Raw genomic sequence first — 186,499 nt, 5'->3', positions numbered from 1 at the left:
ATTAAATATTTGGTAGGCACTCAATAATCATTCTCCAATATACCAGGTTCTGCTAACATAAAATTTAGATGCGTTCGCCCTGAATGACAACTGACCAATGACAACTGTCAACTGACAACTGTCAACTGACAACTGACAACTGTCAACTGACAACTGTCAACTGACAACTGACAACTGACAACTGTCAACTGACAACTGACTTCACTTGTACTCAAGCAACTTCAGAATCGGAACGTTGGTGTTCCATCCGAAATACGTTAGCGTACAAACTAGCAACAATCTGTTTGCCTTCTTGGGTCAATTGCAAGTAACCGAGAGATTCGCTGATGTGAGGATAAATGCCGCTCCAGTAAAACTTAGAGTAGCTTTGTAGCAAGTCGCCCGGATGCCGGTATCCCAAAATTTTAGTAGCACCGCTTTCTTCCAACTCGTAAAACAGCGCGCCAATTTTCTGCAAATATTGCGGGTTGCTGAGCTGACCTATCAAGTCAGCACCGCGAACTAAATTAGAATAATTAACTGCATCTTCGTCAATGTTTCCGTCAAGCACCGAGAAACGAGTCTGTTCTATGTTCTGCTTAATTATCTCAGCATTAATTAGCTTGTGGTTGCCGAAGCGTTCGTCAATAAAAAGTTTGGCTCTGTCAACTCGGTAAGGAGCTAAGCTGGCGGCTGTTGCACCGGGAGCAAGTGCAATTCTCATGCCATCTTTTCCGGTAGCATACAATCCTTCTGATGTTTGGTCTTGCCGACAAACTCCTTTGACATATCCGATATCTTGGCACAGCAAAGAAATGATGTAGTGCAGCCAGTTTTCGCAGGATACTCCGCCCTTGCGAATGTGTTTCCCACGCAAGATTTCTTGGCCGACTAATGTAATGCAAATCGCGTGTTCTACATTGTGATAAAGAGCATCGCTGCTGGCGATGTTTTCTAGTGCCATTGCCCCCACCCAGGCAATAATGTCGGCATAGTCTGATTTGTAGCCTCCGTAAGTGCGACTGTATCCGTTCTCCAGTTGTTTTATGAAAGCCTCGATCAGCAGTTCTGTATAATTAAACATACCCTGTCCTTTTACTTTAATATTGCCTTTCAAGAGCGGTGAATCTATTTTGAGTCTCTCTAATATTATGGATGAGATTGTAACTCGGAACTCAAAATTAATTCACTCGCGTGCATTGTTCGCGCTTGCCTTTGGGGGAATCTCAACACTCCCAAGCAACTCAGTCCATGACTGAAAGCCATCCCCGCCGCACTGCATAGAGCAGCCTACTGACAATTTTTCCATCGTCTGAGCTTCTTAAACTCTGAGAATTAATTTCGTATTGAATTTGGTGGAACACAGTCCTATCGATCTTACCGGATTTCCAAATGTTCAAGTAAAGTTCGGAAATTATGCTTTCAGGAATATAAGCTTGGGTTTTCATCTGCGGTCAACTGAATGTATATTGCTTATTGTCAGCTAATTTTATATAACTTTATGTGATGTCGATCTCTCTGAGGCTGTGATGCGATCGCACGCACTCAGTTGATGGGCGTCTGCGGAAAATGGTGATGCGATCGAAATATCGATCGCCACAAATTTTACTGACGGCTGTGGCCTGTATGACAGTTGCGCCTAAATTATATTATGTCACATACCATTCGCCTGTTGTGGTCGCCACGTTCTAACTCTGGCAAGGAAGTTCGATCGCCTGCTGCGGCAAATTTCTTGCCAAAAAAACTCTAGTCGTGTAATATATAGAGTCTGGTATCCTCACTTACCCATAATTATTTTCATTTATCCCATCCCCCTAGAGGGGAAGGGACTTTCAGTGCGGATGCCGCCAAATCACTATATTCAGCAAAAAGCTAGAAATGCCGTAACTCATGCCCACTATTCAGCAACTCATCCGTTCAGCACGGGAACAAACGCAGAAAAAAACCAAATCGCCAGCTCTCAAGAGTTGCCCCCAGCGCCGCGGAGTTTGCACCAGAGTCTACACGACCACCCCGAAAAAACCTAACTCGGCGCTGCGGAAAGTGGCTCGGGTACGGCTGACATCTGGTTTTGAAGTGACAGCCTACATCCCCGGTATCGGTCACAACTTGCAAGAACACTCAGTAGTAATGATCCGCGGCGGTCGGGTAAAAGATTTACCCGGAGTTAGATATCACATCATTCGCGGTACATTAGACACCGCCGGGGTGAAAGACCGCAAACAAGGTCGTTCCAAGTATGGTGCTAAGCGTCCCAAAGCGAAAAAATAACACGGCTATCGCCCGCCGGGGTGAAAAAGCAAAAATTAAGTCTGATCTGTCGATCGAGATTTGAGCCGAAAACCCCAAATTCAATCAATCAAAATCAAAAATCCCAAATAGAACTATGTCTCGCCGCACAGTTATTCAAAAACGTCCAGTTCCGCCAGATCCAACTTACAACAGCCGGTTGGTAAGCATGATGGTGAGACGGATCATGCAGCACGGCAAAAAATCCGTTGCCTCCAGCATCGTCTACGACGCCCTAAAAACCATCCAAGAACGCACAGGAGCTGAGCCGTTAGACTTGTTTGAAAAAGCAGTCAAAAACGCTACACCCCTGGTAGAAGTCAAAGCCCGCCGGGTAGGTGGCGCCACCTACCAAGTGCCGATGGAAGTACGTTCCGATCGCGGAACCACCCTCGCCCTCCGCTGGCTGATCAGATTTGCCCGTGCCCGCACAGGCCGCTCGATGGCAGCCAAGCTGGCTAACGAACTGATGGATGCAGCTAACGAAACCGGCAGTGCTATTCGCAAGCGCGAAGAAACACACCGTATGGCCGAAGCTAACAAGGCTTTTGCTCACTACCGGTACTAATTGCCAAATCGGGCATGGATCAGAGGTCGATCGTGCGGCATAAAAGCATCGGGCGATCAATCGAAAAGTGTCAATTTTGAGTTATTGAGATTGCTTTCCCTGGGGCAATGCTGCCGGCCATTAGTGAAGCAAACTCAAAACTCCCAAAGTGAAAATTCACACATTCTCTGAATCCTCCATGTCGCATAGTTAATATTTTTGCAAACAAATGTTGCAAAAAGTATTAAAATGTAACAATAAACTCAATATACTTATCTTGTAAGTCGATTGGGAGTGCAAAATAAGGTTCTGTGTAGTATAATAGTATTATAACAGCAACACAAAATCAAAGGAGATAGCTGTGGCACGTATCGTCCCGCTAGAAAAAACTCGCAACATCGGCATCGCAGCCCACATAGATGCGGGCAAAACAACGACAACAGAAAGGATTCTGTTCTATTCTGGCATGGTTCACAAAATGGGTGAAGTGCACGAGGGGACAGCAGTCACTGACTGGATGGAGCAAGAGCGGGAGCGGGGAATTACGATTACTGCCGCCGCTATAACCACCAGTTGGAAAGATTACAAAATCAACATCATCGACACTCCAGGACACGTAGACTTCACGATCGAAGTCGAACGATCGATGCGAGTGCTCGACGGAGTGATAGCCGTTTTCTGCTCGGTAGGCGGAGTGCAGCCACAATCGGAAACAGTTTGGCGACAAGCCGATAGGTATCATGTACCCCGGATTGTGTTCGTCAACAAAATGGATCGAATGGGTGCAAACTTTTATAAAGTCCACGCCCAAATTTGCGATCGGATGAGAGCGAATGCCGTACCCGTCCAAATCCCGATCGGCAGCGAAGAAAACTTCCGGGGAATTGTAGATCTAGTGCAAATGAAAGCCTACATCTACAACAACAACACCGGCACCGACATCGAGGAAATAGAAATCCCCGATGAGGTAAAAGAACTCGCAGCAGAATATCGCACCAAGCTGATCGAATCCGTAGCAGAAACTAGCGACGCCCTCACGGCAAAATACCTCGAAGGCGAAGAACTAACGGAAGCCGAAATCCGCCATTCCCTGCGTCGAGGGACAATATCCGGGGCAATAGTCCCCGTACTGTGTGGTTCTGCCTTCAAAAACAAAGGCGTTCAGCTTTTGTTGGATGGAGTGATAGACTATCTGCCGTCGCCCTTGGAAGTTCCCCCAATTCAAGGACTACTGCCCAACGGCGACACCGCAGAGCGAGCAGCAGACGACAACGCGCCCCTGTCAGCCCTGGCATTCAAAATCATGGCAGACCCTTACGGCCGCCTGACCTTTGTTCGGGTATACTCCGGTATCCTGAAAAAAGGAACCTACGTCCTCAACTCCACCAAAGACAAAAAAGAGCGGGTTTCTCGCTTAATTGTCCTTAAAGCCGACGATCGGATAGAAGTTGAGGAACTCCGGGCCGGAGACTTGGGAGCAGCCTTGGGTTTGAAAGACACCTTCACCGGCGACACCCTCTGCGAAGAAGGATCGGCAGTGATTCTGGAATCCCTGTTTATTCCAGAGCCAGTCATCTCCGTGGCTGTCGAACCCAAAACCAAACAAGACATGGAGAAGCTCTCCAAAGCCCTCCAGTCGCTCTCGGAAGAAGACCCCACCTTCCGAGTCAACGTTGACCCAGAAACCAACCAGACAGTCATCGCCGGCATGGGCGAACTGCACCTGGAAATCCTGGTAGACAGAATGCTGCGGGAATTCAAAGTAGAAGCCAACGTGGGTCAGCCACAAGTAGCCTACCGCGAAACCATTCGCAAAGCCGTCCGCGCCGAAGGTAAATTTATCCGCCAAAGTGGCGGTAAAGGTCAGTACGGTCACGTCGTGATCGAACTAGAACCCACCGAAGTCGGAACTGGCTTTGAATTTGTCTCCAAAATAGTCGGCGGCACTGTACCCAAAGAGTACATCGGGCCGGCAGGACAGGGGATGAAAGAAGCCTGCGAATCGGGTATTGTAGCAGGATATCCCGTGATTGACCTCAAAGCTACTATGGTAGACGGGTCTTTCCACGACGTAGACTCCTCAGAAATGGCATTTAAGATCGCCGGTTCAATGGCGATCAAAGAAGCCGTGATGAAGGCGTCGCCAGTGCTACTAGAGCCTATGATGAAGGTAGAGGTTGAAGTTCCCGAAGATTACATCGGGAACGTCATCGGAGACCTCAACTCGCGTCGGGGTCAGATCGAGGGTCAAGAGACGGATCAGGGAATTGCCAAAGTTTCTGTCAAAGTTCCACTAGCAGAAATGTTTGGTTACGCTACCGATATCCGCTCAAAAACCCAAGGTCGAGGCATCTTCACAATGGAATTCAGCCATTACGAAGAAGTGCCGCGAAATGTGGCTGAAGCCATTATCGCGAAAAACAAAGGGAACTAATGATTTTGGATTTTAGATTTTGGATTTTGGATTGAATCCAAAATCGAGAATCTAAAATCTCAAGTCTAAAATCGCTAAAAAAAACAAGGAACAGATCGAGAATGGCACGCGCAAAATTTGAACGGACTAAACCCCACGTAAACATCGGCACCATCGGTCACGTTGACCACGGCAAAACAACTTTGACCGCGGCGATTACGATGACTCTTTCTGCACTGGGTCAGGCTAAGGGTAAAAACTACGCCGACATCGACGCTGCGCCAGAAGAAAAAGCACGCGGTATTACAATTAATACCGCTCACGTAGAATACGAAACTACAGGTCGCCACTACGCTCACGTAGACTGTCCCGGACACGCTGACTATGTGAAGAACATGATCACCGGTGCTGCTCAAATGGACGGCGGCATCCTAGTAGTGTCAGCAGCAGATGGCCCCATGCCTCAAACTCGCGAACACATCCTGCTAGCTAAGCAAGTTGGCGTTCCCAGCTTGGTTGTCTTCTTGAACAAGGAAGACATGGTGGATGACGCTGAACTGTTGGAATTGGTAGAAATGGAAGTTCGTGAACTGTTGAGTTCCTACGATTTTCCTGGCGATGACATCCCCATCGTGACCGGTTCGGGATTGAAAGCTCTCGAAGCGATGCTTGCTAATCCCAAAACCAAACAAGGCGAGAATGAGTGGGTTGACAAGATTTACAAGCTGATGGAATCAGTGGATTCTTACATCCCTACTCCAGAACGCGAAATTGATAAGCCTTTCTTGATGGCTGTAGAAGACGTATTCTCGATTACTGGTCGGGGTACTGTGGCGACTGGTCGGATTGAACGTGGCAAAGTCAAAGTCGGCGAAACAGTCGAAATTATTGGTCTTAAGGACACTCGCAGCACTACGGTGACTGGTGTGGAAATGTTCACCAAGTCCTTGGAGGAAGGCTTGGCCGGCGACAACGTGGGTCTACTTCTCCGGGGTATTTTGAAGGCTGATATTGAAAGAGGCATGGTAATTGCCAAGCCGAAGAGCATCTTGCCTCACACTCAGTTTGAATCTGAAGTGTACATTCTGAAAAAAGAAGAAGGCGGCCGTCACACGCCCTTTTTCTCTGGCTACCGCCCTCAATTCTACGTCCGTACAACTGACGTAACTGGTACAATCATGCAGTTCACTGCTGATGATGGTACGGAAGCTGAAATGGTGATGCCTGGTGACCGGATCAAAATGACTGTTGATCTGATTCACCCGATCGCGATCGAACAAGGAATGCGCTTCGCTATCCGCGAAGGTGGCCGTACAGTCGGCGCCGGCGTTGTTTCCAAAATCCTCAAGTAGGAATCCGCTAACGCTTTAAATAGCAGAAAAGCCTAATTAAATTTAGTGGCTTTTCTGCTATTTATTGATGAGTCATCAGTCAGTCGATTTGAGATTTTAGATTGATGTGCAACATTCAATCTGGATATTCAACAGCAGTCTAAAATTTTAGGATATCCACGACTAAAGTCGGAGAAGACCGTTTTTGGGCATGGTCATTAGTCCGCAGTTAGTTGTTAGCAAAAAAACAACTAACAATTGACAAGTGAAAACTAATGACTACTGACTACTGACTACTGACTCCTGACTCCTGACTAACAACTAAAAACAAACTGAACCTAGAAAATTCAACAAAAAAAATGGCAACTATTCCACAGCAAAAAATCCGCATTCGCCTCAAAGCTTTCGATCGCCGAATTCTAGACGCATCTTGCGAAAAGATTGTAGATACAGCAAATCGGACAGCCGCCACTGCGATCGGCCCGATTCCCCTACCGACAAAACGACGGATTTATTGCTTGCTGCGATCGCCACACGTAGACAAAGATTCTCGCGAACACTTTGAAACCCGCACGCACCGTCGCATTATCGACATTCACCAGCCTTCTGCTAAAACAATTGACGCTTTGATGAAACTGGATTTGCCAGCCGGCGTAGATATCGAAGTTAAGCTGTAGATTGACGGATTTTAAACGCAGAAAGAAGGAACAATGGAAAAATACATTGTTCCTTCTTTTTGTTGAAAGTGCGATCAACAGTAGTCAGTAGTCAGTAGTCAGTAGTCAGTAGTCAGTAGTCAGTAGTCAGTAGTCAGTAGTCAGTAGTCAGTAGTTAGTGGTTTGTAAGTAAATCGCTCCAATTAAACGTAAAATTTTATCGATCAGCGGCCATCAAACAAATGGTCATTGTAAAGTGGCTTTCATAGCCTGTAACATAGTTAATTAAGCAAAAACATAATTTTTATCATTTTTAAAGGTATGACGGCTTGTTCAAGCTGGCAGCAGTTGCTGAGAGGATTGGCGATCGCCCGCAGTTGATCCCGAAGACCCTGCAAAAGCCCGATCGCTCCCGCCCCAGAATTACTCAAATCAGTTAAAGTAAGAAAAAGAAGCGCAAGTACCGTCACCTTTGAGCGACAATGGCATCCTCCTCCTCTGTAGCAGTTCGCGAACTCCCCCTATTTCCATTGCCGGAAGTGGTTCTATTTCCAGGTAGACCGCTGCCGCTGCAAATTTTCGAGTTTCGCTATCGAATCATGATGAATACGATTCTTGAGGGCGATCGCCGTTTCGGTGTACTCATGTGGGACCCCAACCAAAACAAAGTCTCAGCCGTTGGCTGTTGCGCCGAAGTGATTCACTGTCAGCGCCTCCCGGACGATCGCATGAAAATCATGACTCTCGGACAGCAGCGGTTCCGAGTCCTCGATGCCGTTCGGGAAAAACCCTATTTAGTCGGTTTAGTAGAATGGATTGAAGACGAACCGCCGCAAAAAGACCTCCGATCTTTGGGCAAAGAAGTCGAACAACTGCTGAGAGATGTAGTTCGCCTGTCTAGCAAATTGATGGATCAGCCGATCGACCTACCGGATGACATTCCCAGTTTGCCCACAGAACTGTCATACTGGGTAGCCAGCTATCTTTACGGTGCAGCGACAGAACAGCAAACTCTTTTAGAATTGCAAGATACAGCAGCGAGATTGGAACGCGAAACCGAAATTTTGACCTCTACTCGCAATCACTTGGCAGCAAGGACTGTACTGAAAGATACGCTCAAATAGGGAATTAGCGCAGGCAAAAAGTACGATCGGTTTTGCCTGCATTGAAGCCAAAATTACACACAAATCATACTATTTTCGATTTTAGATTTTCGCATTGGAGATTAAATAATTGAGAATTAATAGACCTTTTACAAAAATATCTAGGAACGGGCAAGATGCCCGTTCCACAGAAAAATTTATTGTTGTGGAACGGGCATCTTGCCCGTTCCAAAATTAGATGCTTGTGTCACAAAATCTCGACCAACCGAAACCATACGATGCAGTTAGAGGAGGTCAACTGCCACCTCCTGTGGGCGGTGTCGTGCTCGGCGGATTAGCCGGAGTTAAACATCGGCTGTCTAGTTCTGTTAGCGAACATCGCATTGCCGCCCTCAAGGAAGCTTTGAATTACGGCGATGCAGGCTTAAAAATAGCGATCGAGATTTGTCAAACCGAAACAGGGCCTGTGCAGCGGGCGGCCTGCGATTTGCTGCGAGAAAGGCTGAGTGCGATCGCCCGCGAAAAATTACAGGCCTTTGTACCTGCAACTTTAGATTCCGAAACAGGGGCAGACAGGACTCAAAAAATCTTAAATAACTCACCGAGTGCAGTCTCAGAAAAAAGTATCGATCGACAGTTGTCAGAAGCACAGTTAATATTTGAGACAATTATGCAGCAAATGCAACCAAATTTGTTGCTGTTAGAAGCATTAGTCGCCTCTGTAGAACGCGAAGAATTTACCAGCGAACTGATGAATCTTTGGGAGTTGTTAATCTCAGAAATTCAGGAACTTCTCAAAGAACTGCGTCAGGCTGTTGGCAGTGCAATTTCCGCCCAACTCCGCATTCAGTGGCAGTACAATCAAGCTGAATCTCAAGCCAATCAGTGGCAGCAGCGAGCTTTGCTAGCTCTTCAGAAAGGCGATGAAAATGTGGTTCGCCAGGCCTGGGTTCGGAAGCAGATCGAGTTAGATAAGGTAGCAGAACTAAAAATTGATTTAGACGACCAAACTGTGCGAGTAGAAACTCTCAACCGCAACTTGCTAGCTTTGGAAAGTAAGATTGCTGAAGCTAATTCTAAAAAAGAGATTCTGAAGATGCAGCTTCATTTTGCCAAGGTACAGGAGCAAATTAACTGCACTTTCAGCCAAATGAATAATATATTTTTTCGTCCTTAGTTGTGGAATTCTGCGCGTATATATTGCGTAATTTCAGAGTTGTCTGATGCAAAACTGAATCGCTCCGCTTAAATTTGTTGCCTTATCAAATTTAGCGCCTTCGAGCTTAGCACCGCATAAAAAGGCTCCGCTCAAATTAGCACCGCGCAAGTCAGCTTCTGTCAAATCGGCGCCCTGAAGATTAGCTTCATACAACAATGCTCCTTTCAGGTTAGCCTGTTTTAGACTTGCTCCCCGCAGTTTTGCTTCGCTTAGATTGGCTTCTCTGAGGTCTGTATTGTCCAAGCAAGCATCAATGAGGTTGGCTTCGATTAGGTTTGCCCGGTACAATGAAGCCCCGCTCAAATCAACACCAATCATTTTGCTGTCGCTCAAATTGGCGTTTTTCAGGTTTGCCTCAATCATGTCAGCTCCTGTCAATCTGGAAAAAGTTAGATTTGCTCCAGTCAAATCGGCCGCCTTTAGTTTGGTCATTACCAGGCAAGCATTTTTGAGGTTGGCACCTATTAAGTTCGCCCAACTTAGGTCTGCCGAAGCTAAATTGATTTCTTTCAAAATGGCACAAGCCAGATTAATATGAATCAAGAAAGCTTCTCGCAAAGAAGCCTCTTTCAAGTTGGTTTCATGAAAGTCTCTTTCTCCGGCTGCATATCGCTTCAGAAGTTCATCCGCATTCATCTGGCTAGCCTCCTAAGTTGTATTTAAAATTATACTACTGACAGTACAGTGTAACACCCAAAGATTTTTAAAGTTTCCGTGTGTTTTTTTAGCTCTTCTAGTGCCGATCGCACTAATGTAGAACAAGCATCCGCTTCAACGTCCATAAAGAAAATATATTCTCCGAGCGATCGCTTAGTCGGCCGAGATTCAATCCGACTTAAGTTAATACCGCGACTGGCAAATACTTGTAAAGGTTTTACCAGTGTTCCCGGCATATTTGCAGGTACGCTAAAAGCTAGTGATGTGTGAGTACAATTGGACGGTAAAGCATCAAGGATCAATGTAGCAGCAGATTTGGTGATGGATTTGATCAATGATTCATCGGCGGCTTCTGGGTTGCCAATTTCTCCTGCATTCGGGCCGAGTATCCAAAATCGAGTGTAATTGTCGGGATAATCATTAATCGGGCTCGCTAGCATCGGCAATTTGTAGAGTTCGGCGGCTCTGGGCGAAGAGATTGCCGCTATACTACTATCTTCCAGGTACTGCAACGCTTCCGTGGTTGAATTGGCTGGGATCAACTGAGCCTCCGGGATAAACTCGGCCAACCACAACTGACACTGAGCTAGGGCTTGCGGGTGAGAGTAAACTTTTTGAATCTCGTTAAAACTTTGAGCATTTGACAGCAGCGCGTGGGAAATCGGCAAAACCAGGGCGTGTTTAATGCGCAGTGTATCCAGTCGCCACAGGGTATCTAGGGTAACAGTCACGCTACCTTCGATCGAATTTTCCACCGGCACAATTGAAAAATCAACCTGTCCAGAGGCAGATGCCTCTAGTGCCTGAGAAATGGTTGAATAAGGACACAGGGTGCATTCGGAGTTAGTTTCTTGGCTCAGCCACTTGGCATAAGATAGAGCGGCTGTTTCTGCATTAGTGCCTATAGGGCCGAGATGTGCGATCGTCTTCGAGGGCTTCGCTAAGGAAATTTTCATAATAATCGGTAATTTTACGTTACAAATGTTTGCTTTACTCTCATCAGCGAGCAAGTATGATGAAAAAATTAGTGATGTACCGAAAGCTTTTATCCGTTATTTCTCGGATGACATTGCCTGAGTGTGCGAGTTAACCCGCAACTCATATCACCTAAAAAAAGTTATAGTTTATTAAGATATGCTTACGAATCCTATATATTGATATCTTCTCATGTATATACGCTTTAATGCTTTCCAATCCATTGAGATCGCCGTACCAGATGAACGGGTTCCCATTCAACATTATCTGCGCCAGCCGAGGCGACTGGTGAACGCTCTGGTCGATCGCACTCGCACAGAGCAACTTAGCGATGACTGTTTCCGCCTGAAAATGCGGCCGTTACAATTTATGATGCTGAGCATTCAACCCACAGTAGACATGAGAGTGTGGGCGCAGTCGGACGGCACAATCAATTTGGAGTCCGTCGCCTGCGAAATTCTCGGCGTGGATTATATAAACGATCGCTTTGCTCTCAATCTTAAAGGAAAGCTTTATGTGCACCAAAGTAGCGGGGTAGCATACTTGAAGGGAAAAGCGGATTTGGAAGTGCAAGTAGAGCTACCACCACCGTTTTGGCTGACGCCTAAATCGATTTTAGAAGCAACGGGCAACGGTTTGCTCAAGAGCGTGCTGCTGAGCGTCAAACAGCGGTTGATGTACCAGTTACTTTTAGATTATCGCCGGTGGGCAAGCAACGAAACTGAGTTAATATCGAGTGATATTCCTCAAATCTTGTCTTTAGAAGGTTGATTTCGTACTAGAGAATCTGTAGACTTGCATGGCATTGCCCTCGCTCTCAATTCTTGAAATCATCTGCGTTTATCTGCGTTTATCTGTGTTTATCTGCGGTTGACCCGCTCTATTAAATATTTATGCAATTCGTTTTATGAATTAATGTATAGGTATATTTGGGCAAAAATCAGCCCAATTGCCCAGATATTAGTTAGATGATCGAATTGTGCTGAAGCTTTGTTGGAGTTTGCGAGCAGGCATAGATACCGGCCGGTCAGTCAAGATCGATTTGAGTCAGCGCTCCATGTTCATAGTCTTCGATGATTCCCCCAGTCTGAGACCAAGTAGTTGAGTTTTCTTTTGAAACTTCGTCCTTTTTGTCGGCGAGTTCAGAATGTGGCGGCCGAGTTATTTTGGTCGGTGGGACAGTCGTCGCGCCCACGCGAATCCTGATTTTCGGCCCGGAATTGCCCAAGCGAATCGTCATCCCGTCCGCTAATGAAACCTGAGCGATCGGTCTATCATCTACATAAGTGCCGTTAGCGCCAAAATTAATAATTTCCCAGCCATAAGGGTGATTCCACAGCTCTACGTGGTGGCGGGAAACTACAGCGCTGTAAATAATTACATCATTGTCGTTCGATCGACCGATCCGAACCACCGATTCGGATTCAAAACACCAACTTTGAACCGGGACAGACTGGATAGGATGTAGCAGAGTTAAGGTGATCACTGATGTTTTGACACTCCACCGCAAGACAGAAACGGGGATAATTCAAGAGCTAATTTTTGGGATAAAACCGCAAAAAATTTGATAATTAAAGGCGTTATCAGTCCGACGCTACTCATTCTAGATGAAATAATAGTTGGTTGTATCAAACAGCATAGGTCTTTTTGAGTTGCTAACATTTTCCTTATTGATGCAATACGTTTAAAATACAATGCTTTGAGTAGCGGTGGAATTCCTCGCACAGAAAGCCTCAATCTCCTACGAAAATACCGATCGACCTTCCTGGTACGGGCCGCCCCAAAAATGCGATCGGCAAGTAGCAGCTTTCTCGATCAGGGAGGCCACACTAAGAGGGCAAATCGGACTCTGGCGGTTGTGCCGGATCTGGCGGTACAGATTCATCCCTTTGCCGCTTCAACTCTGCCACTTTTTCTTGAGCTACATCCCTGACTTCTAGAGCTTTATCTTGAATTTTCCCCGCCAGATTTCGAGCCCCCCGCTTCACGCCAGCCACATTTTTGATAGTTTTGTCGAAATCTTCCTGTAAAAACTCTGCTACGATCCCGACTTTGTGGTGCAGTCCCTCCGCATACTGCACCGGTTCCGATACAGTAGCCTCAGAGACGATCGCCCGCTTGCTGCCGATGGTCGAAATAGCTGCCACCGGCAGCAAGTAAATCCCGTCTAAAACGCCGCGCCAGCCGCTCGATTTAAACAGGTAATCGGTAACAGAACCAGTGCGGACATCAAATAGGTAGTCAACCACCGTACCCGCCTTATTTCCTGCATCCGTGAGCACCTCAAGCCCGATCGGACAAACAGCTTGTTCCGGCTGATGCAATTCCGGGAGTTCCGGGTTAATCGTCACAAAAACATTTTCGCCCACCGTATCAACTTGCGCCCAAGCGAACCAGGTTTTTTTGCTGCCCAAAAGTCCCGACTTGCAAGTAAAGCCGATCGCCCGCTGGGAGTGAGGATCGAGCCAAAGCCGATCCACCCTGCCGACCTCTTCCGCCGTGCGGCGGTCGATCGTGCGACGGTTGAGCAGCGAACTGCGCCTAACAATCTGTTGTGATGTACTCATAAATAAACTCCTGAGTGCCAGCGAGAGAAAAATGTCGATCGTCCAAAGATGCCGATTTAATATTCTTCTTCTTGTTCCGAATAATTGCGAGTATTTTCTGCCTCCGTCAACTCCTCTTCTTCCTTGGAAGTGCCAACTTCTTTGTGGCTGGGAAGAGGAATCGTGCTAATCTGGGCGTCCTCCGAGGGAGCGTCAATTACCTTAGCTTCCCTTGACTTGACGCTAATTTGTGCTAACTGGACTGAGGACTGATTCGCATCGACGTTGATTTGAATTTTCGGTCCCGATCGAGCCAAGTGAACGATCAGACCGTCCACAACGGGAACCTTAGCGATCGGCTTACCATCGAGGTAAGTGCCGTTGGTACCTAAATTAATCAGTTCCCAAGTTATACCGCTGCGTCGCAATTCGATGTGGCGACGAGAAACCACAGCGCTAAAAAGAACGACGTGGTTTTCGGTCGATCGCCCGATCCGGACGACCTGTTCGTCATCAAAGATCCAACTGCGGACGGGAATAGACTGGAGTGGATGTAGCAAGGTCAGCTTAATCACATTGGCAGCATTGAGTTTTGGTAGAGCGCCTCAAGATGCGATTTTAGATTTTAGACTTTCTCTAGCCCAATCCAAACTCGATCTAAGAGATTTGAAATAGAAACGTAACCAGGTCTCCTTTCCCCAGAGAGATGCGGTCTCCCGGTCGCAACCGATGTCGGTTTCCGCGGGGCAGGGAAGTATTGTTGACATAAGTGCCGTTAGAACTCCCTACATCTTCTAGGTAGCAAGCATCTCCCTCCACCCGGAGATTTGCGTGTACCCGAGAAACTATCTCAGAATTAGCAAATCCCGAAACATCAATATCCGGCGGCACCAAATCATTTGGCTTGCCGATGTGAATCACAGCCAGATTGTGAGGCAATTCGATCGGCGTATTTGTCTGAACGTGTATCAGACGCGCCGACTGCTGTTGCAGTTGAGTTTTCGCCACACCCGCTGGCTGTGGGTTGGGAACCGGGGGAGAGGTATTTGGTGCTGTTGCCACCGATTCAGTTGTAACAGGAACCGATGGCGACGGCGAGGGTTCTGCAATCGTAGGGATGCTGACGGGAGTTTTTTCCAAGTTCGGCCCCAGATCTGGGGTAACTAGAGGTTCCATTGCGATCGTCAGGGGTTCGGTTGGCGCTAAGTCCGGCACCAGTGGCGATACCACTGTGGGGCCCACAGGCGAGGCGGACGGTACTGTCACCTCAACTTCTGGAACGTAGGAACCCGGACGCAAATTAAAGCCACACTGACCGCAAAATGCTGCATCTGCCTGAACCGCTGCACCGCAGTTTGGGCAACTGGCGGTAACGGGTAAAGGCGTGTAACAAGACTCGCACTGGCTGGCCCCGTCGGGGTTCTGGTGATTGCAATTGGGACAGACAATCATCGATTTCTCCTTGCTATCGGCCAGATTTTCAAATCAGCCTCATAAAAATAGTCGTGTATATAGTCAAATTTTAACTTTAACAGCCACAATTCTTATACTACTTAGCTAATACTAGCAAGTCCACTCACGCCGTGACGTTTGCGCTGATTGGCGATCGTCCGTGAGTGATACTGTTGACTATATTGGCATGGCGCAAGCTGTCTCGGCTATTTTACCGCTTCGCCTGCGGTCGCATCGAGCAGCCACCAAAGTTCGCCCTCTGGTTCAACGAGTCTGGCTGGATAGGTCATTGCGTCGGCTGCGGGGGCAAAAATTTGAGCGAGGGCGGGTTGTTTGCTGGCTCCTGCGACCATGAAGATGACGCACCGGGCGCGGTTGATTAAGGGGACTGTAAAAGTGATGCGGGGTTGACCGTCTTTGTTGCCGACAGTTACTAGAGCGTCGCGGACTTGCAAGGCTGCTGTGCCGGGAAATAGAGAGGCTGTGTGGGCGTCGTCTCCTATGCCTAATAGAATGATGTCGAAAGCGGGAAACTCACCTTCTGATATTTTGAAGAACTGCTGCAATTCGGTTTGGTGCGCTGAGGCGTCGGCTGCGGGGTCAGCCGCGCCTGTGGGCATGGGGTGAATGTTGCTGGCGGGGATGTTTACTCGATCGAGCCAAGCGAGGCGCGCCATTTTTTGATTGCTGTCCGGGTGCTGTGGGGTAACGTAGCGTTCGTCGCCCCAGAAAACGTGAATTTTGTCCCAAGGCAGGTCTTGGGTGGCGATCGCTCTGTAGAGCGGTTCTGGTGTGCTGCCGCCCGCCAAGGCGATCGTACAAATTCCGCGTTCTGCGATGGCTGCTGGGATTTTCGACAAGACAACCGCGAGAGAGCGCTCTATGAGTTCTTCCCGATTTGCTAATACTTCTACTACTTTTTTCATTAATTTTCTCTCAACTTTCGTCTTCGTGTTGCTTCCTTGCCAATGTCAATTTTGCCTTGACATTTTGCTTTGAGGTCGATCGGCTGACACCCACGCAGGCTCAACACCGTGCTTGCGTCAGATTTTATCATTCTTAGCCTGCTTTATTTTAGTTGGCAACACTTATGCCTTCCAGTGATCGATCGAGCTTCACCTGTTGCATACATCTGTAGCAACCGTGCCCGAGAATTAGGACGTTCTTAATTGCACTTTTCATGAGCTATATATATTGCAACTTCCTTGTTGATTCTTGCTTATGCTATTATATTTTTCGCAACTTTCAATCAAAAGTCCGTTAGCGAAGCTTGCAGAAGAGAAGATCGCACTTACCACGAAACAGCAAAAATCCTCAAGATTGATGTGGTAGACTATGAAAAATAGTTTTAAGTCCGCACGATCGGATGGAAGCAAAACTATGTCAAATTTTAAGAAATTCCCTACATCTGTCCGCTATCTGATAGCACGGTTGCGCCACTGGACGCAACCCGCGGTTTGGGCTCCGCTAGCCGTGCTGTGTGCCGGCGGGTTATTTATCTGGGAGGTGTCCGTAAATCCAGAAAGGTTGAGCATAGATGGCGAAGCAGCAGCAGACTCAAACAACCCAGATTCGATCTCCGGGCTGTCTGCTGAAGATAGCGCCATTGCGGCTGAAATCGACAGCTTGCCGGTGCTAGTCAATCAGTTCAATGAGTCTAATTCTGAACTGAACTTATTCAATTCATCAGCAATCAAAAGCAAAGGTTTATTCGAGGAAATTCGCGATCGCAAATTAACAATTCCTCGGCAATTTTCAGCCCCCAAGCAGGCGGCAATCAGCAGATTTTTGTCTTTGCCAAATTTACAAAATTCTGCGGTTGGGACAGTCAACAATAACCCGCAAAATTCCAACTTGCCAAGTTCAAACGCGACATCAGATTTGAGTTTATCTGGCAGTGGGGCGACCATTTCCGGGATAAAAACGATCGCTCCTGAGTCTGCGGGTACGGAAGCAACTTTACCGGAGGCATCAGGTAGCGGTAATTCAGGTAAACAAAACGACAATCCTCTGGCTTTGAGTCCGCTGCAAGCAGCCATGAAAAAATACATCGCTGCCAACACTTCGGCAACGGCGGCTGTAAAAAGTGCAAATTCGGCTAAATTGCTCGATCGACCCCCGTCCCCCGATTCTCCAACAAATCCGACAAATTTCCTGCCAACCGCCGCTACGACTCAAGCTGGAGCAAATCCTGTGAATTTTCCCGCGACACTCTCGCCACTTGCGGCTCCGACAAATACAATTATTAGCGACTCTCAACAATTCTTAAACCCAGCAGCTACGGTTCCTGAATCATTGGCCGGGTTAAATTCTAGAGTATCAGTCATCTCCACAATTACTCCACAGACTCCAACTGTGGTTTTACCCAAAAATCCCTACCAAACTAATTTATCTGACTCCGGCTTCGCACCGTCCGTTCAACCTGTGGCAGTTCCCGTCGCCACACCTTCGCCAATACCGCTAATTCCCAATTTTGGGCAGTCCCCTGGCATCGGGGGAAGCAAGATAATTAGCCCTCAATTCTCTCCCAATTCAGCGAATGCTCAATTTCAACAGCCTCAACCGAGTCGCCTTAACTTACCTGGTCAGCCTAACTTTGGAGCTGTTCCCCAAAACACCAATCAGAACGCGCAGCCAATTCAACCGCAACCTTTTTCTACACCTCGCTCTTTGACTCCGGGACGGTATATTGGCGGCGGCGAAATTAATACTTTTGCTAATCCTTAAAGGAAGGAAGAAGGAAGAAGGAAGAAGCAAGAAGGAAGAAGCAAGAAGGAAGAAGGAAGAAAGAAGAAGGAAGAAGGAAGAAGGAAGAAGGAAGAAGGAAGAAGGAAGAAGGAAGAATAAAAAAATGCTTTGAGATGTCAGTTTTAACTTAAGCAGTTATATGGTTTTCCGCTCGCATCGGAATCATATTTTTGCGATTTCAGCACTATGTTTTAACTCGCGAGCGGGGACGCTCGCACTGCGTGATTATTCCGATTTAACCGAAATTAATTACCAATTAGCAATTTGATTGGTAAAACTTACCTAGACGCGGCTCTTCCCAACAACAATCCTCCTATTCCTAAGCCAAATGCGATCGGCAGCCAAGCCGATATAATCGGAGTCAAAACAGCTTTCACGCCCATTGAACTGGTGATAAAACCAAATACATAGTAAGTAAAAATTACAACTACGCTAATACCAAAACTTGTCCCTTTCCCGGAGCGGCGCGGTTGAGTTCCCAAAGCGGCTCCCACTAAACCAAATACCAGACACACAAAAGGAAAAGCATATTTTTCTTGAATTCGCACCTTGAGTTTGCGAATTTGCGGTGCATCGCCGCTATTTTTAATGATTTCCAAACGCTCTAAAGCTTGAGCAATATTCATTTCCTTGAAATCTCGCACTCTCGCAGCTAAATCTAAGGGCGTGCGGGGGAGTTGTAATTGCTGGTGTTGAAATCTAACTATATTGCGGTAAGAGCCGTCTGGAGCTACTATATAAGCGGTTCCGTTGAAAAAATCCCAGGTGTTTTCTGAGGGATTCCAAGTAGCTGATTCTGAAGAAATGATTTGATTGAGGCCAGGGGTGGAGCGATCGATAATTGTTAAACCTTTCATTTGCTGGCCGTCAAACTGTTCTGCATAAAAAAAGCGGGACAGGATTTCTTCACCGCCTTTTTCTGGTTTGCGAAATTCTGTGTAGATAATATTTCTATCTTGAAATGTCGGTTTTTCTCGCTTCAGGGCTCTGTCTAAAGTTAAAGTAGCTCTGTAGCTAGCGGCGGGTACGACTAACTCTTGTAAAGCAAAGGTGAAGCCGGCAACGATTAAACTCATAATGACTGCCGGCATGATCAATCGGTAAATGCTAACTCCGCAACTGCGGAGGGCGATGAGTTCGCTGTCGCTGGAAAGTCGGCTGTAGCTCATTAAGGTTGCTAGCAGCATTGACATGGGGAAAGCTAATACTACAAAGTATGGAATTTGCAGTAGGAAAATTTCCATAGCGGCGCCGTAGGGAAGGCCTGATTCTGTTACTCTGCGGACTAATTCAAATAAGGCTCCAACGGTGACGGCGACTGATGTAAATAGTCCGACACCAAACAGAAATGGGCCGATGAGTTCTTTGGTAATGTACCAGTCCATTACTGAAATTCTCGGTAGCCAGTTGAGGGGATTGAAGGATTTGGACATTGCTATTTTCATAGTTGCGCGTTCTCGCTGATTGCTCCTTAATTTAAAATAGGAATTACGCACGGCTAGTCAGAAACCGGGTTTTTTACGAAAAGACGCTCCGCAGTCCGCAGATTGGGTGAAAAACCCGGTTTTTTTGGTTTGATGCGTCCTGGACTGTAAAAGTTAAATTCTCAATTCTAAAATTCTGCTTTCTGCTATCAAAGACTATCGCACGAAGTTGTCACCCAAGTAATATTGCCGCACTAAAGGGTTGCTGTAGAGTTCTTCTTCAGCGCCGGATGCTAAAATTTGACCGTCTCGCATGATGTAGGCTCGATCGGTAATTTCGAGGGTTTCTCGGACGTTGTGATCGGTGATCAGGATGCCGATTTGCCGATCGCGCAGTTTGGAAATTATCGTCTGAATTTCATCAACTGCGATCGGATCGACGCCTGCGAACGGTTCGTCTAAAAATAGGAACATCGGCCCGTCTCGCCCAGCAGCCAAGGCTCTCGCCAGTTCAGTCCGCCGCCTTTCTCCTCCAGAGATTTGAATTCCCAAACTGGATGCTATTTTTTGTAAGCGAAATTCTTCCAACAAAAAATCGACTCGCTCTTTCCATTCCCAACGCGGAACTTGAGTTTGTTCCAGGACTAACAAAATATTGTCGCGCACGGTCATGTTGCGAAAAATGCTGGCTTCTTGAGCGAGATAGCCTATTCCCAAATGTGCTCGTTTGTGCATCGGCAATTTAGTGATGTCTAAATCGTTGAGCCAAACTGTCCCTTGATTGGGTTTTTCTAATCCGGTTGCGATGTAAAATGTTGTGGTTTTGCCGGCACCGTTGGGGCCGAGCAGTCCGACGATTTCTCCTTGGGCTACTGAAAGGTTGACGCGACTGACTACATGGCGTTTTCCGTAGGATTTGTGAATATTTTCGAGTACAATTTTCATGATCGCCGAGGCAACTTTTAAGTAGAAGGAAGAAGGAAGAAGGAAGAAGGAAGAGGGTAGAAGGAAGAAGGAAGAGGGTAGAAGGTAGAAGGTAGAAGGTAGAAGGTGCTTCGACTTCGCTCAGCATAAAAAGAAGAAATACACAGCAAGCCTTTGAGCGATCGGTATTTTACGTTTAATTAGGTGGATCACTTGCCAGTTAAATTCCAGAATTCAGGCTTGTGCGATCGCGTCTCAAGTCGATCTTCTAAATACTAAAACTTTTTAATCTTAAGACAACGAAATTTCGCATCTATCCCAAGTAGTATGTTTTTGCGGATGCGAAATTTTGCTGCGATTGGAGGCTGTTATTTGGGGGCTGTTCGGGGTGCGGGCGGTTTAGCACCGGGATTTGGATTAACCGGGGCTGGTTTCCCGATCGTATTTTGGACTGCTGAATCTTGTTCCGGGGCAACCAGATAGACAGATTCTACCTGTCCTGGGTTGTCTGGCAGGGCAATAAACCGCCCTTCGTCGATAAGGTATGTTATGGTTTCGCCGCGCAGGCTATTGCCCTGCTGCAATACATAAACGTCTCCGCTGAGAATGATCCGGCGCTCGCGGCTGAAGTATTGAGCTTGAGCTGCGGTTGCTTGTATTTGGCGGGCTGGATAGTTGATTTGGACGTTGCCGCGGGCTGTCACGATGCCGGTTTTGGAGTCGGCTTCTTGAATGTCCGATCGCACGGAAAGAGTGCGGGGCGGGGCAGCCTGTGGGTAAGTGGGAGAGGCTAGAGTGCCTGCCAGAGTCAGCGGCAACAGCAGCGATAATCCTTTGAATATGCGGGAATTGAGTAGTTTAGCGGAGGGCATCATAGCTTACAAGCCTCAAAATTTGTGAAATTACTGAAGGTTATTATCTCACCTCAGATTTTTCCGTATGCAGATTAGATCCACCACACCGGATCAGTTAGGTATTTTATCTTAACAGCCGTGAAAAATTCCCGTAAGGTCGATCGACCTGCCCGAGAGCGTCAACCAATTATCCTAGCAAGACAATAGCCATTTTCACGACGTGTTTGGCTGATTTGCTGGATTTGCAAATTTTTTGACGGTTGCTCGCCTGGGGAAGTTTCTGGCAAACTCTCTAGGTACTAAGGCATTAGCTGTCCGCAGTGAGTTCGGCAAATTTTGATTTATTAGGTTCTTTCTTTAAATTAGTTTCCATCTCATTTGAGCATTGGCGGGGGCTGTATTTTTCTAGGATAGGGAAAGCTGGCGATCGATCGTCCGAAGTTGCGGGCGATAATGCTCCGCATCGCTAGCGCGATCGGGTTTCACCTGTCGGTAAAAATGTAACGGCAAAATTCAGCGGCTGCAAATAACCTTTTTCACAACGCCGACGCTCCAACCAGCAGTCTGCTGCACTGACGTGTTGGGCTGCTTCCTTGATGCTCAGCTAGACCCGTTTCAAATACTGCCTTAGCCACTGTTGTAACTGTTGGCGGCTATCCTCATCAGGAGCATTTTCTAATGCTACACCTAAGTCTGCTCTTGCTTCTTGGTGTTGCCCCAGCATCTGATACACAACAGCCCTATAACATCGAAGTTTATAGTCTGTAGGATCTACCGTTAACCCCTGATTTGCGTAGGAAAGTGCTTCCGGTAGTCGGCGTATTTTGTACAGAGAAAAGCATAAGATTCGATAAAGACGCAGTCGATCTTCAGATAAAAGATCAGTATTCAGTAATTGCCGACCTGATTTAATCGCTCTTCGATATGCTCGACTAGCGCAGTCGATAGCTACTCTAAAAACCTGCACTTTATTGTCATGAGGTACAATTTGAAAATTTTTATTTGCAACCTTCTTTGCTTCATGGACTTCATTATTTTCCAGCAAAAAATAGGCTAGTTCCAGATATGATTGCCAGTCATTTGATTGGTTAGCTATATTTAGCTTTAATTTCTCCCATGTATCTAGGGTATTGGGGTTACCAGCTAATCGCCAGTAGATAGCTTTCCGGCTGTGATATAATTGCCACAATCCGCACAGTAACCCTACGTGAACAATTGCAGTTAGCGATGCGTAAGGTTGAACAGTAAAGTCATAGATATTGACCCAATCTCCTCCACGCAAACCAAAGGACATTACAGGATACGCTACTAAACTGTAAATTGACTCTATACAGACATAACTATAAAGCAGTTCTCCAACAATTCGTTTGCGGATATAGGGGATGAAAGGAATTGGGAGTAATCCTAGAAGGATAGATACAAGGTTTCCGCTGAAGGCAATCCACCAGTAATCAACAGGACTAAAATTTCCTGATGGAACTATATAGCCCCAATAGAATCGCCATTGGAAGGTGGATACTGTTCCTCCTACTTGCCAAGTAGCCAGACTGTGCCCTATTTCATGCAACAGAACACCAATGGGTATCAAAACAAATGTAGCCAACCGCTGGGCTAACTCTTTATCTTTGAAAGTTACTTGGGCATCCCAAAATTTTGGCCATTCCTGAAACAGTTGCCAGAGGGTTTGAATACATATCAAGCCCGCAATAAAAGAGATTAGGTCAAAAAAATTAGTCATTTAATAACTTAGTAAAACCCATTACAATCTTCAATGACACACACTAACTGTGAATTAGCAACCCAACTTATAATTGTACCGCTGAAGCGGTACAACCCATGATATAACCGAAAAATACCGCAATTTTCCCATGTATGTCAATCCCTTCTTACCCCCCCGTCGGAATCTCCTTTTCTCGATCGAGTTCGGCGCACCATCCGACTCAAACACATGAAATGCCACTCCTCATACTCTGCGCCCTAGTTTTGCTACACAATTATTAGAATACTGTATTTTTATAAGATAGGGAAACAGGGAAGATCGATCGCAATAAATTGCCACGCTCCGCATCGCTATCGCGATCGGGTTTCACCTTCTACTTTGATAATTCAATTCGCGGCGGTTGCAAATCTGCAACTTCGCCCCCTTTTAATAACGGCACAAATTCTGCTACTTTTTCCGGGCCAGCTTGTTGCAAAGTGTTCAAAAGTTTAGCACTTTGTCCGACCAAATCTTCAACAGCAATTCCGGCATAACTCGGCTGATAATAACTGAGCCGATTTATGCCTTCGCCCAGCAATATTACTGCACCGCGCCAGTTTTGATTGCTTAAGTGATAAAGCGCGACGGCAATTTGTAATATTCCCTGATAAAACCTTTTGTCGGGTTCGCCCGATTCCATCCACAAAGCCTCTAATGTATCGTGACAAGCGTAAAAATCTTGGCTGTTAAATTGTTCGATACCTTGCCAAAACTCGATCGGCATTTCCTCTGTCATGCGATTGGAGATTGGGGATTGGGGATTGGGGATTCGGAATTCGTGTTTGAGTAGGCGGCGATCGGTTTTTATTAATAGCTAAGTCTTAAAAATAGGAATAATCACGACCAGTTTTCAAAACTACGGCAAATTCACGACCGCCTACTTAAACGATTACATAGTCTCTCTGACAGCTTGAAGCTGATCCATGCCAATTTCCTGATTAGTTCCAGCGAAATCGTTATCTGGCGTCAGAAATAACATACAGTGACATTCTTTCCGCTCGCGCATGGGAATGCAAGGACAGTTCCAGTAGGCGGCTTTGACTTCGGCTTCTTTATCTTCGTAATGGCGACAAGGGCATAGGGGAGCGCCTAGTTCGTCCTTATGTTTTGCTAGTCCTTCTATGACGACAGCAGTGACTGAAGGCTCGGAACAAAAGTAAGTGCCCGTGCGCTTGGCGTAGGTTTCGGAGAAATTCTTCATTGCCTCCAAGGTTTTTTCGTTGGAGAGTTTAGATTTTTCTGTTGTGTTCATAGTTCAGGATCGGAGTTGAGGATGCTACGAGCTTTTGACAATTGTAGCGCAGAATGTGATTTTAAACACTTGATATTTCTGTTTACTTACAAGGAGCAAAATCTTGACAAAAATTGAGTTTTAGGTTGTCGGTTTTTTAGCGATTTTTCACGCATCCGTCTCGGTTCGGGAAACTGGCGGCTGTCCTGGTTTTTGCAGCGGTCTCATAGATTGGGGCGATCGCGCGCCCTTATCAATCATCCCCCACAGCGGATATAAATGAGATAATATAGCACAGCCCTGTCCTTGTGACCAGCATCTGATGGCAATTTCCCCGGATCCCACCGGCCACCAAAATCTCCTCCCTCCCGGCTGATTTTGCTCGCTGACTGTACTTTGGTCAGATTAATGTTAAAATCCACCTCCCGCGCTGCTAGCTACCTCTAGGCGCAGTAAACTATTGGTTTGCACGCTAAAAACTTAATTGAAGTTTGCAATAAGAGCTTTGAAAGCGGAGGATTGATTTGAAATTGATTTGTGAATGAGATTTATGTTACGAAGCGCTTAGGCGCAAAGGGCGCGAAAGAAGAGAAGATGATTTATTTGTTTGCTTTTTGGACAAATAAATAAATGTCATCCCGCTGATATTTGAGTTGAAATTGGGGATTGTTGGCGAGTTGAGTTACTAGGTTTTGTACAAAAGCTCGATCGCTCATCCAGCCAGGATACCTCAGATTAAGCAAGACATACTCAAACTCTGCGAGATTTGGAGGAGGCGTCTGAGCCTGAGTTAAGCGTACTACAGGGCGGTGCGTTAACTGCGGAGCCATGTGAGAAGTTGTTAACACACTGCCTTTTGTGTTAACGAGAGCAATTGCTTCTCTGCTAGCCGGCAAGGTATCCAGAGAATCTACATAAATAGTCCAAAAATAGCCGTATTTTGCCAAAGCCAAGAAACCAATCAACGACCAAATTACAATCACTCTCGGCAATGGATACTTAGGAATTGGCAATCTATCAAATATTATCTTTCCCTGGTGCTGATTCCTCGCTGCTAAACTGGAAATTACGGCAACCAACAAAAACGGCAATATCGGAATAGAATATTGATGAATCAAATCTCGTTGAGCCGGGATATCAGAAAGAATATTCATCGTCAACATCGGAACCGCACTAATTAAAGCTGTCAGATGCCGTGGCGAAAGCCACCAAATTACAGGCAATATCAATAATGCTAAATATTCAAAAGTATCACCAGAAAAAATCCGCCCTAAAATCAGATTTGGTTTCAAGATTAAATTAACAGCTATTTCTAAAACCGAGTTTCCTAAATATTGATATCGCCCGATTCCCGCGTGTTCTCTTCCCTGATTGAAATACGGTATAACTCCCTGAGTAACTACCAGGAACCAACCCACGCCGAGAAATAGAGCTATGAGTCCGCAATTGCGTTTTTTATCAAAACACAAAAGCCACAATCCCATCGCAGCCACAGTTAAAGATAGCACGGCTTTGCAGCTCAAAACTAAGACGATGGCAGCACAAAACCACAGAGTTTTATTCAGCCGCGCGGCTAGGATTGCTGCTAGCAGTGCGGGTAAGGCAATTACTTCTGGGTGGAAGTCGAAGAGGTTGACATTGAAGACTAAGGGATAGAAAAGGTAGATACAGGCGATCGCCCAAGCTATACTATTCTTTAATCCGGCTTGACTGGCCAAACTCCAAACTGGCAAAGCACCGGATGATAGAGCTACGGCTTGCACTAACAACAGCCAATGAACATCGGGATAGATTTTGTAAAGCAAAGCCACGGGATACATCACCCCAGCCGCGTGATTTCCCAGGTGGTGAATTTCGAGAAATGAGGAAAACGGCGTTTGTCCTTGACTGATTAGATACGCTACTTGGTCGTAAATTCCCAGTTCAAAAGCGTTGGATTCAAACAGGGCGTGGCGTACACTGCTACATAGGAAAAATATTAGGGCGAAAAGGGTGATTTGCCAAATTACTGGATGATACTTTAGCTTAAAATTGTTCATAGGGGCGGGTTTATTGGATTGATGCACTTGATCAAAGACAATGGTGAACCGGCACCTACAGGAATTACGGTTAATTCACCAGACTCAATATCAATTATTATTATCATACTAATTGCGCTTTCTTTGAAATAACAAAACATCGTCTTGCTGATAGCTGATCTTAAATTCAGGAGAATTTTTAAGTTTAGCGACGACACTGACAGCAGTATCCGCAGTATCGTGCCAAGGATGGCGCATATTTAATAGTACATACTCAAATTCATTCAAACTTTGTCCGTTGGCAACTTGATGCAGCAATTTAATTGTTGAACGGTGAGCGAGATGAGTTGCTAGGGAATTATCTGTTAAAACATTGCCTTGAGTTTGCACTAAATTAATTGCCTGTCGCGTCGCTTGCCAAGTATCGAGAGACTCTAAATAAATTGTCCCAAAATAGCCGTATTTTGCCAAAATCAAAAAACTCAAAAGCGACCACAAAATTAACAATTTTGACAAATTAGCCAACAGCAATTTCCCCCACCTCCAACTGCGGCGAATCGAAAGGTGGCGCATCCAGATATGTTTAACAGATTTAATAGAAATGCGTTGCGATACTGGCTTCAAAATTTGCGGCATCAAGTGGCGGTGATTCCATAGATAATTCTGGGCATTTTTCCAAAAATTATTGCCTCTTTTCTGTCTGTCTGCTACCGTGGAAATTACAGCAGTTAATAAAAACGGAAATATTGGCACAGAATATTGATGAATCAAATCTCGCTGAGCTTCAATATCAGAGAGAATATTCATGAATAGCATGGGTAAAGCACTAATTAATGGCGACAGTTGGCGCGGGGAAATCCACCAGATTACAGGCAAAAATAACAAAATTAAATATCCCAAAGTATCAGTCGAAAAAAATCGGCTTGCTACTAGATGAGGTTTGACAATTAAATTTATCGCAATTTCCAAAACCGAGTTTCCTAAATAGTGATAGCGCCCGACACCTGCGTGTTGTTTGCCTTGATTAAAGTACGGTACGATTGCTTGAGTGGCTATCAAAAACCAAGCTGCACCGAGAAATATAGCGATGAGTCCACACTTGCGGTTTTTTTCAAAGAAAAATAGCCAAACACCCATCATCAAAACTGTCAAAGATAGCACGGCTTTGCAGCTTAAAATTAAGATGATGGCTGCACAAAACCACAATGTTTGATTGAGTCTGGCGGCTAGGATTGCTGCTAAAATTGCGGGTAAGGCAATTACTTCGGGGTGGAAGTCGAACAGATTGACGTTAAATACTACGGGATAAAGCAGATATACGGCGGCAAGTGCGATCGCCCTTGGTTCATTTAATCCCGCTTGACGTGCTAAACTCCAGCTAGGCCAAGCACCTAAAGCTAGGGCAAAAGCTTGCACGAATAACAGCCAGTGCACATCGGGATATATTTTGTAAAGTAAAGCTAGCGGATAGAAAATAAACGCCGTATGATCACCTAAAATATTAATTCCCATTAATGAGGAAAATGGGGTTTGATTTTTAGAAATCAAGTAAATTGCTTGGTCAAAAATGGCTAAGTCGTATGCAGTGGAATGAAACAAGGCGTGGCGCACGCTACTGGCGGTAAATAAGATTATCGTTGTTACGACAATCATTAAAAATACTGGATGGGATTTTGGAGATTGTAAAGTTAGCATTTTATTTGTTTAATCGGCGATGCGTTTAAATAGTAGAACTTCGTTTTTTTGATAAGTTAATTTAAAAGTGGGATTGTTTTTAAGTTGAGTTGCTAAGGTGTTACCAGTTTTTTCTGTATCGGGCCAGGGATGGCGAAGATTTAATAATATGTATTTAAATTCAGCTAAATTTGTTTGGGGTGAAATTTGTGAAAGTAATTTGACTATGGGGCGGTGGGCAAAGTGAGGGGCAAGTCTATTATCTGTTAAAATACTGCTTTGGGGTTTAACTTCTGCGATTGCTTCCCGTGTGGCTTGCCAGGTATCTAGTCTATTTGCGTACAGAATAAAGTCTTTGGATTCTCCCAGTAATAGGAAAATTATTAATGACCAAATTATCATTGCTTTGGGTAATTGCATTCCCCGCCACAGTTGCGGGATTTGGATGTTTTTAAATTGTATATTTGCGGTTTTAGGTGAGTGAATCTTTTCTGTATTTAGCGATGTAGCTTGATCTGCGTTTTTTATTACTGCTGCTTTGGCGATGATTGCTAAGATTAAAAAAGGAATGATTGGCACTGAATATTGATAGGCTAAGCTGCGTTGAAATGGCAAGTCGGAGAGGATGTTGATAATTAAGGTAGGGATTGCAGGAATTAGGGCTGTTAAATATTTAAGGTTGATTTTTGGGGAGAATGGCAGTAACAGCCAAAATACGGGTAAGGTGAGGATGAATAAGTATTTGAATGCGTCGAATGAAAGGATTTTTCCTAATACTAGCTGGGGTTTTAATATGAGGTTGATGATGATTTCTAGTACGGATTTGCCTAAATAGCTGTAGCGCCCGACTCCTGCGACTTCGCTACCGCTAAAGTAGGGGATGATTTTTTGGGAGGCTATCAAAAACCATGCTACACCGAGCAAAAGTGCGATCGCCCCAAACCGTTGCTTTTTTTCGCAGAAAAACAGCCAGAAACCAATGGCAGCAACGGTTATGGACAAAACAGCCTTGCAACTCAACACTAACAGAATGGCGGTACAAAACCACAGGATTTTATTGAGGCGCGCTGCCAAAATTGCTGCTAACAGTGCGGGTAAAGCGATCACTTCCGGGTGAAAATCAAATAAGTTGATGTTGAATACTACCGGATAGAGCAAATAAATTATGGCGATCGCACGGGATTGTACTTGATTTAAGCCGGCTAAACGCGCTAAACTCCAGCTAGGCAAAGCCCCTAGCGATAAAGCAACTGCTTGTACTAACAGCAGCCAATGCACATCCGGGTAAATTTTGTACAGCAAAGCCAGCGGATAATAGATTACCGCTGCGTGATCTCCCAAAATGTGCATCTCCATCAAAGAAGAAAAAGGTGTTTGGTTTTGGGAGATTAAGTAAATTGCTTGGTCAAAAATCCCCAAATCGAAGGCTGTTGATTGGAATAAGGCGTGCCGTAAACTGCTAGACAAAAAGAAAATTATTGCAGCAATCGCGATCGCCAAAACCAAACTCGACGGTAAGTGCGATCGACCTTCTTCTATATTATCCGTGATTCCAACGCCGATCTCCTCACGGTCATCAGCAAAATTTTTCCCATTCTCCATGAAATCTGGCACTAGCTGACGACTCAAAATATGATTCCTTCAAATGTGCTTGCCACGCAATAGCTAACCGCTAATTTGAGTTCCACTAATCGTAATATTAGAATAATCCACAAAACCTTAAAAAATTGTGAAAGCAATAACTCTTCTCGGCTCCACAGGCTCCATCGGTACTCAAACTCTGGATATTGTAGCTCAATACCCGGAACAATTTCGGATTGTCGGGTTAACTGCCGGACGAAATATCACGTTACTCGCACAGCAAATTCGCCAGTTTAGACCCGAAATTGTCGCGATTTGCGACGAAGATAAACTACAAGAATTACAAGAGGCGATCGCAGATATCGACCCTCAACCTATTTTACTTGTTGGCGAGTCAGGCGTTGTCGAAGTTGCCAAATACGGCGACGCTGAAGCCGTCGTCACGGGCATAGTTGGCTGTGCCGGTTTGCTGCCAACAATTGCCGCTATCAAAGCAGGCAAAGATATTGCCTTAGCGAATAAAGAAACATTAATCGCCGGCGGCCCCGTTGTCAACCCCTTAGTCGAAAAATACGGGGTTAAAGTATTGCCGGCAGACTCGGAACATTCGGCAATTTTTCAATGCCTCCAAGGTATACCAGATGGAGGTTTACGCCGAATTATTCTCACAGCTTCGGGTGGTTCTTTTCGAGATTTGCCGATTGACAAATTAGCAGGAGTAACAGTCGCCGATGCCTTAAAACATCCGAATTGGTCGATGGGGCAGAAAATCACCATTGATTCTGCTACTTTGATGAATAAAGGATTAGAAGTAATTGAAGCTCATTACTTGTTCGGCCTGGATTATGACGACATTGATATTGTCATCCATCCCCAGAGCATAATTCACTCATTAATTGAGCTGCAAGATACGTCTGTTTTGGCGCAATTGGGCTGGCCGGATATGCGATTGCCGCTGCTTTATGCTTTGTCTTGGCCGGAGCGAATTCATACAGATTGGCCGCGACTAGATTTGGTAAAATCCGGGGATTTGACTTTCCGAGAACCAGACCACGAAAAGTATCCTTGTATGCAGTTGGCTTATGCGGCGGGACGTGCAGGCGGCTCGATGCCTGCGGTGCTGAATGCGGCAAATGAACAGGCTGTAGCGCTATTTTTGGATGAAAGAATTCAATTTTTGGATATTCCGAAGTTGATTGAGAATGTGTGCGACAAACATCAAGCTGATAACTGTGAAAGTCCTGGTTTAGAGGATATTTTGGCTGCGGATCAGTGGGCGCGGCTGGAAGTTTTGGCTGGAAGTGTCGAATTGGGCGATCGTATTCTTTCGATTCGCTAATTCTAAGATGCAGACGTACGGTTAAAACCGCGTTTATATAAACAAAACCCACTCCAAGCGGGTTGAAGATAAGATGGTGAAAATTACGTGATTTTTTTCATTTATTTCTTCATTCCGCGGAGGCGGAATTCGTTTTTGTCGGCGCGGTTTCAACCGCCGTATTCTATTTTTCTTGAATCCCTTGATAAAATAGAGCTATGACTCCCATTCTTGGAAGCAACCGATGCAAACAGAAACCAAACCAACAGTATTTGAGCTAAATCAACTAATTATTCCACCAGGAAATAAAATAAAGTTACAAAACGTTAGCTGGGAAATGTACGAAGCTATCCTAGACGAGTTAGGGGAAGGTTACGCACTTCGACTTACTTATTATAAAGAATCACTGGAAATCAGGAGGCTACTACTAGAAGATGAAAAAGCTAAATCACTAATTGGTGACTTTGTTAAGTTACTGCTGGAAGAACTTAATATTGATTGTGATGTTTTAGGTTCTACTACGTTCAAAAGCAAAGAGATGCAAAGCGGCGTAGAACCTGATGATTGTTTCTACATTCAGCACGAAGCTGCTATTCGAGGTAAGGATAGAATAGATTTAACAGTAGATCCGCCTCCCGATTTGGCGATCGAGATTGACAACTCCTCACAAACCAGTTTGAGCAGCTATCAAGCTTTGAAAGTGCCGGAACTTTGGAGATATGACGGGCGAATCCTGAAAATCTATCTGCTCCAAGACGGAAAATATTTTGAGTCTGATACCAGCCCAAATTTCCCCGACTTTCCCATTATTGATGTAATTCCTCAATATGTCGATCACAGCAACACCCAAGGCAGAAGCCCAACAATCAGAGCATTTCGAGCTTGGGTAAAAGAGCAACTACAAATCAAAGACTCGTAGCAGCGGGTTTCACTAACTCCCCACTTTCGCTGCCAAATCAGCCACACTCATTTTTTCGTACATTTCAAAAGGTTGGTGAATCCAAGGATTATCCGCCAAATAATCTACATAATAATCGGGCTTAGCAACAGAACAAGCCTTGTACCAAAGCACAGCAGTCCGAATTTCGTGAATATCCTCGCCGTAGCGATTTTGCAGCCAACCGATACCTTGTTCCAAACTAATTCCCGAATCTACCAAATCGTCAACTAGCAGGATGCGGCTGCCCAAATTATCGCCCACCATTGTCAAATTAGGCGCAAACTCGATCGCCCGCCGAACTTTTCCCTCCGCCCCACTGTATGACGAGGCCGCTAAAATCGCCAGAGGTTTGTCGAAAATCCGCGACAGAGTATCGCCGACGCGCAGCCCTCCCCTCGCCAAACAGACAATGCGATCGAATTTCCATTGAGATTCATCAATTTTTACAGCCAAATCCTCAATTTTGCGATGGTACTCTGACCAAGAAACGTAAAGGTCGCTCATCAAAAAAATGGGTAGAAACCCCGTCCTAAAAGGACGGCTTTACAAAAAGACTTGCCTCAAACCAACAATATCACAGAAAATGTGTTAACGTGTGAGAATGGAAAAAGCCTACCGCTACCGATTCTATCCCACTACTGAGCAAGAAAATCTCTTGCGACGGACAATGGGGTGTACACGGTTAGTGTACAACAAGGCTTTGGCTGCTCGCACAATCGCGTGGTACGAGCATCAAGAGAAAGTTGGCTACAGCCAAACCTCCTCTATGCTGACGAATTGGAAGAAAGAGGAAGAGCTTGATTTTTTGAATGAAGTTAGCTGCGTACCTTTGCAACAAGGACTCAGACACCTTCAAGCAGCGTTTAGCAACTTCTTTGCGGGTCGCGCTAGATATCCTAACTTCAAGAAGAAGCATAACGGTGGCAGTGCTGAATTCAGCAAGTCAGCTTTCCGATGGAAAGATGGACAGGTATTTTTAGCTAAATGCACTACTCCATTGCCAATTCGTTGGAGCAAACAAATTCCCGAAGGGTGCATTCCGTCTACCATTACGGTTAAGTTGACACCTGCTGGACGCTGGTTTGTCTCCATACTTGTAGACGACTATACAATCAAGCCACTTCCGAAGATAGATAAATCTATTGGATTGGATGTAGGAATAACCAGCCTAATTGCTACTAGCGATGGCGATAAAATCGCCAATCCTAAGCACTTTAAAAAACTTCGCAAGAAGTTGAAAAGGAAACAGAAAGCGTTAGCCCGTAAGCAAAAGGGTAGTAACAACAGGCAAAAAGCGCGGGTACAAGTAGCAAACATCTATGCACAGATCACCGATGCGCGTCAAGATTTTCTACATAAATTAACAACTCAACTAATTCGTGAAAACCAAACGATTGTAGTTGAGGATTTAGCTATCAAGAATATGGTGAAAAACCATAAATTAGCTATGGCGATCAGTGATGCTAGTTGGAGCGAACTAATTCGCCAGTTGGCGTACAAATGCGAGTGGTACGGTCGAGAGCTAATAAAGATAGACCGCTGGTTTCCCAGTTCTAAGCGTTGTGGAAACTGCGGGTATATTGTAGATAAATTACCGCTGAATATTCGGGAATGGGAATGTCCTAAATGTGGGACAAACCATGACCGAGATATCAACGCTGCAAAAAACATTTTGGCGGCTGGGCTAGCCGTGTCAGTCTGTGGAGCAACTGTAAGACCCCAAGAGAGTAAATCTCGGAAGGCTGGTGCTACGAAGCAGAAACCTAATCAGTGATGATTGGGAATCCCCGTACCTTGTTTGACGGGGTGGATGTCAAGCCTAATATTATTGAAATATCAATGATATTATTCAATATTTTGGGGAAAATGACATGAATGCAGATGAACTTCTCAGACGGTATGCAGCCGGAGAACGGGTTTTTCGTACCGTAGACTTGGCTGGGATCAATATTTCAAGGACAAATTTGCGCGATATAGACCTGACTGGAGCTAGTTTAACAGGTGCAAATTCGATCGGCATCACGCTCTACAGAGCCAATCTGTATCAAGCAGATATCAGCCAAGCCGACCTCTCCCAAGCCAACCTCATGTCCGCTAATTTCGGCGAATGCGAGGCGGTGGGAGCGAATTTAAGCGGAGCCATCTTGCGGAGTGCCGTGCTCAGCGGAGCCGATTTAACGGGGGCGAGTCTCAGAGGTGCAGACATCAGAGATGCCAATCTTCAGCGGGCAATTTTGATGCAAGTTTATGCAGTAAACGCTAACTTGCAAGGTGCCAACTTGAGCGAAGTCAAACTTTGCGGAATCAACCTCAGCAAAGCAAATTTAACCGACGCCAACTTAACACAAGCTGACTTGAGCAATGCTAATTTAGCTCAAGCAAATTTGAGTTGGGCAAATTTGACAGAAGCAAATCTCGAAAAAGCCGATTTGAAGGGAGCCAATTTAAGCGGAGCTAACTTGAGTTGTGCAAATCTGCATCTAGCAGATTTGAGTGGAGTTTCCCTTAAGGGAGCAAATCTCCGGGGAGCAAACTTGCATCAAGCCAATTTGCGTGGGACAAATTTGAACGAGGCGAATCTGAGAGAGGCGATGATGCCAGATGGCAAAATTTCTGAGTAAATAAGCTGGCAAAACAGAAGTTGAAACCGCAGGGTGCTGGTGATGCACCCTACATTTAGCTTAATTCCAGATTTTATTGAGGCGATTTAATTCTGCCTTCTGATGACTCCGCCCAAAAATGGATAAAAGCGCCCGATATTCGTTGTGGATAGTCAAAAATTTTAGATAAAAGTTCAATCTCCAGATTCATCTGTTGATTAAATCTAAAATCTAAAATCTAAAATTGATTGACAGTGCATTTCCAGAGAAGTGGCAAATATTTTTGGGTCACGATTTAATCTACAACTTTCAGCCAGCCCCGGCGAACGGCGTGAAGCAAGCGGTTGATGGCTGTTTGATCTTCTTCGGTAAGACTGTCATTTAACAGCGCTGTCTTGAGCTGTTGTCGGTGAGTGGGAGTCAGCAGACCGGAGTGATATACCTGAAACACTAGCTCTGCAATAGTAAATTGAGGTAAAAACGTTTGGGTCATCATTGCTTTTTTTGTTCATTTAACTGACATTTGACATTATTGACTAATTTTATGAATATTTATGTGATTTAAATAGGTGAGTAAATGTGATCTGTTGGATCTTAATTTGTGATTTGTGTCAACCGAATTGGGGGAGCGGATGTTTCCTCGATCGAGAGAGCAACTCGAAACAAAAACTCCGTCCCGATTCCTCGCTTTTGGCAACTGCGATATCTGTAGTCTTTGTTAATATATAGCGGTTCTCAAGCGTGGTGAGCTATGCCCTATGCTCTATGCCCTATGCCCTATGCCCTATGCCGTTCGCGTACCTAATATGAGAGCTCGAAAGGCTATAATCTGACACATCAATTAATACTTATCTCATAATAGATTACTTAATATCTGCTCACCAATGACTGCTAATTAAATCGATCGCCTTAATTAAACATAAAATTTTTACTGTCTTCAGACATCCGGTTTTGGTTCCATTTACTGCGTGTCTTGGTGTGGTTTTTTTCCGTGGATCTACTTAATGACTGCTGACTGCTGACGGTTTAAGATCAAAAATCCCGACTTCTTCAAGAAACCGGGTTCGATCGCCACGATCGCAGCATAATTTTTTTTATGAGAGGGTTAATGGAGCGACCTACTCACGGAAATCTGATTGCGGGCAAAACTCTATACCAGACAGGGTGGAACTACTGATCTAAACTTGCTGTCTGAGGGTACTAATCGGAAATCCTGACCCATCCGCGACGGATGGCGTGAAGTAGGCGGTTGACTGAATCTCGATCGTCTTCGGTGAGAGCGCTTTCGCAGAGTGCGCGCAGTCCGTGACTTTCGGTACGAGTCAAATTGCCTGAATGCGTGATTTGATAGAATAGTTCAGCGATCGTGCGATCGGATTTTAAATTCAGAACTTGCATGAAATTTCGTTGAACTCAACTACTCTAATATCGAGCATTTGAGAACAGAGTAGGGTGATTGCCGTCGGCTAAGCTGTGTGATCTTTCTGAGCTCGACTTGCGATCTAAGTCTGGGGTATACGTGAGTTAAATCACATAGAATGAGAGACCTCGATCGCATTTGCTGTGATTGTGGCGGTAGCCTTAAGGCTAGACGAAACCTCGAAAACTTCTGATTGCAAGACTTTGAGCGCCATTGTTGACGGCTGGAGGCGTGAAACTGTTCGTTTTCAACTGTAGCCGAGGCATCCAGTTGCGATCGGCGAGCCACAGCCTGAGATACAATAAATTATCAATATTTCGATCCCATCTATAGGCAGGCAGGTAAAAGAATGATCGTTATTGGCTACTTTTCGGTTTCTTTAATCGTTTTTGTTGTTTGGTTCATTGTTTTTTGGAACGATACTTCCACATCCAAAAAAGACTTACTCTCTTGGGTAGCCTTACTACTCGGCCCCCTGGTTTGGCCTATTGTTCTACCCCTATCACTGTTGCAAATTACCAGCAAAAAGTCGGTTGAAAAACCTGCAAAATCCGAACAATAATTCTCATAAATCGTAGTGGGAATAACTGACTCAAGTACATTCAGTTGTTTTGTCATAATTATCCGCCGTTCATCGCTCCTCCCATCGAGTAAATAATCTTGTTTTATGACCAAAAATCGCACTTAAAAGGCAGAATAAAATAAAAATGCTGAATCTCAAAATAGTATTTTTTTGTCGATGTCAAATTCTGCTTTCTACTTTTTGAAGCCTACTTTTCTTTTGTCATTTCGTGATTTAAGGGGGGCACTCAGTCAAAAGTGTCAGTCAAAAGTGTCAAATCCAGATTTTCGGATAGCGACCTCAACAATTTTGCAATCCTAAATTATCTGCCACCTCCACCAAACTCAAACTTAATTGGCAATCTAACAGGTTCTGTTGCTGGGAAAAGTATCACTTTAGACATATTTCAGCGTTCCGCTGACAACTTAATATTTTTGATTATTTCCGGCCGCTGTGGACTATTAATCGAATTTGGGAAAATCATTACTTATTTTTGACAAAAAGCTATACTCTTTACCCTGCAAGCTTTTGACGCTAGATATTTGTAAATTGCAGCAGCTCTTAAACAGACAATTGTAGAGTTCGATTTCGCAAAAATAGCCGAACTCTTACCACAGTTAGATGCACAATTAAAGGCAGAGACTTCAAAATTAAATGGCCAACAAAAACTATTGCTAATCTCAAGCAGGACTTGTTTTATGGGAGGCATCATGAGTTCATAAGGCGATCGATCAAATTTTGATCTGGTGCGGGATTTGTGGGAACTTCTCAAAAAAAGTGCCGTCACAGCATCCAAATTTGCTAGTTGTACAAAATGTAGGAGTGAAAATGAACGAAATGTCTGAGAAGCGAATTTATGGAATTCTTAACGCAGTGTCGCTGCTAGCGCTGACATACTATGCAGCTACTTCGATCAATTATCTTTTCCAAAGTGACGCTCACATCTACAGCTACGACAGCCAGAGCTATGCCAACGGGTCAACAGATCACTTAGCAGCACACATAGTGGGAAAATAGTACAACTTGTCTATGAATGCCAACCAATTTTCGGGAAAATTGCTAATTGTTAATGAGGCTCTAGGAGTTAATAATTAGCAAGAATAAATTTGCTGATAAATTATTTTTTTTATTTAAATTTTGCCATCAAACTCATATAAAAATTAATTATTTTTCTATCAAAAACATTCTCAAGAGTCTTTGGCTGCTGGTCAAAGATTTGTCTGTTTGACACTGTTTCTGGAAGCGACAGACAATTAAGACGCGCAGCAGCCTATTCTCAGTTATGTGCAGTACCACTCGATCGACTCAACCGAAATCCCACTCGATCGCACAAGCGCTGTATAGTCCGATCGCCCGCATGGATGCTGCTCCTTGCGGAAATGACCTGTTTTTGTTGAAAAACCGGAGGGTTTGGCGAAAATCCTCAGTTGAGCGCGAGGAATATCGGTGGAAAAATTTAAGGCGATGAGCCTCAAGAGTGCCTCCAGGACAGGGTTGGAGCGGGGTTTGACTGAATGTGGGCCGCAGCGTGCCGGCGCTTGCTGTGAAATTAGGCTAAAAAAAATGATTTCTGGGGAACTATGAGAGCAACTCAAAAGTCTGGTGATTCAGAGTCCACTAAAAAATCGCAACTTAGTTCAAGATCCATTACGGGCGATCGAACTTTCGGGCGACAGTTGCTAAGGAGTGCGGTGCAAGTTCTCAATCTTGAGAACATACTCCCATTAACAAATGGTCTATGTGTATTTCTGGCTACAGTTTAAAAAATGACTAGCCGCACTCAAGGTACGTATGGTAGACTCACAAACGGTTAACTGGAATATTTTCGTGTTATAGGAGGGAGTGATGGAGTCGAGAGTCCAAGGCAGAAAACAACTGATACTTGCTGCTCAAGGAATACAAGATTCAACTCGCGGTTCCAGGCTCCCTGCTGACAAATTAAATTACATGACAGCCTATAGCAGCCGGGTCAATTAGGGTCTCAACCGATGTCCGGTTCGATTTATTGAATCCCTTTGGAGGGAAAAGTGTATTGTAGAAAAGTGATTAATCTTTTAGGAGGAGTGTAAATGACACAGGTTACTAATCCAACACAACCAGCAGTTTCTCTGCCTGGAGCTAGCGGTTCAAGCGTTGTCGGTACCGGAGGCGCAAACAGATTAAGTGCAGGCAATCTAAACGATATCATCCTGACTTTTGGGGGCGATGATGTCATTGCTGGTAACGCTGGAGACGACATCATTTTTTCCGGTGGTGGCAATGACAGTATCGGCGGCGGCCCTGGCAACGACGCTATCGTTTCAGGGGCAGGCAACGATGTCGTTTCTGGCGGTGACGGCGATGACAGAATCTTTGGCGGTAAAGGAAATGACCTGCTCGACGGCGGTGCTGGGAATGACTTGGTTTCTGGAGAGAGAGGCAACGACACCGTACTCGGTGGATCTGGCAACGATACTGTCTTTGGTGGCGAGGGCAACGATGTCGTCGGCGGCGGCGACGGCAACGACCTGCTGTACGGCGGTAAAGGCAATGATACTGTCGATGGCGGTGCTGGTAATGACTTCATCTCTGGCGACAGAGGCAGCGATGTCCTGACTGGCGGTGCTGGCAGCGATACGTTCTACTTCAGTGGTTTTGGCGGCGATTTCGGCGTAGACACGATCACTGACTTTACGCCTGCCGAAGATAAGATCAAATTGAAGTCCGGCGGTGTGTTGGGTGGTTTGGGTACCACCTTCGAGGCCACCGAGTTTGTCGTGGTTTCTAATTTCACCGGATCTACCAGCGGAATAAACACCAACAAGTTGGTCTACGACCCAACAAACGGTGTGTTGTACTTCAACGGTACCGGCGGAGTGCTAACTGTTGCTCAACTGACACCTGGTCTGACGATTACCTCGAACAACTTCGAGTTGTTCTAAAACAACTGGCCGTTGTGGGGCGGCACCGGATTTTATCCGGGGCTGTTCTTACAAAAACCGATAGTTTGAAAGGATTTCAACCTCACTCTGCTACCAGCGGGGTGAGGTTGAAATATTCAATGGCTCAAGTGAAGCAGGGCATTTAAAAAAAATCGATCGACATTTATTGATCAAATTAATCGATCGCTCGATCGCCTAAAATATAAATCAATACCCTTGGGTTCGAGCCAGATCCCCCCTAGCCTCTTTAACAAGGGGGAGACAAGAACTTCATCAAAGTTCGCCTTTTTAAGGGGGATGCGAGGGGATCTCCGGGTAATAAAAATTGTGATCCCGATCGCCTAAAATATAAATAGTCTGAAAATATCAAAGTTTTAAAATCAGAAGTTATAAGTTTCCCTGAAGCGGTAAAGCAACCGCAACTGCACCGCAAGCAATGACCACTCAAGAATACATCCGGCAAGCCCAAGTTTATTTGAAGCAGGGAAAGCTAACTGAGGCGATCGATTTTTGCAAAAGGGCGATCGAACTACAGCCATTTTCGCCGCTAGCTTACACCACTTTAGGCGAAATCCTCGAAGCGAGTGGCGATCCGACGGCGGCAAGAGACGCTTTTGTCCAAGCTTTGGAGATTTCGCCTAAGTTTGTGCTGGCTCATGCTTATTTGGGTCAACTTTACAGCGAGTATTGCTGGCTGGATGAGGCCGCTTTTCACTACGGGAAAGCTCTGGATTTGAAGCCAGACTGGCCGGAAGTTCATTATAATTTGGGAAATATTTTTCACCAGCAGGGTAATTTGTTGGGGGCGATCGACTGTTACCGAAAGGCGATCGCCCAAAAACCAGATTATCTGCTTGCTGTATTCAATCTGGCTGTGGTTTTAAATGAAAATAATCAGCTAGAAGCGGCAATTGATAGCTACCGTCAGGCGATCGCTCTCCAGCCCGATTATGTGGAAGCTTACAGCAATTTGGGTGTGATTTTGCTGAAGGAAGATCGCCCTGCTGAGGCGATCGAGATTTACCAGCGGGCGATCGAGATTAAGCCGGATTGGGCGACACCGCACAATAATTTGGGCCAGGTGTTCCACGAGAAAAGTCCCGATCGGGCGATCGCATCTTACCGTCGCGCGATCGAGTTGGAACCAGACATGGTTTTGGCTCACTACAATCTGGGGAAAGCTTGGCAAATGCAGGGGGAACATTTGGCGGCGGTTGCTTGTTTCGATCGGGTAGTCGAGCTGAATCCCCAACATATTTCGGGTTATACAGACGCTGGCTTTTCTTTGATGGTTTTGGGCAAGATTGCCGAAGCCATGCCTTATTTGAAGCACGCGATAGCTCAGAAGCCCGATTTTGTTGAGGCTTACTGCCGTTTGGAAGAAAGGCGGCAAGTTGGTAATTTAGAGGATGATGAATTGTCAAGGGCGATCGCTGCGTGCGATCGATTTTTGCAAGCATTAACTGGAAAGAAGAAGGAAGAAGGAAGTTCGGCAACGGATTGTGTAACGGATGTAACGGATGTAACGGATGTAACGGATGTAACGGATGTAAAGGATAGAGGGAAGAAGGAAGAAAAAGAAACTATTCCCAATGCCCAATGCCCAATGCCCAATGCCCAATGCCCAATGCCCGATGCCCCATTACCAATTGCTGAAATTTGCGATAATTTAGCAGAAATTTACCTGCATTTGGGGAATGCTTTAACAGAGTACGGCGGATATGAATCAGCCGCTGCTTATTATCAAAAAGCTTTGCAAATTCAGCCGAAAAATACAGAGATTTACTGGCGGCTGGGAAATTGCTTAGCCCAGCAGCAGCGCTTGGGTGCGGCAATTGCCGTTTACCGCATGGCTTTGAAAATTCAACCTGCTTTACCCCAGGTTTATTTTGAGTTGGCAAAACTGCTCGAAAAACAGGGACATTGGGAACGGGCGATCGAGTATTATCAACAAGTTTTAGAGTTGCAATTGCTAGGGTATGGGGAGCCGAAACAGTGGAAAAACTCGAATTTTATATCACCAGATAGCAATTCTCTAGAATGTCCTCACGGGATTTATTTATCGAGTTGGGATTGGCTAGTTAATGCTAAATTGGATGCGGGCAATTATGTGGAAATAGTTTGGCAACACGCACCAAAAGCCTGTGCCGAAAATATTCCAAATTCCCAATTTTCTATAACCAATTCGCAAGTAAATTCCGAGTGTGGTGGGCTAACTTGCGGGCTGTGTTTGCACAGAATTTCTAAGTGGTTCGATCCGGTGCATTTGGGTTGGGGAGTTTGCCGTTTATCTAACTCGCAACCGATACCTGTGGATGCCCCGAAAACTTTTGTGGCACAGATTCCCGACGGGCGAGTTTGGATTGTGCCGCAGCAAAATTATTGGCTAATTTGTAAGGCGATTGCTGTAATTACTCCTGATAATTATTTGTTGGCTGATGTGTCGAGAGATTATCCTGGTTTGTTGCCGGGATGCGAGAAACATGATGTTAGAAAACACAGCGTTTTTAATTTAGAATCTTTTCCACCTTTGAAGCAGATTCACGGTAGCGTGGCGGTGCTTTCTGGTTTGTCAGGAAATGTCTATTTTCACTGGATGGTGGACGTTTTGCCGAGGATAGAATTGCTGCGGCGCAGCGGCAGGGATTTGGCGGAAATTGATTGGTTTTTGGTGAATAGTTGTCAGCACGAATTTCAGCGGGAAAGTCTCAGGATTCTGGGGATTCCCGATGAAAAGGTTTTGGAGAGCGATCGCATTCCTCACATTCAAGCAACAGAGTTAATTATACCTTCTTTTGCGGGATATTTGGGCTGGCCACCCGGATGGGCGATCGATTTTTTGAGGCGAGAGTTTCTCAAGGGAATTATACCTCAAGCTCGTTATCCAAAACGCATTTATATCAGCCGCAGCAAAGCGAGATATCGAAGAGTTTTGAACGAGGAAGATGTGGTTGAGGTTTTGGCAGAATCTGGGTTTGTTTCTATTTTGCCTGAGTCGATGTCATTGACTGAGCAAATTGCTCATTTTTATCACGCTCAGGTGATAGTTGCTGCTCACGGTAGCGGTTTGACAAATACGATTTTTTGTAAATCTGGAACTAAAGTAATTGAGTTGATGTCGCCTCACTATATCAGCCATTATTACTGGGGAAGTAGTCAATATTTGCAGTTGGAACATTACTTTTTGGCTGGCGAGGCTTTTGAATGCTATCCTATTAGACAGTTGATGTATCAGAATTCGCTAACTGAGGACATTTTGGTGAACTTGAGTTCGCTGAAAAAGATGGTTGAAGTGGTGGGTTTGGGTTAGCTGGCGTCTGGAGTAAGTTTATTTATGCCCTCGATTGAGAAGATGGAAAAAGCAGCGGTTGATTTGAATCGGCAAGCAGAAGTTTATTTAGCTGAAGGAAGGTTGAATGAGGCAGTTGCTGCTTGCGAGTCAGCGCTGAAAATTGAACCGAATTTGGTGGCAGCTTGCCAGACACTGGGAAAGGTAATGCAGGTTCGAGGTGAAATAGAGCAGGCTAAATATTGGTATGAAGCGGCGTTGGATCGCAATCCGAATTTGCCGGAAGTTTATGCTAATCTCGGCAGTTTGTATTCTCAAGGAAAACAGTGGGAAAAGGCGATCGCCAGTTGTGAAAAAGCGATCGCCCTTGCACCGAGTTTTGCTGGTGCTTATCGGCTGTTGGCGAAAATCTGGATGCAATTGGAAAAGCGAGAAGAAGCCGCAGAATCTTGGTATCAAGCTTTCAAGATCGAGCCGAATTGGGCAACGGCTGAGGAAAACGTCACTCTGGGAAATAGTTTAGTTGAATTGGGAAAGTTCGATCGCGCTACTGAGTGTTATTTGCGGGCAATTGGGTTAAACCCGAACCTGGCCATAGCTTATCACAATTTGGGGGAAATGCTGGTCAGGGAGAAACGGTGGGATGAGGCGATCGCCAATTACCGACAAGCCATTGCCATCAATCCAGAGTCTTTTGAATCTTACCACAGTTTGGGTCAAACTTGGGCGGAGCGAGGAGAAGGCGATCGGGCGATCGCTTGTTACCGGAAAAGCGTCGAAATCAATCCCAATTACGCTCGTGCTTACCTTAGTTTGGGCAATGTTTTTGTGCAGAAACGCGAGTTTGATGTGGCAATTCAATGTTACCGTCAGACTCTGGCAATTAATGATAATTCCTATTGGGCACACAATTTTTTAGGGGAAGCTTTGGCTCAAAAACAACTGTGGCAAGAAGCTATTAGTTGCTACCGCAAAGCCATTGCAATTAATCCAGATATTGCTTGGTTTTATTGCAATTTGGGCATTGCCTTAACCTGCGAAAAATCCTGGGATGAAGCTGTTAGCGCTTACCTCCACGCGATTCAGCTTGAGCCGAATTTGATGGGAATTAATCAGAGGTTGGGATATGTTTTGCGGCAGCGCAGCGCCGCGGATTTAGATAGCACAATCGCAGTTTATTGTCAAGGTATTGAGCTACTTGCCAGCGGGAATAATTACCACAAATTGCTGGGAATTGAGTTAAATGGAGCGGAGTTTTATATAAATTTAGGTAATAGTTTAGCGAAACAGAAGCAGCTTGAAGGTGCGATCGTATTTTATAGCATGGCTGTGCAGATTGAACCAACTGCTGCGGAAGTTGTCGCCCAACTTAAGGAAGTGCGGGTGAAACAACAGGAGTTGTACGCACAAATTGCTACTTACCGCCGCCAAATTGAAATTTCTCCGAGAAATTCTCAGCCTTACAACGATTTAGGAAATATTTTACCGCAATTAGGGGAATTGGAAGAAGCAATTATTTGTCACCAAAAAGCGAGCGAATTGAGGGGTTGGCTTGAATGTGCAGCGAAAGATTATCAATTTACCCAAGATTGGTTTACCCACAATATCCCTATTTGGCAAAGGCACTTGCAGCAGTTGGCGGGAATTGCAGATTTTAAAGTTGTGGAAATCGGCAGTTTTCAGGGAATGTCTGCTTGCTGGCTGCTGGATAATATTTTAACTCATCCGACGGCAAAAATTACTTGTATTGATTTGTGTTTTCAACAAACTTTTAAGGGGAATATTGCTAAAACTGGAGTAGCCGAGAAGGTAATTGAATTGGAAGGTTATTCTCAGGAATTATTAGTGAATTTAGATTCAGAATATTACGATGTTGCTTACGTTGATGGCTGTCACAAACCCACCAGCGCTTTGCAAGATGCGATTTTATCTTGGAGGTTGGTGAAAGTTGGCGGATTGATGATTTTTGACGATTACGAGTTTACCTTTCCCGACAGCCCGGAGCAAGATACTAAAATCGGGATAAATCTGTTTTTGGAGATGTTTGGAAGTCAGTTAGAAGTAGTGCATAAAGGCTATCAACTGATTGTCAAAAAAACTGATAATAAAAAATTGGGGGAAGAGCAAGCACTTTTGTCTCAAGGTTGGGAAAAGTTGGGGGATATTGCGGCAGATGCGGGTTATTTGGATGAGTCGATCGCCCGCTATCAAACAGCTATTAAAATTAAGTCTGGCAAATATTTAATTTACCACAAGTTGGGTAAAGTTTTGCAAGCAAAAGAGATGTGGAAAGAAGCTGTGTCCGCTTACGAAAGGGCGATCGCACTCAACCCTAATTTTAGTTGGGCCTACCACTTTTTCGGGGAAATTTTACAAAAAACTGAAAAATACGAGGAAGCCGCTGCTGCTTACCGCAAAGCGATTGAGTTAAATCCCGATTTTTGTTGGAGTTACAATAATTTAGGCGATGCGTTGATGGAGCTTTCTGAGTGGGAGCACGCGGCGGCTGCTTACCGCAAGTTGATTGAATTAGAACCAGATTTTTGTTGGTCTTACGATAGATTAGGTAAGGCTTTGGTTGCACTGGAAAATTTGCAAGCAGCGGCGGATGCTTACCGCAAAGCTATTGAATTAAATCCCGATGATTGTTGGTTGTACAATAGTTTGGGAGAACTTCTGGAAAAACAAGAAAATTGGTCGGAAGCGGCGGTGGCTTTTGGCTGTGCTGTTGAGCTAGAACCCGATGAGAGTTGGCTGCACAAAAAGCTGGGCGATGCGCTGCGGAATCAAGGGGAATTGGAAAGGGCGATCGCAATTTATGAAAAAGGCATCAATCTCGATCCAAAATCCTATTGGTGTTACGAAGGATTGGGCTTGACTTTCATGGCAAAACAGCAGTGGGAATCTGCAATATCTAATTTGGTTCAAGCACTGCAAATTAAACCAGATTTATTTGGACTTTACTATCATATAGCTGATGCTTTGGAACAAAAAGGAGAAGTAGATGAAGCCGATATCATAAAATTTGGCTATAAAATGTTGCCGTTAAATTTTCTCAAAAAATACTGTGGATTTACCGACAATTTGGCAATTGTAGCAGAGTCAGATCCGAGCATTACTTGCATTGACATTTATCCTGCAAGTCAAATCAATTTATCTGATTCCAAAACAATCCACACCGATAACAGATGTTGGGAAGATGAAATTTTTTATACAAAAAAAGCTTTTGTTGCCGTACTACCAAACGGACGAGCTTGGGCCGATATTGCTACTACCTGCGCCATTACTTCAGACAATAAACTTGTTGCCGATATTTCAATGGGTTGTCCTGAGTTGGTAATAACTTCCGACAAATTGCCTCCCGCCGAACATATCGAGGGAAATGTGGCTTTTTTGTCGGCTCGCTGGGGTGGCGCAGCTTATTTTCATTGGATGTTTGATGTGGTGACGCGGTTCCATCTTTTGCAGCGCAGTGGATTGATGGATAGTATTGATAAGTTTGCGATCAATGCTTGCGATTCGGCTTATGAAAAAGAAAGTTTAAATACTTTAGGAATTCCACTAGATAAAATTTTAGAAAGTCGCTATCAGCCACACTTTACAGCGGATAAATTAATAGTACCGTCAATTTGCGATGGTGGTTCTGGAACCTCTAAATGGAAATGTGAATATCTGAAACGAATATTTTTAAATGAACAGCAGTCGTCAAATACAAATTATTCAGAAAAAATTTATATCAGCCGAGAAAAAGCATCCTATCGGCGAATAGTCAACGAGGAAGAGGTTGTCGGCTGTTTAGAAAAGTTTGGGTTTCGTACAGTCAAGCTGGAAACTATGTCGGTAGGGGAACAAGCCGCGTGTTTGGCTGCTGCTAAAGTAGTTGTATCACCTCACGGAGGGGGATTGACTAATCTAGTTTTTTGCACTCCGGGAACTAAAGTAATTGAGATTTTCTCTCCGATTTATGTGCCAACTTGCTTTTGGACTATCAGTAATTTGTGTGAGTTGGAACATTACTATTTAATTGCTGAATTGTTTGATGACTTAACTCAGAAATACCAGGGACATAAAGATATGCGGGTGAATGTGAACTCGCTGGAGAAGTTAATGAATATTGCAGGGGTTTCGCATGAATAATGATGATTACCACCAGTTGGGGAATTCCCTGCAAGAAAGCGGTGAGTTTAATGATGCTGTTGCTGCTTACAAACAAGCTGTTGAGTTAAACCCAGATTTTTCTTGGTCTCATCACAGTTTGGGCGATGTTTTGTTGAAACTCGAACGCTGGGAGGATGCTGTCGCTGCTTACAGAAAAGCTGTTGAGTTAAATCCTGATTTTTCGTGGTCTTATCATAATTTGGGCGATGCTTTGCTAAAACTGCAATGCTGGGAGGATGCTGTCGCTGCTTACCGCTGCGAGATTGCACTGAACTCAGATTTTGCTTGGTCTTTTTACAATTTAGCCGAGGCTTTGACTAAACTCAAAAAGTCGGGTGAAGCTATCGCTGCGTATTTACAAGCTATTGAAATTGATGGAAATTTGCCGGGAATTTACGATAAGTTGGGATATAGTCTCGGACAAACAGAGTCTGATTTACAGTCAGTGTTAGAAAAATGTCAATTGCAAGTTACACCGGAAAATGTAGAGTTTTATTTGCAGTTAGGTAAGAATTTAGCAAAGTACGATCGCCCAAAAAGCGCAATTATTCTTTACAATTTTATTTTAACAAGAGTGCCAGATTGTGCTGTAGTCTCAGCGGAATTAGAGCAGTTGTTGAAACAGCAGGAAAAGTGCGTTAGCGTATTAGCATCAGCCCGCGCCACAGTCGCCCAAAAACCCGATGATTGCTGGTCTTATTACAATTTAGGTGCTGTTTTGAGCCACCAAAAATATGGGGAGGAAGCGGCGGCGGCTTTTTTGCAAGCAATAGCAATAAATCCCGATCTTCCTTGGTGGTTTTATTACAATTTGTGGGAAGTTTTGATTGAGCAAAACAAGTTGGATCAAGTTGAAAACTTCTGCCGCGAAGTTGTTGATGCTCAACCGGAGGCTTTTTGGCCTTATTTGAATTTGGGGGAAGTTTTGACTAGACAAGGCAAAATTTCTGAGGCGATTAGCTGTTATAAAACTGTTAGTTATAAACAAACTTTTGCATCTATTCTTAGTAAGAGAATAGGCAAGATGCCTGTTCCACAAAATACAGAGACAGGCAAGATGCCTGTTCCACAAAATTGGAACTTAAAACCAGTCAAAGTTCCTAAGTTTATAATTATTGGTTCTCAGCGGTGTGGCACGACTTCTCTCTACACTTATTTAGCTGAACATCCGCAAATTTTGACTCCGATTAAAAAGGAGATGGATTTTTTCTCGTGGCATTTTCACAGAGGGATTGATTGGTATTTGGCTCATTTTCCCCTAATGCCGGAGGGAGAGGAGTTTGTAACGGGTGAAGCAAGTCCGAGCTATTTTGACTGTCGGGAAGCGCCGGAACGATTCTACAGCGCGTGTCCAGAGGCGAAACTGATTGTGCTGTTGCGAAATCCGGTCGATCGCGCGATTTCTCATTTCTACCGCTTGAGGGAGTTAAATTGGGAAGGGCGATCGCTCGATCGGGCAATTAGCGACGAAATCGAACGGTTGAATCAAAACCCAGAATACATCATCGGCGAGGAACCGGGCAATTATTTAGCTCGCGGCAGGTATATAGAATTTATTAAAAATTGGCTGGCTTTCTTTCCCCCAGAACAGTTGTTAATTTTAAAAAGTGAAGATTTTTATGGAAATGTAGGGGAAACTGTTCAGCAAGTTTTAGCATTTTTAGATTTACCGGAATATCAATTATCTGAGTATCAAAATGCTAATCCTGGTGTTTATCAGCGGGTAAATGAGTCAGTTCGCGAGCTATTGAGCGATTATTTTAAACCTTACAATCAGGAACTAGAGGAGTATTTGGGGAGGAGATTTGATTGGGAATAAGATAAGACGTACGGTTGAAACCGCGCATATACAAACAAAACCTGCCTCCGCAGGTTGAATAAAAGGCGATTAAAATTAGGTTATTTTCTTCAGTCCGCTTGGAGTGGACATCGTTTGTGTAGACGCGGTTGAAACCGTACGTCTGCTAAAATTAGAACAACTTGTAAGGAGGTAATACCAATGCTGACGATCGAGCTAGATACGCTACTTAAAGAACAAGCACTCCAACGCCAAGATCCTGAAGAACGCTACATCACGGATAGGGTGAACTGGGAAGAATACGAGACACTGCTAAATCGGATAGGAGATGCTGCGGGATATCGAGTTACTTATTTAGATGGACTTTTAGAAATTATGTCACCTTCTCGTCGCCATGAAAATGCTAAAACTCGCATTGGAAATCTGCTAGAAATTTATTTTGTAGAAGCTGACATCGAATATTTCCCTTTTGGGTCTACAACTCTGCGACAAGAGGAAAAAAGTGGCGGTACGGAACCGGATGAAGCTTACTGTATTGGCACGGATAAAGAATTTCCAGATTTGGTGATAGAAGTAATTGTTACTAGCGGTAGCATTAATAAACTAGAACTGTATAGAAGGTTGAAGGTGCGAGAGGTTTGGTTCTGGCGAAATGACAGATTTTCGATATACCATTTGCGAGAAGAAATTCCGGTTGATTTTGTGTCGAACTGCGGTTATGAATTAATTACAAAAAGTGAATTACTGCCGGGAATTGATATAGAAGTTTTGACAGAATGTGTGAAAAATCCTCAGCCGTTAGCAGCAGCGAAGGAATGGAGGCGAAATTGCCAACCTACTTAAACACCAAGTTTTAAATTTGCCCCCAACTTCCAATAAAAAACCCGCCCCCCCTTGACAAGTCATACTCGTTATGAGTACGGTATAGTAAGCAAAGGAATTTAACCCAAGTACCCCAGGATTCAAAATCATGCTGACGAACCACGAAGGTCAAAGAGTACCCAAAGTCACGTTTCGCACTCGCAAGGACAACGAGTGGGTGGATGTCACCACCGATGATTTGTTTGCAGGCAAAACTGTAGCAGTCTTTTCTCTGCCGGGAGCTTTTACTCCCACTTGTTCCTCAACGCACCTCCCTGGCTACAACGAATTGGCAAAAGTTTTCAAAGAAAATGGCGTAGATGAAATCGTTTGTATGTCCGTCAACGATACGTTTGTGATGAATGAGTGGGCAAAAGACCAAGAAGCAGACAATGTGACGTTAATTCCCGACGGTAACGGTGAGTTTACTGAAGGCATGGGAATGCTGGTAGATAAAACAGATTTAGGTTTTGGTAAGCGGTCTTGGCGCTATTCGATGGTGGTCAAAGATGGCTTGGTGGAAAAAATGTTTATTGAGCCGGAGGAACCGGGCGACCCTTTCAAAGTGTCCGATGCTGAGACGATGCTCAACTACATCAACTCCGCAGCAACCAAGCCGAAGGTAGTTTCGGTGTTTACAAAAATGGGCTGTCCCTTCTGCGCTAAAGCTAAGGCAATGCTGACTGCAAAGGGCTTGGATTATGAGGAAATCGTCTTGGGCCGGGATATCACAACCCGATCGCTCCGGGCCGTGACTGGCGCTACAACCGTGCCGCAAGTGTTTATCGACGGCAAGCTGATCGGCGGTTCGGAAGAGCTAGAGTCTTATTTGGCAGTTGCTTAGTTAGGGAAAAATACTTGCCGATGCGTAGCGCACACCTTACTCGTTGTAAGGTGTGCGCTGCGAAGCTGCAACCGTCTTTATGAAGATATATCGCCATTCCCAGAGTTCGATCGCTCCATTGATCCATTCTCGTGCTTCAATTATTCATGAAGTAATATTAAAAAAATCAGAAATGGGAGTGACCGATTGTGGATTTAAGTCTCGTAGCGTCAAATATCTTAAATCCACCAGTATTAGCTTTTTTCATGGGAATGCTGGCGATTTTCCTAAAATCTGACTTAGAAATTCCTGCACCCATCCCGAAACTGTTTTCGCTGTACCTGCTGTTTGCGATCGGATTTAAAGGCGGCGTCGAACTGTCCCGAAGCGGAATCAACCAGCAAGTCGCCCTGACAATTTTGGCAGCGATGCTGATGTCAGCGCTAGTACCAGTTTATACTTTTTTCATACTGAGAATCAAGCTCGACTCCTACAATGCTGCGGCGATCGCAGCCACCTACGGTTCCATCAGCGCGGTCACCTTTATCACCGCAACTTCCTTCCTGAAAGAACAAGGAATCGACTTTGACGGTTACATGGTAGCAGCGTTAGCATTAATGGAGTCCCCAGCAATTATCGTCGGTTTAATTCTCGTCAGCGTGTTCGGGGGAGAGGAAGGAAAACGCGAAATAGTTTGGTCAGAAGTGCTGCAAGAAGCCTTCCTCAACAGTTCAGTATTTCTGCTAATTGGTAGCCTAATTATGGGCATACTAACAGGAGAACACGGTTGGGAAGTTATGAGTCCGTTTACTCAAGATTTGTTTTACGGCGTTCTGACTTTTTTCTTGCTAGACATGGGGTTGGTTGCGGCCAGCAGAATTAAAGATTTGCAAGAAACAGGAATTTTTCTGATCGGCTTTGCAATCCTAATTCCCATACTCAATGCAGGAGTTGGTTTAGTGATCGCGAAATTAATCGGAATGCCGGAGGGAGATAGCCTATTGTTCGCCGTATTGTGTGCGAGTGCTTCTTACATCGCAGTACCAGCAGCAATGCGGATGACGGTTCCCGAAGCTAACCCAAGTCTTTACATTTCAACAGCCTTGGCAGTGACATTTCCATTTAATATCATTGTAGGGATTCCCATGTATCTATACGGAATCAATATGTTTTGGAGGTAAACTTATGGACGCAGTTAAAAGGATAGAAATCTTTGCGAATTCGGTGGAACTCCCAAAGATTTTAGACGGTTTAGACAAAGCTGGTGTCCCCGGTTATTCGGTGATTCGCGGTGTCGCGGGCAAAAGTACCAGGGGATATCGATCGCGTGATTTAGCAATGAGTATGCTGGATAATATTTATGTGCTGGCTTTCTGCGAACCCGATCGAGTATCGGCAGTTGCAGAAAATATTAGACCAGTGTTAAATAAGTTTGGCGGGTCGTGTTTTATTTCGGATGCGGTGGAATTGCTAACGACTAAGTGCGTCGGGTAGTCAGTAGTCAGTAGTTAGTAGTCATTAGTCAGTAGTTAGTAGTCAGTAGTTACTGATTATTGGGAGATATTCAAAAATAACAAATAACAATTGCCAACTATCAACTGCCAACTGTCAACTGTCAACTGCCAACTGTTAACTGTCAACTGTCATTATAAACCCGGTTTATTTGATAAATCGGGTTTTTGAATATCTAGCTATTTCACATGATCAAAATCAGCGACTTCTCGCACATCAAAACCGAGCGAGCTTTTGCATGAATTTTTTCTGATTATTGGAGCGTAATTTAATCGAATACGCTTGGATTAACGCTTTAAGATGAGTTTGATGTCACGAATTTACTGGAAACACAGGTATCCTGTAGCAGCTTCATTATTCTTAACTGAACCTGATTGTAATTTAATCAACGATAATGCGAGAAAAATCTGTGTTGATTATAGCAATTTTAAAATTGTAAAATTATTACCCATCATTAGCCAGGAGTCATTTCAAGATTAATTGCCCTTCGCCGCCACATAATTCAGAATTCTTAAGATATAGAAAAGAATCTGTTACCCAAATCAGTTAGCATGGTAAATTCTAACCCACAACAGGCGATCCTCTTCGTTGGCGTAGCCCCCGTAGGGGCGGGCTTCGCTAACGCGCGATCGACTAGCGATATTTTGAATAGGAGTTTAAACATGGCTGCATTAAAAGTCGGCATCAACGGATTTGGTCGCATCGGACGGCTAGTCATGCGTGCCGGCATCAAAAACCCCAACATCGAATTTGTCGGCATTAACGACTTAGTTTCGCCAGACAACCTGGCCTATCTTTTTAAATACGACTCCACCCACGGTATTTATGACGGCGAAGTTGAAGGGAAACCAGACGGGATTGTCGTTGACGGACATTTTATCCCGTGCACGTCGATTAGAAATCCGACAGAATTGCCTTGGGGTAAAGTCGGTGCAGATTATATTGTAGAATCTACCGGATTGTTTACCGATTTTGAAGGCGCATCAAAACACTTGACGGCGGGAGCAAAACGAGTCATCCTTTCCGCACCGACTAAAGATCCAGAAAAAGTTCCAACTTTTCTAGTAGGCGTCAACCACCACAAATTTGACCCGACGAAAGATACTGTTGTTTCTAATGCTAGCTGCACCACGAATTGTTTAGCACCAATTGCGAAAGTTATCAATGATAATTTCGGTTTGGAAGAAGGTTTGATGACGACTGTTCACGCGATGACTGCTACTCAGCCAACTGTAGACGGGCCCAGCCAAAAAGATTGGCGGGGTGGACGCGGTGCGGCTCAAAATATTATTCCATCTTCGACTGGTGCGGCGAAAGCTGTTACTTTGGTGTTGCCGGAATTGAAAGGAAAATTGACGGGAATGGCTTTGCGGGTGCCAACTCCTGACGTTTCTGTAGTCGATCTTACTTTCAAAACGAGTAAGGAAACTAGCTACAAAGAAATTTGCGAGGCTATGAAAAAAGCTTCCGAGGGTGAACTGAAAGGTATTCTTGGATATACTGAGGATGCGGTGGTTTCGACGGATTTTCAGGGCGACGCGCGATCGAGTATTTTTGATGCAGGTGCGGGACTTGAACTGAATTCTACGTTTTTTAAAGTCATTTCCTGGTATGACAACGAGTGGGGTTATTCTAACCGTGTGATCGATTTGATGATCTCGATGGCCGAGAAAGACGGAATTTTGGGTAAATAGTATTGTAGGGTGGTTCGGCGGGGCGATCGAATGCGAGCACCAATAAATCCAGATTTTCCCGCGCCGAACTTACTATCTCGGTAGACCGCCATAGGTTAAATTGTTGTTATTGTCGATCGCACTCCAATTATGTCTGAACTGCCACCGCTCAACAACGAAACTATTTGGGCTATCCTCAACGAAGAAATGGACGATGCTGCTGTCAACCGCTTAGTTTGGCTGTATCTGGGCTACCGCCCTGATGCGGAGACTGGTAAATGGAACAGTGCTGATGTTGCTAGCGAGTGGCGCGAAGAGTATCCAGAACCGCCGGATTTTATTGATTCTAGGCCTGCGACGGTGAAATTGACGCGATCGACTCCTCCAGAAAACAAGCAGTTACTGAAGGAAAAATTGGGATTTAAGGGCTATAAAATTGGAGAATTCGGGCCGAGACAGACTCGCAGGGCGACGATGGCTAATTGGTTGATGGGTTTTATGGAAGTTGGGGCTTGATTTAGTTGACAGTTGACAGTTGACAGTTGACAGTTGACAGTTGACAGCACTTGACAAAAGAAGGAAGAGGATTGTAGTAATGAATCGTCTGATTTTAATTTCTCGCCTTTAGGGGTTCCGGCTTTAAACCAATTTTTTCAGGTAAGAAAGTATCGAATATTAGGGATTGAAACATTGATCAAAGTCTTGGTCTGTTTCTATTTTTATCTGCCGTTAATTAACAAAAATTAAAGATTTTTAGCGTCATAACAAAGTAAAGTCCGATCGCCCACACCAACATGATCACCAGCAAACCTGACATCCGGCGGTTGGGTGAAGTATTCTAGAGTCGGAACAAAACCATTGTAAGGAAAAATTCATGAAAACAACCACTATATCTCGCTTAACCAGCATTTCCCTAGCTACCCTCATGCTAGTCGGCGTTTCAGTCAATGCGATCGCCACACCAGCCACCATCAAACCCGCAACCCAACTCGCCCAAGCTACCGCCAAAAAGCGCCTCGTCGTCATGGACTTCGACTACGGCACCACCAACAGCTATTACAGTTCCTACAGAGGAGTCGGCGCCGCCAAAGGCATCAGCGAACTGCTAATCAACGAACTCGTCAACAATGGCACTTATACAGTAGTCGATCGCAGCAAACTCGAACAAGTCCTCAAACAAGAAAATCGCACAGGTTCAATGGATGCCGGCACAGCCGCCGAAATTGGCAAAAAACTAGGAGTTGACGCCGTACTCATCGGCACCATTACCAAGTTTAATATCGACAAACAATCCGGCGGTGGCAGTTTCATGGGCATCGGCGGAGGTTCCCAAAAAACCAAAGCTACCGTCCAAATAGACGTGCGGTTAATTGGTACAGATTCAGGAGACATTCTTGCCACCGCCAAAGCAGTAGGAGAAGCCGATCAAAGCGATTCCAATTTTTCTGTTAGAGGCGTTGGTGGCAATTCTGGCAGTAGCAATGAAGATGGACTTTTGAGCGCAGCAGTTGACAAAGCCGTAGCCCAAATGGTAACTAAACTTGCAGAAGTATCTAAGAAATTAGGTTAGGAATTGTGAAATATTTTTAGATTTTAGATTTTGAATTATTCAATCTAAAATCTAAAATTATGTCAGCTATTTTGGCGACGATTGTACCAGCTTGCATTAGTCCTATTTAGGAATCTGCATTATTTTCCATTCTACTAAACTAGATCAAATCTGCTCAATTCAAGTATTAACAGTTTAATTAGCATTGGGATTTGAGTCGGAACCAACAGCGCATTTCCCCTGTTGATCAGGATTGGGAGTCGAATTAGAGACTACCTTAGAAACGGCATCTTGTTCTTGAATCCATCCGATTTGCCCCGCTGGTAGCTTGGCGATTTCTACTCCGACTGTTGATTTAACAGCCGGAGATGGCGAAGAACTTGCCACAGTTGGAGATGGACTGACTGCGGGTGTTGAAACAGTAGAAAAATCCTTATTTAACTTGGGCTTTGGAGAGTTCGATCGCACTATTGCAGGAATCGAACAAACTTTCAATTCCAGCCAATTGCCTTGAGGCGTAAGCTGTTTGTTTATTACCTGCAAAATGCTGCCGGCAGGGACTGTTCCCTTGACAGGCGACTCACCGATTGCGACTTGCAAATCCAGGCGATCGCCCTCTTTATCCAATTCCCCAGTTACAGAACTTTTAATCTCTATAAACGAGCCTTTTTCTAAAGATTTGATCGGAGAAGGTACAGATTCAAAAGTCTTCTCCGGTCTACTTTTAGAGTTAATTAAAGCGCGTTTACCGAAAATCGACTCCCCGGCAGTATCGATCGCCCGACCCACCGGAGGGATGAAAAAATAAGCAAATACACCCCCCAAACCTAACAAAAATACAATTTTCAACAGTAGCGAAAATAGACTTTTGCCCTTGTCCGGTGGCTGTACCAACTCCGTTTTCGGTAGAAAATTAGCATCATCAAAGCTTGGGCTTTCCGTCACAGCGGTTGGCGTATCCTCGCTGTCGGCAATTAATTCGATCGGCACATCTAAAGGTGCGACAGACAATTCCGTCAAAGTATTGCTTTCTTCCCTCAAATGTGCTTGACAGTGAATCAAAGCAACAGTGACGTTATCGTGACCGTTTCTGGTATTAGCAATCTCGATCAGTCGATCGCGCGCCTGAGCAACAGTAATGCTACCGTCAAGAATCGGCAAAATCTCCTCTTCCCAACATTGCTCAACCCGGTCTTTATCGCTCAAACCATCGGAACACAGCAGCAAAACGCAATCCTCATCCACAGGAAAGCGTTGCACAGTCGGGTGCAGAGTATTGGAAGAAGTAATGCCCAAAGCTTGAATCAGAGCTCCGGCGGCCACTTGTTCCAAAGCATCCCGATAGAGAGAGTAGCCCAAACGCACCTCGCGGCAAGCCACATCGTCATCGAGAGTAACTTGATAGCAGCCAGTGCGGGTAATCCAGTAAGCCCGACTGTCTCCCACGTGGGCGACATAGAGCTCGTGAATGTGTGCTAAAGCCATCACCAGGGTAGTTCCCATGCGCTGGCGGCCTTGGCGGTGTTCGGTGTCGTTGCGACCGGCTATCTTGTCGTTAGCAGCACAAGCGGCGCGTTCCAGCTTGGAAGTCAAGCTCGGCGGGTCCCAATTAGCTTGATGCAGAGGCATTTGCAGCAACTTGTCCCGCAGTACAGTAATCGCCAATTCCGAAGCGACTTCGCCGCCGTCTTGTCCGCCGATACCGTCGCAGACGATCGCACAAGCCGACGATCCCGGAATTCCGGCAAACACCGTACCATCGGGCGGATAGCAAGCATCTTCGTTATGAGCCCTTGCTCTACCGACATCCGTGCCCGTGGCAATCTCAACATGACGATCGTAAAATCGGCCGCATTTTGCCAGAGCTTTATCCAACTGGCCCATCAGTTGTTCGCCGTGGCGGACTTGACCGGCAACCATTTGCTGGCAAAGTTGCCGCAAAAAATTGGCGATCGCCGGGTGAGCATCATCGATCCACTGCTGCCACAATTTGCCCAATTGCGACAAATTAGGCGGTTTGCGATCGGGCTGCAATTCCAGAAACCGAACCAATTGCCCTTCCACCCGCAGCAGTTCAGGAGTCAGTAGAGTCGCAGCCACGCCCTGAGCGATCAACGGCTGCCAAAGTTTGGCAATTTGCCACAGCCAATTGAGCTGTCGCATCGCGGCGGCCCCTTTCCAGGAGTCCGCCAATTCCGGCATTAAAGATTCCGTCACCTTTAAAATAGGTGCATTTTCCAGCAGCCAGATATCTCCCGATAGCTTGCTGCTCCGGGACGATATCAGTCCGTATACTTGAGGTACGTGCAACTGATAGGCAAACAATCTCAGATAAGGAGCGATCGAACTCGAAATCTCTTCGGGCATTTCCGGCAACTGTTCCGGTTGAGTATCGACCAGAAGTCGATCGCGCTTAACCAAATAGCGACCCGCGATCAGATCGCCTGGCTTACACGCTTTGATCCCTTCACCTACAGCCCACAAGTAGTGTTTTGGCACAAAATTTTGCATTAAGGGTTCCTGACGCCTTTTGTCCCAGTGCTGATCTGAACTATTTTAGCGCTTGAACCTCGATGGGTTGATACGTGGCGATTATTTTACACCCCCGCTTTCTCAGCACGCGGGGATTTTTAAGACTTTACAGTGATCATCTCGTGATTTTTCAAGTTCCTAGGATCACCACGCTTACACTTTTAGGTGCTACGTGATTTCTCCAGACAATTTTTTTTGACTTTCCCCCAGTCCAGCGGTTGGTTTTAATGTCTTGTACTGACAAAAACAGTCTACCATTTTGTTGGCGCCCGGATAAATCTGGCGATCGGCTTTCAAGGCTTGAGCCTAGTCCGACGGAACCGAAGTCAAGAAGCTAGAGAGCAAAATATTTTCAGCATATTCCTGAGAGTGCCAATTTCCGCAGCAATCTTAGCCCTGAGCGCGAATCGAGATTTTAGATGAACTCTGATGCTAGGATGCAAATACCTAGAAATCACCTGAGCTAGTAGGTATAAATAAACATAAATTTTGGGTTAGCTCGCGAAGGGCGATCCGTGCCTAGTGGGTTAGTTTCGCAAGTCAAGTTAAATTTAACCTTACCCGCATACCGATGCAAGTCCGCGACAGGAGTCGCGATCAGCACCAAAAATTAGATATTAGTTCAAGCCCCCAGATTCATCTGTGGAATCAATCTAAAATCTACAATCTCAAATCTAAAATCGATCGGCCTCTGTAAGCTGTTGAGTTTCTAAACCATGCCCCTACATGAGTCAAGCGCCTTTCCCGAAAATTTGCCCGATCCGAAGCTGCTGCCCACCGTCGAGGTAGACGAAATACTGACTAAGATTCAGCATTCTCACGGTTACTACTACAAAGTGATGAATATTGAAATTTGGGCGCTGGTGGAAACCTTGGATGCGCTGTTTCCGGGGGCTTGGAGTCAGTTTATGACCAACCGCCAAATTGCGGTAAAACAGTTTTTGGAGCGCGATTCCACTTGTGGGGCAACTCCCAATAATAGCGGGAAAGACGCAGAAACGATGGGGAGTGAGGAAGATTGATCGACGAAGAAGCAAGTTCGGCAGCGGATGCAAGCAACGGATGTAACGGATTGAAGGAAGAAGGAAGATTTTCTTAATCTCCCCGTCTCCCCTCTCCCCATATCCCTCTCTCCCTTTCCCCTTAGAGGTTAATTTTGGCATCAACACGGGGAAGTCCCATGCTGTAGTTGACAGCGCGGCTGTTGAGGTTGTAGCTGATTTGGCCTTTCTGTAAGAACGATCGCACCAAATGCTCCAATTCCGAACCGATGCGGCGGAGGTTGTATTCAGTCAAGTCTTCGCCCTCGTAAGCGTCTACGAGTTGGTCGAATTTGGCATATACCTGTTTGACTGACTCGTCGTTCCAGTTGAGTTCGTTGTCTGGGTCAATGTCGATCGTCAAAAGGTCGTTGCTGGGTACGAGTTCGTTGTCTTCGAGGATGGCGGTATAAATGCGAATATGGCGGGTTGTGGACTTGAGCTGCATGAGTTCTTATTTGTAAAGATTTTTTCCTGAACTTATTGTAATGGGTCAAAGACCCTTGCAGGAGAGTAGGTCGCCTATTGTGCGATCGATCGGGATATCTCACTCCCCCTCCGACTTCAAGGCAAAGACTGGGGATCGGTAGTTTTGAGACCTACTTAATTCAAGACTAAAAACGAAAGCTTTCGCAAGGTATAATAGTTCAGAATTGGCATAGGAGGACAAGGTGGAAGGCAAGAGATTTATTCACTCCCTGCAACTGCAAAACTTCCTTTCCTATGGAAGTGAGGGGGAAACAATTGAACTGCAACCCTTAAACGTGTTGATCGGTAGTAACGCATCGGGAAAGTCTAACTTAATTGAAGCGATCGCACTTTTGAAGGCAACAGCTACCGACTTAGTTGCTCCGATTCGTCAAGGGGGAGGCATCAGCGATTTTTTGTGGAAAGGCGAAAAAGGTATTCCCACAGCAAAAATAGAGGCTATTTTAGATTACCCTGAACGAACGATACCACTGCGCTATCAGATTAGTTTTACCGCAGTCGGTCAGAGACTTGAGGTAGTAGACGAAGCTATAGAAGATATGGAACCGCGCGATAGTGCTGAAAGCGAGCCATTTTTTTATTACCGTTATAGCGATCGGGGTCGTCCAGTTATCAACGTTACAGAGGACAACGAGCAGCAACCAAGAAAGCTGCGGAATCTGCGGCGAGAAGATATCATTCCCGATCAATCTATCTTATCTCAAAGAAAAGATCCCGAACAATATCCAGAACTATCATATCTGGGCAATAAATTTGCAGACATTGGTTTATATCGTAACTGGCAGACAGGGAGAGATTCAGTACCTAGAAAGGCTCAGCAAACTGATTTACCAGAACATCCACTTCTAGAAGATGGTGGCAACTTAGGACTGATTTTAAACAACTTACAGTATCAATTAGGAAGTAGGCAGATTATTGAAAAATTACAACTGTTCTACGATGCAGCCGAAGAACTGAGTATCAAGATTTATGGCGGCACTGTCCAGATATTTATCCGCGAAACAGGATTGATTCAGCCAATTCCCGCAACTCGTTTATCAGACGGTACGCTGCGTTATTTATTCTTAATAGCTTTACTCCTAGATCCAACTCCACCGCCACTTATCTGTATTGAAGAACCGGAGATTGGGTTGCATCCCGACATTTTGCCTGCGATTGCTGAAATGTTGATCGAAGCCTCACAGCGCACACAACTGATTGTGACAACTCATTCGGATGCTTTGGTGTCGGCGCTGAGTCCTGAGTCTGTGTTAATATGCGATCGAGATGATAGAGGAAGTCACCTGAACCGTCTCGATCCCGAACGACTGAAAAAATGGCTTGAGAATTACAGTTTGGGAGACCTTTGGCGGATGGGAGAAATCGGGGGCAACCGATGGTAAAAGAGGTTCGGATTTACATCGAAGGCGGCGGCGAGGGCAAGAATACAAAGCAATTGCTGCGAGGAGGATTTAGCAGTTTTTTCAAAGAACTTGTACAGGTTGCCCGCAGCAAGCAAATCAAGTGGAATATCACTGTTTGCGGTTCCCGGAATAATGCTTTTAGGGATTTCAAGAATGCTTTGGCCGATCACCCAAATGCTTTTATCATCCTTTTAGTTGACTCAGAAGCACCTGTAAAGCAGCGGCCTTGGCAGCATTTGAAGTCGAGGGATAACTGGGATTCGCCTGGGGTTGATGAGACTCATTGCTATCTCATGGTTCAAGCGATGGAAGCTTGGTTGATTGCTGATATTGATACTTTAAAAAAGTTTTACGGGCAGGGATTTAAAGAAAATGCGATTCCTAAAAAGATCAATGTAGAGACGATTGAAAAGGATTTGTTAGAACCAAGTCTGAAAGCAGCTAGTCGCGACACAAAATCGAAAGGCGAATATCAAAAAATACAGCACGCTTCCAAGCTGTTAGAAATGTTGGATGTTGACAAGGTTCGCAAGGCTTCTTCAGAGTGCGATCGCATTTTTACAACTCTCACCGAACTCATGGAGGATTGAACCGCGAAGGCGCGAAGGAAGATAGGGAAAAGGGGCGATCGTCAATTTCTCGGAATCCCGAAATCTTTTAGTTGTTGGGCCGTCCAATTTTTGTAATATTCAGTTTTCTCTAGAGAATCGGAAGCTGGCTTAAGCTTAGAATTTACTTGAACGGTGAAGCCCGGATACGGTGCCCTCCTAGTATGAAGCCCGTCAATATTAAAATCTTCATCGGGATGAACGTGAAAAGCCAGCAATCCCAACTCGGAAATCTGATTGTTTAATTTATCGATTAATTCTTTAGTTTGTGGCGCACTCATCGCAGTTTTATCGGGATTAATTACTAACATTATTTCAAATTCCGAATTGTAAAATTCATAAATCGATTTCATTATGGCAGAATCGCGATCGAACTCAGTCAGCGCTGAAAAAGGCTCTACTTTAAATAAAATTTGATTTGCCAACCGTGCCTTTTTAGCGAAGGGACAAACTGGTAAATCGCCAAAAACAGAATGGGGTAATTCGACAAACTCCGTCATCCATCTGAGGGTAGATTCTATAATTTTCGTGTCAGATTCATTCATCGAAAATCTATGTATTTGACATTTCACACTAATCATAATCTATTTCTAGGGCGATGCACATCTCACCATTGATATCAACATAAGACTGAAACCCATAATAAATGTCACTTCTATCAAAGTCTAGATCCCCCTAAATCCCCCTTAAGAAGGGGAGTAGGGGTTGACTTTGACTGCTTCCGGTTCCCCCCTTTTTTAAGGGGGGCTAGGGGGGATCTCTGGGTCAAGAAAACACGCCCTACTCCTGCCATTTCTAAGGACTCAATTCGTTACTACAAACATTAATTCATTCATGAATTGTGCCATCTGGCATAATTGCGCCTGCGAGTTTTGCATTTGCGATAGTTGCTCCAACCCAGTTAGCATCTTTCAGGTTAGCTTTTTCTAGATTTGCATAACTCAAATTTGCTCCGCACAGGTTTGCTGAAGTTAAGTTTGCTTCACTCAAGTTAGCATTGTAAAAGCTAACTCCAGACAGGTTTAAGCCACTCAAGTCTTGACCGCTCAGATTAGCTTGAACAAGACTAGATCCGATCAAACTTACCACTTTCAAATTTACCTTTGTCAGGTTAGCTCCATCAAGGTTGACTCCAACTAAACTTACCCCATTCAGCTTAACCCCCCTTAGATCAGCATAAGATAGGTTAACTTTAGTTACTTTGGCTTGACTTAAATCTGCTCCTATCAAATTAGCGTTATTTAAGATTGCCTGAGTGAGGTTGGCACTACTTAAATTAGCTGTAGTCAGGTTTGCACTATGTAATTGTGTCTCGCTTAAGTTGGCTTGACTTAAATTCGCTTGAATTAGTCTTGCGTAATTCAAATTTGCTTTAGTTAAGTTAGCGCCACTAAAGTTAGCTTGAATCAAATCAGCTTGCTGTAGGTTTGTAGATTTCAAGTTTGCGCCTTGCAGGTTAGCTCCTATCAAGTTTGCCTTCGCTAAGTTGGCATTACTCAGGTTGGCATTACTCAGATTGGCTTGACTTAAACTAATGGGAGATTCCAGAGTTTTTCCGCTCAAATCCACTCCTGCTAAGTTAATCCCTGTAAAATCTCGTTCTCCCTCTTTATACCGCCGTAAAAATTCCTCAGCAGTGATAGCAGGTTCCTGACTTTTTGAAACAGAATCATCGACATCCCCATATACTTCCACATTATCCGCCTTCAAAGGATTAGCAACAGACTCTCCCGCTGATTTTTCCTGCAATTGCTTGTCAACCCGATCGCTAAATCGCCTCAAAACCTCAGCATCATCAACCTTCTGAGCCACATTTTCCGTGCTTTTTACCGCATTCTCAACATGATACTTGTCCACAAAACTTTGCAACCCAGCATTATATCCTTGTCCTACCGCCTGAAATCTCCATTCACCATTCTTTTTGTACAATCGCCCAAATTCCAAAGCCGTTTCTTTGGCAAAAACTTCTTTTAAATTATACCGAACTAGCTCGCTCCCAGTCTCCAAATTGTAAAGCCGGATAAACGCATTTCTAACTTGACTAAAATTTTGATTCTTAACCTGTCCTTCGTGAACAGTAACAACAAACACAATTTCTTCGACAGCGGCATCGATCCGATTCAAATCCACATAAACCGTCTCGTCATCGCCTTCGATTTGTCCGGTTGTGTTGTCTCCCGAATGTCGCACTGCACTGTCTGGCGAGGTCAAGTTATTGTAAAATACAAAATACCTTTCGTCTGGAATTCGACCGTCAGCGCCTAACATGAAAACTGATGCGTCAATGTCGTAGTTTTGTGCTGTCTGGCTGACTTGCCACCCCAGGGCGATCGCAACTTTATTAAAATCAGGAGCTTCTTTAGAAAGATTGAACCTTTCACCCTTAGTTAATTGAATACTCATGTGCGATAATTCCCTTACCTCATAAATGGTATAATTATCTCATCTATGTTAACCCGATCGCAAATTGGATTTTATCTCGAAGACATCGAAACCCCAATTGGCAGAACCGTCAATTTAACTCTTACCGGACTCATTCTTTTATCTTCCGCCAGCTTCATCGCCGAAACTTACCCGCTTTCGGAGTCTGTTAGAATTAATTTCCAAGCTCTCGATACTGTTCTTTTAATCGTTTTTACAGTTGAGTATTTATTGCGGCTGTGGTGTGCCGAAAATCGAGTTAAATTTATTTTTAGTTTTTTTTCAATTATTGATTTGCTGGCAATATTACCATTTTTGCTGGGATTTGTCAACGTCAGTTTTATCAGAATTTTTCGCTGGTTTAGAATTCTCCGACTCATCCGCTTTCTGGAATTAAAAAATTCAGTTTTTCGCATCAGCAGCGAAGATGGCGTGATTTTTTCCCGGATTTTATTTACTTTGCTGGCAATAATTTTTGTTTATTCTGGTTTGATTTATCAAGTCGAACATCCGGCAAATCCAGAAAATTTTGGAACTTTTTTGGATGCTGTTTATTTTTCAGTTGTCACGATGACGACGGTGGGATTTGGTGATGTTACTCCGATTTCGGAATCTGGTCGTTTTCTGACTATTTTGATGATTTTGACAGGAATTGCTCTGATTCCTTGGCAATTGGGGGATTTGATTAAACAATTAGTTAAAACGGCTAATCAGGTAGAAACTGTTTGTACAGGTTGCGGTTGGTGTGTACACGATGCTAATGCTAGATTTTGTAAAATGTGCGGCAGTCAATTAGATAATGGTTGACTGTTGACTGTTGACTATTGACTGTTACAGCAGTTTTCAGGTAGGGACACAGCATTGCCGTTTCCCTACAGAAGATTGCCTCTAATTTAGATGTAGCAGTATTTTTCATAATAATTAATAACCAATAACCAATAACCAATAACCAATAACCAATAACCAATAACCAATAACCAATAACTACTGACTACTGACTACTGACTACTGACTACTTTAAGCTAAGGGTAACAATATTTCAAATTCGGTGCCAATTCCTAATTCCGATCGCATTCTGAATGCACCGCCGTGTTTTCCCGTCACGATTTGATAGCTAACGGCTAAGCTGGTTTCTTTCAGGGCGCGTTTTTCGGTAGAGAAGGATTCTAAGATTTTTTTGTACTTGTTAGGTGACATTCCTGGGCCGTTATCTGCTATGCGAATCGAAACCCAGCGCTCGTGAAGTTTGTCCAAGTCGATCGCAGATTCTGGACAGCATACTTGAGTCACAATGTCAATCTGAGGCTGGCGATCGAAGTCTCTGATTCCTCCACCGTTGAACTCTTTCGCCAATTCTTGACCGACTGCTTGGTTAATTAATGTATTAATAGCATTGGTCAAAATATTCATAAATACTTGGTTAAGCTGTCCTGCATAGCACGGTACTGGCGGCAGATAGCCGTAGTTTTTCACTACTTTGATTTCCCTCGTCAAATGACTTTTTAGCAGCAATAGTATGCTATCTATATTGGCGTGCAAGTCTGCCGGTTTGGGATAAACATCGTCGATGTGGCAGAAGTTTTGCAAACTGCTTGCTAACTTGCTCAAACGTTCGGCTCCGGCTTTGATGCTGCCAACTGTTCTGAGGAAATCGCTTTGCAAAAAGTCATAGTCTATCTCTTCTTTGAGCCGTGCTATTTCTGGCGGGGGATTGGTACAGTGCGCGTCGTAAACTGAGAGCAACTCCATTAAGTTTTTGCTGTAGTCACTGACGTAGGTTAAATTACCCCAAATAAAGCCTACTGGATCTAAAATTTCGTGGGCGACTCCGTTGACTAAACGGCCTAAACTAGCCATTTTTTCGCTTTGAATCATTTGTGTTTGGGCTCTTTCGTAGCGGACTTGGGTTTCGATGCCGCGAATTTGCCAGTAGGCGATGTTTAATGCGTGAGGGTCTAAGAGCCGATAAGATTGGTCGTCGATTTGGACTACGATGGGTTCTGACTGCAATTCGGGCGATCGACGCAGAGCTTGTGGAGCTGCTGTCAAAATGGTTGTATTCTCTGCAAGCAATAATATTTCGACGCGAGCGTAACTGTAGAGAACTTTCAGCGGCAGGTGCAAAAATAGCTCTGGGCCTTGGGGTTTGAGCAAATATTCCAGCAGTTGCCTGCGGGATATCATGCCAGCCAACTCTCCTGCTTCCAGCAATACGGCTCCCGGCACTAGGGGATGCTGTTCAAATATTTCGGCAACTGCGACGGCCAAGTAGCTCGATTTAACCTGAAAGTGATACAGGGGCAAATCCCCCAGGGTAGACTCTAGGGAAAGGTCTTGATTTCTGCCTTCGGAGAGAGAAGGGCTAAGTAGTTTGGAACTGAATGTATTTGCCACTGGAAATTTTAGTTGCCGAAACACGCTGGAAATTGAAATGAAAACATAATGCTAAGCTAGCCTATCATTTCACTTTTTTGAGCGAACCTGGAGACAGTTCTTGAGTTAATCATGTTTTGCGAATTATTGGCAGGAGAATTTCAAATTCGGTGTTCTTGCCAAGTTGCGATCGCAAATTCAGTTGACCGTCGTGCTTTTCTGTGACGATTTGATGGCAGATAGCCAGCCCCATACCGCTGCCTTTGCCTGCGGGTTTCGTGGTAAAAAATGTCTCAAATATGTGCTGCTGATTTTCTGGGGGAATGCCAGGCCCGTTATCGGCTATCCCAATGGCCGCCCACTGGCCCTCTGCGGTTTCTACCACTTTAGTCGTAATTTGGATTTGTGGCTGCCAGTTGTCCGCGCACTCTGTATCTAGTTCGCGATCGGCTACATACTCTGTCAGGGCGTCGAGAGCGTTAACCAACAAATTCAAAAACACCTGACTCAACTGACCGGAGTAACCGCTAACTAGCGGCAGATAGTCGTATTTTTTTACCACTTTTATGCCATTTTTTAATCGGTTTTTCAGAATTAACAGCGTCACATCCAAGCATTCGTGAATGTCTATCTCCACGGGCTTTGTCTCGTCCATGTGAGAGAAGTGGTGCAGCCCGTTAACTATGTTTAGCAATTGCGAGGCTCCCAACTTCATCCCTTCTAAGGTGACTGGCAAATCTTCTTCTAAAAAATCAAATTCTATTTCTTCTTTGAGGGCATCAATTCGAGGACACGGTTCCGGATATTCTTCTTGATAAGCCGACATGAGTTGAAGCAAATTTTCAAAATAGGACAGCAGAAAAGTCAAATTTCCCCAAATACAGTTCAGCGGATTTCTAATTTCGTGAGCTACTTCTGCTACAATTCTGCCTAAACTCGCCATTTTTTCTGTTTGGATGAGTTTGGCTTGGGTTTGTTTTTGGAGCAACTTATTTGTGATTTGGTGAATTCTGGATTGAGCGACCATTAATTGGTGTGCGTCTAACAGTTTGTAAGTCTGGGGTGCAACTTCCACTACTACGGGTTCGTAGACTAATTCTGCTAACCTATAAAGAGATTCCGAGGCGGCTTCTACTATTAATTTACTGCCGGGAAGCATCAGCAGCTCTTGCTTGGAAAATCTGTACAAGACCTCTATCGGTCGCTTAAAAAACATTTCTAACCCGTAGCGCCTGTTAATTTTTTCATAAAAATAACGCCTGGATATCATGCCGGCAAAATTACCCCGCTCGGTCAAAATGACGCCGGGAAGCATGGAATTTCCTTCAAAAGCCTGGGCTACTTCTTTTGCTTGTTGGGTTAAGTCAATTTGACAGTTGTAGAGCGGCAGGTCGAGGAGAGTTGATTCTAACGAGATATTCCAAGTACAAATCTCAGGTATATGCAACACTGATAACTCCGAGCTAATCTGATGCACAGCAAACATAGATGAAACCCCTGTTAAATTTTGTATTGATGGATAAGTTAAGTTGCTATTAATTGGTAAAGGGTAATTGGTAGCAAGTAATTGCTAATTGGTCAAACTACAACAGCACCCAATGGGAAAATCCAGATCGCCCAGGCATTGTCTGCTAAAGATTTTATTTCTAAATCAATGTTAAACAATCGAAGCTTTTGTGGAACTTACGGAGCTCTGCTGTCAGCTTTTTACCATGATATACCCTGCGATTGCGTGTTTTCCGAAACTATTAAAAATTTATCAAGGGATTTTTGTAATTTATTATATCATTTTTCGGTGCTGGTAGGGAATTGGAGAACAGCGATAGCGGGGATGGGTGAATATACGGGCATTGATCGAGGGATTGAGGGCGCGGATGCGATCGTCTAAGAGACTTGAGATCCAAACGGTCAAGACGGAGGCAAAAATCGGCAGATTTACGCATTTAAGCAAGAACGCAAATGCAGGCAAGTTTCCAACCTCCGATGGTCGTCAGTTTTTTGCAATTCTTTAATCTGCAATTCTTTCAACTAGATCAGCAGGATTCCCCCACCATACCGCCTCGGTTGGTGGCGGGTCGGACAAGCGAGTGACGCTTGTGCACCGCCAATAAAATCGACAAGCGCAGCTTCCGACACTCTAGGCGGGGCACTCGCGAACGAACAAGATTTATTTCCAACATGGTTGCTTTTTCAAACTTCAACAGGTATAGTAGTCGCAGAGTTTGTTGAAGCCATGAATCAAGTTATCACCGCGAAGCTAAAGTTAAATCTCACCGCCGAACAGAAGTTGGCGGTGCGTGATACCGCGCTGGCTTACCGTGATGCCTTGAACTATACTGCTATGGTCGCTTTTAAAAATAGCAAGTCTAGTAATGGTGCTAAATTGCAGAAGCTTGTCTACAGTCACCTGCGTTCCGAGTTTAGGTTAGGCGCACAGATGGCGTGTAACGTTCCCAGACAGGTGGCGGCAACGCTTAAATCCTTATTGACCAAGGTCAAGCAGAACAATGAAGCGATCAAAAAAGGACATACCAAGAAGCGTTTTAAGGGGCTTGACAAAGCTCCAAGATACGCATCGCGGACTGTGACCTTGAATTATCAGCGAGACTACTCGTTCAAATCTGACCAGCAAGTCAGTATTGGAACGCTAAACGGTCGGATTTTTGTACCTTACGAAGGCTGGAATAAGCACCTAAACTTAATTAAAGTCTGCCCTAATATTGGAGCAGCAAAGATAGTTTACCAGCGTTCTTCCAAGACTTACTACTTAATGGTAAGTATTGAAATTGAACTACCAGATATCGAGCCAACGTCTATTACTCGAATCTCTGGTGTTGATGTTGGGATGAGATACCTAGCAGTAGAAACAGACCTGAACAATAAGTCTATATTCTATTCTGGTAAAGCGTCTCGACACAAGGCTAACCAATATCAGAAGGCTCGGAGAAGTTTACAGCGTAAAGACACCCGTTCGGCGAAGCGACGACTAATCGCATTGTCGGGACGGGAGAGACGGTTTATCGCTGACGTAAACCACCAAATAAGCAAAGATATTGCCCAACCTAATAGCTTGATTGGACTAGAGAACTTGACCGGAATCCGTGACAGAACTAAGTCCAAGTCTGGCAAGAAAGCAAGCAAGAAACAGCGCAGGGCGAATCGAAACAAGGCTAAATGGTCGTTTGCCGAATTGCACGGCTATATCGACTACAAAGCTAATTTGATTGGCAGTTTAGCGACCAAAATTCCAGCACATTATACTTCTCAAAGTTGCCCCAAATGTGGGCATACCTCGAAGGCTAATCGACCGAACAAGGGGCTAATGTTTAGCTGTGAATGTTGTGGTAATAAATTACACGCTGATTTGGTTGGGGCGCGAAACATTGCAATGAGAACGTTGCTCGTTCGGCAAGACTGGACGAGTACGGGGAGCTTGTCAGTATCCCCCGATGTGTCGCGCAATGAAACTAAAGCTGATATCCTGCAAAGGTTTTCAGGATTGCGGTGGAGCGTAGATACAAGCCCTCATCATATCGGTACTCCGATTGATGACGGGTAATTGACTCTGCAATTTTAAAATCTAACATCTAAAATCTAACATCTAAAATCTAACATCTAAAATCGTTTCAGGGTTCCACCTCCGGCCAGAGGCGTTCTAGTTGATAGCGCCAAGCGGCGAGAGTCTGTTCGCGAGACTCTCGCCCAAGTTCCATTTCGCCCATCAATCCCTCTGCGTAGAAACGGTCTAAAGTCTGAAGGGTAGTTTCTATGGACTGTCCCTGCATCTTGGCAGCTTTGATGATTTGACGGATTCGGCTTTCGATCAAACCGCCGAAAAAGTCGGACAAACCTCGTTCTTGCAAAGTTAGCAGTCTGGCGATGGCGGCCGAGAAATCTGGGGCGGCGAGTGTGGCGAAACTGTGCTGAAATACTCCCCACAAAACGTTTTGATGTATGGCGTAGCGAGTTTCCAGGGTGGTGTCAAAGTTAGCTTCTAGCAGTTGATCGAAAAACGGTTGAGCTTCTTCGGCATCGGCGATGGGTAGCAAAATCCGCAGCCAAGTTTCGTCTTCTGAAAGCAGGACTAAGAGGCGAAATTTCGGGGTTTGTACTTGCCAAGAAGTAGGGGCTGGCTTCTCAACATTTTCGCCGAATAAGTCTTTAAGGGTATTGCTAATTTCTTCGGGAGTCATGGCAATTTTAGATTTTAGATTTTTATTGTCAAAGTTTGTGACATTTTACCAGTATCCCCTAGTATCAACTCAATCGAAAATCGCCAGTCGAAAATCGATTTAGGGTAGCCAGCGGGGATGATAGCCAGCAAAGGGCAGTTCTTCTGGCTGTACTTTTGCGGGAGAACTGTCTGCGGGTATTTCTAATATGGGTAGCAGCCAGAGGCGGCTGGTGGCGATCGACTGTCCGCTATCATTGCGGGGACTGTCTCCTGCTGTGGGTTTTGCTGTTGTGACTGATTGATCGAAAATTAATGCCAGTCCGTCGGGAGATAAACTGATTTGGGTATCTAATTGGTTGGGCAAAATTAGCAGCGGTTTGATGGTTCCTACTAAACGAGTGCCTTCTTTTTTGAGGTCGATGGCGGCGATGAAAGGCTGTTCTTTGTAGCTTTCTGTTTCGAGGCGTTGGGCTAACAAGCAGTAGAGACGCTGGAATTGATTGTCTTTGTTTTTGCGGGGGTCGAAATAAACGGCGATGATGCTGCCGGGAATCCGCAATATTTCTTGTTCTGCGCCTTGGTTGTCTAAGATAAAGAGCGATCGAGTAAAGTCGCTGTTGTATTTAACGTAGGCGGCGGCGGAGTTGTCGCGGGCCATGCCTAATACTTGTTCGTATTTTGGCAAAAATTCTACTGGGTCTGCTTCGGGTGTGAGGGGGACGATCGCTAATCCTTGTTTTTGAGATATTACCATCGATGTGCTGTCAGGGCGAATCATAAAATCTCCGCCTTGTTGATTTTCCAAGGGTTTGGGCGCCACTTTTTCTGACAAAATCCAAGGACTGAAATCGCCGGGATTGCGGCGGTTGAGGCGCTGGACAATGATGATTTTTCCGTCGGCTGAGAGGTCGAATTTGAGGTTTTGGTAATCTTTGGAGTCTAAGAGTTTGTCGATTCTACCTGCTGGTTGCGCTGGTTGGGCTTCCGATCCGGGGGATTGGGGATTGAGGCCGGTGGTGACTGTAAATAGTTCTTGATTTAGGGTGCCGCCAGTACGGGCGATCGATCGATCTGTGGCTGAGAATAAAATGCGATCGCTGTCTGGATACGGTTTAAAATCGGTGACAACTAAATCTTTGGGAGTCAGCGGTATCGGTTTCGAGTCGCTGCTGGTGAGATTGACTAGCATTAATCTGCTTTCTGTTTCGCCTTGGACACCGATGTAAGCAAAAGCTCGATCGCGACTGCGAAAGGAACTGCTAAACGGCTGCATTGGCGTGCCTTTATATTGGTTGTTTTCTCCGAAATACTTGTCGGTTGCGCCGGCGAGTTTTACTGTGTAGGTAACGCCGTAGGGTACGGGATCTTTGAGGGTGTAAGCCATACGGCGGCCAGCCCAGCTAAATTTACCGGGGAGTGGCGGTTCTAGCTTTAAGTTTTCCTCGACGGTGGAGTGGTTCATCGGCCGAAAGAAGTTGAGAATAAAGCCGGTATCTGCGGCGCCGATTTGTTTGTTTTCCCAGCTAAATTCTCGCACTCTGGGCGCTGTGCGATCGCCACTCAGCAGCAGCAGTCCCATTAAGACGCTCAGCAGTAGGATCAGGAAAATCGCCGTGCGGTCGATCGGCTGTTTGAATGGCAGAATACCGAAGAATGAAGGATTAAATTTTTTGTTAAAAATATTCATAAATCTTTCTCTCCTCTTGCTGCTGAAAATTAATTGCCAAATTTTCCCTCTTAAATTTTACAGTCCCGGACGCACTCCCGACCCTCAGAAACCAGTTTTTTTTTTACCATGATAAAGGCTGTCACCTCTGTATTTTGGCAAACAACCCGGTTTCTGAAAGTTGTGGTGTATCCATGACTGAATTCAACTGACAATTCTTAACTGCGCAGCCAGCCCGTTCCTTTTAGGGGTGGGATAGGCGCTGCGAATGCAAGTCGCCGTTCCATTAATATTGAGGATGCTCCTTTTTGTTTACTGAAACAGTTGATTGATAGGTATTAAATCCATCGGTGAAATTTTATCGATCGGTAGCCCGCCACCCAGAGACATTCTCACACCAAGTATGATTGCTAGTACCCCTAAAAACAGTGCTGTCAACTTCATATCCTCCCAAAAACAAGTTAGCCCTTCTTTCCAAAGACCGTAGGTAGTTACTAAATAAGTAGGAAGATCCCCGACAGCTACAGCAATCACAGCACCTAAATTACCCATGAAATGATATCCTACTGGGATGCCAATAGCAATACTCAAGAAAGTTGCCAGATTGCCCATAGCTCCGTACTGAGATTTTCCGACAGCTAACAAACAAGAACCCATCAAATTGTGGAGAGTAGTGTGCCAGATACCTAAAGCCAAGATTGGCATCATCCAAGATGCTGCGATATACTCTTTCCTGTACAGTGTTAAAATTAGTTGATCTCCAAAGCTCACAAAAATTGCTAAGCCTATAGCCAAAGGTATCAGAATCAAGTTGCGGTTTTTGATGATTTTGGCGCGCAATTCCTCACGAGGCAAGTCTGCTAGCATCGAAATAGAGGGAAAAATTACCCTACCTGCGAGGGCGATGATCACTTGGCGCGGCATATCGCCGAGGGTAAAAGCGATGCCGTAAATGCCCAACATTGTTAAAGTAAAGATTTTCCCTAGAACTAGGCGATCGGCTTGAGAGCACAGAAAAAATAAAATCGTAGATAAAAATATCCATTTTCCATAAGAAAATATTTCTCTAGCGGCTTCTTTATCCCAAGCGAAGCGGTTTGACTTGCCGGGAATCAAAAAATGGCTCCATACTAACTCTATTATAGAGTTAGCAAAACCGCCGATGAGGATGGCCCAGATTGTGGGATGGAAAAAAGCCCATACAACCATCACTGTAGTAGAAATTGCCTGTATGACCAACTCAAAAAGCACTACTTGCTTGACGCTCATTTTGCGTTCGAGGGTGGATACAGAAGTGGATTTGAATCCTCCTATTAGGGTATTTATACTTATGCAGGGAAGCAACCACAGGAGACGGGGCTCTTCATAGAAGTTAGCAACTGGCCAGGTGATTATCATTAAACACAACCACACAAACAAGCTGCGAAGAACTTGCATTGTCCAAGCGGTGTTGAGAAATTCTGGCTCGTTCCCGCGCTTGTTTTGAATGATACTTGGGCCCAAACCTATGTCTGTGAATAGGTGGACACCTGTGATGAAAACGTAGGCTAGACCCATCAAACCAAATAGTTCGGGCAAAAGCAGGCGGGTCAAAATTAGGTTGCTGGCAAATCGGATAATTTGACTGCTTCCATAGCTGGCGATCGTCCAGAATGCGCCTTTGATAGCTAATTTTTTTTCTGATGACATATACTCTAAGCTTATTTCCTAATTATGAGTCTAGTTGCTGAATTTGTTATTGGCAACTGTTACAGGATGCTGCTGCCAATGTTGTAGTTGAATTTACCGTATCTTAATTTACGTAGACAGGAATATGCCCGGAATGCTCATCCCGTAATCTCAAAGGTACAATTTGATCCCCTAGTTGCTCCTTGTCTAATAATCATAAGGGTTTTTCGGTTCGGAAATTGGTTTGAGGGAGGATGCTTGAATGATTAATTTGCGCTTACCTTGTAGTTCTTCTACGATTGTTTCTCCTTCTATTTCTAGCCAACTGTCTGGGGGAAAAGAGGCGCGGCTTTGACCGATCGCTAATTTGACAGGCAACCCGATCGGATAGGCATCCGCCGCGCAGCAGGTAATGATGAAACGCCCGATCCACATATATTGTTCTGCGATATTGGGCGGGTGAATTACAAATCCTTGAACCTTGACTTTTTGACCTCTGTATGTATCTGGTTCTGGATTAAAATTTAACAGCCGCACCCATTCCACGAGCGATCGCCTTTCAGGCTTTGTAATATTGCGAAATTCTTGTGGTTGCAGTCTAGTGATGGGCAGAGATTCGGTGAGGCCTCGTTCCAGTGCTGTCTGGCTGGTAAATGTGCGGGGCGTTACTACTAAACCGATTAATGCGACGCTCAGCATTAAGGTGCTGCCGATGCTGGGGGGAAATAAAGTAACGTGTTCAACTTCTGTGATTCTGGGAGATTTATTGGCTGGGGATGTCCGCGATTGCTTTAATTGCTGCTTGGCGCGATCGAGCTTTAAGAGTTCCCAAATTTTAGATCCACCAATCACCATTAAGCCGATTCCTCCGGCTACAGTCAAGCCAAAGTAATTGGGGTGAATCAGAATGCTTAATTTGCCGGTGATCCAATATTTGAGGAGTAATATTCCCCATCCTAAGATAGCTAGGGCATCCAGCCAGGGGCTAAATTTTTTAAGGTTCATTTTTTAAGAGTCATTGGTCATTGGTCATTGGTCATTGGGAATCTATTCTTAGTTGTGCATCCGGGCTAATTTTAACCTAGATACAAGTTGACAGCGAGAGTCATTAAAAAGGTTAACTGAGCTGCCAAAATCATTAAGTAAATTACGGCTCTACCTTTAAAAATAGATAGCATTAAACCGATACCTTTGAGGTCAATCATCGGCCCGAAAACGAGAAATGCTAACAGCGAACCGCTGGTAAATGTGGCTGCAAAAGACAGGGCAAAAAAAGCATCTACTGTAGAACAAATCGATACGACCGCGGCTAATAGCAGCATAGCGAGAATCGAGGAAACGGGGCCTTGACCGAGGTTGAGAATTAGTTCACGGGGTGCGCCAACTTGAATGATAGCGGCGATCGCACTTCCGATGACCAAAACTCCTCCCAATTCGCGCAACTCCTGTACCATACTATCTAAAAGCAGGCGCAGACGCTCTTTAGAAACCGGGTGAAACATAGATGAACGTTTCGAGGTTTTGTCTGTTTTGCCTGTTTGTAAAGGCTTCCAGTCATCTTTTAGCAAAGATTCGATCGGCACTGCACCCCCCTGACCGAGCATAAATGTTCCCGACTGCAACAGTAGCGGAGTATTGGCTAGGGCGAGGTTTTGTTCGGAAAACTCTGGTTTTGGGAGGGGAATCGCGCGGGCTACAGAGGGGTGTAACAGAGGGCGCAAGTCGGCTTGAACACTGAACACCCAGCCGATAATTGTGGCTATTACCAGAGAAAAGACTACCCGCAAAACTACAATTTCTGGCTGATCGCGAAATGCCGTCCAAGTCGCCCAAATTACCACGGGATTGATGGTGGGGGCCGCAAGTAAAAAGCCGATCGCCGCTGGTGCGGGTACTCCCTGCATCAGCAACCTGCGGGCTACGGGCACGTTACCGCACTCGCACACGGGAAACAAAAAGCCGATCGAACTACCCATCAAAGCCGCCAGCAGCGGGTTTCGCGGGATGCGAGATACGAGTTTGCGTTCGTCTACAAACCCCAGCAGTAAACCTGAGAATAAAACTCCCAACAGCAGAAAAGGTATTGCTTCTACTAACAAGCTGAGAAAAAGGGTAAAAGCATTGTTTAACTGATTCGTTATAGCTGGTTGCATCGATCGCCTACTGGTAAATTGGTATTTAGTTTCACGTATTTGGCTGAGTCCCTGTCGATCATACCTGCTGCACAGCACTAAGTTTAAAATTCCGTTGAAACTTTTTGGCGATCGTCCTCAATGTTATAGCAACCATTAAAAGTTGTAGCTTCCATCACCGGACACGGCAATGTCGGTTCCCTAGCAATGCTCGCCTACAATCTCTATATTTCAATATTAGAATAATGGTCGTTCAAATTAATTCTATATTGTTCTGAAAAAACAGGATTATTCTTAATTATATTGGCGCTAATAATGGGAAAGATTAACGAAAATTTAATTAGTTCAAGTGTCGCCAAATATGGCGTTCTATCGGCTTTTTCCAAGGAAAACATAATGAAAGTGGCAAGCTTGTTTAGACGGCGAGACTCTATGGGCAAACCTAGCGGGGGTATTTGAGAATCGCGAAATTATGATTTCCCTGTATCATCAATTAATGATAATTTTCAGTAAGTTCGGGTTATCGTTAAGAACAGGTTAAGGTTTTAGCCCAAGGTTAACTAATAGTTAAATACTCCAAATAATAGTTAATACGCCTCAAGCCGATATAAAATAAAGTCAGGCATAATTACGAAGGCGCATCTATCTCGGTCATCCTCAAACTTGCCTAATACTTGGAGTGGTAAAATCCCATTTTCCACCATAAGTTTTTTGTGTAATTTAAAATGCTGTTTGCCAGAGGGATGTCGGCCAAAGCACTCAGCTACTCACCGACTGAGCTTTGGTAGCTGAATGCCTGCTGGCAAATAAAAAACCAAAAAAGCGTGCTGATGAATTTATGTTAAATACTTCCTGCGTAGAAAGACCAGTCCAACCCGCGTCCGAAGGTGACTCTGGAGAACTTCGCTTAGACTCTACTCTCCAAGAATTATCGCTTTACGATTTTCAAGTAGAAGCTATGGATTTCGGGATGAAAATTTCCCAGATGTTAGAAATTAATCCGCTGTTACCGGGAGTCATTTTGACAAATCAAGGTGAATTTGTCGGCATGATTTCCCGGCGGAGATTTTTAGAATTTCTCAGCCGTCCTTTTGGAAGAGAATTATTTTTAAAACGACCTGTGAAGGCTTTATACCGTTTTGCTGAAATTGAGACTTTGATTTTTCCCAGCAATACTTTAATTGTGGATGCAGCCCGGAAGTCTCTGCAGCGCTCGAAAGAACTGCTTTACGAGCCGATTGTGGTTCAAGTATCGCCCCAAACTTATACTTTGGTAGATGTACGCGAACTGTTAGTAGCGCAGTCAAACATTCACGAATTAGCGACAAAATTGCTGAGGCAACAAACTCAATCTCAACTAATTCAAACCGAAAAATTAGCCAGTTTGGGGCAAATGGTAGCTGGAGTCGCTCACGAAATTAGAAACCCTGTCACCTGCATCAGCGGAAATCTAGGCTTTTTGTCTAACTACTCGAAAGACATTATGGAGTTGCTGTCGGCTTACGAGCAAATTGTCGGCCCTAACGAACAAATTGACGCACTCAAAGCAAACATAGAATTTGATTTTTTGCAACAAGATTGGCTGGAAATTATCAAAAGTATGAAGGCTTCATCAGAGAGATTGAGGGAACTTGTCACCAGCCTGCACACCTTTTCTCACATGGACGAAACTCACTTGAAAGAAGCTAACCTCCACGAATGTATTGACAGTACGCTGCTAATTATGAAAAGCCGTCTGAAGTACGGGTTTAAAGTAGTTAAAAAATATGGGGATTTGCCTTTGGTCAAGTGTTATTCTGGTCAGTTGAGTCAGGTATTTATGAATATCGTCAGCAATGCGATCGATGCTTTGGAAGAGGTAAAAGGAGAAACAGGTTTTGTACCTGCGATTACGATTGAAACTGAGGTAATAGATAGTTCTGACGGAGACTTCGTGAATTCGGAATTACTTCAAAATTATGTTTTGGGAGGACAAAATGCAAAATTGCTATCATCCGCCAGCCAAAATGGCGAATCGGGCCCGGAAGCGGCGGAGACAAATTCAAATAACGCTTGGATAGCAATCAGAATTGCCGATAACGGGCCGGGAATTAAGCCAGAAATTCAGCGCAGGATTTTTGATACATTTTTCACCACTAAACCTGCTGGGAAAGGTACGGGTTTGGGGTTGGCAATTACTCATCAAATTGTGACGGAGAAGCATAAAGGTAAGTTGAATTTGCATTCAACGCCAGGTACGGGAACGGAATTTGAAATTTTGTTGCCCTTGATTTAAATGCTGTCTGGGATGAAGTTCTAGACTCAGAAACCGGGTTTTTTTATGGCGGTAAGGTGCGCCCGCGCGCACCTTACAAATATCAGTTCTGCGTTCGGGACTGATTAAGCTCGAAGCTGAACTGGCATCACTAAGAATGTAGCATTGACTCCGCCCAAAGGTTGAAAAATTACAGGAGCAAGAGCACCGTTTAATTGCAGTTGAATTTCGGGAGACTGAGCTGTTTTCAAAATGTCAATTAAGTATTTCACGTTGAAAGCAATATCTATGCTTTCTCCCGAAATCTGCGCTGGAAGTGACTCTTTGCCGCAGCCGACATCTTTAGCATCTACCGACAAAGTGATTTCCTGATTTTCTTCGTCGATGCTGCATTTGAGGATATTATTTTTTTGGTCGGCAAACACTGCAATTCTTTCGACTGCTGCTAAGAGCGATCGCCTTTCTAGGGTAATTTGCCGCTCAAAAGACGGCGGAATCAACTGCCGATAGGCGGGATATTGCCCTTCTAAGGTGCGAGTTGTCAGGCGTTGGTCGGCCCATTCAAACACTACTTGACCATGTTCAAAATGCAGGGTAACAGGTTCAGTCCACTGCCGCATCACGAGCATTCTTTCTACTTCCCGCAATGCTTTAGCGGGAACTGTCACTTCAAATTCTTCTGCGCTTTCTTCACCTTCGGTTTTTTCATTTGCAGTTTGAACTACTGCCAATCTGTGGCCGTCTGTCGCTGCAAATTCTAGGCAATCTTTGAGTACCTTTAAATGCACGCCTGCCAGTACCTGTTTTGCTTCGTCGGGGCTAGTAGCAAATAAAGTTCCTTTGAGTCCTTCTATCAAGGCTTCGGGCGGCAATTTGAGGATTGTTCCGGCTTCGATTGCGGGCAATTCTGGGAATTCTTCTGGGCCCATGCCTCTGACTTGGTAGCTGCCAGAACTGCAAGTGAGATAAGCTACGGTATCCCCGGCTTCGTCTTCTAAAGTAATCTCTCCGCCTGGGAGTCTGGAAACAATATCGTTGAGCAATTTCGCGGGTATGGTAAAACTGCCGCCGCCAGTCACTTCTGCTGCAAAGCTGGTGCGAATTCCCAAACTGAGATCGAAAGCTGTCAAGCTAACCCGCTGATTTTCCTCATCCGCTACTAAGAGCACGTTGGCTAGTACCGGATGTGTCGGGCGGGAGGGAACGGCTCGACTTACCAACGAGAGGTTGGCGTTGAGGTCACTTTGGGTGCAAACCAATTTCATGGGAGGAAGGTTAATTAACCGGATTTGAAACAGAAACAAATGGTATCACAGAAAGCTGATGGCAGTTGGCAGTTGACAGTTGACAGTTGACAGTTGACAGTTGACAGTTGACAGTTGTCTGTTGGCAGTTGTCAGTTGTCAGTTGAGAGTTTACCGAAGCAACCAGGAAGAGTTGGCAGTTGGCGGAACAGTTTTTTTTTATTGAATTATTTTTGTGCGATCGCCCTGTGGAAACTGTGGAAAAATAAAATAATTGCTTATTGTGCTTGAGTTGTAGCTCGTAAATGCCTGTGGAAAACTTGTGGAAAAGCTGGCTAAAGTCGATCGCTCTTCCATTTTCCCACAAAAACTGTTTTGGGCGATCGAGTAAAGTTTTCCACACTATGAGGGCTAATTTTCCACAGGTTTTTCCACAGGCGGGGTCGATCGGGCTTTAAGTTTTGCGGCTAATAACGTTAATTCGATCGCTCAATTGACGCAAAGTTTGGGCTAAAGTTGGATCTGTGTTCCGCAACTGAGCAATTTTATCGCAACTGTAAAGCACAGTCGTGTGATCCTTGCCGCCGAACACTTCGCCAACTTTCGGCAAACTCAAAGTAGTGTGCTGCCGAATTAAATACATCCCGATTTGACGAGCAAAGCTAATTTCTCGCCTGCGGGAAACACCCTTCAAGTCTTCCACAGAAACATCAAACACCTCAGCCACAACTGCAATTACTGCATCGGGAGTCGCCTCTACGGTTTCAGTTTGCGGGTTCAAAACCGGGGCGATATTCTCCACGGTCATCGGCAAACCGGTAATTGAAAGATATGCTACTGCCCGAATCAAAGCTCCTTCTAATTCCCGCACATTGGAAGTGTAACTAGAAGCAATGTATTCTATGACATCTCGCGGCAGCCTCATATTTTCATATTCAGATTTTTTCTGCAAAATTGCCATCCGCGTTTCCAAGTCTGGCAATTGAATATCGGCAATTAATCCCATGGAAAATCGGGAACACAAACGCTCTTGCAGGCGGGGAATTTGCTGCGGCGGGCGATCGGAAGCTAACACTACTTGGTTTCCGGCTTCGTGTAAGGTGTTAAAAGTGTGAAAAAATTCTTCTTGGGTGTATTCTTTGCCTTCTATAAATTGGATATCATCTATTAATAAAACATCCGCTGCTCGATAGTGATCGCGGAAAGTTTGCATACTATCTTTGCGAATGGCGGCGATTAAATCGTTGGTAAATTTCTCAGTAGAAACGTAAAAAATCTTGGCATTGGGGTCGATTTCTAAGCGATAATGACCGATCGCCTGCATCAAATGAGTTTTCCCCAAACCAACGCCGCCACACAAAAATAGGGGATTGAATTCTCGGCCCGGAGACTCGGCTACGGCGAGGGATGCTGCGTGAGCCATGCGGTTGTTGGAACCGACGACAAAGCGGGAAAATACGTATTTGGGGTTTAAATGGGCTGGTTTAGGTGGGTGTAGCGAGTGGCTTTCGGGGCGATCGGCGATCGGGGATGGCCAAATCATGGCGGAGTCGTTGCTGCCGCCTGTTTCGTTTCCCCCGGCAACTGTCAAGTAGATTTCTACGGGATAGCCGAGAATTTCTGCGACTGCATCGGCAAGGATTTCTCTGTAATATTTCTGCAACCAATTGCGAGCAAAGGGGTTGGGGGCGCTGACAATCAAACAGTTATTTTCGAGTTGTTCGGCCCTGGCAGTTTTGATCCACGTCTCAAAGCTAGGTCTGCTCAGTTGTACCTGGAGACGTTCAAGTATCTGATTCCACAGACTTTCGAGGGTAATGTCCACTGCTTACCTTTGCCGATCGGCATTTAAGAGATTTTCATGTCCAGACTGTTCAGTTTAGTCGAGTTAGTGGTTGGGAAGCTAGAGCGGCCAAGATTGGGCGGTTTCAACCGTATCTCTTAGCAAAATCAGCGAAAATCGGCAATCCAAAATCCAAAATGAGAAGCTGAATGTTAAAGTTTAAGGGAGTCTGCCGATCGCCCAAAAATTTTGTGGCTCTGCGGCGATATAGCAGGTATCGAAGAGCTGCTAGGCAAGTATTTAAATTTGGCAGGAAAGCCTTAAAACGTAGCGATGAAGAGTTCTACTGGCAAATTTTGGAAGCAACCAGCAATTTACATATTGCTGCTGGTAACGGGAGCAGCAGCGGCCATGTTGGGCGATCGGCTGTCGGTTTCTCAATTACGTGCAAATTCGGGCGATTCGGGACAAAGGGCGCTGGAACCGAGATTGCAAGTGCCTGCTAATACTAAGCCTCAAGCTAGCAAAGTCTTGTCGCCGATTCCCTTGTCGGGCGACGGGGCTAATGTGAATTTTATTGTGGCTGCGGTGGCAAAAGTTGGCCCGGCGGTGGTGCGGATTGATGCTTCGCGCAAGGTGAGACCGGGAAATAAAGGTGTTTCGCCGGAGGATTTTTTTGGTGGACAACCGAATTCGGGCGGCCGGGGCGGGATTGAACGGGGCACTGGTTCGGGTTTTGTGATCGGGGCTGACGGCGTGATTCTGACGAATGCTCACGTTGTAGAGGGTGCAGATACGGTAAGTGTAACTCTCAGGGACGGCCGCAGCTATCAGGGGCGGGTGTTGGGGGCGGATCAGGTGACGGATGTGGCTGTGGTGAAGATTGAGGCGAATGCTCTGCCTGTGGTGGCGATCGGCAATTCTGATAAGCTGTTGCCTGGGGAATGGGCGATCGCGATCGGCAATCCTTTGGGTTTGGACAATTCCGTAACTGCGGGGATTATTAGCGCTACGGAGCGATCGAGCTCTGATGTGGGCGTACCCGACAAGCGGATCGGTTTTATTCAAACAGACGCTGCAATCAATCCGGGGAATTCCGGCGGCCCGCTGCTGAATGCTTCGGGGGAAGTTATTGGGATGAATACGGCGATTATTCAAGGAGCTCAAGGATTGGGCTTTGCAATTCCGATTAAGGCGGCGCAACAGGTAGCGCAGCAACTGATTTCGACGGGGAAAGTCGAACACGCTTATTTGGGCATTGAAATGGCGACGCTGACTCCTGAAGTTAAGCAGCAAATTAATGGCAATGCTAACAGTAATCTGCGAGTTGCAGTCGATCGGGGTGTGGCTATTGTGAGTGTTGTTCCTAATTCTCCCGCAGCGGCGGCAGGTTTGCGGGCTGGAGATGTGATTCAAAAGCTTAACAATCAGCCGATTATTCAGTCGGAAGCTGTTCAGGAGTTCGTGCAAAATGCTAAGGTTGGCGGCCTGTTGCAAATGGAGATTAATCGCAACGGGCAAATAGTTAATTTGACTGTACAACCGGGGAGTTTGCCAGTTCAAAAAATTAGATAGGAAGTTCGGCGACGGATTTTGTATAGAATCCATTTGAGATATTTTATGTTAAATCAACCTGCATCAGAAATCGAATTGTTACGCGCGGCCTACGCTGCTTTCAACGCGCGAGACATCAACGCCGCCCTCGCCCTCATGACTGCGGACGTGGCTTGGCCGCGAGCGTTCAAAGGCGGTTTTGTCCGTGGACATGAAGAAGTCCGCGCTTACTGGACGGAGCAATGGAGCGAGATCGATCCCCATGTGGAGCCTAGTGCCTTTCACCCAGAGGAGGGCGGGCGGATTTTGGTCGATGTGCACCAAGTCGTGCGCGATCTGGCTGGAAGCGTGGTTGCTGATGAGCGGGTTGGTCATCGCTTCACCATCGATCGTGGCTTGATTCAAGTCATGGAGGTCTGTTCACTTCCATCGTCCAGCTAGGTCGCCTAACACTGCGCTCCGGTTGCACAGCTTGAGTCCGTTATGCAGCTACATTTATAAGCTGTTAGTCATTTAAATTTATTGCCTGAACCCCTTACAGTATGGGGTATAGACCACAAATAATGCAGTTTAAATGTCGAACAGCTTAGCAAGTTTTAGCGATCGCCCTAAAAGATATCAAATGGGTTCTACGATCGCCATAAGAGGGCTGAAGCCCAACAACATACCTCACCTATCTGAGAAGGGCTATAACTGATTTAACTGATGTTGGAAAACGGATTTTGTAGCGGATTTAACGGATGTTAGGTAACGGATTTTGTAGCGGATTTAACGGATATAATTTCCAATAACAACTAACAAATAACAGCTAACAAATAACAAATAACAACTAACAAATAACAACTAACTATGCCAGAAATATTACAAATTTCACAATTAGGAAATCCCGTACTGCGCCAACCGTCGCAAGTTGTTGAGAATGTTAAGGACGATCGCATTCAAGAGCTAATCGACGACCTGATTTTTACCGTACAACAGGCGAACGGAGTAGGGATTGCGGCCCCCCAAGCGGCGAAGTGCGATCGCCTGTTCATCGTCGCATCCCGCCCCAACCTGCGCTATCCCCAAGCGCCGAAGATGGAACCGACGGCGATGATTAATCCCCGGATTATCGCTGCATCCACAGAAACAGTCAAAGACTGGGAAGGCTGTTTGAGCATTCCGGGGATTCGCGGGTTGGTGCCGAGAAGTAGGGCGATCGAGATAGAATACACCTGTAGAGACGGCAAACTCCACCGACAAGAACTTACAGACTTTGTAGCCCGGATTTTTCAACACGAATACGACCATTTAGAGGGCATCGTGTTTTTAGACAGGGTGGAAAGCACCCACGAACTAATGACAGAGGATGAGTACCAGCAGCAATTTGTCAAGCTCCTGTGATAATTGATATAATGGCGATCGGTAACTAAAATTGATGTTGTGAATAGGAGGGCGAATGTCTATCAACTTGGAAAAAGGCGGGAGAATCAATCTATCTAAAGAAGCACCAGGGCTGAAAAATGCCGGGATCGGTTTGGGATGGGATACCAATGCTACAGACACCGGCGGGGCCTTTGACTTAGATGCTTCCGTGTTTATGTTGGGGGCTACTGGGAAAATTTCCAGCGAAAAATACTTGGTTTTCTACAACAACAAAGAGTCGCCCGATACTGCTGTAATACATCTGGGAGATAGCACAACCGGAGAAGGATTTGGCGATGATGAAACCGTTACAGTCGATTTAACCAAAGTCGATCCTGCGGTAGAAGAAATTGTGTTTGTTGTCACCATCCACGAAGCCGAATCCAGAAGGCAAAACTTCGGTCAAGTGAAAAATGCTTTTATCAGGATTTACGACACCACTACTAGCAAAGAAGTCCTGAAGTACGATTTGGATGAGGATTTTTCTCGGGAAACTGCGATCGAATTTGGCAAACTTTACAAGAAAGACGGTGAGTGGAGGTTCCAAGCAGTCGGACAAGGCTACAATTCAGGCTTGCAAAGCTTTGTAGACAAGTATGCCGGATAAAAGGTCGATATAAAACAATACGGTTGAGATAAAGTCGATCCCCCCTAGCCTACCTTAAAAAGGGGGGGACAAGAGAGTTCTCAAAGTCCCCCTTTTTAAGGGGGATTTAGGGGGATATCCGGGGAATAAACCGGACGTACTGTTGAAACGGCCCGGTCTTTTTATTAATCCCATATTGCACGATAAACCTTACCAAATCAAAAAACTATGGCTATCAACTTGACAAAAGGACAATCAATCGTACTCAGCAAAAGTGAATACGACTTATCCAGAGTGACAATGGCTTTGGGCTGGGATGTTGCACAAGTTAAAAAAGGTCTTTTCGGCAGAAGTAGCGGTGCAAATTTTGACCTAGATTCCTACGCTTTGCTGCTGGGGGACAATGGCAAATTAAAACAATACAAAGAAGATGTAATTTATTACTCTCATTTAGAATCCAAGGACAAAACAGTTGTGCACTCCGGCGACAATCTCACCGGGGAGGGAGAGGGCGATGACGAACAAATATTTGTGAAACTGAACTCTTTGCCAGCACAATATCACAAAATTATCTTGGGCGTAAATATTTACAATGGCAAAGAAAGAAAACAGCATTTTGGCCTGGTAGAAAATGCTTACGTGAGGGCTGTAGATGCCGCCGGGAAAGAAATTGCTCGCTATCGCTTGTCAAATGACTCTTCCTATGAAGGCAAATTAAATATGTTGATGGGAGAAGTTTATCGAGAAGGTAGCGAATGGAAATTTAAGGCTTTGGGAAATCCTTTGACTGAAGATTTTAACGGTGTTGTCGGTTCGTTTATGCGGTGATAGGAAAGAAGATTTTTTTAACCGCAGATGAACGCAGATGAACGCAGATGAAATTCTATCTGCGTTCATCTGTGTTCATCCGCAAATATCTGCGGTTAAAAAAGCAAATTGAATCAATCTTTGACTGGCCGCATTGTCGGGAACATCACGGCATCTCGGATGCTTTGAGTGTTAGTTAAAAGCATCACCAATCTGTCTACACCGATGCCCATTCCTGCACAATTCGGCATTCCCAAAGATAGCGCTTGGATGAAATCTTCATCCATTGGATGCGCTTCGTCATCTCCTGCATTCTTCTGTGCTAATTGCTCTTCAAACCGCTTTCTTTGCTCTTTCGGATCGTTCAATTCTGAGAATCCGTTGGAGTATTCTGTACCGTTAATAAATAGCTCGAAACGCTCGACAAATCCGGGTTTGCTGCGGTGTCCTTTGGCTAGGGGACTGACTTCGACTGGATAGTCGATGATGAATGTCGGTTGAATTAGTTTGGGGACAACTAATTTGTCGAAAACTGCGTAGAGCACATAGCCTAAACTCTGTTGTTCTAACTTGGAAAGGTGTAGTTCTAGCTTGGTTACGGAGGCGATCGCACTTTCGAGATCCAAACTGTCAAAATCCAGCCCAAACTCGTCTCTGACGGCTTCCACCATCGTTTTCACTTGCCAGTGTTTGCCGCTAAAACCGGGATATTTTTCGCTGTAGTCGTATTTGCGTTCTAAACTAATCGTTTCTCCCTGATTTTCAATTTCCTTGACATCGCCAAATACCGCTGCTGCTGCGAAACACATCACGTCTTCGACAACTCCTAAAATGTCGAATACATCTGCGTAAGCTTGGTAAACTTCTAAGGATGTGAATTCGGGATTGTGGGTGCTATCAATACCCTCATTTCTAAAGGCTTTTCCTAGTTCAAATACTCGCTCGAAACCGCCACAAATTGCTCTTTTTAAGAACAATTCTGGAGCAACGCGCAAATACAAATCTACTTCTAAAGCATTGTGATGCGTGATGAATGGTTTAGCTGCGGCACCGCCGTAAATAGCTTGCAATGTCGGTGTTTCTATTTCATAAAAACTCGCATTCCAAAGATAGGAACGGATGCTTTGGACGATGCGGCTGCGTAGCATGAAACGGTTGAGGGCTTCTTGGTTGCTAGCTAAGTCCATTTCGCGGTGGCGACGGCAAACTTCGGGGTCATTAACTCCGTAATAAGCATCGGGAAATTGGATCGTAGCTTTTGATAAAAGCGTGAATTCCCGCACTAAAATAGAAAGTTCTCCCCTAGGGGTGCGGCAGCCGATGCCTTCTACGCCGACAAAATCGCCGACATCAAGCAATTTTTTAATTTGGTCAAAGCTCAAACCGACTTCGCCGGTGACGATTGCTTTTTCGATTTTGAGTTGAATTTTGTCTGTGGCGTCTTTTAAATCGATGAAGCCAATTTTGCCGCTGTCTCGCTTGGAAATAATGCGGCCGGCTAATCGCAGGGGGATTTCTTCGGGGTCACTTTGTCCGTTTTCGAGTTCTTTTCCCGGCTGACTAAATATTTCGCGCACTTGTTGGGCTGTGTGCGATCGCGCGTAGGATTGACTGGGATACGGTTCTATGCCTTGCGATCGCAGTTCGTCTACTTTTTGACTGCGGACTTCGGCTTCACTCAGAGTCATTACTTATTGCCTAATTAAAATTACAAATATCTTACATCTTGCACTGCATTGTCACATTCACAGGCTTTCTGGTCTGTTCCACAACTCAATTCTTTTGTGGGTAGGCCGACAGCCGACGCCCGAAAGCTCGATCGCAACAGGTGCAAGATGTCAGAAACACCAAACTCTATCATAACTGAGCTGCCTGACGTGACCAATTTACTAAATAATTCAGATACACGCTGTCTTTCTGTACCCTGGCTGCTGAAATATTTGCGATCGCAAATTGTTATCGACAGCACAAAGCGGGCGAAACATTAAAAAATTAAGTTGTCTGTCGATCGCAAGTGGTGAGATGATATGTAGTGCAGCCTCACGGCAGTTCCACAGAAACTGAACAGCAGAGACGCGGGCGATCGAACTCGACTCATCGCACCTCTGCCAGAATTGACCACACAAATCGTGTCCGGTCGATGGATCGTACTATTTGGGTTGGGGCGTTTACTAAAACTCTGGTTTTTATTAGGGATTATTGGTGAACTCGCCCCTACAACAATCACGGTCAATTGACCGGATATGATATCACACACTCTCTCTCCTACATATAAAAACCAGAATTATGGCTGTTGCAACCCAATCACTCGACGAACTCTGCATTAACTCTATCCGCTTTCTCGCCATCGATGCGGTAGAAAAAGCAAAATCAGGACACCCAGGACTGCCGATGGGCGCTGCGCCTATGGCCTTCGTGCTGTGGGATCGCTTCCTGCGGTTCAACCCTAAAAACCCTAAGTGGTTCAATCGCGATCGCTTCGTACTCTCCGCCGGCCACGGCTGTATGCTACAGTACGCCCTCATGTACCTCGCCGGCTACGATAGCGTCAGCCTCGACGACATCAAGCAATTCCGTCAGTGGGAATCCAAAACCCCCGGACACCCGGAAAACTTCGTCACCGAAGGCGTAGAAGTCACCACCGGCCCCCTGGGACAAGGCATTGCTAACGCCGTCGGTTTGGCAATGGCAGAAGCTCACCTCGCTGCCAAGTTTAACAAGCCCGATAGCACCATTGTTGACCACTACACCTATGTGATCATGGGTGACGGCTGCCACATGGAAGGTATTTCTAGCGAAGCTTGTTCTTTGGCCGGACACCTCGGACTTGGCAAATTAATCGCCCTCTACGATGACAATCACATTTCCATTGAAGGCGACACTAACTTGGCCTTTACTGAAGATGTCGGCAAGCGTTTTGAAGCCTACAACTGGCACGTTATTACAGTAGACAATACCAAGCTCGACGAAGATACTAACGCAGAATCAGTTCACAAAGCTATTGAAGAAGCCAAAAAAGTTACAGACAAACCGACTCTGATTAAAGTCCGCACAGTAATCGGTTACGGTTCTCCCAACAAGCGCAATTCTTACAGTTCTCACGGTGCTGCTTTGGGTACCGATGAAGTGAAAGCAACTCGCGATTTCTTGAAGTGGGAATACGCACCGTTTGAAATTCCTAATGATGCTTTGACTCACTTCCGCAAAGCAGTCGATCGCGGTGCTGCATCCGAGCAAGAATGGAATAAAACTTTTGCAGATTATAAAGCAAAATATCCCGCCGAAGCAGCAGAATACGAACGCACGGTTGCTGGCAAACTTCCCGAAGGTTGGGATAAAGTTCTCCCGACTTACAAGGTAGAAGACAAGGCTGATTCGACTCGGAATCATTCTGGAAAATGTTTGAATGCTTTGGCTGCTGTGCTACCTGAATTAATCGGTGGTTCGGCTGACTTGGCATCTTCTAACATGACTCTGCTCAAGGGTGAAAAAGATTTCCAAAAAGGTCAATATGAAGGACGCAACCTGCGCTTTGGCGTGCGGGAACACGCTATGGGCGCGATCGCCAATGGTCTGCTACTCCACGGCGGTTTGATTCCTTACTGCGCCACATTCTTGGTATTTGCCGACTATATGCGCGGTGCAATTCGCCTCTCCGCACTCTCGGAAGCCGGAGTCATCTATGTCATGACTCACGACTCCGTAGCCCTGGGCGAAGATGGCCCCACTCACCAACCAGTCGAAACCATCGCTTCCCTGCGCGCCATCCCCAATTTGTTGGTGATGCGCCCTGCGGATGGAAACGAAACATCTGGCTCTTACAAGGTGGCAATTGAAAGCCCCAAACGCCCCACATTAATGGCTCTGTCTCGTCAAAACTTGCCGAATTTGGCCGGAAGCTCGATCGAAGGAACAGCCAAAGGCGCTTACATTTTGTCCGACGACGGTGGCACTCCCGACATCATTTTAATCGGCACCGGTGGCGAAACATACCTCTGCGTTGATGCCGCTGAAAAATTGCGCGCCGCAGGTAAAAAAGTCCGCGTCGTTTCGATGCCTTGCTGGAAATTGTTCGACTTGCAAGATGCCGCTTACCGCGAATCTGTATTCCCGAAAGCTGTTACCAAACGGTTAGCAGTTGAAGCCGCTTCTAGCTTCGGCTGGGGACGTTATTTAGGTTCCGAAGGCGACAGCATCAGCATCGACACCTTCGGCGCCTCCGCACCAGGCCCCGTTGCTTTAGAAAAGTTTGGCTACACCGTTGATAATGTGGTGGCTAAAGCTAAGGCGCTGTTGGGTTAATCGCAGTAGCATAATGTATGATGGGGCGGGCTTTTGGCTCGCCCCCTTTTTTATAGGAGAAGGAAGAAGGAAGAAGGAAGAAGGAAGACGGAAGAAGGAAGACGGAAGAAGGAAGACGGAAGAAGGAAGAAGGAAGAAGATCAAACTTTAACCCGCTGCGGTGGGTTTCGTTTGTTTGGCGTGCGAATTCCATTTGCCCGGTCTTATGTATATTTCAGAGATTTGAGATAAGTTATAAGTTATTGGGGTGAACTACCAGACACTGATGCTACGCATACAGCACTGGCTTCCTGATTCATCTTCGATGTGCTGTTGCTCCGTGAAACAAGTAGTCTTATCTTCCCTCCACAGGCAGGAGTCCTAGTTCCTAAGACCCATACTTTGTCTTGCTACACGCTCCGTTTAGCTTGGTTTTTGCCTAAGAGATAGTGGTCAAGATAGTGCAATTGTATCACTGATTCGCGATCGATCAACTTGTTTCTGGTTCGTTTTCATCCCGTCATCCACCTGAGTACAGATAGGGTGCGGGACTTCCCACTCACATTCAGTTAAATTCCCATACCCCATTCCCCATTCCCCATTCCCCATTCCATTTATGATTTGGAACTTGTTAAATAACCTGTTATTCACCGGGAATTATATTCCTCACGGCCACTGTTACCTTTGGCAGCGAGAGCTAGTCGCGCTCCACATAGTATCAGACTCTATAATTGCCCTGGCTTACTATTCAATACCGCTATCGCTAATTTATTTTATCACTCAGGGAAAAGACTTGCCCTTTCGCAACATCTTTTGGCTGTTCGCAGCTTTTATTATCTCCTGCGGCACTACTCATATAATGGAAGTTTGGACGCTTTGGCATCCTGTTTATTGGGTTTCTGGCAGTCTGAAAATCATTACCGCCGCAATTTCTGCTTACACCGCTTTTGCATTAATTCCTTTAGTTCCCCAAGCATTAACTCTCATCAGTCCAACTCAATTAGGGATGATCGATCGCATCCTGCAACAAGAAATCATCGAACGCCGAAAAACAGAAGCTCGCTATCACACTTTAACTGAAGCTTCGCCGATGGGAATATTTTATACAGACGCTTTAGGAGACTGCTTGTATGTCAACGAACGCTGGTGTCAAATTTCGGGAATGACCTGTGATGAAGCTTTGGGCAAAGGGTGGTTGCAAGGCATTCATCCAGACGACCGCCAGCGGGTTTGTGCCGAATGGTATAGCGCCACGCAGCAGAAATTGCCATTTACATCTGAGTACCGCTTTCAAGGCATCGATCGCACTAAAATTAGTTGGGTACTCGGTCAAGCTGTCGGTAAAATTGGAGAAAATGGGGAGGTTAATTATGTTGGTACTATTACTGATATTACAGAACGCAAGCAGGTAGAAGAGGAAAATAGACTGCTCCATGAAACTCTGGAGAATCGAGTTGCTGAGCGCATTGCTAAGATGGAAATTTCTCACCACAATTTGCCCGAAGAAATAGCCTACCGAGAAAGAATTGCGATAACTCTGTTGGAATTGACGCAACTGCAAAATGCAATTCTTAACAGCACTCACTACACAATTATTTCTACAGATCCCGACGGTACAATTAAAACATTTAATCGGGCAGCACAGCAACTTTTAGGTTATTCCCCCGAAGAAGTGGTGGGGAAAGTCACGCCAGCAATAATTCACGATCCTCTAGAGGTAGATAAAAGAGCTGAAGTTCTTTCTCAACAATTGGGAGTAAAAATAGAGCCGGGAATGGAAGTTTTTGTTGCCTTGCCGCGCCGGGGAATAGCTGACCAAAATGAATGGACTTACATTCGCAAAGATGGTTCGCGGTTTCCAGTGCAATTGTCGGTGACAGCCTTATTTGATCCTGAAGGAAATATCACTGGTTTTTTGGCGATCGGTCAGGATATTAGCGATCGCAAACAAGCCGAAAAAGAGCTGCGCGATCTCACCGCTGCCATGCAAAATGCGGTGGAAGGCATTTCGCGGGTGGACATTGAGGGACGCTACGTGAATGTTAACCGAGCTTACGCTCATAGATGCGGTTACAAACCAGAAGAAATGATCGGCATGGAATGGCAGCTCACGGTACATCCGGGTGATGTTGAGATGCTGCTCTGTGCTTATCAGGAAATGCTAACTTCTGGCAAAGTAGAAGTTGAAGCTAGAGGCGTCCGGAAAAATGGCTCGTTTTTTTACAAGCAAGTAACAATGGTAAAAGCTTGGGACGCCCAAGGGATATTTAACGGCAACCACTGTTTTATGAAAGATATCACCGAGCGCAAACTAACTGAAACAGCTTTGCAGGAAAGTGAATTCAAATACAGGCAAATAGTTGAATTAGCAGAAGAAGGTATTTGGGTAATTGACGGTAATGCCCTCACGACTTACGTGAACCACGCAATGGCGCGAATGCTCGGCTATAGTGAATTAGAAATGTTTGGTCGGCCGCTTTTGGATTTCATGGACGAACAGGAAAAACAACAAGCTCTTGATCATGTCGAGCGCCGCAAGCAAGGTATTGGTGAACAACACGAATTTAAATTCAAGAGCAAGGATGGCAAAGATATTTGGACGGATATGTCTACCAGTCCAGTCATGGACTCCCAGGGGAATCTGCTGTCTTGTTGCGCCTTGGTTTACAACATTACACACCGCAAAGCAGCAGAGCAGCAAATGCTGCAACTTACAGAAGATTTGAAGCGTTCCAACGAGGAATTAGAACAATTTGCTTATGTAGCTTCCCACGATTTGCAAGAACCGCTCCGAGCCGTTACCAGTTACGCTCAATTGCTGGCACAGCGCTATCAAGGAAATTTGGATGCTAAAGCAGATAAATATATTCATTATATTGTTGACGGCGCTACCAGAATGCAACAATTGATTAATGATTTGTTGGCCTATTCGCGCCTGGGAACCCGATCTAAAGAATTTGAGCTAGCCGATTGCAACGCTGCTGTCAACCAAAGTTTGTCTAATTTGCAAATTGCGATCGCCGAAAAGAAAGCTGTCATCACCTGCGACGCGATGCCAACCGTGATGGCAGATGAATCTCAACTGGTGCAATTATTCCAAAATTTGATCGCTAACGGCATTAAATTTTGCCGCGAAGATATTCCGTTGATTCAGATCGCTGCCCAGAGGCAAGAGGGAGAATGGCTGTTGAGCGTCCGCGATAACGGCATTGGCATCGATCCGGAATATGCCGATCGCATTTTTATTATTTTTCAACGCCTGCACTCTCGCCGCGAATATTCCGGTACTGGCATAGGTTTGGCGATGTGCAAGCGCATTGTGGAACGCCACGGCGGGCGCATCTGGGTGGAATCTCAAGAAGAAAAAGGAGCGATTTTTTACTTTACTATTCCTATAATTAGTATCTGAAGGCTTAAATTTCATTTATTTTTTTTATAATCACAAGGATAAACCGGTTATGAGCGATCTAAGCACTGTTAGACGAGTTGAGATTCTGCTAATTGAGGATTCGCCAAGCGATGCCGATTTGGCCATAGAAGTCCTCGGTCAGGGTAAAATATTGAATAACTTGCATTTTGTGGAGGATGGAGTCGAAGCAATCAAGTTTTTACGCAAAAAAGCACCCTATCTGGGCGTACCCCGTCCCGATTTGATTTTGCTCGATTTGCATCTGCCGAAAAAAAGCGGTATTGAAGTGCTAGAAGAAATTAAAACTGACCCGAAGTTAAAATTAATTCCTGTAGTGATTCTCAGCACTTCAGCCGCTCCCGATGATATTTTTAAGTCCTACTCGCTCCACGCCAACTGTTACATAACCAAGCCTGTAGACTTCGTACAATTTACTAAAGTAGTCAGGTTACTTGAGGAATTCTGGCTCGCAGTCGTCAAACTTCCAGTAAATTATTAATTGATGATTTGTGGCTGGCGTTCATTCAGTTGACAGTTGACAGTTGACTGCTTGAGTGCGACCTCTACCTAAAAGGAAGAGGATTGGAGTAATGAATAGTTTTCTTTTAATTTCTCCCCGATCAGGGTTCCGGCTTTAAACCAATTGTTTTTGGTAATGAAAGTTATCAAAAACGGATGCAATCCCCCAATTTATATCATTTTCGATTTCATCTGTGGAGTAAATCTAAAATCTAAAATCTAAAATCTAAAATCGACTGACTGTTACCAAATAATAACTTTCAAGTTAAAAATGGCAAGATCAAGCAAAAAAGTTTAAGCTGAAATGGGTAAAGTAAAAATTTTATAGTCAAAAAGGTCAAAGCTATGTGGATTAAAATTCTGTTAGTAGAAGACAATCCGGCTGATGCTGATTTGCTTGCAGAACTGTTAGAAGTATCTGTCGCAGTCCAGTGGGAACTCGTGCCTGTTGAGTTCCTCCATGAGGCGATCGCCCAATTGTGCAAACAATCCTTTGATATAGTCTTGCTAGACCTTTCTTTGCCCGACAGCCACGGTTTGGAAACCCTAACTCGCCTGCAAGAAGTTGCCCCGGATACGCCAATGGTGGTAATGACCGGCTTGGATGATGAGGCGATCGCACTTGAATCAGTTCGCTTGGGTGCCCAAGATTACATTGTTAAAGGTCAAATTACTACTCAATTATTAGTGCGGACGATCCGCTACGCGATCGAACGATCGCAAACATTTCAAATGCTGCGGGAAAGCGAGCGCCGTTTTCGGGCGATTTTTGACTCTTCGTTTCAGCTAACCAAGCTGCTCACTCCCGAAGGAGTCGTGCTGGAAGTGAACGAGACAGCCCTGGAGTTTACAGGAATGCGATCGCAAAATATTATCGGCCGCCTGATTTGGGAACAGCCGAATTGGCAACTGTCACCAAATGGTAAAGAACAATTAAAAGAAGGGATCGCCAAAGCTGGTATGGGCGAGTTTTTTCGTCGCGAAATAGACTTGTTAGGAAAAAGTGGCCAAATTGTGACAGTTGATTTCTCACTGAAACCTGTTAAAAATGAGACAGGACAAGTTTTGCTGCTGATTGCTGAAGCCCGCGACATTAGCGATCGCAAACGCGCAGAATCCGAAACTCTCAAAGCCCTCGCACGAGAAAAAGAGCTTTCCGAACTGCGAGCTAAATTTGTGACAATGGTTTCCCACGAGTTCCGAACACCCTTGACAACCATCCAATTTTCAACTGGATTACTGCAAAATTACAGTTTTCAGTGGCCAGAAGAAAAAAGATCTACTCATTTTGTGCGGATTCAATTAGCCATCAAACGCATGACAGAGTTATTAGAAGATATCCTCGTAATTGGCAAAATAGAAGCAAATAGCTTACAGTTTCAACCCGTCTCATTAAACCTGGAAAAATTTTGCCGTCAACTGGTAGAAGAACAGCAGCTCAACGACAGCAACCAACATCCGATCGCCTTTATTCTTAAAAGTGACAACTGCGACGCTCAAATGGATGAAAAACTGATGCGGCAAATGTTGGGAAACGTCCTCTCAAATGCCATCAAATATTCCCCCACTGGCAGTCCAGTCTCCTTGCAGCTCAACTGTCAAAACGGAGAAGCTATTTTGCAAGTTCAAGACCAGGGTATTGGGATTCCCCAAGCCGATTTAGAGAGGATCTTAGAAACTTTTTACCGAGCTACAAATGTCGGCACTATTTCCGGTACCGGTCTCGGTTTAGCAATTGTCAAAAGGGCTGTGGAACTTCACGGCGGTCAACTGGCGATCGACAGTCAAGAAGGAAACGGCACAACTTTCACGATTACCTTGCCTTTAATTTGCGCTCCCAGCCAATAACAACTAAATTATCAACTATAAATATCCGCAGTTTAACGCTAATTTAAGTGCATAAAAAAACAAGTTTATCAAGTGTATAAACGCAAATTTTTTCAAAAAACTACTAACTAAAAGGAGCAATCACCGTGGTTAAAATTTTGGTAATTGAAGACGAAGAATCAATTAGAGAAAATATTTTAGAGTTGCTGGAAGCCGAGAATTTTCAAGGAATTGGAGCGACCAATGGTAAAATTGGCATCAAATTGGCGATCGCACAAATCCCGGATTTAATTTTGTGCGACATGATGATGCCGGAAATTGACGGTCACGGCGTCCTCGAAGCTTTGCGATCCGAACCACTAACTGCCACAATTCCGTTTATTTTTCTCACAGCCAAAGTCGATAAAAGTGACATTCGCACGGGCATGGAACTGGGCGCAGACGACTATATCACTAAGCCCTGTACGCCGCAAGAACTGCTAAAAGCAATTGCTATTCGACTTGAGAAACACAAAACAATTAGCAGACAGTCTCAAAAAACCCTAGACGAATTGCGCACCAATATTAGTATGTCGCTCCCCCACGAATTGCGGACTCCTTTGAATGCCATTCTGGGTTTTTCCGAGCTAATTATGTCAGAATATCAGGTTTTCGAGGAATCAGACATCTTAGAAATGATCGGTCAAATTAATACTTCAGGTCATCGCTTATATCGGCTGATTCAGAACTTTTTGCTATATGCAGAACTGGAGATGGCAGCCACAAATCCCGAACTGCTTCTTGAGATGCGCAACAGCGAATTTAGCTGCGTAAAATCTTTGCTGAGTCAAAAAGCGCGGCAGCAAGCAAAACTGGTGAATAGAACAGACGATTTACAATTAAATTTGCAGGATTCGTCCGTTGCCATTGATTCTATCAGACTCACAAAAATTGTTGAGGAACTGTTGGACAATGCCTTCAAATTCTCTTTAGAAGGAACGCCAGTCTTTTTAAGCACTTTTGTAGAGAATCAGACTTTTATTTTATCTGTCAAAGACCAAGGCCGTGGGATGACTGCCGATCAGATTGCACAGCTACAAGCTTACAGGCAGTTCGATCGCAAACTTTACCAACAAGCAGGTTTGGGATTGGGCTTAGCCATCGTTCAACGCCTAACAGAATTGCACGGAGGAAAATTTAAAATAGAAAGTTTGCCGCAGCAAGAAACAATAGTTTGCGTTTCCCTGCCTGTCTAAACAATATAGCAACTGCGCCCGATGTTTAGGACTTTCTGGCATTGCACTTTCCCTATGCGATCGATTGCTTCTTCCTTCTCTCGCGACGATAACTAAAGCCTTCTTCTTCCTTCTTCCTTCTTCCTTCTTCCTTCTTCCTTCTTCCTTCTTCCTTCTTCCTTCTTCCTTCTTCCTTCATTGTGCCGGAGCGATCGCCCGTTTCACACATCGCTGCATATAAATTTGAGCTACCTTATCCCTAGGATTGACTTGCAGGCACGCCGAAAACAATCTTGTAGCTTCGACAAACCTGTCACTATTGTAGAAGACCAAACCTTGCTCAAAGATTGTCTTTGTCTCTAACTTTTTCTGTCGCAACTCCGGCGGATCTGCTGCAAATACTTCATAAATTGTGACCATGCGCGATTTGCCTTTCACTGTAACGCGATCGATCAATCTAAAATCATAAACATCGGTCAACTGTATAAAAGTATTATGAGTAATTAACATCGAAACTCCATACTCTTTTGTCAAATTTTCCACGCGGGAGGCTAAATTTACCGCATCGCTAATTACCGTGCTATCCATCCGATTTTGGCCGCCAACCGTGCCTAACATCAAAGAACCTGTATTGATCCCAATGCCAATTTGCAGCGGTGGGCGATCGGGCTGACTGCGACTACTATTATAATCATTAAGCTGTTCTAGCATCGCAATTCCAGCTTTCACAGCATCATCCGCACTGCCATTAAACAGCGCCATAATTGCATCGCCGATGTATTTATCAATAAACCCAAAATTTTCAGTAATTGCGGGTTCCATCCGCGACAAATAAGCATTAATAAATTGAAAATTTTCTTCGGGATTCATCAGTTCAGAAAGAGCCGTAAAATCGCGAATATCTGAAAACAGCACCGACATTTCTTTCTGTACCTGATCGCCTAGTTTTACATCCAGAATACTTTCATATCCCAGAAAGTGGAGAAATTGGTGCGGTACAAACCGCCCGTAAGCATCTGTTAATTTTTCTTCCGCTGCTAAAGCTTTTTCCAACTCGTCTGTGAATTGGCGGCGCTCGGTTTCTACCTCTTGACGCTCTGTGATATCTTGAAAAGCTGCGATCGCATAAACTATATTTTTCCGTTCATCGTAAATTGGAGTCGCCCAAACCTCGATCGGCACAATCCTCTCCGGGCGGTGAATTTCTGCATCATCAGCGTGTACCACTTCTCCCCGCAGCGCCCGCCTAATCGGTTGCATTTCGCCCGGATAAAGCTCATTACTTCCGGCGTAGTAAGTTTGATAAACTTCCGGCAAATTGGTAGAATTAACATCAGAAACTAAGCCTTTGCCAAGTATTTTCTCAGCCCAAGAATTCATGTAGCAAGGCTTCCCCATACCATCTACCACAAATATACCCACAGGCACAGCTTCCAGCAATTGAGTCAGCCGACTTTCGCTTTCTAACAGCGCTTCATTTAACTTTTCTTCAGCTACCAAAGCTTTTTCCAAATCATTCGTAAACCTCAGCCGTTCCACATCAACCAGTCTTCGCAAAGTAATATCCTCAGCAAAACCCTGATAGTAAAGCAGTTCACCACTAGCATCAAAAACAGTGCGCGCGTCCTCAGAAATCCAGATAATACTACCATCTCGGCGGTAAACTTCCGACTCAAACTCAGACACAGTACCGTACTGTTCCATCAGCGCAAAAAACTCTTGACGGCGGTGCGGTTGCACGTACAATTGCCGCTGAATATCATTAACACTTGCGATCAATTCTTCATGGGAATCATAGCCGTAAATTTGAGCCAGAGCAGGATTAGCGCTGAGCAACTTTCCATCAGGTGCAGTCTGAAAAATACCTTCAAGAGCATTTTCAAATATCTGGCGATACTTCTCTTCAGCTTGCACCAGCGCGGTTTCAGCTTGCTTGCGTTCCGTAATATCAGTAAAAGCAATAATCCCGTAGCAAATATCGCCGATAGAATCATAAATAGGAGTCGCCCAACTCTCCACCGGAATAACCTTATTCCCAGTCCGAATTTCTACACCCTCAGTCCGCACTGTTTCGCCCCGGAGCGCCTGCATAATTGGCAACTCTTCCACAGGACATCTCTGATTAGTTCCGGCTTTATAAAATTGATAAATTGCTGCTTTCTGCTCCGAATTAATATGTGGCACAGTGCCTTTACCAAATATCTCCCGCGCCTTCTGATTTGCGTAAAAAGATTGACCATTCGCATCCAGCACGCACACACCCAATGGCATAGCTTCCAGATATTGCGTCAACCGACTTTCGTTCTCGTGGAGTTTAGCAATCAGCATCGCCTGCTTGCGGCTTAATTTTGCCAACTCCTGATTCATCTCCTGAAGTTCTACTTGTTTTTCAGCTAATTGTTTATCTTGAAAATATTTATATATTGCCTCAGTAACAGTTAATTTTAAGTCATCAGATTGCCAAGGTTTAGGTATATATCGGTACAATTTAGCATAGTTTATAGCATTAGCTACCGCCTCCAAATCAGCCTGCCCTGTCAGCATAATCTTGAGAGTGTTCGGCGAGATAGCATGAACGCTCCTCAATAGCTCGTCTCCTTTCATATTCGGCATGATATGATCGGAAATAACCAAAGGAACTTCATACTGTTCTGCTAAAAGTTCAGACAGCAACTCCAAAGCTTCTTCGCCGCTTTGGGCAGTTTCAATTAAATATTTATCTTCAAAGGCTTTTAGCAGGTCTATTTCCAGACTATCGAGTATAGTCTGCTCATCATCGACACAAATAATAACTGGTTTTTTCATAACTTTGCTAGACCAGACTTAATCGCTTCAATTAATTCTTGATTTTGCCAGGGTTTTTGTATAAAAGCATGAAGATTTGCGTGAGCTTTTGTGCGTTCGATTGCTTCCTTATCTGCTTGGCCCGTCAGCATCACTGTCACAATTTGCGGATATTTTTGATGAATTTTAATCAGCAACTCATCTCCTTTCATTCCGGGCATCAACCAATCAGAGACAATTACTAGAATGTTAATCTCATCTTCACATAGCTCTTGAATAATCTCCAGTGCTTCGGCAGCACTTTCAGCAAATTCGCAAAGATATTTACCGTTAAATGCCTGTTGCAGTTCAATTTCCAGACTTTCCAACACCGCTACTTCATCATCAACACACAAAATTGCTGGTTTAGACATCGCTAGTTTTCCTCCTTTAGTCTGGCAGGGTGAACCCCGATGGGTAAGCACACCGTTTTCCAAATTCTACATTCTGCGTAGGTAGATTGCAATTTTTTAGCCCCAGACTGAAGTATGGGACGCTTTACCTACTCAATTAAATTCATCGGCAAAGACACTGTAAATGCAGTATTACCGAGCACCGACTCCACATCAATTTTACCCTGATGTTTTCCAATTATTTTTTTGACAATATCCAATCCTAATCCGCTGCCTTCTCCCGCTGGTTTCGTAGTAAAAAATGGTTCAAAAATTTTCGGCAAAATCTCCGGTGAAATTCCATTTCCGGTGTCGGTAATTTTTACAACAACGTTGGTATCTTGCTGAAAGGCGTCAATTGTTAAAGTTCCTTGATTGTCCATCGCTTGTAAGGCATTATGAATTAAATTTGTCCAAACTTGATTGAGTTCGTCGGGATAACACAGTACCGCAGGCAATGGATCTTGATAGTTTCTGACGATTTCCACACCCTGCTTTAGCTGGTTCTGATAAAGAGTTAATACAGTTTCAATTCCCTCAGTAATATTCACCTCTATTTTTTCGCCATTTACATCGTAACGCGCATAACTCTTCAGGGCAAAGACGACTTTTGCAGCGCGTTCTGTAGCGGTAGCGATGGTTCGGGCACTTCTCTGAATGCTAGCAAAATCGTAGGCGGTTTTGATAATATTTTCGCTATCAGGGTCTTTGAGCAACGGCAAAAATTCTTGCAGGTTTCCCTGCAATCCGATATTTACTAAAATGCTAGCAAGGCTGTCAGCATTATCAATCCCTGCCGAATCTAGTTCCTGCTTCACGCCTCTTTTAAATTCCCGTTTTTCTCGCGTAGATAAAGAGTGATTTTGTTGGCGGGAACTGTACATTAAACTCAAGAAATCCTTCTGGCGTTCGGCTGACAATTCTTTAAAAAAAACTGGCAAACTTTCGATATTGTTATCCAAAAAGCTGGTAATATTGCCAATAGACGATCGAATCGCCCCCAGTGGCGTATTGATTTCGTGAGCAATGCCTGCAATCAGTTGCCCTAATGCAGCCATTTTTTCTGATTGAACTAATTGCTCCTGAGTTGCTTGCAATTGCTCTAAAGTGACTGTCAGTTCATCGTTTTTATGTCTAAGTTTTTTTTGCAATTGGCACATGGCTAAATGCGTTTCTACCCTCACTAGAACCTCTTCCACCTGAAAGGGTTTGGTAATATAATCTACTCCGCCGACAGCAAAGGCTTTGACTTTATCTAGTACGTCATTTATCGCGCTAATAAAAATCACCGGAATGTCGCGAGTGCGTTCATCAGCTTTGATTTTTTCGCAAACTTCATACCCATTCATTTCGGGCATCATAATATCCAGCAAAATTAAATCGGGCGGCATACCTTTTGCTGCCGAAAGCGCTAACTCGCCGCTAGGTACGGGGCGGACTTTGTAGCCCTTGCCATTCAAAATTCCGGCTAGCAGTCGCAAATTAGCTGGGGTGTCGTCAACTACTAAAATATTACCGCGATCTGTGCTAGGAATGTCGTTATTCATGTGATGTTGCTTGAGAGATTAACTTTAAAACTTTGTCGTACTCGAAATTTTCTATACAATTGGCGATCGCAGCAGCCGTTACTGTATCCTTTAATCTAATTTGGTCGATCGCACTTTCAATCAAATCCATATCTGCATTTAGGATTGCCAGCTTTAACTCCCCTAGCAGCGACTCAGGCAATTTCACGAAGTCAGTCGCAGTCATTTCGCGATCGCGCTCTTTGATTACCGATAAGTTAGCTTGACCCGGATCTTCATAAATATAGCGCACTCCGATATGTTTGTGCATAGCATCGAAAATATCCGCTTCCCGGAAAGGTTTCCGCATAAAAGCATCGCAACCAGCCGACAAAATAACTGCTCTTTCTTCCTCCAAAACGCTCGCAGTCAGCGCAATAATCGCGGTAGCTTGACCTTTAATCGTGCCTTTAATGTGTTTTGTTGCTTCGTAGCCGTCCATCACGGGCATTCTCATGTCCATCCAAATTAAATGCGGTGCCCAACTGTCCCAAATGTCAATAGCTTCTTGACCGTTAGTAGCTTCTTTCAGTTCAAAGCCCAGAGGATTGAGAAGTTTTATTAACAGTTGGCGGTTGAGCGGTTTATCGTCTACTATCAAAATTCGATAGGGGTGTTGATTTGGTTCTAAGCCAATCACATTGCGAATCAGTTTTGGGACTTCAATATCAGCCACATCGACTGCAACAACTTGAATGTCAAATTTAAAATTAGTCCCCTTACCGACAGCAGAACTGACGCTCACTTCGCCCCCCATTAATTCCACAAACTTGCGGCTAATTGGCAATCCCAAACCTGTACCTTCTTGCGAATCTTTGCCTGTCTGGGTTTGCACGAAAGCTTCAAAAAGATTGTCTAATTCATTGGCAGAAATACCAGGCCCAGTATCTTCGACTTCAAAATGGAGGAAGAAGGAATAGGCAGAAGCTGAATGGTCATTGTGGGCTGCATAACTCGCATTTTCTGAATGACTTAAATGGGATGTTTTAACACCATTAATTGCTATTTTTTCTGTATTTTTATAGTCTTTTGATGTATTTTTTTTTGCTGATTCTTCTTGCTGAATTAGACCGTCTAACTGCTTGCTGACTCTGACAATGACACCGCCATTTTTTGTAAATTTAAGAGCATTATTGAGGAGATTAATCAATATTTGTCGTAACTTCAACTCGTCAGTTTCTATGTATTGTGGCACGTCTGGACTGTGGTCAAAAACTAACTGCAAGTGCTTGTCATCTGCCTTAAGTTGAAACATATCGTCTAAGTCATTGAGCAGGCGATAGAGGTCGATTTTTTTGGGATTGAGAGTGGTACGCCCCGATTCAATTTTAGATAAATCGAGCACGTTATTAATCAGGGTGAGCAGGTGTTCTCCGCTGCTGTTAATTATGCTAATATTTTCTTGATGTTCTGGGGATAGAGTTTGGCTGCGAGTCATCAGTTGGGAAAAGCCGAGAATTGCATTCAGGGGCGATCGCAATTCGTGACTCATATTGGCTAGAAACGTACTTTTAGCTTGATTTGCTACTTCGGCTTTGTCCTTAGCTACAGCCAATTCGGCAGTCCGCTCTCGCACTCGCTGTTCTAAAGTTTCAAAAGATTGTTGCAGTTGTTGAGCCATGCTGTTAAATGACTTGGCTAATTCCCCCAATTCGTCGGAGCGTTGACTTTCTACTGTGGTGTCCCATTCACCTTTAGCGATATTTTTTGCTGCTGTATTTAAGCGCAAAATAGGATTTGTTACCCAGCGAGAAGTTTGAATGCCAATAGAGACAGCTACTACTAAAGCTGCGAAACACAGCCAAATCGTCGTGCGGGTATTGCCATCGATTTCTTGGGTAAAATCTGCTTCGGGAACAACTACTACAATTAGCCAGTCTAAACCTTTGCCATCTTGGAACGGCAGGACTTTTAAAAATTGTCGTTTGCCATCTATTTCAAAGTTTAATAACTCCGCTTTTTCAAGTTTGTTGAATTCCCTAAAATGTGCAGTCAAGTATTTACCTGTTGCTTGAGTAAAAGGGTTGCTGCTTTCTTCGACTTTAAATAATTGTTTTTCATTGCCACGAGTGCGAAACGGTTTTTCGGGGGTGGAAGTTGCTAATAAAGTGCCTTGGCGATCGATAATAAATGTTTGACCGGATTTGCCAACTTTGAGACTGTTGAGAAATCTTCCAATATAGTCGAGACGTAAGGCAGCAATTAATACTCCTTCTAGCTGATTTTTGTCGCTGTATACAGGTTGGATAGCGCTGATAATTAATGTCGGTTCTAGGAAGGAAACATAAGCCGAACTCCAAGTGGGTTTGCCTGCTTTTACGGCAGCTTTGTAGGAAGGATGTTGCCGATTGTCAACAGCCTTGACAACTGTTGCTACGGTAGTGCGATCGCCTCGCTCGTTCGTATGGTAAGAATAAAAATTGAATCCGGTAGATTTCTCTATCACATTCATGGTTCGGGAACCGTTAGACAGTTGTTCTCCTGATCTATAATCTCCTTTCTTGTTGCCAACAGCCGTAAAATTTATATAAGGATATAATTGTACTTGTCGCCAAAGATATTTCTCCCAATCTGATAAATTTTCCATTTTTAACAAGCCCAGTTTGACAGTATCGAGCTTGCTTTGATTGATTTGATGGGGAGTGTTCAGGTAAAGTTGCAGGTTTTGCTCGACACGCAAACTTACTTCGCTCATTAACTGACTGGCAAGGTTATTAACTGCTTTTTGTCCGTTTCTAAAAGACAAATATCCTACCAGTCCCACTGCTCCCACGATTTGCAGTACAAATGGAACTATGAGAACTGTTCGCAGCGGTAATTTATCTAAAATTTTAGAGACCATAAGATTTACAGGTTTAGTGAACTTAGTTTAAAGCCGTCTTTGCAGAGCTTGTCTTAACAGCAGCAGCATTTATAGCCGGCTAGCTAGAGGGCATTGATGCGGGTCAACTTAGCGACTGTAGATGCTTAACGCCGATCGACTGTGAGCCTAATTTTGCTATGTTAAAGTCTATTATTTTACCCATTGTCGTATTATTTGGAAAATTTACGTAAAATTGACCGTCTGTGGCTGTGAGAACTGCCTGATGCAGGCTGGAAGCGCGATTTGCACCCCATCAGCCCAGTGGTTTGGAGACAGGCGATCGAATTTGCTCGATCCACTAGCCATTTTCCGCAAGACGTGTTATAGTCGGACTATACTCGCAAAAGTCGAGGGCACGTAGCTCAGTGGATAGAGCATCAGGTTCCGGTCCTGAGGGTCGGGGGTTCGAGTCCCTCCGTGCTCATTTAAGTGAATAAAAAGATCGATCGCGAACGATCGATCTTTTTTTATGACCAATGGTTAAGAAGTGATGGCTGTTTGGGCGAACTCACACCACAGCGGTGCGCGCCGCGCCACCTACAAGCATACTGTTCACTATTAAATATCGTCATCGTTTTGACCTTGTACACCCTGAAGAATCCGCGATAACTCACTCTTCTCATTAACCGTAATCCGAGTCGGAGAACCGCTGATAATCCGTTCGTAACCGCGGAACGAATCTTTAATTTGCGGGCCATTTTCAGTAATTGTGTATTCCCGAATCCCTTTGTCGTGCCACGAACCGCGCATCTTAAACACATTAAGTGCCCGCGACATTTCCCCGCGAATTTCTACATACTGCAACATGATAATCGTGTCAGTAATCGTAGAAATATGGGAGTCCGTAATCGAATTAGAACCCATAAACTGGTCGCTGGTATTCGTGAAAAAGCCAGTAATTTCTTCCTGCTTTGCAAAACCAGTCACCCCAATCACAAATTGCCGGAAAGCATTATTGCTGACACCTCTAGCTAAAGCCGAAAGTGAGTCTATGGCAATTCGAGAAGGTTTGAATTCAGCAATTTCTGATTTAATCATCTGCAAATGGTCTTCCAAACCCGCAGATTCTGGGTAAGTGCATAGCAGTTTCAGCAGTCCTTTTTGTTCCATTTCCTCAAAATCAATGCCCCAAGAATAAGCATTGCGGAACAACTGAGCTCGCGACTCTTCATAGGCAAACAGCAGCGCCCGATTTCCGTTCATACAAGCATTCTGCAAAAACTTACTTACCAACAGCGTTTTGCCGGTTCCCGTCGCACCCGTAGCCAAAATAATCGAGTCTTTAAAAAACCCGCCGCCGCACATCTCGTCGAGAATTTTATCGCCGGAAGAAACCCGCACGTTAGAAGACTTTTGAGTTAATCGCATCGCCCCCAGTGGAAAAATATTAATACCGTCATTAGTCATAGTAAAAGGATATTCGCCTTTCATGTGAGTTGTACCGCGCAACTTCAAAATTTCGATGGTGCGGCGGCGGCGTTCTCCTTCCAATACGTTGCGAACAATTACCACATTATCCGATACAAATTCTTCCACTCCAAACCGCGCCACCGGGCCGTATTCTTCCACCCTTTCGGTAGTCATAACTGTAGTTGCGCCTACTTGTTTGAGGCGCGCCACTAAGCGAAAAATTTCTCGGCGCACTACAGAGGCAGCTTCGTACTGCTGAAATACGGCTGTCACTGAATCTATAGAAACGCGCTTGGCTTTGTACTTGCGAATGGCGTACTGAATTCGCTCGATTAAGGCAGATAAATCAAAATTTCCGACGATATCTTGACCTTCGGGATCGGGTGAAGCGTCCAAAATAAATAGCTTACCTTCGTCTATTAACCGTGCCAAATCCCAACCGAAACTGCAAGCATTTTTAATAATATCTGTGGGAGATTCTTCAAAAGTTACGAGCACTCCAGGTTCGTCAAAATGGGTGATTCCGTTATAGATGAATTGTACGGCAAATAAAGTTTTTCCCGTTCCTGATGTGCCGCTGACTAGAGTGGTTCTGCCAATGGGCATTCCGCCGTGACTGATGTCATCGAAACCCTCAATCATCGTGCGAATTTTTTCAACTCCTGCCGTTACAAATCCTTCTGGTTGCAGTGTTTGACTAATTTCATTCATTTCGATTTTTGTCAATTTTCAGTATTATTTCGTTGTTACTCATTAACCGCAGCTCATGAGTCTTTGTACTCAATTTTTAGTTTGGGCTGTTGCTCGATAACTAATGACTGCGGACTGCGGACTAATGACTGTCACCTGATTGTCTTATGAATTCAGGTCTTCTTCGCGGAGTTCTTCATAGAGCAAATCTAATCCTATCAGAACTTTCTCGCGATCGGACAAATCGCCAATAATTTTTCGCACCGGCGGTGGCAGGATTTTCGCTAGAGTCGGGGTTGCCAAAATTTTGTCCTCTTCTGCTAGCTGAGGATTTTTGAGAACGTCGATGACTTTCAGCGCGTAGACTCCTTGAAATTCTTGTTCTAGGATGTCTTTTAGGGTTTTCAAAGCTCGTACTGAGTTGGGAGTATTCCCGGCAACGTACAGCTTGAGAATGTAGGTTTTCTTCAGAGGACTCATGAACTTTTTATAATGTTGAGTATTAGTTGTCAGATATTAGTTGTAGTTGTTATTTGTCTTAAATCCGCTGTTCTTTGTTATTTTATAATAATTTCAGCATCACGATCGCGCTGCCGGCTCTCTTCTCCTTTCTTATTTGTTAAATTCTTCCTTCTTCCTTCTTCCTTCTTCCTTCTTCCTTCTTCCTTCTTCCAGAAAGAATTGGTTTAAAGCCGGAACCATTGTAGGGAGAAATTAAAATCAGACTATTCATTACTCCAATCCTGGGACTTCCAGGTAGAGGTCGCCCTCATCCCTTCGACTGCGCTCTTCGAGCAAGCTGTCAACTTTCAACTTTCAACTTTCAACTTTCAACTGAACTTGAGATGGCTCTTTCGGAATGGATCGCCTATACATCTCGCACAGGTGAGCGATCGCGTCAATGAGAGTCAATCGGTAATCCAGCAATATTTCCTCGCTGCGCCCTTCTAATTTTAGCTGTTTAGCAAATTCGTCCATCAATCCCATGTGAATTTCTACAACTTGAGTCACGGGAACGTCAGCAAAAAAAGCTAAATTCACAAATTCATCGATTTGATTGTTGACCGCAGTATCTTCAGAAAAATAATTCAAAACGATTTCGCGATAAATTGATTTGAGTTGCTCCAAAAACTTTTGCTTTTCTGGCCCAGACAGATTTCGCAAAAAAACCTGGGAATTTCTTTTATAATACACGCCTAAGTATCCTAATCGCTCCCGTAATTTTTCCGCAAGCCGCCGCTGCTGTCGGCTGAGCAAACTTTGAGCAGTCAATTGGGCCGTGGCATCGATGCTTGCGGATTGGTCATTGACAGGAACCGGAGTTGAAAGTTTGAGAAATTGGGCGATCGCCCGATCGATACTTGCAGCTATTTCAGTCGATCGATCGATCGCCAGTTGCACCTCAGCCGGGTGATAAAAAAAAGCACAACTTTCGTCTTGACTCTTCTGGGATCTACTGGCTGCGGCCTCAAAACCATCCGAAGGTGGTGCTTCTAGCCTTCCATCTTCCCCGGGGTGGGGCGAAAAAATCACAGCAGGCAAAAAGAGCGATCGTGCTTGCAGCTTGCTCAGGAACTCGCGCAGATCTCCATCTACCTCAACAACCAAACAATCGACATGGTAATTGTGCTTCAGGAATCCCAAAAACTCCACCGGCGATTTAATGTGCGTTAAAGTATAACGTTCGCGCGTCAAAAGCTCGATCGCACAGCCTGCGATTTTCTCAGAATGGACAAAAATACCGATCGACAGTTGGGGAAGCAAAGCTGTAGGTGAAACACCGGCATTTGCTGAAAGTGCTGGATCGCTCAGAGTTGATATCTCCTTTACAAAACACTTAATATTTTAACAATTATTGCAACATTGATTTAACCAATCTTAACAGCAAAATTGGTAGCAACCTTTGATCGGAGGGATCATCAAAGTTTAATCTCTCCGTGCCTCAATGATCCCTCAGCCTGATTTCTGCAATTAAGCTTAAGGCTTAAAATAAGTGATAGTCGCCTCAAATCAGTTGCAGGCATAGAATTCGCAGGCTTAAGTGCCGATCCCGTGCGAGATAGCGAACTGGTATAAAACAAATAAGATACAAAAATCGGCAGCTACATTGGGTATCAAAAATATTACTGCTATTGATAGTAGACTCTCAGGTTTGTTATGCCAACCATCAGTCCCAGCCTCAAGAACTTTATCGAGCCAGTGCCACTGTGCCGACTCACGGCGGCACTAGGATCGCTGCGGTCAATTTTCAGCGAGGGCAATTGCGATCGAGTCGCAGTAGTCAACGAACAGCTACAGCCGCTAGGATTAGTTTACCTGCACAGCCTTTGGGCTGATGGACTCGATCGCACAAACGACTGGGAGCAACCTTTGTCAGAAAGCTTGATCGCGATCGAGCCGATCAGAATAGTATCTGCCACTCTGAGCATCAGTGAATTCTGGCAGTACCTGCAAACAGAGGAACTTAACACCCCAGCAAGTAGCCAAACCGTCGGCGGTTTCTCGAAAATCCCGATCGGCTTGACAGATGCCAGCGGTCAATTTTTAGGACTGTTAGACAGCCTAAGCCTGCTGCAATTCGCCGCAAACAGCAGCCTGACAGCGCAGCCAACAGCAGTCAAAGAAATCGAATTAATACCCGTTTCCGCAGCCATCGCCACCGCCCGTGCTCAAGTGCGCTTTCTAGAAGCAGGATTGAAACCCTCGGAAAACCTCAACTCCCTAGTCCAACTGCTCGAAAAACTGCCCCTACCCCTGAGATTGCAAACCCCCACCGGACAGATAGTCAGTCAAAACGCAGCGTGGCGGATTTTGCTGGGAGCAGGCCCAGAACCAGTTCCAGAACCAGCAGCAAATTTGGGCAAACACTCGCCCCACAAACCAAGCCATTTAACAACCGAATACACGAGCGCCCAGGTAGAAGCGATCGCCCAAGAGTGCAAGAGCTTAGTAGGAGTAGGTCGATCGGGCGATGGACTGCGGGATAGCTTCGCCGCGCGTGATTCAACAGCCGCCACCAGTTGCTCGCTACCCCTGTACGCCGCCGCCTGCCCATCAACGTTAACCGCTCCAGCTTGGTGCCCCACCGCCGGCAAACCAGACACATATATTTGTGATTGTCCTGTACAAAAAGGTCAAGAACGGATCTGGCAATTTGTCAAGCAACCGCTGTCGGACAACCTAATTTTAGTCATGGGACAAGATGTCACCGAAGAACAGTTAGTTGCCAAAGAACTAGCCGCCAAAAACGCAGATTTAATCCACCTCAACCGACTCAAAGACGAATTTTTATCCTGCATCAGCCACGAACTCAAAACCCCGCTCACCGCCGTTCTCGGTTTGTCAAGCCTACTCAAAGATAAATTGATCGGAGAACTAAACGATCGCCAAACACGCTACGCCAAACTAATCCATAAAAGCGGGCGGCATTTGATGACAATAGTTAACGACATTTTAGATTTGACCCGAATGGAAACCGGGCAGCTAGAACTAATTCTCGAACCTGTCGAAATAGCAGCCACCTGCAAAAGAGCCTTTGAACAAGCAAAACAACTGCAACAAGAAGAAAAATCCACTCCCCAGCCGAGCAAAACCGACGGCGCAGCTTCCGAAGAACCCTGCACAGAAATCGAATTTACACTCGAAATAGAACCCGGACTGAACTATTTGATTGCCGACGAACTGCGACTGCGGCAAATGCTCGTCAATCTGCTTGCCAACGCCCTAAAATTCACCGAAGCTGGTGGCAAAATCGGATTAAAAGTAAATGTTTGGGAAGGCTGGCTCGCATTCACCGTTTGGGACACAGGCATCGGCATTCCTGCCGACAAACAACACCTGATCTTTCAGAAATTCCAACAACTTGAAAGCCCGCTTACCAGGCGCTTTCAAGGAACCGGACTGGGATTGGTACTGACTCAACGGCTCGCCCGTCTCCACGGCGGAGACGTTTCGTTTATTTCCTCAGAAAACCAAGGCTCTGAATTTACCTTGTTGCTGCCGCCAAATCCTCCGGGAAATAGCGGGGAAGAATCCCCAGCAGGTACAGCCACCGAGGGAGAATTTTTACAACCAAAATATCAAACTCCGATCGCCAATTCTCGCTCTCGTTTAGTATTAATAGTCGAAGCAGTTCCCAAATATATCGAAGATTTAACCAACGTCCTCTCCGGTTTGGGCTACCAAGTAATAGTCGCCCGTTCCGGCACCGAAGCGCTGGAAAAAGCGCGCAGGTTCAGTCCCGAAGCGATTTTTCTCAACCCGTTGCTGCCGCTGCTGTCCGGCTGGGACGTGCTGACGCTGCTCAAGAGCGATCCAGATACCCGATCGATTCCGGCGATCGTCACAGCCACCAGAGGGGAAAAAGAACGGGCTTCTGTTAACCGCGCCGAAGGCTTTTTGAGCTTGCCAGTGGAAGAATTCGCTTTGCGGCGCTTACTAGACTCGATCGGCCACCCCGATGCCAGTACCCAGAAGGTGAGGAGTTCTTTAACTGTGTTGTGGATCAGCCCGCAAAACAGTTCCTCTCAAGGTTCTGCTTTACTGCTAAACCCCACTTACTGCCGCGTTTTGGAAGCAGACGACCTCGGCCAAGCAGAACTCGTAGCGCGAATTTGGCGGCCTGATGCGATCGTCTTGGACAGTACAAGTCAACTGCAAAACCCCTTAGCTTTTATCGAACAGTTAAGTCGGTCTCGAACTTTGGGTTCTCTCCCCTTGGTGACTTTAGACCCCGCAACTACGCAACTGGCAAATCAAGTCAAAGGATTGTCGGTATTTCCCTGTTTGGCAGCCAGTAGTCCCGATGGCACGGGGTTGGTAGCTTCTGCGTTGTGGCAAGTGATTCAAGTAGCTGCGGGCATGAGTTGGAAGCCCAGCATTTTATTTGCTGACATTTCGACTTTACCGGACTTGCACCGCGTGGCTGGGGGGAACCCGACGGCCGAATTGGAAAATGGCGATCGATCGACAAAAGCCGAGATTCCCATACCCCATTCCAAGTTTTCTACTCCCAACTTTCAAGCTTTGATTCAGTACATCCAAACCGCAGGATTTCGAGGGGCGATCGCTCCCTGCTGGACAGAAGTTTTGCAGCAGTTGCAATATCAAAGCGTTGACTTAGTGTTGCTGTGCTTGCGAGACGCCCCCTCAGAATCCCCCGCTATGTTGCAGGCGCTATCGAACCTGCGGCAAATGGCAGTAAAACTGCCAATTTTAGTCTGGGACGATCGGTCTACTGTAAATTTGGAATCTGAGGCGATCGACTTTTTGTTGCAAGAAGTATCTGCCAAAATTTTACCTTCTTCCTTGTCAGCAGCACAATTGTTGGACAAAATTCAACAGACTTTATTAACTCACTCAAGTTCCTAAAATAGAAGAATTTATCCGGTTCGTAGTGAAGACTTTAGTCCGCTAAAAAGTAGTGAATCAAAACTATTATTCTTGAGTGTGCAACAGAATTTTGGGACTATTAAAATCAAAAGTAGGAAGCGTTGCGAGTCAAGAAGCAATATCAAAAATCAAAAAAATGAGTTATTATAGGCGATCGAGAAACCATTATACTTTTTTCTGGGGCTGTACAGTGCCTAATCGCATTCCTTTAATATCTCTGGTGTTCGCACTCGGTTTGTGGACAATGCCCAAGCCTGTTGTGGCACAGGCACTTCTGCCTTACACCCTGCAAATCGACTCGGCCGGGCTCGAACAGACAGCCTTGAGCCTTGCAGAACGAGCCGTCCAGCTAGCCAGACTCCAGCAGTACCAACTCGCCGTCCCCAGTGCCGAACTTGCGACGCAGTTAGCCCCCAAGAATGCTCAAACTTGGACTTTGTTAGGCAGCTTGTACCTTCAAATCGAGCAGTTTGACAAAGGCATTGAAGCTTTGGGGCAAGCTCAATCTCTGGCGCCAGAAAATGCCTCAATTAAATTTGTCTTGGGAGAAGCTTACTTTCGGCAAGCAAATTATGAGAAAGCAGCCGAATATTTGCAAGCAGGGTTGAAAATAAAGCCAGAGACTCCGGGCGCATTATTTGATTTGGGCAATGCTTTTTACAAGCTGAAGCGGTTCGATCAGGCGATCGCCCAATATGAAAAAGCCTTTGCTTTAGAAAAAAAACTCTGGCCCGCTATCAACAATATCGGATTAGTCAAATACGAAATGGGAGATGTCGATGGCGCCATTCGTCGCTGGCAAGAAGCGATCGCGATCGACGACAAAGCAGCAGAACCAATGCTAGCTCTAGCAGTAGCACTCTACACCAAAGGCGACAAAGAAAAAGGTTTAGCCCTGGGAGAGGCCGCCCTGAAATTGGACAGACGCTATACCACAGTAACTTTTCTCAAAGAAAACCTCTGGGGCGATCGCCTAATCGCAGCCACCCAAAGCTTCCTGGCCACTCCCCAAATTAAAGCAGCACTTACTGCAATTCAAGACGCCCCACCATTGCCCGATACATCGCCCTAATTCTAGTTAGGTTCGTCGTGAGGACTGAAGTCCTCAGAGCATTTTTTAGCTGAGCAAGATGTAATATGTTTCAACAGCATCAATCACACACTTCCGAATATCGCACCAATATTTCTACTCGTTACTAGGCTGTGCTTGGTAACGCAGATCGGTCTGCTCTGCCTCCTTTTTTCCAGCCGAGGCAGAGCCTCGCTGATATGGATTCCAAGGCAGAGCCTTGGAACCAGTTAAACCAGTTAATCCCCAATCTAAAATCTAAAATCTAAAATCTAAAATCTAAAATAGTATCACCTATGACATCCACCGCCACGATCGCCCCCCTAAGCTGGACAGAACTAGAAACACTCACAGACTTTCAAGTAGATACCGTCAACGGGCCAACGAACTCTCAAGCCCGCTTGCGCCTCTTCGGACAGCCCGAATCCGACGTGAGAGTCACACTGTACCGCGACAATCATGCCTGGTGTCCCTATTGCCAAAAAATCTGGCTGTGGTTGGAAGAAAAACAAATCCCCTATCGCATTGACAAAGTTACCATGTTCTGCTATGGGGAAAAAGAGAACTGGTACAAGCGCAAAGTGCGATCGGGAATGTTACCCGCGATCGAGCTAGACGGCCACATTATTACCGAAAGCGATGATATCCTAATCGCCCTAGAACAAGCCTTCGGTCCCTTGGGTTTGGGCATGGAAAACCCCCAAGTCCTTCCCCTGCGACAGCTAGAGCGAATGCTGTTTAGTGCTTGGTGCACTTGGCTGTGCCGCGTCAGTTCAGGCGGAGCAGACCAGCGCAACCGCAACCAATTTACCAGCGTTGTCGCCCAAGTGGAAGCAGCACTCTCGCGCACGCCCGGCCCTTATTTCCTGGATGAATTTGGCACAGTCGATGTAATTTTTACGCCCTACGTCGAACGGATGAATGCCAGTCTTTACTACTACAAAGGATACTCCCTGCGGGAAGAAAACCCGCGATTTGCTGACTGGTTTGCAGCGATGGAAAGTCGCCCCACCTATCGCGGCACTCAGAGCGACTTCCACACCCACGTCCATGATTTACCGCCTCAGATGGGCGGCTGCTGGGAAAACGGCGAACCCCAGATGCTACTCAACAAAGCCCGCGTGGATAATGGCCCTTGGGCCGGACTACCAGATGTGATGTATCCAGAACCGGAAACTTCCCGCGCTGAAGCACTCCACCGCGTCATCAAGCATCGCCAAAACATCATTCGAGTCAACCCTGCTGACGACAATTTGTTCGACGAAGCGCTGCGTTGTGCTTTAACTTTGATGATGACTAGCGAAGTTTGTACGCCGCCGGCTGGTTCTGATACGGCTTTGCGGTATTTGCGCGATCGGGTAAATGTACCCAGAGATATGTCAATTTACGCGGCCAAGCGGCTGAGGGAAAGCTTAGAGGAAACTGCGGCCATCGTGGGTGACGGCCAAGGCGAACCTATTCCCGTGAAGCACCGGCGGGATCAAGATCCGGCTAACTTTGTTTGACACTCCCCAACTATCGAGGTATGAGGATTCTTAATGCAGCGACTGACCTTTAAATGTTCCGTCCTTACCACAGTAAGCTGTTGAGCATTTAAATTGCATATTCGGGACGGGCTTCCACAGGTACGCCTTGGTGATGCTTCGCCTGGAGAATCGGTGTCGGTACTTTGAGCTGCGGTAATTGCGATCGATAATCCGACTCAAAAATCAACTTAATCATAGCTTGGGCAATATCATCGACCGACTGGCGCAAAATCGTAACCTGCACCGGATTGAGTATCGGGTAAAATTTGCAAAAGAACTACATTGCTGTTACGATCGCCACTCGACAAAAATCTAATGTCCCCAGTCGCGCCGCTAACCTTAAAATCCGCACCAGCCAAGGTTTTAGCCAACATCACCCGCCCTGCTTGACCGCTAGAAGGAGCAATTTTCCCGATCGACCTTCCCATCCGCAACACCTGCACCGCATCGTAACTCATCGCCGTCCGCCAGTTAACATCAATTCCCCACAAATCTCTAGCTAATTCTACAAAATTTTGACTTTTACTATCAGCAAAATGCCAAGGGACAGAAATTATCGCCCCGTTCAAAGCTGCTCCACCTTGTTTCAATAAATCCGTATTGTAGAGAGCATCGCCGCCAATAATTGGCAAACCTTTTTGATTATTTCGAGCAATTTTTAGAGCAGAATTTACAGTATCTGAATCTGGCAGCAATACTAACACATCTGCTGCCATCCCATCCAGATGCGCCGTAGAATTTGGCTCGGACAAATCTACTTCCTTAACAACTTGACCGCCTTCCAAAATCAAAGTAGTAGAAAAAGCTGTTTGTAACGACTTGCTATAAGAACTTTTGGAATTGTAAAAAACCGCAGCCGTGCTTTTTTTCATATTATTTAACATATAGCGAGCTAAAGCCGTACCTGTAAATTGGTCGCTGGGAATCGTCCGAAAGAAATAGTTCACGCCGTCAGGACGCTTCGGAACCGTTGCTAATTCAATGCTCGTGCTCGTAGGTGCGATCACCACCATTTGATTTTGACTGTAAATTGGAGCAACTGCGATCGAGGTTTTGCTGGTTCCGTGACCGACAACCGCTAAAATACTGCTATCTGCAATCAGACTGTTCGCAATAGCTTGCGCCCGATTTTGATCGTTACCATCATCAGCAATTACCACCTTTAAAGGCACTCCCGCCTTAATTGCTTCGTCTTGAGCTTGAGCTATCCCACGCAAGATTTCCGCCGCCGCGCTGAGATTGTCGCTAATCGGAACTACTGCGGCAATTTTCAGAGCTTCCGCAGTGCCGAGTCGAGCGTTATTGAGATAAATCAAAGTTTCCGGGTCAGTGCGATCGACTTTTAAAGCCGCTTCTAGCTTGTTTACCGCCGTTTTGAAGTCTTTGGTGGCGATCGCGCGAACTGCTGCTAGCTTGTCAGGAGTATTGGTGCTAGCGAACAAAATGCGATCGCCCGCACTGATGTAACTGCTGACATCTACAGGCGAGGAAGTCTGGGCATTTTTCGATGCAACTACCGGCAAATTAGGCACTTGAGGAACGCTAGGATTCAGTCTGCTATGAGCCAAATATACAGCATCTTTGAGGATACTTGTTAACTCATTTTTGAAGACAAAAACACCTCCGCCTAAAGCAATTAAAACTATCAAAAGTATATCAAAAATCCAGCTTTTTTTGCTATATTTTTGATAATTAGCCTGCTGGTGACTGCTCGCCAAAGTAGCCGCTGTCGGCTCATCCAAAGCAGCTAACATTTGCTGAGCAGTAGCGAACCGAGTTCGCGGGTGAAACCTAATCGCCTTATCCAGAACCGCCGCAAATCTCATATTCACCTTTGATGCGTGATTCTGCCACAGCATCTCCCTAGTTTGGGGGTCAACTTCTAAATCCTGCGGCCACTTTCCAGTCAGCAAATAAATTGCAGTCAATCCCAAACTGTACAAATCGCTAGAATATTCTGGCCTGCCTGCGGCTTGTTCCGGAGACATAAATTGCGGCGTTCCAATGGAGATAGTTACATCATTTTTCCCAGTTGTTACCGATTGATTAATTGTTTCCTTAACTACGCCAAAATCTATCAGCACAGGTCGATTATCAGAATTGCGTAAAAGAATATTTTGCGGTTTCACATCTCGGTGAATAATCTGTTTTCCATGTATGTAATCCAAAACAGCCAGCAGACTTGTGAGAATTTCCTTGACTTGTTCCTCGCTCATTTTACCAGTAACTTTTACTCGGTTGTTGAGCGTTTCCCCGTCTATCCATTCTAGGGCTAAGAAAAATAAACCGTTTTCCTCAAAGTGACCGTAAAGTTTGGGAATTTGAGAATGTCCTTCACCCAACTTTTCCAAAACAGCAGCCTCTTGAGAAAAACGCTCTCGAACGCTTTGGTCAATGTCAGGATTATCAATCTGGGGTTTAAGCTGCTTAATCACGCAACATCGGTGCGAAGGCATTTGCGTGTCTTCGGCCAACAATGTTAACCCAAAACCTCCTTCTCCCAGCTTATCAATTACCCGGTAGCGATTGTTTAAAAGTGTCTCAAATTCTGGGTTTGGTTCCGGGGGCTGCAAAATCTCGCCGTTGATTTGCACCGGGCTTTCTACTGCTAAAATTCCATATTTGCCGCTCCCATTTGGTTCAGTATGAATTAGTGTCGATGTATCGCCGTTGTCTTTTAACTTTCTCCTGAGTTCACAAATGCGATCGACTATTATTTGCTCTTCGTCACCTGTTGGGGGACGTTTATACAGCACATTAAAAATAGCTGCCGGTTCGACATATTTGCCGTAGTGTTTGCTCAACAGCAGCAGCACGATATATTCTTCTTTGTTTAAGTCTATGCACTCTGAACCCAGCTTGACGGCGCGGGTTTTAGTATCGATGCTCAAGTTGTCCATATCTAAAAGATTTGTTTATAAAATAAAATCAATAAACTTGTGGAAAAGCGCAGAGCAACGCAGATGCAACGCAGATAATTTCCTGATGGGAAAGCGACTTTTTCAATCTTGTTTATAGTTCATTCTCTCTTGAGATTTGTTAAAGCGTGCAAGTCAACTGGCCCAAATCGCAAGTTTAAGCTTTGTTGGGACTTAAAAATTTTCAAGTTTTGTTAATAACTCACAGAGGTAAGCTCAGTATAAACCCTGTTTGACCAAGTATGGCAGCTTCTAGTTGAATATCGCCGCCGTGGGCCCGTGCAATTTCCCTTGCTAGGCTTAATCCCAATCCCGATCCTTCTATTTTTTGGATCTGAGTGGAGTCGCCGCGATGGAAACGCTCAAAAATGCGATCGCGCTCGCCAAAAGAAATATCTTGAGAACTATTGACAATTTTCACAATTACTGTTTTTTCCTGACACTCGGCTTGTAATCGGAGCCAACCCTTGGGTAAATTATATTTAATCGCATTCCCAACTAGATTTTGCAAAACCTGCACCAGCAAATCGCGATCGCCCTGTATCAATAACTTGGGAGCAATTTCCATTTCCACATCTAAATGTGGTGCTAGCAGTTCCATATCTTCAGCAATTTCCGATAGCAAAGCCGACAAATTCACCTCAACCAAATGTAAACCCATACGTCCGGCATCGGCTAGAGAAAGTAAAAGAAGTTTGCGGGTAATTTCACTCAATCGGCGCACTTCATCCAATAAATTACTCAGGGTTTGCTGCACCTGGGAACCAGATTCTACTTGATGCAAAGCCAGTTCTAATTGTCCTTGCAAAATTGCCAGCGGAGTCTTTAATTCGTGAGCCGCATCTCCACTAAAACGAGAAGCTTGTTTAAAACTTCGCTCCAGACGTTCTAACATTTTATTGAACACAAAAATTAATTCAATAAACTCTATATCTGTTGAACCAAGGGGCACGCGATCGTCTAGCCCCTGTACAGTGACATTACGAATTGCTGTAGTAAGTCGCCCAATTGGATACAGAATACTCCGCGATATCACCCATGCTCCACCGGCTACGAGTAAAAGCACTATGGGAATTGATATGAGAAAGACATTAGAAATCGATGCCATTTCTAGAGCGATTCCTTTTAAACTAACGGCGATTGCTATTTGAGTCTGAGGAGAATGAACCGCGCCGACGCGCCAAATCTTCCTGTTAGTACGCATTGTTGCTAGTTGAGTCTGAAAAACTCGAGGAAAATCAGGCCGATCGAATTCAGGGGGTCGATCGCGTGGGGGTCTTCTTTCTCTCGGTGGAAATGATTCTGGTCGATCGCGTGGGGGTCTTCTTTCTCTCGGTGGAAATGATTCTGGTCGATCGCGTGGTGGTGGATCTAGTAAATTCGGTGGAGGGGGAGGTTCTAACTCAAAAGGCATTCTCACAGGATCGGGAGGCGGTTGGGGTAGCGCTCGCCATAGTGAATTGGCATCAATTTCATCTTGCCATTGGGTCGATTTGTAGAGTAAATTACCATCTCGATCATTCACCAACAAAGCCACATTTGCTTTCCCATTCATCCCCAAAACTAATGGCAAAGAAGCAGCATAATTATCCCATTGAGTCGATTGCGGGCGGGTAGCTTGGATTAACTGATTTTTGATTTCAGCATCAAGACGTTTGACCTTAGCCTCGTAAATCAACCACCACGAAACAATACTAAAGCCAATCAGAGCAACACTTCCCAGAACAGCACAGAATAGAGTAATCCGAAAGCGAAAAGATTGTAGTTTCATGATGTTGAATCTGGTTTGCGAAACCGATAGCCAACGCCGCGCACACTCTCAACCCATCCCACACCACCAATCGGTTCAATTTTCTTGCGAATGCGTTGAATACAGACATCTACTACATTCGTATTCGGATTAAAATCATAGCCCCAGATATGTTCGAGGATTTGAGTGCGGGTGAGCACCCTACCGGGCGATCGCATTAGATATTCCAACAGATTAAACTCGCGGGTTGTCAGTTCGACTTTATGTCGATCGCAGGTAACTTCTCGGAGAATGCGATCGAGCTTAACCGGGCCAACACTCAGAATATTTTGCCCATCGCCGGAAGCACGTCGCACTACAGCATGAATGCGAGCAACTAACTCCTCTACAAAAAATGGTTTAGCTAAATAGTCATCAGCACCGAGATGTAAGCCTTCAATGCGATCGTCTAATTCATTGCGAGCCGTCAATAAAATCACAGGTACATTGCGCCCCGCTTTTCGCAGAAGTTTGAGGATAGATAATCCGTCTTTTCCCGGCAAAACAATATCAAGTACGATCGCATCATATTGATTATCCATCGCCCGCTCATAGCCGTCGTTGCCGTTATCGCAATAATCCACCACAAAGCCTTGTTCTTTCAAGCCGATACAAACAAAATTAGCGATTTTTTCTTCATCTTCAACGTAGAGAATATTCATAAATTCACCGATGCGTTGTGATTATACAGTGATTGTTTATTTAATTAAATTACAAAATTGTAATCAAGCAGCAGAGTTCCCGGTCATGTTTGGGTAGTTTGATGCTGCTATCAACTTTTTTGCGGCAATCACTACCATGAAAAATCCTGCATTACTCGCATTACCTGCTACAGCCTTGCTGCTGGGATTTAGCAGCTTCACTTTGGGCGATCGAACTACAGTCAGTTTTAACATCCCGCTAGCCCAAAGCCAACCCGCGCCCGATCGACAGCGCAGACATCCGCCCCGTATAGATTTTGCCGCTGCGGCCAAACAATTAGGCATCACCGAAGCCGAGTTAATCGAAGCTTTGGGGCTACCAGCCAAACCGCCAGAATCGCCGAGTGACAATAATCGCCCGCCCAGCCCACCGCCCCCTCCTCGTTTAGATATTCCCGGTGCAGCGAAAAAGTTGGGAGTCACCGAAGCAGAGTTAATCAAAATTTTGGGTATTCCACCGCGTCCATCGGGCGATCGCAATATACCTGAGAATTCAGAAAAACGCTAATTTTTCAACATTACAAAACTGTAATCCTAGCACGTGGATAAATGTCATGTTGAACCAGCTTAATGATTGTAGTGACCAACTTAAAGGCAAGCGAGAATTCATTTCCTTAGCCTGACAACTGCTTCAAACATATAAAAATTATCGAGTTAATTACACCATGCCACCACTATTCCCTAATCCAAATTCAATCACTGCACCTGGCAATCCTCCTCCTCAAAACCAAGGCGCAATGGGCAATCCTCCTTCTCAAAACCAAGGTGCAATGGGCAATCCTCCTCCTCCAAACCAAGGTGGAATGGGCAATCCTCCTGGTCAGAACCAAGGCGCAATGGGCAATCCTCCACCTCCAAACCAAGGTGGAATGGGCAATCCTCCACCTCCAAACCAAGGTGCACAACTTACCAATTCTGCTTTACCTCCACAAAACCCAACTCCACCCGCTCCACCAGCTAATAGTATCAGCACCACAGCAGGAAACGACAACATTACAGGAGATAGTTTAGATAACTTCGTCCTCGGTAGTAGCGGCAACGATGCGATTAATGGAGGAACAGGCACGGATACTGTTAGCTATCTCGGCCTAGGTAACGCCATCACTCTCAAGGCTCAAGGAATTATCAGCAAAGGCACAGACGGTACAGATACCCTGCAAAATATCGAACAAATTATTGCTCCTTTGGGACAGCTTAATACGATTGATGCTTCCACTGGTACCGGCGCGGCTTCTATTAACGTGAATTTATCAACGAATAGTGTGGCGGTTAACAATATACCTGGTATTGGCACTCTGAATTTTACCGCAGAGAATTTCGCGAATGTCACGGGCACGCCCAATGTAGATGTGATTACTGGCAATAACCTGGACAATTCTTTAGTAGGAGGAGCTGGTAACGATACACTTTCGGGTGGGCGTGGCAATGATACGCTGATTGGAGTCAATCCATTGAGTGCGACACCAGGGAGTAATGAAACGGATTTACTGATTGGTGGTAGGGGTAGAGATGTTTTTGTGCTAGGTGATTCCGCAACTAGCTACTACAAAGGCACAGGATTTGCACAGATTCAGGATTTCCAACAGGGAATCGATCGCATTCAGTTACACGGACAGCTTTCGGATTACAGTATTGTTGGTAATTCGATAAATTTGACTGGTACTTCTGACCAAATTGCTGTAATTCAAGGGGGCTTTACCCCAGATAGTTTCTTGTTTGTTTAAGAAATAGAAGACCGGGCGGTTGAAACCGCTTCTACACAAACAAAACCCGCCTCCGCGGGTTGAATATCAAGAAGACCGGGCGGTTTCAACCGCCGTCTTCGTCTTGTCTGCAATCCAATCGAGTAAAATAGGATTGACCAATTCCGGCGCTTCATCCTGGGGACAATGGCCTACTCCCTCCAGCGTAATAAACTTTTCTACAGCCGGAAATTTTGCCAATTCTTGCCCCAGGGCGATCGGCTCCCAAGGGTCATTTGCGCCCCACACAATCAAAGCAGGACACTTCAAACGCGGCAGCAAATCCTCCGGTAACGGGCCTTGAGAATAGCTGATAAATGCCACAAATACATCCACTGCGCCACTGTCTCGCGCTGGTTTTAACAAGATTTCTACAAGTTCGTCGCTGACAGCTTCCGGCTGGTGATAGGCTTGCAAAAGCACTTTTTTTACTGTTTTTGGCGTTGCTAATTGTTTGAAAAATAATTGACTTATCCACTTGACATTTAAAACTTTTTGTGCTGTAGGAGTTCCAAAACTGCGATACCAAGGCAATTCGGCGCGTTTGCGATCGTGCAACAAGCGCAGGGAACAATTGAGTAAAATTACACCAGAAGCAATGTCGGGAAAATCCACAGCCGCTTGCATAATTGCTACACAGCCGATCGAATTTCCCACCAAAAAAGCCGGCCCGCCCGCAACTTCCCGACAAAAATCAGCAATTAACTCTCCCCAAGTTTCAAAAGTATAGTCAATCTCAAGCTTAGGCGCAGGCTTAGCAGAACCGCCAAAACCGATAAGATCGATCGCGTAACAGCGACAACTAGCAGCCAAAACAGGCAAATTCTTGCGCCAGTGGCCCCAAGACGCGCCGAAACCGTGGACAAACACCACCGCAGGGCCCTCGGTTCCCGCAGCCTGGTAACAAATCGGAAAACCTTTCCACATCCAGGTTTGAGGTGCTGCAAGTGTTGACATAGCGGGAGTAGAAGATGTCATAAAAGTGAAAATTTAAGAGTAAGAAGGACTGAAGTCCTTACTACAAACCGTATCGCAATTCGAGGCAACCGCTAGGACATAAATCCCAAACCCTCTTCCCTCTTCCCTCGGCGTCCTCTGCGCCCTCTGCGGTTAAATCCTCTTCCCTCTTCCTTCTTCCCTCTTCCTTCTTTTTGCACTACGAGCCGATACTATGCCACCATTAAAGATGCTGAATTTTTTGCCTTATTGAAATTTCCCCTATGCCACCGATCATTTCCACTGCTGTCGTACCGTTTCTGGGATCAGAAATTGTACCAGACTACGACACAGCCAAAGTAGTAATCTTGCCAATTCCCTACGAAGCAACCACCACCTACCGCCGGGGGTGCGAAAACGGGCCCGCCAAACTGCTAGAAGCTTCACACCAACTTGAGTGCTACGACGAAGAACTAGATTCCGAAGTTTGCTACGATGTTGGCATTTATACCGCAATGCCGATCGCCGATACCCGCAACCAGCAACCAGTATCATCCCTAGAAATGCTGGAAGTCACGCAACAAACCGTACACCAGCTAATTACCGAAAATAAATTTGTAATTTCCCTCGGAGGCGAGCACAGCATCACCGCCGGCATTGTCGAAGGCTACCGCCAAGGCTACCCGGATGAACCGTTTACAGTCGTGCAAATCGACGCCCACGGCGACTTGCGCCACGAATACGAAGGCTCGATCCACAACCACGCCTGTGTGATGCGGCGGGTTGTTGATATGGGCTTACCGACACTGCAAATCGGGATTCGCGCTATTTGCAAGGAAGAAGCCGACTTGATTAAAGCAAAACAGCTAAACGTGATTCGAGCTAGGGAAATTGCTAATGAACCGGATTGGGCCGATCGCGCCATTGCCAGCATAACAACCAAACGAGTATTTTTGACGATCGACCTAGACGGCATCGATCCGACATTAATTCCAGGGGTTGGCACACCAGAACCAGGCGGGTTAAATTGGTATTCTCTCACGGGATTTTTGCGCCGCGTCTTCGAGTCCCACGAAGTAATCGGCTGTGACATTATGGAATTAGCACCTCTTGTAGATTCTGTCGTCTCAGAATTTACCGCAGCCAAATTAACATACAAAATGATTGGATATCAAGCTCTAGCGAAAGGTTGGCTAAAGCAAGACGAGGAATAAATCGCTTACTTGCAAAAATAGGCTGTTGGCAAGGCTAGAATTAAAGCAAAGCCCAAAAACAGCCTATTTTATTCGCCCTGAGACTTTCATCTTTCATGCTGGCAAATACTGCTCCTCACCTCCTGAAAAAATGAATTTACTAATCGAAACAACTGGTACTCCCATTAACAGCTACGCTCCCGATTTTGAACTACCGGGAGTTGACGACGAAGTTCACCATTTATCTCGATATTTAGAAAAATATCGGGCGATAGCGGTGATATTTATGTGTAATCAGTCTCATTCTGTGCAGTTGTATCTCGATCGCCTGAAACAACTTCAAGCAGATTTTCAAGATCGAAATGTTACGTTAATCGGGATTAATGCTAATGATGCCAATCAGCATCCCGATGAGAGTTTTGAGAATATGAAAACTTTTGCAGCCAACAATCAACTCAACTTCCCGTACATTCGAGATGTTGCTCAAGATGTGGCTGAAAGTTTTGGGGCTTCTAAAACGCCGGAGGTTTTTTTGTTAGACCAAGATGGCAGATTGCGCTATAAAGGTTTAATTGACGATAACGCGGACGATGCAGCAGGGGTGCAGATTTCTTATCTGCGAAGTGCGATCGACCAATTGCTCAAAGACGAACCAGTAGAACCTTCTACTACAGAGGCGATCGGTTGTTCTGTCAAATGGCGAGAATAGATAAGACGGCGGTTGAAACCGCGTCTACACAAACAATGTCCACCTCCGTGGACTGAAGAAAATAACGTATTTTAACTGTCTACTCTTCAACCCGCGCACCATCCGGGTTTTGTCTGTATAGGCGCGGTTTCAACCGCCCGCTATTCTATTTCCCATAAACTTCTATTTCCCATGAACCTAAAAAGAAAACGCATTCTCAACTTGATTATCGCAGCCGTCGCGACGCTGGTACTGCTGATTAGTTGGAACTTATTTCAGAATGTTTCCCCAGCCACAGCACAGCAGCGCACGTCTTTAACTGTATCCGCCGCCATCAGTCTCTCACCAGCCTTAACAGAAATCAAAACAGTATATCAAAGCAGCAATCCCAATACTACTATTAGTTATAATTTTGGTGCTTCCGGCGCACTAGAGCAGCAAATTCAGCAAGGAGCTCCAGTAGATGTATTTTTCAGCGCCGCGACTAAACAAATGGATGGTTTGCAGAAAGCTAATTTGCTGCTGAATGAGACGCGCCGCAATTTGCTGACAAATCGCCTGGTTTTGATTGTTCCTAAAAATGGCGATGCTTTGAGCGATTTTAAACAGTTGACAGAGGCAAAAATCAAGAAAATTGCGATCGGCGAACCGAAAAGCGTACCGGCAGGACAATACGCCCAAGAAATGCTAACTAAGCTGGGATTATGGTCGCAACTGCAACCAAAATTAGTGCTGGGAAATAACGTCCGCCAAGTCCTGACATTTGTCGAAAGCGGTAACGTTGACGCCGGTATAGTCTACACCACAGATGCCAAATCATCGGACAAGGTAACTCTGCGACTAACGGCTGCCGAAAACTTGCACTCGCCCATTGTTTATCCGCTAGCAGTTATCAAAAACAGCCGCAATCCCGCCGCAGCCAAAGCCTTTGTTGAGTTTTTGGCGGGCGATCGGGCTAAAATAGTATTTCAGAAATACGGATTCGGTACAGCTCGTTAATTATTCGTAAAACTTGTAGCAATTCAAAAAACTTTCTTCTCTTCCTTCTCTTCCTCTGTGTTCTCTGCGCCCTCTGCGGTTCAAAAAAATCATCCAAAACTGCGATAGTTCATCCAAAATATGGAATTTGACATATCTCCATTATGGATATCCCTAAAATCATCAGCCATCGCCACATTCTTTACCTTCTTTCTCGGAATAGCTGCCGCCCGGTGGATGCTTTCAACTCGCATCCCAGGTAAAGCCTTGATTGAAGGCATTTTCATCTCTCCTTTGGTTTTGCCGCCCACGGTAGTCGGATTTTTGCTGCTGCTGCTGTTTGGCAGAAATGGCGCGATCGGTCAATTTCTCCTAAAATTTGATTTAACTATAATTTTTACTTGGCAAGCCGCCGTAATTACTGCCACAGTCGTATCATTTCCCCTGATGTACAAAACTGCTTTGGGGGCTTTTGAGCAAATTGATACCAATCTTCTCAATGCAGCCCGCACTTTGGGCGCTTCGGAAGGGACGGTTTTTTGGCGGATTATGTTGCCGCTAGCGTGGCCGGGAATTATAGCAGGAACTATTCTCGCATTTGCCCGCGCTTTGGGTGAATTCGGCGCGACGCTGATGTTAGCTGGGAATATTCCCGGACAAACTCAAACTATCCCGATGGCAATTTATTTTGCTGTGGAAGCTGGGGATATGAGGCAAGCTGCTATTTGGGTTTTGATTATTCTCAGTCTTGCTTTGAGTGTGTTAACTTTGGTTAATTACTGGACTTATTTACCAAGGATTTCTTCCAAGCCAAATCCTAACTATCAACGGCAATCTAATTTCGCTAAATTTTCTTCAAATATTACCATAAAATCCCCAAATAAACAACTAGAAGGCGGACTATTTTTAAATATTTTTAAACCTCTTTCTGGCTTTGCCTTGGAGGTCGGTTTTGATATCGGCCCGGAAGTTTTGGGAATTTTGGGCGCGTCGGGTTCTGGCAAAAGCATGACTCTGCGCTGCATCGCGGGTTTGGACACTCCCAGCAGCGGTAAAATTGCAGTTAACGGTAAGGTTTTATTTGACTCGGCTGAGGGCATTAATTTACCTTCTAAAGACCGCCGTATTGGTTTTTTGTTTCAAAACTATGCTTTGTTTCCTCACTTGAATGTGGCTCAAAATATTGCTTTTGGTTTGCAGCATTTATCTAAAAGCGAGCAAAAAATTCGGGTAAAAGAACAGCTTGTTTCGGTGCAAATGTTGGGAATGGAAAACCGCTATCCTCACGAACTTTCTGGGGGCCAGCAGCAGCGGGTGGCATTGGCGAGGGCGATCGCCCCTTCTCCCGATTTACTGCTGTTAGATGAACCGTTTTCGGCTTTGGATACGCACTTGCGGAGTCAACTGGAACGGGAGTTAATGCAGGTTTTGGCTAATTATCGGGGAATTACTTTGTTTGTCAGCCACAATTTAGAGGAAGTTTACCGGGTGTGCAAAAATCTGTTGGTGTTGGCTGAGGGAAGGGCGATCGCCTTTGATACCAAACAGAACATTTTCGATCGCCCGCGCAACTTCACCGTCGCGCAGTTGACTGGCTGTAAGAATTTCTGTGCGGCTAAACCGGTTGCTGAAACTGTCGTAGATGCGATCGACTGGGGCTGCAATCTAACTGTCGTCGAACCAATCCCCAAATCTTTAGTTTCTGTCGGAATTCGAGCTCATCAAATCAGTTTTGTTAACGGGTGCGATCGGGAAAATACATTTGCTTGTTGGATCGCCTCAACTGTGGAAACTCCTCACCGGGTGACATTATATCTCAAATTGCACTCGCCTCCCAATAATCCCCAAGATTATCACTTGCAAGCTGAAGTTTTCAAGGAAAAGTGGCGGGCTATCAAGGACAATTCTTTTCCCTGGTATGTTCATTTGGAGCCAATTAGGTTAATATTAATGGAAGCATGAGTCAACCAGAGCCGACGTAGGGTTTGAAACCCCATCTATACAAACAAAGATTGTCGGACGGCGGTTGAAACCGCTCCTATACAAACGATGTCCGCCTCCGCGGACTGAAGAAATAATTTCAACCACCCGCTCTTTAACCCGCGGAGGCGGGTTTTGTCTGTATAGACGCGGTTTCAACCGCCGTGTTTTCTTCAACTAATTTCATCTACACCAAAGATTAAACCATGACAGACAAAGTTAAAAAAACCGATGCCGAATGGCAACAGCAACTAACCCCCGAACAGTTCAAAGTCACCCGAAAAAAGGGAACCGAAAGAGCTTTTAGCGGCGAATATCACGACAACAAAAAGCCCGGACTCTATAAGTGCATTTGCTGCGGTACAGAGCTATTTGAATCGGAAACAAAATACGATTCCGGTACCGGTTGGCCGAGTTTTTACGCTCCCATTAACGAAGAAAATGTCAAGAATGAGTCGGATAACAGCTTATTCACGCGCCGCACGGAGGTACTGTGTGCCGTTTGTGACTCTCATCTCGGTCACGTATTCAACGATGGGCCCAAACCCACCGGTCAGCGTTACTGCATGAATTCTGCTGCTCTTGATTTCGTTCCCAAGGATTGAACTAAGACAGTCATAGACGCAAGCGGGGCAAAAAACACGGTTTCTGCGTAAATATCTCTCGGAGAGTGCCAGGATTTTTAGGAGAAACCCTTTTTTGCCTTAGTCAACAGTCAACAGTCAACAGTCAACAGTCAACAGTCAACATTCCAAGGTGTTCTGGAACAAGCGCAAAAGCCTGTTCGTGGCAATTGATGTTCAAAATGCACCCGTGCTGCTATCTTGTTGTGGAGACAAAAAGAAAAAATAGTGGCGGCATGGGGATGGTTTATCAGCGGGTTTTGCTGAAGCTCAGCGGTGAAGCGCTGATGGGTAGCTTGGGCTACGGTATCGATCCGGTAGTCGTTGGGTCGATCGCCCAGGAAGTGGCTAAAGTCGTGTCCGAAGGCATTCAAATCGCGATCGTTGTCGGCGGCGGCAACATTTTTCGTGGCGTGAAAGCTGCTTCGGCAGGCATGGATCGGGCAACAGCCGACTATGTGGGCATGATTGCTACAGTGATGAATGCTATCACTTTGCAGGATGCTCTGGAACAAGCAGGAGTGCCCACAAGGGTGCAATCGGCGATCGCCATGCAAGAAATAGCTGAACCCTACATTCGACGGCGGGCAATTCGCCACCTCGAAAAAAAACGGGTAGTGATTTTTGGTGCCGGTTCTGGCAATCCTTTTTTTACTACTGATACTACAGCCGCATTGCGGGCGGCTGAAATTGATGCAGAGGTGATTTTTAAAGCTACTAAGGTAGATGGGGTCTACGATTCCGACCCCCATATCAACCCCAACGCGCGCAGGTATCAAACCCTCACCTACGCCCACGTCTTGAACCAAGACTTGCGGGTGATGGATAGTACCGCGATCGCCCTGTGCAAAGAAAATAATATTCCTATTATGGTATTTGACCTCTCGGTATCGGGAAACATCTACCGAGCAGTAATGGGAGAATCTATTGGAACCCTTGTCGGAGGATTTTGTGAAGTTAGCTGAATCAGAAGATCATATGCAAAAGGCTGTTGAGGCTACTCAACGGTCTTTTAATACTATTCGGACGGGACGCGCCAACGCTTCCCTGCTCGATCGAGTCATGGTAGATTACTACGGATCTCCAACTCCGATCAAATCCCTTGCCAACATCGGCACCCCGGATGCAACCACGATCAACATTCAACCGTTCGATCGCACAGCCCTTACCTCGATCGAAAAAGCAATTTCCCTGTCAGATGTAGGACTCGTACCTAACAACGACGGTTCAGTTATTAGGTTGAACATTCCGCCGCTGACAAGCGAGAGACGCCAAGAATTTGTCAAAATGGCCGCCAAGTTTGCCGAAGAAGGTAAAGTCGCAATTCGCAATATCCGCCGCGATGCCGTTGACTCGATTCGCAAGCAAGAAAAAAGCAGCGATATCTCTAAAGATGAATCGCGAGACTTGCAAGATAAAATTCAAAAACTGACGGATAAGTACATCGCCAAAATAGAAGAAGTTCTGGCAGGCAAAGAGAGAGATATCACGAAAGTTTAGTGAATGGGAAATTGGGCATGGGGAAAATGCAGGAATTTTAGCAGGAACAAGGAAAAGGAAATATTCTTAAATCCCAATTCCTGATTCTCCATTCCTCATTCCCAATTCTCGATCGTTATATTGAAGATCAGACCTACGGTTGAAACCGCGCCTATACAAACGAAAGAGTTTATAGTGCAATGCGCACCAGTTGACTTGATACTTCTTGTAAATCTTTGATAGAGTCGGCAAACCGCAAATAAAAAGCAGATACAATCCAGATAAAAAGCATCAAATTGCTATTTCAAGTTGGGATTTGTCAAACTTCAAGCAAGAAAAATGACTTTGGCAAATTTGGGTTTCAAATCAAGACGCTAAAACGCCAGTCAACCGATGTTCTTCGGTAGGCGACAAGGCCAACCGATGTGCAGTGCACTGAAATCCGTTATATCTTGTACGGCGGAAGCCGAACTTCCCTCTTCCTGAAATCCGTTACATCCGTTAAAAAATCCGTTGCCGAACTTTCTTCTTCCTTCTGCTATGATAATTTATTTTTATAAAGTAGAGGAGCCTTACGGCTGCTTTTCCAATTTTTCACCCCACGACATTTGCCTGCATGGTGAAGATTGGTTGACTGTGGAACATTACTATCAAGCCCAAAAATTTGTCGGTAGCGCTGATGAAAGATTAGTGGTGGCAATTCGATCCGTACCAACTCCTCAAGAAGCCGCCCAATTAGGTCGCGATCCGAACCACCGGATGCGCCATGATTGGGAAGCGGTGAAAATCCCAATTATGCGCGAAGCAATTTTAACTAAGTTTCTCGCTCATGCAGACATTCAAGCTATTCTCCTCGGCACAGGGGATCGAGTGATTGTAGAGGATTCGCCAACGGATTACTACTGGGGGTGCGGCGGCGATGGCACCGGCCAAAATCATTTGGGTAAAATTCTGATGAGCGTGCGTAGCGAAATTTTTCAGCACCGGGCAGGCTGATCAAAACTCAAAATTTTTCGCTAAATTTCATTGTATGAAGTTATCCAAATAAATGTCAAGTTATCCTAATAATCAATAATTATGATCGTGAGATTTTAAGATTTCCAGAAATTTATGAGAATATTATAATAATAATTATCATTTGGTTAAGTTAGTCTGTTGAAAGCAAAGATTAAACTGGCGCGATCGCAAATTTTGATTGAGCGCTGGTTAGAGGCGATGCACCGTCGTCTCTAACCAGCGCGGGGCCGGTTAATAGTAAAGCTCGGCTTAGTCAAAAAATCAGGCTGATGCAGTACGCGCTCGATCGCACCGAATTAATCGATGCAAAAACTGTAAGAATTTGCGTTGCCGAAAACGGTCACGGCATCCCCAAAGAGTTGATTTCTCAAATATTTGATCCGTTTTTTACTACTAAACCCGTCTGTCGAGGAACGGGTTTAGGACTGTCGATCAGTTATCAAATTGTAGTTGACAAACACCAAGGGGTACTCAAGTGTGTTTCTGTACCAGGTCTGGGTACTGAATTCTCGATCGAGATTCCGCTGAATTAGCTAACTGTTCTTAGGGCAAAAGTATCTTCACCAGCACCGAACCGAGCGATCCCAGAAGACTCATCAAGTTGCCGTTGCCCCCAGTACGTGGTTCCGTTGGCTTTTGGCGCGCCACAATGGCTTCGGCTAACTGCTTTGACAATTCTTGACCTTGAGGATTTCCTTGAGTGGCAAAGAGTTGGTTTGCTCTAGCAGCATCTTGACTCGCGCCGGCGAAGTCTCCCAAGTCAGCGCGAGACATACTGCGCGCAAAATAAACGGCAGCTACATCCGATTTCAGATTTAGGGCTTGATTGTAATAATCAATCGCGTTTCTGTAGTTTCCCGCTTGAGCTTCCAGCACTCCCAATCGGTAAAAGTCTTCAGCGGTGCCAATATTAGTTGGCATTCCTCTAGCTCCCAGCAGTTGGGCGTTAGTTAAATTGGCGTTGAGCAAATTGGCGTCGCTAAGATAGGCACTTCTCAAGTCAGCACCGCTGAGGTTTGCCCCCGTCAGGTTTGCTCCCGTCAAGTTGACGCCAAACAAACTGGTGCCACTGAGGTTGGCTCCGCTAAGATCAGCTCCGGTAAGGTTAGCTCGGCTGAGGTTAGCCAATCTCAAATCAGCACCTTTGAGATTGGCTCCTGTTAAGTTGGCTAAAACCAGACCAGCGCTGCTGAGGTCGCAATTGGGGCACTGTCGGGTGGCTAGTAATTGTTGCGTGTGTTGAATGTTCTCGGCCTGTGCAGGGGCTAAAGGGGCGATCGCGCTCAGCAGCGTTGCAGCAGCCAGGATTCTTAGTTTCATCTTAAGCATCCAAAATCCGAAATAATAAATCTAAAATAGCTTCGATCGCAGCAATTGAAAATCCAGATCGTAGATATTGCTAAATATTGCCAGATTCTCAGCTATCTATCACAGACATCATACATTAAAGTTCAGAGCTTCACCTGAGTCTCAAACAAACATTTCGCTACCAATAAATTAGGGTAACAAAAAAATGTTACCCTTAGCCGTGCTTCTCGCCAACCATAAGATTTAACAGATAAATTAATCGTGAATCGTGCCGTCTGGCATCGTCGCACCCTTAAGATATACTCCGCTCAAGTTGACTTTTGTAAGATTTGCTCCCAACAGATTTGCCCCGCTTAAGTCTGACGCACTTAAAATCGCTTCAGTCAAGTCTGCCCTAATTAGGCTCGCTCCCATTAAGTCGGCTCCGCTGAGGTCTACTTTGGTTAAATTTGCCCCAATTAAATCTGCTTCTGTGAGCACCGCCCTGCGCAAGTTTACTCCGTAAAGATTTACTCCGTGCAAGTCTGCGTGGCTGAGTGTTGCCCGAGATATATTTGCTCCAATTAAAGTTGCTTGGATCAAGGAAGCTCCGCTCAAGTCTGCTTTGCTAAGATTTGCTCCCATCAACTCAGCTCGATACAGGTTAGCTTCAGCTAACAGTGCTTCAGTGAGGTCGGCTCCCGCTAAATCTGCTCTGCTCAAATTGATTTTGCACAAATTGGCTTTGCCAAAGTTGACTCTGCTGAGTTTGGCTTTGCTGAGATTGGAGCCAATCAAGTCGGCTTCATACAGATTGGCTCCAATCAATTCTGCTTCGTAGAGGTACACGGAGTGCAGGTAGACCCCACTAAAATTTCTTTCTCCTATGGCGTATAGCTTGAGCAGTTCGTCAACGTTCATTATGGATTCTCTACACCTTTTAAATGCAGAATACTCTCAGCAAGCTGGTTGCACCGGATGTTCTGCGATTTTAGACTTGAGATGCTGAAATATTTACAGCGCCAGACTTCCCTAGACCGTTTGGGCAAGGTGAAAGATCAAACAGAATTTTTTATTGCATTAAAAAATAAAATTAAAATTTTTTCACAACAATGTCATCGTACTTCGTGACTCAATCAAAGAATTCTCGCTGGAAAGTGCGATCGAGGTCATAACTTTTTGTTGCTAGTTGAGTTTACTGAGTATTGGTGTGACAAGAATCACTAATTTTTGTTAGTAGCATCACATAGGAACAACCGTTTCGATCACGCCAGACAGGGAAAAATAGCCGATAGTGGTACTGTAATGTTGAAAATTTGACAATTCCACAGTCGGCGTGTTTAACTCAACAGGCGATCAAGTCGGTAGTTTCACAGAGACCTGCCCGCAGCAGGAAAGTTGGTTGCACCGTCACTCGGCGCGACCCAATCCAGCCCATCAGAGTGCTGATATCTCAGGATTTCTCACAAAGGGAAAGCCAGAAATACACTTCTGGGAGTAGGAAAATCTGTGCATAAAAGTGCTACCGGCTCCTTTACAGACCAAGGCTGCATCCTAGCTGCCAAGGAAAAAAAATCGCCAATACTTTCGCATAAATCACAAATAAACACTAGAAAAATCATGATATATATTTAGAAAAAAGAGAATAAATAATATTCCTTAACAGTCAACTATTGCAGCTAATGTTGCATTCGAGCGGTTAACTGATATCAGTATTAGCAATGACGCTTGTGTCATCAAATACCAAACTGACTCAGAAACTGTTTTTTATCAAAAGACGCATTGCAGCCCTTGCTCCCGGTTTAAAAAAAAGGCTTCTGAGCCTCTTAGTAAATCCAGGACTGAAAAAGTTTAATTTAGATAGCTTTTGTCTGGCTTTATTAGCAAACAAAAGGCGAGCATTTAGGAGGAAAGCGGATTTTTCTCCCTAGTCAAAAAAACAATTGTAGATTACGAATCCCCGTGAGGTAATTGATATGGCTGGAGTATGTAAACTTAGCATCACAGAGACCACAGAAGAACTAAAAAACCTGTTAACCGAACAAAAAACGGCAAGTGGCTTTCAAAAGATTCAAGCACTTTACCTGTTCAAAATTTGTCACGTTAAGACAGTTAAAGAATTGGCAATGACGATCGGCGTAAACCGCATTACTGTGCAGCGGTGGCTGAGAAAGTACCGCTCTGACGGACTCGAAGGACTCCTGGAAACAAAGCACAGCGGTGGCCGCAAGCCCGCAATTCCTCCTCTGGCCCGTGCTAGTTTGGCAATGCGCCTCAGCGACCCCCAGAAAGGCTTTAAAAGCTATGGAGAAATTCAAGAGTGGTTGCAGCAGGAATATAGCATAGAGGCTTCCTATAAAGCCGTTTACGCAACAGTCAGATACCAGTTAAAAGGCAAGCTGACGAAAGTCTAGACAGTTAAACAGTTCATCCGAAGTCTGGTTAATCACCGTCTAATTATTGATACTCAGACTTTGAAACTGTTAATGATTTCCGTTGTCACTAAAAACTCGGTAATTCTTTTTGAACTAAGCTCGCTCTCATAAACTGCGGATAGTATAAATTATCTGTTGGGCCAATTGGGGCGAGGGGGAAAAAAATTGATACTTTTCCCACGTTTGTGAAAGATTCTTAAACCATGAGCCATAACTAATAACTTGCAAGTTTTGTCTAATTTGCAGGTTTTGTTATAGAAGAAGTCAGCAGTCATCAGTCAGAAGGAATAAGTGAAGAAGAAGGCTCGTTTCGCCTTCGGCTACGACAAGTCGCTCAAGTTAAAAAGCAGGAATAAGACAGCCTTTAGTTATCGTCGCGTGAGACATTTCGTTGCAATTAATTGCATGAGGAAAGCGATCTATCGCCAGAACTTCCTAACCATCTGGCGGGGCTGGTATATGTAAAAAAATGGCATCGACTAAGGCAAAAACCGATCCAAAGCAGCTTTCAACTCTTCTATTTCCGTATCGATATTGCCTTCTTTTGCTGCTCTGGCAATGCACTGAGTTAAATGTTCGTCAAGAATGATTCTCGCTACACGATCGAGCGCGCCTCGAACCGCAGCAACTTGCACGAGAACTTCGGGACAGGGACGGTTTTCTTGCACCATTGTTTTAATCCCACGGACGTGTCCCTCAATCCGAGATAACCGATTAACTAGCCGCCGCATGGATTCTTCATCGTGATGGTGAGGGTGGACTGATTGATCGCCGTGATGGTGGTGGGAATTTGAGGGCAAGGATTTGTCAGTAGAAGTATCAGATACAATCATCGGGGTTATGCCATTTTAGATTAAAGAATTGGGAATGAGTGCTTTTTAATGGTTGGGAGTGCGGGACTAGAGTTGCATTTTTTTTTAAACTGGTATTACTAGGGAAATTGTTCAAGTTAGAATTGAGAATATGTTGAGTTTGTGCTGGCTCCAGACTCGTGTATTGTAGCTGTCTAAATATATTTAGGATTTTCATAGCGGCAGATTATTGAGTCCGCTCGATCGCACACCTTTACCAGAATAACCCAGACTAACAAAGATTGACGCTATGCGACTATTTAAGTTTTTTGACCCCGCACCCCGAATCGGTGCTCGCTGGTTCGCCCTAATTTTAGGAATGACGATCGCCCTGAGTGCTCTCTTCATCGATGCTGCACCCGCTTGGGCCGTTGACGGCAAAAATCCGCCCAACTTGCGGGAACAGCCTCAAACAGCCGTACTCCCAGCGCAGGTGGCGGCAGATACCGGCAGTTTTGTGACGGCGGCAGTCGATCGAGTCGGGCCGGCAGTTGTCCGCATTGATACCGAGCGCACTGTCAGCCGCAACCTCAACCCGTTAATGGAAGACCCATTCTTCCGTAGATTTTTGGAAGAAGATCCGCGCAACAAAACTCCCAGAGAAGAACGCTTACGCGGTCAAGGTTCCGGCTTCATTATTGACAAAAGTGGGATTGTGTTAACCAATGCTCACGTAGTTGACAAAGCCGATCGAGTAACTGTCACCTTAAACGACGGCCGGACATTTCCAGGAGAAGTCCAAGGTACTGACGAAATAACAGATTTGGCTGTTGTCAAAATTAATACTAAACAAGCAAACTTACCCGTGGCAACACTGGGAGATTCTGATGCGGTGAAAGTGGGTGATTGGGCGATCGCCGTGGGCAACCCCCTGGGATTTGACAACACCGTCACCTTAGGCATTATCAGCACCCTCAAACGCTCCAGCGCAGCCGTCGGCATTCCCGACAAGCGGCTCGATTTCATTCAAACCGACGCGGCCATCAATCCCGGCAATTCCGGCGGGCCACTGCTAAACAGCAGAGGAGAAGTGATTGGTATCAACACGGCGATTCGAGCCGATGCAATGGGTATTGGGTTTGCAATTCCGATCGACAAAGCCAAGGCCATCTACGCGCAATTAGCCAAGGGAGAACAAGTCAGCCATCCGTTTTTGGGGATTCAGATGATTGCTTTGACTCCAGAAATGGCCAAAGAGAATAATGCTGACCCCAATGCTCCTGTGATTGTCCCGGAAGTTACAGGGGTGTTGGTGATGCGAGTTGTACCCAATACGCCTGCTGAGAAAGCGGGGGTTCGCAAGGGGGATGTCATCGTTCAAATTGAGGACGAGAAAGTGACTCAGCCTGAACAGTTGCAAAATTTGGTGGAAAACAGCAAAATTGGTCAAATTTTGAAACTGAAGGTGCGCCGGGGTTCCCAGATTAAGGAAGTTGCTGTGACAACGGCTCAATTGAGGGATTTTTAGCCGATCGGCAATCAGATCATCTGAACTCATAAAAAACAGGACACAGCACTGCTGTGTCCCTACAAATGAATTTAAAACCCAGTTTAAAAAGACTTAAAGTCCCCGCCAGACTGAGTTTTTTTACTCAACCAATCCTTACCCAATCTGATTGTCACATCCGACTGCAAAGCACCGGTACTCTCAACTAGCACCTCTCCAAAACCCAAAGACTGGCGAATCGCTTGGGCACCTTTAATGTCGCCGTCTTGAGCTACAATTGTTGTTACATCTAGCGGTTCAGACCAAGCTTTAGAAACCTGAACATTCCGATAGCCTGCCCGAGTTAAAGTCGTGACAAAATCTTCAACAGCCGATTGATCGCCCGTACTGTCTTGAATCGCCACCTTCAGAAAAGTCGAATCAGCATTCTCGATTGTCCAAGTATTTTGACCGTAGTCAAAATGCTCTGCCACCATAGTTTCGATCGCATTTTGGTCTGGCAACCAAAAACTTGCCTTGTAGTCCTTAGGATCGCTGAATTTGCCGGGAACCATCAACATCTGCACGCCAGCGCGATCGGTTTGAGTAGCAAAACCAGCTAAGGCCACCAATTCTTCTATAGTCAAATTCGTATCAAGGTGAGACTGAATCACCGACAAAATCTTCGGCAAGCGAGACAGCAAACCAACATTAACTTGCTCTTCCACAAAAGCCCGCATCAACAATTGCTGGCGCTGTACCCGCCCGATATCGCCTAAATCGTCGTGTCGGTAAAGCAAATAATGCACGATTTGTTCGCCGTTGAGACGCTGTTTGCCAGCCTTTAAATCAATATATAAATGCTGGCTTTCATCGGTATACTTCATGTCTTTAGGGACATTAATAGTAATCCCACCAAGGGCATCTACCAAACTTTTGATGCCTTGAATATTGACTGTGACATAGCGGTCAATTCCCACACCGCCCAGCAGTCCGCTGACTGACTTCGCTGACGAAGCCGGGCCGCCGTAGTAATTAGCTTCATTGATTTTCACAGTACCCCTACCTTCAACATAGGTACGGGTGTCTCGCGGAATGGAAAGCACACTTATTTTTTTATTTTGAGGGTCAAACCTCACCAACAGCATGGTATCGGTTAAGCCCTTGAAAGAGTTTTGCCAGACATCGTATCCCTGCTCCTTATCGGGATGGCCGTCGAGGTCTGAACTCAGAACCTTAAGTCCTAAAACTAAAATATTAACTGGGCGAGTGAGCTCCGGCATCTTCATGCTGAGCTTTGCCATGTCGCCTTGAGAAAACACTGCCGCTTCTTCAGGGCTCAACTTTTGTTGCTGAAGCGGTGTTGTGGAAAGAGAGACGGCTAGCAGCGCTCCGGCGGTGGCTGAGAGCATGGCTACTCCAGCCAAACCAAAACCAAAACCCAGCCAACGGCCTCGGTGCGGCTGGTGCGATTTTTTGGTTGGAGGTTGAGCAGTTGATTGTTGGATAGGGTCTTGATTAGGAGTTTTTTGAGCTGGCACTGGCTTCCTCACACACAACAAAAATAAAAAAGATCGTAGCAATATGTAGTATCAAGCTGAAGACGCACTCTAATCAATACAGTAGGGGCTTAAAGGAACCCTAAATTAGGATAAATGTTTGCCGACCACTTGCTCGGCTACGCGGCTAATTCCGGGCAACCATAGCGGTTGACGCTTCCAGAGGCGAACCATCAGTCCCAGAGCGACGATGAAATAGCTGGTTGTCAGCAGGCTACTCATTAATAACATGGCAAGTGTCGGAGATTCCGCAGAAATCGCGGCCCCTTCTAAAAGAATATGTCCTAAGAGCCAACTAAAAGCAAGGGCAATTGCCAAGCGGCTGACGGCTTGGCGTTCGGGGCTGCCCTGACGGCGGTAAAGATTCCAGAGGGCGGGAAAAAAGCCAATGACTGGGATCATTAATACAAACAGACTTGCACGATCGAGTTCAGGATTGTCTAAGGGATGTGTATTTTTCATAGTTGGCATTCAAAATTTACAGGAGGTCTAGTTTTGCACAAAACTTATTTGTTAGGCGGAAAATTTATATCCTAAACCAAAAATCCCAGAGCAGGGCACGTTTTGCACAAAAATTGTTGGTTAGAGGCCAAGTTTTTTCGCTAAACCTGCCCCTACCTATTATTCACAACTTTTCGACCCGGAGAGCCGTATTTTGATAAACTGGATACAGCACAGGAGACAGGAGACACAGACTTAGCCATGACCAAATCTCAAAAACCGATCGTTATTTCTCCATCCATATTATCAGCCGATTTTAGCCGTCTCGGAGAAGAGATTCAGGCTGTCGATCGAGCTGGGGCTGACTGGATTCACGTAGATGTGATGGACGGTCGCTTTGTTCCTAATATTACTATCGGGCCGATGATTGTCGAAGCAATTCGTCCCGTTACTACCAAGATAATCGATGTCCACTTGATGATTGTGGAGCCGGAGAAGTACGTCGAGGACTTTGCTAAGGCTGGTGCTGACATTATTTCCGTTCACGCCGAGCACAATGCTTCGCCTCACTTGCACCGCACCCTCGGTCAAATTCGGGAATTGGGCAAGCAGGCTGGTGTGGTGCTGAATCCTTCGACACCCCTAGAGTTGATCGAGTACGTGCTGGAACTTTGCGATTTGGTGCTGATTATGAGCGTCAATCCGGGCTTTGGCGGTCAAAGTTTTATCCCGGCGGTGCTGCCGAAAATTCGCCAGTTGCGTAAAATGTGCGACGAGAAGGGTCTCGATCCTTGGATTGAGGTGGATGGCGGTTTGAAGACGAACAATACTTGGCAGGTTCTGGAAGCGGGCGCAAATGCGATCGTCGCGGGTTCTGCTGTGTTTAAGGCGAAGGATTACGCAAGTGCGATCGAGGGTATCCGCCACAGCAAGCGCCCGACTCCTGAGTTGGCTGCTGTCTAATCAAAAATTCGATCGCATCCGATGAATTACTAATAGACTTTTCCCAAAATTATCGCTTCACAGGCAAGATGTCTGTGAAGCGATAATTATTAGAGAGATGTATAGCCTTTCGATCTCTCATATTAGGTACGCGAACGGGATATGGCATAGGCCTCCGTGTAATGTAGTTGTAGAAGCCGGAACTTCCCACCCAGGCGGCATCATACCAATTTGACTGCTACCGTTACCGAGCAGTTTTTTCATCGGGATTGTAAATAAGCATAACTAAAGCCTTTTTCCCGATCGGCATTACATCCGTTACATCCGTTTCACAATCCGCTGCCCAACTTTCTTCTTCCTTTTACTTACTTGCTTTTTTAGTGTTCCCAGACACCAGCCTGGGAACCCATCTTAAATGACGCAGAATTGAGATTGCAACCAACAAGTTAAAAAGACCCAAAAACTTACTTTTTCGTGTCTCTTTCCCTGTTATTTGGAGACACTCGCGAGAATCTTTTCCATCTCAGAAATCTCGACAGCACCGGAGAAAGTTTTGCCATTCATAATAAAGAATGGAGTGCCTTCGATACCCAATTGTTGAGCCAGTTGCACGTCTTTCTGAATGGCTGCTTCGGCGGCGGGGCTGTTGCGATCGCTGTTGAATTTATCTAATTTGAGATTGAGCTTTTGGGCGATCGATCCGTATAGTGGCTCGCCTAACTCTTTCTGCCCCTCAAACAAAGCGCTGTAATATTCCCAGAATTTGCCCTGCTGCCCAGCAGCCCAAGCTGCTTTAGCTGCTGGCAGCGCTTGAGGGTGAATAGAAGTCAAGGGAAAATGCTTGTAGGCTAAAGTAACTTTGTCCTCGTGTTTTGCCATAAACTGCTTGACATTATCGTAAGCGCGGGCGCAAAACGGACATTGAAAGTCAGAGAATTCTAAAAGTACAATCTGCTGCGAAGCCGAGCCGGTGGTGGGAGAATCCCCGATCGCAGATTTGGGATCGGTTTTCATCGCCTGCAAAAATGACTCCTGCGCTGCTTTGAGAGACTGCTGCTGCTGTTGCTGGTACCCTTGTACCGAATCTAAAATTGCTTGGGGGTTTTCGCGGATAATCTGCAAAACTTGCTCTTTCAACTTGGGATCGACTGAATTGCCAGCCGCTGACTGGGCGGGGGAACAACCGATAAATACCAGGCAACTCGCAAGCAGTGCAGCCAAGCAGAAGGCTTGTTGGCTGCGGAGTTTTCGCCAAATAGTAGAGATGTTCATCTTTTTTCCTGGTTTACGGCAACACTTAATCCTACATTTAATTTTGCGGAGTGTCAGGTACGCCTGATCTGATATAAAAGATCAAAGGACGATCGCCCGGGCGATCGTCCTTTTATTTGCTGCACGTATTTGCTGCACGTATTATCAGCCTTTAGGCTTGTCTGAATCCGAGATTATTTACGATTGCTGAGCCATTTAGCAGCAACTATTCCCAAAATACCTGCAACTACTGGATTCCCCAAAAACTTCATCAAACTCGGCTCTTGGGCGAGCACATCTCGGAAAATATCCGGGTGATTGTGATAGGTAAACGAGGCCAGCTTAGTAACATCATCAGCAGTCATGCGACTGGCGTGGTGGGTAGAAAGTGCTAGCTGCTTTTCCAATTGGCGATCGTTCAATCCTCTCTTGTCCAACTGCTTGAGGAATTCGCGGGCCACATCATCGAGTTCCTTTGGCTTAATTTGGGCGATCGCCTTTTGCAATTCCGGTTCCAACTGCGCCGGCGGTAGCGAGTCATGATTCAGAGAACTCCCGAATAATTTTTTGCGCTGATCCGGCGAAGTTCTCTGAGCAAAATCGTCAAAATTATCGTACTCTTCACCGGTTGTCTCCGGCATCACTTCTTTATTTCCCTGAGCCAAATCCTTCATGATTTGACTCTTATAATTATCGCTGCTACTCATGGTATTTCTTTCCCAATCTACACAAATTTTCTGTTTCAAATCTCGATGATTTCGCCAGCCCTAAATTCCAAAATGCTATTAAAGCTACGCGATCATTTAAACTTTCTTACCAAATCAAGAATTGTATTCAATCTGATTTGATTGCTGGTCGTACTTAGCAGTCAAAATCAGTTTTTTATCAGGAGCGTACATCAAAACACTTACATCCTGGTTGGGAAAATTGCGGTGAAAACCTTGAGCTAAAGACTTCGCCAAATCTTTCACTTCATTAGGGCGGACTTGCGGAGTAATTACAACTCCCAACTTATTATTGTCACGCACGTAAGCATCTTGAACTAAGCCTTGAGCAGTCTTTGTTACCCATTGACCAAAGTCTTGACCTGCCGCAGTATTGCCGCGTTCTAGTTGCGCGTAATAACCCTGACTGCCGCCAATTGCTACAGGTACATTAGTCGGTTGTTGGGCGGAAACGCTGGGGGCGCAAGCAGTCGTAACGGCCAGCATTAAAGCCAACATTAGACCCGCAATAATTTTTCCGCTCTGCTGCAATAAACTCACCTTTTTTCCTCCGGTATGACAACATTTTCAATAATTGAGAGGGTCAGCTTTCTCGACCCTCTCAATTAGTATTAGAATTAGTCTAATTTCTTTTTGATTTCATCTTTCACATCTTCGACTGCGTGACGAGCTTGTGCTTCTGTTTGCTTCGCTTTGCCTTCAGCTTTGTCCTTGGGGTCGCCAGTAACATTGCCTAGGGCTTCTTGAGCCGCGCCTTCGATGTTTTTTGCAGTTGCCTTTGCTTTATCTTCAATGCTCATTTGTTTGTCCTTATCTGTATCTAGTTTTACACTTTCTACTTATTATCATAGGGAACAAGTAGTTCGGTTGCACTCTACCTGTAGGAATAAAGTTTGATGTATTCGGAGTGTACAGAATCTAACAGAAGTCAGGAATAGGGAATAGGAAATCAGGAAAAATTATTCTTGAATCGAGGATAGACTAGGACTTTCCTGCTGACCGTTTTTTGACCTAAATTACTAGCTGCAACGAACGAAGTGTAGTATCGCACAAAAAGTTCGGCGTAAAGCCATTGGTGCACCCAGAACAGTATTTTTTTAAACCCAAAAAAATTTTAAATTTTAAATTTTAAATTTATATTGAATGCGGCCGACTTCCATCGAACTTCAAAAAGCGGGTGTGGGCAAGACCGTCTCTTACCCACACCCTCTAAAAATTGGCATTCGTTTTAATCTGGCGTATGGTGACATTCTGTATCTATTTTTTGCTGCAGTTCTGCTTTTAACTGTTCGACAGCGCGCATAGTTTCAGCCTTTTGTTGTTTCTCCTCGCCTAGGGATTTTTCAGTTTCCTCGCCGAGCAATGTTTCTCTGGATTTTGGTAGCGTGACTTGTAGGTCGCTGACCCTGGTGGTTGCGTTTGGTTCAATATTCATTAGTTTTCACCCAACTCTTTGCAAAATTTATTTTTAAGAAGGCTACTTAAGAGTTAGCCTTAGATATATGCTAAGCGCGATCGCAAAGACTTTCCTCTGCCTGAAGGGAGATTAGGGCTGGGAATAGTTTTTAGTTTTTATTTCTTAATTTAATAGTCAGACAAATCAGGCAAACCTGAATCGGCCGGAAGAGAGATATAGCTTTTCGATCTCTCATATCAGGTACGCGAACGGCATAGGGCATAGGGCATAGGGCTATCCTCACTTTTTTGAGAACCGCTATATAGCAGTTACAGTTCTCATATGAGGTATCGCCCAATCTCCAAATCCAAAAATTGAAAATCTCAAATATTCACCTTTTTGAGAAAGGCTATAGGGGAAGGAGAATAGTGCTTGAGTGCGCGAGATTGCTTTGTGACTCGCGCGCGGGGAGTGCGGGGAGTGCGGGGAGTGTGGGGAGTGCGGGGAGTGCGGGGAGTGTGGGGAGTGTGGGGGAGGGATAGAATTTTTGGGGTATCGCGCATTTATGGACTTTTGTCGTTTGTTTGATGAGGCGGTTTCGACATCGGTACAAGATTAAGAGAGAAATAGGCGACAGATTGGTGCAGACTGAGGTCAAGGCGATCGAGTTTGACGGTTAAAATCAACAGGGTGGGGGAATTCCCAAGTTTTGTGGCGATCGCCCGAACAAATCTGCTAAACCAGAGTTAGCATCAAGGCTGACTTCCTGCAGGATCGAACTAAAATTTATGTTATTAGTAAAAAATATCTAAAACCCTATGGGAGCAAGCAGCAGTAACCCTCTCGAAGCAGCAGGCCTAATTCGTGAGCCGATAAAAATAGGCGTGTTGCATTCGCTGACGGGCACGATGTCCATCAGCGAAATTTCTGTTAAAGACGCGACGCTGTTGGCCGTTGAGGAAATTAACGCTGCTGGAGGAGTGCTCGGACGCCCCTTGGCAGCGGTGATAGAGGATGGAGCCAGCGATTTGCAGACTTTTGCTCAAAAAGCTAAGCAATTGCTCTTAGAATCGCAGGTGGCGGTGGTATTTGGCTGTTGGACTTCGGCGAGTCGCAAGGCTGTACTGCCGGTTTTTGAGCAGGGCAACGGGTTGCTGTTTTATCCGGTGCAGTATGAAGGGCTAGAACAGTGTCCGAATATTTTTTATACTGGTGCGGCCCCGAATCAGCAGATTGTGCCTGGGGTGAACTATTTGCTGGCTCAGGGGAAGCGGAAAATTTTTCTGTTGGGTTCGGATTATATCTTTCCCCGCACGGCAAATCTGATTGTGAAAGCTCAACTGGCAGCACTCGGAGGAGAGTTGGCTGGGGAAATGTATCTGTCGCTGGGTTCTAGGGATGTGGATGAGGCGATCGCACATATTTTAGCAGTGAAACCGGATGCGATTCTCAATACTCTTAACGGCGACAGCAATGTGGCTTTTTTCCAAAAGTTGCGAGAAGCTGGCTTGAAACCGGAAAATTTGCCGGTGATGTCGGCGAGCATAGCAGAAGAGGAAGTGCGGGCGATCGGGCCGTCCAATATTGCTGGACATTTGGTGGTTTGGAACTATTTTCAAACGGTGGATACAGCGGAAAATCAGAAATTTGTCAAGGCTTATAAAGCGAGATACGGGGAAAATCGTGTCACGGATGACCCGATCGAAGCGGCTTATTTGGGCGTTTATTTGTGGAAGCAAGCAGTAGAAAAAGCTGGTTCGACAGATGTGGTTAAAGTTAGGGCGGCTGCTAAAAATATGGAGTTTGCAGCTCCATCGGGCATGGTGAAAATAGATGCCCAAACGCAGCATATCTGGAAAACAGTGCGGATTGGTAAGGTGCGATCGGACGGTCAAATTGAGGAGATTTGGAATTCGGGCGCACCGGTGCCGCCAGATCCTTTTCTTAAAGGCTATCCTTGGGCGGCGGCATTTACTCCGAGGCAGATCTCGGTGGGAACTCGGGCTTCTTTGATCGGGCTGTTTATGATCTTGGTACTGATCACTTGGATGGCGGTGGGAGTTGGGTGGATCGGTGCTGTTCAGATGAAAAACTATTTGCTGGCAATAGAAGCTGCCTCGGCGGCGGCGGGAGTTCCTGACGAATTAATGGGGGTGCTGGTGCAGCAAACTCTGTTTGTGGCGAGCGGCACTCAGCACTGGCTGATGGGGGCTTTGGTTTTGAGTTCGATCGCGGGAATAGTGGCTTTTGTGTCGGTGTCGTCGCTGATTCGGAATATCGGCTTGCTGCGACAAGCTGCGGAATTGATGGCGAGCGGGGATTTGACGGCTCGATCGCCTATTGTGTCTAATGATGCGATCGGGGTGCTATCTTCTACTCTCAATACAATGGCTCAGCAAATTAGCAGTTTGCTCAATGGTTTGGAGGTGCGGCAACGACAGCTAGAGGAGCGATCGATCGAATTGGAAGTCGCTAAGAACGCTGCGGAAGCTGCTAACCGGGCGAAAAGCACTTTTTTGGCAAATATGACTCACGAGTTGCGGACGCCCCTAAATGCGATTATTGGCTACAGTGAGCTGCTGCAAGAAGAGGCTGTGGAACTCGGCGAGGAAGAGTTTGTGATGGATTTGGCAAGCATTAATATGGCAGGCAAGCAATTGCTGAACATTATTAGTGACATCTTGGATATTTCTAAAATTGAAGCAGGAAAGATGACTCTTTTCTTGGAGAGTTTTGATGTGTTGAAGTTGGTGGAGCAGGTTGTGACTACAGTTCAACCGCTGGTAGGGAAAAATGGCAACACTTTGACTATCAATTGCGATCGCAATATTGGCACGATATACGCTGATTCGGCGAAGCTGCGGCAAGCGTTGTTGAATTTGGCGAGCAATGCTGCTAAGTTTACCGATCGAGGCAAAATTACAATTAATGTTTGGAAGGAAGAATGGGAAGTTTGGCCGGTGGACAATTCCGAGGAACTCTCGGAAATTGGCTATGAGTTTGACAAATATTCGATCGTGTTTCAAGTCACTGATACGGGCATCGGCATGACTGAGGATCAGGTGTCGAGGCTGTTTGGAGCTTTTGCGCAAGCGGACGATTCCACTACCCGCAGGTACGGCGGCACGGGTTTGGGGCTGACAATTAGCCGGAAGTTTTGCCAGATGATGGGCGGGGATATTACGGTTGATAGCGAGTTTGATTGCGGTTCTACTTTTACGATTCGCTTGCCGACTGCGGTTAAAAGCGAGCAAGAAGTGGAGGGCGATCGAGCATCGGAAGAAACAGGGCTGCAAGAAGTGCGATCGCAACCGCTGGAACTTCCCGATGCTGCAACTGTGCTAGTAATTGACGACGATCCAGACTCGCGGGATTTAATCACTCGCTGCTTGTCGAAACAAGGATTTTGGGTACTCTCGTCAGCTAGCGGTGAAGCAGGGCTTCAGTTAGCTAAGGAGTCGCTACCGGATGCGATTACTCTGGACGTGATGATGCCGAGTATGGACGGCTGGGCGGTGCTGTCGGCGTTGAAAGCCGATCCGGATTTAGCTAATATTCCAGTGATTATGTTGACTTTTTTGGACGACCCAAATCATGGTTTGGAATTAGGAGCGGCGGAGTATTTAAGGAAGCCTGTAGATTACAAGCACTTTGCTGATTTACTGAGCAAATATCAACGTCCGCGAAATTAGCGATCGGTCATATCATGCCCGATGGATTACCATAATAAAAATGGTTCGTAGTGCGGACTTCAGTCCGCTCCCGGATTGCGGACTTTAATCCGCACTACGAACCTGACTTATCGAAGTTAATCGATCGGACACGATAGGAAAACGAGAAATTTAAGATATGACTGATAGAACTGCATTGCTTAAAAGGATTACTCAAACACTTGGTAAATGTGGCGGTCGCCCCTGTATTCGCGACATGAGAATTCGTGTTAGCGACATTTTAGAACCTCTAGCAGACAATGTAACAGCTAGCGAGATTCTATCTGATTTTCCTGATTTGGAACCAGAAGACATTCAAGCCTGTCTGCTTTTTGCATCTCTCAGCATAGATTTCCCCAGGATCGCAGTATGATTTTCTGGTTGAATGCTCAATTGCCTCCAAGTTTGGCGAAATGGTTAACCGAAACGTAAGGATTCAGGTCTAAAAACTTGCGGCTCCAACGCTTGTCTGGCAAGGGTTTTAGGGCAAAATAAGGGCTTTTGTCCTGATCTGTTGATTCTCAATAAATGACGAAAAACTGTCATTTTTCGTCATTTATTGAGAATAGAAATTTATTTAGCATCAAGCTCCAGAGCTAAAGTCTTTGCCCAGCAAGGATTTCAGTGACCTGAATTCTTACACCGAAACATTCGGTGTCAACGCTGTTACATTGCAAGAGCTTGGGTTGCAGGATGCTCAAGATATTGAGATATTTAATAGGTTAAATTAATAGGTTAAATCAATTACTTTAGACGGTTCAATTGCTGAATCGCGAGGGCCAGTAAATTTGCTACGATTGTTTCATTAGTCATTAGCTAACAGTGAAAAACTAATCACCAATTACTAATGACCAATGACTAATGACTACTGACCAATGACCAATGACCAATGACTAATAACTAATGACCAATGACCAATTAATCTAAAAATCCCATTAAGGTCGAGCTGTCGTCAATTTCGTTTGAGGCAATGGGGCGCTCTCCTCCCATTGTGGAGTAAACTTCATCAATGTGCAGAGTGCTGGCGGCAATGGGTCGCGCACCGGACATATTGAACATTTCGCTGACTTGCATGGCGCTGGAGCTGATCGGTCTTCTGCCGAGTGTAGCAACCACTTCCAAGTCGCTGGCTTCGATCGGGCGATTGCCTATAGTGCCGTAGGTTTCGCTGATGTGCAGGGTGCTAACGCCGATCGGGCGATTCCCCGATATCGAGACTGTCTCGCTGATGGTAAAATCATCTGGGCCGACGGGGCGGTTATCATGCATGAGTTGCGGGCGATAAAGTTGGATGCCCGCTGATTGACCTTCGCTGGTGGCTGGTAGGGCCTTGGTAGTGCCTTTGTTGCGGGCGCTCGCTTTGACTTTATCTTTGGGTGTGAGAGCCATAATTTTTTTCCTTGCTAATTGCTGGGGGTTGATTGCTGGGTTCGGACAACTGCTTTTCTGGGCTTTCTGCTTGCTATTTCGGCCGATAATTAAAATAGTATTACAAAGTCTAACTATTTTCTTAACTAAATTGCAGAATCCCTGCATTTTTGTTAATATTTATCGGTAATAGCTACATTTTCCTATGGTAACTGCGGCAGCATCTTTTCAATTGCAAGCGCCCTTCCAGCCCACGGGCGACCAACCGCTAGCGATCGAGCAACTCGTCAAAAGCATTTCTGCGGGCGATCGATTTCAAACCTTACTCGGCGCCACAGGTACAGGCAAAACCTTCACCATTGCCTCGGTGATTGAAAAAATCGGTAGACCCACCTTAGTCTTAGCACACAACAAAACCCTGGCCGCTCAACTGTGCAACGAACTGCGAAATTTTTTCCCCAACAATGCAGTCGAATACTTTGTCAGTTATTACGACTACTACCAACCTGAAGCATACATCGCCGTCAGTGATACTTTCATTGAAAAAACCGCAGCAATTAACGACGAGATCGATATGCTGCGACACTCCGCCACGCGATCGCTCTTTGAACGCCGCGACGTAATTGTTGTAGCATCAATTAGCTGCATCTACGGTTTGGGAATGCCCGCAGAATACCTGAAAGCTGCTATTCCTTTGCAAGTAGGAATGGAAGTCAATCAGCGGCAAGTTTTGCGAGATTTAGTCAACGTCCAATATAGCCGCAACGACACAGAATCAGGCAGAGGCAAATTTCGCGTCAAAGGCGACGTTCTAGAAATCGGGCCCGCCTACGAAGATAGAATTATTCGTGTCGAATTCTTCGGCGACCAAATCGATGCCATTCGCTACGTTGACCCCGTAACTGGTAAAATTCTGGCAAGTACAACCGCTTTAAATATTTATCCAGCGCGCCACTTTGTGACGGCAGATGATAAATTAGAGGCAGCTTGTCAAGGAATAGAACTCGAATTAGAAGACCGACTGGTAGAATTTGAGAAAGAAGGAAAACTATTAGAAGCTCAGCGATTAGAACAGCGCACCCGCTACGATTTGGAAATGCTGCGCGAGGTCGGCTATTGCAACGGAGTCGAGAATCATTCGCGGCATTTAGCAGGTAGAAATGCTGGGGAACCGCCAGAATGTTTGATTGATTATTTCCCGAAAGATTGGATGTTGGTGATAGATGAATCCCACGTCACAGTGCCGCAAATTCGGGGAATGTATAACGGCGATCAAGCGCGGAAAAAAGTATTGATTGACCACGGTTTTCGGTTGCCCAGCGCTGCCGATAACCGCCCGTTGAAAGCGGAGGAATTCTGGGAAAAAGCTAATCAGTGTATTTTTGTTTCTGCGACTCCTGGTGATTGGGAAATGGAAATATCGGAAGGCAGGGTTGCTGAGCAAGTGATTCGCCCTACTGGCGTAGTCGATCCGACAATTTTTGTGCGTCCGACGGAGGGACAAATTGATGATTTGTTGGGGGAAATCAAGGAGAGAGTAAGTCGGAATGAGCGTGTTTTGGTGACGACTTTGACGAAGCGGATGGCGGAAGATTTAACGGAATATTTGCAGGAAAGGGCGATTAAAGTTCGGTATTTGCACTCGGAAATTCAGTCGATTCAACGGATAGAAATTATCCAAGATTTGCAGGATGGTAAGTTTGATGTATTAATCGGCGTTAACTTGCTGCGGGAGGGTTTGGATTTGCCGGAGGTGTCGCTGGTGGTGATTTTGGATGCGGATAAGGAGGGGTTTTTGCGATCGGAACGTTCTTTGATTCAAACGATTGGGCGGGCGGCGCGCCATGTGCAGGGACAGGCTATTTTGTATGCGGATAATCTGACGAAAAGCATGATTAAGGCGATCGATGAAACGGATCGCCGCCGGGGGATTCAGGTAGCCTACAATAAGATGCACGGGATTACGCCGCAACCGATCGCGAAAAAGCGATCGACTAACGCGATTCTGGCGTTTCTGGATGTGTCGCGCAAGCTGAATTCTCAGCAGTTGGAGGAGGTTTACGAACAGGTTGATGAGTTATCTTTGGATGAGATTCCTCAGTTAATCGGGCGCTTGGAGACTCAGATGAAGGCGGCGGCGAAGAAGTTGGAGTTTGAGGAGGCTGGTAAGTTGCGCGATCGCATTAAGCATCTGCGCGATAAACTGTTAGGTCATTAAGGAAGAGTGGGAGGATATGATGTTCGATCGCATTACCTTCGATCAAAAAATTATGGGAGGGAGAGCTTGCATTCGAGGAATGCGAATCACTGTTTCTTTGGTAGTGAGTTTAGTAGCAAATGGGATGAGTGTAGGAGAAATCTTGGCAGGTTATCCCTATTTGGAAGCTGAGGATATTAAAGCTAGTCTCCAGTATGCAGCATTTTTGACAAACGAGCAAATTCGTCCATTTAGCGGGAGTGCAGCGTGAATTTTTTGGCTGACATGGGTGTGTCTCCTGTAACGGTGCAAGCACTTCGCCAGCAGGGATATGATGCTGTACACTTAAATGAACAAGGATTGGAGCGTTTGCCAGATTTTGAAATATTGGAAAAAGCTCGCCAATAGCAGCGAATTGTTTTAACTTTTGACCTGGATTTTGGCGAGCTTTTGGCTATCAGTTCTGAATCTCTTCCAAGTGTGATTATTTTTAGACGGCAAAACACTATCCCAGCGTTTGTTAGTGCTAGATTGCTTGCTGTTTTGTCAGAGTGCGGTGAAGATTTGGAAACAGGTGCGATTGTGACAGTGGAAGATAATCGTTATCGAGTGCGGCGACTTCCTATTTAGGTAGAAAAGAGTAGACTCGGCGGTTGAAACCGCGTCTATACAAGCAAAACCCGCGGCTCGACTGAGCTTCGCCGAACGTCCTCCGCGGGTTGAAGAATGGCGGAGATTGTGCGATCGCATTAAGCATCTGCGCGATAAACTGTTAGGACTTGCGTAGAAATAAAATCCCAGCCCTGCAATTGTATTGTCGAAGGAGTAGCCAAAGGATTGGTATAGTATTAAGCTGCAAGCCCCTAAGCTATTTCCTGATTTTCTTGCCAGTTTTCCAATATCTAGGGGCTGTTTGAGGCCCCTTTGCACCCCCTTTGCACCCGCCGTGCGATCGCAATTAGCCTGGTTCAATGCCCGTCACGCTTTTGGGCAAGCCTGCCCGAAAAATCAACTCGGCAGTCAACCTCAGCTCTGGAAAAGCCAGCGACTCAACAGTGTCATCGCCCCGAAACTGCTTGATCTGGTACTCCCCGTCTACTAACTGGCAAACCGAAAGGGTGGGTTGTTTGGGATTGCCGATAAACTTGCGACCGCCCAAACCGAGATAGTCCACAATCCAGTATTCGGGAATGCCTATTTCTTCGTAGTCAGCGAACTTGAAATGGTAATCATCTCGCCAATTGGTGCTAACGACCTCTACAGCCAATCGCACCGAACTGCCCATCGTAATGATGGACTCCCTTTTCCAGCGCGGTTCGGACTGGCGTAGAGCGGGCAACTCCAGAACAATTACATCTGGCTGATAACCTGCCTCGTTGCGGACGGGTTTGAGTAGGTACTCTTTCGGCACGATGCAGGGTAATTGTTGCTGCCGAACCTCTAAAAACACTTCGCCAGAAATAAACCCGGCTACGGCCGAGTGGTCGCCTGTTCCTAAAGGCATTTCGACAATTACTCCATTGTGTAGCTCGTAGCGGCGGACAGAGTTCTCTGGATACCAGGCCGCGAATTCGTCAAACGTAACTGTTTGGGGGATTGCTTGGGTTTGGATCATGATGTTCTGATTCATTTACGCGCTCACATTTCTGTACATAGCTATGCAATGCTGGAGATGTAACGATAGCAATCCCGTCATTACTGACAGAACAGGTCGAATCCGACAAAGCACGTAACAAAATATTACGTGCGCCGTTCAAATCTCGTCCAATTACCGTTTGGCAATTCGGACATTTGAACACTTTAGAGCCACCAAGCTTGCGATGAATATGACCGCATTTTCCACAAGTTTTGGACGTATAGGCTTCAGATACATCAACAACAATCGAACCATTTCTGTCGGCTTGGTGTTTGATGACTTGCTTGAAACGATAATGCGCCCATGTCAGCATTTGACGTGCTGACTTTTTATTGATTTTCCGTTTAGCACGTCTCACCATTTGAGACGTTTCAAATGTTGGTAGGAAAATAACTTGGTAATTTGTGGTCAGAAAGTGTGCAGCTTTTTTATGAAGTTCATTAACAAGATTTTGAATCTTGCTTCTGATTCTTTCCGCAGCCTTTCTTATCGCTCTTCGTTGCTTGGAAGATACTCTAGTCATCTTTCCCATTAACTTGTCAAGATATTGACACAGGCGGGTGATTCTTCCGATATCTCCACTACCAATCTCAATTACTTTTTCCGAGTCGTAGCCCGTGAGGAATGTCCGAATACCAGGGTCTAAAGCAATTGCCGAGTTAGCTTTTGATGGTTTTGAGTCATATTCTTCGGGAAAAATAGCGAACCAATTACTACGATGCAAAACAAGCTGAGTCCCATATTTGCAAGACATTGGAACAGGCTCGGATGCGGTGAATTTTAGTCCTTTAACTTTTGACTTAAACCACATCCCGCCCCTGAAGTTGGCATCATTGAATTTAACTGTAGAGCGAAGATTGCGAATGCTTCGATACTTGGCATCATGGCTAGCAGCATACGCTCTGTGAGCGTCGAAAATAGCATTTTGCCTGATATGACATGGTGTATCTTTTACCCACTTTGGTAAATCTGATTGCATGATTTTGTTACGCAATTTGAGCTTACCTAGACGGTCTTGCTTTTGTTGATAAATTGCCTGGTTGTAGCAATATCGTGTTGCTGCCATCCACGTTTTCCAAATCTTGCCCAGTGCTGGCTCTGGGTAAATCTGAATCTTCCTTGATTTTAGTTTTATACTTTCGGAGTCCGTAGAGTCTACAGGAAAAGACGTGAATAATGGCAAGGATGTCTTCAACCATTTCTCGCTCTGGAGAAAGATTGTCTTGGTTGAGAACCACGATTTTTGTTCCATCGAGCTGACAGAGCCATTCAATGAGTTCAAAACCAAATCTGGCAAGTCGGTCTTTGTGGGCAACAATAACAGAGCCGACATTGCCTGTACGGACGGCTTCCAAAATGGATCTAAGTCCTTGCCTTTTGAAATTAAGCCCGGAGGCAATGTCGGTAATGAGTTCGGCTGATGGATAGAGTTCAAGTAGTTTTGCAACTTGTCGGTCAAGGTCAGATTTTTGTCCTCGACTAGAGACTCTGGCATACAAAATTGTTCTAAGGTTGGTTTTGTTTTGTCCGGCATAAGAATTAATTGAGTATCGTCGTTGACCAGCGGGTGTGCGGATGGTTTTGATAATGCCATCCTTCTCCCACCGTCTGAGCGTATGCAAGCAAACTCCAAAATGTTCGGCTGCTTGTCTTGGGGTTGAGTAGGTATCCAATTTATGAATAATGCTTACTGCTTTCACAACTTAGCAAATAATTCAGATATTTTCAGTAAAATTCAATAAATCAACCTACAGGACTATGCTCCTTTGCTAGACATCCGCTAGACATTAACTAACTTCCTTGCTTTCCTTGCCCCGCTTAGCTTTGGTGGCTCATGGGGCTTTGGTTTCTGTGGGTACGCTGACTTGATCCGACGCTCGCTCCTTCCTCTCTATCAAGGCTTTCTTGACCAAGACAAGAACCAGTTGAGGAATAGAACGAAATTCAGAATCAGCCCATTTTTTCAACTCCTTGTACTCGTCAAAGTCAAAGCTGATGGTAGTTCTCGGTCGCTTGGTAGCCATATCGCGCAGTTGTCTATACATATCAACATTATCCGCGACTGTCTACCCAGGCTTCAATTTACCATCAGGTACATCACTTGTCAACTGTGATGTACCTGTATATTACTAATAGCACCTATAGACGAATCGATTCCAAATCGATTTCAAATTGATTCCCCCAACCAGGCTAAAATATGGAACTCGAAAACCCGACTGTGATTGACGTAGAGGCTGAAGAAATCGATTACCACGAACAAGAATCGATTGAGTGTTGATACACAGCAGCACAGATTCAAAGCATCTTAGGGTTGAACAAGGCGGCATTGCAGAAAGCGATCGCCAAACTGCAAAACATCTACAATATCGAGCTTAAAGCCCTACGCAGAGGGAGTGCCAGAGCTACGGAATACTCCCAGATGGCTTTAGGGACTTGCGTAGAAATAAAATCCCAGCCATGCAATTGTATGAGACTTGCGTAGAAATAAAATCCCAGCCATGCAATTGTATTGTCGAAGGAGTAGCCAAAGGATTGGTATAGTATTAAGCTGCAAGCCCCTTAGGTCATTAAACTCGGCGCCTGATCGCTCGCTGCTTACAACACGCGAGCGGGGACGCTCCCACTCGGATATAATTCCGAGATAACCGGATTAAATTCAACCTAAGAGCCAGCATTTGCCAATTCTTCTCGCAGCATTTTCTGGTAGACTTTGGGCAAACTAGAACTCATAGAATTGTTCTCAATTCCATATCCCAAACTCGTCCAAGTTCCCGAAAGCATCCGCAAAACATCAGTTAATCTTTCCTGCCGCAACATCTCAGGAATATCAGCTTTCCAAAATTTGCGATCGCTCAACCAAGCATAAACCACAGCATCCTGATCTTCCGGTTCAAAACTGTAATCTGCCCAGAATAAAAAATCAGCGCGACGGGCGTGATAGCGCTTCGCCTTATCATTCCAAGTCGTAGTCAAAAATTGATATCTGCCCGCCGCCGTAGTACACTTACCCCGATTCGGGCCGTTAACAATTCTCACGCACCAGTCAGGATGACGGCTCAAATCTAATATATATTTTCCGCCGTAAACAACGTGATAAGGCCGAGAAACATTTGACTCGCTAGCAGAAATAGTACGCATCAAAGCTCGAATATAAGGATCGCCCGTTTTCATAGCTAGCGGTGGCGATTTGCTAACCCGACTCGCCGCAGACGAAAACTGCTGATTTCCTCGCAAATTGGCAACCAAAAAAACAGCGCCGCCAATCACAGCGCCGATTAAAAGTAGAAATCCGAGGATTTGAATTTCGGCTCGCCTCAGCAAAGTTTTTTGGCGGCGGCGCAATTTCTTTATTTCAAATGCAGTCATTTCCATTTCGGCGATTTCGGCTAATTTTCGAGTTGCCCGCATCCGGCGTACTCGAAAATCGTGTTGATATAGCGGCGCGGCTAATAGCGTTAAACTCGATAAAGCCCCCGCCAATTTTACCAGCCAGAAATCTAATTCACCGGCGATCGCAATATTTGTGAGAGTAGAGATTCCTGTGAGCAACTTAGCTGGATCGATCGATCGCGCGGGCCAATAAAAAAGAGCAATTTGCACCAGTAGCGACAGATTAAATGCAAAAAAAATCACTACCACAGCATTCAAGCCTTCTCGAAAGTGCGATCGAACTCCAGTATGCCGCCGCTTGAACTTGCGCGCCACTAGAAAGCGGCTCGGCAGCATACTGAGTAAGGGATTGATGATTTTAACGACTAAAAAATGGGCGACAAAGAACAAAGGTAACTGAATTAGCCAAGCCGCCAGGAACAGAGTTAGAAAGCCGATATCGTCGCTGGCGAAAGGAATCCCCCTGCGAAGGACGAAACTAAAACTCTGGGCGAGAGCAAATGCCCTTAACCACGAAATCGGATAGGGCAACCAAGCTGGCCACTTGAGAATTTTCATGCTGAGAGAGAGAAATTTCAATGGCGGATTGTCAAACTCTTAAGATTTTGCCAGATTTGGCGATCGAAAAATTGCGATCGGGTGCGGAGCCTCCAAATTTCGACTTAAATCAAATAGTTTTTTGTCTAACGCACACCGTCAACGACTGATTGCTTGTACATTCTAACTTTTAGAGCTAAGCTTCAATAAATATCTAACTTAAGGTAGATGGCTCAATGGTTAATAAGTTCTTAAGCAAAGTAACGATCGCTGTGGGGCTGTCGCTGCCACTGTTAGCGTTGACAGCACCTAGCGTTTTCGCTCGCACGGTCAGAGTTGCCGTGATCAACAACAGCGGCAAGACGATGACAGCCGTTTATATGTCTGCTCCCAGTAAGGATACGTGGGGAGAAAACGAGCTAGCTGAGCCCATTGCCGATCGGGAAAAGGCAGATTTTGCGTGGAATCAAGGTGACTACGAAGGCGTGGATGCGGGCTGTATTTTTGATGTCAGAGCCGAATACTCGGATGGCCAATCCACAGAGTTGGATGCTGTTAACCTTTGTAAAGAACCAGCGCTCAACTTCAGATAGTTCATAATTTAGTAGACAAAAATCGGGTTTTTTCAAGTCCGATATTCATCAAAAAGATTTTGGACTTTGGAAAAACCCGATTGATGCGATTTTATCGGTTAAAAAAACGGTTTCTTTGTTAGCTACCAGGGGCTAAAGAAACCGAGTTTTTTACCTAAACTGCTGGCTGAAACCCGTCTTTTCGTAAAAAAACTGCTGGTTGAGCGTAGCCGAAACCCGGTTTCTGGACACCTGTGCGCCAGCCCTAATTCAATCAAACTACACTAGCAAACAACTCCTCAAAACTCTTTTGCGGGGCCTCCGGCTTCGCCACAATTTCCACAACCTTGTTGCGAGAAGCCGGCTGAAACAGCGCCTCCACGCAGACTTCAGCTACCTTAGTGCGGGGAATGCTGCTTTCAAACATTGTGTCTGCGCCCGTCATGACGATCGCATCTGAATTATCCTCATTTTTGAGACCGCCCGGACGGACAATGGTATAAGTCAAGCCGCTTTTCTGCAAATACTCCTCGGCTTGCTTCTTCCAAACCAGAATCAGCCAAAACAGATTCAACGGGTGAAAAAACTGAGAAACGCACAGAGAAGTCACCAGCACAAAATGCTCAATTCCCTTAGCCTTAGCTGTCTCCACCAAATTTTTAGTCCCCTCAAAATCCACCTTGTAAGGCGCTGTGGGGTCAAAACCAGGGGCTGCCCCTGTCGCGCACAGCAACACCGTACTATCGCCGATAGCATCGCCCAGAGAAGTCGCATTTAATACATCCCCAGTCACTAACTCTACCTCCGGTGGTAAAATTTGTCTAGCTGTCTCTAGATTTCGGACTAAAGCACGCACGGGAATGCCCCGCTTGACTAATTCTGTGACAATTCGGCGGCCCGTCTGGCCTGTGGCTCCTGCTACAAATGCTTTCATAAGTCAAGTTATGCTGTTCTAGGGTAAGTTTTTTTGCTATCTATTTCTCAATTGTAGGGAGGAAACTCCCTTACCACATCCCCAACCCGATCGATTGGCGCGTATTACAGGAGAGCATACGATGAAGCTGGATTCCGCTGAATATCAAACTGTTGAAGCTACTGACGAAAATTGCTACCCAGATGCGAGTTTTGGGCAGCCCGAAAGTGGAGCTGCGGATGCAACAGATGAAGTGGAGCCGATTTGGTTTCACACGCATTTTGAAGACAGCATGGAGATGTACGCCGATGCTGCTACGGTGGCTGAGCATTTGAACAATCACAAGAGTTGGTTTTGCCAGTGCGCTTTGCCGATGACGGCCCAGGCGATCGGCGAAAACGGCTATGATTTGTTAATCGGGCGTTTTGGGGCTTTCGGCTACCGAGTCGAAGCGAGAATTGGTTTAGAATTGCTGCCACCTGACGCTGAGGGCTGCTATTTGATTAAGACAATCCCGGTTCCGAATTATACCTCGCCCGGATATGAGGTGGATTTTCGATCGGCAATGAAGCTAGTGGAGATACCCTCTGACGAGTTTGCCGCCGATTGGCCTGCGTCAGAGCGTGCTCAGCTACCGCCTGCGATTACCAGTGCTACGTGGAAGCTGGATTTAGCTGTAGGGGTTTGCTTTCCTAAGTTTATTCGATCGATGTCTCAACCTCTGATTGAAAAAACCGGCGATGCCCTTTTGGAAAAAATCATCAAACAAGTCAACCGTCGCTTGACTTATAAAACTCAGCTACTTTTTCACGAAAGTTTGAACATTCCTTTTCCGAAAAATCCTAAGAAACACTAACAAAACTTCCGCCTCAACTCACATTTGTAGGGTGCGCACTGCGCACCTTACCCCTCGAAGTAATTCCTTAGACATAGATAGCAACTTGGCTAAAGTTTGATTTTAGGGTTGAACTAGGTCTAACTCTACAAATGGAGCAGCCACTCTCCCGAACCAAACCTTTTCTAATAACAGTTGTTCAATTGCTTTTCCACGATAAATAAATTTTCCTCTCGGCTCCAAATCTTTTTGATAGCTGAAACGGAATTGATATTTCCCTGGTTTGAGTTCGTCACAAACCCAAACACTACCATCTCCAAAATCTATGGTTAGCCCTGTATAATTACCCTTGTACAAGAGGATAGTATCTGGAAATAAGGTAACAGTTTCTCCTGGCATGGCTAAAATAAAATCCGATGCCGATGGTAATCTAAGTACATTGCTGTTTCTACCCCACTCTCTTATTTTGCCATCCGGTTCCAGAAGTTATGGAATTAATGTTGTATATCCACTGAAGTGAAGAGGGTTCGGAGTACCGTTGGTAATTCTCATCCCTAACTCTACAAAGGTATAACCATCCGAATTAGGTTTTTTACCAAAGCACAGGGGATTTAAGCCCCAGCCTAAAAACTTCGCTGTCAACTGTCAACTGTCAACTGTCAACTGTTAAGCAGCAAGTGTTTCAGATCACAAGGCCGGTCGATCGCCCTCACTACCAAAAAACCTAAAAATATGTCAAATTAAGTAAGGGGTTATCAAATAACTCATGCCATATCCGTAGAAAGTTATGACAACAAAACTAAGAGCTACAGACACAGAAAAAATGGAGATAGACTTGCAACAGTTGAGAGCAGACCAAGAACTGATTCTCAACCAAGTAGACAATGCGATCGCTCTGTTCGACTCGTCTGACAGCTTAGTTTTGTTTAACCAAAAATTAGCAGGAACCTGGGGACTGTCCCCAGAATGGCTCGCTACACAGCCTAAGTGCGACTTGCTGTTTGCCGAAATTGTCGATCGCGGTTACTTGTCGCTTCAGCAGTGGGAACAGTTTCAGGAAGCACTGCAAAAATCTCAGGATGAAAGTTTATCATTTTATTTCGAGCAATCGAATGCTATTTGTTTGGAGGTGTGCGCCACAATTACCAACAGTGGCGGGCGGCTGTTTACCTTTCGAGACGTTACAATATACCAAAAATCCCAAGCTAGCTTGAATGCAGAAGTCAGGCGGCTGACATTTCTGTTAGGTTTAACCGAACGCCTGCAAAACTCTCACAGTTTGCAAGAAATAGGTCAGTTTGCTCTTACCTATCTGGTAGAGGCAACGAATGCTGCTTTCGGAGACGTAAAAGTGATTAGCGGCAAGGGAAACGACAGACAAGCGGCGGCAATTTCCAACCAAGTTTCTAGTCAATTTCTGGCTAGTTACGGCGAACCCGTGGCCGCCGGAATGCAAGAATTGCTCGACAAAGGTATTCCCTACGGCACCGGTTTGCTGTGGCAAGTGGTGGCAACCGGTCAAGCTTTGTTTGTCGATGATTATGCCAAACATCCCAATGCTGTGCCGCAATTTCGGCATCCGGGAATCGGACAATTGGGGATTTTTCCGATCGCATCTACCGACGGCACAATCATCGGAGTGCTAACGCTGGAGTCGCGCAACGTCAAAAAACTGCAAGCTTCCCTCCACCAAGAAGTGCTGGAGGCTGCTTGTCGCACGCTGGGGGCGGCAATCGAGCGGGCTCAAACACAAGAAAACCTACGCCAAGTTAACGAACAATTAGAGTATTCTTCTCAGTTAAAATCCGAGTTTTTAGCCTCAATGTCCCACGAATTGCGGACGCCTCTCAATAGCATTCTCGGCTTTTCTGACTTGCTGCTGCGGCAAACAGCCGGCCTGTTGAACGATCGACAAATCAACTACGTAGAACTGATCGAAAAAAGCGGCCAGCACTTGTTGCAACTGATCAACGATATTCTCGACCTTTCTAAAATTGAAGCGGGGAAAGTAGAACTAAATTTGCAGCCTGTGCGCGTTCACGAACTCGCCACAGACTGTCTGAAAATGATTCAGCCGCGCGCAGACAAAAAGCGGATCGCTTTGTCTTTAGAACTCGACTACCGCATTACTAAAGTTTGGCTCGACGAACGGCGAGTCAGACAAATTGTGATTAATTTACTTTCTAATGCTATCAAGTTTACCCCGGAACGCGGACAAGTTAAACTCAGCGGCCGTCTGGCCTACGGCAGCGAAATGAGCGACGATTATCGCCCTGATTGTTCTCCTGTAAATGCCAGCACTCCTTATTTTTGTCTTGAGGTGAAAGACTCCGGTATCGGCATTCCTCAAGACCGCTGGCACTTGCTATTTCGACCTTTTCAACAGGTGGATTCTTCCCTGACTAGGCGGCACGAAGGTACAGGTTTGGGTTTGGCTTTGACTAAGCGTCTGGCGGAATTGCACGGGGGAACTGTTTCTTTTCAATCTGTTTGCGATCGGGGCAGTTTGTTTCGCGTTTGGCTGCCTTTGACGGAGATGCGTCAAGAGTTGGGAACTTTTGCCAATTGTGCCTTGGATGCCAAGTTAGTCCCTGCTTCTGCGATCGCATTACCACTTGGCAGCAAGCGGATTTTGGTGGTGGAAGACCAGCCTTTTAACCAAATGTTAATTTCGGAGGTGATGGAATTGGAGGGGTTCGGAGTAGAGATACTCGCGGATGGGAAGGCGATGGTCGATCGTATCCTTGCCGCCTCTGCTGCGCCGGAGTTGCTGCCGGATTTGATTTTGATGGATATTCAGTTGCCGGATGTTGATGGCTTTGAGTTGATGCGCCGAGTTAAGGCAGATCCTGTCTGGGAGTCGGTACCGATGATTGCGGTGACGGCGATGGCGATGCCTGGCGATCGCGATCGCTGTCTGGAAGCTGGCGCTTCTGCTTATTTGAGCAAGCCGCTGGATCTGAATTTGGCGATCGCGACTATCCGTTCTTTTCTCACTTAAACAGCATTTACCAAACAAAATGATTCAATCCATACCGCAAATTGTCATCAGATTAGTTTGGCGAGGGTGGGATGGGGGCGATCGTTTTCAAGTAAACTAAGCCATGATGCGTTTATAATCGAGTAGTGGAAGTTCAACCAAGACAAATTCAGAACTATCTAACAGTAGACGGAAGAAGCCCTTTTGCAGAATGGCTAGATGCTTTGCGAGATCGGCGAGCTATAGATAAAATTGAAAAGAGGCTGAGGCGCGTCGAGTCAGGCAATTTGGGCGACTCTCGCTTTGTTGGAGAAGGAGTCTGCGAGCTGAGAATTAACTATGGGCCAGGATATCGCGTTTATTTTGGACAAATCGGGTCAACAATAGTTCTCCTTCTCTGTGGTGGAGATAAAAGTACCCAAGAACAAGACATTGAAAAAGCTAAAGAATATTGGAGAGATTATGGAAGTCAAAGCACCGAGGAGTAGCAGTTACCGAGAATATCTGATGTCATCTCTAAAAGAACCCGAAAGAGCTGCTGGCTACATTGAAACTTTTTTGGAATTAGAAGAAGGTGACGAACCAGAATATTTATCATCTGTGTTGAAAGATGTAATTGAGGCGCACGCGCAAATAAATCCTGTTTTGGAAGAAGTAAAGTCGCGCTACGAAAAACTCGATCGAATGCTTTCAGAAACTAAGGGTGCTGAAATTTATGCTTTGGTTGAGTTGCTGGATGCACTGGGGTATCGGATTGCGATCGCTCCCAAGTAGATTAGTGGGATGATTGTATGGTGAGTTTCGATCTAAATATTTATAGTAGCTTGCTCTCTCAATATCAACCTCGAATTATCAAAAGTGAAGAGGAAAACGAGATATTTTTGGAGATTGTTGAAGAATTACTTTCTCGTCAAAATCTGACTCCAGAAGAAGATGCGCTATTAGAATTGCTGGTAAAACTGATTGAGGATTTTGAAGAGCAGCACTATCAACTTAATACATCAACGCCCAAGTCAAGGCTGCTTCATTTGATGGATGCTCGGAGTCTAGAAGCAGAGGATTTAGTAGAAATTATGGGTTCGAGTGAGGCGGTAGTTGAGGTAATTAATGATCGGCTAGAAATCAGCAAGCAACAAGCTGAGGCTTTGGGGAGGTTTTTTCACGTCGATCCGGGGTTGTTTCTGTTCAATTGAGCGATCGCACTCTGTAATTTCTCGGAGGGCGATCGCATTCAAGTAGATTGATTTAGTGAAGGTGGGGTGGGGGCGATCGCACCCCTCATCCCTCCTATAAAAATGCAAAGCGATCGCACTCACTCATCAAAAGAACCATCCCCAAGCAATTCCAACAACTCATCCCAAGAACAGCCAAATGTTTCCTTAATACGGCTAACTGGGTCTATTTCTATCTTCGCCATTGGCTGCATAGCATAACGGCGAACGGTAGTGTATGTGACACCAGAACGTCTGCTTAGTTCGTTAAGGCTCCAGTTCCGCTCTTCGCAAAGCTCTTTGACTCTAACTTTTACTCGATACATACCCATTAGCTTATGAGTATTTGAGTGTCAGAACTAGAACTTTTACACCTACGCATTCATATATATGCGTTGACATATATGCGCTAGCGCTATAAAATGAATAATCAAGTCAAAAGCCAGCGCCTCTACCTACCAAGTGTCCGCGCTGGCTCTGGCTCCCTTATGCAAAGGAGACAAAACCCATTATGACCTACAAAGAGTGCCTCAAGCCTTGGGCGGTTGCCCGTTTGCTGCCCAATTTGCAATGGGCGATTGTCGGGCGATACCGCAATCGATCGGACGCTGACGGACATCTTCAGTTGTGTCGCCAGCAAGTCCCCGATATCCGATTGAAAGTTGTGTTTGCTTTGCCCGATCGCACTGATTTGACACATCAGGGCCGATAACCGATCGTAGGAATCGGTTTTTTTAGGCAGAACTTACGCACTCCCGACCAAGAAACCGGGTTTTTTACCTCATCTGCGGACTACAGCAGAGGATTTTCGTAAAAAAACCCGGTTTCTTGCCACCCGTGCGTCCAGGAATATTAGGGAAAAAGAAAACAGCCCTACGTGAGGCTGTCTTCGATCGCACTATTGTATTTGCCACTGCTGGGCCTCCTACTTTTCCAACTGCCACTAATCCTGGGTTCACTGCCACAGAGGTGTAATTTATTACATTTCATGATGCGAAACGCTAAACTCAATAGTAGAGAAATTTTAAATTGAATGTAAAATCAACTTCTACTAAGCTAACTCAACTATTTCCGCGATCGATCGGGGGCATCTCTTTTCAGGAACGAGGGGAAAGGCTAAAGAATACAACACAATCAGTTCTGGACGCTATTAGACTAAAGAAAGCGGGTTTTTTACCCGGATTAAAAGTCTGGATGCAGTATTTTCGGAAAAAATCCGATTTCTAGGCGATCGTGCGTCAATCCTAGCTAAATACCTCAATTCTTCGTCCTTGCCGATCGGTGACAAACTTTACCTATCATATTCCATGTCAAACAAGTCGCCCTGCATCATGTTGGTTGATGACGAGCCAGCTAATCTGATTTTACTGGAAGAGTTATTGCTCATGAAAGGATACACCACAGTATCGGCCCAATCTGGCCAGGAAGCCCTCTCCCTCGCCCGCGCATCTCGACCCGATTTAATTTTATTGGATATTATGATGCCGGAGATGAACGGTTTTGATGTGTGCGAGATCCTGCGGAACGATACAACATTGCAAACTGTACCGGTGATTTTTTTGACGGCCCTCGATGACGATACCTCTCGCATCAGAGGACTAGAAATAATGGCCGATGATTATGTGACCAAGCCTTTTAACAGCCGGTTGTTGCTGGCAAAAGTTGAAAATATTTTGCAGTTGAGTCAAATGCGATCGCAAGCTGTATCTTCTGAATTCAACCAGCAAGTCAGAGAGCAAAGCAAACGCCAAATCGCCGCAGCTTGGGAAGCCAACGAATATCTTGCCCAAAAATTTCAGCTATTTGTTCCCGAGCAAATTCTCGGACGAATTGCACCGCAAGGAATAGAATCTATTCAGTTGGGCAATGTCACAGAAGAAGAGCTGACTATTTTATTTTGCGACATTCGCGGGTTTACTGCGATCGCAGAATCTCAAGAAGCTCGCGAAACTTTTGAATGGTTGAACGCTTTTTTCACTAAAATGAACGATTGCATAACCTCTCACGCCGGGTTTATTGATAAATACCTAGGCGATGCAATCATGGCAGTATTTGACAAGCCGAATTCTCACGCTATGGATGCGATCGAAGCCGCAGTAGCAATGCAAGAAACTTTGCAAGAATTTAATGCCAGTCGCCACAAATACAATTTAGAATCTCCCGTCAATATTGGTACGGGAATTAACACAGGTATCGGCATGATCGGCACTTTAGGTTCCGATCGCCGCATGGACTCTACAGTCATCGGCGATGTGGTAAATACAGCTTCTCGGTTAGAAAATTTAACTAAAATATACGGCTGCCAAATTATTGTTAGCGAAAATGCGCTCGTTCATGCGAGAGAATTTCTAAATAACATAAGTCCGAGCTCCAACTCAAATGAAAGTCTATTATTAAAGTGCGATTTGGAAGTGGAAACACATGAGACTATTATTTCTACTTCTCGGGCGACTGCTGCCGACAGCGATTTGCCAAGCAACAGTTATTACTATCGCTGGATCGATCGAGTAACTCCGCGCGGCAAGCAGCAAGCTATTGAAATCTACGAAATCTGGGCAGCCTCCTGTCCCGACTCTGAAGCAAAGCAGCTTACCCAGGGTTTATTTGACAAAGGAATTCAAGGATGGCAATCCGAAAGATTTGTCGCAGCCTTGGGATATTTTCAGCAACTAATCGAACAAAACCCTGCTGATACAGTCGTCAGTTTTTATATAAACCGCTGCCAGGAAAAACTAGGTTTGATACCTGCAAGTATTCGCCCAGAAATGAGCTAAATAGAACTTGTTTGTAGTGAGGAATTCAGTTTTATCCATCCTATCAGTTCGTAGTGAGGAATTCAGTCCTCTCTTGAGAGCGCAAATAAAAGCTAAGCTAAAGTAATCCCATTCGTAGCGAGCACTTCATTCCTCTTTCTTAGCGCAAATAACGGCTAAATTCCTGGATACGAACCTATACCAATTCTGAAAAATACGCGAGCATCTTTAGGGGGTACTTTTAATAATTGGTAGAAGATTGAGGATTGTAGCAAGACTTTTTTAAATTGGTATTATGACAATAGTCCGGACAGTTTTGAATCACCAACGGTAGAATTGGGGTTTCCGCCGCTGCCCGAAAAACTGTCCGGACTATTGACTTTTAAAAAAAATTCCCAAGTGGGTTGACAATAAACAAGTCTTGTGATATCGTTTTAAAAGATTGATTATGTAAATAATTAAAATACAGTTTTCAAAACTCACTTTTGTAAGAATTGGTGAGTAGCAGTGAGCTAGTTAAAAAGAAAAACTGGTACTTTCAATTTTGTTCAAGTAATCACTTGACTAGAGGAGCAACTGAACCCTGGCAAGCGAGAATCTCAGCATTTTATGGAAAATATCACGGAGAATTCAAAGATGGTGATAACTTCTAATCAGACGTTAGTAAACCTCCTGTCCTACAGAGCTAATATACAGAGTAATAAAGTAGCCTATACATTTTTGGAAGATGGAGAAACACCAAGCACGAGTTTGACATACGGAGAACTGCATCGACAAGCAAAAAAAATTGCCACCAAATTACTTGAACTTACAAAAAGAGGAGAACGTGCTTTACTACTTTATCCTGCTGGACTAGAATTCATAACTGCTTTTTTAGGGTGTTTGTATGCAGAAGTGGTGGCTGTACCAGCTTATCCACCACCTCGCAATCAAAAGATGTCTAGGCTGGAAGCGCTCGCCAAAGATGCAGAAGTCAGCCTAGCACTAACTGTCAAATCAGACTTAGCAAAAATAGAAAATTGGTTGGCAGAAAGTCCAACATTAGCTGGTGTGCGCTGCCTAAGTACGGACGATATTAGCAGCGAACCAGTTTTTGATTGGCAGGAAGAGACTGCCATAGACAGCGAAACCTTGGCATTTCTTCAGTACACTTCGGGTTCTACAGGAACCCCAAAAGGCGTGATGGTTTCTCATGGTAATTTATTACATAATGAGAAAATAATCCAGCACGCTTTCGGACACACAGAACAAGCAATAGTTGTCGGTTGGCTGCCAACCTTCCATGACATGGGACTGATAGGGAACATACTACAACCGTTATACCTGGGAAGTTCCTGCATTCTCATGCCGCCCGTAGCTTTTATTCAGAGACCTCTACGCTGGCTAAAGGCGATTTCAGACTATAAAGCTACTACTAGTGGCGGCCCTAACTTTGCCTACGATTTGTGCGTTCGCAAGATTAAGCCGGAACAGTTATCAAAGCTTGACCTAAGTTCTTGGGATCTGGCGTTTTCGGGAGCAGAACCCGTGCGGGCAGAGACGATCGATCGCTTCTGTAGTACCTTTGCTTCATGTGGCTTTCGCAAGGAGGCATTTTACCCATGCTACGGGATGGCGGAAACCACATTATTAATCGCAGGGGGATTGAAAAGCGATTTCCCCACAGTGGCATCAGTCGATCGCGCCACTTTAGAGCAAAATATAGTGGCAACCGCTACCAACCAACAAGAAGACGCGATCCAAATCGTTAGCTGCGGTCATGCTTGGTTGGATTGCCAAATTGCGATCGCCGACCCAGAATCCTTAACTAAGAAAGCAGACTTACAAGTAGGAGAAATTTGGGCATCCGGTTCGAGCGTGGCAAAAGGCTATTGGCATAAACCTGAAGCCACCAAAGAAACATTCCATGCTTATCTTGCAGATACAGGTCAAGGGCCATTTTTGCGGACGGGAGACTTAGGGTTTTTGAAAGATGGAGAATTATTCATCACAGGTAGGCTTAAAGATATAATGATTATCCGGGGTCGCAACCATTATCCGCAAGATATTGAACTAACTGTAGAAAAGAGCAATCCGGCGCTGCGTCCGGGGTGTGGAGCTGCATTTAGCACAGAAGTTAAAGGCGAAGAGCGCGTTGTTGTCGTTCAGGAGGTGGAACGAACGTATATCAGAAAATTAGATATCAAAGAAACAATCGGCGATATCAGTCAAGCATTAGCAAGAGAACACGAATTACAGGCTTATGCTGTCGTCCTAGTAATGACCGGGAGTATTCCCAAAACTTCCAGTGGCAAAATCATGCGTCAGGCCTGTCGTTTAGAGTTCTTAGCAGGAACTTTGAAAATTGTAGACCCCTTATCAAAAAACTTAGTACAGTCCCACGATGAAAGTTAAATCGTCATAGAATTCACTATTCATTAGACAAGTTCGATTGCAACCATCCCTATTGAACAAGAGGAGCGAAAGCATTATGAATCAGTTAGATCGCCAACCCCCACTCAATCCTATTGCCGATTCTCCCGGAAAGAAAAAGCTTACCATCACTAGCAGTTACCTAAGAAAGCTGCAACGGCGTGTTGCTTGGGCAAATACTTTAATTCCTCTAATCGGCACGGTGGTGGCTGTTGCCTCCCTGTGGGTTTCAAACATTACGACCGTAGCAGTCGTGCTGTTGGTCAGTATGTACGCCTTGACGACAATAGGAATAGAAGTGGGATTTCATCGCTACTTTTCGCACAGTGCTTTCAAAGCGAATCCTGCGGTGCGCGTCATGCTTGCCATCTTTGGATCGATGGCCGCACAAGGTCCCGTGATTTACTGGGTTTCTAACCATCACCGCCATCACCAATACACCGATCGCCCTGGCGATCCCCATTCCCCCCACCTCCACGCAGAAAAAAAGTTTGCTCGGCTACGCGGACTTTGGTACGCCCACTTAGGCTGGATATTTGAAAGTGAAATGAGCAATCCCTCACTCTATACCAAAGATTTGATGCGAGACCCAACGATCGCTAAGATCAATCAGTTTTACCTACTCTGGATAATTCTGGGTCTAGCAATTCCTGCTGTTATAGCAGGACTAGCAACCCAGACCTGGATAGGAGCAATGCAAGGATTTCTCTGGGGCGGGCTGGCGCGTATCTTCCTCTGCAATCAGATAACTTATTGCGTCAACTCTATATCCCATGTTTATGGCAATCGCCCTTTTGAAAGCAACGATTGCAGCGCCAACAACGTCTGGCTTGCCCTCCCCACGGCGGGCAGCACATGGCATAACAACCACCATGCCTTTCCCTATACGGCAATCAATAGCTTTGAGTGGTGGCAGATCGATTTAGGGGGTTGGGTTATCAGGATTCTAGAATTCTGCGGTTTGGTTTCGGATGTCCGAATGCCAACACCGGAGGCGATCGCTGCTAAAAAGAAAAAGCAACCATCGTAGGTACAATAGCTAAGTTGTTGTTCATCTATAACAATTTAAGCTAAGTTGTTGTTCATCTATAACAATTTAAATGCGTAACAGCTTAAAGGTTTTTGTTCAGTAAAAGTCTACCCATAAACAGTAGGAAAGTCGAAAAAAATGGAAATTCAGAATCTAGAAACCACAAAGAAGCCAGTCGTTTTGCCAGGAAATTCAGCAGAGAATCAATCTTTTAATACCGCCAAGATAGAAGAATGGTTAGTTTCTTATCTAGCAGACTTGCTGGAAATGGATAAGGATGAAGTAGACGTGACAGTTCCCTTTGAACGCTACGGTTTGGATTCGGCATCCGCTCTCGGTCTCATAGGGGATTTGGAGGAGTGGTTGGGATACAATCTCGATCCTACACTTCTGTACAATTACCCAACAATTGAGCGTTTGGGAAAGTATTTATCTACAACGTTAAATACCTAACTTCGTTGGCTCAGTAGTAGGGAGGGTTAGGCTGGAGATGGTTGACGACTAATTGTTAGCAATGGGGTAATATAGCGGTTCTCAGGTAGATGAGGTATATATTAAAGCTCAAAAGCCTTGATATCCATAGAATCTAACGTACCTCATCTTTCTGAGAAAGGCTATAAGCGAAATCAATCTACTAAAAGTTGGATGAGTTGTATGGAAAAAAGTGTTGAAAGGGAAGCGATCGCAATCGTTGGTCTAGGCTGTCGATTTCCCGGTGCTGAAAACCCTGAAGCATTCTGGCAACTGCTGCAAGAAGGGGTAGATGCGATCGCCGAAGTTCCACCAGAACGGTGGGATGTTAATGAATTATATGACGAGGCGATCGCAGCACCAGGAAAAATAAATAACCGTTGGGGTGGATTTCTCGATCGCATTGATGGATTGGATGCCGACTTTTTCGGGATTACTCCCGCTCAAGCCAAAGAAATCGATCCCCAGCAAAGATTGGTTTTAGAAGTCGGCTGGGAAGCGATCGAAAATTCAGGAATCGCACCCGATAAACTGGCAGGCAGTAAAACAGGGTTGTTTGTGGGCATCGGCACTTACGACTACAACAAACACGTTTATTACGATCGAACGAGCATCAATCCCTATACCACTGTTGGGACTTCTAATGCTATTGCTGCTAGCCGTCTATCTTACCTGTTGGATCTGCACGGCCCCAGCATGGCAGTAGATACTGCCTGCTCATCTGCCCTGGTAGCTTTGCACTTAGCGTGTCAGAGTTTGCAACTTCAAGAGTCGGATTTGTGTCTGGTGGGAGGTGTGAATGCGATTGTAAATCCAGAGGTGACAATCGGTTTATCTAAGGCCGGAATGCTGTCGGCTGATGGTCGCTGTAAGACGTTTGATGCTAGTGCAGACGGTTATGTTCGCGGCGAGGGCTGTGGCATGGTTGTGCTTAAACGCCTCACGGACGCGATCGCAGACGGAGATAATATCCAGGCTGCGATTAGGGGTTCAGCAGTAAACCATAATGGCATGACTAACGGACTGACGGCTCCCAGCAGACATTATCAGGAAGCTGCGATCCGCCAAGCACTCTTAAATGCTGGAGTACAACCAGCCGAAATTAGCTATGTAGAGGTGCAAGGCACCGGCACTGCTTTGGGAGATGCGATGGAAGTCAAAGCACTACAAGCTGTTCTGACTCCCGGTAGGGAAGATCGCCCCTGTTGGCTGGGATCGGTGAAGACTAATATCGGTCATTTAGAAGCAGCGTCGGGAATTGCTAGTTTAATCAAAGTTGTACTTTCCCTGCAACATGGGGAAATTCCACCGCACTTGCACTTGAAGCAACTCAGTTCCTATTTTTCCCTAGCCGGCACTCCTTTTGCGATTCCCAGTCAGCGCCAGTCTTGGCCGGCAGATGCAAAACGTCGCCTTGCTGGAGTCAGTGCCTTTGGTTTTGGGGGAACAAACAGTCATGTAGTGGTGGAAGCAGCGCCCGAACTTTTCAAAACAGAAGAGTCGAGCGATCGCCCAGCCCAGATTTTGGCAATATCTGCAAAAACACCAGCAGCGTTACAAGCGTTGGCAGAACGTTATCAAAGTTATTTAGAATCTCATCCAGAAGCAAAGATGGGCGATATTTGCTTTACAGCGAATACGGGGCGATCGCACTTTGAACATCGTTTGGCAGTAGTCGCTGAATCCACAACACAACTGCACGAACGACTAGGGGATTTTATCCACCAGCGGGAAACAGTGGGAGTGCTAAGCGGACGAGGAGGTCGCAAAAAGCGGCTGAAAATCGCCTTTGTATTTACTGAGGGAGTCGGCGATATGCGCGGTCTAGGACACCAATTATATGAAACTCAGTCTATCTTCCGCGAAGCGATTGAGCATTGCGATCGGATTGTGCAAACTCAGACAGGACAGTCCTTGCTTGCAGTTTTCCATCCGCAGCCAGCAATAGACCAAGATTTCTCCCAACCTGCTTTAGATGAGACAACCTTTAGGTTCACCGCTTTATTTGCCCTAGAATACGCTCTAACTCAACTGTGGAAATCTTGGGGCATCCACCCGACACTAGCGATCGGTTATGGAGTCGGGGACAATGTAGCGAATTGTGTCAGCGGCAAATTGACCTTAGAAGACGCGATCGCATCGACCATTGAAAGAGGAAAACTTCTACAAACCCAGTCTTTAGAGCGGGAAAAAGTTAGGATTTCCCTACCGGATCTCAACCAAATATTCCCGGTTAAAACCGAGGGAACTCAAACCCTTATCTCCACCTTAGAAAAGGATAATCCTCCTCCCCACCCCTTAGCCAAATTGAGCGAGTGCTTAGAAACTGTTGTTGAACAAAAGTACGATTTTGTTCTAGAAATCAATCCCGAACAAACAGGGATATTCGGATTATTACGCGATCGCATCAGCACCGACGCTAATGTTTGTTGGCTTCCCAGCAAAGATTTGAGGCAATCAGCTTGGCAGCACATTTTCCAAACTTTAGGAGAATTATACATTCGCGGCTGGTCTGTAGACTGGTCAGCTTTGGACAGAGATTACCCCCACCATCGCTTACAATTGCCAACCTATCCATTTCAGCGACAGCGATATTGGATAGACATATAGCGCCATTCGTTTCAACCATTGCGTTCATCGTTCATTGAAAACTGTGCAGGAATAAACTATGGAAACCCAAACTTTTGTAGATTCGGCAAATCAAACAGCAACAAACGTTAAAGAAACTTTAACAATCGCAGAAATTGAGAATTGGTTGATTTCCCATTTAGCCGAACATCTCGAAATCGATCCAGATGATATCGAAGTTGAAGGAAGTTTCGCTGACTACGGTATTGATTCATCATTGGCAGTTAGCATTACAGATGAATTGAGCAAATGGTTGAATTGCGAATTCGATGCCACGCTCCTCTGGGATTATCCTAGCATTGCAGCAGTTTCACAATATTTAGCAGAATCTAAAATTTGTAATTAGACAGACAATAAACCTTGTGAAGCAGGCCTCTTGCCTGTAATCAACAAGTTTTGCACAAAATGGCTAATCGTTCTTTATCAGGAAAATCAAAATGGAACCTATTCCTCAAACAACGGTAAGTCCAGTCAATAACAGCAAAAACTCTTCGACTCAACCCGTCAGGTACAATCCTTTCGATCCTAACTTTCAAGCCGATCCCTATCCAACTTACCACCGTCTGCACTCTGAAGATCCAGTACACCGAACTAAGATCATTGCCGATTGGGTGCTAACGCGCTACAGTGATGTTAAGTCAATTTTGCGCGATCGCCGCATTCAAAGTTTCAATAAGCCAGAAACATTTGCCAAAAAGAACCAATACTTAAAGAAACAAGGCAAGAATATTGATGCCCTGGTCAGTACCAGTGAAAGATTATTATTTTACCAAAACCCCCAGGATCATTCCAGACTCAGAGGCTTAACAAACAAAGCCTTTTCTATTAGTTCAATCGAGCTGATGCGCCCCACTATTCAGGAAATTGTAGATGAGTTACTCGCTCAAGTTTTGGATCGAGGACACATGGACATCATTAGCGATTTTGCTAGCATACTACCAGCAACAATGATTAGCCGGATGTTGGGAGTTCCTAGAGAAGATGAAGCGCAGTTGTATCAATGGTCAACTATTTTGTCCCGCCTCCTCGATCCAATGGTACCTCTAGAAGAATACGAGGAGATGAATCAGGCAACTAAAGGGTTTGACGAATACTTTCTGCAACTGATTAAACAAAGGGAAAAAGCACCAAAAGCAGATTTAATTAGCGCGTTAATTGCGGCGAGAGAGCAAGGAGATAAACTCAGTTTAGAAGAACTCCAAGCCACTGGTATTTTGTTGTTTCTAACTGCCTCAGAAACCACAGTTAATGCCATTGGAAACGGGATGTTGGCATTACTTCGCAATCCCCAACAACTGCGTCTGCTCAAAGAAAATCCTGAATTGATTTCCACAGCATCAGAGGAAATTCTCCGCTATGACTCTCCATTGCAGATGGCTGTGCGGATTGCTGGTGAAGATATAGAAGTTGGTGGCAAGACAATTCGACAGGGGGATAAAATAATTTTGTGTTTGGGCGCGGCTAACCGCGATCCAGAGCAGTTTGTCGATCCCGATCGATTTGACATTACTCGAACTAACAACAATCACTTGGCTTTTTCTGATGGTGTTCGCTATTGTTTAGGAGCTGCTTTAGCGCGGGTGGAGATTCAAGTTGCTATCCAGACTTTAGTACAAAAACTGCACCACATCCAATTAGCTGCTGAGCAGATTGAATGGCGAAAAATCTTGGTATTAAGAAGTCTCAAGGCTCTGCCTGTAACGTTTGTACCTTGAGGGAAGAGGGGCTAGGGGCAGAAGGGTTAGAATCAGGGCTTCGCCGTGAGCGCTCAGCAGAACGGTTTTAGGAATTCAGAATGTCCTAACCGCCGAGAAGACTGCTATAAATAGTCCCGATCAGTTTGATCTCAATAAAAACCAAAACAAAATGATTAACGAGAAAGAACCAATCGCTATTATTGGAATCGGCTGTCGCTTTCCGGGAGCGAAAAACCCAGAAGCTTTCTGGCAACTCTTGTGTGATGGTAAAGAAGCAATTTCAGAATTATCAATCGCTCGGCGCGATGATGGGTGGCTTGACTTCCCCGATCTGAGAGCAACAAACCAACCCAATATCAGAATGGGTGGCTTTTTAGAGGATGTCGATCGCTTCGATCCCATGTTTTTTGGTATTGCTCCCGTTGAAGTACCCAGCATGGATCCTCAACAGCGACTGTTACTGGAGGTGACATGGGAAGCCTTAGAAGATGCCGGACAAATTCCGGCCGATTTGGCGGGGACACAAACGGGTGTATTTATCGGTATGTTAGGTCTCGACTACGGTCAATTAGTCTGGAAAGATCGCACTATCGATACTTATGCAAGCACTGGCACTTCTCATGGTATTTCTGCCAACCGTATTTCTTACTTGTTAAATCTGAATGGGCCGAGCTTCGTGATCGATACAGCCTGTTCTTCTTCCTTAGTGGCTCTGCATTTAGCCTGCGAGAGCATACGACGCGGCGAGTCTACAACGGCTCTGGCTGGAGGCGTGAATTTGGTGTTATTTCCAAATCCATCGGCTAGCCTTGCCAAAGCAGGTTTATTTTCTGCCGCAGGTCATTGCAAAACTTTTGACGCTGAAGCTGATGGTTACGTTCGCAGTGATGGTGTGGGTGTAGTTGTGTTAAAGCCTTTGTCCCAAGCTATGGCTGACGGCAATTCCATTTATGCCGTAATTCGGGGCAGCGCGATCAATCATAACGGACGCAGCAATGGCTTAATGGCTCCTAACCCTCGCGCGCAAGAGGCTGTACTCCGGGAGGCTTATCGGCAAGCAGGCATTTCTCCAAGCCGCATTCAGTACGTGGAGGCTCAAGGCACGGGCAGCAAGCTGGGGGATGCAATGGAGTTGAAAGCTCTGGGAGCAGTGCTGGCAGAGGGACGACCCCCAGGAAGCTATTGTGCTGTGGGTTCGGTGAAGACGAATATCGGACATACAGAGGCCGCGAGTGGGATGGCTGGATTGATTAAAGTGGCCCTATCTCTTAAACATCGGCAGATTCCTCCTAGCCTCCACTTCCACCAACCAAATCCTTTGATTCCTTTTGATAGCTTGCCTTTGCGAGTGCAGCAGACGCTAGAACCCTGGCCAGAGGGGGATGGTGCGGCTGTAGCTGGAGTGAGTGCTTTTGCCTTTGGGGGCGCGAATGCTCATGTGGTTTTGGAGGGAATGCCTGCGACACCGAAAGTTGAGCTTAAAGTTGAAAATGGATGCGATCGCCCCCTACATATTTTGACGCTCTCAGCAAAAACGCCAGAGGCTCTTCAAGAGTTAGCTACTTGCTATCACGAGTTTTTGACAAATCATCCAGAAGTATCGGTTGCAGATTTCTGTTTCACTGCGAATACTGGGCGCACGCATTTTAACCATCGCCTTGCCGTTGTGGGCGAATCAATTATACAGTTTCAAGAGACGCTTAAGGCTTTTGTTAGTGGGCAAAAGGCTAGTAATCTGGTGTGTGGAAGTGTGAAAAAAGGCAAGCACCCCAAGATAGCTTTTATGTTTACCAATCATCTTTCCCAGTACCATAATATGGGCAGAGAACTATATGAAGCACAGCCAACTTTTCGCCAAGCTTTTGACCGCTGCGATGAAATCTTACGCTCTTATTTAAGTAAGCCACTGTCCGAGCTTTTATATGCAGAAGAGGATGAAAAAATTAATTTTTTGAAAGATACTACTTATGGTCAACCGGCTCTGTTTGTCCTTGAATATGCCTTGTTTGAGTTATGGAAGTCTTGGGGAATAGAGCCTGCTTTGGTAATGGGAAGTAGCTTGGGAGAATATGCTGCTGCTTGTGTAGCAGGAATCTTGAATTTAGAAGATGGTTTGAAGTTAGTTTCGGCTCTAGGATCTCTAACAGAAACGTTGCCCAGGGATTTTAGATTTACTGGTGTAAGAGGGAGTGAGGAGCAGGTAGCAGCAGCTATTGCACCCTACAAGGGGAAAATTTGGAGTATGTCTAATGGTGGGGAGCTGAATCTGATTGCAGGTTTTCCCGATGCTGTCGGAGCGGCGATCGCGGATTTAGAAGCTGAAGGAATCGAAACTAGAGATACACTCTCCAACTGCACCTATGGTTTCCACACTGAGTATATGAAACCAATGCTCCCGGAGTTGGAGCGGGTTGCTAGCGAGCTTACTTATTCTCGACCAAAAATAGATTTTATATCGACTGTTACGGGCGATCGCATAGCTGAGGTGATGACTCCTGAGTATTGGTCTAGTAATGTCTTAGAACCGGTTAAATTTTCAACCGCTATCAAAGGTGCTGCTCGGCAAGGCTGTGAGATATTTGTGGAAATTGGCCCTAAAACTTTCTCGATTGGTATGGGAATTACTTGTTTGCCTACAGCAGAGGTGACATGGCTACCAAGTCTGCGGGAAAATCAATCGAATTGGGAGCAAATGCTTCAGAGTTTAGCAAAGTTATATGTTAAGGGAGTTTCTATAGATTGGTTTGGGTTTGACGGAGACTATCGCCGCGATCGCCTATCAATACCTACTTATCCTTTTCAGCGCGATCGCTATTGGTTTGAGCCAGCTAGCACTGAGAGTCAACAATCAAGTATCTTATCATCTGAGAGCGGTCAGAGTCCCATAGTTGACTTGTTTAATACAGAAGATGTAGGGGAATTAACGCGACAGTTAGAAACGGCAGCTAATTTATCAGCAGATGAAGTAAAATTGCTGCCAAAGCTGTTAGAGCTATTAGTTGCAAAGCACAAAGAAAGTTCGCGAGAAATGCGCGATCGTGCTGAGGAATTGCCACCTGTTCTCAAACAAGAACTACCGTTGAATAACTCAACTGCTGATGTCAAGCCAAGTGTAGGCGAAGCTAGGCAGGAGTTGGCGGCGGATATTTTTGGGCTGAGAAAACAATTAAACACTTCTAGTGTAGGCGATCGCCCCCGGCTGTTACTCGCTTACCTACAACTACAAGTTGCCAAAACATTAGGAATTAACGTCACCCAACTAGACGAACAGCAACAACTAACAGAACTCGGTCTTGACTCCTTAATGGCATTGGAGTTGACACACCGAATTAAAACAGAATTGCGTGTAGATTTGTCAGCGATCGAATTTATGGGAGATACCACGATTGCTAAAATAGCAACCCAAATCGCGAATGCCTGGCCCAGAGAAGTGAAACAATCTCCTCTCAATCAATCACCCTTTATTCAAAATCCATCTTTAAAATGCCAAACGATTGTCACCCTCCAACCAGAAGGAAATAAGCGTCCTTTATTCTGGATGCCCCCCGCCGCTGGCGTAGCATTTCCCTATCGAGAATTGGCATTGAGCTTAGGCAAGAAACGACCGATTTATGGTCTCCAAGCTGTTGGCATTGATAATTCTGAAGAACCCTTAACTACTATAGAGAGTATGGCCGCTCGCTATATACAAGATATTCGAGTTGTTCAACCTGAAGGGCCCTATTGCTTAGGAGGTTGGTCTTTTGGAGCTTTAATAGCCTTTGAAATGGCTGTCCAACTTCAACGAGCAGGGCAAACTGTAGATTTATTAGCTTTGTTGGATCAGCCACCTAACTCTACCAGTGAAATTAACAACTTTTGGTATGCCTGTAAATTCATGGTGACAACAGCTATGCCCTCTATCTGGCCTTATGTAGGAGACTTTTTGAACTTACCAACTGTCGGCAACAACAAACAACAACTCGAACAATTAGCAATTCGCTTTGTGCAATTGCAAGGGCTAGAATTTCGCATACCCGCTGCCTTACGCCTGATGCGCGTTACCTTGTCTAATTTCCAAGCATTTGTCAACTACAAAACGCCCACCTATTCAAGTAGGGTTAGTCTGTTTGCGATTACTGAGAAAGGAGAAAAAAATAATTATAGTAGGGATTATGGCTGGAAGAATTTTGCCAAAGAAGTAGAACTTTATTCTGTTACCGGACATCATCTCAACTTACTACGCCCCCCCTATGTTCAAAATTTAGCTGAAAAACTGCAAGTTTGCCTTGACAAACTCAGTTAAAATTTTGGCACAATGCTAACTTGTTTTAATACCAATTCCTCGATCGACAACTACAGATTTGACCTCCCTGTAGTCCCCCCGCGGCTTCGGGGGACGGCGAAGCCGGAGGTATAGATTTGTAGTCACAGCTTCAAGAATTGATATAAATCGTCCCCTTGCTTAGTGCTAGGAATATTTGAGCGTAAGTATTGAGTAGTTTCGGGTGAGTCATAATTCCAATTGTATCGTAATTAACATTAGGCTGTGAGGGTCATAACCTTGGCTTGACAAATATAAACTCAAGCAGATTATCATTTAGTCTCATGCCAAGCCAACTAGAAAAGTACGATCTCTCAAAACAATTTCAAAGGATGAATTAAAATAATGTTAAGTTTCTTATAATGGCTTGACAGATTGTTAGCAATGCTATATTCTAATTGAGTAGAAGAGATAGAATTAAACACAAATTAGTTCACCAAGATTTTTGTATTGTTTTCCGACAAGTAAGTAGGTGAAACCAATGAAAATACCCGCTCGTATCAAAAAAGGATTTGATCTAGATGAAGCCATTATGATGGCAACATTCTGCAATCAAATCTACGATCTTTATCGCTATGACGATGGAAGTATTGACGACTCAGAACTCGAAGAAATTTACAATTCAATCCACCACAATCAGGACTGGAAGTTTGCCCACAGCATTCGCCACGATCGCAAAGCGGTTAGAGGATTTATTCTCAGAAATCACTTGCGGGAGCAGTATGCAGTGGTTTTCCGGGGAACGATTCTCACCGATAGAGGAGCTTTTGAACTGACTAATGCTGTTAGTGACTTAGACTGGGACTTAATTAACTACGGCTCTATGGCCGATCCCACGGTTAAAGTAGTCAAAGGATTTTATGAAGGGTTTGATTCGGTTGCCGATCAGGTCAAGCTTTTCTTTAAAACTATCCTGGGTCAACTCACCCCTAAAGATTTTAAAGAAATCGAAAGTCTGGAAACTGAACGGCAGTTTGCTTGCGTTAAAGCACTCGCAGATGCAGGTAAAATTAAGCTCGGTAGTGAGTTTAAAGAGAAAGTTACAACGCTGATTCAGAAAGCATTGGAAGATGAGGAGATTGGTAATGACGACGAACTCAAACCCATCTTTGAATTTCTAGAAACGAGCTTATTACCACTAAAAAGTGTTCCCGATAAAGTAGATGTTTACGTGACGGGACATAGTTTGGGTGGATCGTTGTCTAAGTTTTGTGCCATAGCCTTGCGGCGGTGGTTTGGTACTGAAACTAATTCAGGACTTAACATCAAAGCTTATCCGATAGGTGCTCCTAAAATTGGCAATAAAGCTTTTGCTAATTACTTCAATAGACAAATGGGAGAAGGAACAGTATATCGCATTGAGAATACTTTGGACTTGATGATGCGGTTTCCAGTTCCACCACCTTTCCCACTTAGCCTGTTTGCAGGTGATAACGGCTTGCGGATTGGTAACTTGTTTTTGGGGAATTTTGCCGATGTAGGAGAACTTCACACCATCACAGGATTAGGTTCTCAAAGTATATCTTTAGGAACTGGCGGTGCTTTAGATTTGGGGTTGGGAATTCCGTATCCCCATAGTTTTGAAGCTTTTCTCCAATTGCTCAAGGAAGAAAAAGCATTTTGGGATCAGATATCTCAATCAGTTAATTTGGTTCTTGCTCCGCTTCTCAAATCTTTGCTCCAAGAGCAACTAGAAGAAATTATCGAGTTCAGGAATAAAGACTTAAAGCAAGATTTAGCCTCTTTGCTGGCTAACAACGGCTTTGCTAGTTACAAGAAAACGGAAACTGCTGTGGATGAACCGATTCCTTTTGAAACTAGCGTTTAGTTTCGGCAGAGACTGTACTCAGGAGGCTTATTGAAAGCTTCGAGATTTCTATTTTTCTAGAATTGTTGGTAATAGTCCGGACAGTTTTGAATCACCAACGGTAGAATACGGGTTTCAGCCGTTTCCCAAAAAACTGTCCGAACTATTGTTATGAGAAAACTCTCATTTTAGACCATCAAACAGTCGTCAAAACTTGCTCTCTCAACTTCCCGATCAACTCATTAACCCCCCCCGTATTCAAACGGTAACTCAAAGGATGACCGATTAAATAAGCCGAACTTTCAAACAAAACATCAATTTCCACCAAACCATTTTCCCGCAAAGTTTTGCCAGTCGAAACCAAATCGACAATAGCCTCCGACATACCCGTAATCGGCCCTAACTCCACAGAACCGTAAAGCGGCACAATTTCCACCGGCAAATTCAAATTGTGAAAATATTCCCTCGCACAGTGTACGAACTTAGAAGCAACTCTACCGTGAGGAGGTAAATCCACCGTTCGCCGGTAAGAACTAGACTCTTTCACCGCCACAGACAGCCGACACTTGCCAAATTTTAAATCAATTAAATTGGCAACTTTCGGAGTTTTTTCCCGCAAAACATCATAACCAGCAATCCCCAAATCAGCTTGACCGTATTCCACATAAACCGGTACGTCATGCGTCCTTACTAGCAAAGCTTTTGCAGTGCCTGTCGGGTCATATATTTGAAGTTGTCGGTTAGAGGAATCGAGAAAAGCACTGAAGTCTAATCCAACCGATTTAAACAGCCGAATGCTATCTCCTAACAATCCGCCTTTGGGAAGTGCAACAGTAATCATGTCAATTTTTAGAGTCTAAATTGCTTAATTTGGCAAGGGGGCGATCGCGGCACAAGCAGAAACAGCTTTTACCAAACCCAGAATAACACATAGAGTTCACAGCTAAAAATAAATTTAGGGTATTGCTCGATCCTTTGTTTGGGTATATATTATATTTAGTCAGTTTTTTCAAGGGCGGTCAGTATGGAAAACAATCAAGAGTTTGAGAGTCAAGAATTTGACGGAGAATTTCACAGTGTAGACCCGGATTCCCTGAAAATTACAGTAGATGAAATCCTCTCAGGCGGCGGTGTAGAGGCCGAGGAAATGCACTATACAGTGGTCGTACCTACCGCTAACGATGTCAAACTCGACAGACACAGATCATTCAATGCCAAATCAGGTGCGTTCGATCGCGCCCCCCGATCGCCGTTTGCAGAAAAACGCGGAACGCTGGGAGGCTGTTAATGTAAAATGCTTGCAGAGGTTGGTGCACAGAACTGGGCGATCGCGCGATGGTCATTGTGTATCACGTCTTTGTGTATTCAACTGTAAAACTTAAAATTGCACGGGCGATCGCAAATAGCTAACAGCTACATTATGACCAAATTGACTCTGGTAATCGGCAACAAAAATTATTCCTCTTGGTCGCTGCGCGCTTGGCTGGCGATGAAACAAGCTGGACTGGAATTTGCCGAGGTGAGAATCCCCTTAGACTGGCCGACAACGCATGAAGAAATTCGGCGCTATTCTCCCTCGGGAAAAGTGCCAGTTTTAATCGACGGCGATCTGAAAGTGTGGGAATCTTTAGCAATTTGCGAATACGTTGCCGATCGCTTTGCAAATGATTTGTGGCCGACAGATGTAGCGGAACGGGCGATCGCCCGTTCCATCTGCGCCGAGATGCACGCAGGATTCCAAAATCTGCGCGAAAATATGCCGATGGACTGCCGCAATCGCTATCCAGGTGAAGGAATGACTCCCGGTGTCGAAGCAGAGATCGATCGCATCTTTGCCATTTGGCGCGAATGCCGCCAAAAATTCGGAACAGGCGGCAATATGCTGTTCGGAAAATTCACAGTTGTTGACGCTATGTTTGCCCCCGTTGTCATGCGTTTTGTCACCTACGGAGTCAAATTAGATTCAGAATTAAAAGCTTATGCTGATGCGATTTTGGCACTGCCTGCAATTCAGGAATGGGTAGCAGCAGCTTGCAGCGAATCGGAAAGTATTGCACACTTGAAAATGTAGCAAAAATCAGTTTACTTAACCTAAAATCTCAGTCTAAAATCTCAAATTTGAAATCAGGATGCGGATTCTTTTAGTTGATGATGAAGTTGAGTTAACTGACCCTTTGAGTCGAGTTTTAAGCCGCGAAGGTTATACAGTTGATGTGGCATTTGACGGAGCAAGTGGCAGCAATTTAGCAATGCAGGGAAGTTACGATTTGCTAATTTTGGATTGGATGCTGCCGAGACAAACCGGACTGGCAATTTGTCAGCAATTGCGATCGCAAGGACGGAGTACGCCAGTCCTATTTCTCACCGCCAAAGACACCCTAGACGATCGCGTACAAGGACTCGACGCCGGCGCAGACGACTATTTAGTCAAACCTTTTGAACTGCGAGAACTGCTAGCCAGAGTCCGCGCATTACTGCGGCGGCCTCCTACTTTTGATGCCGAGGTTGCTGTCGGGCGGCTGCAAGTGGCAGATTTACAGCTAGACTACGACAATCAATTAGCTTATCGGAGCGATCGGACAATTGACCTATCAGAAAAAGAATGTCAATTATTAGAATACCTAATGCGGCATCCCGGTCAATTACTAACACACGAACAAATCCACCAATACTTGTGGAGTGAAGCAGAAAAACCCAGCAGCAACGTATTAGCAGCTCAAATTCGCCTGCTGCGGCGCAAAATAGAAGCACCGGGTGAATCCGTCCTAATTCACACAGTCTACGGCAGAGGCTATCGCTTTGGAGAAGATAGGACGGCGGTTGAAACCGCGTCTTCTCAAACTAAGTCCGCCTCTGCGGACTGAACAAAACAACCTAATTTTAACCTTCCACTATTCAACCCGCTTTTCTAAGCTTTTGTCTGTATAGACGCGCTTTCAACCGCCGAGTCTTCTTGACAAACCAAAGTAATTACTGTCACCTCCGGCGGACAAAATAGCCTCCCCGGCGCATAAGTCCCCAAACCGCGATTCACATACAACAAATTACTCCCAACCCGATGCAAACCGCTAGCCCATTCCCAATGAGTAACTACTCGATCGAAAGCCGAGAGAAAAGGAATGAACTTTCGGATTGCTGGAGGAATCAAATAACCAATCTTTCTCACCCAAGCATACAAAGGCCCGATCCCAGGAATCACAATTTGACCGCCGTGAGTGTGCCCAGAAAACTGCAAATCAATCCGCCACTTTTGCAGATTTTCAGCAGTATCAGGATTGTGAGACAACACAATCCGAGGAATCGCCGGATTGATTGATATCATTACAGGTGTAGGCGCAAAATCGCCAGACCAAAAATCTGCAAACCCAACTAAAGCCAATTCAGACCCCAAAGGATAAATAGCTTCATTGTACAAAACCCGAATACCTGCATTATTCAAAGCATTAGCAACCTTAATTTTTGCCCCTGGGTAATAGTGATCATGATTGCCTAAAACAGCGTAAATTCCCACCCGACTCTGCAAGTTTTTCAAGCGCTGCACTAAGTCATAAATAGGTGCGGGATCGTAGGTAATAAAATCTCCGGTTAAAAAAATTAAGTCTGGTTCCGCTTCATTAGCCGCTGCAATCGCCTCTTCTAGCAACCATTCCGACAGCCGCTTCCCGTCATAATGAAAATCAGTAAGCTGTACAATTTTAGTACCCGATAGATTTTCTGGAAGATTTGCGATCGGTATTGTTAAACAGTCTACCCGCAGTTTCCCAGTTAATAACCTGTGCATAAATCTAAGGTTTATTGACAGAGCGCAATTTATAGCTTAGCAAATAAACAGGCAAGACTGCAAAACTAAATATTTTTCCCTCTTCATTAAAAATAAGGGTGATGTTTGGAGCGTTGCTTAAATGCACAACAGCTTAGGGCGGACAGAATATAGTTAACGACTAATAACTAAGTAGGTAGGTACGAATAAATTCGTCTACGGGGATGGCTGCCGCTTTTTCTCCAGATACTGCTGGTGGTAATCCTCTGCTAGATAAAAATCACCAGCGGGTAGGATTTCAGTGGCAATATTTTTGTCGTATTTATAGGACATTTGCAATTTTTGTTTTGACTCACGAGCTGCTTTTTCTTGTTCGGAATTGTGATAAAAAATCACTGATCTGTACTGTTCGCCTCTGTCGGGGCCTTGGCGATTGATTTGGGTTGGATCGTGACAATTCCAGAATACATCTAGCAATGCTTCGTAACTCACTTGCGATCGCTCGTATTCTACCAACACTGCCTCAGCGTGACCGGTGATGCGGGCGCAAACATCCAGGTAGCAGGGATTTGGCCAATGACCTCCTGTGTAGCCCGCAGTAGTCGAGACGACACCCGCAACGGCGCGAAATTTGTGTTCGACTCCCCAAAAACAACCGGCGGCAAATGTGGCTTTTTCCATTGTGTTAAGAAGAAGGAAGAAGGAAGAAGGAAGAAGGAAGAAGGAAGAAGGAAGAAGGAAGAAGGAAGAAGGAAGAAGGAAGAAGGAAGAACAGAAATGGAAGTCGGAGGACGGCTTTAGTTATCGTCCCGATAGAAATGATAAGACATACACAGCAAGCTTTTTAGCGATCAATTATTTTATGTTTAATTAAGTAAGTTGATTTACTTAGTTATCTGATTGGGATCAAACTTGGCACTCTGATTATACTTGACAGATTCCCATTAGTGTGCATTCCCAAACTAATCGCGGCTGTACGTAGTTTAGCAAATATTGGCGGGCTTTTTCTAAGGGCTCTAAGGGCGATCGGCTAATCCGCCCTGCCAAAAATTGCTGCCAGTAACAATGCTGTAAATAATCGATTAACCACAACTGAGATTCAGTATCTAAAGTTTTATCAATTTCCTTGGCTAACTCTAAAGCCGATCGCAGATTTTGAGGTAACTGCTTCACTTTTTGCAGGAAATCATCGGGTATTGATTGCAGTTGCTGCCAAATAGCAATTGCTTCCCCAGGACTTCCCTGCGCCATCCCCATTACTTCGGGATGGGATAAAATCTCGGCGAATCCTGCTTGCTGCAAAACTTGTGCCATTGCTTCGGGATTCAGTCGAGAAAACTGGATTTTTTGACAGCGGGAAATCAATGTTGGCAGCAAAGCTTCCACAGTTGGAGCAATTAAAATTAGCGCTGCTTTTCCCGGTTCTTCTAATGTTTTTAATAAGCCGTTGGCTGCTCCTTCACCCATTGTTTCTGCTTGTTCCAAAACTACGACTGAACGCCCAGCTTCTAGGGGCGGTCTGCTTAGAAATTCACCGATTTCTCGAACTTGTTCTAGGCGAATTTTAGGCGGTGCTTTTCGCTTTAAGCCTGCTTCTTCTGCTTCTTTTGTGGAAAGCCGTTTGCCTTGGTTCATGTAGGTTGGTTCTACCCAGAGTAAGTCTGGATGATTTCGCTGTCGCACGCGATTTTGTACGGATTCTGTCGATCGCCTTTCGGGAAGATTGGCTGAGAATAAAAGCTCGATGAAACACTGGGCGGCTAAGCTTTTGCCGATACCGTTAGAGCCTACAAATAAGTAACCGGGAGCAATTCGGTTGCGATCGACTGCTTGGGTTAGTAATTCTACGGCTCGATTTTGTCCGATTAATGATGTGAAATAATCCATGTGACAGTTGATAGTTGACAGTTGATAGTTGATAGTTGATAGTTGATAGTTGATAGTTGATAGTTGATAGTTGATAGTTGATAGTTGATAGTTGATAGTTGACAGCCCCCTGACGCACCCTATGGTTAGTTAGGTAGGAACTTAGAAATCGGTTTTTTTATCGAGATTGGGGATTTTTAGCAAAAAGTTTGGTAAAAAACCCGGTTTCTGGCTACGTATGTCAGCTTACTTTTCAGCATTGGGATTATTTGAATATCCCCAAGCTTCTAACTTGCGAGTTACGATAGCTTGAATTTCCTGGGCGATTGCATCTTCAGGGCGATCGGCATTGATCCGGACAATTCGAGATTTATTTGACTCGGCTAATTCTGTAAAACCTTGCTGTACGCGCTTGTGAAACTGCAAATCAGCTTGCTCGATGCGATCGCGCTCTCCCCTAGCCTTTACCCTCGCCAAACCCGCCTCCACGTTAATATCCAGCCACAAAGTCAGATCGCTTTCCAAGCCGCCGGTGGCAATAGCATTCAACTGTTTGATTAAATTTAAGTTAAGATTGCGGCCGTAGCCCTGATAAGCAATCGTAGAGTCAGTAAAGCGATCGCATAAAACAATCGTTCCCTTCGATAACTCAGGTTTGAGACAAGTTTCGACGTGCTGAGCGCGATCGGCAGCATACATCAATAATTCTGCCATCTCGGATACAAATTCTTCCGGATCTTGTTTTAATAGCAAATGTCGCAGTCCCTTTCCCAACTCCGTACCCCCCGGTTCGCGAGTAACCACCAACCGGACTTTCTGAAAGTAACTTGCTCGCAGCAAATGTATCAATCGCTGCATTTGCGTAGTTTTGCCCGCACCTTCAACCCCCTCAAACACGATAAGTTTGCCCTTCATTGCCTTAACTTTCCATCTAAATAAAATAAATCCATATTGTTCTGTTCATCTCTTCTAGGTTCGGTATGATAATAAAATCTAAATGCCTCACCGCTGGAGTTTTCTATGGCTCGCTATACTGGGTTTTTTATCGTTGCCGTTCCCATCGACCGTCTCCGTCAGTCCCTGATTGAAATTTTAGAGTCATGCAATCTTGACATTATCTACAATACAGGAGATTCGCTCATGGCTCGCGAAATTCCCGGTCAAGTTTCGATTCCCAAACTTGTCACCGCCGAAGTCCTAATTGAGAAAAACACGGCTAGCGACTCAGAGGTTCGGATGAACTTCGTGATTAAAAACGAGGAATTGCCCTTGCAAACCAACAACCACTGCCGTCAAATGTTCGAGCTAGTCAGTCATTCAATTATGAATAACAATAATTGGCGACTCTTGGAAAGTATGGCACTGTAGCCATCAGTCATTAGTCATTAGTCATCAGTCATTGGTCATTAGTTCCTAGCTAATCACCAATGACTGATGACTTTTAGGTGGAAGGCATACATTTAAGGTCGAAAGTTGCGACGCAGCAACAAAGAATTTGTAACTACGCTAACAGAACTAAATGCCATAAATGCACCTGCCGCCGCCGGACTGAGTAGAATTCCGGTTGCAGGTAGCAAGATACCGGCTGCAACCGGAATTCCCAGAGTATTGTAAGCAAAAGCCCAGAATAAATTTTGGCGAATCTTATTAAAAGTAGCGCGCCCAAGGTCGATCGACTCAACAACATCCATCAAAGCATTTCGCATCAACACAATTTGAGCAGTCTCAACCGCCACATCAGTGCCACAGTGCAAACCGATACCAACATCAGCTTGAGCTAAAGCCGGCGCATCATTGATACCATCTCCCACCACAGCCACTTTACAGCCTTGGGCTTGCAAACTGGTGATCGCCCTGGCCTTCCCATCCGGCCGCACTTCGGCCAAAACATCAGCCGCCGTCAAACCTAGCTGCTGCGCCACCACCGCCGCAGCCGACGCAGTATCCCCCGTCAGCATGATCACCCGCAATCCCATTTCCCGGAGGCGATCGACCGTCGCCTTAGCATCCAGCCTCAGAGTATCTTTTAGCCCGATTACCCCCAGCAAAACGCCCCCAGAAGCCACGTAAACTGCCGTTTTGCCCTGCAAAGACTCCGACAATTGCGTCGCCACAACGACCCCCTGCTCGCTCATCCACGCGGCA

165 protein-coding genes, 1 tRNA gene and 2 pseudogenes (1 of these 168 running past the window's edge) are annotated in these 186,499 nt (G+C 45.2%); 90 read left to right on the top strand and 78 right to left on the bottom strand.

What is annotated here, in order from left to right:
- Positions 1-211: 211 nt before the first annotated feature.
- Complete coding sequence (locus QUB52_RS02470; RefSeq protein ID WP_265238352.1) at positions 212-1,063, bottom strand: Npun_R2479 family HD domain-containing metalloprotein; 852 nt, start codon at positions 1,061-1,063, stop codon at positions 212-214.
- Between the two features lie 160 nt (positions 1,064-1,223).
- The gene (locus QUB52_RS02465; RefSeq protein ID WP_265238354.1) at positions 1,224-1,427 is read right to left on the bottom strand and encodes a hypothetical protein; all 204 of its coding nucleotides are present in this window, start codon (positions 1,425-1,427) and stop codon (positions 1,224-1,226) included.
- A gap of 442 nt (positions 1,428-1,869) precedes the next feature.
- On the opposite strand from QUB52_RS02465, the gene rpsL reads away from it, so the two are divergent.
- The 7 genes from rpsL to QUB52_RS02430 all read left to right on the top strand — a co-directional run bounded on the left by rpsL (position 1,870) and on the right by QUB52_RS02430 (position 9,495).
- Entirely contained in the window at positions 1,870-2,250 is a 381-nt protein-coding gene (gene rpsL, locus QUB52_RS02460; RefSeq protein ID WP_096831142.1) for a 30S ribosomal protein S12, read from the top strand.
- A 115-nt stretch (positions 2,251-2,365) separates the two neighbouring features.
- Positions 2,366-2,836 (top strand): 30S ribosomal protein S7, encoded by a 471-nt coding sequence (gene rpsG / locus QUB52_RS02455; RefSeq protein ID WP_006632196.1) that lies wholly within the window; start codon positions 2,366-2,368, stop codon positions 2,834-2,836.
- Between the two features lie 340 nt (positions 2,837-3,176).
- Positions 3,177-5,249, top strand: coding sequence for an elongation factor G (gene fusA / locus QUB52_RS02450; protein WP_332972303.1), 2,073 nt, complete (start codon positions 3,177-3,179; stop codon positions 5,247-5,249).
- A 101-nt stretch (positions 5,250-5,350) separates the two neighbouring features.
- Positions 5,351-6,580 carry an elongation factor Tu gene (gene tuf, locus QUB52_RS02445; RefSeq protein WP_265238382.1) on the top strand — a complete coding sequence of 410 codons (1,230 nt, stop codon included), beginning with the start codon at positions 5,351-5,353 and terminating at the stop codon, positions 6,578-6,580.
- Between the two features lie 338 nt (positions 6,581-6,918).
- Positions 6,919-7,236: a 30S ribosomal protein S10 gene (gene rpsJ, locus QUB52_RS02440; protein WP_194011386.1), complete on the top strand. Its 318-nt coding sequence runs from the start codon at positions 6,919-6,921 to the stop codon at positions 7,234-7,236.
- A 461-nt stretch (positions 7,237-7,697) separates the two neighbouring features.
- Positions 7,698-8,339, top strand: a complete 642-nt coding sequence (locus tag QUB52_RS02435) for an LON peptidase substrate-binding domain-containing protein (protein ID WP_265238384.1) — start codon at positions 7,698-7,700, stop codon at positions 8,337-8,339.
- Between the two features lie 217 nt (positions 8,340-8,556).
- Positions 8,557-9,495, top strand: coding sequence for a PspA/IM30 family protein (locus QUB52_RS02430; RefSeq protein ID WP_265238386.1), 939 nt, complete (start codon positions 8,557-8,559; stop codon positions 9,493-9,495).
- A 33-nt stretch (positions 9,496-9,528) separates the two neighbouring features.
- On the opposite strand, the gene QUB52_RS02425 is transcribed toward QUB52_RS02430, so the two are convergent.
- Together QUB52_RS02425 and pheA are read right to left on the bottom strand one after the other, a co-directional pair.
- A complete protein-coding gene (locus tag QUB52_RS02425; RefSeq protein WP_265238388.1) occupies positions 9,529-10,173 on the bottom strand; it encodes a pentapeptide repeat-containing protein in 645 nt (214 codons plus the stop codon).
- A 29-nt stretch (positions 10,174-10,202) separates the two neighbouring features.
- Complete coding sequence (gene pheA, locus QUB52_RS02420; protein WP_332972302.1) at positions 10,203-11,150, bottom strand: prephenate dehydratase; 948 nt, start codon at positions 11,148-11,150, stop codon at positions 10,203-10,205.
- Positions 11,151-11,361: 211 nt separating this feature from the next.
- Between pheA and QUB52_RS02415 the strand changes: the two genes are divergently transcribed.
- Positions 11,362-11,940 (top strand): DUF1997 domain-containing protein, encoded by a 579-nt coding sequence (locus QUB52_RS02415; protein WP_265238391.1) that lies wholly within the window; start codon positions 11,362-11,364, stop codon positions 11,938-11,940.
- Positions 11,941-12,196: 256 nt separating this feature from the next.
- Here the strand turns inward: QUB52_RS02415 and QUB52_RS02410 are convergent, their stop codons facing one another.
- The 6 genes from QUB52_RS02410 to QUB52_RS02385 form a co-directional block, all read right to left on the bottom strand.
- Positions 12,197-12,655, bottom strand: coding sequence for an FHA domain-containing protein (locus QUB52_RS02410; protein ID WP_265238393.1), 459 nt, complete (start codon positions 12,653-12,655; stop codon positions 12,197-12,199).
- Between the two features lie 343 nt (positions 12,656-12,998).
- On the bottom strand, positions 12,999-13,736 hold the full coding sequence (locus tag QUB52_RS02405; protein ID WP_265238395.1) for a PRC-barrel domain-containing protein: 738 nt from the start codon (positions 13,734-13,736) through the stop codon (positions 12,999-13,001).
- 56 nt (positions 13,737-13,792) lie between these two features.
- Positions 13,793-14,275, bottom strand: a complete 483-nt coding sequence (locus QUB52_RS02400) for an FHA domain-containing protein (protein WP_442923156.1) — start codon at positions 14,273-14,275, stop codon at positions 13,793-13,795.
- 97 nt (positions 14,276-14,372) lie between these two features.
- Entirely contained in the window at positions 14,373-15,167 is a 795-nt protein-coding gene (locus QUB52_RS02395) for an FHA domain-containing protein (protein ID WP_265238399.1), read from the bottom strand.
- A 206-nt stretch (positions 15,168-15,373) separates the two neighbouring features.
- Positions 15,374-16,093: a 6-phosphogluconolactonase gene (pgl, locus tag QUB52_RS02390; protein ID WP_265238401.1), complete on the bottom strand. Its 720-nt coding sequence runs from the start codon at positions 16,091-16,093 to the stop codon at positions 15,374-15,376.
- Positions 16,093-16,224: a hypothetical protein gene (locus tag QUB52_RS02385; RefSeq protein ID WP_332971220.1), complete on the bottom strand. Its 132-nt coding sequence runs from the start codon at positions 16,222-16,224 to the stop codon at positions 16,093-16,095. The genes pgl and QUB52_RS02385 overlap by 1 nt, the downstream gene beginning before the upstream one ends.
- 323 nt (positions 16,225-16,547) lie before the next feature.
- Here QUB52_RS02385 and QUB52_RS02380 point away from each other — a divergent pair, with 323 nt between their 5' ends.
- Both QUB52_RS02380 and QUB52_RS02375 read left to right on the top strand, forming a co-directional pair.
- A complete protein-coding gene (locus tag QUB52_RS02380) occupies positions 16,548-17,894 on the top strand; it encodes a hypothetical protein (protein WP_332972301.1) in 1,347 nt (448 codons plus the stop codon).
- The gene (locus tag QUB52_RS02375) at positions 17,881-18,027 is read left to right on the top strand and encodes a hypothetical protein (RefSeq protein ID WP_332972300.1); all 147 of its coding nucleotides are present in this window, start codon (positions 17,881-17,883) and stop codon (positions 18,025-18,027) included. Before QUB52_RS02380 ends, QUB52_RS02375 begins: the two co-directional genes overlap by 14 nt.
- 166 nt (positions 18,028-18,193) lie before the next feature.
- On the opposite strand, the gene QUB52_RS02370 is transcribed toward QUB52_RS02375, so the two are convergent.
- The 9 genes from QUB52_RS02370 to QUB52_RS02330 all read right to left on the bottom strand — a co-directional run bounded on the left by QUB52_RS02370 (position 18,194) and on the right by QUB52_RS02330 (position 29,401).
- Positions 18,194-19,360, bottom strand: coding sequence for an LptF/LptG family permease (locus QUB52_RS02370; protein ID WP_265233591.1), 1,167 nt, complete (start codon positions 19,358-19,360; stop codon positions 18,194-18,196).
- Positions 19,361-19,555: 195 nt separating this feature from the next.
- Entirely contained in the window at positions 19,556-20,284 is a 729-nt protein-coding gene (gene lptB, locus QUB52_RS02365) for an LPS export ABC transporter ATP-binding protein (protein ID WP_265233592.1), read from the bottom strand.
- A 347-nt stretch (positions 20,285-20,631) separates the two neighbouring features.
- Positions 20,632-21,138, bottom strand: coding sequence for an LptA/OstA family protein (locus QUB52_RS02360; protein ID WP_332972299.1), 507 nt, complete (start codon positions 21,136-21,138; stop codon positions 20,632-20,634).
- A gap of 583 nt (positions 21,139-21,721) precedes the next feature.
- Positions 21,722-22,855 (bottom strand): hypothetical protein, encoded by a 1,134-nt coding sequence (locus QUB52_RS02355; protein ID WP_332972297.1) that lies wholly within the window; start codon positions 22,853-22,855, stop codon positions 21,722-21,724.
- A 355-nt stretch (positions 22,856-23,210) separates the two neighbouring features.
- Positions 23,211-23,612 (bottom strand): DUF309 domain-containing protein, encoded by a 402-nt coding sequence (locus tag QUB52_RS02350; RefSeq protein ID WP_332972296.1) that lies wholly within the window; start codon positions 23,610-23,612, stop codon positions 23,211-23,213.
- A gap of 153 nt (positions 23,613-23,765) precedes the next feature.
- On the bottom strand, positions 23,766-24,128 hold the full coding sequence (locus tag QUB52_RS02345) for a ferredoxin thioredoxin reductase catalytic beta subunit (protein ID WP_265233595.1): 363 nt from the start codon (positions 24,126-24,128) through the stop codon (positions 23,766-23,768).
- A 578-nt stretch (positions 24,129-24,706) separates the two neighbouring features.
- Complete coding sequence (locus QUB52_RS02340; protein ID WP_265233596.1) at positions 24,707-26,146, bottom strand: DUF2079 domain-containing protein; 1,440 nt, start codon at positions 26,144-26,146, stop codon at positions 24,707-24,709.
- A 108-nt stretch (positions 26,147-26,254) separates the two neighbouring features.
- Positions 26,255-27,820, bottom strand: coding sequence for a DUF2079 domain-containing protein (locus tag QUB52_RS02335; protein WP_332972295.1), 1,566 nt, complete (start codon positions 27,818-27,820; stop codon positions 26,255-26,257).
- 9 nt (positions 27,821-27,829) lie between these two features.
- The gene (locus tag QUB52_RS02330; protein ID WP_332972307.1) at positions 27,830-29,401 is read right to left on the bottom strand and encodes a DUF2079 domain-containing protein; all 1,572 of its coding nucleotides are present in this window, start codon (positions 29,399-29,401) and stop codon (positions 27,830-27,832) included.
- Between the two features lie 127 nt (positions 29,402-29,528).
- On the opposite strand from QUB52_RS02330, the gene dxr reads away from it, so the two are divergent.
- Together dxr and QUB52_RS02320 are read left to right on the top strand one after the other, a co-directional pair.
- Positions 29,529-30,719: a 1-deoxy-D-xylulose-5-phosphate reductoisomerase gene (dxr, locus tag QUB52_RS02325; RefSeq protein WP_332967141.1), complete on the top strand. Its 1,191-nt coding sequence runs from the start codon at positions 29,529-29,531 to the stop codon at positions 30,717-30,719.
- A gap of 223 nt (positions 30,720-30,942) precedes the next feature.
- A complete protein-coding gene (locus QUB52_RS02320; RefSeq protein WP_332972294.1) occupies positions 30,943-31,617 on the top strand; it encodes a Uma2 family endonuclease in 675 nt (224 codons plus the stop codon).
- A gap of 12 nt (positions 31,618-31,629) precedes the next feature.
- Here the strand turns inward: QUB52_RS02320 and QUB52_RS02315 are convergent, their stop codons facing one another.
- Positions 31,630-32,142 (bottom strand): phosphoribosyltransferase, encoded by a 513-nt coding sequence (locus QUB52_RS02315; protein ID WP_332972293.1) that lies wholly within the window; start codon positions 32,140-32,142, stop codon positions 31,630-31,632.
- 97 nt (positions 32,143-32,239) lie between these two features.
- On the opposite strand from QUB52_RS02315, the gene QUB52_RS02310 reads away from it, so the two are divergent.
- Both QUB52_RS02310 and QUB52_RS02305 read left to right on the top strand, forming a co-directional pair.
- A complete protein-coding gene (locus tag QUB52_RS02310; RefSeq protein WP_332972292.1) occupies positions 32,240-33,412 on the top strand; it encodes an RNA-guided endonuclease InsQ/TnpB family protein in 1,173 nt (390 codons plus the stop codon).
- 97 nt (positions 33,413-33,509) lie between these two features.
- Positions 33,510-34,259 (top strand): pentapeptide repeat-containing protein, encoded by a 750-nt coding sequence (locus tag QUB52_RS02305; protein ID WP_265233602.1) that lies wholly within the window; start codon positions 33,510-33,512, stop codon positions 34,257-34,259.
- A 274-nt stretch (positions 34,260-34,533) separates the two neighbouring features.
- Here the strand turns inward: QUB52_RS02305 and QUB52_RS02300 are convergent, their stop codons facing one another.
- Positions 34,534-34,734 carry a hypothetical protein gene (locus tag QUB52_RS02300; protein WP_265233603.1) on the bottom strand — a complete coding sequence of 67 codons (201 nt, stop codon included), beginning with the start codon at positions 34,732-34,734 and terminating at the stop codon, positions 34,534-34,536.
- A gap of 704 nt (positions 34,735-35,438) precedes the next feature.
- Complete coding sequence (locus tag QUB52_RS02295) at positions 35,439-35,636, bottom strand: hypothetical protein (RefSeq protein ID WP_265233604.1); 198 nt, start codon at positions 35,634-35,636, stop codon at positions 35,439-35,441.
- A gap of 1,412 nt (positions 35,637-37,048) precedes the next feature.
- Here QUB52_RS02295 and QUB52_RS02290 point away from each other — a divergent pair.
- From QUB52_RS02290 to QUB52_RS02230, 13 genes are all read left to right on the top strand, one after another.
- Positions 37,049-37,237 carry a hypothetical protein gene (locus tag QUB52_RS02290; protein ID WP_332972291.1) on the top strand — a complete coding sequence of 63 codons (189 nt, stop codon included), beginning with the start codon at positions 37,049-37,051 and terminating at the stop codon, positions 37,235-37,237.
- Positions 37,238-37,502: 265 nt separating this feature from the next.
- On the top strand, positions 37,503-37,688 hold the full coding sequence (locus QUB52_RS02285) for a hypothetical protein (RefSeq protein ID WP_265233606.1): 186 nt from the start codon (positions 37,503-37,505) through the stop codon (positions 37,686-37,688).
- A gap of 601 nt (positions 37,689-38,289) precedes the next feature.
- Entirely contained in the window at positions 38,290-39,141 is an 852-nt protein-coding gene (locus tag QUB52_RS02280) for a calcium-binding protein (protein WP_332972290.1), read from the top strand.
- A gap of 436 nt (positions 39,142-39,577) precedes the next feature.
- A complete protein-coding gene (locus QUB52_RS02275; protein WP_332972289.1) occupies positions 39,578-42,451 on the top strand; it encodes a tetratricopeptide repeat protein in 2,874 nt (957 codons plus the stop codon).
- A gap of 24 nt (positions 42,452-42,475) precedes the next feature.
- Positions 42,476-46,567 (top strand): tetratricopeptide repeat protein, encoded by a 4,092-nt coding sequence (locus QUB52_RS02270; RefSeq protein WP_332972288.1) that lies wholly within the window; start codon positions 42,476-42,478, stop codon positions 46,565-46,567.
- Positions 46,560-48,407 (top strand): tetratricopeptide repeat protein, encoded by a 1,848-nt coding sequence (locus tag QUB52_RS02265; protein ID WP_332972287.1) that lies wholly within the window; start codon positions 46,560-46,562, stop codon positions 48,405-48,407. Before QUB52_RS02270 ends, QUB52_RS02265 begins: the two co-directional genes overlap by 8 nt.
- Positions 48,408-48,587: 180 nt before the next feature.
- Positions 48,588-49,229 (top strand): Uma2 family endonuclease, encoded by a 642-nt coding sequence (locus QUB52_RS02260; protein WP_265233611.1) that lies wholly within the window; start codon positions 48,588-48,590, stop codon positions 49,227-49,229.
- A 127-nt stretch (positions 49,230-49,356) separates the two neighbouring features.
- Complete coding sequence (locus tag QUB52_RS02255; RefSeq protein ID WP_265233612.1) at positions 49,357-50,091, top strand: glutathione peroxidase; 735 nt, start codon at positions 49,357-49,359, stop codon at positions 50,089-50,091.
- Between the two features lie 188 nt (positions 50,092-50,279).
- Positions 50,280-51,251 carry a sodium-dependent bicarbonate transport family permease gene (locus QUB52_RS02250; protein ID WP_265233613.1) on the top strand — a complete coding sequence of 324 codons (972 nt, stop codon included), beginning with the start codon at positions 50,280-50,282 and terminating at the stop codon, positions 51,249-51,251.
- A gap of 4 nt (positions 51,252-51,255) precedes the next feature.
- Positions 51,256-51,564 carry a P-II family nitrogen regulator gene (locus QUB52_RS02245; protein ID WP_265233614.1) on the top strand — a complete coding sequence of 103 codons (309 nt, stop codon included), beginning with the start codon at positions 51,256-51,258 and terminating at the stop codon, positions 51,562-51,564.
- Between the two features lie 680 nt (positions 51,565-52,244).
- A complete protein-coding gene (gap, locus tag QUB52_RS02240; RefSeq protein ID WP_265233745.1) occupies positions 52,245-53,276 on the top strand; it encodes a type I glyceraldehyde-3-phosphate dehydrogenase in 1,032 nt (343 codons plus the stop codon).
- Between the two features lie 129 nt (positions 53,277-53,405).
- Entirely contained in the window at positions 53,406-53,771 is a 366-nt protein-coding gene (locus tag QUB52_RS02235; RefSeq protein ID WP_332972286.1) for a DUF1823 family protein, read from the top strand.
- Between the two features lie 358 nt (positions 53,772-54,129).
- A complete protein-coding gene (locus QUB52_RS02230; RefSeq protein ID WP_265233616.1) occupies positions 54,130-54,825 on the top strand; it encodes a CsgG/HfaB family protein in 696 nt (231 codons plus the stop codon).
- A 174-nt stretch (positions 54,826-54,999) separates the two neighbouring features.
- Here the strand turns inward: QUB52_RS02230 and QUB52_RS02225 are convergent, their stop codons facing one another.
- Positions 55,000-57,303 carry a PP2C family protein-serine/threonine phosphatase gene (locus QUB52_RS02225; RefSeq protein WP_265233617.1) on the bottom strand — a complete coding sequence of 768 codons (2,304 nt, stop codon included), beginning with the start codon at positions 57,301-57,303 and terminating at the stop codon, positions 55,000-55,002.
- A gap of 749 nt (positions 57,304-58,052) precedes the next feature.
- On the opposite strand from QUB52_RS02225, the gene QUB52_RS02220 reads away from it, so the two are divergent.
- Complete coding sequence (locus tag QUB52_RS02220; protein ID WP_265233618.1) at positions 58,053-58,358, top strand: hypothetical protein; 306 nt, start codon at positions 58,053-58,055, stop codon at positions 58,356-58,358.
- A gap of 121 nt (positions 58,359-58,479) precedes the next feature.
- Here the strand turns inward: QUB52_RS02220 and QUB52_RS02215 are convergent, their stop codons facing one another.
- Entirely contained in the window at positions 58,480-58,824 is a 345-nt protein-coding gene (locus QUB52_RS02215) for an NAD(P)H-quinone oxidoreductase subunit M (RefSeq protein ID WP_265233619.1), read from the bottom strand.
- A 223-nt stretch (positions 58,825-59,047) separates the two neighbouring features.
- Here QUB52_RS02215 and QUB52_RS02210 point away from each other — a divergent pair, with 223 nt between their 5' ends.
- Both QUB52_RS02210 and QUB52_RS02205 read left to right on the top strand, forming a co-directional pair.
- Positions 59,048-60,247: an AAA family ATPase gene (locus tag QUB52_RS02210; RefSeq protein WP_332972285.1), complete on the top strand. Its 1,200-nt coding sequence runs from the start codon at positions 59,048-59,050 to the stop codon at positions 60,245-60,247.
- Complete coding sequence (locus tag QUB52_RS02205) at positions 60,241-60,858, top strand: DUF4276 family protein (RefSeq protein ID WP_332972284.1); 618 nt, start codon at positions 60,241-60,243, stop codon at positions 60,856-60,858. Before QUB52_RS02210 ends, QUB52_RS02205 begins: the two co-directional genes overlap by 7 nt.
- A 41-nt stretch (positions 60,859-60,899) precedes the next feature.
- Here the strand turns inward: QUB52_RS02205 and QUB52_RS02200 are convergent, their stop codons facing one another.
- The gene (locus QUB52_RS02200) at positions 60,900-61,421 is read right to left on the bottom strand and encodes a hypothetical protein (protein ID WP_332972283.1); all 522 of its coding nucleotides are present in this window, start codon (positions 61,419-61,421) and stop codon (positions 60,900-60,902) included.
- Positions 61,422-61,704: 283 nt separating this feature from the next.
- Positions 61,705-63,279 carry a TerD family protein gene (locus QUB52_RS02195; RefSeq protein WP_332972282.1) on the bottom strand — a complete coding sequence of 525 codons (1,575 nt, stop codon included), beginning with the start codon at positions 63,277-63,279 and terminating at the stop codon, positions 61,705-61,707.
- A gap of 45 nt (positions 63,280-63,324) precedes the next feature.
- Between QUB52_RS02195 and QUB52_RS02190 the strand changes: the two genes are divergently transcribed.
- The gene (locus QUB52_RS02190) at positions 63,325-64,104 is read left to right on the top strand and encodes an ion transporter (RefSeq protein ID WP_265233623.1); all 780 of its coding nucleotides are present in this window, start codon (positions 63,325-63,327) and stop codon (positions 64,102-64,104) included.
- Here the strand turns inward: QUB52_RS02190 and QUB52_RS02185 are convergent.
- From QUB52_RS02185 to QUB52_RS02175, 3 genes are all read right to left on the bottom strand, one after another.
- On the bottom strand, positions 64,061-64,279 hold the full coding sequence (locus QUB52_RS02185) for a hypothetical protein (protein WP_265233746.1): 219 nt from the start codon (positions 64,277-64,279) through the stop codon (positions 64,061-64,063). The two genes, QUB52_RS02190 and QUB52_RS02185, sit on opposite strands and share 44 nt — an antisense overlap.
- A gap of 35 nt (positions 64,280-64,314) precedes the next feature.
- Positions 64,315-65,691 (bottom strand): sensor histidine kinase, encoded by a 1,377-nt coding sequence (locus tag QUB52_RS02180; RefSeq protein ID WP_265233624.1) that lies wholly within the window; start codon positions 65,689-65,691, stop codon positions 64,315-64,317.
- A 109-nt stretch (positions 65,692-65,800) separates the two neighbouring features.
- A complete protein-coding gene (locus tag QUB52_RS02175) occupies positions 65,801-67,156 on the bottom strand; it encodes a sensor histidine kinase (RefSeq protein ID WP_265233625.1) in 1,356 nt (451 codons plus the stop codon).
- A 747-nt stretch (positions 67,157-67,903) separates the two neighbouring features.
- On the opposite strand from QUB52_RS02175, the gene QUB52_RS02170 reads away from it, so the two are divergent.
- Entirely contained in the window at positions 67,904-69,229 is a 1,326-nt protein-coding gene (locus QUB52_RS02170; protein ID WP_332972281.1) for an RNA-guided endonuclease InsQ/TnpB family protein, read from the top strand.
- 67 nt (positions 69,230-69,296) lie between these two features.
- On the opposite strand, the gene QUB52_RS02165 is transcribed toward QUB52_RS02170, so the two are convergent.
- From QUB52_RS02165 to QUB52_RS02145, 5 genes are all read right to left on the bottom strand, one after another.
- A complete protein-coding gene (locus QUB52_RS02165) occupies positions 69,297-69,863 on the bottom strand; it encodes a hypothetical protein (RefSeq protein ID WP_332972280.1) in 567 nt (188 codons plus the stop codon).
- A gap of 99 nt (positions 69,864-69,962) precedes the next feature.
- Positions 69,963-71,531, bottom strand: a complete 1,569-nt coding sequence (locus QUB52_RS02160) for a hypothetical protein (RefSeq protein ID WP_332972279.1) — start codon at positions 71,529-71,531, stop codon at positions 69,963-69,965.
- A 291-nt stretch (positions 71,532-71,822) separates the two neighbouring features.
- Positions 71,823-73,199, bottom strand: a complete 1,377-nt coding sequence (locus QUB52_RS02155) for an oligosaccharide flippase family protein (RefSeq protein WP_265233629.1) — start codon at positions 73,197-73,199, stop codon at positions 71,823-71,825.
- Positions 73,200-73,385: 186 nt separating this feature from the next.
- Entirely contained in the window at positions 73,386-74,183 is a 798-nt protein-coding gene (locus tag QUB52_RS02150) for a TIGR03943 family putative permease subunit (protein WP_332972278.1), read from the bottom strand.
- 71 nt (positions 74,184-74,254) lie between these two features.
- Positions 74,255-75,331 carry a permease gene (locus QUB52_RS02145; protein WP_265233631.1) on the bottom strand — a complete coding sequence of 359 codons (1,077 nt, stop codon included), beginning with the start codon at positions 75,329-75,331 and terminating at the stop codon, positions 74,255-74,257.
- Between the two features lie 817 nt (positions 75,332-76,148).
- Here QUB52_RS02145 and QUB52_RS02140 point away from each other — a divergent pair.
- Positions 76,149-77,585: a sensor histidine kinase gene (locus QUB52_RS02140; RefSeq protein ID WP_332972277.1), complete on the top strand. Its 1,437-nt coding sequence runs from the start codon at positions 76,149-76,151 to the stop codon at positions 77,583-77,585.
- 104 nt (positions 77,586-77,689) lie between these two features.
- On the opposite strand, the gene dnaN is transcribed toward QUB52_RS02140, so the two are convergent.
- The 3 genes from dnaN to dnaA are packed head-to-tail and all read right to left on the bottom strand — an operon-like array spanning position 77,690 to position 80,633.
- Complete coding sequence (gene dnaN / locus QUB52_RS02135) at positions 77,690-78,829, bottom strand: DNA polymerase III subunit beta (protein WP_265233633.1); 1,140 nt, start codon at positions 78,827-78,829, stop codon at positions 77,690-77,692.
- Between the two features lie 10 nt (positions 78,830-78,839).
- Complete coding sequence (locus QUB52_RS02130) at positions 78,840-79,211, bottom strand: hypothetical protein (RefSeq protein ID WP_332972276.1); 372 nt, start codon at positions 79,209-79,211, stop codon at positions 78,840-78,842.
- A 51-nt stretch (positions 79,212-79,262) separates the two neighbouring features.
- Positions 79,263-80,633 (bottom strand): chromosomal replication initiator protein DnaA, encoded by a 1,371-nt coding sequence (gene dnaA, locus QUB52_RS02125; protein WP_265233635.1) that lies wholly within the window; start codon positions 80,631-80,633, stop codon positions 79,263-79,265.
- A gap of 291 nt (positions 80,634-80,924) precedes the next feature.
- Here dnaA and QUB52_RS02120 point away from each other — a divergent pair, with 291 nt between their 5' ends.
- The 6 genes from QUB52_RS02120 (at position 80,925) to QUB52_RS02095 (ending at position 84,963) form a co-directional block, all read left to right on the top strand.
- Complete coding sequence (locus tag QUB52_RS02120; RefSeq protein ID WP_332972275.1) at positions 80,925-82,166, top strand: HhoA/HhoB/HtrA family serine endopeptidase; 1,242 nt, start codon at positions 80,925-80,927, stop codon at positions 82,164-82,166.
- Between the two features lie 45 nt (positions 82,167-82,211).
- Positions 82,212-82,586: a nuclear transport factor 2 family protein gene (locus QUB52_RS02115; protein ID WP_265233637.1), complete on the top strand. Its 375-nt coding sequence runs from the start codon at positions 82,212-82,214 to the stop codon at positions 82,584-82,586.
- 133 nt (positions 82,587-82,719) lie between these two features.
- The gene (locus QUB52_RS02110) at positions 82,720-82,842 is read left to right on the top strand and encodes a hypothetical protein (RefSeq protein WP_332969225.1); all 123 of its coding nucleotides are present in this window, start codon (positions 82,720-82,722) and stop codon (positions 82,840-82,842) included.
- Positions 82,843-82,994: 152 nt separating this feature from the next.
- Positions 82,995-83,528: a peptide deformylase gene (gene def / locus QUB52_RS02105; RefSeq protein WP_332972274.1), complete on the top strand. Its 534-nt coding sequence runs from the start codon at positions 82,995-82,997 to the stop codon at positions 83,526-83,528.
- Positions 83,529-83,583: 55 nt separating this feature from the next.
- Complete coding sequence (locus QUB52_RS02100) at positions 83,584-84,156, top strand: TerD family protein (protein ID WP_332969227.1); 573 nt, start codon at positions 83,584-83,586, stop codon at positions 84,154-84,156.
- A gap of 207 nt (positions 84,157-84,363) precedes the next feature.
- Positions 84,364-84,963, top strand: coding sequence for a TerD family protein (locus QUB52_RS02095; RefSeq protein ID WP_332969228.1), 600 nt, complete (start codon positions 84,364-84,366; stop codon positions 84,961-84,963).
- A gap of 113 nt (positions 84,964-85,076) precedes the next feature.
- Here the strand turns inward: QUB52_RS02095 and lysS are convergent, their stop codons facing one another.
- Positions 85,077-86,630: a lysine--tRNA ligase gene (gene lysS / locus QUB52_RS02090; RefSeq protein ID WP_332972273.1), complete on the bottom strand. Its 1,554-nt coding sequence runs from the start codon at positions 86,628-86,630 to the stop codon at positions 85,077-85,079.
- A gap of 296 nt (positions 86,631-86,926) precedes the next feature.
- Positions 86,927-87,199 (bottom strand): hypothetical protein, encoded by a 273-nt coding sequence (locus QUB52_RS02085; protein ID WP_332972272.1) that lies wholly within the window; start codon positions 87,197-87,199, stop codon positions 86,927-86,929.
- Between the two features lie 29 nt (positions 87,200-87,228).
- Between QUB52_RS02085 and tkt the strand changes: the two genes are divergently transcribed.
- From tkt to QUB52_RS02055, 6 genes are all read left to right on the top strand, one after another.
- A complete protein-coding gene (gene tkt / locus QUB52_RS02080; RefSeq protein ID WP_332972271.1) occupies positions 87,229-89,244 on the top strand; it encodes a transketolase in 2,016 nt (671 codons plus the stop codon).
- 33 nt (positions 89,245-89,277) lie between these two features.
- Complete coding sequence (locus QUB52_RS02075) at positions 89,278-89,475, top strand: hypothetical protein (protein WP_332972270.1); 198 nt, start codon at positions 89,278-89,280, stop codon at positions 89,473-89,475.
- A gap of 364 nt (positions 89,476-89,839) precedes the next feature.
- Positions 89,840-92,632, top strand: a complete 2,793-nt coding sequence (locus QUB52_RS02070; RefSeq protein ID WP_332972269.1) for a PAS domain-containing sensor histidine kinase — start codon at positions 89,840-89,842, stop codon at positions 92,630-92,632.
- A 49-nt stretch (positions 92,633-92,681) separates the two neighbouring features.
- A complete protein-coding gene (locus QUB52_RS02065; RefSeq protein ID WP_265233645.1) occupies positions 92,682-93,131 on the top strand; it encodes a response regulator in 450 nt (149 codons plus the stop codon).
- 365 nt (positions 93,132-93,496) lie between these two features.
- A complete protein-coding gene (locus QUB52_RS02060; RefSeq protein ID WP_265233646.1) occupies positions 93,497-94,999 on the top strand; it encodes a sensor histidine kinase in 1,503 nt (500 codons plus the stop codon).
- Positions 95,000-95,124: 125 nt separating this feature from the next.
- Entirely contained in the window at positions 95,125-96,213 is a 1,089-nt protein-coding gene (locus QUB52_RS02055) for a hybrid sensor histidine kinase/response regulator (protein ID WP_332972268.1), read from the top strand.
- Positions 96,214-96,265: 52 nt separating this feature from the next.
- Here the strand turns inward: QUB52_RS02055 and QUB52_RS02050 are convergent, their stop codons facing one another.
- The 5 genes from QUB52_RS02050 to QUB52_RS02030 form a co-directional block, all read right to left on the bottom strand.
- A complete protein-coding gene (locus QUB52_RS02050) occupies positions 96,266-96,421 on the bottom strand; it encodes a hypothetical protein (RefSeq protein WP_332969237.1) in 156 nt (51 codons plus the stop codon).
- Positions 96,388-98,997: a PAS domain S-box protein gene (locus QUB52_RS02045; RefSeq protein WP_265233649.1), complete on the bottom strand. Its 2,610-nt coding sequence runs from the start codon at positions 98,995-98,997 to the stop codon at positions 96,388-96,390. Before QUB52_RS02045 ends, QUB52_RS02050 begins: the two co-directional genes overlap by 34 nt.
- The gene (locus QUB52_RS02040; protein ID WP_265233650.1) at positions 98,994-99,389 is read right to left on the bottom strand and encodes a response regulator; all 396 of its coding nucleotides are present in this window, start codon (positions 99,387-99,389) and stop codon (positions 98,994-98,996) included. The genes QUB52_RS02045 and QUB52_RS02040 overlap by 4 nt, the downstream gene beginning before the upstream one ends.
- Positions 99,390-99,517: 128 nt before the next feature.
- Positions 99,518-100,954, bottom strand: coding sequence for a hybrid sensor histidine kinase/response regulator (locus tag QUB52_RS02035; protein ID WP_265233651.1), 1,437 nt, complete (start codon positions 100,952-100,954; stop codon positions 99,518-99,520).
- Complete coding sequence (locus QUB52_RS02030; RefSeq protein ID WP_265233652.1) at positions 100,947-103,814, bottom strand: ATP-binding protein; 2,868 nt, start codon at positions 103,812-103,814, stop codon at positions 100,947-100,949. The genes QUB52_RS02035 and QUB52_RS02030 overlap by 8 nt, the downstream gene beginning before the upstream one ends.
- A gap of 372 nt (positions 103,815-104,186) precedes the next feature.
- On the opposite strand from QUB52_RS02030, the gene QUB52_RS02025 reads away from it, so the two are divergent.
- Positions 104,187-104,259 (top strand) — tRNA-Arg (locus QUB52_RS02025).
- A gap of 134 nt (positions 104,260-104,393) precedes the next feature.
- On the opposite strand, the gene kaiC is transcribed toward QUB52_RS02025, so the two are convergent.
- The 3 genes from kaiC to QUB52_RS02010 form a co-directional block, all read right to left on the bottom strand.
- Positions 104,394-105,956 carry a circadian clock protein KaiC gene (gene kaiC / locus QUB52_RS02020; RefSeq protein ID WP_332969244.1) on the bottom strand — a complete coding sequence of 521 codons (1,563 nt, stop codon included), beginning with the start codon at positions 105,954-105,956 and terminating at the stop codon, positions 104,394-104,396.
- Between the two features lie 144 nt (positions 105,957-106,100).
- The gene (kaiB, locus tag QUB52_RS02015; protein WP_265233654.1) at positions 106,101-106,415 is read right to left on the bottom strand and encodes a circadian clock protein KaiB; all 315 of its coding nucleotides are present in this window, start codon (positions 106,413-106,415) and stop codon (positions 106,101-106,103) included.
- A gap of 336 nt (positions 106,416-106,751) precedes the next feature.
- Positions 106,752-107,699 (bottom strand): circadian clock protein KaiA, encoded by a 948-nt coding sequence (locus QUB52_RS02010; protein ID WP_265233655.1) that lies wholly within the window; start codon positions 107,697-107,699, stop codon positions 106,752-106,754.
- A 393-nt stretch (positions 107,700-108,092) separates the two neighbouring features.
- Between QUB52_RS02010 and QUB52_RS02005 the strand changes: the two genes are divergently transcribed.
- The 3 genes from QUB52_RS02005 to QUB52_RS01995 all read left to right on the top strand — a co-directional run bounded on the left by QUB52_RS02005 (position 108,093) and on the right by QUB52_RS01995 (position 113,900).
- Positions 108,093-111,305 (top strand): ATP-binding response regulator, encoded by a 3,213-nt coding sequence (locus QUB52_RS02005; protein WP_332972267.1) that lies wholly within the window; start codon positions 108,093-108,095, stop codon positions 111,303-111,305.
- Between the two features lie 211 nt (positions 111,306-111,516).
- Positions 111,517-112,398 (top strand): tetratricopeptide repeat protein, encoded by an 882-nt coding sequence (locus tag QUB52_RS02000; RefSeq protein ID WP_442923157.1) that lies wholly within the window; start codon positions 111,517-111,519, stop codon positions 112,396-112,398.
- Between the two features lie 293 nt (positions 112,399-112,691).
- Complete coding sequence (locus QUB52_RS01995; RefSeq protein ID WP_332969248.1) at positions 112,692-113,900, top strand: glutathione S-transferase family protein; 1,209 nt, start codon at positions 112,692-112,694, stop codon at positions 113,898-113,900.
- 88 nt (positions 113,901-113,988) lie between these two features.
- Here QUB52_RS01995 and QUB52_RS01990 read toward each other — a convergent pair whose 3' ends face one another.
- From QUB52_RS01990 to QUB52_RS01975, 4 genes are all read right to left on the bottom strand, one after another.
- Entirely contained in the window at positions 113,989-114,117 is a 129-nt protein-coding gene (locus tag QUB52_RS01990) for a hypothetical protein (RefSeq protein WP_332976098.1), read from the bottom strand.
- A 13-nt stretch (positions 114,118-114,130) separates the two neighbouring features.
- Positions 114,131-116,821 carry a protein kinase domain-containing protein gene (locus tag QUB52_RS01985; RefSeq protein WP_332972264.1) on the bottom strand — a complete coding sequence of 897 codons (2,691 nt, stop codon included), beginning with the start codon at positions 116,819-116,821 and terminating at the stop codon, positions 114,131-114,133.
- Between the two features lie 220 nt (positions 116,822-117,041).
- On the bottom strand, positions 117,042-118,610 hold the full coding sequence (locus QUB52_RS01980; protein WP_332972263.1) for an ATP-binding protein: 1,569 nt from the start codon (positions 118,608-118,610) through the stop codon (positions 117,042-117,044).
- A complete protein-coding gene (locus tag QUB52_RS01975) occupies positions 118,607-119,290 on the bottom strand; it encodes a response regulator transcription factor (protein WP_332972262.1) in 684 nt (227 codons plus the stop codon). The genes QUB52_RS01980 and QUB52_RS01975 overlap by 4 nt, the downstream gene beginning before the upstream one ends.
- Before the next feature lie 136 nt (positions 119,291-119,426).
- Between QUB52_RS01975 and QUB52_RS01970 the strand changes: the two genes are divergently transcribed.
- Positions 119,427-119,837, top strand: a complete 411-nt coding sequence (locus QUB52_RS01970; RefSeq protein WP_332969254.1) for a hypothetical protein — start codon at positions 119,427-119,429, stop codon at positions 119,835-119,837.
- A gap of 157 nt (positions 119,838-119,994) precedes the next feature.
- A complete protein-coding gene (locus tag QUB52_RS01965; RefSeq protein WP_332972261.1) occupies positions 119,995-121,053 on the top strand; it encodes a hypothetical protein in 1,059 nt (352 codons plus the stop codon).
- A 66-nt stretch (positions 121,054-121,119) separates the two neighbouring features.
- Here the strand turns inward: QUB52_RS01965 and QUB52_RS01960 are convergent, their stop codons facing one another.
- Positions 121,120-122,049 carry an alpha/beta fold hydrolase gene (locus QUB52_RS01960; RefSeq protein ID WP_332972260.1) on the bottom strand — a complete coding sequence of 310 codons (930 nt, stop codon included), beginning with the start codon at positions 122,047-122,049 and terminating at the stop codon, positions 121,120-121,122.
- Between the two features lie 242 nt (positions 122,050-122,291).
- Here QUB52_RS01960 and speB point away from each other — a divergent pair, with 242 nt between their 5' ends.
- The 9 genes and pseudogenes from speB to QUB52_RS01915 all read left to right on the top strand — a co-directional run.
- On the top strand, positions 122,292-123,221 hold the full coding sequence (gene speB, locus QUB52_RS01955) for an agmatinase (protein ID WP_265233667.1): 930 nt from the start codon (positions 122,292-122,294) through the stop codon (positions 123,219-123,221).
- 130 nt (positions 123,222-123,351) lie between these two features.
- Positions 123,352-123,909: a thioredoxin family protein gene (locus tag QUB52_RS01950; protein WP_265233668.1), complete on the top strand. Its 558-nt coding sequence runs from the start codon at positions 123,352-123,354 to the stop codon at positions 123,907-123,909.
- Between the two features lie 171 nt (positions 123,910-124,080).
- The gene (gene modA, locus QUB52_RS01945; RefSeq protein ID WP_332972259.1) at positions 124,081-124,887 is read left to right on the top strand and encodes a molybdate ABC transporter substrate-binding protein; all 807 of its coding nucleotides are present in this window, start codon (positions 124,081-124,083) and stop codon (positions 124,885-124,887) included.
- Between the two features lie 120 nt (positions 124,888-125,007).
- Entirely contained in the window at positions 125,008-126,828 is a 1,821-nt protein-coding gene (gene modB, locus QUB52_RS01940; protein WP_332972258.1) for a molybdate ABC transporter permease subunit, read from the top strand.
- A 224-nt stretch (positions 126,829-127,052) separates the two neighbouring features.
- Positions 127,053-127,451: a peptide-methionine (R)-S-oxide reductase MsrB gene (gene msrB / locus QUB52_RS01935; RefSeq protein WP_332972257.1), complete on the top strand. Its 399-nt coding sequence runs from the start codon at positions 127,053-127,055 to the stop codon at positions 127,449-127,451.
- A 254-nt stretch (positions 127,452-127,705) separates the two neighbouring features.
- On the top strand, positions 127,706-128,434 hold the full coding sequence (gene pyrH / locus QUB52_RS01930) for a UMP kinase (protein ID WP_265233747.1): 729 nt from the start codon (positions 127,706-127,708) through the stop codon (positions 128,432-128,434).
- Positions 128,421-128,969 carry a ribosome recycling factor gene (gene frr / locus QUB52_RS01925; RefSeq protein WP_265233672.1) on the top strand — a complete coding sequence of 183 codons (549 nt, stop codon included), beginning with the start codon at positions 128,421-128,423 and terminating at the stop codon, positions 128,967-128,969. The genes pyrH and frr overlap by 14 nt, the downstream gene beginning before the upstream one ends.
- Before the next feature lie 519 nt (positions 128,970-129,488).
- On the top strand, positions 129,489-129,944 hold the full coding sequence (locus QUB52_RS01920; RefSeq protein ID WP_265233748.1) for an NADAR family protein: 456 nt from the start codon (positions 129,489-129,491) through the stop codon (positions 129,942-129,944).
- Between the two features lie 308 nt (positions 129,945-130,252).
- A pseudogene (locus QUB52_RS01915) lies at positions 130,253-130,498 on the top strand (sensor histidine kinase); the annotation flags it as partial.
- Between the two features lie 10 nt (positions 130,499-130,508).
- Here the strand turns inward: QUB52_RS01915 and QUB52_RS01910 are convergent.
- Together QUB52_RS01910 and QUB52_RS01905 are read right to left on the bottom strand one after the other, a co-directional pair.
- On the bottom strand, positions 130,509-131,285 hold the full coding sequence (locus tag QUB52_RS01910) for a pentapeptide repeat-containing protein (protein WP_265233673.1): 777 nt from the start codon (positions 131,283-131,285) through the stop codon (positions 130,509-130,511).
- Positions 131,286-131,528: 243 nt separating this feature from the next.
- Positions 131,529-132,173, bottom strand: a complete 645-nt coding sequence (locus QUB52_RS01905) for a pentapeptide repeat-containing protein (protein ID WP_265233674.1) — start codon at positions 132,171-132,173, stop codon at positions 131,529-131,531.
- Between the two features lie 1,055 nt (positions 132,174-133,228).
- On the opposite strand from QUB52_RS01905, the gene QUB52_RS01900 reads away from it, so the two are divergent.
- Positions 133,229-133,666, top strand: coding sequence for a helix-turn-helix domain-containing protein (locus tag QUB52_RS01900; RefSeq protein WP_265233675.1), 438 nt, complete (start codon positions 133,229-133,231; stop codon positions 133,664-133,666).
- Positions 133,667-134,166: 500 nt separating this feature from the next.
- On the opposite strand, the gene QUB52_RS01895 is transcribed toward QUB52_RS01900, so the two are convergent.
- Positions 134,167-134,520: a metal-sensitive transcriptional regulator gene (locus QUB52_RS01895; RefSeq protein ID WP_265233676.1), complete on the bottom strand. Its 354-nt coding sequence runs from the start codon at positions 134,518-134,520 to the stop codon at positions 134,167-134,169.
- A gap of 268 nt (positions 134,521-134,788) precedes the next feature.
- Here QUB52_RS01895 and QUB52_RS01890 point away from each other — a divergent pair, with 268 nt between their 5' ends.
- On the top strand, positions 134,789-136,006 hold the full coding sequence (locus QUB52_RS01890) for an HhoA/HhoB/HtrA family serine endopeptidase (RefSeq protein WP_332972256.1): 1,218 nt from the start codon (positions 134,789-134,791) through the stop codon (positions 136,004-136,006).
- Between the two features lie 83 nt (positions 136,007-136,089).
- On the opposite strand, the gene QUB52_RS01885 is transcribed toward QUB52_RS01890, so the two are convergent.
- A complete protein-coding gene (locus QUB52_RS01885) occupies positions 136,090-137,505 on the bottom strand; it encodes an LCP family protein (protein ID WP_265233678.1) in 1,416 nt (471 codons plus the stop codon).
- A 105-nt stretch (positions 137,506-137,610) separates the two neighbouring features.
- Positions 137,611-137,985 carry a hypothetical protein gene (locus tag QUB52_RS01880; RefSeq protein WP_265233679.1) on the bottom strand — a complete coding sequence of 125 codons (375 nt, stop codon included), beginning with the start codon at positions 137,983-137,985 and terminating at the stop codon, positions 137,611-137,613.
- A gap of 240 nt (positions 137,986-138,225) precedes the next feature.
- Between QUB52_RS01880 and rpe the strand changes: the two genes are divergently transcribed.
- Entirely contained in the window at positions 138,226-138,927 is a 702-nt protein-coding gene (rpe, locus tag QUB52_RS01875) for a ribulose-phosphate 3-epimerase (protein WP_332972255.1), read from the top strand.
- 468 nt (positions 138,928-139,395) lie between these two features.
- On the opposite strand, the gene QUB52_RS01870 is transcribed toward rpe, so the two are convergent.
- The 6 genes from QUB52_RS01870 to QUB52_RS01845 form a co-directional block, all read right to left on the bottom strand.
- Positions 139,396-140,178, bottom strand: coding sequence for a DsbA family protein (locus QUB52_RS01870; protein ID WP_332972254.1), 783 nt, complete (start codon positions 140,176-140,178; stop codon positions 139,396-139,398).
- Between the two features lie 173 nt (positions 140,179-140,351).
- Positions 140,352-140,864 (bottom strand): hypothetical protein, encoded by a 513-nt coding sequence (locus tag QUB52_RS01865; protein ID WP_265233682.1) that lies wholly within the window; start codon positions 140,862-140,864, stop codon positions 140,352-140,354.
- A 114-nt stretch (positions 140,865-140,978) separates the two neighbouring features.
- Complete coding sequence (locus tag QUB52_RS01860; RefSeq protein ID WP_265233683.1) at positions 140,979-141,422, bottom strand: hypothetical protein; 444 nt, start codon at positions 141,420-141,422, stop codon at positions 140,979-140,981.
- Positions 141,423-141,499: 77 nt separating this feature from the next.
- Positions 141,500-141,682 (bottom strand): CsbD family protein, encoded by a 183-nt coding sequence (locus tag QUB52_RS01855; RefSeq protein WP_265233684.1) that lies wholly within the window; start codon positions 141,680-141,682, stop codon positions 141,500-141,502.
- 428 nt (positions 141,683-142,110) lie between these two features.
- Positions 142,111-142,317, bottom strand: coding sequence for a hypothetical protein (locus QUB52_RS01850; protein ID WP_265233685.1), 207 nt, complete (start codon positions 142,315-142,317; stop codon positions 142,111-142,113).
- 344 nt (positions 142,318-142,661) lie between these two features.
- Positions 142,662-142,841, bottom strand: a complete 180-nt coding sequence (locus QUB52_RS01845; RefSeq protein WP_332972253.1) for a hypothetical protein — start codon at positions 142,839-142,841, stop codon at positions 142,662-142,664.
- A gap of 255 nt (positions 142,842-143,096) precedes the next feature.
- Between QUB52_RS01845 and urtA the strand changes: the two genes are divergently transcribed.
- Together urtA and QUB52_RS01835 are read left to right on the top strand one after the other, a co-directional pair.
- Positions 143,097-145,970 (top strand): urea ABC transporter substrate-binding protein, encoded by a 2,874-nt coding sequence (gene urtA / locus QUB52_RS01840; protein ID WP_265233687.1) that lies wholly within the window; start codon positions 143,097-143,099, stop codon positions 145,968-145,970.
- 157 nt (positions 145,971-146,127) lie between these two features.
- Entirely contained in the window at positions 146,128-146,361 is a 234-nt protein-coding gene (locus QUB52_RS01835; protein ID WP_265233688.1) for a DUF433 domain-containing protein, read from the top strand.
- A gap of 545 nt (positions 146,362-146,906) precedes the next feature.
- Here the strand turns inward: QUB52_RS01835 and QUB52_RS01830 are convergent.
- Entirely contained in the window at positions 146,907-147,377 is a 471-nt protein-coding gene (locus tag QUB52_RS01830; protein ID WP_332972252.1) for a hypothetical protein, read from the bottom strand.
- A 184-nt stretch (positions 147,378-147,561) separates the two neighbouring features.
- Between QUB52_RS01830 and uvrB the strand changes: the two genes are divergently transcribed.
- The 3 genes and pseudogenes from uvrB (at position 147,562) to QUB52_RS01815 (ending at position 150,183) form a co-directional block, all read left to right on the top strand.
- A complete protein-coding gene (gene uvrB / locus QUB52_RS01825; protein WP_332972251.1) occupies positions 147,562-149,574 on the top strand; it encodes an excinuclease ABC subunit UvrB in 2,013 nt (670 codons plus the stop codon).
- A gap of 16 nt (positions 149,575-149,590) precedes the next feature.
- Entirely contained in the window at positions 149,591-149,824 is a 234-nt protein-coding gene (locus tag QUB52_RS01820) for a DUF433 domain-containing protein (RefSeq protein ID WP_442923155.1), read from the top strand.
- A pseudogene (locus tag QUB52_RS01815) lies at positions 149,821-150,183 on the top strand (DUF5615 family PIN-like protein). The gene QUB52_RS01820 and the pseudogene QUB52_RS01815 overlap by 4 nt, the downstream one beginning before the upstream one ends.
- 328 nt (positions 150,184-150,511) lie before the next feature.
- On the opposite strand, the gene QUB52_RS01810 reads toward QUB52_RS01815, so the two are convergent.
- From QUB52_RS01810 to QUB52_RS01790, 5 genes are all read right to left on the bottom strand, one after another.
- Positions 150,512-151,168, bottom strand: coding sequence for a Uma2 family endonuclease (locus QUB52_RS01810; protein ID WP_332968994.1), 657 nt, complete (start codon positions 151,166-151,168; stop codon positions 150,512-150,514).
- Positions 151,128-152,255 (bottom strand): RNA-guided endonuclease InsQ/TnpB family protein, encoded by a 1,128-nt coding sequence (locus tag QUB52_RS01805; protein ID WP_332972250.1) that lies wholly within the window; start codon positions 152,253-152,255, stop codon positions 151,128-151,130. The genes QUB52_RS01810 and QUB52_RS01805 overlap by 41 nt, the downstream gene beginning before the upstream one ends.
- Complete coding sequence (locus tag QUB52_RS01800; protein WP_332972305.1) at positions 152,191-152,862, bottom strand: IS607 family transposase; 672 nt, start codon at positions 152,860-152,862, stop codon at positions 152,191-152,193. The genes QUB52_RS01805 and QUB52_RS01800 overlap by 65 nt, the downstream gene beginning before the upstream one ends.
- Before the next feature lie 159 nt (positions 152,863-153,021).
- Positions 153,022-153,234 (bottom strand): ribbon-helix-helix domain-containing protein, encoded by a 213-nt coding sequence (locus QUB52_RS01795; RefSeq protein ID WP_265233694.1) that lies wholly within the window; start codon positions 153,232-153,234, stop codon positions 153,022-153,024.
- A gap of 616 nt (positions 153,235-153,850) precedes the next feature.
- Positions 153,851-155,137 carry a glycoside hydrolase family 24 protein gene (locus QUB52_RS01790; RefSeq protein WP_332972249.1) on the bottom strand — a complete coding sequence of 429 codons (1,287 nt, stop codon included), beginning with the start codon at positions 155,135-155,137 and terminating at the stop codon, positions 153,851-153,853.
- Positions 155,138-155,157: 20 nt separating this feature from the next.
- Here QUB52_RS01790 and QUB52_RS01785 point away from each other — a divergent pair, with 20 nt between their 5' ends.
- Positions 155,158-155,286, top strand: coding sequence for a hypothetical protein (locus QUB52_RS01785; protein WP_265233695.1), 129 nt, complete (start codon positions 155,158-155,160; stop codon positions 155,284-155,286).
- A gap of 66 nt (positions 155,287-155,352) precedes the next feature.
- On the top strand, positions 155,353-155,709 hold the full coding sequence (locus QUB52_RS01780; protein WP_332972248.1) for a hypothetical protein: 357 nt from the start codon (positions 155,353-155,355) through the stop codon (positions 155,707-155,709).
- 253 nt (positions 155,710-155,962) lie between these two features.
- Here the strand turns inward: QUB52_RS01780 and QUB52_RS01775 are convergent, their stop codons facing one another.
- Entirely contained in the window at positions 155,963-156,622 is a 660-nt protein-coding gene (locus tag QUB52_RS01775) for an NAD(P)H-binding protein (RefSeq protein WP_265233697.1), read from the bottom strand.
- Positions 156,623-156,743: 121 nt separating this feature from the next.
- Between QUB52_RS01775 and QUB52_RS01770 the strand changes: the two genes are divergently transcribed.
- Positions 156,744-157,457 carry a DUF1997 domain-containing protein gene (locus tag QUB52_RS01770; protein WP_265233698.1) on the top strand — a complete coding sequence of 238 codons (714 nt, stop codon included), beginning with the start codon at positions 156,744-156,746 and terminating at the stop codon, positions 157,455-157,457.
- 102 nt (positions 157,458-157,559) lie between these two features.
- Here the strand turns inward: QUB52_RS01770 and QUB52_RS01765 are convergent, their stop codons facing one another.
- Positions 157,560-157,835, bottom strand: coding sequence for a hypothetical protein (locus tag QUB52_RS01765; RefSeq protein WP_265233699.1), 276 nt, complete (start codon positions 157,833-157,835; stop codon positions 157,560-157,562).
- 388 nt (positions 157,836-158,223) lie between these two features.
- On the opposite strand from QUB52_RS01765, the gene QUB52_RS01760 reads away from it, so the two are divergent.
- The 4 genes from QUB52_RS01760 to QUB52_RS01745 all read left to right on the top strand — a co-directional run bounded on the left by QUB52_RS01760 (position 158,224) and on the right by QUB52_RS01745 (position 161,609).
- Positions 158,224-160,437, top strand: a complete 2,214-nt coding sequence (locus tag QUB52_RS01760) for a hybrid sensor histidine kinase/response regulator (RefSeq protein ID WP_332972247.1) — start codon at positions 158,224-158,226, stop codon at positions 160,435-160,437.
- Between the two features lie 125 nt (positions 160,438-160,562).
- Positions 160,563-160,904 (top strand): type II toxin-antitoxin system RelE/ParE family toxin, encoded by a 342-nt coding sequence (locus tag QUB52_RS01755; protein WP_332972246.1) that lies wholly within the window; start codon positions 160,563-160,565, stop codon positions 160,902-160,904.
- 19 nt (positions 160,905-160,923) lie between these two features.
- The gene (locus QUB52_RS01750) at positions 160,924-161,190 is read left to right on the top strand and encodes a helix-turn-helix domain-containing transcriptional regulator (protein WP_332972245.1); all 267 of its coding nucleotides are present in this window, start codon (positions 160,924-160,926) and stop codon (positions 161,188-161,190) included.
- Positions 161,191-161,207: 17 nt separating this feature from the next.
- A complete protein-coding gene (locus QUB52_RS01745) occupies positions 161,208-161,609 on the top strand; it encodes a helix-turn-helix domain-containing protein (protein WP_332972244.1) in 402 nt (133 codons plus the stop codon).
- Between the two features lie 119 nt (positions 161,610-161,728).
- Here QUB52_RS01745 and QUB52_RS01740 read toward each other — a convergent pair whose 3' ends face one another.
- Positions 161,729-161,953: a helix-turn-helix domain-containing protein gene (locus QUB52_RS01740; RefSeq protein ID WP_332972243.1), complete on the bottom strand. Its 225-nt coding sequence runs from the start codon at positions 161,951-161,953 to the stop codon at positions 161,729-161,731.
- Between the two features lie 185 nt (positions 161,954-162,138).
- On the opposite strand from QUB52_RS01740, the gene QUB52_RS01735 reads away from it, so the two are divergent.
- The 10 genes from QUB52_RS01735 to QUB52_RS01690 all read left to right on the top strand — a co-directional run bounded on the left by QUB52_RS01735 (position 162,139) and on the right by QUB52_RS01690 (position 178,749).
- Entirely contained in the window at positions 162,139-162,339 is a 201-nt protein-coding gene (locus tag QUB52_RS01735; protein WP_332972242.1) for a hypothetical protein, read from the top strand.
- A gap of 595 nt (positions 162,340-162,934) precedes the next feature.
- Positions 162,935-164,401: a response regulator gene (locus tag QUB52_RS01730; RefSeq protein WP_332972241.1), complete on the top strand. Its 1,467-nt coding sequence runs from the start codon at positions 162,935-162,937 to the stop codon at positions 164,399-164,401.
- 615 nt (positions 164,402-165,016) lie between these two features.
- A complete protein-coding gene (locus tag QUB52_RS01725) occupies positions 165,017-166,774 on the top strand; it encodes a fatty acyl-AMP ligase (RefSeq protein WP_332972239.1) in 1,758 nt (585 codons plus the stop codon).
- A 76-nt stretch (positions 166,775-166,850) separates the two neighbouring features.
- Positions 166,851-167,822, top strand: a complete 972-nt coding sequence (locus tag QUB52_RS01720) for an acyl-CoA desaturase (RefSeq protein ID WP_332972238.1) — start codon at positions 166,851-166,853, stop codon at positions 167,820-167,822.
- A 138-nt stretch (positions 167,823-167,960) separates the two neighbouring features.
- Entirely contained in the window at positions 167,961-168,275 is a 315-nt protein-coding gene (locus tag QUB52_RS01715; RefSeq protein ID WP_332972237.1) for an acyl carrier protein, read from the top strand.
- A 201-nt stretch (positions 168,276-168,476) separates the two neighbouring features.
- The gene (locus QUB52_RS01710; protein ID WP_332972236.1) at positions 168,477-170,903 is read left to right on the top strand and encodes a type I polyketide synthase; all 2,427 of its coding nucleotides are present in this window, start codon (positions 168,477-168,479) and stop codon (positions 170,901-170,903) included.
- 58 nt (positions 170,904-170,961) lie between these two features.
- The gene (locus QUB52_RS01705) at positions 170,962-171,267 is read left to right on the top strand and encodes an acyl carrier protein (protein WP_332972235.1); all 306 of its coding nucleotides are present in this window, start codon (positions 170,962-170,964) and stop codon (positions 171,265-171,267) included.
- Between the two features lie 91 nt (positions 171,268-171,358).
- The gene (locus QUB52_RS01700; RefSeq protein WP_332972234.1) at positions 171,359-172,636 is read left to right on the top strand and encodes a cytochrome P450; all 1,278 of its coding nucleotides are present in this window, start codon (positions 171,359-171,361) and stop codon (positions 172,634-172,636) included.
- Between the two features lie 151 nt (positions 172,637-172,787).
- Positions 172,788-176,903, top strand: coding sequence for a type I polyketide synthase (locus tag QUB52_RS01695; protein WP_332972233.1), 4,116 nt, complete (start codon positions 172,788-172,790; stop codon positions 176,901-176,903).
- 499 nt (positions 176,904-177,402) lie between these two features.
- Positions 177,403-178,749, top strand: a complete 1,347-nt coding sequence (locus tag QUB52_RS01690) for a lipase family protein (protein WP_332972231.1) — start codon at positions 177,403-177,405, stop codon at positions 178,747-178,749.
- A gap of 175 nt (positions 178,750-178,924) precedes the next feature.
- Here the strand turns inward: QUB52_RS01690 and hisG are convergent, their stop codons facing one another.
- Positions 178,925-179,569: an ATP phosphoribosyltransferase gene (hisG, locus tag QUB52_RS01685; protein ID WP_190740473.1), complete on the bottom strand. Its 645-nt coding sequence runs from the start codon at positions 179,567-179,569 to the stop codon at positions 178,925-178,927.
- A gap of 183 nt (positions 179,570-179,752) precedes the next feature.
- Here hisG and QUB52_RS01680 point away from each other — a divergent pair, with 183 nt between their 5' ends.
- The 3 genes from QUB52_RS01680 to rppA all read left to right on the top strand — a co-directional run bounded on the left by QUB52_RS01680 (position 179,753) and on the right by rppA (position 181,592).
- Entirely contained in the window at positions 179,753-180,016 is a 264-nt protein-coding gene (locus QUB52_RS01680) for a hypothetical protein (RefSeq protein ID WP_332972230.1), read from the top strand.
- A 132-nt stretch (positions 180,017-180,148) separates the two neighbouring features.
- Positions 180,149-180,799 carry a glutathione S-transferase family protein gene (locus tag QUB52_RS01675; protein ID WP_332972229.1) on the top strand — a complete coding sequence of 217 codons (651 nt, stop codon included), beginning with the start codon at positions 180,149-180,151 and terminating at the stop codon, positions 180,797-180,799.
- A 58-nt stretch (positions 180,800-180,857) separates the two neighbouring features.
- Positions 180,858-181,592, top strand: a complete 735-nt coding sequence (gene rppA, locus QUB52_RS01670; protein WP_332972228.1) for a two-component system response regulator RppA — start codon at positions 180,858-180,860, stop codon at positions 181,590-181,592.
- Positions 181,593-181,636: 44 nt separating this feature from the next.
- Here the strand turns inward: rppA and QUB52_RS01665 are convergent, their stop codons facing one another.
- Both QUB52_RS01665 and msrA read right to left on the bottom strand, forming a co-directional pair.
- On the bottom strand, positions 181,637-182,509 hold the full coding sequence (locus QUB52_RS01665; RefSeq protein ID WP_332969001.1) for a metallophosphoesterase: 873 nt from the start codon (positions 182,507-182,509) through the stop codon (positions 181,637-181,639).
- A gap of 195 nt (positions 182,510-182,704) precedes the next feature.
- Positions 182,705-183,169 (bottom strand): peptide-methionine (S)-S-oxide reductase MsrA, encoded by a 465-nt coding sequence (gene msrA / locus QUB52_RS01660; protein ID WP_332972227.1) that lies wholly within the window; start codon positions 183,167-183,169, stop codon positions 182,705-182,707.
- Between msrA and QUB52_RS01655 the strand changes: the two genes are divergently transcribed.
- Entirely contained in the window at positions 183,156-183,362 is a 207-nt protein-coding gene (locus tag QUB52_RS01655; protein ID WP_332972226.1) for a hypothetical protein, read from the top strand. The genes msrA and QUB52_RS01655 overlap by 14 nt on opposite strands.
- 50 nt (positions 183,363-183,412) lie before the next feature.
- Here QUB52_RS01655 and QUB52_RS01650 read toward each other — a convergent pair whose 3' ends face one another.
- Positions 183,413-184,375 carry a DNA polymerase III subunit delta' gene (locus QUB52_RS01650; protein ID WP_332972225.1) on the bottom strand — a complete coding sequence of 321 codons (963 nt, stop codon included), beginning with the start codon at positions 184,373-184,375 and terminating at the stop codon, positions 183,413-183,415.
- Positions 184,376-184,600: 225 nt separating this feature from the next.
- Positions 184,601-185,269 carry a dTMP kinase gene (tmk, locus tag QUB52_RS01645; RefSeq protein WP_265233711.1) on the bottom strand — a complete coding sequence of 223 codons (669 nt, stop codon included), beginning with the start codon at positions 185,267-185,269 and terminating at the stop codon, positions 184,601-184,603.
- A 105-nt stretch (positions 185,270-185,374) separates the two neighbouring features.
- On the opposite strand from tmk, the gene QUB52_RS01640 reads away from it, so the two are divergent.
- Positions 185,375-185,722, top strand: coding sequence for a hypothetical protein (locus QUB52_RS01640; RefSeq protein WP_265233712.1), 348 nt, complete (start codon positions 185,375-185,377; stop codon positions 185,720-185,722).
- A 92-nt stretch (positions 185,723-185,814) separates the two neighbouring features.
- Here QUB52_RS01640 and QUB52_RS01635 read toward each other — a convergent pair whose 3' ends face one another.
- A protein-coding gene (locus tag QUB52_RS01635; RefSeq protein ID WP_332972224.1) for a heavy metal translocating P-type ATPase crosses the window boundary here: on the bottom strand, positions 185,815-186,499 show its final stretch. 1,874 nt of this gene lie beyond the right edge of the window; only the last 685 of its 2,559 coding nucleotides appear in the window; its start codon lies off the right edge, out of view — the gene reads right to left on this strand; its stop codon occupies positions 185,815-185,817.

The organism is Microcoleus sp. A6-C6, assembly GCF_036705955.1.
Classification (GTDB): Bacteria; Cyanobacteriota; Cyanobacteriia; order Cyanobacteriales; family Microcoleaceae; genus Microcoleus.
The sequence above is the reverse complement of the archived record's forward strand: the minus strand, read 5'-3'. Positions and strand labels throughout refer to the sequence as shown.

Coding starts and splice junctions, on each gene's coding strand:
- QUB52_RS02470 (WP_265238352.1), bottom strand. CDS start 1,063: ATGTTTAATTATACAGAACTGCTGATCGAGGCTTTCATAAAACAACTG.
- QUB52_RS02465 (WP_265238354.1), bottom strand. CDS start 1,427: ATGAAAACCCAAGCTTATATTCCTGAAAGCATAATTTCCGAACTTTAC.
- rpsL (WP_096831142.1), top strand. CDS start 1,870: ATGCCCACTATTCAGCAACTCATCCGTTCAGCACGGGAACAAACGCAG.
- rpsG (WP_006632196.1), top strand. CDS start 2,366: ATGTCTCGCCGCACAGTTATTCAAAAACGTCCAGTTCCGCCAGATCCA.
- tuf (WP_265238382.1), top strand. CDS start 5,351: ATGGCACGCGCAAAATTTGAACGGACTAAACCCCACGTAAACATCGGC.
- rpsJ (WP_194011386.1), top strand. CDS start 6,919: ATGGCAACTATTCCACAGCAAAAAATCCGCATTCGCCTCAAAGCTTTC.
- QUB52_RS02435 (WP_265238384.1), top strand. CDS start 7,698: ATGGCATCCTCCTCCTCTGTAGCAGTTCGCGAACTCCCCCTATTTCCA.
- QUB52_RS02430 (WP_265238386.1), top strand. CDS start 8,557: ATGCTTGTGTCACAAAATCTCGACCAACCGAAACCATACGATGCAGTT.
- QUB52_RS02425 (WP_265238388.1), bottom strand. CDS start 10,173: ATGAATGCGGATGAACTTCTGAAGCGATATGCAGCCGGAGAAAGAGAC.
- pheA (WP_332972302.1), bottom strand. CDS start 11,150: ATGAAAATTTCCTTAGCGAAGCCCTCGAAGACGATCGCACATCTCGGC.
- QUB52_RS02415 (WP_265238391.1), top strand. CDS start 11,362: ATGTATATACGCTTTAATGCTTTCCAATCCATTGAGATCGCCGTACCA.
- QUB52_RS02405 (WP_265238395.1), bottom strand. CDS start 13,736: ATGAGTACATCACAACAGATTGTTAGGCGCAGTTCGCTGCTCAACCGT.
- QUB52_RS02395 (WP_265238399.1), bottom strand. CDS start 15,167: ATGATTGTCTGTCCCAATTGCAATCACCAGAACCCCGACGGGGCCAGC.
- pgl (WP_265238401.1), bottom strand. CDS start 16,093: ATGAAAAAAGTAGTAGAAGTATTAGCAAATCGGGAAGAACTCATAGAG.
- QUB52_RS02385 (WP_332971220.1), bottom strand. CDS start 16,224: ATGATAAAATCTGACGCAAGCACGGTGTTGAGCCTGCGTGGGTGTCAG.
- QUB52_RS02380 (WP_332972301.1), top strand. CDS start 16,548: ATGTCAAATTTTAAGAAATTCCCTACATCTGTCCGCTATCTGATAGCA.
- QUB52_RS02370 (WP_265233591.1), bottom strand. CDS start 19,360: ATGAAAATAGCAATGTCCAAATCCTTCAATCCCCTCAACTGGCTACCG.
- lptB (WP_265233592.1), bottom strand. CDS start 20,284: ATGAAAATTGTACTCGAAAATATTCACAAATCCTACGGAAAACGCCAT.
- QUB52_RS02360 (WP_332972299.1), bottom strand. CDS start 21,138: ATGATGCCCTCCGCTAAACTACTCAATTCCCGCATATTCAAAGGATTA.
- QUB52_RS02355 (WP_332972297.1), bottom strand. CDS start 22,855: ATGACTAATTTTTTTGACCTAATCTCTTTTATTGCGGGCTTGATATGT.
- QUB52_RS02350 (WP_332972296.1), bottom strand. CDS start 23,612: ATGACAGAGGAAATGCCGATCGAGTTTTGGCAAGGTATCGAACAATTT.
- QUB52_RS02345 (WP_265233595.1), bottom strand. CDS start 24,128: ATGAACACAACAGAAAAATCTAAACTCTCCAACGAAAAAACCTTGGAG.
- QUB52_RS02340 (WP_265233596.1), bottom strand. CDS start 26,146: ATGAACAATTTTAAGCTAAAGTATCATCCAGTAATTTGGCAAATCACC.
- QUB52_RS02335 (WP_332972295.1), bottom strand. CDS start 27,820: ATGCTAACTTTACAATCTCCAAAATCCCATCCAGTATTTTTAATGATT.
- QUB52_RS02330 (WP_332972307.1), bottom strand. CDS start 29,401: ATGGAGAATGGGAAAAATTTTGCTGATGACCGTGAGGAGATCGGCGTT.
- QUB52_RS02320 (WP_332972294.1), top strand. CDS start 30,943: ATGCAAACAGAAACCAAACCAACAGTATTTGAGCTAAATCAACTAATT.
- QUB52_RS02315 (WP_332972293.1), bottom strand. CDS start 32,142: ATGAGCGACCTTTACGTTTCTTGGTCAGAGTACCATCGCAAAATTGAG.
- QUB52_RS02310 (WP_332972292.1), top strand. CDS start 32,240: ATGGAAAAAGCCTACCGCTACCGATTCTATCCCACTACTGAGCAAGAA.
- QUB52_RS02305 (WP_265233602.1), top strand. CDS start 33,510: ATGAATGCAGATGAACTTCTCAGACGGTATGCAGCCGGAGAACGGGTT.
- QUB52_RS02300 (WP_265233603.1), bottom strand. CDS start 34,734: ATGATGACCCAAACGTTTTTACCTCAATTTACTATTGCAGAGCTAGTG.
- QUB52_RS02295 (WP_265233604.1), bottom strand. CDS start 35,636: ATGCAAGTTCTGAATTTAAAATCCGATCGCACGATCGCTGAACTATTC.
- QUB52_RS02290 (WP_332972291.1), top strand. CDS start 37,049: ATGAACGAAATGTCTGAGAAGCGAATTTATGGAATTCTTAACGCAGTG.
- QUB52_RS02285 (WP_265233606.1), top strand. CDS start 37,503: ATGTGCAGTACCACTCGATCGACTCAACCGAAATCCCACTCGATCGCA.
- QUB52_RS02280 (WP_332972290.1), top strand. CDS start 38,290: ATGACACAGGTTACTAATCCAACACAACCAGCAGTTTCTCTGCCTGGA.
- QUB52_RS02275 (WP_332972289.1), top strand. CDS start 39,578: ATGACCACTCAAGAATACATCCGGCAAGCCCAAGTTTATTTGAAGCAG.
- QUB52_RS02270 (WP_332972288.1), top strand. CDS start 42,476: ATGCCCTCGATTGAGAAGATGGAAAAAGCAGCGGTTGATTTGAATCGG.
- QUB52_RS02265 (WP_332972287.1), top strand. CDS start 46,560: ATGAATAATGATGATTACCACCAGTTGGGGAATTCCCTGCAAGAAAGC.
- QUB52_RS02260 (WP_265233611.1), top strand. CDS start 48,588: ATGCTGACGATCGAGCTAGATACGCTACTTAAAGAACAAGCACTCCAA.
- QUB52_RS02255 (WP_265233612.1), top strand. CDS start 49,357: ATGCTGACGAACCACGAAGGTCAAAGAGTACCCAAAGTCACGTTTCGC.
- QUB52_RS02245 (WP_265233614.1), top strand. CDS start 51,256: ATGGACGCAGTTAAAAGGATAGAAATCTTTGCGAATTCGGTGGAACTC.
- gap (WP_265233745.1), top strand. CDS start 52,245: ATGGCTGCATTAAAAGTCGGCATCAACGGATTTGGTCGCATCGGACGG.
- QUB52_RS02235 (WP_332972286.1), top strand. CDS start 53,406: ATGTCTGAACTGCCACCGCTCAACAACGAAACTATTTGGGCTATCCTC.
- QUB52_RS02230 (WP_265233616.1), top strand. CDS start 54,130: ATGAAAACAACCACTATATCTCGCTTAACCAGCATTTCCCTAGCTACC.
- QUB52_RS02220 (WP_265233618.1), top strand. CDS start 58,053: ATGCCCCTACATGAGTCAAGCGCCTTTCCCGAAAATTTGCCCGATCCG.
- QUB52_RS02215 (WP_265233619.1), bottom strand. CDS start 58,824: ATGCAGCTCAAGTCCACAACCCGCCATATTCGCATTTATACCGCCATC.
- QUB52_RS02205 (WP_332972284.1), top strand. CDS start 60,241: ATGGTAAAAGAGGTTCGGATTTACATCGAAGGCGGCGGCGAGGGCAAG.
- QUB52_RS02200 (WP_332972283.1), bottom strand. CDS start 61,421: ATGAATGAATCTGACACGAAAATTATAGAATCTACCCTCAGATGGATG.
- QUB52_RS02195 (WP_332972282.1), bottom strand. CDS start 63,279: ATGAGTATTCAATTAACTAAGGGTGAAAGGTTCAATCTTTCTAAAGAA.
- QUB52_RS02190 (WP_265233623.1), top strand. CDS start 63,325: ATGTTAACCCGATCGCAAATTGGATTTTATCTCGAAGACATCGAAACC.
- QUB52_RS02175 (WP_265233625.1), bottom strand. CDS start 67,156: ATGTTTGCTGTGCATCAGATTAGCTCGGAGTTATCAGTGTTGCATATA.
- QUB52_RS02170 (WP_332972281.1), top strand. CDS start 67,904: ATGAATCAAGTTATCACCGCGAAGCTAAAGTTAAATCTCACCGCCGAA.
- QUB52_RS02165 (WP_332972280.1), bottom strand. CDS start 69,863: ATGACTCCCGAAGAAATTAGCAATACCCTTAAAGACTTATTCGGCGAA.
- QUB52_RS02160 (WP_332972279.1), bottom strand. CDS start 71,531: ATGAATATTTTTAACAAAAAATTTAATCCTTCATTCTTCGGTATTCTG.
- QUB52_RS02155 (WP_265233629.1), bottom strand. CDS start 73,199: ATGTCATCAGAAAAAAAATTAGCTATCAAAGGCGCATTCTGGACGATC.
- QUB52_RS02150 (WP_332972278.1), bottom strand. CDS start 74,183: ATGAACCTTAAAAAATTTAGCCCCTGGCTGGATGCCCTAGCTATCTTA.
- QUB52_RS02145 (WP_265233631.1), bottom strand. CDS start 75,331: ATGCAACCAGCTATAACGAATCAGTTAAACAATGCTTTTACCCTTTTT.
- QUB52_RS02140 (WP_332972277.1), top strand. CDS start 76,149: ATGTTAAATACTTCCTGCGTAGAAAGACCAGTCCAACCCGCGTCCGAA.
- dnaN (WP_265233633.1), bottom strand. CDS start 78,829: ATGAAATTGGTTTGCACCCAAAGTGACCTCAACGCCAACCTCTCGTTG.
- QUB52_RS02120 (WP_332972275.1), top strand. CDS start 80,925: ATGAAGAGTTCTACTGGCAAATTTTGGAAGCAACCAGCAATTTACATA.
- QUB52_RS02115 (WP_265233637.1), top strand. CDS start 82,212: ATGTTAAATCAACCTGCATCAGAAATCGAATTGTTACGCGCGGCCTAC.
- QUB52_RS02110 (WP_332969225.1), top strand. CDS start 82,720: ATGTCGAACAGCTTAGCAAGTTTTAGCGATCGCCCTAAAAGATATCAA.
- def (WP_332972274.1), top strand. CDS start 82,995: ATGCCAGAAATATTACAAATTTCACAATTAGGAAATCCCGTACTGCGC.
- QUB52_RS02100 (WP_332969227.1), top strand. CDS start 83,584: ATGTCTATCAACTTGGAAAAAGGCGGGAGAATCAATCTATCTAAAGAA.
- QUB52_RS02095 (WP_332969228.1), top strand. CDS start 84,364: ATGGCTATCAACTTGACAAAAGGACAATCAATCGTACTCAGCAAAAGT.
- lysS (WP_332972273.1), bottom strand. CDS start 86,630: ATGACTCTGAGTGAAGCCGAAGTCCGCAGTCAAAAAGTAGACGAACTG.
- tkt (WP_332972271.1), top strand. CDS start 87,229: ATGGCTGTTGCAACCCAATCACTCGACGAACTCTGCATTAACTCTATC.
- QUB52_RS02070 (WP_332972269.1), top strand. CDS start 89,840: ATGATTTGGAACTTGTTAAATAACCTGTTATTCACCGGGAATTATATT.
- QUB52_RS02065 (WP_265233645.1), top strand. CDS start 92,682: ATGAGCGATCTAAGCACTGTTAGACGAGTTGAGATTCTGCTAATTGAG.
- QUB52_RS02060 (WP_265233646.1), top strand. CDS start 93,497: ATGTGGATTAAAATTCTGTTAGTAGAAGACAATCCGGCTGATGCTGAT.
- QUB52_RS02050 (WP_332969237.1), bottom strand. CDS start 96,421: ATGTGTGAAACGGGCGATCGCTCCGGCACAATGAAGGAAGAAGGAAGA.
- QUB52_RS02045 (WP_265233649.1), bottom strand. CDS start 98,997: ATGAAAAAACCAGTTATTATTTGTGTCGATGATGAGCAGACTATACTC.
- QUB52_RS02040 (WP_265233650.1), bottom strand. CDS start 99,389: ATGTCTAAACCAGCAATTTTGTGTGTTGATGATGAAGTAGCGGTGTTG.
- QUB52_RS02035 (WP_265233651.1), bottom strand. CDS start 100,954: ATGAATAACGACATTCCTAGCACAGATCGCGGTAATATTTTAGTAGTT.
- QUB52_RS02030 (WP_265233652.1), bottom strand. CDS start 103,814: ATGGTCTCTAAAATTTTAGATAAATTACCGCTGCGAACAGTTCTCATA.
- kaiC (WP_332969244.1), bottom strand. CDS start 105,956: ATGAATGAAATTAGTCAAACACTGCAACCAGAAGGATTTGTAACGGCA.
- kaiB (WP_265233654.1), bottom strand. CDS start 106,415: ATGAGTCCTCTGAAGAAAACCTACATTCTCAAGCTGTACGTTGCCGGG.
- QUB52_RS02005 (WP_332972267.1), top strand. CDS start 108,093: ATGCCAACCATCAGTCCCAGCCTCAAGAACTTTATCGAGCCAGTGCCA.
- QUB52_RS01995 (WP_332969248.1), top strand. CDS start 112,692: ATGACATCCACCGCCACGATCGCCCCCCTAAGCTGGACAGAACTAGAA.
- QUB52_RS01990 (WP_332976098.1), bottom strand. CDS start 114,117: ATGATTAAGTTGATTTTTGAGTCGGATTATCGATCGCAATTACCGCAG.
- QUB52_RS01985 (WP_332972264.1), bottom strand. CDS start 116,821: ATGGACAACTTGAGCATCGATACTAAAACCCGCGCCGTCAAGCTGGGT.
- QUB52_RS01980 (WP_332972263.1), bottom strand. CDS start 118,610: ATGAAACTACAATCTTTTCGCTTTCGGATTACTCTATTCTGTGCTGTT.
- QUB52_RS01975 (WP_332972262.1), bottom strand. CDS start 119,290: ATGAATATTCTCTACGTTGAAGATGAAGAAAAAATCGCTAATTTTGTT.
- QUB52_RS01970 (WP_332969254.1), top strand. CDS start 119,427: ATGAAAAATCCTGCATTACTCGCATTACCTGCTACAGCCTTGCTGCTG.
- QUB52_RS01965 (WP_332972261.1), top strand. CDS start 119,995: ATGCCACCACTATTCCCTAATCCAAATTCAATCACTGCACCTGGCAAT.
- QUB52_RS01960 (WP_332972260.1), bottom strand. CDS start 122,049: ATGACATCTTCTACTCCCGCTATGTCAACACTTGCAGCACCTCAAACC.
- speB (WP_265233667.1), top strand. CDS start 122,292: ATGCCACCGATCATTTCCACTGCTGTCGTACCGTTTCTGGGATCAGAA.
- QUB52_RS01950 (WP_265233668.1), top strand. CDS start 123,352: ATGAATTTACTAATCGAAACAACTGGTACTCCCATTAACAGCTACGCT.
- modA (WP_332972259.1), top strand. CDS start 124,081: ATGAACCTAAAAAGAAAACGCATTCTCAACTTGATTATCGCAGCCGTC.
- modB (WP_332972258.1), top strand. CDS start 125,008: ATGGAATTTGACATATCTCCATTATGGATATCCCTAAAATCATCAGCC.
- msrB (WP_332972257.1), top strand. CDS start 127,053: ATGACAGACAAAGTTAAAAAAACCGATGCCGAATGGCAACAGCAACTA.
- pyrH (WP_265233747.1), top strand. CDS start 127,706: ATGGGGATGGTTTATCAGCGGGTTTTGCTGAAGCTCAGCGGTGAAGCG.
- QUB52_RS01920 (WP_265233748.1), top strand. CDS start 129,489: ATGATAATTTATTTTTATAAAGTAGAGGAGCCTTACGGCTGCTTTTCC.
- QUB52_RS01910 (WP_265233673.1), bottom strand. CDS start 131,285: ATGAAACTAAGAATCCTGGCTGCTGCAACGCTGCTGAGCGCGATCGCC.
- QUB52_RS01905 (WP_265233674.1), bottom strand. CDS start 132,173: ATGAACGTTGACGAACTGCTCAAGCTATACGCCATAGGAGAAAGAAAT.
- QUB52_RS01900 (WP_265233675.1), top strand. CDS start 133,229: ATGGCTGGAGTATGTAAACTTAGCATCACAGAGACCACAGAAGAACTA.
- QUB52_RS01895 (WP_265233676.1), bottom strand. CDS start 134,520: ATGATTGTATCTGATACTTCTACTGACAAATCCTTGCCCTCAAATTCC.
- QUB52_RS01890 (WP_332972256.1), top strand. CDS start 134,789: ATGCGACTATTTAAGTTTTTTGACCCCGCACCCCGAATCGGTGCTCGC.
- QUB52_RS01880 (WP_265233679.1), bottom strand. CDS start 137,985: ATGAAAAATACACATCCCTTAGACAATCCTGAACTCGATCGTGCAAGT.
- rpe (WP_332972255.1), top strand. CDS start 138,226: ATGACCAAATCTCAAAAACCGATCGTTATTTCTCCATCCATATTATCA.
- QUB52_RS01870 (WP_332972254.1), bottom strand. CDS start 140,178: ATGAACATCTCTACTATTTGGCGAAAACTCCGCAGCCAACAAGCCTTC.
- QUB52_RS01865 (WP_265233682.1), bottom strand. CDS start 140,864: ATGAGTAGCAGCGATAATTATAAGAGTCAAATCATGAAGGATTTGGCT.
- QUB52_RS01855 (WP_265233684.1), bottom strand. CDS start 141,682: ATGAGCATTGAAGATAAAGCAAAGGCAACTGCAAAAAACATCGAAGGC.
- QUB52_RS01850 (WP_265233685.1), bottom strand. CDS start 142,317: ATGAATATTGAACCAAACGCAACCACCAGGGTCAGCGACCTACAAGTC.
- QUB52_RS01845 (WP_332972253.1), bottom strand. CDS start 142,841: ATGCGCGATACCCCAAAAATTCTATCCCTCCCCCACACTCCCCACACT.
- urtA (WP_265233687.1), top strand. CDS start 143,097: ATGGGAGCAAGCAGCAGTAACCCTCTCGAAGCAGCAGGCCTAATTCGT.
- QUB52_RS01835 (WP_265233688.1), top strand. CDS start 146,128: ATGACTGATAGAACTGCATTGCTTAAAAGGATTACTCAAACACTTGGT.
- QUB52_RS01830 (WP_332972252.1), bottom strand. CDS start 147,377: ATGGCTCTCACACCCAAAGATAAAGTCAAAGCGAGCGCCCGCAACAAA.
- uvrB (WP_332972251.1), top strand. CDS start 147,562: ATGGTAACTGCGGCAGCATCTTTTCAATTGCAAGCGCCCTTCCAGCCC.
- QUB52_RS01820 (WP_442923155.1), top strand. CDS start 149,591: ATGATGTTCGATCGCATTACCTTCGATCAAAAAATTATGGGAGGGAGA.
- QUB52_RS01810 (WP_332968994.1), bottom strand. CDS start 151,168: ATGATCCAAACCCAAGCAATCCCCCAAACAGTTACGTTTGACGAATTC.
- QUB52_RS01805 (WP_332972250.1), bottom strand. CDS start 152,255: ATGGCAGCAACACGATATTGCTACAACCAGGCAATTTATCAACAAAAG.
- QUB52_RS01795 (WP_265233694.1), bottom strand. CDS start 153,234: ATGTATAGACAACTGCGCGATATGGCTACCAAGCGACCGAGAACTACC.
- QUB52_RS01790 (WP_332972249.1), bottom strand. CDS start 155,137: ATGAAAATTCTCAAGTGGCCAGCTTGGTTGCCCTATCCGATTTCGTGG.
- QUB52_RS01785 (WP_265233695.1), top strand. CDS start 155,158: ATGGCGGATTGTCAAACTCTTAAGATTTTGCCAGATTTGGCGATCGAA.
- QUB52_RS01780 (WP_332972248.1), top strand. CDS start 155,353: ATGGTTAATAAGTTCTTAAGCAAAGTAACGATCGCTGTGGGGCTGTCG.
- QUB52_RS01775 (WP_265233697.1), bottom strand. CDS start 156,622: ATGAAAGCATTTGTAGCAGGAGCCACAGGCCAGACGGGCCGCCGAATT.
- QUB52_RS01770 (WP_265233698.1), top strand. CDS start 156,744: ATGAAGCTGGATTCCGCTGAATATCAAACTGTTGAAGCTACTGACGAA.
- QUB52_RS01765 (WP_265233699.1), bottom strand. CDS start 157,835: ATGCCAGGAGAAACTGTTACCTTATTTCCAGATACTATCCTCTTGTAC.
- QUB52_RS01760 (WP_332972247.1), top strand. CDS start 158,224: ATGACAACAAAACTAAGAGCTACAGACACAGAAAAAATGGAGATAGAC.
- QUB52_RS01750 (WP_332972245.1), top strand. CDS start 160,924: ATGTCATCTCTAAAAGAACCCGAAAGAGCTGCTGGCTACATTGAAACT.
- QUB52_RS01745 (WP_332972244.1), top strand. CDS start 161,208: ATGGTGAGTTTCGATCTAAATATTTATAGTAGCTTGCTCTCTCAATAT.
- QUB52_RS01740 (WP_332972243.1), bottom strand. CDS start 161,953: ATGTATCGAGTAAAAGTTAGAGTCAAAGAGCTTTGCGAAGAGCGGAAC.
- QUB52_RS01735 (WP_332972242.1), top strand. CDS start 162,139: ATGACCTACAAAGAGTGCCTCAAGCCTTGGGCGGTTGCCCGTTTGCTG.
- QUB52_RS01730 (WP_332972241.1), top strand. CDS start 162,935: ATGTCAAACAAGTCGCCCTGCATCATGTTGGTTGATGACGAGCCAGCT.
- QUB52_RS01725 (WP_332972239.1), top strand. CDS start 165,017: ATGGTGATAACTTCTAATCAGACGTTAGTAAACCTCCTGTCCTACAGA.
- QUB52_RS01720 (WP_332972238.1), top strand. CDS start 166,851: ATGAATCAGTTAGATCGCCAACCCCCACTCAATCCTATTGCCGATTCT.
- QUB52_RS01715 (WP_332972237.1), top strand. CDS start 167,961: ATGGAAATTCAGAATCTAGAAACCACAAAGAAGCCAGTCGTTTTGCCA.
- QUB52_RS01710 (WP_332972236.1), top strand. CDS start 168,477: ATGGAAAAAAGTGTTGAAAGGGAAGCGATCGCAATCGTTGGTCTAGGC.
- QUB52_RS01705 (WP_332972235.1), top strand. CDS start 170,962: ATGGAAACCCAAACTTTTGTAGATTCGGCAAATCAAACAGCAACAAAC.
- QUB52_RS01700 (WP_332972234.1), top strand. CDS start 171,359: ATGGAACCTATTCCTCAAACAACGGTAAGTCCAGTCAATAACAGCAAA.
- QUB52_RS01695 (WP_332972233.1), top strand. CDS start 172,788: ATGATTAACGAGAAAGAACCAATCGCTATTATTGGAATCGGCTGTCGC.
- QUB52_RS01690 (WP_332972231.1), top strand. CDS start 177,403: ATGAAAATACCCGCTCGTATCAAAAAAGGATTTGATCTAGATGAAGCC.
- hisG (WP_190740473.1), bottom strand. CDS start 179,569: ATGATTACTGTTGCACTTCCCAAAGGCGGATTGTTAGGAGATAGCATT.
- QUB52_RS01680 (WP_332972230.1), top strand. CDS start 179,753: ATGGAAAACAATCAAGAGTTTGAGAGTCAAGAATTTGACGGAGAATTT.
- QUB52_RS01675 (WP_332972229.1), top strand. CDS start 180,149: ATGACCAAATTGACTCTGGTAATCGGCAACAAAAATTATTCCTCTTGG.
- rppA (WP_332972228.1), top strand. CDS start 180,858: ATGCGGATTCTTTTAGTTGATGATGAAGTTGAGTTAACTGACCCTTTG.
- QUB52_RS01665 (WP_332969001.1), bottom strand. CDS start 182,509: ATGCACAGGTTATTAACTGGGAAACTGCGGGTAGACTGTTTAACAATA.
- msrA (WP_332972227.1), bottom strand. CDS start 183,169: ATGGAAAAAGCCACATTTGCCGCCGGTTGTTTTTGGGGAGTCGAACAC.
- QUB52_RS01650 (WP_332972225.1), bottom strand. CDS start 184,375: ATGGATTATTTCACATCATTAATCGGACAAAATCGAGCCGTAGAATTA.
- tmk (WP_265233711.1), bottom strand. CDS start 185,269: ATGAAGGGCAAACTTATCGTGTTTGAGGGGGTTGAAGGTGCGGGCAAA.
- QUB52_RS01640 (WP_265233712.1), top strand. CDS start 185,375: ATGGCTCGCTATACTGGGTTTTTTATCGTTGCCGTTCCCATCGACCGT.